The following is a 230686-nucleotide window of genomic DNA, read 5'->3' as shown; positions in this document are numbered from 1 at the left end:
TATCCAACCTGCCGGGAACCAAATCGACCCTCCTCGATTTGGGAGTGGCGGTAGTCCGATTAGTAAAGGGAGAAGGCCATGACCGAGAAAGACGAAGACCTGATCAAGAAGCGGGCCTATGCCTTGTGGGAATCCGAAGGCCGGCCGGAAGGTCGTCACGACGAGCATTGGAGCAAGGCGTATCAGGAGCTCGCAACGACCGAGAACACGTCCGTCCTGGGTGCGCCGGAAGGCCCCGAGGAGAATGCCGCGCCTGTGGATCAGCCTGCGAAGGCCGAGAAGGGCAAGCCGCCACTATCCGTTCTGGAAGGGGGCGCTGCAGGAAATCCCGGCGCCAAGCGCAAGCGAAAGTCGGTCTGAGACCGCGCAGGGCCGGACCTGTCCGGTGCCTGACATCCCGACGTCGATACCTGCCGTCGCTCCTTTGCGAGGCAGGTATCGCATCTATCGCACCGCACAAGTTTCTGGCCTGATCCGCAATATTTGTGCGGACACGGGGACCGCTTTCCTCCATCATTGGAGCATGAGGTGTTTCGTTTTTCTCCCGACCTCCATTTCAGCCGGCAATCCCATCGGATTGCGAAGAGGACCGTGGCCTTCGTGAACGTACTGTCTGTAACGTCGGAAATCTTCCCCCTGATCAAGACCGGCGGCCTTGCCGACGTGACAGGGGCTCTCCCGAAAGTGCTTGCCGCCCGGGGATATAAAACCCGCAGCCTGATCCCCGGCTACAGCTCCGTCCTTGCCGAGATCAGCAATGCGCGCCCCTTGCATTTCTTTCCTGATCTCTTCGGACATCCCGCGTGGCTGCTGGAAGCCGAATGCCAGGGTCTCGATCTCCTGGTGCTCAACGCGCCCGCGCTTTATGACCGGCCGGGTGGTCCGTATGTCGGCGAGGATGGCATGGACCATCCCGACAACTGGAAGCGCTTCGCCGTGCTCTCCTACGTGGCTTCGGCGGTCGCCGGCGGGCTTCTTCCGGAGTGGATGCCCGATCTTGTGCATACACATGATTGGCAGACGGCCCTGACCTCGGTCTACATGCGCTATTCGACCAATGCGAACACGATTCCCTCGGTTCTGACCATTCATAACCTCGCTTTTCAGGGGCAGTACGCGGCCGAGCACCTGAAGGATATCGGCCTTCCGCCCGAAGCACTGTCGATCGACTGCCTCGAATATTACGGCGACATGAGCTATCTGAAGGGGGGGATCCGTACCGCTAGCGCCATCACCACCGTAAGCCCGACCTATGCGCGCGAGATCGTGTCTCCAGAGCTTGGAATGGGCATGGAGGGCGCCCTGCTGTCGCGTCTGGATACCTTTACCGGGATCGTCAACGGCATCGACAGCGAAATTTGGGATCCGGTGACCGACCCCTATCTTCCGGCCCGCTACGATGTGCGCCAGATCCGCAATCGGAGCGTCAACCGCGCGCGCCTGCTCGAGACGTTTCGTCTAGACCCAACACCGGGACCTGTTTTCGCGGCCGTTACCCGGCTCACCTGGCAGAAGGGTGGCGATATGCTGGCAGAGGTCGCAGAAGAGATCGCGGCACTGGGCGGCAAGTTGATCGTGCTCGGCAAGGGCTCCAAGGACATCGAGACGCAGCTTCTGCTGGCTGCAGGCCGCCATCCCGGCAGGATTGGCGTTCGCATCGGCTATGACGAGGAAACCGCGCATCTCGTCCATGGTGGCACCGATATCATTATCCAGCCGTCCCGCTTTGAGCCTTGCGGGCTGACGCAGCTCTATGCGCTGCGCTACGGTGCCGTGCCGGTGGTGTCGCGAACGGGCGGTCTGTCGGAGACGATCATCGATGCCAATGATGCGGCCATGTCTGCGCGGGTGGCCACCGGCTTCCAGTTCCACCCCGCGACCAGCGACAATCTGCGTCTTGCCATCCATCGGGCGTTTCATGCCTATCGGGAACCGAAGAAGTGGGCCCGGCTCCAGAACCAGGGCATGAAGGCCAACTTCTCCTGGGAGCGGAGTGCCGAGCAGTATGCGGAACTCTATGGCAGGGTCATCGCACACGCGGCCAAGGCGACAGGCTGATCGGTTCCAATCTTCCCGAGCGTTCCCAATCTTCCCGAGCGTTTCCAATCTTTACGAGCGTTCAAAGAAAAAGCCGGACTGACAGTGCGTCAGCCCGGCTTTTTTGTTGTGTCCCGCCGACCCGCGGGTGCGGGCCGGCACCAGCCCGGTCAGGCCGGGCGGAAGACCGCCAGGCTGCGCGCCTGCATGTCGAACGGTTCGGCCACGTCGACAGGCTGCGCCGCGATCGCGGGATCATCCGTCGTCAATTCGAGAACCCACGCGCCGTCGGGGCATTCGGGCAGGACAAACGGAACAACGCCGTCATGCGGGTTGAAGATCATCAGAATACGCGACCAGATGCCATCCTTGTCGGCAAGATCCTCTCGGGAGAGCATGGCCCCGATCGTTGTGCCGCCGCCGTCCTGCCACTGCTCGTCGGTCTGCTCGCCACCTCCGGCGTTGAGCCAGGCGATCACCATGCCGTCGCGCCAGTTCTCACGGTGCAAGAGCGGCTGGTCCGCCCGCAGCGTCGTCAGCCGGCGGACAAAATCGCGCAAGACATCTGCGCTGGGCGGCAGGTCTTCCCAGTGGATCCAGCTGATATCGCTGTCCTGGCAGTAGCCGTTGTTGTTGCCCATCTGGCTGCGGCCGAACTCGTCGCCGCCGAGGATCATCGGCGTGCCGTGAGACAAGAGCAGCGTCGCAAGGAAGTTTCGCTTCTGGCGTTCCCGCGTCGCGTTGATGGTCTCGTCGTCGGTCGGACCTTCAGCGCCGTAGTTGAAGCTGCGATTGTCGCCATGACCGTCGTTGTTGTCCTCGCCATTCGCCTCGTTATGCTTCTCGTTGTAGGAAACGAGATCGTTGATGGTGAAACCATCATGGGCAGCGACGAAGTTGACGCTGGACCACGGGCGACGACCGCGAAGATCGTAGATATCGCCGGATCCAAAGAAGCGGGCCGCGAAGTCCGGCGCAGTCCCATCCGTGTCCATCCAGTAGTCGCGGACCGTGTCGCGATACTTGTCGTTCCATTCGGCCCAGCCGGGCGGGAAACCACCGACCTGATAACCGCCCGGTCCGATGTCCCAGGGTTCGCCGACAAGCTTGACCTTGGACAGGACGGGATCCTGCGTAACGGCGTCGAAGAAGCCGCCGCGCTGGTCGAAACCCTCCGGCTCGCGTCCCAGAATGGTGCCGAGGTCGAAGCGGAAGCCGTCGACATGCATGTCTTCGACCCAGTAGCGCAGCGAATCCGTCACCATCTGCAGCACGCGAGGGTGCGAGGTGTTGACCGTATTCCCGGTGCCTGTGTCGTTAATGTAGTAGCGGTGGTTATCCGGCAGGGTGCGGTAGTAGGAGAAGTTGTCGATACCCTTGAACGAAAGGGTCGGTCCAAGTTCGTTGCCTTCGGCCGTATGGTTGTAGACCACGTCCAGGATCACCTCGAGGCCGCCATCGTGCAGCGCCCGCACCATGTCGCGGAAGCCATCCAGCGCCCGCGGACCGTAATAGCGCGTGGCCGGTGCGAAGAAGCCGAGCGTGTTGTAGCCCCAGTAATTGTGGAGGCCTTTGTCGACCAGCATGCTGTCGTCGGGGAAAAAGTGGGTCGGCAGCAGTTCAACCGATGTGATGCCGAGGCTCTTGAGGTAATCGACGGCCGCCTTGTGGCCCATGCCGTCGAACGTGCCGCGCATGTTCTCCGGAATGGCGGGGTGCAGCTTGGTGAAGCCCTTGACATGCGTTTCGTAGAAGATGGTCTTCGACCAGGGGATCAGCGGCCCACGGTCGCCCTTCCAGTCATAGGTCTTGGGATCGATGACCCGACCCTTCGGCGTCACAGGAGCGCTGTCGAGCGTGTTGAAGGTCAGGTCCTTGTCGTCTTCCGCGTCCATGTCATAGGCAAAATGTGCCTGCGACCACTGAACGTCGCCGACCAGCTCGCGGGCATAAGGATCGACCAGAAGCTTGTTCGGATTGAAGCGATGGCCACGTTCCGGATCATAGGGACCATGCACGCGATAGCCGTAAAGTGCGCCCGGCTTGAGGCCGGGGATATAGCCATGCCAGATCTCGTTGGTGTATTCCGGAAGCTCGATCCGGGCAACTTCGATCGCGCCGCTGTCATCGAACAGGCAGAGCTCAACCCGTTCGGCATGGGCGGAAAAGATCGCGAAATTGACGCCATCCTTGTCGGGCGTCGCGCCGAGCGTATGCCAGTACCCCGGCTCGACTGCGTACTGATTGACTTTGGCGTCCATGAAGGCATCCCCTGTATTGATCCGATCAGAAATTGTGCGTCGCATCATTTTGTTCCCGCCCATGTCGAGATTCTTTGTCCCGGCGTGATGAGAGTGTGATCTCCCGTCCTGCCGAACGCTCCCGGGCGTCCGTCTGGTCTGCACATTCGCTCTCGTAACTTTCCACCGATCAACAAGTTCAATGGCAGGAAAGATTGTCTCCCCAGGGTCTGTGCACGCGCTTATGAGAAGATCACCTGGCCTCCCGGAAGGCGTTGCCGTGCACCGCGGCATTCGCACACGATGGCCCGGAACATTTGCCCCGACCCGGATGTTGAGGGGCGGATCAAGGCCGTGCCAGGCGCCGGCGCCGGCGCTCCAGCCATGCCAGAACCGCACGCCGAACCTAATTGATACGAGGACAGGATGAACACCCTGATGACAAGCAAGAGCATTGAACCTTCCGCAAACCGGCAGACGACAGCCTGGGGGCCGGAGCTTCTTGCCGAGGGCGGCGCCCGGTTCCGTCTCTGGGCTCCGGGCGAAGATAGGTTGACGCTGCGGCTCGACGGCAGGGACCACGAGATGCGCAAGGCGGGCGAGGGATGGTTCGAGAGCGTTGTTCCCGAGGCGAAGCCGGGTGCTACCTATGCCTTCGTTCTCCCGGACGGAAAGGTCGTGCCGGACCCGGCAGCGCGCGCGTTGGCAGAGGACGTGCATGGCCCGGCCGTGCTGGTCGATCCCGATGCCTATGAATGGCAGAACACCGGCTGGACCGGCATGCCTTGGGCGGAGACCATCCTCTACGAATTCCATGTCGGCACGTTTACGCCTGAAGGCACGTTCCGCGCCGCGATCGACAAGCTTGCGGCCATTGCCGAAACCGGAATCACCGCCATCGAAATCATGCCGGTCTCGCAGTTCGGCGGGACGCGAGGCTGGGGTTACGACGGCGTTTATCCTTATGCGCCGCACAATGCCTACGGCTCTCCGGACGATCTCAAGGCCTTCATCGACGCCGCGCACGGCCTTGGTCTGATGGTCTACATGGACGTCGTCTACAATCACTTCGGTCCCGACGGAAACTACCTGAGCGCCTATGCGCCGGATTTCTTCCGGGAAGGCAAGAAGACACCGTGGGGAGCGGCGATTGCTTACAACAGGCGTCAGGTTCGCGATTTTTTCGTTGAAAATGCGCTCTATTGGCTGCGGGAATTCCGGATCGACGGGCTGCGTTTTGACGCAATCGACATGATCTTCGATGACGCGGAAACACATGTTCTCATCGAGATTGCACGCCGGGCGCGGTCGGAGTTTGGCGCGCGCCATATTCACCTGGTGACCGAAGATCCGGCAAACCATATCGAACTGCGCAGAAACGACGATAACGAGACTCTTCTCTACGACGCCGACTGGAACGACGACTATCACCATGCAGCACATGTCGTGGCCACGGGCGAAAAGAACGGCTATTACGGCAAATTCATCGACAAGCCGGTCGAAAACCTCGCCCGTGCTTTGACGGAAGGCTACATCTATCCCGGCCAGGAAGCGGTCGAGATGAGCGAGCCGGTGCCGATGGAAGCGTTCGTCGGGTTCCTGCAGAACCACGATCAGATCGGCAACCGCGCCTTCGGCGATCGGCTGATCACGCTGACGTCGAAAGAGATGCTGAAAGCACTGACGGTCGTCACCATGCTCGCGCCGCACATTCCCATGCTGTTCATGGGCGAGGAATATGGCGAAACACGTCCGTTCCTCTTCTTCACCGATTACCATGGCGACCTCGGCAAGGCAGTGCGGGAAGGCCGACGCACCGACATGGACAATTTCGGTGGCTTGCCGGAGGGGAAATCCGTCGAGGACGTGGCCGATCCCAATGCGTTGGAAACGATGGAAAACACCCGTCTCGACTGGTCGAAGGCCGAAACGGAGGAAGGGCAAGCCTGGCGTGCGCTCTATCGCGACCTGATCGCCATCCGCAAGCGTGCGATTGTCCCATTGCTGGTCGCTGCGCCCAACACGCTGTCGGCCGGAACAGTGCTGACAGCGGAAGGTCGATTGCTGGCGATCGACTGGCAGCTTGGCGACCGTCGTCTGCAATTGCGCGCCAATCTCGGTGACGTCGCCGCCGACCTGCCACCGGCCACCGGCGAGACGCTTTACGGCGAGCACAGCACGCAGGGGATGGAACCACATTCGGTTCTGTTTGCCCTCGATCGCGCCTAGCATCGGAAGGGGCTCGGTGACAAAAGCCTAGTACCGAGCTCTACCAGTACCAGTCTGTGAACAGCGCGGACGGATTGTTCTCTTAATTGAGAACAATCCGTCCTGCATCGGTCCTCTATCGCGCTTTGCGCTCCTGCACCATCTTGGCCTCATCAAACGCTCGACAGCCACATCATGGCACCACGGTCGGGCAGGAAAGGATGAGATCATGATCAACCACATCAGGGGCCTCCATCACGTCACGTCGATGGCCGCGAATGCTCGTGTCAACAATGCGTTCTTCACGGATGTCCTCGGCCTTCGCCGCATCAAGAAGACCGTCAATTTCGATGCGCCCGACGTGTATCATCTCTATTACGGCGATGAAATCGGCACACCCGGCACCGTCATGACCTACTTTCCGTTTCCCCATATCGCCCGTGGCCGTCCCGGGACCGGTGAGGTCGGCACGACCGTATTCGCGGTACCAAGGGGGGCACTTCCGTTCTGGGCCGATCGCCTGAGCCGGAAAGGGGTCGCCAATGTCACGCCGAGCGAGACCTTCGGCGAGAAGCGGCTCTCGTTCACAGGCCCGGATGGCGACGGCTTCGCGCTGGTGGAAGTGGCGGATGATCCGCGCACGCCATGGACGGCAGGCGGCATCGATGAGGATCATGCCATTCGCGGCTTTCACTCAGTGGCGATGCGGCTGAGGGATGCGGGTGCGACCTCGGAGCTTCTCGGCTTCATGGGTTACGACACGCTGGAGAAGCGCGACGGTGTGACACGCCTTCTCGTGCCCGGTGCAACGGCAGCAGGTGTCATCGACATCGAGACGCTGCCGGATGCGCCCGGAAGCCGTCAGGGTGCCGGTTCCGTTCACCATGTCGCCTTCGCCGTCGACAACCGTGCAGCCCAGCTCGAGGTGCGCAAGGCGCTGATGGAGACGGGATACCAGGTCACTCCGGTCATCGACCGCGATTATTTCTGGGCGATCTACTTCCGCACGCCGGGCGGCGTGCTGTTCGAGATCGCGACGAACGAACCCGGTTTCGAGCGTGACGAGGAACGGGCGCATCTGGGTGAAGCGCTGAAGCTGCCGCAGCAGCACAAGCACCTTCGGCCCATCCTCGAGCAGCAGCTGGAAAAGCTCGACTGAGGTTGCCACCGTCACCGAGAAAGAAACCGACAGAAGCCGGAGCCGTCGCAGGACATGCGACGGTGCTCCGGGGAGCATGGCCATGACAGATACGACCTACAAGCACCTGATGAAAGAGGGCGTGCAAGGTGCACCGCTTCTCGTGACACTGCACGGTACGGGCGGTGACGAGACCCAGTTTTTCGCCTTCGCAACCCAACTGCGGCCCGACGCCACCATCCTGTCACCGCGTGGTGATGTCTCAGAACACGGCGCGTCCCGCTTCTTCCGACGCACCGGCGAAGGCGTCTACGACATGACGGACCTCGCCCGCGGGACGCAGAAGCTGGCGAACTTCGTCCGCGAGAAGGCGCAGGCGACCGGAGCCTCCGAGGTCTTCGGTCTGGGCTTCTCCAATGGTGCCAACATCCTCGCCAATGTTCTGATCGAGTTTCCGGACCTGTTCGATCGGGCTGCGCTTATGCACCCGCTGATTCCGTTTCAGCCAAAGCCGGCTCCGGGCCTTGCCGGGCGTCGCGTTCTCGTCACGGCAGGCGAGCGCGATCCGATCTGCCCGACGTCGTTGACCCTTGCGCTCGCTGAGTACTTCAGAGCGCAGGGTGCGACGACGGAGCTTTCCTGGCACAATGGCGGCCATGATATCCGCGAGAACGAGATCGAGGCGATGCGCACGCTGTTTGCGTAAGCCTTCAATATCCCCGCGCCGCGCCTGAGGCGGCGCGGCTGTCCATCGCGCCGTAGTAGCGGGCACCGCCGTTGGTCCCGGCCGACTCCGCTGCCGTCTTTCCGCCGACGAGGATTCCGGCTGCCTGTCCCCAGACAGGCCAGTTCTTGTCCGGTCCGATGTCGTGCCCCATGTCCCGCAGGATCTTCAGCGTATCGGCGGAGAGGGCAAAGGGTTCGATGGCCACCGAATCCGGCATCCATTGATGGTGCAGACGCGGCGCGTCGATCGCTTCCTGCAGTGTCATGCCATGGTCGATGACGTTCAGGATCGCCTCGAGCGTGATGGTGATGATGCGCGCGCCGCCGGGGCTGCCGATGACCATGAACGGCTTGCCGTCCTTGGTCACGATGGTGGGGCTCATGGAAGAGAGCGGCGTTTTGCCCGGTGCAATCGCGTTTGCTTCTCCCTGAACGAGGCCGTAAAGGTTCGGCGCGCCCGGCTTGGACGTGAAGTCGTCCATCTCGTTGTTGAGGAGAATCCCCGTGCCTGGCGCGACGACGCCGGCGCCGAAGGAGCCGTTGAGCGTGTAGGTCACGGAGACCGCATTGCCCTTCTCGTCCATGATCGAGTAATGCGTCGTCTCGTGGCTTTCCCCAAGCCCCTTCGGGGTCAGATCGGCGGAAACGCCGGCCTTTCGGAGGTCAATCTTTCCCCGGATTTCCTGCGCATAGGCTTTGTCGACCAGTTTTTCGACCGGGTTCTTGACGAAGTCCGGATCGCCGAGGGCCGAATTGCGGTCGACATAGGCGTATCGCATCGCCTCGATCATGACATGCGCGGTTGCCGCCGAGCCAGCGCCGAGTTCGCCGAGGGGATATCCCTCGAGGATGTTCAGGATCTCGCAGAGGATGACGCCGCCCGAACTGGGCGGCGGAGAGGAAATGATCTCGTAGCCGCGATAGGTGCAGGTGACCGGTTTCAGTTCGCGCACCGCGTAGCGCTCGAAATCCTCCTTCGTCAGGATGCCGCCCTTGTCCTTGCTGGCTTTGACGATCTGGTCTGCGATGGAGCCCTTGTAGAAGGCGTCCGGGCCTTCTGTGGAGATCGCGGTCAGGCTTCGCGCCAGATCCGGCTGCATCAGCGTCCCGCCAATATCGGGCGCGGTGCCATCCGGCTTCAGGAAGATCGCGGCGGCGGCCGGATCGCGGCCGAGCTTCTTGAGGCTGTTGCCGAGTGAAGCGACGTCTCCGCCATCCAGCGTAAAGCCTTGCTTTGCAAGTTTGATGGCCGGTGCCATGAGCGCCGCGCGCGACAAGCTTCCAAAGCGGGTTCGTGCAGCCTCGAATCCGGCAACCGATCCGGGTACGCCGACGGCAAGATAGCCGTCCGTGCTTCGTCCTTTGGCGATTTCGCCTTTTTCGTCAAGATACATCGTCTTCGTCGCAGCCAGCGGCGCCCGCTCGCGAAAATCGAGGAAGCTTGTGCGACCGTCGGCAAGGCGAACCGTCATGAAGCCGCCGCCACCGATGTTTCCGGCCGTGGGATAGACGACCGCCAGGGCATAGCCCACCGCGACCGCGGCATCTACCGCATTGCCCCCTTGCCGGAGAATGTCGACGCCGACGTCCGACGCCAGATGCTGGGCAGTGACCGCCATGCCCTTCTCCCCGGCAACCGGCTGCGGCGACGCCGCCTGCACAGGAGGTGCAGCAAGGCAGGAAACGAGGGTCAGGTGCACGAAAGAGGTGCGGATGAGGGTCATGTGCGGGGCTCCTCCGGGAAGGCGACCGTGGTCGCAAGCCAGGACGATAGCCCAATCGTCGACGCGCCGCTTCTGAAAAATGCCGGCCCGGCGTTGCAGCTCAGGCGTCGATGCGCAGCACGCCGTAACCGCCGATCATGACGTTGCCGTTCTCGAGCACGTCGGCCCGCAAAGCACCGGTGGCCGATGATAACATCGTTTCGGCATCGAGCCTGGAGACGGAGGCGTGCGCCGGAATGTCGAGCGCGGACAGATCGAGCATCTGTGGCAGAGGCGTCAGGTTTCCAAGCAGGATGGTCAAGCTGCCCTCCCGCTCCGCCCGCATCCCCAGAACATGATCCGGTTGGCTGGAGGCGAGAATGGTCGCCATTGCGCCGGCGAGGTCCGCCAGCATGGAAACGACATGGAACAACGGTCGCCGCCCGCCTTCCGCAACCGGTTCGCCAGCACCTGCCATCAGGCCGAAGGGGCCTGTCAGCGCGGAGAGTGTCAACTGATCGAGCCCCGCAGGCGCCACTGAGATGGCATAGCCGACTGCATAGGCCGCGGCGAAAAGACCGGTCTGGCGTGGGTCTCGGTTCGCCATCGGAATCCGGCTACCGCCAGGATTGTCCATCGTCCGGCTGCCATAGGGATTCTGCCGCATGGGAATGGTTGAGGGTCCGATGCGATAGCGCCGGTCGCCATAGATCGCGCGCACCGATCGCGTGATGAACGGCAGCGCTTCCAGCGTCTGCATGACACTGTGATCGTCTCCAGCATGCACGATCGGGTTGGTGCAATGGCTGATGAAGTCGAGGTTGTCAGCAGGCACGCGTTTGCGGTTGAGCTCGGTGAAGTAGCTGAGCATGCCGCCACCGAGCATCGCGGACGGGAAGACGCTTCTGGCAGCGGCATAGACGTCTTCAAGTGGCGGGCACTCCGGCCAGGGGCTGCCGGGCGGCGTGGATTGCCGATCGACAGCGGGAGAGACCATGATGGCATCCGGGGCAAATCCCGCCATGTGCATCGCTGCGGCGATGGCGCCCAGTTCCTCGTCCAGAGCCGACCGGCAGGGAAGTGCGATCTCCAGGGTGGTCGATCCGCGATGGCCGGCGGCAAGGGCTGCAAAATCCCCGAACACAGCGGCATCGTGCCCGGCGAGCGGATCGAAGGGGAACAGCAATGCCTGTGCCCCGGGACTGGTCCCCGCCTCCAGCAAGGCCTGGCTCAACACGGCCTCCTCGGGGGTGATGATGAGGCCGATGGGCGGTAGCTTCTGTGCGGATCCTTCGGTCAGGGACAGCTTGATCGGTGCTGCGGTTTGTGCCGCCAAGGACGCGACCGGCAAAGACGGCGCGTCATGCATGACCTGCAGCGTGATCGCCTGTTCAACCTCGGCACCCGCTGCAATATGATAGGGCCAGGGCAGGGCAAGCGGGCGGACATAGGTCTTGTAGGACGCGTCCGACCAGTTGCGCTGATCTTCCATCTCGAAGGTATCGCCTTCCATCCGGCATTCGACTTTGACGCCGGGCCGGGCCAGGTGCGTGATGGCCCGCATGTCCTTGAAGGGCTGCCAGGGTTCGATAAGGTCCGGCAGGACGGTGTCCTCCAGGGTCCCATCGACATGCTCGATGCGAACCGCCGATCCCGCGACGCCGACGATCGGGTGAAGCACGCAGAAGCCGCAGCGATTGGTTTCAAAGCCCGTGTCGGATCGCGCCGTCCCGGAAAAACGCAGGCGCCCGTCGCTTTCCCCGTCGATCCGGGCCTTGATGTCGAGATGCGTCCCGTCCGGGCCTAAGCATGTCGCGCCATAAGAAACGGTGAAGCCGTTCGCATGCTGATCGACCACCAGATCCGCGATTTCGGGATCGTACGTGCCCCAGTCCCGATCGCGCACCAGGAAGGAGATGGCGCGAAGCACCTCCACGCCCTCATAGCGGATGTTACGCAAAGCGCCACCGGAGAACTCTGCGGAAAGGCCGCCCGCGATCAGCACCAGAGGGTCCGGTTCGGTCCGGAAGGTGCCGGTCAGGCGAAAGGCGAGCGCGTCCCGCGTCATGCGACCAGTGGACCGATGGCCACGGGTTGAAGCGTTGCGGCGCTTTCATAGGCCGCCTCGACCAGCGCGAAGGTCTTCAGATTGTCGGCGCCGGACGTGGAAATCGCGGTCTCACCCGCCAGAGCCCTTGTCCAATGCTGTTGGATCGCAAGGACGCTCTCCTGAATATTGTGCCAGGGGCGTGAGGCCCAGGGAAGAAGAGTCGGGGAGACGTCGTGCGTTTCGGTGCCCGACGCGGTGGTGATCTCCAGCCGGTATCCCTGCGTCAACCGGAGGGTGCCCTCCGTCCCGTCCAGCTCGATCAAGGTTTCGGGGAAAGGCTCGACGGACGCCTTGGTGGCATAACTGACGTCGACGACCGAGGTCGCGCCGCATGCGTGGTCCAGCAGGATCGTTGCCACGTCCTCGCCCTTGATCGCAGGATTGACGCGCTTGGTGCGGGCGGTCAGAGCGGTGACGTCGCCGAGGATGTAACGGGCGATATCGAGCGTGTGGATTCCGAGGTCTTCGATGATGAAGCGTTTCCCTTCGGCAAGATAAGGCTGGCCCGAAAACACGTCGTAGCCGGAACGGAAGGAAAATCGGCCCCAGAAGGGCGTGCCGATCGCCGAGCGGTCGAGCGCCTTGCGCACGGCCTGGATCGGCGTCTGCCAACGGAAGTTCTCGTGGATCATCAGCGGAACGCCGGCAGTGTCGCACGCCTCGACCATCGCCTTTGCATCCTTAAGCGTGGGGGCAAACGGCTTTTGGCAGATGACCGGGAGCCGGTAGGAGGCCGCCATCTCAACCAGCGCGCGATGGCTGTTGACCGTTGTCGCAATATCGACGAAGTCGAACCCCCCGTCGGCCATCATCTGGGCAGCATCGCTATAACGGCGCGCGATGTCGAACTGGTCGCCGACGATCCGCAAACGGTCCGGGTCGCGGTCGCAGATGGCAACGATCTCTGCGCCCTCCACATCCCGCCAGGCATGCATCTGGTTGACCGCGAAGAAGCCGCAACCGATCAGCGCTCCCTTGAAATTCGGCATCGTCAGTATCCTTGAAAAGATGGCATCGGGCAGTTGCGGGGCTCAGATTATCCGCCGGATTCTCTATGATCTCTCGGGGCAAAGAGACCTTTTCCCAGCGGCAGCATCTTCGGGTAAAAATGCCGGACGCGACCGTTCGATGGCATAGGCGATCATCCCGTTTGGTCACCGCATCTAACGATGACTGGTATAATGAGTCAACCAGCTGCGATCGCATGTCCGTCTCGGATCTGCGCGAAATAACCATCGCGACCCACCTGTCCGCCTTTTAAGGCGATCTGCAGACCATTGGTCGGTGCATGCAGACCGTGCGCGGTGCAGAGCGGCGATCCCGGTGTTTCCGGCAGCGGCAGCAACGTGGTCAGTGCGTCGACCTTGAGAGCACCGAGCGCATGGCTGGATGTGTCGCCGCCCGCGATCACGGCGCGGCTCAGGGTCTGCGTTTCGATCAGTTGCAGAAGAATGCGGCCCAGCATCTGGCCCAGCCGATGCCGGCTGCCTGCCACCCGGTCGATCTCGCTGCCACGGTCGGCCCCGGGTCCAAGTGCGGTATGCAGGATGACACTACGGCCGGCAGCAAGACCTGCCTCTGCAGCCTCGATCGCACGGCGCATCGCAGGCTCGCCATTCTCGCCGAGAAGCTCCAGCGGGTCGAGCGGCACGCCGTCGAACCCGTCGAACCCGGTTGCCTGGCGGATCTGCCGCTCTGTGGTAGGAGAGACGCTGCCGGAAACGACGGCGATCCGATCTGCCGGACCGGGAGACGGAAAATGCCGCTTGCCCTCGACACGTCCTTCCGTCTGCCATGCCTGAAGAAGGGCATATTCAATGCCTGACGACCCTGCCATGAACCGCGATCCACGCTCTGCAAGGCGAAGCAACTGAACACCTGCCGCCTTCTGTGTGTCCGGCCCATCCACATCCAGCATCAGGATACCCTTGCCGGTCATCGCTGCGAGGCGCGCATCCACGCCCGCATCGGTGAGCGAGGTGAGATCGGCTAGGGCGACCGGAAGGTCCGTCTGGCGACGAAGATGCAGCGTCAGGTCGGCCTCGTTCATCGGCGTTACCGGATGCCGGCTCATCACCGGATGGCGGTCGATCCGGAACACATCGTTTTGATAGCCGGCAAATAAGTGACCGAAGGCCGTGTAGCGTCTCAGCTGCGGCGCGCCGACGACAAGAGGCGCAACATCCTGCCGGAACACATCGAGCCCGATTTCGATCGCCCGCCCGATATTGCCGACGGCAGGGGCGGAGTCGAAGGTCGAGCAGACCTTGTAGTGGCAGACCATCGCCTGTCTTGCCTTCAGCCATTCAAAGACCGGCCTCAGCTGTGCATCCATCCAGTCGGGCGTCTCGCTGCGGCTGGTTCCGGCAAGGCCGATGGCACGGCAATGGGCAAAGCGCTGCAGCAGCGCATCATCGGGAACGCGCAGGAAGAGCACGGTTTCCACGCCCCGCGACGCCAAGGCTTCCATGACGTCGGTCGAGCCGGTAAAATCGTCGCCGTAATAGCTGAGAAACAGCGGGTCGGCCATGTCAGGCATCCTTTCCGCCGAACGTTTTCAGCGACGCGGCAAGCTCGGGATGATCCAGGGCATAGGTCTCCAGCGGGATGTCGGCAACGGCCGCCTCCCACGCCTGCCGCACGGCACGAACGCCGGCGGCCGGACCGCCGGGGTGGCTGACGATGCCGCCGCCGCAGAGATAGAGAAGATCGGTCGTGCGTCCGGTCCGCCGATAGGTTTCGGGAGCCTGCCCTCCCCATTGGCCCGATCCGGCCACCGGCAGCGGGCAGTCCGCCGGCGAGAAGAGTGGCGTGGACACGGCCTTGAAGGACTCGACAAAGCTTTCGTCGGGCTCCCAGTATTTGACGCCGATCCCGTTGATTTGAAACTGGTCCACCCCGAGCAGTCGCCAGAACTGCTGCCAGACCTTGAAATCGAAACCGATGCCCGGATGCCGGGTCAGGACATCCCAGCCGTTGCGATGGGCATGCAGGACGAGACCGGAGCGCTTGCGCAGAAAAGCCATGGCCCCCATGCCGATCGAGTTGATGTTGACGACCGCGCAATTGCCGCCGGCTTCCAGCACCAGATCGTGATTTCGCATCATCTCGTCCGGGTCGGTGTGCGAGATGCCAAAGGCATACATCACCTTCTTGCCGGTCTTCTGCTCGTGATCGAGGATCAGCGGCATGATGGCGGCCACACGCTCCTTCAGCGGCGAATAGGCAGGGCTCATCAGCTTTTCGTCGTCCTTGATGAAATCGACGCCCGAGCCGATCAGCTCCCCGACCAGTTCTGCCGTTTCCATCGGCCGGAGACCGAGCGCGGGCTTGACGATCGTGCCGATGATCGGTCGTCCCTCGACCCCCGTGAGGCGTCGGCTGCCGGGCATGCCAAACTGAGGGCCGGGATAGGCTTTGCCATATTCCGGTGGCAGCTTGAGATCCACCACGCGAAGCCCGGTCATGCCTTTGATGGAAAAGATCCCGCCGATGGCAATCGTCATCAGCGCGGAAAGATCGGTTCCGACCGCATCGAGCGGAAATGCAATATCCACATCGGCTCGGTGAATGTCTCCATGACCGTCGGGCGTCTCCGGCCAGCTCGGCACCGTTGCAGGCTCCAGCGGGCGGATAGCCATGACGCGGGCTGCGACCCGGGCCTTCAGCGCTTCCGTTTCCCCCGGTACCGGCACGAACGTCCCGGTGGACTGGTCGCTCGCAATCTTCGCAGCCATCGCCTCGACGCTTCCGGTCGTCTCGATGCGATAGGTAACGGTGATCATGCGCTTCTCCTGCCGACTGGACCCCTCGGTGCAAAGGGTCACGATTGTTCAACTGGTATAATGAGTATATCAATGAAGCAAGATGGGTGTTCGGAGAAAGCGACGAGCCGTCGAGGTCACGCCGGTAGCCGCCAACGAACGAACGAACGTCGGATCAAGAGAATGCGTTCGATGAACGCGTCTCTCTTTTCCAAGCGGCACGCGCATGCGAAGATAAAGGCATCGACCAACCAACCGGGATCTCATGAACCAGCCAACCGAGACGATCACGCGCCGAAAACTGTCTGACGAGGTTTTTTCCCGCCTGCAGGCGATGATCACCTCCGGAGAACTCAACCCCGGCGATGAAATGCCCTCTGAGCGGGAGCTGATGGAGCGGTTCGGCGTGGGCCGGCCAGCCATTCGCGAAGCGATGCAGGCATTGGCGAACATGGGCCTCGTCGTTATTTCCCATGGCGAGCGTGCCCGCGTGCTGGAGCTGACGGCGCGCTCGATCCTGCGTCAGGTGGACACGACGGCCCAGATGATGCTGGCGAAATCCTCGGACACGCTGGAGCATCTGAAGAGCGCCCGCATCTTTTTCGAACGAGGCATGGCGCGAGAGGCGGCATCCAGGGCAACGGATCCCGACATTGCGGATCTCAACGCCATCCTCGATCGCCAGGAAGCGGCGCTAGAGGATGCCTCGGCCTTCATCGCTGCCGACATGGAGTTTCACAGCCGTATCGCGCGCATTTCCGGAAACCCGATCTATGTGGCCGTCAGCGAAGCCATGTTGGCCTGGCTGCGAGGCTATCACACGCACATGCTGATCTGGACCGGCAAGGAGACGGTTACGCTCGCAGAACATCGATCCATCATCGACTGTATCGTTGCGCGAGACGCCGATGCCACGGAGCAGGCCATGCTGCGCCATCTCGAACGATCCCGCGCGCTCTACACAGCAAAAGAAGCCTAGCTCGCTTATCTATCGGAATCCCGGACCCTTCCGGAATCGGCCTGAAAATGATTCCGGTTTGGCCGAATATGCAGTAGAACCCGGCGCCCTCGATCCAATTCTTGCCGTTCCGTTTTGATCGCAAGGGGACAGGGAACCGCAGCATCACGACGATAGGAAGGGGCGGACATGGACGCAGGCGACATCGCACGCATCTCCGCATGGTTGACGACACAAGGGCTCAAAGGGTCCGACGAGATGGAGATCATGCGCGGTTTCTGCGAGCATCTGCGCAGTGCCGGACTGCCGCTCGACAGAGGGCTGGCGCTCATCGACACACTCCATCCAGTCTATGAAGGTCGCGCATTCCAGTGGGACAGTCGCGAGCCGGGCAAGGGCATGTTCGAATACGGCCCGACCAACGAGGGCGTCTCGGAGGAAAACTGGAAGCGGTCGCCCTTCTATCACCTGCGCGAAACCAACGGCAATGAGTTGCGCCGCCGCATCGGTTTTGGCGATCCGATCGACTTTTACGCGCTCGACACGCTGTTGGCGGCAGGTCACCGTGACTACATCGCCATGATCCACCGCTTCTCACCGGACAGCCATATCGGCGATATGGACTGCTTCTATTCGCACTGGACCACGGCCGACGAGAGTGGCTTTACCGATCAGGGCGTCGATGCCCTGCGGTCCCTCGTGCCCGTGCTCGCTTTGGCCATCAAGGCCGGATCCCTCAATCGCGTTACCCGAACGATCGCCGAGGTCTATCTCGGCGAAGATGCAGCAAGCCACGTTCTGGAAGGCCGCATCACGCGGGGAAAGGCCGAGCGCATCTCGGCCGTGCTCTGGTTTTCCGATCTGCAGAACTACACCCGCATCACCGAGAGTCTCGCCCCGGACGAAATCATCCCCTTCCTCAATGATTACGCTGACGCCGTGATCACCTCCATTCACGAGGCTGGCGGGAACGTGCTGAAGCTGATCGGAGACGGGACGCTCGCGATCTTCAAGGCGGAAGAACGGGAGGATGCTTGCAGCCGGGCGCTTGATGCCGAGCGACGCCTGCGCGGCAAGCTCGCTGATCTCAACGCACGCCGCGCGATGGAAGGCCGTCCGACGACCGAAGTCTATCTCGGGCTGCATATCGGGGATGTGTTCTATGGCAACATCGGCAGCGCAGACCGCCTCGACTTCACGGTGATCGGTCCGGCCGTCAACGAGGTCAGCCGGATCGCGTCGCTCTGCCGGTTTGTCGACCGCACGGTGGTGATGTCCTCGCCGTTTGTGGCCGCCGCCCCGCCGCCCGGCGACCGGGAGGTCGTCTCCATCGGCCGTTACGCGCTGCGCGGCGTTAAACTGGCCCAGGAACTCTTCACACTCATGCCCATGCCGGAGACGGACGCGTAGCCGATACCGATTCGGATGTGCGCGCGCGTCACGACGGCCTTCGCAAAGGCTACAGCGGCTCTTGGTCCGGCTTGGCATCGAACGGGTAGAGCAGGCGTCCGACGGCGCGGAAGGCGGATTGCGGTCGCTCGCGGAAAAAGTCGATCGGGTGGTGCCGATAGTAGTCCGCATCTTCGGCCGTTGCGATCCGCCTGACGACGGCGGCGACGATCGGTGTGAGAACATGTCGCCAGCCCAACACGCCGTAAGGGCCAAGAGGCTGCCATGCCGGCGGCTCTCGGTTGGCAAAGGCAGGGACGACAGCACGACGCAGATCCTGGACGACAGCCTCGAACGTCGTGGTCGCTCCGGTTTCCGGGTCGAAATAGCGGGGATAAAGCAGATAGGCCGCAGCGAACACCTGCTCGACGGTCAGGCGGCGCGTCCGCCGCACCAAGGTCTGCCGATCATCCGTCAGGCCCCACCCCGCATAAAACGGTGCACCGAGCACGGTGACGGGCAGCCGCCGCATCAGCGCTTCGAATCCGGCGAGAGAGGTGATGGTGTAGACATGGTCGATCGTCTCGAAAGCGCGCGACATCGGGAGCCTACCCGTCTGAACCGTGCAGATCTGCGCCAATTCCGTAAGGTTTGCGGACGAATGCCGCACGCCGCTGAGCACATCGGGATGCGGCTTGTAGATGACCTCCGCGTCGGGGTTCTCCGCAACGGCCCGCCGGACCATCTCCTGGTTCGTCACAGGGATAGGGCAGCCGTAGCGGATCGACGCGTCGCCGTCCACTTGGCCAAGAGCAAGCACCCGGCGCTTTTTCTTCGGTCCGTATGGCGGGACAACCGGATCGGCCGGCGCATTGTATTTGCTGATGCCCTTCGAGAGAAGCGTCTCCATGCCCTGGAGCGCCCGCTGCATCAAGGCGCGGTCGGCGTCGAAGTCGTGATGCTGCAGGATATGTTCAAGATCGGAGGGCGTACGGCTGTCGAAATAAGCCGTCTGCCTGTCCATGATCAGCGACAGGGGCGGGGTGCGGCCGGCATGCGGCACGGCGGAGCGAATGAAGCCATCCTCGATGATGCAAACGGGGATCGCATAGCGGCGCGCGAAGGACGATGCCGATTGCGGCAGGTTGAGGCTCCAGACGAAGAATTCAGGCGCTGCCGCAAGATCGATCTTGTCCAGCCAGTCCTGTCGCAGCCGCGTTTCGCTGAGATGGAATGGAACGAAGACAAACTGTCTCGTAGGAAAATAGCGACGCAGGACATCACGCTTCCAGGCATGCATATGAAAAGCGTAAGTCAGCTGTGGGGGGGCGTTGTCGCGCATCTCTCCGGCGCCAGCGAAGTCGAAGCGCGTCATGCCGGAGTGATCAAGAGCTTGGTCGTCATGCCAGGAATCCGGCAATGTATTCGCCGCTCAGGCGTACGAGGCGTGGGTAAGATTGCGCTCACAGCAGCTCTGGCCTCTCCTGCGACATTTGGTTTGACGGTCGCTTCCCCCGGACACGGATTGCCCGGCGGCACTCACCGGAACAGTATCGCAACGCGCTCGTCCGGGGAACAGCAGAGTGTTCATGAGACCGAAAGCGTGAACTGTCCAAATTTGGGACGTTCGTGAGCGCACCCCTTCCCATCTTCACGGTTTGGTCATAGCTGAAACTTACAACAGGGTGGGCGTTCATCACCATTCAGCCTTGGCAAAAGTGATGGGTTACCGTTCGACGGGCGAGAGCCGATCGATCGACGTCTGATTGCCCGCCTGCCAGCAGTTGCGAACGCAAGTCGCGCTGTCTATGCCATGCCCCGTCAACGCCGATGCCATCGGCCTTGTCGATCGAACAGAAGGAAGCAGAGTCTATCGAGGAAACGCCTTTCAAGGAATTTCCGTTTTGCAAGGCCTTGATATTAAAGAACATATTCCGCCCTGTCCGAGCGAGTGTCGGATAGGTGCCGGTGGCAGGCACTGTGCCCTTTTTGCAGTGGTCCGCGTGTTTTTGTTTGGTGCGGCCTTGAAGTCATTGTTTGTGAGCTGGTGTTGAGATAACCAAAACAACACCGCTATTTCGGGGGAGTGGATCGTCTTCTCGTGAAGGATCCGCGCTTGAGGGTGCCCATGCCGTTCTTGACCAAGTTCACCAGTTTGTCGCTGGCCGTTGTTTGTCTGACCACAACATCCTGCACGGTAATGCCAAGTTCGGGCCCAAGCTCCGCCAACATCCTCCAAGAGGCCAAGGACAGCTATTCTCCCTACACGCTGATCCCCGTCACTCCTGGCATCATCTCGCTTCTTTCCAGCGGCATGGAAACGCAACTCGCGGCCAAGCTCGGCAATGCGCGCAAGCGCAGCTCGTCCATCATCGGCGTCGGCGACACGGTCGTTGTCTCCATATGGGAAGCATCGCCTGACGGTCTTTTCTCCGGCGGCTCCGCCAAGGGGGCAACGCAGATACCGGAACAGCCGGTGTCGGAATCCGGAACGATCTCCGTGCCCTATGCCGGCACCGTACAGGCGGCCAACCGTACGCCGCAACAGGTCAAGGCCGCCATCGAAAATGCGCTCGCGCGCATCGCCATTCAGCCGCAGGTTCTCGTCAGCGTCGTCGAAAACGTCTCCAATACCGTCACGGTCACCGGAGAGGTCGCTCGAAGCGGCCGCATCGCCCTGTCTCCGCGGGGCGAAAAACTGCTCGACGTCATCGCCATGGCCGGCGGGCCCCGCATCGAGTCGCATCAGCTCTCCGTTCAGATCACGCGCGGCCAGCGCACCGAAACCATTCCGATGGAGGGGCTGATCTCGGATCCGTCGGAAAACATCTATGTGCAGTCTGACGATGTGATCGCGCTCATTCGGCAGCCGCGCAGCTTCACGGTGTTCGGCGCGGCGACAAGCAATGCGTCCATCCAGTTCGACGAGTCACAGCTGTTCCTCAATCAGGCGCTGGCAAAGGTCGGCGGCCTCAACGATGAACGTGCCAATGCCCGGGGTGTCTTCATCTACCGCACGGAACCGACCGCGCTCGTTCAGCGTCTGGTGCCGGGCAAGTTCGCCTCCGCCGGGCCGACGACCAACGTCATCTATCAGATCGACCTGAAGGACCCGAGCGGCTTCTTCTTGCTGAAGAGCTTCAGCTTGAAGAACCGCGACCTGATCTTCATCGCCAATTCGTCTCTTGCCGAGGTGCGGAAGTTCGCAACTCTGGTGAGCTCGACAACGGCACCGGTCGCCCAGGCCGCAACGGTCGGCAGAACGGTCACCACGTTCCGGTAACGGACAGCGGCACATCGTGGTGACTGTCGGCCCTGGACCGGCATCACGCCTGTATATCTCGCCGCTTTCCGACTGCCGTCACCAGCGCTGCCTCTCAAATCGAGGGGGATCTGTCGAAGCACAAGGCATGGTCCCGACCACGCCTTGCGGCCGCGGTGACATCACCCGCGCCCGTTGTTTTTCCTTCAAATCCGCTGCGTCCTGTCCTAACGTCGAACTTCGTTTTCTCGAAGAAAGATGTTCGACATGTCCGCAACTGCACGCCACACGTCGCCGATCGACGCCCGGAAACTTGAGAAGCTTGCCGAAGTCGCGGTCAAGGTCGGGCTCGGGCTCGCGCGGGGACAGGATCTGGTGATCACATCGCCGATCGCAGCTCTGCCCCTGGTGCGGCTCATCACCAAGCATGCCTATCTCGCGGGTGCCGGCCTCGTGACGACGTTCTATTCGGATGAGGAAAGCACGCTGGCGCGTTACGAGCATGCGCCGGACGAGAGCTTCGATCGCGCCAGCAACTGGCTCTACGAGGGCATGGCGAAGGCCTATGCGGGCAACGCGGCGCGCCTGGCGATCTCCGGCGACAATCCGATGCTGCTTGCGTCTCAGGACCCGGCCAAGGTCGCGCGGGCAAACAAGGCCATGTCGATGGCCTACAAGCCCGCGCTCGAGAAGATCTCGAACTTCGATATCAACTGGAACATCGTGTCCTACCCCAATCCGTCCTGGGCCCGGCAGATGTTTCCGGAAGACGCGGAGGATTTGGCCGTCGAGAAACTGGCCAATGCGATCTTCGCGGCGTCTCGCGTCGATGTGGACGACCCCGTTGCAGCCTGGAAGGCCCACAACGCCAATCTGCGCGAGCGCTCGACCTGGCTGAACGGGGAGCGCTTCTCCGCCCTCCATTTCACGGGTCCGGGGACCGACCTGACGGTGGGTCTTGCAGACGGACATGAATGGCACGGCGGTGCGTCAACCGCCAAGAACGGCATTACCTGCAACCCCAATATCCCGACGGAAGAAGTCTTCACCACGCCGCATGCGCTGCGTGTCGAAGGCCATGTGTCCAGCACGAAGCCGCTGTCGCATCAGGGCACGCTGATCGACCATATTCAGGTTCGTTTCGAGGGTGGACGGATCATCGAGGCCAAGGCCTCGAAGGGAGAAGCGGTGTTGAACAAGATCCTCGAAACGGACGAGGGCGCTCGACGGTTGGGCGAAGTGGCGCTCGTCCCGCATTCCTCGCCGATCTCGGCCAGCGGCGTCCTGTTCTACAACACGCTTTTCGACGAGAATGCGTCCTGTCATATCGCGCTCGGCCAGTGCTATTCGAAGTGCTTCATCGACGGCGCGTCGCTGAGCCAGGACCAGATCGCCGCTCAGGGCGGTAATGCCAGCTTCATTCATATCGACTGGATGATCGGATCCGACAAGATCGACATCGACGGTCTTCGCGAGGACGGGACGAAGGTGCCCGTCATGCGCAGCGGCGAGTGGGCCTGACCGTCCTGTGATCGGCCTTCGGGCCGGTCGTTTCGACGGCGAGCGGGCTTCGCCGACATGGCGTTGTCTGCTCAGCAGGCAAGGTCGGCAACAACGGCGTCGAGGATCAGCATGCCGGAGGGCGTGCAGCGCAGCCTCGAGTTGCCGATCCGCTCGATGAATCCGTGCTCGATCAGGAAACGTTCCTTCTCCGGATCAGGCGCACGGCCGGACAGAGCCTCCCAGCGCACGAGGTCGATCCCCTCCTTCAGGCGCAGCCCCATCAGCAGCAGCTCGTCGGACTGTTCGTCGTAGCCGAGCACCTCCTGGTCGATCATTCCGTGACCATTCGCCTCCACAAGGTCGAGCCAGGCCTCAGGTTTGCGTTCGGTCGCTGTCGCGAGCTTTTCACGGCCGATCGTCAGGCGTCCGTGGGCTCCGGGGCCGATGCCGGCATAGTCACCATAACGCCAGTAGGTCAGGTTGTGGCGGCTCTCCGCCCCCGGTACGGCGTGATTGGACACCTCGTAGGCCGGCATGCCGATCGAGGCAGTGATGTCCTGTGTCGCTTCGTAGAGAAGCGCCGATTGATCGCCGTCGGGAACGATCAGCTTTCCGGCCTTGTGCAGGCCATAGAACGGCGTTCCTTCTTCGATGGTCAGCTGGTAGAGCGACAGGTGATCGACGGCGTAGGACACAGCCTGTTTGAGCTCCGCCTCCCAATCTTCCACGAGCTGGTTTGGCCGCGCATAGATCAGGTCGAAGGACATGCGCGGGAAGATGTCGCGCGCGAGCCGGATCGCCTTCAGGGCGTCCTCGACGTTGTGAAGCCGGCCCAGAAACTTCAGGTCACGATCGTTCAGAGCCTGTACGCCAAGAGACACGCGGTTGACGCCAGCGGCGCGATAGCCGCGGAAACGCGTCGCCTCCACGCTCGACGGGTTGGCTTCCAGCGTGATCTCGATCCCATCGGGAACATGCCAGAAACGCGAAATGCCGTTCAGGATCGCGTCGACCGTTGTCGGGTCCATCAGCGAAGGCGTACCGCCGCCGAGGAAGATGCTGGTCACGGTGCGCGGGCCCGACAAACGGCGCGCTTCCTCCATCTCCTTCAGAAAGGCCGAGACATAGCGGGCCTGGTCAACGCCCTGATGGCGGACGTGGCTGTTGAAGTCGCAATAGGGGCACTTGGCCGCGCAGAATGGCCAATGCACGTAGACGCCGAAGCCGGGGTCCGTCTTGTCGCCGATGAAGGAGAAGTCAGCCATATCCGTCAGGCGCCGAGGCAGGTCTCGGCAAACACCTTGAAGGCGCGGGCACGATGGGACAGAGCATGGCCGTCGCCGGGCTTCCAGCCATGCTTCTCGTCCGCGCTCATTTCGCCGAAGGTTCGATCGTGGCCCTCGGGCTGAAAGATCGGATCGTAGCCGAAGCCCTGGCTGCCACGCGGCGGCCAAACGACGGTGCCTTCCACTTCGCCCCGGAAGAGCTCCACATGGCCATCCGGCCAGGCAAGGCAAAGAACGGACACGAAGCGGGCGGACCGTGCCGCAGGCGTTGTTGTCCCTGCGTCCTGCAATGCTGCTTCGACCTTGTGCATGGCCATGGCGAAATCGCGCGTTCCATCGGCCGTCTCCGCCCAGTTCGCGGTGTAGACGCCGGGATCGCCGTTCAAGGCGTCCACGACCAGTCCGGAATCGTCGGACAAAGCGGGCAGGCCGGAAGCGCGCGCAGACGCCAGCGCCTTGATGGTCGCGTTTTCCTCGAACGTCGTGCCTGTTTCGTCCGGCTCGATGAAGTTAAGGTCGGCTGCGGATTTCGCAGAAAAGCCGAGCGGCCCGATCAGGTCGCGGATTTCGCGGATCTTGCCGGCATTGTGGCTGGCGACGATAAGGGTCTTGTCGTCAAGCGTGCGTGTCATGATAGGTCTCGAAGGTAAACCGGAGGGCGCTGACGCCACGGAGACGGGGTCGGTAGGACGGATCACCTCCTCGCGCAAGCGCGAGCGGATGATCCGAGCGGGGATCGGGGCGAGCGGTTCAGTCGATGGACCAAAGCCCAGGTTCGGCGCATTCCAGACTGTTGCCGGCCGGATCGCGAAAATAGAAGGATTGCGCCCCGTTCGGCCAGATGATCTCACTCTCGATCATCACGCCATCGGCTGCAAGCCTGTCTCGCAGGGATGCGAGCCTGCCGCTCGAGACGCGAAAGCAGACGTGGCCCGGGCCCGTCGTCCCATGGGCCGGAACGGGCAGAGCCGCACCGTCGGCAGGTTTCAGGGTTTCCATCGGATTGAAGATCAGGAGGACGCCCGGTCCGCAGCGAAAGAACAGGTGGCGACCATCGACGCGGGTAATGCGCTCCAGTCCGAGCACATCCCCATAGAAACGGTCCGCTGCATCCAGATCCGACGCGTAGAGCGCTGTTTCCAGGATGCCTTCGAGTTCCGCCGTCGTCGTGACCATCTTTATCTCCGCTTAGGCGATGATCTGCTTCTGCAAGGTCACCAGCTCCGAGATGCCGTTCTTTGCCAGGCCCATCAGGCTTGCAAATTCCGCTTCGGAAAAAGGCTTGCCTTCGGCCGTACCCTGAATTTCCACGATACCGCCGGATCCCGTCATAACGAAGTTGGCATCCGTCTCCGCGGCACTGTCCTCGAGGTAGTCGAGATCGATCACCGCCTGATCGGCAAAAATCCCGCAGGAGATCGCGGCCACGTGATCCTTCAGCACACGCTCGACTTTCGTCATGTTGCGCGCTTCCATCCACTTCAGGCAGTCGTGCAGCGCGATCCACGCGCCGGTGATCGACGCGGTGCGGGTGCCGCCGTCGGCCTGGATGACGTCGCAGTCGAGCGAGATCTGGCGTTCGCCGAGGGCCTGCAGGTCGACGACGGAGCGCAGCGAGCGGCCGATCAGGCGCTGGATCTCCTGCGTGCGACCGCTCTGCTTACCGGTTGCAGCTTCGCGCTTCATGCGATCGCCGGTCGCCCGCGGCAGCATGCCGTATTCGGCCGTCACCCAGCCCTTGCCGCTGTTGCGCAGCCAGGGTGGGGTCTTCTCCTCAAGGCTCGCGGTGCAAAGCACATGCGTATCACCGAACTTGACCAGGCAGGAGCCTTCGGCATGCTTGGAGACGTTGCGCTCGAAGGTGACCTTGCGCATCTGATCTGTTTTTCTGCCGGACGGCCGCATCTTGGACTCCCTTGGTCTGAAACGTGCGTGCCTTCTAGCCTATATCGCCGCTCAAAGGAAAGACGAGGAGCGAAATAGGCCCGTTGCGACCCGCGAGAGGCCCTGTATGGCAATTTTCCCTTTGTCGATCGCTCGGGCTCTTACTATATTTCGGACATGGCACAGAACGAACGATCCGCCGACAAGGCGGCGCTGACATCGGCAATGCGGGACAGGCTCTCGGCCCTCGACGAGCGCTCCGGCGAGGTCTTCCGCCGGATCGTCGAGAGCTATCTGGACAGCGGCGAGCCGCTGGGGTCGCGCAGCCTGTCGCGGCTTCTTCCCATGTCGCTGTCCCCCGCTTCGGTTCGCAACGTCATGAGCGATTTGGAAGATCTGGGCCTTATCTATTCCCCTCATGTCAGCGCCGGCCGCCTGCCGACTCAGATCGGGCTGCGCTTTTTCGTGGATGCCTTCATGCAGGTCGGCAACCTCTCGGCCGAAGACCGTGCCTCCATCGATCGGCAGGTGCGACGTAGCGACCGCGACCAGCCGGTCGAGCAGCTTTTCAACGAGGCAAGCCAGGTTCTTTCCGGAATGTCGCGCGGCGCAGGGCTCGTCATCACGGCCAAGAACGATCCGGTTCTCAAGCACGTTGAATTCATGCGCCTCGCGCCGACCAAGGCCTTGGCGGTGCTGGTGGGAGAGCATGATCAGGTCGAAAACCGGATCATCGAGCTTCCGGCAGGCGTCACGAGTTCGCAGCTGACGGAGGCGGCCAACTTCCTGAATGCGCATCTGGCAGGCCAGACCCTCGCAGAGGTTCGCGGGCAGTTGCAGAAGGTCAAGGAAACCGTTCGCACGGAACTCGACGTTCTCTCGCAGGATCTGGTCGAGCGGGGCCTCGCCAGTTGGTCCGGCGGCGATGCCGACGACAAGAACCCGACGCAGCTGATCGTTCGCGGGCGCGCCAATCTTCTTGAAGGTTTGGCCGGCGCCGAGGATATCGATCGGCTCCGCATGCTGTTTGATGATCTGGAGAAGAAGGACAGCATGATCGAGCTGCTTAGTCTGGCGGAAACCGGACCGGGTGTGCGGATCTTCATCGGCTCGGAAAACAAACTGTTCTCGCTGTCGGGTTCATCCCTGATCGTCGCGCCGTACAAGGATGGAGACGATCGCATCATCGGCGCCGTCGGTGTCATTGGTCCGACTCGGCTGAATTACGCGCGGATCGTTCCGATGGTGGATTACACGGCCCAACTCATGTCGCGACTTTCACGATAGCCAGCCCAGACGATGCTCGTCAGCGGGCGCTCGGGCGCAACGACCCTTGATTTTTGGCGCTCGAACCTCGATATCGGCATCAAATCCCGAAACGATCCTGAATGCGGAGACGTCATGACCGACGAAACGAACAAACACGGTGCCGAAGCCAGCAATCCGGCTGAAGAAATCGTCACGCCGGCCGAGGCAGATATGCAAGCCATGTTTGAGGATGCCGATGAGGCGACGCAGGCCGACGCCGGCGAGCTGGAGTCGGCACGCGCCGAGGCGGCGGATTTTCGTGATCGCTACCTTCGGCTGGCGGCCGACATGGACAATCTCCGTCGTCGCACCGAGCGCGAGGTCAAGGATGCCAAGTCTTATTCTGTCGCGGGGTTTGCGCGCGACATGCTGGCCGTATCCGACAATCTCCGCCGCGCTCTGGATGCCATCCCCGCCGACGTCAGGGCCGGTGCCGATGCGGGTCTGAGCACGCTGATCGAAGGCGTCGAGCTGACCGAGCGCTCCATGCTCTCGGCGCTGGAGCGGCATGGCATCCGCAAGCTTGAACCGGAAGGCCAGAAGTTCGATCCGAACTTCCATCAGGCCATGTTTGAAATTCCCAATGCCGACGTGCCGCACAATACGGTGGTCCAGGTCGTCCAGGCAGGCTTTACGATCGGCGAGCGCGTGCTGCGTCCGGCCATGGTCGGCGTCGCCAAGGGCGGACCGAAGACCCCCGCAGCGGACGGCGAGTCCTCGGCCGGCTGACCTTCGGCATAAGGCGAAATTCGCGCGATTGGATGACGACAAGGCCGGGAAGAGGGCTCTCTTCCTGGCCTTGTTCTTTGAGATGCTCCGAGTGGCGGCCCTTTGCCAGGGTGCAGCCTATCCAAAGAGCTGTCGAAGATGGTCGTTGAGAAAGACCCCACTGGGGTCGAGCCTTTCTCGCAGGGCACGGAAATCCCCGGCGCGGGGATAAAGCGACGTCACGTCGTCGCTCGTCAGGAAATGCAGCTTGCCCCAGTGCGGCCGGGAGCCAAACTGCCGCAGGATTGCGTCGACGTCCGAGAGATAGGACCAGTAGTCGGTACCCGGCTGTCCGGACACCGAGAGCGTGATCGAATCCTGCTCGAAGAACGGGCTGATCCAACCGGGATCGCCAGCCGTGAAACGGTATTCGATCGGGTAGATGCAGGTCGGATGCTTCGTGAGCATCAGCTCACGCACTGCCCGGCATGCTTCCTTGCCGTGCCGTAAGGGTACTGCATATTCCAGCTCGTGAAAATTCGGGACATACTCGATCGGGTAGATCTCCGAGGAGTACGCGATCTTCTCGAACCCTGCTTCCATCGGATCGGCGTCCGTGATGTTGATGATCTTCATCTCGCACACGTCGGAAAGACGGTCGGTCGTCGAGACGGAGGCCGTGTCCGGCAGGCAGTAGCAGTGTCGGCTTTCCGGAACGGGGCACCAGAAGAAGCCGAAATGCCGATGCTTGGATGCGAGCTCGTCGTGTGCTCCATGCATTCCTCGAAGCTGCACCGCCACAGCGTCTCATGCAGGCGATAGCTGTCCATGGCCTGGAGCGTGATTTCCGAGATGACGCCGAGCATGCCGATCGAAACCCGCGCGGCGTTCAGGAGGTCCGGATTGCTTTCGTCCGCAACAAGAATGCTGCCGTCCGGCTGGACGATCCGCATGCCGACAATCTGCGAGGCCATGTTACCTAGGGTTGCGCCGGTACCGTGCGTGCCGGTGGTCAGAGCGCCGGCCAGGGCCTGGCTATCGATGTCGCCCTGATTGATCAGCGAAAGCCCGTTCGCCTTGAGCACCTTGCCAAGCGCGTTGATCGTCGTGCCCGCCGAGACGGAAACCCGCTTGCGCTCCTGGTCGATGTCCGTCACGCCCTGCATGCCCGACAATGTGAGATGGAGGCCGCTGGTCAGGGCGACCGGGGTAAAGGAATGGCCGGAGCCCGCGCAACGCACCGCCATGCCTTCGGCGGCGGCAGTGCGCACCATGTCCGAAAGTTCCGCCTCGCTTCCGGGCGCGCCTCGGGCACGCACGATACAGGACTGGTTTCCCACCCAGTTGCGCCAGAGCCCACCGGCTCTTCGCGAGGTGATGCTATCCATGGCGTTCCCCTTTCACACGGCGGTGAATCCATTGTCGACAAACAGGTGGGTGCCGTTGATGAAACTTGCCTCGTCGCTGGCCAGAAACAGAGCAGCGCGCGCCACTTCGATCGGCTCGCAGAGGCGCCCCTGTTGCGCAGCGATGGCCGCGTCCGAGACGTCGATCCCGTATTTGGCAAGGCCGACCAGTTCGCGCTTGCCGTGGTCGGTCGCAATGAAGCCCGGGCAGACGGCGTTAGAGCGGATATTGCGATCGCGGAACTCCACGGCGATCGCGCGGGCGAACATGTGACAGGCGCCTTTCGTCGTGTCGTAGAGCACCTCCATCGGCGTTGCGGCTACGGCCGAGATCGAGGAGGTCGAGACGATGCTGCCTCCGCCTGCCGCAATCATGTTCGGCAGCACCGCTTTCGTCATCAGGAACATCGAGCGGACGTTGACGGCCATCAGCCGGTCCCATTCGTCCTCTTCCGTTTCCAGAAACGGACCGACGGCAAGAATCCCTGCATGATTGAAAAGAACGGTAATGGGGCCGAAGGCTGACTCGACCGCTTTGACGGCTGCGGTCACATCCTTTGAGACGGACACGTTTGCGGGCGCAAAGACGGCGTCCCCGCCTGCGGCACGAATGCCGGCAGCAACCTCTTCACCGCGGCTCGATGGCAGATCGACGATGCCAACCTTTGCGCCTTCCTGGGCGAACAGCTCGGATGCCGCGAGCCCGCAGCCGCCGGCGCCACCACTGATCAGGGCGATCTTGCCCGCCAATCGTCCCGAAGCTGTCGCGCCCATTCCGTTCTGCCCCCTGTTGATCGAACAGGAGTATTCACCGGCAAAGGGGTTCTGTCGATATCAACTTCCAGACCGGCGGCAAAAGTTCCGTCAAACGACGTTCAGGATCAGGCCGCGTTGGAGGTCTGGTCGTCGCTGAGGAAGGTGTAGATCGCCGAAGCCGACTCGGTGCCGCGCAGGCGGGCGACCATATCGGGATCGCGCAGCACGCGTGCGATCCGCGAGAGCGCCTTCAGGTGGTCGGCACCGGCACCCTCCGGTGCGAGCAGCAGGAAAACGAGATCGACCGGCTGGTCGTCGAGCGCCTCGAAATCCACCGGTGTTTCCAGCCGTGCGAAGATGCCGACGATGGCGGTCACGCCGGGCAGCTTGCCGTGCGGAATGGCGATGCCATTGCCGACGCCGGTCGAACCCAGCCGCTCCCGCTGCAGGATGACGTCAAAGATCTCGCGCTCTGGCAGACCGGTCAGCTTGGAAGCCTTGACGGCCAGTTCCTGAAGCAGTTGCTTCTTGGACTGCACCCGAAGGGTTGGAAAGATCGCATCTTGCTGCAGCAGACCTGCCAAAGCCATTTTTTTGTACCTTGTTGACAGGGGCGCGTCGAACGGCACGACGTGCCACCTTGCGACCCATTTTTCTCGATGCTCGGCAGGCCTCATCCCCATGCCTGCCGATCACCGTCTATCAACAAGGCGGCCGCTTTTCGCGCGCCGCCTTGTCTCTCTTGCCAAGCCGCTGGGAAACGATGTGTTCCGTCAGGGCCGTCTCTGCTTCATATGCGCCCGGTTCGCCGCATCGCGACGATCCGAAAACAGCGCTCGTCCGTCGTCGTCAGTTTTTCATGGCGGCTGTATCGATCCAGCCGATATTTCCGTCCGTGCGGCGATAGACGATATTGAGTTCATCGCTGCCGGGATTGCGAAACATCAGGACCGGATTGTCCGTCATGTCCAAGGCCATGACGGCATTGGCAACCGACATGGTCCGCACCTGCTTGGAGCTTTCGGCAACGATCGTCGGTGCGTAGTCCTCCGGCAGCTCGTCCTCTTCGTCCGGCACGGAGTCCATGACCTTGTAGGCAACTTCCAGGCCTGCATGACCCGTGCCGTTATGGTGGTCCTTCAGCCTGCGTTTGTAACGCCGAATGCGCTTTGCGATCCGTTCCGATGCCGCGTCGAATGCGGCCTGCGGCTCGGAAGCCTCGCCGTTCGCATGCAACGTGGCGCCCGTGTCGAGATGGATCATGCAGTCCGCGCTGAAACGCGGTCCCGACTTCACCACCGTGACTTGGCTCGAATACCCTCCGTCAAAATACTTGGTGACCGCCTGAGCGATCTGGTCCTCGATCCGAAGACGAAAGCTCTCGCCGATTTCCATATGTTTACCGGATACACGCACACTCATGGAGTTTCCTCTCTTTCATGATTTGCGCATCCAGTTTATTCCAAGCGCCTTCCACCTCCAAGCTTTTCACGCAGCCGTTTTCACTTTGCGCGTGATCGACGATGTCCGGGAGAGGGGAGAAAGAAGCCGATCAATCGTAACTGTCGGCGCGCCCTATAAGCGTGCCGTTAACAAATGTCAATGAAGGCCGAACAGCCTGAGCGTGTTTCGATGCTGCGGTGCACGCGGATCTTGTCGACTTTCAGGCAGAAACCTTTGCCATGGCGCGCTTTTCACGTCGCCGTTGCACCGAGGAAGGGATGTTCATCGCTTCACGATATTTTGCGACCGTCCGGCGTGCGAGATCGACGCCGCCCTTTTTCAGGATCTCGACGATATCATCGTCCGACAGCACGGCGTCCGGGCTCTCGAGGACGATCATGTTGCGGATGCGGTGGCGTACCGACTCCGCCGAATGACTGTCGCCGCCTTCTGCCGAGCCGATCGACACGGTGAAGAAGTATTTGAGCTCGAACAGCCCGCGGGGTGTCATCATGTACTTGTTCGAGGTCACGCGGCTGACCGTCGACTCATGCATCTTGATGGCGTCGGCAATGGTCTTGAGGTTGAGCGGCCGCAGGTGATCGACGCCATTGATGAGGAAGGCATCCTGCTGGCGGACGATCTCGGTGGCCACCTTCATGATGGTCTTGGCGCGCTGGTCGAGGCTTCGCGTCAGCCAGTTGGCCGTCTGCAGGCACTCCGACAGGAAGGCATGGTCGCCGCTGTTCTTGGGCGCATGGCGCGATACTGTCGTGTAATAGACCTGGTTGACGAGAACGCGCGGCAGCGTCTCGGGGTTCAATTCCACCGCCCAGGTCCCGTCGGAGGCCTCACGCACGACGATGTCCGGCACGATCGCCTCGCAGGGCGTCATCTCGAAGCTCGTGCCCGGTTTCGGATCGAGCTTGCGGATCTCGCCGAGCATGTCGATCAAGTCTTCCTCGTCCACGCCGCAGAGTTTCTTCAGCGTGGCAAAGTCCCGGCGTGCCAGAAGCTCGAGATTGCCGATCAGGGCCGACATGGCCGGATCCAGCCGGTTCTTCTGGCGGAGCTGGATCGCCAGGCACTCGCTGAGGCTGCGGGCGAAGACGCCGGGCGGATCGAACCGCTGCAGCGTGGCCAGCACGGTCTCCACGTCCAGCGCCGTGCAGCCGAGCCGCTCGGCGATCTCGGTCGTGTCTGCGTGGAGATAGCCCGTGTCGTCGATCTGGTCGATCAGTGCCTGAGCGATCATCCGGTCGCGGGCATCGCGGACGCTGAGGATCAACTGCTCGGTCAAGACGTCGCGCAGGGTCAACCGGTTGGCGACGAAGTCCTCGAGGTCATAACCGTCGCTCGTTTCCCCGTTGCCCCCGCCGGACATGGATTTCCACTGGCTGAGCAGCTCTGGCGCATCGGCCCGCTGCGGCGCCGTGTCGTCCTGAAAAACGTTCTCGAAAGTCGCGTCGAGCGTTTCGCTCATGCGCAGCGCGTCGTCACGCGTCGTGCCGTCGTAGACGTCTGTGATGCCGGAAAACGCGTCGGCGTCGCGATGGTCCGGCGACGCATCGTCCTGCGTGATGTCGCTTGATTGCGTGGCGTCGGATACGAATTCGAGCAGGGGGTTCTTCTCGACCTCCTGCTCGATGAACTGGGTCAGTTCGAAATGCGTCATCTGCAACAGCTGGATCGACTGCATCAACTGCGGCGTCATGGCCAGGCTTTGGGACTGGCGCAGATAGAGGCTGGCCGAAAGTGCCATAAACGCAAAACTCCCTACGTCAGACATCGCAAGACCGGAAACGGCATCGCGACCTTGCATCAGCTCGAAGCAATGGAGCAACGTCGGGGTCAGGACGATGACGCGCAACGCTCCGGGTGTCGGACGCGATCACCGCCTTTACGCGAAATCTCGCCCAGCTTCGTCAACTGGCCCGAAAATTGCTTATAACGGAGGTTTGGTCAAGCGGCTGTAATAAAATTGATACGTTTACCGCGCAACGGCAGTGACGCGCTTCATCGGGCGGCAAGAGATATGCGGTCCCGCTCTCAGGCCGGCTGCGGCACGAACAGGGGGACGCAAGCTTAGCGTCTGCCCCGCGTCGAACGTCGCGCAATCGCGAGACGGCGTCAAGGCCCGGTAGAGATCCCTCAGGGGCCTCTGAAAGCATGGTCGTCGTCGTCCATGCTTTCCCCGCCTAGAGGCTGAAGTTGTCGCCCAGATAGAGCCTGCGCACATCGGGATTGGTCACAATGTCGTTGGCGCGACCGTGAGTCAGCACCTCACCAGCATGGATGATATAGGCGCGATCGATCAGTCCCAGTGTCTCGCGGACATTGTGGTCGGTGATCAGGACACCGATGCCGCGCGACGTGAGATGGCGCACGAGTGCCTGGATGTCAGCGACCGAAATGGGATCGACGCCTGCGAAGGGTTCATCGAGCAGCATGAAGGTCGGGTCGGTGGCCAGCGCGCGCGCGATTTCCAGCCGTCGCCGCTCGCCGCCCGAGAGCGAGATCGCTGCCGCCTTGCGCAAATGCGTGATGGAAAACTCCTCGAGCAGTGCATTCAGCTTGGCGTCCTGTGCTGCACGCTTGGGCTGATGCAGTTCCAGCACGGCACGGATATTGTCTTCGACCGACAGCCCGCGAAAGATCGAGGCTTCCTGCGGCAGGTAGCCGACGCCCAGCCGCGCGCGTCGATACATCGGCATGGACGTGACGTCGTTGCCGTTGATCTCGATCGTTCCCTCATCGACCGGGACGAGACCTGTGATCATGTAGAAGCACGTGGTCTTGCCGGCACCGTTCGGCCCGAGCAAGCCGACCGCCTCACCGCGGCGGACCACCAGCGAGACGCCGTTGACCACCCTGCGGTCGCGATAGCTTTTGGTCAGGCCGCGGGCGATCAGCGTGCCGTCATACCGAGCCTTTTCCTCGGGGGTTCTGTCATCGAATACGGCTGTGCCGAGGTCCTTGGTAAAGGACGAACCGGCCGGCTCGGCGCCGCGCTTGCGCTTGAAAGGAATGTTCACGGTCTGGGGCTGCGTCAGTTGGTCTTCTGGGATTTCGGGTCGAGCTGGATCTGGACGCGGCCACCGCAGGATTCCAGCTGTGCTTCTCCCGTCTCCATCTGGACGTTGAGCTGACATCCGCTGAACACGTTCTTGCCTTCCGACAGCACCACCTGCTTGCCCTTCAGCACGAGCGTTTGCGCGGCCATGTTGAATTGGCCGCTATCGGCCGTCGCCTGCTGCGTCCCCGACTGCAGGAAAACCTTGTTGTTGACTTCGATCCGGTCGATTTCGGCATTGCCGCCGGAAATCGAGCCGCCACCAGACTTGTAGTAAACGACCATGCTGCCGGCCTGCAGCGTCGTCGCACCCTGGACCACCTTCACGTTGCCGGTGAAGATCGCCTTGCTTTCGGGATCCTTGATCTCCAGCTTGTCGCTCTCGATCTGGATCGGCTGATCGTTGGAGAGCTTCATGCCGCTCATTTTGCTCTTCTGCTGGGCGACGGCCGGCAGGAAGGTCAGGCACAGGCAGGCCATCGAGGAGGCGAGGAGGCCGAAAAGCGAGAGGCTGCGGCGGGGGAGAGAGGCATGGAGGGTCGACATGGGGTGCACCGGGTCCTAATTTGCGTTCTTGCGTATGGTGCTCGGCTCGACGACAACCTTCACCATGCCTTCAAAGGAGATTACCCGCCCTTTATCCGTCATTCTCATTTGTTGCGCAACAATCGACCCACCCGACATCCGGATGGCGATTGGCGTCTTGCTCAACATCTCGCCCGCATTGATATCCAGATAGGCGGCCTGGAAATCGGCGATGACCCCATTGTTCATGGAGATCGTAAAGGGAGCGTTCATGTCGAGCGTATTGCCGCCGCGATCATAGAGCCCGCTCGTCGCGTCCACGGTGGCGATCGTCTTGTCGTTGACCGGCATCTCTGCATGGATTTTCTCCAGCGTGATCAGGTCGGGATTGGCGATATCCTGCAGCGCCCGCTCAGCCTTCATCGAATAGCTGATATCCTGCTTGTTCCGCCCGGAAATCGCGGGATTCTGCATGACGATCTTGCCGTTCTCGATCGTCGCGTTCTCGATGTGCAGCTCTTCCGGCAGCATGGTGCGGATGATGGACACGGCAGCGAAGATGACGGCGATAATGACGGCAACGATCGGCAGGACGATCTTCAGCCGCTTGACACGGCGCGAATGCCGGGCCGCCCGTTCATAGGCGTCGTTGACCGTCGGCCCCGTATGCGGCAGGGCGCCGGGAAAATGCACATCGTTCGCCATGAGCGGTTCCGTTAATCCAGGGGTCGGACGACGTCGGGGTCCAGACGTTGCCAGCCTATGGTGTCAAGAGGCGTGAATATGGAGATTTTTATGTCTCCACACAATGGAGGCGGAGAATTCTTTGTCGTTGCGGACGGCAAGCGTTCGCAAGACGGGTTGCAAACGTCACGCGTGCCTCTCTACGCCCGGGATTTTTTCCGCGCGCGACGATACCGGTTCGCCTCGTTATGCAGTAGGAATCATCGCCGGAACATCCGGTGCGAGCTTTTGCTGCTGCGCGCTGAACAGGGAAATGTGGAATGGATCCTCTTGCATTCGTCGACCGGCGACAGCTTCGTCGCAAGCTCGGCTTCTGGCGCCTCGTGGCGATCGGCCTCATCGTGCTGGTCGGCATCGGCCTTTATGTCGGCATTGCGCGGTCGCGCTCCGGCGTGCTCGGCGCGAGCCAGGTCGCGCGCATCACCGTCTCCGGCGTCATCCTGGACGATCGCGAGCTGATCGAGCGGCTCGACCGCATCGCCAAGGCCGACCATGTGAAAGCCTTGATCGTCAGCATCAACTCGCCCGGCGGCTCCACCTTCGGCGGCGAGACGCTCTATGATGCGATCCGCAAGGTTGCAGAGAAAAAACCTGTCGTGTCCGACGTTCGCACCTTGGCGGCGTCTGCAGGATACATGGTCGCGCTTGCGGGCGATCGGATCATTGCCGGCGATACGTCCATCACGGGCTCCATCGGCGTGATTTTTCAGTATCCGCAGGTGAAGACATTGCTCGACAAGATCGGGGTGTCGCTCGAGGAGATCAAGTCCGCCCCGCTGAAGGCCGAGCCATCGCCGTTCCATCCACCGAGCGATGCGGCAAAGGCCGTGATCCAGGCAATGATCAACGACAGCTATGCCTGGTTCGTGGACCTCGTTGCCGAACGCCGGGAAATGCCGCGCGAGCAAGCCCTCAGCCTTGGCGACGGGCGCATCTTTACCGGACGCCAGGCGGTCGACCTGAAGCTGATCGACGAGCTCGGCGGCGACGACGCCATCCGCAACTATCTCAAAAGCCGCGACGTTGCCGACACCCTGCCGATCGTCGATTGGGAAAAGCCAGAGAGCGGCCTTCCGTTCGGGCTGGGTTCGATGGCCGCAATCTTTGCCAAATCGTTGGGATTTGACGGTTTTCCGTTTTCGGGAAATCTGGCTCAGGACAAGTTGTTTCTTGACGGTCTCGTTTCCGTTTGGCAGGTTGGCCGCGATTGAGAGACGCGGCGCGCGGGGCAACCCGCGCCCGAGCGTGTCCGGTCCGCGAAAGGATCTCGATCGTCTGCCCGCGGATGACGGGCGTATCGCGAGGAACGTCGTCAAGAGGGGGCAGAGGGTGATCAAGTCGGAACTGGTGCAGATCGTGGCGGCTCGAAACCCGCACCTCTATCACCGCGATGTCGAGAACATCGTCAACGCCGTTCTCGATGAGATTACGGACGCTCTGGCAGGCGGCAACCGTGTCGAGTTGCGCGGATTCGGCGCCTTCTCTGTCAAGAATAGACCCTCCCGCTCCGGCCGCAACCCGCGCACGGGCGACAGCGTCTTCGTCGAGGAAAAATGGGTGCCGTTCTTCAAGACCGGCAAGGAGCTGCGTGAGCGGCTGAACCCCGGTTCCGACGCGGATGTCGACGAGGAAGACGAAGACTGATCGCGCGATTGCTGGATGCGCTTATGATCGCATGATCTTGACCCGGCGCGCTTGGCGCCCATCTTGTCGTCAGGCCCTGACAGACGCGGAGACCGGCTCACATGTTGCGTAAAATTCTGAACATCGTCGTTCTCGTGCCGCTCGGGATCGTTCTGGTCGTGCTCTGCGTCGCGAACCGCCAGCAGGTGACGCTCGGGTTCAACCCGTTCGATCCTGCCGACACGGTTCTGGCGATCTCGGGTCCGTTCTTCGTCTTCCTGTTTCTGGCCGTGATCCTCGGCCTCGTGATCGGCGCCTGCGCCGTCTGGTTCAGCCAGGGAAAGTATCGCAAGCGGTCGCGCGTCGAGGCAAAGGAAGCGCTGAAGTGGCACACCGAGGCCGAAAAGCGTCGCCTGCAGCAGGAGGCGATCGTCTCGGCCCAGGCCTCGAGCCCCGCCGCCGATCGCCCGGCATTCCCAGGGTCGAGCCAGACGATGCTGGCGGCCCAGCAGAAATAACCTCAGCTCCGTGCCGCCTTGGCGTTGGCCGCTGCCGTAAAATCGGAAAAGAAGCGGCTTGCGATCCGGTTTGCGCCGGATTGCACGAGCTTCGACCCGAGGGACGCAATCTTGCCGGACACGTCGGCGACGATGGCGTAATGCAGAATGGTCTCGTCGCCATCGTCCACGAGCCGCACATCCGCGCCGCCCTTTGCGTATCCGGCAAGGCCGCCCTTTCCCTCGCCCGAGATCGTGTAGCTCTCGGGCGGATTCATGTTTGTGAGCGCGATCACGCCCGAGAACGCCATGGTGATGAAGCCGAACTTGACCGTCACCACGGCATCCAGCGTCGTTGGAGAAGTCCATTCGAGGAGCGTGCAGCCGGGTATGCAGCCTTTGAGAACCTCGGGATCGTTCAGGGCCGCCCAGACGGCATCGCGCGGCGCGGCGATCCGCTCTTCACCGGTCATGTCCATGAAAACTCTCCTCGATCTCAAGCCTCGCTGCCGCCATTCTCGGAGAGATGTCCACCTGGCTGCAGCTACGACGGAAATCTACGGGTGGAAACCGCTTTGCCAAGAGCAGCAGCGATGCTATTTGCACGCCACACGCTGAAGAACGGGAAATGACGCCCCTTGAAGGACAAGCAGAGACGATCGCCCGGCAAGGCTCCCCCGAAATCCGGTCCGTCTCGCAAGGGACCGCCGATGGTCCCGGCGCGCCCGGACGCAGGCCTTGGTGCGCAGGATCCAAAAGCCAGCCCCAAACTGTCGAGACAGGAGCCGCACGGGCAGCGCTCGTCGAGCCGGCCGCAACCGTCCACGTCCGGGCCGTCGCCCATCGAGCCGACATCGGCCCCGTCCGTGACCATGCGTCCGCGCTTGGGCGAAAAGCCCGGACAGCGCGTGCCCGTCATTCTGGAAACCGCAGCGGAGGCTGATTATCGCCTGATCGACAGCGGCGAGGCTCTCAAGCTCGAGCAGTACGGCCCCTACACGATCGTGCGTCCCGAAGCGCAAGCGCTGTGGCCGAAGTCGCAGGCCGCGCTCTGGGAGCGGGCGGATGCGGTCTTCACCGGCGATACCGACGAGGATGGCATGGGCCGCTGGCGCTTTCCGCGCGAGATGCTGGGCGAGACCTGGCCGATGCGGCTGCTCGACGCCGAGTTTTATGGCCGCTTCACGTCTTTCCGCCATGTCGGCGTCTTCCCCGAGCAATTGGCGCACTGGCGGTGGATGAAGGCCCAGGTGGAATCGGCCGGCCGGCCCCTGAAAGTGCTCAATCTCTTCGGCTATACCGGTGTCGCATCGCTGATTGCGGCGAAGGCCGGCGCGGAGGTGACGCATGTCGATGCGTCGAAGAAGGCGATCGGCTGGGGTCGCGAGAACCAGGCATTGGGGCGGGCCGAGGCTTTGCCGATCCGCTGGATCTGCGACGACGCGATGAAGTTCATCCAGCGCGAGGAGCGCCGCGGCAGCCGGTACGACATCATCCTGACCGATCCGCCCAAGTTCGGACGTGGTCCGAACGGCGAAGTCTGGCACCTCTTTGATCATCTCGCCGGCATGCTCGACATTTGCCGCGAGCTTTTGTCCGACGACGCGCGCGGTTTCGTGCTGACGGCCTATTCCATCCGGGCGAGCTTCTATTCGATCCACGAACTGATGCGCGAAGTCATGCGTGGTCGCGGCGGCGTTGTCGAATCCGGCGAACTGATCCTGCGCGAAACCGCAAGCGTGAAACAGGATGACGAATCCGGCGTCGGCCGCGCGCTGTCCACGTCTCTCTTCAGCCGGTGGGTCCCGAAATGAGCAGCGAATACAGAGACGGCAACCCGCGTGGACAGGTTGGACGTGGAGAAGGCCGGGTCGGACAGGTGAAGGAAGTCACAAGCCTCGCCAACCCGATCATCAAGGACATCCGTGCGCTTACCCAGAAAAAGGCGCGCGACGAGAGCGGCACGTTCATCGCGGAAGGCCTGAAGCTTGTCATCGATGCGGTCGACCTCGGCTGGACGATCCGCACGCTGGTCTACGCCAAGGCCGCCAAGGGCAAGAAGCCCGTGGACGACATCGCCGCCCGCACCGTGGCGCGGGGTGGCCTCGTGCTGGAGGTCAGCGAAAAGGTCATCGCCACCGTGACACGGCGGGACAATCCCCAAATGGTCGTCGGCGTCTTCGAACAGCGCTATGGCACTCTGAAAGACATCAGGCCGCAAGCCAGCGAGACCTATGTGGCGCTCGACCGGGTGCGCGATCCCGGCAATCTCGGCACCATCATCCGCACGGCGGATGCGGCCGGCGTTTCCGGCGTGATCCTGATCGGCGAGACCACGGACCCCTTCTCGCTCGAAACGGTGCGGGCGACCATGGGCTCCGTCTTCGCGGTGCCCGTGTTCCGCGCGACGGTGTCGGAGTTCCTGGCATGGCAGAGGTCGGCGGGGGTCATGGTCGTCGGCACCCATCTGGCCGGTGCGGTCGACTATCGCACCATCGACTACCGCCCGCGCCCGGTCGTCGTCCTGATGGGCAACGAGCAGGCCGGACTGCCGGATGAACTTGCGGCAAAGGCCGACAGGCTCGCCCGCATACCCCAGGCAGGGCGCGCGGACTCGCTCAATCTTGCGATTGCCACCGGCGTCATGCTGTTCGAGGCCCGGCGCCATCTGCTGACACTGGACGACCGCGGATGACCGAAACCCAGACGCCAACTTCCAGGACCGCACCCGGTATCCGTCCGACCCTGTTTTCGCGCCCCTGGCCGATTGCGATCTTCATCATCGTCGCGCTTCTGCTCGATCAGGCGGTCAAGCAGGCGGTGGAGGCCTACCTGCCGATGGAGGAGGCCGTTCATGTCATCCCCATGCTGGCGCTCTATCGGGTGTACAATTACGGCGTCGCCTTCTCCATGCTGTCCGGCATGGAAGGCTGGTTCATCGTGGGCATGCGCCTTATCGTGGTCGCCTTCGTGCTCTGGCTGTGGCGCAAGACGCCGAAGGACCGCTTCTTTGCCCATCTCGGCTATGCCATGATCATTGCCGGCGCGCTCGGCAATCTCGTCGACCGGTTTCTCTACGGTTACGTGATCGACTATATCCTGTTCTACACGGAGACCTGGTCCTTTGCCGTCTTCAATCTCGCGGATGCTTTCATATCCGTCGGCGCCGGCGCGATCGTGCTGGACGAAATTCTGCAGGCGAAAAAGCGCGACCGATAAAATGCAAGCGTCCGGCTGAAAGCATTGCCAACTGCTGCATGATAGGCAAGGCGGATGAGCGAGCCTTTCAGACTGCAGCGCACGATCATCGAGCACCTGTCGCGAGCCCCTGCGGACGAGCAGGAGGCCGTGCACGACCCGGTCCGCCCACGTGCAGCTTTCCCCGAGCTCGACATCTCCCCGCTCACCGTCGCAGACCTGCCTTCCAGCAGCACGCGTCTTAGCGCCATTCGCCCTGCGATCGCTGGTGTCGGTATCGTTGCCTCGGCCGCACTTCTTGCTGTCGGCCTGCAGACGGATCTCCTCCTGCTTCCTCTGTGCCTGGCTTTGGCGGGTCTTGCCGGGATTGCCCTTCTGTGGCGCGATGGGCGTCGCGAAGGCAGCGCGCTTGCGGAAGGGGCGGGCGACCGTGCGTGGGAGGCGCGCGAAGCGAGCACGGCACGGTTTTCGCTCCATGATGCGCTCGGTGACATGGCCATCCTGCGCGATGCGAAAGGCCGCATTCTCGAGGCGAACGAAACCTTCCGCGCGCTGACCGGTTCGCCGGCGCCCGAAGGTCGGGAGTGCGCGGCCTTCGGGCTTGATCTGCGCCCGATCGGCACCTCGGGTCGCTACACGGTCGAGTTCCGGACGGCGGAAGGGTCGCGCTGTTACGACTGGCACGATGTGCTGACCCGCGACCCCGGGTCGGGCACCCTGCGCATCATCAGCGTCGGCCGCGATATCACCGACAATGTCAGCGCGGCGCGCAACAACGAAGCGGCGCTGCGACGGGTCGAAGCCGAAAGCCAGGCAAAATCCCACCTTCTGGCCACCGTCAGCCATGAGATCCGCACGCCGCTTTCCGGTATTCTCGGCATGAGCGACCTTCTCGACCAGACGCGGCTCACGCCGCAGCAGGCAAACTATCTTGCCGGCATGCGCCAGTCCGGCCATGACCTCGTACAGCTCGTCGACGATCTGCTGGATTGCGCCTCCATGGAGGCCGGGCGGTTCGTTCTGCGCCCGACGCGGCAGGATCTGCGTCCGCTGATCGAAAGCGTGGTGGAGATGCTGTCGCATCGCGCGCACGCCAAGGGAATCGAAATTGCGTCCACGATCGCGGCAGACGTGCCTGATATGCTGTCGATCGATGGACCGCGCCTGAAGCAGATCCTGTTCAACGTCGTGGGCAACGCCGTCAAGTTTACGACGACCGGGGGCGTGCTCGTCAGCTGCGCCGAGCAGCAGGGTACGCTCGTGCTGCGTGTCACGGACACCGGGCCCGGCATGACGGCCGGCGATCAGTCCCGCATCTTCGACGCCTTCGAACAGGCTGGCACGACGGCCGCACAGGCGGGCGGCACCGGTCTGGGCCTTGCCATATCACGACGGATCGCGCAGGCGTTCGGAGGCGATATCTCCGTCTCCAGCCGCTTGGGGTCGGGCAGCCTCTTTGAAATCCGCTTTCCCCTGCAGACCTCGCGCCTTCCGCTCGCTTCGGCCCGCAGCCGCACGCTTTCCACGTCCCGTGTCCTGCTGATCGCGCCAAAGGGCCCAGCATCCGATGCCCTGGCCGCAACCGTCGAAACGCTTGGCGGTCGCTGCCGCGTCGCCTCGACAGCGGCCGAGGCCGAGCGCCTCCTGCAGGCGGCAACGGATGCAGAGAATGGCGAGCGGTTGACCGACCTCATCGTTGATCATCGCTGTGCCGCCCTTTTCCGCAAGATCTGCAGCGAGAGGCCCGATCTCGACGCCGTCCCGCTGCGGCGGACCTATCTGGCCAATCCGGAAGAGCGCATCCAGCAACCTTTGCACCAGACCGACGGGTTCCATGCCTGGCTCATTCGCCCGCTGCGGGAGCGCTCGCTGGTGGCGGTGCTCAAAGGCCAGCTGAAGGGCATGGAGGTTCGGGACGCCATCAATGACAATCGTCCGATCCTTCGGGATGCCGTCGACGTCGCATCCACCTTTGTCCCCCATGTCGAGCCGACCGTCCTGCTGGGCGAGGACGATCCGATCAACGCCGCGATCCTGAAACGCACGCTGGAGCGCGCCGGACACGCCGTACGCCATGTCGTGGATTTTGCCGCCCTTGACGAGATGCTTATACGGACATCGCCCGCGGCGACCATAGACGGACCCGCACTCAAGATCCTGATCACGGACCTCAACATGCCATCTGGCGACGCGCTGACGATGCTGCGGCATCTGCGTCTGCGCGAGCAGGCGACAGAGGGCCGCTCGCGGCTTCCCGTCATCGTGCAGACGTCCGACCGTCGACCTGAAACCCACAGCGCCTTGCTTCAGGCAGGTGCGGACGCCATTCTCGCAAAGCCCGCCGATCCCCGGCAGCTGGTGGAGCTGGTCGCTCGATTGATTGCCGGCTAATGTGTGCTGCTCAAGCCTTGTCACGGTCTTGTTGCAGTGACATGCTTAAACGCCTGCAGGAAGCGGACTGACACCGCCGCCGGGGCGTGATTCGGGAAATGGCGGGAAAATACCCGTCCTCTTTCCCCGGCGTTCGCGGTTTACGTGCAGGCGCGTGCTCGCGATTAGGGGTAATCTGCGATGACGATCGAAATTCTGGAATCCATCTCGGCACTGCGCACCATGTCCGTGCCCGTGGCGAGCCCGACCCTTGTGCGGGCCCGCCCGTCACGCGAGACGGCACCGGCCAGCGACGTTCTGGGTCGCATCGGGCCGCTCGAAACACGGATCGCCCGTACCCCTTCGGAAATCGATGCCGCACAGGCCCTGCGCTACAAGGTGTTCGTGGAGGAAATGGGCGCCCGCATCCCGGCGGATGCCGCCCGGATCGGCCGCGACGTCGATGGCTGGGATGCCGTCTGCGATCATCTCCTCGTGCTCGACACGTCGCTTCCAGGGCAATCGGAGGCCCAGATTGTCGGAACCTACCGCCTTCTGCGTCAGGATGTTGCGGCGGCCGCGCAAGGCTTCTACTCGGCATCCGAATTCCTGGTTGATCCCATGATCGCCCGTCACCCCGGCAAGCGGTTCATGGAACTCGGCCGCTCCTGCGTCCTGCCGTCCTACCGTACCAAACGGACCGTGGAACTTCTGTGGCAGGGCAATTGGGCCTATGCGCTGAAGCACGGCATCGATGCGATGTTCGGCTGCGCCTCGTTTCCCGGCATCGTTCCCGAACATCACGCACTGGCGTTGTCCTTCCTGCACCACACGGTGCCGGCCAGCGGCGACTGGCAGGTGGCGGCGCGCCCGGAGCTTTACCGCGTCATGGACCTCATGCCGGTCGAGGCGATCCAGGCCCGCGCCGCGCTTTCGGCCATGCCGCCGTTGATCAAGGGATATCTGCGCATCGGCGCCATGGTCGGTGACGGTGCCGTTGTCGACGAAGCCTTCCGCACCACGGACATCCTCGTCGTCCTGCCGATCACCAATATTGCCGGCCGGTATCTCAACTACTACGGCGCCGACGCGACCCGCTTCGCACTCTGAGGGTGGTGATCCACCCATCTTTGCAGATGATTGAGGCTTGAAGCGAGAGACCTGGAAATCCCAAGGTCTGCGATCTCACCGCCCGGCGGGATGGAAGCGTCCACGGATCTGATGCCTTCCCGCACGGGGAAGGCATTGTACGCGGTATCGGGCGCGCGCCTTTACCCCGCATTGTAGGCGGCCAGCGCCGCCATGTTGACGATCTCGGAATCCTTGGCCGTCAACGAGACGATCTGCACCGGTTTGTCGAGGCCGACCAGAAGCGGGCCGATGATCGTGGCGCCGCCCAGTTCCTGCAGCATCTTGGTCGAAATGGAGGCGGAATGAAACGCCGGCATCACGAGGACCGTTGCAGGGCCTGAGAGACGGCAAAACGGATACTGCTCCATGGCCTTCATGTTCAGCGCCACATCGGCCGCCATCTCCCCGTCATACTCGAAATCGACGCGCCTTCGGTCAAGGATCTTCACGGCCTCGCGGACGCGATCCGACCGCTCGCCGTGCGGATGCCCGAAGGTGGAATAGGCCAGCATCGCCACGCGCGGGATGTAACCGAGGCGTCGGGCGAGACCTGCAGCTTCCACGGCAATATCGGCCAGCTCTTCGGACGACGGCATGTCATGCACCGCCGTGTCCGCGACCAGAACCGTGCGGCCCCGGCAGAGCGCGATCGAAACGCCGATGACCCGATGTCCCGGCTTGGCGTCGATGCAGCGTCTGACGTCGTCGAGGGCTGTCGAGTAATTGCGGGTGATCCCCGTGACCATGCCGTCGGCATCGCCCAGGGCGACCATGCAGGCGGCGAAGTGGTTACGATCATTGTTGATCAGCCGCTGGGCATCGCGGAACAGGTATCCCTCGCGCTGCAGCCGGGCATAGAGATAATCCGTATAGGCCCCGGTGCGATCGGAAATCCGGGCATTGACGAGCTTGATGCCCGGCCGATCGAGGTCGATGCCTTCTCGTGCTGCGGTCTCGCGCATGCGGTCCTCGCGGCCGAGCAGCAGCGCGGTACCGAGCTTCTGATTGGCATAGGCGAGGGCCGAACGCATCATCGGCAGTTCCTCGCCCTCGGTGAAGACGATGCGCTTCGGCGCAAGCCGCACCCGCTCGTAGATCCGGGCCAATGTCGAGGCGATAGGATCGCGACGCATCGAGAGCTGGTGGCCGTAGGCAGCGAGATCGGCAATCGGCTTGCGGGCGACGCCGCTCTCCATCGCCGCTTTCGCGACGGCGACCGGAATGGACGAGATCAGGCGCGGATCGAACGGGACGGGTATGATATATTGCGCGCCGAACCGAGGACGGTTGCCCTGATATGCCGCTGCGACGTCGTCGGGCACGTCTTCCTTGGCAAGGCTCGCCAGTGCCCGGGCCGCGGCGATCTTCATGTCCTCGTTGATCGTGGTCGCCCGTACGTCCAGCGCACCGCGGAACATGTAGGGGAAACAGAGGACATTGTTGACCTGGTTCGGATAGTCGGAACGCCCGGTCGCCATGATCGCGTCGTCGCGGATGGCGGCAACGTCCTCCGGCGTGATTTCCGGATCGGGATTGGCCATCGCGAAGATGATGGGACGCGGGGCCATGGAGCGGATCATGCCTTCCGAGAAGGCGCCCTTCTGCGACAGTCCAAGGACGACGTCTGCGCCGTCCATGGCCTCTTCCAGCGTCCTCCTGTCGGTCTTGACCGCATGCGCCGACTTCCACTGGTTCATGCCCTCGGTGCGACCCTGATAGATCACACCCTTGGTGTCGCACATGATGATGTTTTCGGGCGCAAAACCAAGCGACTTGACCAGCTCGACGCAGGCGATGGCCGCGGCTCCCGCGCCGTTGCAAACGAGCCGGGTTGTCTTCAGGTCGCGGCCGGTCAGTTCGAGCGCATTGATCAGGCCGGCCGTCGCGATGATCGCGGTGCCGTGTTGGTCGTCGTGGAAGACCGGGATGTCCATGATCTCGCGCAACTTCTGCTCGATGATGAAGCATTCTGGGGCCTTGATGTCCTCAAGGTTGATGCCGCCGAACGAGGGGCCAAGGTAGCGCACGCAGTTGATGAAGGTATCGGCATCTTCCGTGTCGACCTCGAGGTCGATGCTGTCGACATCGGCAAAGCGCTTGAAAAGGACCGATTTGCCTTCCATCACGGGCTTGGAGGCAAGCGCGCCGAGATTGCCGAGGCCCAGAATGGCGGTGCCGTTGGAGATGACGGCAACCATGTTGCCGCGGGTCGTGTAGTCGTACGCTGTTGCCGGATCGGCCGCGATCGCCTTCACGGGGACGGCGACCCCGGGCGAATAGGCCAGCGACAGATCGCGCTGCGTTGCCATCGGCTTCGTCGGTGTGATTTCGAGCTTGCCGGGGCGTCCCTGCGCGTGAAAATCCAGCGCTTCCTGATCGGTGACGGCTGTCCCGCCTGCACGGGCCTTGCGTTCGTTTGCCATGTCGATGCTCCCTCGGATCCCTCAAGCTTCTGTGGGCGGCAACCTCCAGCCGCGCTTTCTTGTTGTCTTCTATAGACGCCGTTCGCTAGGGTGACACTGTCTTTTTGGCCGGTGAACGGCTTTTTTAGCGAGACCTGGTAGACTTTGACGACACATTTCCCATCAACGACCGAAGCAACGGTTGCGCCACCCTCCATGGCTCCGGACGTGCGCGTGCAGGCGACGCCGATGATGGAACAGTATATCGAGATCAAGGCCAATAACCCCGGATCGCTCCTGTTCTATCGCATGGGCGATTTCTACGAACTGTTCTTCGACGATGCACTGGAAGCATCCCGCGCGCTCGGGATTGTCCTGACGAAGCGCGGCCAGCATCTCGGGCAGGACATTCCCATGTGCGGCGTGCCGATTCACGCAGCCGACGACTATCTCCAGAAACTGATCGGTCTTGGCTTCCGGGTTGCCGTCTGCGAGCAGACGGAAGATCCGGCCGAGGCACGCAAACGGGGCTCGAAGTCGGTCGTCAAGCGGGACGTCGTGCGTCTTGTCACGCCGGGAACCATCACCGAGGAAAAGCTGCTCGTCGCGTCGGAGAGCAACTATCTGATGGCCATGGCCCGCTTGCGCGGCAGCGGCGAGTCGGTCTTCGCGCTCGCCTGGATCGATATTTCCACCGGCATCTTCCGGCTTTCCGAGACGACGGAAACACGGCTTCTGGCAGATATCCTGCGCATCGAGCCGCGCGAGCTGATCCTTGCCGATACGCTGTTTTACGACCCCGAAATGCGCCCCGTGCTCGACGTCATCGGTCGCGTCGCGGTTCCCCAACCGGCCATTTTGTTCGACAGCGCAACCGCCGAGAATCGTCTGGCGCGCTATTACGGCGTCAAGACGCTCGATGGTTTCGGCCAGTTCTCGCGCGCCGAACTGGCTGCCGCCTCGGCCGCCGTCGGCTATGTCGAGAAGACCCAGCTTGCCGAGCGTCCGCCGCTCGACATTCCCGAGCGCGAAAGTGCCGCCTCGACCCTCTTCATCGATCCTGCCACGCGGGCAAACCTGGAGCTGGTGAAGACACTCTCGGGCAGTCGGGACGGTTCGCTTCTGCGGGCTCTGGATCGAACGGTGACCGGCGGCGGCGGGCGCCTTCTCGCCGAACGGCTGATGTCGCCGCTGACCGATCCGGACCGCATTCGCGCGCGTCTCGATTCGATCGCGACGATCCTCGCTCAGCCGTCGCTTTGCGCGGATATGCGTGCAGCGCTGAAGCATGTGCCAGACATGCCGCGCGCGCTCTCGCGGCTTTCCCTTGGGCGCGGTGGACCGCGGGATCTCGGGGCCGTGTTGATCGGTATTCGTGCCGGATCGGAGATCGCCCGGCTGATCGGCCGGTCCGAGCTTCCCGCAGAACTGGAGACCGCACGTGGCGCGCTTGCGCGGCTGCCGTCCGAGCTTTCCGAGAAACTCGCCGGCATGCTCGCCGATGACCTGCCGCTTCTCAAGCGGGATGGCGGCTTCCTGCGCGATGGCTGCCACCCCGAGCTCGACGAGATGCGCGCTTTGCGCGATCAGTCCCGCCGGGTGATCGCCGCGCTGCAATTGAGCTATGCCGAGGAAACGGGCATCCGCTCGTTGAAGATCAAGTACAACAACGTGCTCGGCTACTTCATCGAGGTGACCGCCGGCAACGCCGGACCGATGACGGAGGGTGAGGGCGCCAAGGCCCGTTTCATCCATCGCCAGACCATGGCGAACGCGATGCGCTTCACCACCACCGAGCTTGCCGATCTCGAGACCAAGATCGCCAACGCAGCCGATCGTGCGCTCGGCATCGAGCTTGCCGCGTTCGACAGCATGGTCGAAGCCGTCATCGCCGCGGCCGAGGACATCAAGGCGGCCGCGCTGGCGCTGGCCGTTCTCGACGTGTCCGCCGGCCTCGCGGTGCTGGCAGAGGAACAGGATTACCAACGTCCCACGGTCGACACATCGAAGATGTTTGCGATCGACGGCGGCCGGCATCCAGTGGTCGAGCAGGCGCTTCGCCGGCAGGCATCGGCCGCCTTCGTCGCCAACACCTGCGATCTCTCGCCCCTGTCGTCGGACGGCGACGGTGCGCTTTGGCTGCTGACCGGTCCCAACATGGGCGGCAAGTCGACATTTCTGCGCCAGAACGCCTTGATCGCCATCATGGCGCAGATGGGCTCCTATGTGCCCGCCGCAAGCGCCCATATCGGCGTCGTCGATCGCCTGTTTTCCCGTGTTGGTGCTTCCGACGATCTGGCGCGGGGACGGTCCACCTTCATGGTGGAAATGGTCGAGACGGCCGCCATCCTCAATCAGGCAACAGATCGCTCGCTCGTCATCCTCGACGAGATCGGCCGGGGAACCGCCACCTTCGACGGCCTGTCGATCGCCTGGGCGGCCGTCGAGCACCTGCACGAGGCCAATCGCTGCCGGGGCCTGTTTGCCACGCACTTCCACGAACTGACCGTTCTCTCGGAAAAGCTGAAGCGTCTCTCCAACGTCACCATGCGCGTCAAGGAATGGGACGGCGACGTGATCTTCCTGCACGAGGTGGGGCCGGGCTCCGCCGATCGCTCCTACGGGATCCAGGTCGCCCGCCTGGCCGGGCTGCCGGCGGCTGTCGTCGCGCGGGCAAAGGACGTGTTGGCAAAGCTCGAGGACGCCGACAGGAAGAACCCCGCAAGTCAGCTGATCGACGACCTACCCCTCTTCCAGGTGGCGATCCGCCGGGAAGAGGTTGCCCGCGCCAAGCCGTCGGCAGTCGAGGACGCGTTAAAGCGGCTCAACCCCGACGACATGACGCCGCGCGAGGCAATGGACGCGCTCTATGCCCTGAAGAAGCAGCTCTCGTGACGCCCTGGACGAATGCCGGCGCTGCGCGCGATCCGGTGCGGCGTGGCTTGACGTGTCCGCCATGTCGCGAGCATATCCAGCCCAGGGTCAGGCAGGCAGCCTAGGAACGCCTTCGAAAGGGCGCAATTGCCCGATTGGAAGCATTGCCCGATGGGAAGCAAGGGGTCTGCCGAGCCGGAAACGTCTTGGCAATCGTTTTGCCTTACAGTTGCTTGAGGCCTCGTGGAAATCGAGGTCGGGCGCAAACGACGATCGAGCCGCGACCGGTGGCCCATAGACGCCGGGACGGCGGAAGGTTCGGAGTGTGATGCCAAAGGAGCGGCACGCAGCTATCGCGCGCCCGGAATATATCCGGCCGGCGCCAAGGAGACAGGACATCGACTTCAGCGACATCCTGGACATCACAGCCCTCAAGGCCAAGGTGGATTTCATCGCGTCGGCACATGCCGAGCAGCGCGATCCCATGCGTCAGGCTCTGCTGGCCACCCTCAAGGACGCCAATGCCCGTGGACGGGCCAAAGCCTACGAACTTCTGAAAAAGGACGGCGGCGGGCTTGCCTGTGCGGCACGCATTTCCTGGCTTCAGGACCGATTGATCGCGATCCTGCACGACTTCGTGCTGAACCACATCTTCAATGCCGCAAGCGTGCCCCCCTCTCTGCAGATCGCCGTGGCGGCCGTCGGCGGCTATGGCCGCGGCACGCTGGCGCCCGGTTCCGACATCGATCTCCTGTTCTTGCTGCCGGCCAAGAAGCTGCCTTTCTGCGAGCCGGCGATCGAGTACATGCTCTATCTCCTGTGGGACATGGGCTTCAAGGTCGGCCACGCCACCCGCACGGTCGAGGAGTGCATCCGTCTTTCGGAAGAGGACATGACGATCCGCACCGCCATTCTCGAAGCGCGCCTGATCTGCGGCTGCGTCGGACTGGTGGACGATCTGGAAGCCCGGTTCGACGACGAGATCGTGTGCAACACCGGCCCCCAGTTCATCGCCGCCAAGCTCGCCGAACGTAACGAACGCCACCGCAAGGCGGGCGATACGCGCTACCTCGTCGAACCGAACGTCAAGGAAGGCAAGGGCGGTCTGCGCGATCTGCACACGCTTTTCTGGATCGCAAAATACTATTACCGCGTTCGGGAATCGGCCGATCTCGTCAAGCTCGGCGTGCTCTCGCGGTCCGAATACCACCTGTTTCGCAAATCCGACGATTTCCTCTGGGCCGTGCGTTGCCACATGCACTTCCTGACGGGGAAGGCCGAGGAACGTCTGTCGTTCGACATCCAACGGGAGATCGCCGAAAGCCTCGGCTATCAGGATCATCCCGGCATGACGTCCGTCGAGCGCTTCATGAAGCACTACTTCCTGGTCGCCAAGAATGTCGGCGATCTCACGCGCATCTTCTGCGCAGCGCTGGAAGACCAGCAGGCCAAGGAGTTGCCTGGCTTCTCCGCGGTCATCAACCGGTTCCGCAGGCGCGTGCGCAAGATCCCCGGTTCGCTCGAATTCGTCGACGATGGTGGCCGCATTGCGCTGGCGAGCCCGGACATCTTCCGGCGTGACCCGGTCAATCTCATCCGCTTCTTCCACATTGCTGATGTCAACGGTCTGGAATTCCATCCGGCCGCGCTGAAGCAGCTGACGCGGTCGCTCGGCCTCATCACGCCGGCCTTGCGCGAAAACGAGGAGGCGAACCGCCTTTTCATTTCCATCCTCACGTCCCGCCGTGACCCGGAACTCGTGTTGCGCCGCATGAACGAAGCCGGCGTTCTCGGACGCTTCATTCCCGAGTTCGGCCGTATCGTTTCGCTGATGCAGTTCAACATGTATCACCATTATACGGTCGACGAGCATCTTCTGCGGGCCGTGGACATGCTGTCGCGGATCGATCGCGGGCTCGACCAGGACATCCATCCCCTGGCCGGCAAACTCATGCCGCAGGTGGAGGAGCGCACCGCGCTCTATGTCGCCGTTCTCCTGCACGATGTCGCCAAGGGTCGCCCGGAAGATCACTCCCAAGCCGGCGCAAGGCTCGCACGCCGTCTCGGACCCCGCCTTCGGCTGACGCATAAGCAGACGGAAACGGTTGCCTGGCTGATCGAGGAGCATCTGACGATGTCGATGGTGGCGCAGACGCGCGACCTCAACGACCGCAAGACGATCCTCGACTTTGCCGAGCGCGTGCAGTCGCTCGATCGGCTGAAAATGCTGATGATCCTGACGGTCTGCGATATCCGCGCCGTCGGGCCGGGCGTTTGGAACGGCTGGAAGGGTCAGCTTCTGCGGACGCTGTATTACGAAACAGAGCTTTTGCTGTCGGGCGGGTTCTCGGACGTGCCGCGCAAGGAACGGGCTGCCCATGCAGCCTCGCAGCTCTTCGACGCGCTTGCCGAGTTCAACCAGAAAGACCGCAAGACCTATTCGAGGCTCCACTATCAGCCCTACCTTCTCTCGGTGTCGCTCGATGACCAGGTGCGCCATGCCCGGTTCATCCGCGAGACGGACAAGGCCGAGCGGACGCTGGCGACCATGGTGCGCACGCATCAGTTCCATGCCATCACCGAGATCACGGTTCTCGCGCCGGACCACCCGCGCCTGCTTGCCATCATTGCGGGTGCCTGCGCTGCTGCCGGGGCCAACATCGTCGATGCCCAGATCTTCACGACTTCGGACGGACGCGCGCTCGATACGATTCTCATCAACCGCGAATTCACGGTCGATGACGATGAAATGCGCCGTGCCGCGAGCATCGGCCGGATGATCGAGGACGTGCTGTCCGGCAAGAAGGATCTGCCGGGCGTGATCGCCAGCCGCACCAAAGGGCGCAAACGCAACAAGACCTTCACCGTGCCGCCAGCCGTCACCATCAGCAATTCGCTGTCGAACAAGTTCACGGTCATCGAGGTCGAGTGCCTCGACCGGACAGGCCTCCTGTCCGAGATCACGGCGGTGCTTGCAGATCTCTCGCTCGACATCCGTTCCGCCCATATCACCACGTTCGGCGAGAAGGTCATCGACACCTTCTACGTCACCGACCTCGTGGGCGCCAAGATCACCAACGAAACGCGGCATGGCCACATCACCGCTCGCCTCAAGGCCGTGATGGCCGAACAGGCGGACGAGGTGCGCGACCGCATGCCGACCGGCATCATCGCCCAGGGGCCCGCCCCCTCGGCCCTGACGCCGGATCACCAGATGCAGGACGGCGAAAAACCCGAAGGACGTGTACCCGAGGGTGCTGTCGCCGCGCCCTTGGCCTCGCGGTCCGCTGGCCCCCGCAAGATGAAGGCCGAAGGATGAGTCTCTCACGCAAGTTTGCAACCGTCGGCGGAGCCACGCTCGGCAGCCGGCTGCTCGGCTTCGGCCGCGAAACGCTGATGGCTGCAGCGCTCGGGACGGGTCCGATGGCGGATGCTTTCTATGCAGCCTTCCGTTTCCCCAATCTCTTCCGCCGTCTGTTTGCGGAAGGGGCCTTCAACGCCGCATTCGTGCCGCTCTTTGCCAAGGAAATCGAGGCGAACGGCATCGATGGTGCGAAGCGTTTCTCCGAGGAAGTCCTCGGCGTCCTCTTCACGGTCCTGCTCGTCATCACCATCGCGATGGAACTGGCCATGCCGTTGATCGTCTCGACGATCATCGCGCCCGGCTTCGTCGGCGATACCGAGAAGTTCGACATCACGGTGAAGCTCGCCGTCGTCATGTTTCCCTATCTGATGTGCATGTCGCTGACGGCGATGCTGTCGGGTATGCTGAACTCGCTGCACCATTATTTCGCGGCCGCTATCGCGCCCGTCTTTCTCAACCTGACCCTGATCACGGCGCTCGCCTACGGTCTGTGGACCGGTGCCGATCCGCTGATGACGGCCTGGTATCTCTCCTGGGGCGTGCTGATAGCCGGCATTCTGCAGATGGCCGTACTTTATGCGGGCGTGCGCCATGCCGGCATGCGGTTCGGCCTTCGCCGTCCGCGCTATACGCCGAATGTCAAACGCCTTCTCGTGCTTGCCTTTCCCGCCGCGGTCACCGGCGGCATCACCCAGATCAATCAGCTGATCGGGCAGATGATTGCCTCCACAAAGGACGGCGCCATCGCCGTGCTGCAATACGCCGATCGGGTCTATCAGTTGCCGCTCGGCGTCGTCGGGATCGCCGTTGGGGTCGTGCTCCTGCCCGAGCTGTCGCGCGCACTCCGCGGCGGGGCGCTCAAGGAAGCGGCGAACCTGCAGAACCGTTCTCTCGAGTTCGTCCTGTTTCTCACGCTGCCGGCCGCCGGCGCGATCTGGGTCATCTCCGACGAGATTGTCCGGGTGCTTTACGAGCGCGGCGCCTTCTCGCCGACCACCACGGCCACCGTCGCCTCGACGCTGGCAATCTACGGCCTCGGCCTTCCCGCCTTCGTCATGATCAAGGCGCTCAATCCCGGCTTTTTTGCCCGGGAGGACACCAAGACGCCGATGCGGTTCACCGGCATTTCGGTCGCGTTCAACTGCCTGCTCGCGGTCTCTCTCTTTCCGCTGTATGGGGAGCGGGGCATTGCCACGGCCGAAGCCGCCTCCGGCTGGCTGACGACGGTGCTGCTCTTCGTCACGCTCGTGCGCCGCGGTCATTGGGTCTGGGAGCCAGCCCTTTTTTCCCGCGTCCTGCGCCTTCTCGCGGCAACGGCCGTCATGGCGATCGCGCTCCACTTCGCCTCGGCTTATCTTGCCGATTGGCTTACGCCACAAGCACATCTGGTCACCCAGCTGACGGCGCTGATGCTTCTGATCGCCATGGCCATGTTGGTCTATTTCGTGATGGCCTTTGCGATCGGCGGTGCGGATGCATCGATGCTCCGCCGCAACCTGAAGCGAAAGCCGCGCCCGGAAACCGCCAAGGAGGAGGCCGAGACCAGCGTTCTGCCTCCGCCGCAGATCTGACAGCACTGGCGAGACCTCGATGCCCCAGACCATAGCCCGCATAACGCTCGTGGTGCCCGACTATGATGCTGCGATCGCGTTTTATCGCGACGACATCGGTTTCGAGCTTCTGGAGGATGTCGACATGGGGCACGGCAAGCGCTGGGTGGTCCTCCGGCCGCCGGGTGCGCGGGAAACCGCGCTGCTGATCGCCAAAGCGGATGGCACAGCGCAGGCGGCCGCCATTGGCAACCAGACCGGCGGACGTGTCGCGTTCTTCCTCCACACCGATGACTTTGCCCGGGATCACGCCGCCATGCGTGCCCGTGGCGTCGCGTTCAAGGAGGAGCCGCGACGGGAGCCCTATGGAACGGTTGCCGTCTTCTGCGACCCTTTCGGCAATCTCTGGGATTTGCTGCAGCCGGCTGGCTGACAAGGCTGGCCTGTGCGCTTGTGTCGGCGGGAATGCCTGCCGACGGAGAACCACCTTGATTGTCGGGCATCGCCCGTGCATAAGCCCGGAAATCCGCCGGCCGTTCCCGCGGCAGTCCGCATGATTTCCCGCCTGATCGAGGTTTCCATGTCAAACTTTCCGCCGCTCGTCTTCTCCGGTGTCCAGCCGACAGGCAATCTCCACCTTGGCAATTATCTCGGTGCGATCCGCAAATTCGTGGCGCTGCAGGAAAACAACGATTGCATCTACTGCGTGGTGGATCTCCACTCGCTGACGGCGCAGCTCGTGCACGAAGACCTGCCGGGACAGATCCGGTCGATCGCCGCAGCCTTTATCGCGTCCGGCATCGACCCGAAGGCGCATATTGTCTTCAACCAGTCGGCCGTCCCGCAACATGCGGAGCTGGCCTGGATCTTCAACTGCGTTGCGCGCATCGGCTGGATGAACCGCATGACGCAGTTCAAGGACAAGGCCGGCAAGGACCGCGAGAACGCCTCGCTCGGCCTGCTCGCTTATCCGAGCCTGATGGCTGCCGACATTCTTGTCTACCGTGCAACGCACGTGCCGGTCGGCGACGACCAGAAGCAGCATCTGGAGCTGACGCGCGATATCGCCATGAAGTTCAACCTGGATTATCAGGCTCACATCCGCAACGGCGGCAAAGGCATCGACATCACGGTGGGCGAAGAGCCGGTGCATGCCTATTTCCCGATGGTCGAGCCCATGATCGACGGGCCGGCGCCCCGTGTCATGAGCCTGCGCGACGGCACCAAGAAGATGTCGAAATCCGACCCGTCGGATCTTTCGCGCATCAATCTTGTGGACGATGCCGAGACGATTTCGAGGAAGATCCGCAAGGCGAAGACCGATCCGGACGGCTTGCCCTCTGATGTCGAAGGTCTCGCCGGCCGCCCGGAGGCCGACAATCTCGTCGGAATCTACGCCGCTCTCGCCGATCGCGCCAAGGCCGACGTCCTTACCGAGTTCGGTGGCCAGCAATTCTCCGTCTTCAAGCCGGCGCTCGTCGATCTCGCCGTCAGCGTGCTCGCACCGATCACCGGGGAAATGTCGCGGCTCCTGGCCGACACCAGCCACATCGACGCCATCTTGCGCGACGGTGGCGAGAGGGCGCGGGCGCGGGCGGAGACGACGATGCGCGAGGTGCGCGACATCATCGGCTTCCTGCAATAGGCCATGCCAGGTCCCCAGCGGGGACAGGATGAAAACGGTCTTGCGAAGGACCGGCGCGAATGTCAGAGTTCCCGAATGGTCTCGACACGTCTCTCTCGTATGGAAGGTCACCGCCGAAAGTTTCTGGCGGTGATCGACGGCACGCCGGAATGCGGCCGCGCCGTTCACTATGCCGGCAAGCGCGCAAAGCATTCTTCCGGTGCGCTGGTTCTGCTCTATGTCATTCCCGATGGCGATTTTCAGCAATGGCTGGGCGTCGAGGGAATCATGCGGGCCGAAGCCCGGGCGGAAGCCGAAGCCACGCTTGCAAAGGTCGCCCATGACGTGCGCGAAAAGATCGGTATCGAACCGGAGATGATCATCCGGGAAGGGATGCCCACCGAGCAGATCTACGGATTGATCGAGGAAGACCGGGATATTGCCATCCTCGTCCTCGCCGCCGGCTCCTACAAGGACGGGCCGGGCCCCCTGGTCGCCTCGATTGCCGGCAAGACGGCCGTCTTTCCCATTCCCGTCACCGTCATTCCCGACATGCTGACGGACGAGGAGATCGACGCGCTGAGCTGACGGACGCGTCGCGTCCGGGGAGATCTTTCGGTCGCATGGCTGTTCCTCGCGGGGACACCTCTGGTAGGCAAGCGCCGCGATCCCCATTTCATGGCAAGACAGGCACCGGAGACGCATCGGGCAGCACAGGCTTGATGGCAAGGCGCCGGACGCCTATGCTTGTCAGGCATTTCTTTGACCGTCGGCCTTGACCCGACAGGAGCACTCTCATGTTCATTCAGACCGAATCGACCCCGAACCCCGCAACGCTCAAATTCCTTCCGGGCAAGGTGGTTTTGGAAAACGGCACAGCCGAATTCCGCGACGAGACCGAGGCGCGCGCGAGCTCGTCGCTGGCCGCCCGGATCTTCGATATTCCCGGCGTCACCGGCGTCTATTTCGGCTACGACTTCATTACGGTTACCAAGGCGGATGCAGAGTGGCAGCACCTGAAGCCTGCCATCCTTGGCTCCATCATGGAGCACTTCATGTCCGGCCAGCCGATCATGGCGGGGCAGGGGCGTGCCGAAGAGGCCGATCAGGAGGGCGAGTTCTTCGAGAAGGGCGACGAAACCATCGTCGCGACCATCAAGGAACTGCTGGAAACCCGCGTGCGGCCGGCCGTGGCGCAGGACGGTGGCGACATCACGTTCAAGGGATTTCGCGACGGCACGGTCTTTCTCAACATGAAGGGCGCCTGTTCGGGTTGCCCGTCCTCGACGGCAACCCTGAAGCATGGCGTTCAGAACCTGCTGCACCATTTCGTGCCCGAGGTTCAGGCCGTCGAAGCCGTCTGACCGGACGCCTGCAGACGGCTCGTCGGGCAGCGCCAGGGGCGGCGCGTCCCGACGAGAAAGAAGCGCCCAGGGGTGTACCCCGGGGCGTGCATCCTGAGATGGGGCCATCTTTCGCATGATCGTTCTTGCCATCGATACCGCCGGCACGGCCTGCAATGTCGCGCTCTATGATTCCGCGCGTGGTGCGCCGCTCGGCAATGCCGGAGCCGACATCGGTCGCGGTCATGCCGAGCGTCTGATGGCCTTCATCGATGAGGCACTGGAGCGTTCGGGCCTCGAAATGAACGCGATTAATCGCGTTGCCGTGACCATTGGTCCGGGCTCGTTCACCGGCATCCGTGTCGGCGTTGCCGCAGCGCGCGGCCTCGGCCTGGCCCTCGGCATTCCAGTGGTCGGCGTTTCCGTCCTGCAGGCACAGGCCTTTTCCGTGCTGGCCGGCAAGCCGGGGCAATCCGTGCTCATCGTCACCGATGCGAAGCGCGAGGAGGTTTATGTCCAGTCCTTCGATGCTGCGGGACAACCGCTGACGGAAGCCGAGGCGTTGGACATTGCCACCGCCCGCACGACGTTCGGACAGTTTGCCGGAACCATCCGCGGCTCGGGCGCAGCGCTTCTGCGCGAGGATCGCGACATCCAGCCGGGGGAGACGCATCCCGAAACGGCCGATATCGCCGTTGTCGCGCGACTCGGTGCGGCGCTCGATCCATCTGTGGCGCTTCCAAAGCCGCTTTATCTCCGGGGCCCCGACGTCCGCTCGCAGGCGGGCTTTGCCGTGGCGCGTGCTTGAAATGGCGCTGATCGATTACTTCCTCCGTCGTCCCGAGTTCGACATCTTTGAAATGACGGGCGATCATCTCCCCGATGTTGCCCGGATCCATGGTGCCCTTTTCAAGCCCGCCTGGAGCGCCAGCGAGTTCTACAGCCTCTTGTCGCAGGAAAGCGTCTTCGGCTTCGTCGCCCGCCAGAACAATGCAAGCGTCGGATCCGTCATGGGCGGCTTCGTGCTCACGCGCTCTGCGGGCGGCGAGGCGGAGATTCTCACCATCGGCGTCGATCCGCGCTTCGGGCGGTCGGGGCTGGGCTGGCGGCTCATGCAGGCAGCGCTCGGGCGCGCCCGGCAGGATGGGGCGGAGGCGATGTTCCTTGAGGTCGATCAGGCGAATGTCGCCGCATGGGCGCTTTATCGCCGCCTGGGCTTCCGCAAAGTCGGTGAACGGAAAGCATATTACAAGGCGTCCGCCCAGGACGCGTCTCCCGGCGGTGCCGATATTCTTCGTCTCGATCTCTGAGCATACGATGATCGTCTGGATCCGGGTCTTCGTCTGCGTTTCGATTCTGGTCGTGGCAACCCTGTTGCTCGCACCGGTCCAGTTGCTTCTGCTTTGGCGCGATCGGCCCGCGCGCCGGACGCTTCCGCGTCTCTGGCATCGCATCGCCTGCCGGATGATCGGACTGCGCGTTCACGTCCATGGCACTCCCGAAGCGCGCCGCCCGCTTATGCTGGTGTCCAATCATGTCAGCTGGAAGGACATCCTGGTTCTCGGTTCGGTCGCGGACGTCGTCTTCATCGCCAAGGCCGAGGTGAAGGCCTGGCCGGTCTTCGGCCTTCTTGCCCGCCTCCAGGCAACCATCTTCGTTGCACGCGAGCAGAAGCGCACGACCGGAAACCAGGTCAACGAGATCGGCGCGCGGCTGGCGGCCGGCGAGATCGTCGTGCTCTTTCCGGAGGGCACGACCTCCGACGGCAATCGGCTTCTGGAAATCAAGAGCTCGCTCTTCGGTGCGGCGGCGGCTGCCGTCCCTTCGGTGCCCGGCGGGATCGTCCATGTCCAGCCCGTGGCGATCGCCTACACGCGGGTCCACGGCATGCCGATGGGGCGCTATCACCGGCCGATCGCCGCGTGGCCCGGCGATATCGCGCTTGTGCCCCATCTCATGGGTGTGCTTCGCGAAGGAGCCGTGGATGTCGATCTGGTCTTTGGTGAAACCATCGACTATCGCGCCGACAGCCATCGCAAGCAGGTCAGCCGGGAGGTCGAGAAGCAGATGAAGTCCATGCTCCTCGCGCGTCTTCGCGGGCGGTAAGCGGGGCTGGCTTCTCTCCGGCCTGTAGCGGTCCACATCGCTTCATTTCCATCCCGAATTACGCTATGGACCGGACATGACCGACCAAACGCTCCTTACCCCCCTTTCTCATCCCGCCACGGCGCCGGTGAAGAAAGTCTTCGTCAAGACCTATGGCTGCCAGATGAACGTCTATGATTCCGACCGGATGACGGACGCCCTGGCAAAGGACGGCTACGTCACGACGGACAATGCCGAGGATGCGGATCTCGTCCTTCTGAACACCTGCCACATCCGGGAGAAGGCGGCCGAGAAGGTCTATTCCGCGCTTGGCCGGCTGCGTGACCTCAAGAAGCGCAAGGCGGGCGAGGGGCGCGAGATGATGATCGGCGTGGCCGGCTGCGTCGCGCAGGCCGAAGGCGACGAGATCCTGCGCCGGGCACCGGCGGTCGACCTCGTGATCGGACCGCAGACCTATCACCGTCTGCCGGATGCACTGAAGCGCGTCAGCCGCGGCGAGCGGGTGCTGGAGACCGATTACGCGATCGAGGACAAGTTTGAGCACCTCCCGGCACCGGACAAGGCAAAGACACGTGCTCGCGGCGTCACGGCCTTCCTGACCGTGCAGGAAGGATGCGACAAGTTCTGCACCTTCTGCGTCGTTCCCTACACCCGCGGCTCCGAAGTCTCGCGGCCCATGGCGCAGATCGTCGCGGAAGCCGAAAAGCTCGTCTCCGCCGGCGTTCGCGAGATCACGCTGCTGGGTCAGAACGTCAACGCCTGGCATGGCGCGGTCACGGCCGGCAATGGAGGGCTGGGCGCCCTGCTGCAGCGACTCTCGGAGATCAAGGGTCTTGCCCGGCTCCGCTACACGACGAGCCATCCCCGCGACATGGACGACAGCCTGATCGAGGCGCACCGTTCGCTGCCGACGCTGATGCCCTATCTGCACCTGCCCGTTCAGTCGGGCTCGGACCGTATCCTCAAGGCGATGAACCGCCGTCACACCGCAGCCGAATATGTCGCGCTGGTCGAGCGCATCCGCCGTGCACGGCCCGACCTGGCTCTGTCGGGTGATTTCATCGTTGGGTTTCCCGGAGAGACTGACGCGGATTTCGACGACACGCTGCGCCTCGTGCGAGCCGTCGGTTATGCACAGGCATTTTCGTTCAAATATTCCACGCGTCCCGGCACGCCCGGCGCCGATCTGAAGGACCAAGTGCCGGAGGATATCAAGGCCAAACGCTTGGAAACGTTGCAGGCTTTGTTGATCGAGCAGCAACGGGCCTTCAACGAAAGCTGCATCGGGCGCACGATCGACCTGCTTCTGGAAAAGCCTGGGCGCATGCCCGGGCAGCTCATCGGTCGTTCGCCCTGGCTGCAATCGGTGAATGTTGATGCAAAGGGCGTCGAAATCGGTGACATTATCAAGGTACGAATCACCGCCGCGGGTCCCAACAGTTTGTTTGCCGACGTGGTCGACGACTGATACAATCAGGGCCTGACGACATCTCGGGAGCCCTGCCGCTTGAACGGACACGAATTGGTTTCAACCCCGCCGCGCCCATCACAGACAACGCCTGCGACAGACGCCAATCACTTCGTGCTCACATTCGAGAACAATCGCTTCGCAAGCGAACTGTTCGGACAATACGACCAGAATCTCAAGCTGATCGAGCAGCGCCTGCATGTCGAGGCGCGCCCACGCGGCAATTCCGTGGCAATTTCAGGCGAGGTAACGGCGACCAACCAGGCGCGCCGGGCGCTGGATTATCTCTACGGTCGCCTGCAGAAAGGCAGCACGGTCGAGGCGTCCGACGTTGAAGGTGCCATCCGCATGGCGGTTGCCGCCGATGACCAGTTGCAGCTTCCCACCATGGAGAAGAAGGCCAAGTTGAACCTCGCGCAGATTTCGACCCGCAAGAAGACGATTGCCGCCCGTACGCCGACGCAGGATGCCTATATCCGCGCGCTGGAGCGTTCCGAGCTCGTCTTCGGCGTCGGTCCGGCAGGCACCGGCAAGACCTATCTTGCCGTCGCCTACGCCGCTCAACTGCTGGAGCGCGGTGCAGTCGATCGCATCATCCTGTCGCGTCCGGCTGTCGAGGCGGGAGAACGCCTCGGCTTCCTGCCCGGCGACATGAAGGAAAAGGTCGATCCCTATCTGCGCCCGCTCTATGACGCGCTCTACGACATGATGCCGGGCGACAAGGTCGAACGGGCAATCACGGCCGGCGTCATCGAAATCGCGCCGCTTGCGTTCATGCGTGGCCGGACGCTCGGCAATGCCGCGGTCATCCTCGACGAAGCCCAGAACACGACGACCATGCAGATGAAGATGTTTCTGACGCGTCTCGGCGAAAACGGCCGCATGATTGTGACCGGTGACCCGAGCCAGGTCGACCTTCCGCGCGGGACCAAGTCGGGTCTGGTCGAAGCGTTGCAGATCCTGAAGGATGTCGAGGGCGTATCGGTCGTGCGTTTCAAGGACGTGGACGTCGTGCGTCACCCCATGGTCGCCCGCATCGTCCGGGCCTATGAGGCGCAGACGGCCGTGCCGGACGAAAGCCTCTAAACCATGCCACGTCCATCCCTGCTGCAGCTTCAAGTCAGCGTCGAGGAAGGCGGCTGGCCGGACGAGGCCGTGCTCGAGGCCTCCAGCGCCCGAATTCTGGAACATGCCGCAGCCTTCCTGGCGCGCGAGGAAGGCCAGCCCTTTCCCGAGATGATGCCGGAACTGTCTCTCGTCTTCACCAGCGATGCCGACATCCGCAGTATCAACGCCGAGTGGCGTGGTCAGGACAAGCCGACAAACGTCTTGTCCTTCCCCGCCTTTCCCGTGACGCCGGGCAGTATGCCGGGGCCGATGCTGGGCGATATTGTGCTCGCCTGGGAAACGCTCGTGCGCGAATCAGCGGATCTCGGAAAGCCTTTCGACGACCATCTGACGCATCTCCTGGTGCATGGTTTCCTGCATCTTTTCGGCTACGACCACCTGGAAACAGCAGAGGCGGAGCGAATGGAACAGCTGGAGACTCGCATTCTCTCGGGTCTTGGGATATCTGATCCCTATGGGGACAGCGATCCCGTTTGACAGTTTGGAACGATGAGCGACTTCAGATCACAGCCTGCCGTGGCTGGCAAAGACGATGCGGGCGCCTCTAGTCAGGACGAACCGGGCAGTAGTAGCGCGGTGCAGGCCTATGAGGCCGAAGCCGCCGATGCCGCAAAACCGGAATCCCTGAAGCCTGAGGCGCACAAGCCGGAAGGTCACCGGCACCATACCTCCTTCTGGGCCCGCGCGGCTCGCCTGTTCCGCAGCCCGAACGGTGCGACGATTCGGGAGGATCTTGCCGATGCCCTTATGGCAGATCCAGGGACGGACGAGGTCTTCTCGCCCGCCGAGCGCGCCATGCTCAACAACATCCTGCGCTTCCGCGAAGTGCGCGTCGAGGATGTGATGGTGCCGCGTGCGGATATCGAGGCCGTCGATCAGAACATCACCGTCGGCGAACTGATGATCATCTTCGAGGAGTCCGGGCGCTCGCGCATGCCGGTCTACAGCGAAAGCCTCGATGATCCGCGGGGCATGGTCCATATCCGCGACCTTCTCTCATACGTGACGAAACAGGCACGTGCGCGCCGCCGCGGTCCGCCGCGCGTGGCTGCGTCGCCCGCAGTGGCGGCGATTGCCGCCGAGCGCCCGCAAAAGGTCCAGCGCCAGCCGCGCGCCGGAATCGATCTCGCGCGAATCGATCTCGACAAGACGGTGGAGGAGGCCGGCATCGTTCGTCAGGTTCTCTTCGTGCCGCCGTCCATGCATGCCTCCGACCTGATGCAGCGCATGCAGGCCGCGCGCATTCAGATGGCGCTCGTCATCGACGAATATGGCGGCACCGATGGGCTCGCGTCCCTCGAAGATATCGTCGAAATGGTCGTGGGCGACATCGAAGACGAGCATGACGACAGCGAAGTCATGTTCTCCCGGACGTCGGACGATATCTTCGTGGCCGACGCCCGCGTGGAACTCGAAGTCATCGCAGCTGCGATCGGTCCCGATTTCGATGTTCGCGAACAGCTGGAAGAGGTGGACACCCTAGGCGGACTTGTTTTTGCCTCCCTCGGTCGGATCCCTGCCCGGGGGGAAGTCGTCCAGGCGCTGCCCGGATTCGAATTCCAGGTTCTGGACGCCGATCCCCGCCGTGTGAAGAAGGTCCGGATCGTGCGCAAGCGCCCGCCCGCCCGCCGCCGCACGGCGGTCAAGGGTGAGGACGACACGGGCATCGAGCCGTCCCGTGCGGAAACCACCTCGTCGGCAGCGTCATCCCGTCCTCCAGGCGATTGACGGTCTCGCCGGAAAGGCGACAGGATGGTCCGGAGGGCGAGCTTCATCGCCCACTTTCGGGCTCCCACACGCACAATCGGCACACTGTCGCGCGCGGCCGCATGCTCTGGGCATGCCTGATGCGTCATGAAGGGCCCTATGAAAAGGACCGGGACACCGATAAGCGCCGGACTCTGATCGGCGGGCGGCAGCGCCGGGCATCCAGATGTCGGCGAGCGGAGGCAATGCGCATGGAACGTTTGGCGGGCAGGATCATGCTCTCGTCGGGGCTGCGGCGGGCCTCGCTCGGGTTTCTGGCGGGGCTGCTCACCGTCCTTGCCCTGCCGCCCTTCAACATCTTTGCCGTTCCGTTTCTCACCTTTCCCGTTCTGGTCTGGCTGCTCGACGGGTCGTCCGGTGATCCCGAGCACGGGCCGCTGCGACGGGCGCTTCCCGCCTTTGCGCTCGGGTGGTGGTTCGGCTTCGGCTACCTCCTCGGCGGCCTCTGGTGGCTTGGCAACGCGCTTCTGGTGGAAGCCGATACCTTTGCCTGGGCGTTGCCGCTTGCCGTGGTGGGCCTGCCGGCCGTGCTGGCGATCTATTATGGCCTCGCTGCCTTCGTTGCCCGCCTGATCTGGTCCGACGGTGCAGCCCGTATCGCCGCTCTCTCCGTGGCGTTTGCCGGTGCCGAATGGCTGCGCGGCATCCTGTTCACCGGCTTCCCCTGGAACGCGATCGGAATGGCGGCCATGCCGGTTCCGCTGCTCATGCAGTCCGTCTCGCTGGTCGGCATGCTCGGCATGAACCTGCTTGCCGTCTTTGTCTATGCCGCGCCGGCGCTGGTCGGCACCCGCAAGGGCATGGGCCTTGGGCTGACGCTCGCGGCCGGGCTCGTCGCTGCTCATGTCGGCTACGGCGCCTATCGCCTTGCGCAACCCGCGCTCCCTGCACCCGAACCACAGGCCAGCGTTCGCATCGTCCAACCGGCCATCGATCAGGCCCACAAGCTGGACGATCGCGAACGCGCGTCCGTCTTCGAGGCCCATCTGGCGCTCACGGCAGCACCGGCTGAGGGCGGCGGCAAGCGACCGGACGTCATCGTCTGGCCGGAAACGGCTGTGCCGTTCATCCTCACCGACAATCCTGATGCCCTGACGCGGATCGCCGATGTCCTGCAGGATGGCCAGATCCTCATTACCGGTGCCGTGCGCACCGAAGATGCCGGGGCCGGCCTGCCGCCGCGCTACTACAATTCCATCTACGTCATCGACGACCGTGGACAGATCATCGGCGCGGCCGACAAGGTCCATCTCGTTCCGTTCGGCGAATATCTTCCGTTCGAGGATCTTCTGTCGCGCCTGGGCCTGAATGCCATTGCCGCCGCCATGCCCGGCGGCTTCTCGTCGGCGGCCTCCCGCACCATCCTCACCCTGCCGGGCGGAAGGACGCTGTATCCGCTCATCTGCTACGAGGCGATCTTTCCGGACGAGATCGGAAGTGATGCGCTCTCCACGGCAGCGCTGCTGAACATCACCAACGATGCCTGGTTCGGCGACACGCCCGGACCCTACCAGCATTTCCAGCAGGCCCGCCTGCGTGCCGTCGAGAACGGCCTTCCGATGATCCGTGCCGCCAATTCGGGTATCTCCGCGGTGATTGATGCGCGTGGAAATGTGGTCTCCGGCCTTTCTCTTGGGCAACGTGGCTTTTTCGACACAATTCTGCCCGCTCGTACCGCTTTGGTTGCGGCGCCCGAGCAACAGCGGAGGCACGCCCTCGTCTTGGTGATGTTTATGATGGTGCCGGCAATACTTTCGCGTTTTGGTTTAGTTTTTCGGCAGAATTGACCCAAAACGCGTGAGGCTGCATAGTGACGCTGCCGTCGATGTCACCTATGCGCGAAGGGTGCAAGCCGGACTGTGTGGCATGGCATATGGTGTGCACTTTGCAACGGCCGAAGTACGGGCGGAGTCACTTCGAAGAATAGGAACCCACAATGATTGAGAATAAGAAGAAGCCCAATCCGATCGACATCCATGTCGGAAGTCGGATCAGGCTTCGCCGGACAATGCTCGGAATGAGTCAGGAAAAGCTGGGGGAGGCACTCGGCATTACCTTCCAGCAGATCCAGAAATACGAAAAGGGTACGAACCGCGTCGGTGCAAGTCGCCTTCAGAACATCTCCGCTATTCTCAATGTCCCGGTTTCCTTCTTTTTCGAAGACGCGCCGGGCGATGCCGGGGCTGGCAGCGGCGCCTCCGGAATGGCAGAGGCGTCCAGCTCGAATTACGTGGTCGATTTTCTCTCGTCGTCAGAAGGTCTTCAGTTGAACCGGGCTTTCGTCAAGATCGGCGACCCCAAGGTTCGCCGCAAAATTGTCGATCTCGTCAAGGCGCTCGCAGCGGATGCCGAGGTCGAGTAGATCGCACATATCTTTACTGAAAGGAGCGGCTTACGAGCCGCTTTTTTATGTCACGAACGGGGCCTTCAGCTCCGGTTTCTTGCCTGCTACTGGCCATACATCGAAACGTCAGCTGCATTTGTTGATATAAAGATATATTTATGTCCTTGTGCGCTTGTTTTTTACGGGCATACTTACTACACCGTCGAAGCCTGTTTTCACTGAGGGGACGTCCCGCATGCGTGCTAACTATCTGTTTACATCCGAATCCGTGGCCGAAGGGCATCCTGACAAGGTATGCGACCGGATCTCGGACGAGATCGTCGATCTGGTCTACCGCGAGGCTGCAAAGACGGGTGTCGATCCCTGGGGCGTGCGCATCGCCTGCGAAACGCTTGCAACCACCAATCGGGTCGTGATCGCCGGCGAGGTTCGCCTGCCGCCAAGCCTCATGAAAAAGGACAAGAACGGCAAGGACGTCATCAATCCGGCCAAGTTCAAGACGGCCGCCCGCAAGGCCATCCGCGAAATCGGCTATGAGCAGGAAGGCTTTCACTGGAAGACCGCCAAGATCGACGTGCTGCTCCATTCGCAGTCGGCCGATATCGCGCAAGGTGTTGACAGCGCCGCCGACAAGCAGGGCGACGAGGGGGCCGGCGACCAGGGCATCATGTTCGGCTACGCCTGCCGCGAAACCGCGGACCTGATGCCGGCTCCGATCTATTATTCCCATCGTATCCTGCACCTGCTGGCGGCTGCCCGCAAAAAGGGCGAAGGTGATGCCGGCAAGCTTGGCCCGGATGCCAAGAGCCAGATCACGGTGCGGTACGTCGACGGTCAGCCGAAGGAGGTCGCCTCCATCGTGTTGTCGACCCAGCATCTTGACGAAACCTGGGACTCGGCCAAGGTACGCGACGTCGTCGAGCCCTTCATCCGCGAAGCGCTGCACGACATCGAGATTGCTTCGGACTGCAACTGGTACATCAACCCGACCGGTAAGTTCGTCATCGGCGGACCCGACGGCGACGCAGGCTTGACGGGCCGCAAGATCATCGTCGACACCTATGGCGGCGCTGCGCCGCACGGCGGCGGCGCCTTTTCCGGCAAGGACACGACCAAGGTTGATCGCTCGGCGGCTTACGTCGCCCGCTATCTTGCCAAGAACGTGGTCGCGGCCGGTCTTTCGGACCGTTGCACGATCCAGCTCTCCTACGCCATCGGCGTTGCACAGCCGCTCTCGATCTATGTCGATCTGCACGGCACCGGCAAGATCAGCGAGGACGAGGTCGAGGCGGCAATCCGCAAGACGATCGACCTGTCGCCGTCCGGCATCCGTCGGCATCTCGACCTGAACAAGCCGATCTACGCCAAAACGTCGTCCTACGGCCATTTCGGTCGCAAGGCGGGTCGCGACGGGTCCTTTTCCTGGGAGCGGCTCGATCTCGTGAAGCCGCTGAAGGATGCGCTGAAAGCCGCCTGAGGCGTTTCGGTCCGCCGGATTTTGTGACAAGAGAACGGATGCCTCACCGGCATCCGTTTTGTTTTGGAGACGTCAGCGCATGACAGACAAGCGCCCCGCCGGGTCCCCGACCCGGGCCACAGAGGCCTTTTTTGGCCGTCGCAAGGGAAAGCCGCTGCGGGCGAGCCAGGCGGCGCATCTCGAGAATGACCTGCCGACATTGCGTCTCGATCTCGGCGCCGCAGCGCCGAACGATCTCCGGAGCCTGTTCCCGGACGAGGTGAAGCGGATACGGGTGGAGATCGGGTTTGGTGGCGGGGAGCATCTGATTCATCGCGCCGTCGAGCAACCCATGACCGGCTTCATCGGCGTGGAGCCCTTCGTCAATTCCATGGCGAAACTCGTTGGACGGATTGATGAGGTCGGTGCGCGCAACATCCGGCTGTACGACGACGATGCAACGCAGGTTCTCGACTGGCTGCCGGCGGAAAGCATCGACCAGATCGATCTGCTCTATCCCGATCCCTGGCCAAAGCGGAAGCACTGGAAACGCCGGTTCGTGTCCTCGGTCAATCTCGACCGCTTTGCCCGCGTGCTCAAGCCGGGCGGACTCTTCTGCTTTGCATCCGACATCGACAGCTATGTTAACTGGACGCTGCTCCATTGCCGCGACCACGCTGCCTTCGACTGGCCCGCCCGCAATGCCAGCGACTGGCTGACGCCCTACGAGACATGGCCAAGCACGCGGTACGAGGCCAAGGCGCGTCGCGAGGGGCGCAGCTCCGCCTACCTCACCTTTGTCCGGACCGGTGCTTGAGCGAGAGCGGTGCTTGAGTAAGACCGATCAGGGATAGCTCAGGCGACGGGTTTCAGGTTCGGTTTTCGGCCGAAGGGTAAAAGGCCCAGCACAAGGGCGCAGCCGGCAACGATGATGACAGCGCCGAGCATCTGCATGGGCGCGATGGGCTCGTTGAGGGCAAGTGCGCCAACGAGGACGGCGACCACGGTTACGGCAAATTCGACACTAATGGCGCGCGTCGCGCCGATCGAGGCGACCAGCCGGAAATAGGTGACATAGGTCAGGGCGCTCATCCCGCTGCCCAGCACGACGAGGGCACCGAGATCCGTCCACGAGGGCAGGGCCGGAACGGGCACCGCGAGCAGCAGAGGCAGGGTCATCAGTGCGCCGGAGAGGAACGCGCCAATCGTCACCTCGAGCGATCCGATGCCTTGCAGGTGGCGGCTCGCATAATTGCTGCCAAAGGCGGCGCAGAAGGCGCTGAGCAGCGAGGCGGTACATCCGAACAGAAAATCGGGCGTGATCGGCACGGCGGGAAAGCCGACCAGAAGCACGATGCCGATCGTGCCGCTGACGAGACCGAGCAGCCCTTGCGTCCGCATCGGCTCCAGCTTCCAGAGATGCGCGATGACCATGGAAAAAAGAGGGATCGCGGCCACCAGAATGGCGGCCATCGCCGTCCCGATGCGCGGCGTCGCGTAGGAAAGCCCGATTAGCTGTCCGGCGACCGTGGTGGCGCCAACGATGATGAAGGGCCATCGCCGTGGGCCGAAGCAAAGCACCCGGCGACGAAGAGCGGCAAACAGAAGAAGGGTGCCGCCCGCGACGAAGCTTCGCAACGTGACAGCGCCGACCCAGCCGAACGCATGGACCACATGCAGAAGCACGAGGAACGAGAGGCCCCAGGCAAAGGCGAGAAAGAGATAGGCAGCAAGATCCCGCGGTTTCATGAACCCCCGGTTATCCCAAGGGCAGCGCGGCGGCAAAGACTTTTCCGGTGGAGGATGTCAGGACGCCGCATTGGCCTGTGGTCGGTGCGGCGGCGTCGTGGGCCGGATGGGTCAGGGGCAATGCGCGATCTGCTCGCTGTCGACCCACCGGCCTTCGATTAGTGCAGTGTTACCGTCTTCAGGTCGTCTTCCGCCGCCTTGAAAAACGTGCTGGACCGGTTATCGGTGAGAAGAATGGGCGTGCCGTCGGCGCCGAACAGCGCCCAGAGATCGAGACCGGGTTCCATGCTGGGAGCTTCTGGAAAGCAGCGCGAGACCTCATCAGAGCGCATTTTCCGGATGTAACCGACTTCACCTGCACCGAGATGTGCCAGGTCGGTTTTCGACAAATGGCTGCTGATGTGTTTCAATCCCATGAACTCTCTCCTCGTTGTCGCACGAGCCTTCCCTTGGGAAGGACCACGCGACATAAGATTATGTTTTCATGCGAGGATTGGCGAAATTCGCAACCAGGGTCGCCAGCCTTGCAGCCGGCCAAGTCACCCTTGCCGGTGCGCTCACTCTGGGACCAAAATGTTAATTTTCTTTACCATGCGGACAGGTTCTGGACGAATGAGATCGACGGAAAGCAATCCGTGGCGCAATTCCGCCTTCATGACCTCCATGCCCTCGGCAAGCACGAACATGCGCTGAAACTGGCGCGCGGCGATGCCCCGATGGAGATAGTCACGCTCTTGCGTCTCTGTCTGGCGGCCACAGATCACCAGCTGGCTTTCCTCGATCGTCACATCCAGGTCGTCTTCCGCAAAACCGGCGACGGCAAGCGTGATCCGCAGGCGCTCCGGTTCATCCGGTCCGGAACTGCGCACGCGTTCGATGTTGTAGGGAGGATAGCCGTCATTGCCCCTGGCGACGCGCTCGAGCGTCTTTTCCATGGCGTCGAAGCCCAGCATCAGCGGACTCGTAAAAGGCGTCAGGCGGCTCATATCTCGTCCTTGCAAACCTCAAGCGACCGATACGCGAACCCGAGGTCGGCGTTCGCGCTCGACATATGGGGTGCCTACGGATCGCGCGCAAGCGGCCTGCGCCTTTCCTCCTGCAAAACACGCATCTCCCGCGGCCAACGGGAAAGCATGCGCACAGCGCTTACGGGGCGGAGGGAATCGTTCTATGCAGGACGGCAAAAGACAGAAGGATAGGAGTTCGCCGTGGCCGCACCCGCCAAGATCATCATCGATACGGATCCCGGACAGGACGACGCCGCCGCGATCATGCTGGCGCTCGCAAGCCCCGACGAACTCGATGTCGTGGGGATCACCACCGTTGCCGGCAACGTGCCGCTGAGCCTGACGTCCCGCAATGCGCGGATCATCTGCGAATTGTCGGGCCGGCCCGACGTGAAGGTCTACGCCGGTGCCGAAAGACCGCTCGTGCGCGCGCTTGTCACGGCCGAGCACGTGCACGGCTCCACCGGACTCGACGGAACAGTGCTTGCCGAGCCGACCATGCCGCTTCAGGACATGCATGCTGTCGACTTCATCGTCGAGACCCTGCGTGCCGAGCCGGCGGGCACCGTCACGCTGTGCACGCTGGGAGCCCTCACGAACATTGCGCTCGCGCTTCAGAAGGCGCCGGATATCGCGGGGAAGGTGAAAGAGCTTGTGATGATGGGCGGCGGCTTCTTCGAGGGCGGCAACATCACGCCGGCCGCCGAGTTCAACATCTATGTCGATCCCGAGGCTGCGGGAGTGGTTTTCAAATCGGGCATGCCGATCGTCATGATGCCGCTCGATGTAACGCACAAGGTGCTGACCTTGAAAGCGCGCGTCGACCGGATCCGCGCCATCGGGCGTCCCGCTGCGGTCGCAATGGCGGAAATGCTCGATTTCTTCGAGCGTTTCGATATCGAGAAATACGGCAGCGACGGTGGTCCGCTGCATGACCCGACGGTGATTGCCTACCTTCTCCGCCCGGCGCTTTTTTCCGGCAGAGATTGCAACGTCGAGATCGAGACGGAATCCGCCCTGACGGCCGGGATGACGGTGGTCGACTGGTGGCAAGTCACGGGCCGCCCCCACACCGCCAAGGTCATGAAGGATGTCGATGCGGACGGCTTCTTCGATCTCCTGACGGAACGCCTCGCCCGTCTCTGACCGCCGTGCCCTAACGCCAAAGCCGCGCGCCTTTTCGGGACGCGCGGCTTTGTGGTCTGTTCTCTGATGATCCCGACCGGACGGTGTCAGCGCCACCAGGACCGGGGCTCGGGCTCGCTGGACGACGCCAGGATATAGCCGACAGCAACGCCGATCGCCGTGGCAAGCACCACGACGCTCGCAATGCCGGTCGGGTGTTCGCGCGCGACGTCCGCCACAGCGCGACCTTCGGCCTTCACCTGGGAAACGGCCTTCTTCGCGTAGGGAGCGGCGGCCTCATACGCTTCGGAGGCCTTGTCGAGCGTGTCGCTGTAGGCACGCGCGCTCTGCGACGAGACGATCTTCGTCAGACGTGCGACTTCGTCGCGCAGCGCGCGGACATCTTCATTCGAGGAATTCAAAGACATTTCGGGTTCTCCTTGTCGATCATCGGCTAAACTCCGACCGACAAGAATTGGTTCCGGTGCCGGCGGCGGGCCCGCACCCGTGGAAATCCGCAATTCTGTCACGGACCTCAGAGCGCAGCGTCGACCATGCTTGCCAACGGGATGGCCGGCTGAGCGCCCGGCTTCAGACAGGCAAGGGAGCCCGCAACAGCCGCTCGCCGCAAAGCCTTCTCGAACGACAGCCCGGCATCCAGTCCGGCGGCCAGATAGCCGCAGAACGTATCGCCTGCGCCCACCGTGTCGATCGGCTCGATCACGAGGCCTGCGGCCGTGTACATCTCGCCTTCATGCATGGCGATCACGCCGTCCGCGCCAAGGGTCACGATGACCGTCTGACCCGTTTCGGCGCTCAGCGCCTGGATGGCAGACTGGCGTTCCTCCGGCGAAAGCCGGTCCCGTCCGGCGAGACGTTCGAATTCGGTTTCGTTGGCCACCACGATGTCGGCCATGCGTCCGAGCGCCGCGGCATGCTCGGTCAGAGGCGCAATGTTGATGATCGAGCGCACGCCGCGCTCGCGGGCGGCAAGAAGTGCGCCTTCGACCGCCGCTGCCGGGACTTCCAGTTGCAGGACAAGGGTGTCCTGCGGCGTCATCGTCTCGATGGCGGCCAGCGCATCCGCCTCGTTGACTGTCCCGTTCGCGCTGGAGACGACGACAATCACGTTCTCGCCGTCGCCGCCGACCAGAATGTGGGCGGTGCCCGTCGGTTCGCTCGCGGTCTTTACCAGCGACAGATCGGTGCCTGCCTCCTTCATCAGGCCGAGCGCGGATTCGGCAAAGGAGTCCCAACCGACGGCGCCGGCCATGCGAACGCTGGCGCCGGCGCGTGTTGCGGCCAGTGCCTGGTTTGCCCCCTTGCCGCCGGCGGCTGTCGTAAAGCTGTTGCCCGTCACCGTTTCACCCGGTTTCGGCAAGCGTGCCGTGGTGGCGATAAGGTCCATGTTGATGGAGCCGAAGACGGTGATCATGCAGTGCCTCCCGAATACGCCGCATCCGGCGGCGTGTGTAAGCCGGACACTGCCCGACGGCCTCAGTCTTCGTCAACCACTCTGAGCTTCAGCGACCCGGCGCGGCTGCCGGGGGCTGGCGTCGATGGCGAAGCGCCACCTTCGGCCTGCTCGGACGCCGCGCTCCGATTCTCCTGGAGTTCCAGGGCTTCGATCTTCGCGCCCCGGCGCTTCAGCTTGTCGGAGGAGATCAGGATATCGTCGACATCCTTCTGTGTGGTGGTGAAATGGCCGTGCAGCTTGCGGACCCGCTCATCGAGACGCCCCAGATCCTCCATCAGCCGCACGACCTCCGCCTGGATCAGATGGGCCTGTTCACGCATGCGGTGGTCGCGCAGGATCGCCTGGATGACCTGGATGGACAGCAGAAGGAGCGACGGCGAAACGATGACGACGCGCGATCGATGCGCCTTCTGGACGATGCTCTCGAAATGCTCGTGGATGTCGGCAAAGATCGACTCGGACGGGACGAACAGGAAGGCCGTCTCCTGCGTCTCGCCCGGGATCAGGTATTTCCCGGCGATGTCCTTGATATGCACCTCAAGGTCACGGCGGAAAAGCAGCGACGCCTGCCGCTTGAGGTCGGGCGACTGTGCGGCCCGCATGGCGTTCCAGGCCTCCAAAGGAAACTTCGCGTCGATTGCCAGGCCGGGCTGGCCGTTCGGCATATGGATGATGCAGTCGGGTCGGGACGCGTTGGATAGCGTCGCCTGAAACGCGTAGGCTCCCTGCGGCAACCCATCGGCAATGATCGTTTCCATGCGCCCCTGTCCGAAGGCGCCGCGGGTCTGCTTGTTGGCGAGGATCTGCTGCAGTCCGGCCATGTCCTTGGCCAGCGACTGAATGTTCGTCTGCGCCGTGTCGATCACGGCCAGCCGTTCCTGAAGCGTGCGCAGGTTCTCGTGCGTCTGGCGTGTCTGCTCGGTGATCGAGGCGCCGATCCGTTGCGTCATGCCGTCGATACGCTGGTTGATTGACTGGTTCAGTTCGTACTGCCGCGTGCCGAAGATGTCGGCGATGGCGGCGATTCGCCCCTGCATTTCGGTTTGCGCCTGAATGAGCGCCGCCATCTGCGCCTGCGCCGTCTCCGACGTCCGGGCAGCGCGCCGGCGAAGACCGGCGACGATCGCAAGACAGACGACGGCCGCCAGGCCGACAAAGAGCCAGGCGATGATGGTCGGAGAGAGGCCTGTTGCAGACGAGACGGCCAGCAGCGTATCCAGCGGAGAGATGGAGGTCATGGCCGAACCCTAGCAAAATTCACGGCAAAGACCAGATCAAATCATGAACATCTCCGCCGTCGTTGGTGGTTTCTGCGCGAAAATGCCGGTAAATCGCGCCGCGGCGAATTCCATACCCCGAAAAGATCGGCTATCACCACGCCATGACGATCAAGCCTCTTATCATCCTTCCCGATCCCTTGCTCCGCCAGATATCCGCGCCCATTGAGCGGATCGACGACGATGTTCGACGCATGGCCGACGACATGCTGGAAACCATGTACGACGCCCCCGGCATCGGGCTCGCGGCAATCCAGGTCGGCCTTCCCCGCCGCATGCTGGTGATCGACATCGCCAAGGAGGGCGAAGAGAAGGCACCCCAGGTCTTCATCAACCCGGAAATCCTGACATCGTCGGACGAGCGGTCGGTCTACGAGGAAGGTTGCCTGTCGATTCCCGACTATTACGCAGAGGTCGAGCGGCCGGCCGGCATTACGCTGCGATATCTCGATCGCGACGGTCATCCGCAGGAAATTGCGGCCGATGGCCTTCTCGCCACTTGTCTGCAGCATGAGATCGACCACTTGAACGGTGTGTTGTTCATCGATCATATCTCCAAGCTGAAACGCGAGATGGTGGTGCGCAAGTTTACCAAGGCCGCCAAGACCCGCGGTTCGAAAACCATCTGATCGACGCGGGCCGCCGTCAGCCGCGGGCCCGACCGCGCTCTTGAGGGAGGCCATCATGTCGCTGCGCATCATCTTCATGGGAACGCCGGACTTTTCCGTGCCGACGCTCGCCGCGCTCGCGCAGGCCGGGCACAAGATTGCCGCCGTCTACACGCAGCCGCCGCGTCCCGGTGGCCGTCGCGGGCTCGACCTGCAGAAGTCTCCCGTGCATCAGGCTGCAGAACTGCTCGGCATCGAGGTCCGCACGCCACTCAACTTCAAGGCCGAGGAAGATCGGCAGGCATTTCGCGCACTCGATGCCGATGTCGCCGTGGTGGTCGCTTATGGCCTGCTTCTACCGGAAGCCATCCTGTCGGGCACGCGGCTCGGCTGCTACAATGGCCACGCGTCTCTCCTGCCGCGCTGGCGCGGTGCGGCGCCTATCCAGCGCGCGATCATGGCGGGCGACCGTGAAACCGGCATGATGGTGATGAAGATGGAGAAGGGCCTGGATACCGGCCCCGTCGCCCTTACCAGTCTCGTCACCATCGGCCCGGATATGACGGCAGGCGACCTGCACAACACACTCATGGTGCGCGGCGCAGCGCTGATGCGCGACGCGATGGAGAAGCTGGAAGCGGACGAACTGCCGCTGACCCCGCAGCGCGACGAGGGCGTTCTCTACGCGGCAAAGATCGCCAAGGGCGAAACACACATCGATTTCACCAAGCCGGCGCAGGAGGTTCATGACCACATTCGCGGCCTGTCGCCCTTTCCGGGCGCGTGGTTCGAGCTCGACGTCGCCGGCAAGCGCGAACGCGTCAAGGTTCTCGCGTCCACGGTGGAGACGGCGCGCGGCGAGACGGGGACGGCCGTTTTCGACGACCTGACGATCGCCTGCGGGGACGGCTCGATCCGTCTGACGCGGTTGCAGAAGGCCGGCGGCAAGGTCTTGCCCGCCGACGAATTCCGGCGCGGCACGCCGATCCCCGCCGGCACGAGGCTTCTCTGAATGCCTCGCTTTCGACTGCTTGTTGAATATGACGGGTCGTCCTACGTCGGCTGGCAACGTCAGGACAACGGGCGCTCCGTTCAGGGCGCCATCGAAGGCGCGGTCCTGCGGCTGACGCGCGAGACCGTTGCGGTGCGTGGAGCGGGCAGAACAGATTCTGGAGTCCACGCCCGGGGGCAGGTGGCCCATGTCGACCTTTCCCGCGACTGGCCGCCGGAAACGCTGCGCAATGCCCTGAACGCCCATCTCGGCCAGCATGGCGAGCGGGTCGCGATCCTCGATGCGCAAGCCGTGCCGGACACGTTCGACGCGCGCTTCTCGGCCCTGCGCCGCCATTATCTCTACCGCATCATCTGCCGACATTCGCCTTTGGCACTCGAGGCGAAGCGTGCCTGGTGGGTGGTGAAGCCGCTTGATGCCGGCCTCATGCATGCAGCCGCCCAGACCCTTGTCGGCCGGCACGATTTCACCACCTTCCGCTCCGTCCACTGCCAGGCCAACAGCCCCGTGCGCACGCTCGACCGTCTCGACGTGACGCAGGACGGCGTCGTGATCGAGATCCGCGCGACGGCTCAGAGCTTCCTGCACAACCAGATCCGCTCGCTGGCGGGCACCCTGAAGATGGTGGGCGAGGGCAAGTGGCCGGTCGAGCGGGTGCGTGCGGCGCTCGACGCGCGCGATCGCAAGGCCTGCGGGCCCGTTGCCCCGCCGGACGGGCTCTACTTCATGCAGGTGGACTACTGACCGGTCGCGTGGCGGCGGCTTAAATCGGCAGGAGACCGAAGCTGCGCTGCATCGCCTCGCCGATCATCAGCGAGGGTAGTATGAAGAGCGCCGACAGCGTGGCTGCGAGCAACGTCTGGTCGCCGCCCGTGATCACCTTGAGCACCCTGAAGATCGCGATGATGATCGCGACGAGCGCCATGAGGGAAAGCATGCCCGTCAACCCGTCGCTGTCGGGGATGACCAGCCGTATGGCGGCGGGCACGGCCATGCCGTAGAAGGTCGGGATCGACAGCCAGTTGGTGACGACGATGATGGCGCCCAAGGCCTGTCCGTAGCCAAGCGGTCGGGCAAGAACGACGATCAGCAGGATCGGCAGGATCCACGTTGCGACATCGACGATGAAGAGCTTGGCGATGAAGGCGAGACCTGCGGTCGTCCCCTCGGGCATATTGATCAGATAGAACATCCGCCACGCCGACCAGCTGACAGCCATCGCTGGCAGGCACCACAGGATGGCTGCAAAGGAACGCCAGACGCCGGCGGCGCTGAGATCCAGCCAGTCGAAGCCCTCAGGCTTGCCGAGCACCAGCATCCAGACGCCCTTGAGATAGAGGCCGATGTCCTCAAGCTGCGGCATCGTTGAACCAGCGCTCGAGAAAGGCAAGATAGATGCGGGTCAGGGTCTCCAGATCCGCAACCGAAACCCGCTCGTCCACCATGTGCATGGTCTGGCCGACCAGGCCGAATTCCACCACCGGGCAATGATCCTTGATGAAGCGCGCATCCGATGTGCCGCCCGTCGTCGAAAGCGCCGGCTGCCGGCCCGTGACCGCCTCGACGGCCGACGAAAGCGACGAAATGAGCTGGTTGCTGCGCGTGAGGAAAACGTGGCTGGGCCGCTCGCTCCACGTGAGATCGTAGCGGACGGGATCGCGGCCCGGACGCAACGGGCCATGCGCGGCCGCCCGATCAAGCCGCGTGATGATCTCGCCCTTCAGGCTGTCAGCGTCCCACGTGTCGTTGAAGCGGATGTTGAAGCGGAATGTCGCGCGTGCCGGGATCACGTTGACGGCGGGATTGCCGACGTCGAGGCTTGTGACCTCGAGATTCGATGGCTGGAAGTTCTCGGTGCCCGCGTCGAAAGGGGGGTCCATGAGAGCTGCCGCAAGCTGCAGCGCACCCCGCACGGGGCTGTCTGCGAGATGGGGGTAGGCGGCATGACCCTGAACGCCATGCACAGTGACCGTGCCCGACAGGGATCCGCGCCGGCCGATCTTGATCATGTCCCCAAGCTGGTCGGGATTGGTCGGTTCGCCCACGATGCAAGCATCCCAGCGTTCACCACGCGCCGTCGCCCAATCGAGAAGCTTTGTCGTGCCGTTGATGGCCGGGCCTTCCTCGTCGCCCGTTATCAGCAGCGAAATCGCGCCGTTCGGTGTCCCATGCTGGCCGACAAAACGGGCGACGGCGGCGATGAAGCAGGCAATGCCGCCTTTCATGTCCACCGCGCCGCGACCATACAGCATGCCGTCGTCGATAACCGCGGCGAAGGGAGCGTGCGTCCAGGCCGCTTCGTCACCGATCGGAACGACATCCGTATGGCCGGCAAAGAGCAGGTGCCGTCCCTCGAATGACGCGTCCGCGCCCCCGAGGCGTGCGTAGAGATTTTCTATATCGGGTGTTCCCGCTTCCTGAGCGAGCACGCGGTCGACGGCAAAGCCGAGGGGTGCCAGCATCTCCTCGAGCACGCCGAGCGCCCCGCCCTCGGCCGGCGTGACCGAAGGGCAGCGGATAAGCGCCGCAAGATTGGCAACGGGATCGTGAGATGGGGGAAGGGCGGAAGGGTCGAGGGAAGTCGGATCGGCAAGGGACATGAAGACAGCCTGTTGATTCCGGAAAGATGTAGCCGATCGCTCCACCGCTGTCACGGCGGTTCGCGACAGGGACGCGGATTGCAATTCGGGTGAATATAGGGTAGCCCCCTATGCTATGTCGCACCTGTCGAAGAGCAAGACCAAACTGATCGCCCGCGTCCGGCGCCTGAAGGGGCAGCTGGAGGCAATCGAACGTGCGCTGGAAGCGGAAGAGCCCTGTGGTGTCGTGCTCAACCAGGTGGCTTCCGTTCGCGGCGCCATGAGCGGACTGACGGCCGAGCTGATCGAGGATCATATCCGCAACCATGTGAGCGATCCGGACCAGGATGCCGATCCGGAGCGCGCCCGCGCCGCGGCAGAGCTGATCGACGTGATGAGGATCTACCTGAAATGACCGAAAGCCGTCTGTCGAATCCCCATCACCACGTCTTTCTCGGGCGGGACCACGAACGCAACGAACGCCGGACCTGGATCGTCATCGGACTGACGGCCGGGATGATGGTCGCCGAGATCGTCGCCGGGACCGCCTTCGGCTCCATGGCGCTGGTGGCCGATGGCTGGCATATGTCGACCCACGCCGCTGCCATGCTCATCACGGCTCTTGCCTATGTCTACGCCCGCCGGAACGCGCGGAACCCGCGCTTCACCTTCGGCACCGGTAAGTTCGGAGACCTCGCCGGCTTTGCCAGCGCCATCGTTCTCGCGCTGGTTGCCATGTTCATTGCCTGGGAAAGCATGCTGCGGCTGTGGTCCCCGGTTGATATCGATTTCCGTCAGGCCATTGCGGTGGCTGTCCTCGGCCTTCTCGTCAATCTGCTGTGCGCCTGGCTGCTCGGCGGGCACCATCACGGGCACGGGCACGGACACGACCATCGGCACGGACACGACCATGGACATGAGCACGAGCATGAACATGCAGATGGACATGAGCATGGCGGACATCCGCACGATCATGCGCAGCAGCATCATGATGCCCGGCGCCATACGGACAACAATCTCCGCGGCGCTTATCTGCATGTGCTTGCCGATGCCCTGACGTCGGTTCTGGCGATCGCTGCGCTCGTTCTCGGCAGCCTCTATGGTTGGCTCTGGCTCGATCCCTCCATCGGCATCATCGGTGCGCTCGTCATCGCCCGCTGGTCCTTTGGTCTCCTGCGCGACAGCGGGTCTGTGCTGCTCGACTACGTACCTGCGGGAGAGCGTCTCCCCGACGACATCCGGCATGCCATCGAGGGCGGCGACGTGAGAATTACGGATCTGCACGTCTGGCAGCTCGGACCGGGCCATCACGGCGCGATCGTCGCCCTGAAGGCGACAAGGCCGATGCCATCATCCTTCTATCGCGCCAAGCTCGCGCATCTTGCCGAGCTGTCGCACGTCACCATCGAGGTCGAGCCGACAGAAACCCAGGCGGCGTGAGCGGATGTCCGGCATTGCTGGACCTCTGACGGCTTTGCGCTAGCTTATGGGCCGAATCGCACGGTTCAACGACGGACGCGATTCGACAGATAGGATGGAGCAGACCATGCGCTACAATCAGCTTGGCAATACCGGCCTCTTCGTTTCCGAGCTTTGCCTGGGAACGATGACCTTCGGCTCGGCGGACGATCCGCGCTGGGGTCCGATCGCGGACGTCGACCAGGATGCTGCCGATCGCATCGTCGAGCGCTCGCTGGCCGCCGGCATCAATTTCATCGATACGGCCGACGTCTATTCCTTTGGCCAGTCGGAGCGGCTGCTGGGTCAGGCGCTGAAGAACAATGCGGTTGCGCGCAAGGATGTCATCATCGCCACCAAGGTCTATGGCGTGATGAGCGGCAAGCCCAATGATCGCGGCGCGTCACGGGGCCATATCATGGACTCGGTGGAGGCGAGCCTCGAGCGTCTGCAGACCGACCATATCGACCTTTACCAGATTCATGCCACCGATCCCGTCACGCCCATCGACGAAACGCTGCGCGCATTCGACGATCTCGTTTCTCGCGGGCTCGTGCGGTATATCGGGGTGTCGAACTGGCAGGCGTGGCGGATCGCCAAGGCGCTCGGCATCTCCGAGCGCAAAGGCTATGCACGCTTCGACAGCCTGCAGGCCTATTACTCGATCGCAGGTCGCGACCTGGAGCGCGAACTCGCTCCCTTGCTCCTGGAGGAAAAGATGGGCCTGATGGTCTGGTCGCCGCTCGCCGGCGGGCTGCTTTCGGGAAAATATGGCCCGGGTGCGCCTGGTAACGGCGACGGCCGCCGCGCGACCTTCGACTTTCCGCCCGTGGACAAGGACCGCGCTTGGGCCTGTGTCGCCGCCATGCGCGATGTTGGCGAGAAGCATGGGATCAGCGTTGCCGAGGTTGCCCTTGCCTATATCCTGGCCAAGCCCTTTGTCAGCACCGTCATCATCGGTGCCAAGAGGATCGAGCAGCTGGAACAGAACCTGAAGGCCACCGACGTCCGGCTTGACGCGGGTGATCTGGAAAAGCTCGATGCGGTCAGTGCGCTGGCACCGGAGTATCCGGGCTGGATGCTGGAGCGGCAGGCCACAAACCGGCGTCCGGATCCCTTCAAGCGCTAGATATCACGACAGCGACGGGGCCTTGCAGGCGTTCTGCGCCCCGTCGCGCCCATTGCTTGCGGGATTGCGAAAGGCTACTTTCGCGATCCGTCAAACCCTTTGTTCCGAGAGTGTACCGTTGCCCGATCTGGCCGCCGAATCCGTCGAACTGGTCTCCAAGATCGATGCCGTCCCAAAAGTTCTCGATGTCGTCTGTCGCGTGACGGGGATGGGCTTTGCCGCTGTCGCCCGTGTCACGGAAGACCGGTGGATTGCCTGCGATGTTCTCGACAAGATCGACTTCGGACTTTCTCCGGGCAAGGAACTGGCCATCGAGACGACCATCTGCAACGAGATTCGCGATCACCGCAAGGTGGTCATCATCGAGCACGTTGCCGAGGATCCGGACTTCGCCCATCACCACACGCCGGCGCAATATGGCTTTCAAAGCTATATCTCGGCGCCGATCCTTCTCTCGGATGGCTCCTTCTTCGGGACACTCTGCGCAATCGATCCTGCGCCGAACAAGCTGAACACGCCTGAGATCGTCGACATGTTCCGGCTGTTCGCCGAACTGATCGCCTTTCATGTCGATGCCCGCCGCAAGATGGAGCAGGACCGCCAGGCCAACGAGCTGCGCGAGCAGTTCATTGCCGTTCTCGGCCATGATTTGCGCAATCCCCTGGCCTCGATCGATGCGGGCACGCGCATGCTTGCCCGAACGGAGCTCAGCGACAAATCCAAGACGGTGGTCGATCTCATGCGTGCCAGCGTCGTGCGCATGTCAGGCCTCATCGACAATGTTCTGGATTTTGCACGCGGACGCCTGGGTGGCGGGCTTGCCGTGGAGCAGGCCGAGCGCGTACCGCTACGCCCGGTTCTGGAGCATGTCGTTGCCGAGCTCAGCATCGCCAATCCGGGCCGGCCGATCGAAACGGATCTCAGCGATTGCCTCGTGCGTTGCGATGAAGGCCGCATGGGTCAGCTCGTGTCCAACCTCGTCGCCAATGCCCTGACGCATGGAACTGCCGATCGTCCCATCCGGGTCAGGACCGCGCAAGTCGGGCGCGAGTTCGTCGTCTCCGTCACGAACTCCGGCAAACCGATCCCGCATGCGGTACAGCGCGACCTGTTCAAGCCTTTCGTGCGTGCCACGGTCGAGCACGGCCGCGAGGGTCTGGGGCTCGGGCTCTATATCGCCTCGGAAATCGTCAAGGCCCATAACGGCACGATCGAGGTGACGTCGAGCGAGGCGGAAACCTGCTTCACCTGCCGGATTCCGCTGAGTTAGGCAAAGTTGCTGCCGTGCTGGGTGACGATCAGTCGCGCAGCAGCTCGTTGATCCCGGTCTTCGAACGGGTCTTCTCATCGACGCGCTTGACGATCACGGCGCAATAGAGGGCCGGGGCCGGCTGGCCGTTGCCCATCAGCTTGTCAGAGGCCAGTGCCCCGGCAACGACGACGGAGTAGGGCGGGACTTCGCCATAGGTGATCTCGCCTGTGGCGCGATCGACGATCCGGGTCGACTTGCCGATGAAGACGCCCATGCCGAGGACGGAGCCTTCCCGGATAATGCAACCCTCCACGACTTCAGAGCGAGCGCCGATGAAGCAATTGTCTTCGATGATCGTCGGACCCGCCTGCATGGGCTCGAGAACGCCGCCAATGCCGACGCCTCCCGACAGGTGCACATGGGCGCCGATCTGCGCGCAGGATCCGACGGTGGCCCAGGTATCGACCATCGTGCCCTCGCCGACATAGGCGCCGAGGTTGACGAAGGACGGCATCAGGATGGCGTTCGGCGCGATGTAGGCCGAGCGGCGCACGACGCAGTTGGGTACGGCGCGGAAACCGGCATTCTCGAATTCGTTTGCACTCCAGCCGTCGAACTTGGAGGGAACCTTGTCCCACCAGGTCGACCCGCCCGGGCCTCCCTTGACGATCTCCATCGGGTTGAGACGGAAGGACAGAAGAACCGCCTTCTTCAGCCACTGGTTGACCGTCCAGTTGCCGTCTGCTCCGCGTTCCGCAACACGCACCTTGCCGCTGTCGAGAAGGTTCAGGGCCGATTCCACGGCATCGCGAATCTCGCCTTTCGTGCCGGTCGTCACCGTATCGCGGTTGTCGAAGGCGGTCTCGATCGTGGAGGCGAGAGAGGCAAGATCGTGGGAGGTCATCGCAAATCCTAAAAGCCGGGCTGTATCCAACGCTGTAGAGCATGATGCCCGAGATTTGAAGCGTTTTTCGGTTGCGGTGCGCCGGGAGGCGCGGTCTATGTCTCGATCATACATGATGAGATTCGCCGGTCGCTGCCGCGGCAGGCGTGGGAGACGAGATCCTGATGACACGGATGAAGAAGCGGAATTTGCGGCGCAAGGATGGGGTCTGGGACCCGCTTGCAGACAGCGCCCAAGCGCGCGCCCGCGCGGCAAGCGTCGAAAAGACGCCGCAGTCCGTCTCGCCGTCCTACCGTCTGGCCTATGCCGACGAAGATTTCCTGTGCCGCGAGGAATTGCGGCCGATCCGCCTGCAGCTCGAACTGCTGAAAACGGAGATGATGCTCGCGGAGCGCGGCATCACGTCCACGGTGGTCATGTTCGGTGGTGCGCGTATCCCCGAGCCCGGCAAGGATGCATGGGCAGCCAAGAACGAGACCCAGCGCGCAAACTTGACGGCAGCTTCGGTCTATTACGACGAGGCCCGCAAGTTCGCACGGCTCTGCTCGGAGCATTCGGCCCAATCGGATTTCAAGGAATTCGTCGTCGTCACCGGTGGGGGCCCCGGTGTGATGGAGGCCGGCAATCGCGGGGCGGCCGATGTCGGCGCGCCGTCGATCGGGCTTAACATCGTCCTGCCGCACGAACAGGCGCCGAACCCCTACGTCACGCCGGAGCTCAGCTTCAATTTCCACTATTTTGCAATCCGCAAGATGCACTTCCTTGTGCGTGCCAAGGCCGTGACGGTCTTTCCGGGCGGCTTTGGAACGCTCGATGAACTGTTCGAAACGATGACGCTGATGCAGACCGGGCGCATGGCGCTGGTCCCCCTCATCCTGTTCGGCGAGAAGTTCTGGCGCTCGATCGTCGATTTCGATGCGCTTGCCGCATTCGGCACGATTGCGCCTGGCGACGTCGATCTCATCCAGTTCGTCGATACCGCCGACGAGGCTTGGGACATCATTGCCCGCTTCTATGGCAGCGTCGATCCTGCATCCCTGCCGCTCGCCTCCGGCGAACGATAACGCGTCTGCGCGCACACGATCGGACGATGCACGAAGCAACAAGTTGGACGGGCCCGCGTTCTCCTCTGTCACCAAGAGGAGAACCATCCATGACGAACAAGGCCCTGTCCGATCTCGCCCAAAAGATGCGCGACATCGATATCTGCATGCTCTCGACCCACACGGACGGCGGTGCAATCGCCGGTCGTCCGATGAGCAACAATCGTGAAGTCGAGTACGACGGCACGTCGTTCTATTTCACGCTGGAAGACACGCGCACGGTCGACGATATCAAGGCCAATCCCAAAGTCGCTCTGGCCTTTCAGGGCGCCAAGGCGTTTCTGGTCGCCGTCGAAGGCAAAGCCGATCTGATCCGGGACAAGGAAGCGTTCAAGGAGCACTGGTCTGCGGATATCGACAAGTGGTTTGCCGACGGCATCGATACCAAGGGTCTGGTGCTGATCAAGGTCGTTGCCGAACGGGCCCATTACTGGGATGGCGAAGACGAAGGCGAAGTCACGCTGTAAGCTGCGCAAGCAGGCGAACCACGAATGAAAAATGCCCCGTCGCCGGGGCATTTCCATTTCTCGGATGCGGGTTTTTTAGGTCCGTGCCGAACCGGATCAGATCTTGCGGGTCAAGTCGGCTGCGTCGATAAAGCCATCCGCGTTCGTGTCCCGCATCTTGAAGCGCTTGTCCGCGGCGGCCGTCACCTCGGCAAGCGACAGTGAGCCGTTCTTGTCGGTGTCGGCGCGCTTGAACATCCGCTGGCTCATCGCCGGCAGCATGGCCGGTCGCATCTCCTGCAGCTTGGCGCGCAGTTCCTGACGTTCCGGACCCTTGTCCGCCTTGCGCATCTCGGCGCGGGCCGCCTTGATGGCGTCGCGCTTGGCCTTCACCTCTTCCGGCGTGACCTGCCCGTTCTTGTCTGCATCGAAGGCGGCAAAGACGCGCGATGCGGCGGCATCGGCCTCGGCACGAGAAACCTTGCCATCCTTGTCGGTGTCCAGTCTCTTGATCATCCATTCGGCACGCTGTTCGCGCGTCGGGCCATCATGCTTGGCGGCAAACGATGGTGTCGCAAGGGCAGATGCGGCGATGGCCATGGCGGAGAGGCCGAGGATAAGGGTTTTCTTGGTCATGAGTCGTCCTTGTCTTCTCGCACGCGCCGGCATCCCGACAGGCGGGATATGGCCACGTGCTGTGTCGGGGGAGCGGTGCCGTTTTATGGGAGCGGCTGACCGCAGCGTGTCGTCCCTGAAGACAAGGATAGAGAATACGTTGCCGGGTGCCAGTTAAACTTCGGTAATGAAACCGGACGGCTAGGCCGAAGGCACGAGCTGCTTCAGGAAGCCTGCAAGGTCTTCCGTCACGAAGTCGATATCCGTGTTTCCGTCCTCGCTCTGTTCCCAGGCTTCCGCAAACGCGTATTCGAAGTTCTGCGGGACTAGAAGAACGGTCGTCATGCCCAAGGCCTTCGGCACCGCAAGATTGCGCGGCAGATCCTCGAACATGGCGGCATGCCGGGTATCGACGCGGTTGAGGCTCATGAACTTGTCGTAGGTCGCGCCGGCGGGCTTCGGAACGTAGTCGGCCGCGACGATGTCGAAGATGTCGTCGAAGTGATCGAGGATGCCGAGCGCCCGGGCAGCCATTTCGGCATGCACCACCGTCCCGTTGGTGAAGATGAACTTGCGCCCCGGCAGAGCCTTGATCGCCTCGCCCAGAGCCGGATCGGGCGGAATGACATTATAGTCGATCGCGTGGGCCTTCTGCAGGAAGTCGTTCGGGTCGATGCCGTGGTGAACCATCAAGCCCTTCAGCGTTGTGCCGTGATCGCGATAATACTGTTTCTGCAGGATCTTGGCTTCAGCCGGCTCCATCTGGAGCAGATCTGCGACGAAAGCCGTCATGTTGCGGTCGATCTGCGAAAACAGATTGACGCGGTGCGGATAGAGCGTGTTGTCCATGTCGAACACCCACTCGGTGACGTGGGCGAAATCGTCGATGGTCGGCAGTCTGTCGATGGAGCGCATGCCCGCCTTATGCCATGCATGGACGGGCCTGCCTACCGTGAAAACGCTCAGTCTTACGGAACGATCAGTGTTCCCGCGCCATGCTCCGTGAAGATCTCGAGCAGCACCGAATGGGCCGTCTTGCCGTTGAGGATGACGACGCCTTGAACGCCGGCCTTGATGGCCTCGATGCACGTTTCGACCTTGGGGATCATGCCACCGGAAATCGTGCCATCGGCGATCAGGGCCAAGGCCTCGGACACGGAGAGTTCCTTGATCAGCTCCTTGTTCTTGTCGAGCACGCCGGGAACGTCGGTCAGGAACAGGAGACGCGTCGCGTTGAGCGCGCCGGCAATGGCACCGGCAAAGGTATCGGCATTGATGTTGTAGGTCGCGCCGTCGCGGCCGGGCGCAACCGGGGCAATGACGGGGATCATCTCGGAACGCGCCAGGAGGTCGAGCAACGTGCGGTCGACCTCGACCACCTCGCCGACGAAGCCGAGATCGAGAACCCGCTCGATGTTGCTGTCGGGATCGATGATCGTCTTCTTGGCCTTTTCCGCAAAGACCATGTTGCCGTCCTTGCCGCAGAGGCCGATCGCCCATTCGCCCGTCTGGTTGATGAGCGCCACGATCTCCTTGTTGATCGATCCGGCAAGCACCATCTCGACGATCTCGACGGTCTTGGCATCGGTGACGCGCAGGCCGCCCTCGAATTTGGATTCGATGCCCATCTTGCTAAGCATGGCGCCGATCTGCGGGCCGCCACCGTGAACGACGATGGGGTTGACGCCGGACTGCTTGAGAAGGGCGATGTCGGCGGCGAAAGCCTTCCCGAGTTCCGGGTCGCCCATGGCATGTCCGCCATATTTCACGACGATCGTCTTGTTCTCATAACGCTGCATGTAGGGCAGGGCCTGGGCAAGAAGACGGGCCTGGATTTCGCTTTCAGATGGGGACATGTCGGAAACCTTCGGGATCGATGCGGATGCTGTTTAGCGCAAGTCTTTTCGCGGGGGAATGATCGGGAGGCAAGATAACGGCATGATGACAGCCGGAAAGTGCAACGCGTCGCGTCGTCACGGGGGCGAACATGAGCCTGTGGCGTAAAAGCCATGGAAAATGCGTCGAACCATGCGTATGATCCCGACGATCATCCGCTTGGCATGGCCGCGGTTCTAGGCGAGCACATTGACATCATGACGACAGAAAATGCGAAGAGTGGCGATTCCCGCCTCGATCAGGTGATTGCCGGCGAATACGTGCTGGGCGTTCTTTCCCCGGAGGATCGCCAGAAGGTCGAGGCGCGCATGACGCTCGATCGCAATTTTGCAGCCATGGTGGATCATTGGCGCAGCAACATGCTGACGGTCGACCAGACGCCGCGGCCGACCCGTCGCGCTCCGCGCCGCGTGTCTCCCTTTGCCGAGCCGCTGGCCGCGCGTCCCCGCCCGCAACGAGAGCGCGTCCCGGTCTTCAACGCGGCCATCTGGAATTCCGCTGCCTTCTGGCGCGGCGTTGCCTGCATTGCGGTCGTTGGGCTCGTGGCAACGGGTGTCTCGCAGACCGGTCTTTTTGCGGCATCGCCGACACGCGGCGTGGCCACGAGCCTCCCCCTCGTCGCAGGCTCCGATCTGGCGCTGACCGCCCGGTACGACAATGACAGCGGTCGCCTACGGCTGGCGCCGGTGGCTGCGGGTGCGAGCACGGCAGGCGTCGCCGACGCGAAGTCCATCCAGATTTGGCTGACGCCCGAAGGCAGCGAACCCGTCTCTCTCGGGGTGGTCAACAGGAACAGCCACGGCGAGATCGTCGTGCCCAAGGCAGCACGGACCCGTCTGCGGGATGGTGCCCCGGTCATGGTCAGCCTCGAGCCGGCCGGCGGTTCCCCAACCGGCGCGCCGACGGGCAAGGTGCTCGCCAGCGGCATTGTCGGTCGTTGAGTTTTCGTGTTTGCGCCTGCGCTTAAACTTCGCGATCGATCCTCACGCGGGTTTGATCGGTCTGCTGCTTTCTGAATGGTGCCGACAGGCGTAGAACACCTCCCGTAGGCACTCTATGGCCTGCAAGGAGGTTTCATGCTCAGCCGTCGCTTCTTTCTCTTGACCGGGACAGCCGGTCTCGCCGCTTTTGCTTTGAAAAACCATGTCGCCCCGTCTGCCGCCGCCGAGACGTTTGCGGTCACGAAAACGGATGCCGAGTGGAAGGCAATGCTCGGGGACGAGCAATACCGCATCCTGCGGCATGAAGACACCGAACGTCCGTTCACGAGCGCGCTCAACGAAGAGAAGCGCAAGGGCACGTTCCAGTGTGCCGGTTGCGCCTTGCCGGTCTATTCCTCGGAAACGAAATTCGATAGCGGCACAGGCTGGCCAAGCTTCTGGGAGGCGTTGCCGAATGCCGTGGGAACCCGCACCGATACGTCATTCATGATGGTGCGGACGGAATGTCACTGCAGTCGCTGCGGTGGGCATCTCGGCCACATCTTTGATGATGGCCCGAAGCCGACTGGCAAGCGACACTGCATCAACGGCCTGTCGATGACGTTCGTGCCGGGCACGGCGCCGGCCTGACAGTCCCTGTTGTTGGCCTTCCAGGCGCGGCGAACGGCCGCGCCTAGGACATGTCTAGAGAATATCAGTTCCTGATTGCGGTCAGGATGGCCGCGCGCAATTCGTCGAGGCCTTCGCCTTTTTCCGACGATGTCGCGACGATTTCCGGGAACGCGGCCGGGCGCTTGCGGATTTTTTCCAGCGTGTCGGCCATCAGATGCGGCACCGCACCCGCCTTGATCTTGTCTGTCTTCGTCAAGACAACCTGATAGGACACGGCGGCCTTGTCGAGAAGCGACAGCACGTCGTCGTCGTTCTTCTTGATGCCGTGACGGCTGTCGATCAGGACATAGACCCGCTTCAACGTGGCCCGGCCGCGCAGATAGTCGAAAACCAGTTTCGTCCAGGCGTCTACATGCGCCTTGGGCGCCTGCGCATAGCCGTAACCTGGCATGTCGATGAGAGCCATCGGCGGCAGGTCGCCCTCGGCGCCCGAATACCCGTCCGGCACGAAGTAGTTGAGCTCCTGTGTCCGTCCCGGGGTGTTGGAGGTCCGTGCCAGCCCCTTCTGTCCAACGAGGGCATTGATCAGCGAGGACTTGCCGACGTTCGAGCGTCCGGCAAAGGCGATTTCCGTCGGTCCTTCCGGCGGCAGAAACTCCATGGAGGGAACGCCGCGAATGAAGATCCAGGGATTGCCGAACATCGGCTTTTCGTCGTTCAGGGCGGTGTCGGTCATCGGCGGATCCCTTAGAGCGCTGCGCGTTCGATCGAAAGCGCGAAGGTCGCTCTGGACTTTGAAATGGAGCGTTTCACCTGCAGTCAGGTCGCCTGAAGAGTGAATGCTATCGGCGGAAAAGAAAACCCCGGGCTTGCGGCCCGGGGCGGGATGGTCGGTTGCTATTTCGCGGGTTTGGGTTTTCGCGAGAACACGCCCTTGATGTTGTCGATCAGCTCGATCTTGACGCCGTGCCGCTTCATGATGAAGGCCTGCTGGATCACCGACAGCGTGTTGTTCCACGCCCAGTAGATCACGAGACCCGCAGGGAAGCTTGACAGCATGAAGGTGAAGACAACCGGCATCCAGGTGAAGAGCATTGCCTGGGTCGGATCGGGCGGCGTCGGATTCATGCGCATCTGCAGGAACATCGTGACACCCATGATCAAGGGCCAGACGCCGATCATCAGTGCGTGCGGGACGCTATAGGGCAGAAGGCCGAACAGGTTGAACAGCGACGTCGGGTCCGGCGCGGACAGATCCTGGATCCAGCCGAAGAACGGCGCATGCCGCATTTCGATCGTGACGTAGATGACCTTGTAGAGCGCGAAGAACACGGGGATCTGCAGGAGGATCGGCCAGCACCCGGCAATCGGGTTGATCTTTTCTTCCTTGTAGAGCGCCATCATGGCCTGCTGCATGCCCATCCGGTCATCGCCGAACTTCTTCTTCATTTCCTCCATCTTCGGCTGGATCTTCTTCATGTTCGCCATGGACGCGTATTGCTTGCTGGCCAGCGGGAAGAAGAGGGCCTTGACGACGATGGTGGTGAGAAGGATGGCGACGCCGAAATTGCCGAAGAAGCGGAAGAAGAAGTCCATCAGCTTGAACATCGGCTTGGTGATGAAATAGAACCAGCCCCAGTCGATCAGGAGATCGAACTTCGGAATATTGTAGCTCGCCTCATAGCCATCGACCAGCGGCACCTGCTTGGCACCGGCGAAGACGAGGTTGTTCAGCGTCGTCGTCTGGCCGGGGGCCACGGTGATGGCATCCTGCTTGTAATCGGCCTGATAACGCGGGCGACCATCGGTAAAATGCGCAAAGCGCGTCTCGTAGGGCGTCGCCTGCGGCGGAATGATGGTCGCGGCCCAATACTTGTCGGTGATGCCGAGCCAGCCGCCGGTCGTCTTGCCGGGCTGTGCCGGCGCGTTGTCCTCGACCTTCTTGTAGCTCACCTCTTCGAGGCCGTGCTCCCCGATGACGCCGATGAAACCTTCATGCAGAACGTACACGCTGGGTGTCGCCGGCTTGTTGAAGCGGGTAACGCGGCCATAGGTGGACAGCGCGATCGGCGCGCCGGTCGGGTTCTGGATCGTGTCGTCGATCTTGAACATGAAGTGGTCGTCAACGGAGATGACGCGCGTGAAGACCACGCCCTTCTCGTTTGTATAGGTCAGCGTGACCGGCGTTTCCGTGGTCAGCTTTGCGCCTTCGGAGGCTGTCCACACGGTGGACGGTCCGGGAACGGCGCCGGTGGAGGCATCACCGACATAGCCGATTTCGGTGAAGTAGCCGTCCGGCGTCTCCGCGGGGCTGAAGAGGGTAATGATCGGGCTGCGGTCGTCGACCGTCTCGTGATACTCCCGCAGCTTCAGGTCGTCGAGGCGCGCGCCAGTGAGGTTGATCGAGCCGGAAAGCGCCTTCGTGTCGATGACGACGCGGGCAGACCGTGTAATGGCTTCGTCACGCGAGGCGCCCTGGGGCACTGCGCCGGGAACGGCCGTCGCTGCACCCGGAACAGCGCCCGCTGTGGCACCGGGGATCGAGCCGTCCGTGGTTGCGGCAGGGGTCTGCTGCGCCTGCTGCTGGGTCTGCTGGGCTTGCGCGGCTTCCTGAGCGACGCGTTCGCGCTCCATCTTCGGATTGATGTAGAGGAACTGCCAGGCGATGAGGATCAGCACCGACAGGCCGATCGCGATGAAATAGTTGCGGTTCTTGTCCATCATTCTTTCCTGGAGCCGGCCGGCGGCCGTGCCTGTTTCTGCCTGCCTTCGAGAGGGGCTTCGATTCGCGTAGCGAGCATCTTAGCCAGTCGGTCGAAGGGGACGCCAAGCACCTCGCGGCGGGCGACAATCACATAATCGTGGCCGGGTTTCATTGCAAACGCGGCTTGGAGCCTGACGGCCTCGCGCAGGCGGCGGCGCATGCGGTTCCGTTCCACCGCATTGCCATGCTTCTTCGTCACCGTGAAACCGACGCGGGCGGGCTCGTCAGCCGCCTGTCTGTCGAGCACCTCGAGCAGAAAGGTGGAACCCTTCCGCTTCTCGCCGGCGCGCACGGCAAGAAACTGCGGCCGGCTTTTCAGCCGCCCGACAGTCGATTTGGGATTACCTGACGTCATGCGTCTGGGATCTCTTGTCACCGGCGGCCTCCGCCAAGGCAGGCGTGCCGGCTGTGGCGACGGCGCGGACGCCGTATGCCATTAGGCCGAAAGACGCTTGCGGCCGCGCGCGCGACGGGCAACGATGACCTTGCGGCCGCCCTTGGTGGCAATGCGTGCACGGAAGCCGTGGCGACGCTTGCGAACAAGCTTCGAGGGTTGGTAGGTACGCTTTGTCATTTATTTTAATACCGCGGTGTGCGGCCCTTCTTGGGTTTGCTTCCTTAAGCAAGCAGCGTTTCTGTCAAGGCACGGCAGAGCCGGCGAGCACGGAGCTCACCCGCCATTTCGTTCCCGGACGTGCGGCGGCTTATAAGAATAAAAGCGTCAAAGTCAATTGCCGGCCCCGGATAACCGCGTTTTCACGCAGAAGGGGATCGCTTGTGTCCTCTGCGCCATCCCTTCGCCGGCCGATTTCGGAGGAGACGCTACCCCGGATTTGGCCGATCCCGGTACTACGTTATTAACTACTTACCGATATTTTCCCCGAAGAATGCAGGGGCGGGGTGATCTCCTGTGGGTAAAGCCGTCGGAGGAACGCGTGCCATGCGCATAAGCGGTAAGATTTCGTTGATCGTCATTGTCATGAGCGCGGTTACGCTCGTCGTTGCCGGAATGGCCCTGGCCGTCGTGCATCGCTACGACAGCCAGCTCGAAGCCTTCAAGGCGGCCTCCGAGCGCGCTTATAATGGCGAAAAGCTCAATCGTCTCGTGACCGCCGTCGTCATGGATGCGCGTGGCATCTATGCGGCGCCCTCGGCGGAAAAAGCTGCGCCTTTCGCGGAAGGCGTTTTGAAAACGCTCGATAAGATTGACGCCTTGACGGCCGAATGGCGCCCGCTGGTCCTGGCTGCCGATCTCCCGGCATTCGATGCGGTCGTGACGCGCGCCGCCGAATTCCGCACGTTCCGGACCGAGACCGCACGCCTTGCCCGAGAGGTCTCCGTCCAGGCGGCCAACGAGCAGGGCAACAACGACAAGAATCGCGCCAACCGGAAGGCTTTCCAGGCCGAGATCGATGCGGTCGTCGCCAAGGATAAGGCAGATCTCGCGGCCATCCAGGCGGAGATCGACGGTATCGGCAGGCAGATGACCATCATGATCGTCGGCACGGCGTTCCTCGGTCTCGCCGCAGGTCTGCTGGCCGCCGCCGCCCTCGCCCGTCGCGAACTCAGCCGCCCCATTTCCGAACTGACCCGGTCGATGACGGCACTTGCCGGCGGCGACCTCGAGATCGATCTTCCCCAGTCCAAGCGTTCGGATGAGATCGGAGAGATGGCGCGTGCCGTCGAGGTCTTCCGCAGCAACGGCCTTTCGGCCCGTCGCGCCAGCACGGAAGACAGCGTTCTGCGCGAAAAGACGGCCGACCTGCAGGTCAGCATGTCGCATGTCGTCGAGGCCGCCGCTGCCGGCGACTTCTCTCGCCGCATCACGCGGACCTACGGCGACACAAGCCTCGACCGCTTTGCCGGCAACGTCAATGAGCTCGTCGCAGGTGTCGATCGCGGCATCGGCGAGACCGGTCGTGTCATTGCGCGTTTGGCGCAGGGCGACCTGACCCAGCCCATGACGGGCGACTTCCAGGGCGCCTTTGCCGAACTTCAGCGCAACGTGAACGAGGCCCTCTCCGTTCTTCAGAAAACGCTCGGCGAAGTCCGCTCGACGACGCTCGAGATTACGGGCAATTCGGGCGAACTCCGCTCGGCCACCGACGATCTGGCCAAGCGCACGGAACAGCAGGCTGCCTCGCTGGAGCAAACCTCGGCTTCCCTCGGCCAGATCACGGTGGCGGTACAGACGTCCACGGAGCGCGCGCACGAAGCCACCGTCATCGTGACGCAGGCCAAGGAAGCCGCCGCCCAGTCCGGCACCGTCGTGCGCAGCGCGGTCGACGCCATGGGCCGGATCGAGCAGGCCTCCAGCGAGATCGGCAAGATCACCAACGTGATCGATGAAATCGCGTTCCAGACCAACCTTCTGGCGCTCAATGCAGGGGTCGAGGCCGCGCGGGCAGGGGAGGCCGGCAAAGGCTTTGCCGTCGTTGCCCAGGAAGTGCGCGAACTCGCCCAGCGGGCCGCGAGCGCTGCCAAGGACATCAAGGGGCTCATCGCAAAGTCCGGCTCGGAAGTATCGACCGGCGTCCAGCTGGTCCAGGAAACCGGAAAGGTCCTCGGCGAGATCGAGAACCGGGTTCTGGCGATCACCGATCATATCCACTCCATTGCCACGGCCGCGCGGGAGCAGGCCACCAGCCTTGGCGAGGTATCCTCGGCTGTCAACCAGATGGACAAGGTGACACAGCAGAATGCCGCGATGGTGCAGGAGGCGAATGCCGCCACGCACCGGCTTTCCACCGAAGCCGAAACCCTCGCGCAGATGATCGAGCACTTCCGGCTCGACCAGGCCCAACCTGTTGCCGCTTACGCAGCCGCACAGGCGCGAACCGGCGCTCCGGCCACGCCGTCCCGGCCGACACCTGTAAAGGCCGTTGCATCCCGCACGCCGGCGCCGAAGGCCGCCACCGCAACTGCGCGTCCGGTCGCCTCGCCGGCCCGCAAGATGATGGGATCCGTCGCGCGCGCTTTCTCCGCAGGCTCGGCCAGTCACGCAGCACCGGCGCCAGCCGCCTCGCAGGATAACTGGGAGGAATTCTGACCGGACAGAGGAGGTCCGGACGCACCGCTGCCCGAGCGGCGGTGCCACGGCCTCCGCCGGAAAGCCCCGCTGGTATGTCGTCGCCGGCAAACCTTGGAGGCTTCGGGTTGGATATTCGGCTTGGGTGACCTATAATCGCGTGCATGCGTCGTCGATCGGCCGTTTGTGTCCGCGCGTCGGACGCCATGGGAACGCTGAATGTCGATCGACGCCATGAAGGAAACGGCTCTGGATGAGCCGCAGCTGCGCTCGAGTTTCCTGCGCGGCCTTTCCGGCAAGCTCCTGCTGCTGACGATCCTCTTCGTCATGATCGCCGAAATCCTGATCTTCGTCCCCTCGGTCGCCAACATGCGGCTGCGCTGGATGCAGGACCGGCTGAACACGGCCGCGGCCGCTGCGGTCGTGGTCGACGGACTGCAGAACATGCAGCTCTCCGGGCCGGTGCGCGAGGATACGCTGATGGCGACGGGGACCAAGGCGATCGCCCTGCGTCGCGCCGAGGAATCGCGCCTGATCGCCGCCACCGAAATGCCGCCCGAGGTGGACGCGAAGTTCGACGTCGCCAACACCGGGGCCGCCGGCGCCATTCGCGATGCATTCGAGACATTGCTGTTCGGCGGCGACCGGACCATCCGCTTTTATGGACCGATCGGTGAAAGCGACACGCTGATCGAGCTCGTCATGGATGAACGCAGCCTGCGCAAGGCGATGCTCGTCTATGCCCGATCCGTCTTCCTCGTCTCCATCGGCATCTCGCTCTTTACTGCGACCTTGATCTTTCTCGTCATCAACCGGGTCATGATCGCGCCCATTCGCCGCATGACCGCGAGCATGCGGGACTTTGCCGAGGACCCCGCCGATCCCCGCCGCGTGATGGAGCCCCTGCCGGGTCAGGATGAACTCGCCATGGCCGGCCGACATCTCGCTGCCATGCAGACGCAGCTGCAGAAGACGCTCAAGCAACAGAAGAACCTCGCCGATCTCGGTCTTGCCGTGTCCAAGATCAACCATGACATGCGCAACATCCTGTCTTCCGCACAGCTTTTGTCCGATCGGCTGGCGGACGTGGACGATCCTGTCGTGAAGCGTTTCGCGCCGACTTTGCTGCGCACGATCGACCGCGCCGTCGGCTACACCAGCGAGGTCTTGGAATATGGCCGCACGACCGAGCCGGAACCCCGCCGCCGCTTTCTCGCTCTGCGCCCGCTGGTGGAGGATGTCGGCGACGTCCTGGCGATCGACCCGAAGTCCGGCATCGGCTTCACCATCGCGGTTCCTGAAGACCTGGAAGTCGATGCGGATGGCGAGCAGCTGTTTCGCGTCGTGCACAACATCTGCCGCAACGCCGTGCAGGCTTTGATGAACGAGAACGATCCCGGCAATCCGACGCGCACCGTGACGGTTTCGGCCATGCGCACCGGCAGCGTTGTCAGCATCACGGTGGACGATACCGGTCCCGGCATGCCGCGGAAGGCACGCGAGAACCTTTTCGCGGCCTTTCGCGGCTCGGCCCGCTCGGGCGGGACCGGGCTTGGCCTTGCGATCGCACGGGAACTCGTGCTTGCCCATGGCGGCACAATTGCGCTGGTCGAGAAGGCGACGCCCGGAACACTGTTCCGCATCGAACTTCCGGACCGGCCGGTGCCGCTCGATGCGTTCCGCTCGCAGACCCGAACCTGACGTCTTGCGTCCACGCATATCGGCGTCATCCGAAACACAAATGAATTCAAGGGCGTAAAAAATCGCTGTCACAAAATTCGGCAAATGTCCCGAATTTGGCTTGCATTCATTTTCCCCAGGCTTTAGAGGATCGCCACGCACACAGCAGACGCTGTTGCACGCACCCGTAGCTCAGCTGGATAGAGCATCAGACTACGAATCTGAGGGTCGGACGTTCGAATCGTTCCGGGTGCGCCATTCTCTCCCTTGACGTATATGCCCACGGAATTTGAAAACGAGACCGCGAAAGCTGTCGTCAGCGCTTCCCGTAGAGATCTTCCACCTTGTTGTCCTGTTGCTCTTTCTCTGTTCGCGACAGTCTGCGCTGCGTGGAAAGTCCGTAGGCAAGAGCAAGGCCGAGGATGGCTGCGCCACCGGCTGTGGCGAAAAGCCAGACGTAGTTTTCCATGTTCTTCTCCTTGAATGTGTCGGGATCGAAGCGGTGTTCCCGCTGACTGTTTATCGACCGCTGCCGGTTGCGGCATGAAGAGCGGCGGACCGGGCAGGGGCGGGCTTCAGCAGGTCCAGCGTGCGCACATCCGGCTTGCCGCCGAAATAGCGCTTGAGGGCGATCTGGAATGGGGCGGGGCTGCGTGTCGATGACGTGGCGGCTTGGGCGAAGAGCGTCATTGAGGAGCGGAACTTCAGATCGTCCGGGCTGGAGAAGATGGCCCGCGCCGTCAACGCGTCTTCGAGCGCGTTGACCGTCGTCGTGCACTCCAGCAGGCGGCTTCCGAGAACCGGGTGCGCGAGATACGCCTGGGCTTCCGCGAGACCTGAAATGGCAAAGTGTCGCGCGGTCGGCGAAGATCCCAACCCTTCGATTTGCGGAAAGACGAACCACATCCAGTGGGTTCGCTTGTCCCCGGCTGCAAGTTCGTCCAACGCTTGGTGATAGAGGCGCGATTGCGCGTCGATGAAGCGGGCAAGGTGAAACGGATCTTTCATGGTCGTCTCCTGAATGTCAGGTAAGACTAACCAAATAGCGGCTGGTTTGTTCGCTCCGCGAACGTCCGATCGGCAGAACGGCTAGATCGGCGGGTCGTCTTCGAATGCGAGACACGCGCGGCCGCTCGTCACATCGCGTGTCAGCCGCCTCGCCGGGTCGCGCACGCTCTCGGGCACATCGACGGTCAGATCCGCGCCCGTCGCGATAAAGGCCTCGTCGACGACGACGGCGCCGAGGCTCGCCAGGCGCACCTTGACCAGCGGCAATTCCGAGAAGGTGACCCGCAGGGTACCACGCGCCATGGCGACATGCTCGACGCGTGGGGCCGAGTTCAGAGCCATGGCGGCCGTGCCGCCATAGGCGCGCATCAAGCCGCCGCTGCCGAGCAGGATCCCGCCGAACCAGCGGATGACGAGAACGACAACGTGATCGAGGCCCTGTCCGTCGATCGCCTGGAGGATGGGTTTGCCTGCTGTGCCGCCCGGTTCTCCGTCGTCGTTGAAGCGGTAGCTCTGCCCGATCCGCCACGCCCAGCAATTGTGCGTGGCCGACGCGTCCGACTGGGCCGCGATGAAGGCTCGCGCCTCCGCTTCGTCGGTCACAGGCGCAGCATGCGCCAGAAACCGGCTTTTTCGGATCTCCTGGGATAGGCTGTGTGGTCCTGCAAGGGTGAGCATGCCGCTTCCTACGCCAAACGTGACGGCGTTGTAATCCACCTCATGGCAAGAAGACCTGCAGGCGCATCCGGGCAGGACGACGCTTGGCATCGTCCGCCCGGGATGAGAGAGGCGTCTCAGCCGATCGACATCAGGCTGGCATTGCCGCCGGCCGCAGCCGTGTTCACGCTGGTGGAGACCTCCTCCAGCAACCAGTTCAGGCAATAGGCATCGGGATTGGCATCGAGTCCGTCCCGCGTTGCCGCCTGAACCAGCAGGAGCGGGCCTGGCAGTTCGGAGATCGTCCGGTTCACGGCTTTCACCCGTCCCGCATCGCCCTCAACCAGCGCACCGGAGAAGGGGCCGGCGGAAACCCAGTCGCGGGCAAAGGTGAGACGCGCCGCGACGCTTGGCGGCAGGGCGGCCAATGTGTCTTCGAGGCCGGACCCCGCGTCGATGACGCCCCGATTGCCGGTCGCCAGCACGGCCGAGATCTGGCGGATCAGGCCTTCCGCTGTCTCCGGTACCAGGAGGATGGTGCCGCGCGGGTGCAGCGCGTAGAGATTGCGCTCGCCGACCGGACCGGGCATCTCGCTGATCAGGCCGAGTGGCGATTGGCTGCCGGTCTCGCGGGCCGCAAAAGCCTCGGCCTTCCGCCCTTGGCCGTCGAGCCATTTGGCGAAATCGAGCAGGGCCGGATCGGTATGAACTGAGCTCACCTGCGGCGGAACCGGAGCCACGCGGACGAGGCGCCCGAGATAGAGCGGCCCACCGGCCTTCGGCCCCGTGCCAGAGAGACCGCGCCCGCCAAAGGGCTGGACTCCGACCACCGCGCCGATGATGTTGCGGTTGACGTAGAGGTTTCCTGCTTTGACCCGGCTTGTCACATGCGCAATGGTCTCGTCGAGGCGCGTGTGCAGGCCGAAGGTCAGGCCATATCCCGTGGCATTGATGTCGTCGATTAGCCGGTCCAGGTCGTCCCGCTCATAGCGCAGAACGTGGAGCACCGGTCCGAACACCTCGCGGGTGAGATCCGACAGACGCGTGATCTCGATGATCGTCGGCGCCACGAAGGTGCCGTGGGCGGTGGCATCCGGCATGGCAATCTGCTCGACGCGCGCGCCCTTCGCGCGCATGGCGTCGATATGCCTTTCGATTGTTTCCTTGGCCTCGGCCGAGATCACCGGTCCGACGTCGGCGGACAGCGTGTCCGTGCGCCCGATCTCCAGCTCGTGCAGGGCGCCCTTCAGCATGGCGAGCACGCGGTCGGCCACATCCGTCTGCAGGCAGAGCACGCGCAGCGCGGAGCAGCGCTGGCCGGCACTGTCAAAGGCCGAGGCGATCACGTCGGCCACCACCTGTTCGGCAAGCGCCGAACTGTCGACGATCATGGCGTTCTGACCGCCCGTCTCAGCGATCAGCGGGATCGGCTTGCCCGCTGCAGAAACGCGGGCTGCGAGCTGGGCCTGGATGAGCCGTGCGACCTCCGTCGACCCCGTGAACATGACGCCGGCCACGCCGTCGGCTCCGACCAGCGCCGCGCCCACGCGGCCGTCGCCGGGCAGGAACTGCAGCACATCCATGGGAATGCCGGCCTCATGCAGCAGCCGAACACCTTCGGCGGCGATCAGCGGTGTTTCTTCGGCGGGCTTTGCAAGCACTGGATTGCCGGCGACGAGTGCGGCGGCAATCTGTCCGGTGAAGATGGCGAGCGGGAAGTTCCAGGGACTGATGCAAACGATCGGGCCGAGCGCACCATGCGCCGGACCGAGCGTCCGCCCGGCCTGCTCCGCATAGTAGCGCAGGAAGTCGATCGCCTCCCGGACTTCGGCAATCGCGTTCGACGCGGACTTGCCGGCTTCGCGGATGATGAGGCCGAGAAGTTCCGGCATGCGCGCCTGCATGTGGTCTGCCGCACGCGACAGGCACGCGGCGCGCTCTGACGGAGCCGTTGCCGCCCATCGGGCTGCCGCTTCGCTTGCCCGCGCCACGGCCTGGATCGCGTCGGCCTCCGACGCCTCGATCACGCTGCCGACGCGATCGCGACGGTCCCCGGGGTTCTCGACAGGGCGTGCCGTCCCAGAAGACGCGCTGCCGGCAAGAAGCGGTGCCGCGGTCCAGTCGGCGCGGCCACCGGCCGAAAACGTTTGGGCCAGCATGGCCAGCGTCGTTTCGGAAGACAGATCAAGACCTGCGGAATTGCTGCGGCCGGGATAAAGTGCCGCCGGCAGGCGGATCCTGTCATGGGGCGCGCCGGGAGCCGCCATGCTGCGCACGACCTCCACCGGATCGGCGATCAAGTCGTCGATCGACACGGCAGGATCGGCAATGCGGTTGACGAAGGACGAGTTGGCGCCGTTTTCGAGGAGACGCCGGACGAGGTAGGCGAGCAGGGTTTCATGGGTTCCCACTGGCGCATAGATGCGGCAGGGCCGATCGAGCTTGTGTGCGCCGACAACCTCGTCATAAAGCGGCTCGCCCATGCCGTGCAGGCACTGGAACTCGTAGTCCCCAACCGTGAACTCCGGGCCGGCCATGGCATGGATGGTGGCGAGGCTCTGGGCATTGTGCGTGGCGAACTGGGGGAAGATCACATCCTTGGCCGCGAGCAGCTTGCGCGCGCAGGCGATGTAGGAAAGGTCCGTGTGGATCTTGCGGGTAAACACCGGGAAGTCCTCGAGCCCGTCCACCTGGGCCCGCTTGATCTCGGCATCCCAATAGGCACCCTTGACGAGGCGAACCATCATCCGATGGCCGGACCGCCGCGCGAGGTCGATGATCACGTCCAGAACCATCGGGCAACGTTTGCCATAGGCCTGAACGACGAAGCCGACGCCATGCCAGCCCGAAAGATCCGGATCGAGCCGGAGGGCCTCCAGAAGATCAAGCGACAGTTCCAGCCGGTCGGCTTCCTCGGCGTCGATATTGAGGCCGATATCATAGTGCTTGGCGATCAGCGCCAGCGCTTTCACGCGCGGCAGCAACTCGCGCATCACGCGGGCAGCCTGCGCCCGGACGTAACGGGGATGCAGAGCCGAGAGCTTGATGGAAATGCCGGGCCCCTCGTAGATACCCCTGCCGGCGGCGGCCTTGCCGATCGCATGAATGGCGTTTTCGTAGTCGGCATAATAGCGCTTGGCATCGGCCGCCGTCGTCGCGGCTTCACCGAGCATGTCGTAGGAGTAGCGGAATCCGCGGGCCTCCAGCGGCCGCGCCCGCTTCAGGGCTTCCTCGATCGTTTCGCCGGTAACGAACTGCTCGCCCATCATCCGCATGGCCATGTCGACGCCACGCCGGATGACGGGCTCGCCGGCACGGGCGATGAGGCGCGTCAGGGCCGCCGAGAGACCGCGATCATTGACGGTGGAGGTGAGCTTGCCGGTCACGACGAGACCCCAGGTGGCCGCGTTGACGAACAGCGAGCGTCCGCCACCGACATGGGAGCGCCAGTCGCCCGTAGCAATCTTGTCGCGGATCAATGCGTCGCGTGTGGCCGTATCGGGAATGCGCAAAAGAGCTTCCGCAAGGCACATCAGCGCCACGCCTTCCTGGCTCGACAGGGAGTACTCGTGCACCAACCCCTCGACGCCGGAGCCCTTGTGCTTGGCGCGCAGCGCGGTGATCAGCCCGCGCGCCGTCGTTGCAGCCTTCGTGCGGACGTCGTCCCCCAAGGTTGCCTGCTCGAGGAGCGCCGCGACGCAGGCAGCCTCCGGCTGGCGATAGGCGCGCGTGACGGCGGCCCGCAGGGGCGTGGGTGGCGAGATCGGGGGCGCAAAGGCCTCAAAAGGAAGCGGCATCGTGTCGAGGGGGGACTTCAGCGACGTCTGGCTCATCGGGAGGCCTTTTCAGATGCGAAAACAGGAGCGTAAGGAGGCGATTAAACTGACGGCGAGAATACGGCCGGACGCGCCGCATCACCATCCGGAAAAAACGCTCTGGCACCTCATGATCCACGCCCGAAGATGCCTTTGAGCGGGATAGATGCGGCGCCTTGCCGAATACGCCGAGGGATCGCCTGCAGTTCAGATCAGAAGGTGCAGACGCCTAAAGCAGAACATGCGCCGACAAAGCCTGTCGGGCTGTCAGACACTCGTCGTCGCCCGGCATGCACGTGCGGCAGACAATCGGCCTTGCAGCATAGATGCCGCAGCCGACCCGCTGTCCGAGCACGCCGGACAAGGCCGCGCAGCGGTCGTTCTCGCAGCGCATGCCGCCGAGATCGGCGGAGATCAGGTCGTCCGGAATCCGGGCAAGCTCCTCCTCGGTCTCCATCGAGAAGCGCGGCCAAGTGGCAGAGTAGGCGCAACAAGCCCCACAGCTCTGGCAATCGAAATCATCGGTCGGAACGGCAGGCATCATGACGCCTTGTCTACCATGCAAACCCCCTTGGCGCCATGCGCACATAGCCATGAGACGGTTCCCCCGGATAAAGGAAGTCCTAGGCAAACGGTCGCAACGCAGGTAAACAGCGTTGTACACAAATTGTCGCCACGTAGCTCCGGCGTGGCTTGAAAGGGCATGGCACCATGAGATGGAAGCGCACGATCCAGTTGCTGGATGTTCATTGCGAGGGCGAGATCGGCAAGGTTGCCATCGGTGGCGTGCCGAAAATCCCGGGCAACACGATCGCCGAGCAGCTCCACCACATCAATACGGTGGATGACAGCCTGCGACGGTTTCTCTGCCTCGAGCCGCGCGCTGCATCCATCGGATCGGTCAACTTGCTGGTGCCGGCCAAACGTCCGGAAGCCGATGCCGGCTTCATCATCCTCCAGGCCGACCAGGCACATGCCATGTCGGGCTCCAATTCCATCTGCGTCACCACGGCGCTGCTCGAATCCGGCATCGTCGAGATGAAGGAACCGGAGACGGTGGTCATGCTCGACACCGCCGCCGGCCTCGTCAAGGCGACGGCAACCTGCCGTGACGGTCGGTGCGAGCGCGTCAAGCTGACGATGACCCCGTCCTTTGTCCAGGCGCTGGATGTCGAGGTGGGAACCCCGCAATGGGGCACGATCAAGGTCGATCTCTGTTATGGCGGCATCTTTTATGCGCTGGTGGACGTCCACCAGATCGGCACGACGATCGAAAAGGCCAATGCCCGCGAGATCGTGGAGGCCGGAATGATCATCAAGGACATCGTCAATCGCACCATCCCGACGGTCCATCCCGAAATCCCCGAGATTTCCGGCGTCGCCTATGTGATGTTCCGCAGCACGGAAGCCGACGGCACGGTGCGCACCTGCACGACGATGTGGCCCGGACGCGTCGATCGCTCTCCCTGCGGAACCGGCAGTTCCGCCAATCTCGCAACGCTTCATGCCCGCGGTCTCGCCAAGCCGGGCGATGTGTTCAAGTCCCGCTCCATCATCGGTTCGGAGTTCGAGGTCGGTCTCGACAGCGTGACCGAGGTTGCCGGCCGCCCGGCCATCATTCCGACCATCTCTGGACGCGGCTGGACATTCGGCCTCCACCAGGTCGCGCTCGACCCCTTCGATCCATTGGCCGAAGGCTTCGCTCTCACCGACACCTGGGGCCCGCAGGCTGGCGAGATCCGCTAGCCGCCACAGCCACCTCGCTGTGTCACGCATCGCGTCGACCGTGAGGCATAAGTGTCGCCGGCGGTTGACGATAAGCGGCTATCGTTCGCTGCTTGTTGACGATGTGTCGTTGAGCTGCAGGCTATGTTCGTCTCATATTGCTGTTAAAGCTTGGCCATCGTCGCCTCAACGGAGCCCACTTCCATGTCCACCAGCGCCATCGTCCTCGTCGGACGCATTCTCCTCTCCATCATCTTCATCCTGGCCGGCTTCGGCAAGATCACCAATCTGGAAGGTACAGCCGGCTACTTCGCCGGATCGGGCCTGCCAGTACCGATGGTCACGGCCGTTATCGTGTCGATCGTCGAGCTCGTCGGCGGCATCTTCATTCTCGTCGGCTTCTTCACCCGCCCGACAGCTTACGTCCTTGCCGCATTCTGCATCGCCACAGCGTTCATCGCGCACTTCAACTTTGCCGACATGAACCAGATGATCAACTTCCAGAAGAATTTCGCCATGGCTGGCGGCTTCCTCGTGCTCGCAGCCTTCGGCCCCGGCGCACTCTCGGTTGACGCGCGTCGCGCCTGATTGCCCCCAATCTGAATCGTTAAAAGCCCGCCGGATCGATAATCCGGCGGGCTTTTTCGTGTCGTCAGCTGTGGATCAGCCGGCGGGGTAGATGACGCCCTTGCGCAGGATCATGTTGCCGTAGAGGCGAGGCTCGCTGGTCTGCACCACGGTATGCGCCGCCTTCACGCGCGGGTAGAAGTCCGCCCCCAAGAGAGGCACCACGGTTCTGCCGGGCTCATGGCGGGCACAGCAGGCGATCAATTCTTCATGGACCGGGTCGAGGCTCTCGCGGTCCTGCTTCACCGTCGCGCGAAAGATCGCCGCGTCCACGAAATCGTCGATTGGCATGACGCTGAGAATGGCATCGACCACCGGCACCACGCCATGGCCGTCGAGGCGGACCAGACGGCGAGCATGTTCGAGTGCCGGGTAGTTGCCATCCACGATGGCGATCTCGTCGCCATGACCCATGGCGCGCAGAGTGGCGAGCAGGTCGGGGCTCAGAAGGGGTGAAAGACCTTTCAACATCAGGCAGGTTCCTTGAAGAGGATATTGGTGTCCAGGAAGTAGCGCGAGAAGAGCGGCAGGCTCGCCCCGCCGATGGCGCGCGCCTCGGCGCCGACAGCACCTTCGATGATGTCCGGCACGATCACACCCTGAAGGTCGAGGTCGTTGACGGCCACGCGCGTGGCCGCGACGATGCGCGCCCGAACCCAGCCGGGAAATCCGCCGTCGATCACGGCCGCGGCGAAGTCGATGATCGAGGCCGCCGAGATGATCGCGCGCGCCAAGGCTTCCGCCGTCTGCACGATCCACGCCTCGAGTGCTTCCCCGAAGTCGATCCATTCTTCGGCGGAATACCACAACGGTCGCGCATCGATGCCGCGCTCCCGCAACATGTTTTCGAGCACAAAGATCGACGCCACCTTGAGGAGCGGCTGCGTGCGCCCGTCCGGCCCCGGCACCTGCAAAGGTCCAAGCGCGCCCGCGGTTCCCGTCCGGCCGGAAAACAGAGCGGAGTTCAGAACGATCCCGCCTCCGATGAACGAGCCGATGTAGAAATAGATGAAATCCGGATAATTGGCGCCGACGCCGAACACCAGCTCGGCGCCGCAGGCACTTGTGGCGTCGTTCTGAAGATAGACTGGGTAGGACGTGCGCTCCGACACTGCAGCCTGCAGGTCGAAATGGCGCCAACTCTCCATGGCCTCGCTCGGAGCGCCCACTTCGGGCGCCCAGTTCCAGAGTTCGAACGGCGTGCCGATGCCGATGCCGGCGATGCGTGAGCGTTCGTCGGCACCAAGCATGTGCTCCAGCTGCGCAACGCCCTCTGTGATGAACGCGAGGATGTCGTCCGGCATCGGATAGGGATAAGCCCGGTGCAGGTTCAGGCGGATCGAGCCGACGAAGTCCATGAGAATGAGATCCGCGCTGCGCCGGCCGATCTTGACGCCGAAGGAGAACACGGCGGACGGGTTGATATGCATGGGGACGGAGGGTTGCCCGACGCGCCCGCGTGTCGGCTCGCCTCGGATCAGCAGGCCATCCTTCTCCAGTGCCCGCATGATGACCGAGACCGTCTGTGCCGAAAGACCGGACCGACGCGCGATGTCGGCTTTGGAAAGACCGTCATGCCGACGCACGAGCGACATGACCAGTCGTTCATTGTGTGCGCGGACCCGCGTCTGATTGGCTCCGCCGGCCGGATCCACGACATCGGGCATCACAGGCAGAGTCTCCTGATCGGTCACGGCGGTCATTCCCCATCCTCCCGTTCCAGCGCTACGCTGGAAGTGTCCCTGCGCTTTCTGTGCATGCGAGGCATGCGTGTGCACAATCGACGGGCAGAGAATGCCACAAGATTTTAATAAATCAATTTGATTTAGTTATTGACACGCAAAAAGCTTTGGTGTTTGCTCGCTAACGGAAGCGCGGTTTAATTGCGGAGGACGTAACGATCGCGAAGCCTGACGGGCCGGGAACCCGGTCCACCATTTGATCCTTGGGAGGATATCCATGAAGAACCTTATCACCGCCGGCATCGGCGCGCTGGCGCTCGGCGTCGTTTTTGCAGGTTCGGCACAGGCTGCCGACGTTACCGCCTGCCTCATCACCAAGACGGATACGAACCCCTTCTTCGTCAAGATGAAGGAAGGCGCTGAAGCCAAGGCGAAAGAACTGGGTGTGACGCTCAAGGCCTACGCCGGCAAGATCGACGGTGACAGCGAAAGCCAGGTTGCCGCCATCGAAACCTGCATCGCAGATGGCGCCAAGGGTATTCTGATCGCCGCTTCGGACACCAAGGGCATCGTTCCCACCGTGAAGCAAGCACGCGACGCCGGTCTTCTTGTCATCGCGCTCGACACGCCGCTCGAGCCGGCCGACAGCGCTGATGCCACGTTCGCGACCGACAACCTGCTCGCCGGCAAGCTGATCGGCCAGTGGGCTGCCGCAACCCTCGGCGATGCTGCCAAGGACGCCAAGGTCGCCTTCCTCGACCTGACCCCGTCGCAGCCTTCCGTCGACGTCATGCGCGACCAGGGCTTCATGATGGGCTTCGGCATCGATCCGAAGGACCCGAACAAGATCGGTGACGAGGACGATGCCCGCATCGTCGGCCACGACATCACCAACGGCAACGAAGAGGGCGGCCGCACCGCCATGGAAAACCTTCTCCAGAAGGATCCTACCATCAACGTTGTCCACACGATCAACGAGCCGGCTGCAGCCGGTGCCTACGAAGCGCTCAAGGCCGTCGGCCGCGAGAAGGACGTGCTGATCGTCTCCGTCGACGGCGGCTGCCCGGGTATCAAGAACGTCGAGGACGGCGTAATCGGCGCGACCTCCCAGCAGTATCCGCTGCAGATGGCGGCCCTTGGCGTTGAGGCCATCAAGAAGTTCGCCGATTCCGGCGAAAAGCCGAAGCCGACCCCCGGCAAGGCCTTCTTCGACACGGGCGTTTCGCTCGTCACCGGCAAGCCTGCTGCAGGCGTCGAGTCGATCGACGTCAAGGCTGGCAAGGACAAGTGCTGGGGCTAAGCCCCGACATCGATGCGACATGCGAGGGGCGGCTTCGGCCGCCCTTTTGCCAAACGCCGCCTTGTTTCACACCAAGACAATCTTGACCCGTCATCCCGACGAAGCGCCCGGCCTGCTTTGATCTCCTGTCCGAGATCATTCGCAAAGGCCGCCAAGCGGAGGATAAATTGATGAGCGAGCCAACAGCCGCTGCGCGGCCCTCGCAGGACTTCGAGTCCGTCCTGTCCGGCAGTTCCAAGACGGTTGCGTCTTTCGACACCGATCGCAAGACGCCCGTCCAGCACTTCCAGCATTTCCTGCATTCGCGGCCATCCGCCGTGCCCTTGATCGTGCTCGTGCTGTCGCTGGTCGTCTTCGGCTCGATCCTCGGATCCAAGTTCTTCTCCGCCTTCTCCCTGACGCTCATCCTGCAGCAGGTTGCCATCACCGGCATCATCGGCGCCGCCCAGACGCTGATCATCATGACGGCGGGCATCGACCTCTCGGTCGGCGCCATCATGGTGTTGTCGTCCGTCGTCATGGGGCAGTTCGTGTTCCGCTACGGTCTTCCGGCGGAACTCGCCATCCTCTGCGGCTTTGCCGTCGGCGCCGCCTGCGGCGCGATCAACGGGTGGCTCGTCGCCCGCATGAAGCTGCCGCCCTTCATCGTCACGCTCGGCATGTGGCAGATCATCCTTGCCTCCAACTTCCTCTATTCGGCCAACGAGACCATCCGCAGCCAGGATATCGAGGCGACCGCGCCGCTGCTGAAGTTCTTCGCCGAACCCGTCCGCCTCGGCGGCGCCGTGTTTACGTATGGCGTCTTCGCCATGATCCTGCTCGTCATGCTGCTCTGGTATGTGCTGAACAAGACCGCCTGGGGCCGTCATCTCTATGCGGTCGGCGACGATCCGGTGGCTGCCGAACTGGCCGGGGTCAACGTCAAGCGCATGCTTTTGTCGGTCTACACCATTTCCGGCATCATCTGCGCGCTCGGCGGCTGGGCCCTCATCGGGCGTATCGGCTCTGTCTCCCCGACGGCCGGCCAGTTCGCCAACATCGAATCCATCACGGCCGTGGTGATCGGCGGCATCTCGCTGTTCGGCGGACGTGGCTCCATCATGGGCATGCTCTTCGGGGCGCTCATCGTCGGCGTCTTCCAGCTCGGCCTGCGTCTCGTCGGCACGGATCCGCAGTGGACCTATCTCATGATCGGCGTTCTCATCATCGCCGCCGTAGCAATCGACCAGTGGATCAGAAAGGTAGCCGGCTGATGAACGCGCCCTCCTATTCCGAAGCTCCCATCCTTACCGGCCGCGGCCTCGTCAAGCGCTATGGTCGGGTCACGGCTCTCGATCACGCGGATTTCGATCTGCACAAAGGCGAAATCCTTGCCGTCATCGGCGATAACGGTGCCGGCAAGTCGTCCCTGATCAAGGCCATCTCCGGCGCAATCCGGCCCGACGAGGGGGAAATCCGTCTCGATGGCCAGCTGATCAGCTTCAAGTCGCCGATCGAGGCGCAGAAGGCCGGCATCGAGACGGTGTACCAGAACCTTGCCGTCTCCCCGGCATTGTCGATCGCCGACAACATGTTCCTCGGCCGCGAGATCCGCAAACCGGGTGTCCTCGGGTCCGTCTTTCGCATGCTGGACAAGAGTGCAATGGAGAAATTCGCGCGCGACAAGCTGTCCGAGCTCGGCCTGATGACCATCCAGAACATCAACCAGGCGGTGGAGACCCTGTCCGGCGGCCAGCGCCAGGGTGTGGCCGTCGCTCGTGCCGCCGCCTTCGGTTCCAAGCTCGTCATTCTCGACGAGCCGACCGCGGCCTTGGGCGTCAAGGAAAGTCGGCGGGTGCTGGAGCTCATCCTCGACGTCCGTTCGCGCGGCATGCCGATCGTGCTTATCTCGCACAACATGCCGCATGTCTTCGAGGTCGCCGATCGCATCCACATCCACCGCCTCGGCAAGCGTCTCTGTGTCATCAATCCGAAGGATTATACGATGTCGGACGCCGTGGCCTTCATGACCGGCGCCAAGGAGCCCCCGCGCGAGGCTCTCGCGGCATGACGCGGTCCGTCGGCGAGACCGCCGATCTTGTTCTTGAGCGGGCGGCGGGTGCCGCCCGCTTCATCGTGGCCATTGCCGGTCCTCCGGGGGCCGGCAAATCGACGCTTGCCGATGCGCTCCACGCGGAGCTGGCCGGTCGTGGGGAGACGTCGGCCGTCCTCCCCATGGACGGCTTTCATATGGACAACGGCATCCTAGAGGCGCGCGGCCTGCTGGCGCGCAAGGGAGCGCCCGAAACCTTCGACGTGCGTGGCTTTCTCGACATCGTCACGGCGGTGCGCCGCAGCGACGAGGAAGTCCTCGTTCCGGTCTTTGACCGCACGCGCGAAATCGCCATTGCATCGGCCCGCCCGATCTCGTCGGACACACGTTTCATTCTTGCGGAGGGCAATTATCTCTTGCTCGACGAGGCACCGTGGACCCGGCTTGCGCCGCTCTTCGACCTCTCGATCTTCGTTGGCCCGACCTATGCCGTCCTCGAGGAACGCCTGCGTCAGCGCTGGATCCACTACGGGCTCGACGAAGTGGCCATCCGGTGGAAGCTTTACGGCAATGATCTGCCCAACGGCGAGCGCATCTGCAACGGTTCACGGCGGGCCGATATCATGCTGGACGTCTTCGAGCAGCCGTGAGCGCAAAGACCATCCGGCCCGCAACGCGCGGTGCAATCTGACCATTGTCATCTGTGGCCCGATGAGGCAAACGGGAACCGCTGTCCCAAAGCAAGTCGGGAACGGCACGATCACGGAAGCGATGCAGAGTGTCCCGGCTCCCTTCAGAGCGTTGGGGCGATCGGCACGAGGAGAGGCAGGCGATGAGCGATTACCGGACGACAACCCTCACCATCCGCCGGCCCGATGATTGGCACCTGCATCTGCGCGACGGCGCCATGCTGGAGGGTGTGCTTCCCGACACCAGCCGCCACTTTGCCCGTGCCATCATCATGCCCAATCTGGTGCCGCCTGTGGTGACCACCGCGGATGCCGCCGCCTATCGTGCCCGCATCCTTTCGGCACTGCCCGCCGGCGATCGCTTCGAGCCTCTGATGACGCTTTATCTCACGGAGCATACGGACGCTGCGGATGTCACCAAGGGAAAGAGAGACGGACTGATCCATGCGGTCAAGCTCTATCCCGCCGGCGCCACGACGAACTCGCATGGCGGCGTTCGCGATCTTGAAAAGGTCATGCCGGTGCTGGAGACAATGGCCGAGATCGGCCTCCCGCTCTGCGTCCACGGGGAGGTAACGACGCCGGAGGTGGATATCTTCGACCGTGAGGCTGTCTTCATCGAAACGGTTCTCGACCCGTTGCGCCGCCGCCTGCCCGAGTTGAAGGTGACGATGGAGCACGTAACGACGCAGGACGGCGTCGCGTATATCCGCAGCGCAGACCGGAACCTCGCCGGCTCGATCACCACCCATCATCTGATCATCAACCGGAATGCGCTCCTCGTCGGGGGCATTCGCCCGCATTATTACTGCCTGCCCGTCGCCAAGCGCGAAGTTCACCGACTGGCTCTGCGCAAGGCCGCGACGTCGGGCGATGCCCGGTTCTTTCTCGGCACCGACAGCGCCCCGCATGTCGATCCGCTGAAGGAATGCGCCTGCGGCTGCGCGGGCGTCTATACGTCGGTCAACACGATGAGCTGCCTTGCTCATGTGTTCGAGCAGGACGACGCACTCGACAAGCTTGAAGCTTTCGCGTCCCGCAACGGTCCGGCCTGGTACGGATTGCCTGTCAACGACGAGATGATCACACTGACGCGCCACGACGCGCCGGTCGCTTATCCCGCAAAGATCGAGACCGGGGCGGGGCCGGTTACCGTGTTCGACCCGATGTTCCCGCTGCACTGGGCCGTGGATCAGATCCAGGGCTGACGCACACGACACCTTGTTCTGACCCATTCACCAAGAGGAACCGCATGATGATCCCCACTTCCTTCCCCGATAAGGCCGTCATGGCCGAACTGCTGGCGAAAATGCTGTGGGAGATCAAGGCGGTACACTTTCGGGCTGACCAGCCCTACAAGCTTGCCTCCGGCATGGCGAGCCCGGTCTACATCGACTGCCGCAAGCTGATTTCCTATCCGCGCATCCGCTCCGCGGTCATGGATTTCGCGGCCGTCACCGTCATGCGCGAGGCGGGCTTCGAGCGGTTCGACGTCATCGCCGGCGGGGAAACGGCCGGCATTCCCTTCGCCGCCATGCTGGCCGAGCGCCTCAGCCTGCCGATGATCTATGTGCGCAAGGCACCGAAGGGGCATGGACGCACCAACCAGATCGAGGGGCACATGCCGGAGGGCGCCCGGGTTCTCGTGATCGAGGATCTGACAACGGCCGGCGTTTCGATGTTCACCTTCATCGATGCGATCCGTGCGGCCGGTGGTGTGGTCGATCACGGCATGGCGCTGTTCTATTACGATATCTTCCCCGAGGGTCGTGCCAACATGAAGAAGAAAGGCATTACCCTCCACAACATCGCCACCTGGCGCAACGTGCTGGCCATCGCCCGCGAGGACAAGCTTTTCGATGTGGAAACGCTGGCCAGCGTCGAGGCCTTTCTCGATGCACCGCTGGAATGGTCGGGCCGTCACGGAGGCATCTCCGCTTTGGCGGGCTAAGGTCCGAAAGTGGCCGTCTGGCCGGCAAATGTCTCGAAACGCTCAACGTCCCAAGAGGAAGACCCATGATCATCTGCTGCGGTGAAGCCCTGATCGATATGCTCCCGCGCGAATCCACGCTCGGCGAGCCTGCCTTCGCGCCCTATGCAGGCGGCGCCATTTTCAACACGGCGATCGCGCTCGGGCGCCTAGGCATCCCCACCGGCTTCTTCACCGGCCTTTCGACCGACATGTTCGGCGATATTCTCCGCGAAACCCTGAAGAGCAGCAGTGTGGATTTTGCGCCGTCGGCCACATCCGATCTGCATACGACGCTGGCCGTCGTCAAGCTGGTCAACGGCTCCGCGACCTACGCCTTTTTCGATGAGAACAGTGCAGGTCGCATGATCACGGAGGCCGATCTCCCGGCGCTCGGCGATTTCTGCGAGGCTCTGCATTTCGGCGCCATCAGCCTCATTCCCGAGCCCTGCGGCTCGACCTATGAAGCGCTGATGACGCGCGAGCACCGGAAACGCGTCATCTCCTTCGATCCGAACATCCGCCCGGGCTTCATCCGCGATGCCGAGGCCCACAAGGCGCGCATGCTGCGCATGGCCGCCATGTCGGATATCGTCAAGTTTTCCGACGAGGATCTCGACTGGTTCGGCGAAGAGGGCGATCACGAAACGCTGGTCGGCCAATGGCTTGCACGCGGGCCGAAGCTCGTCGTCATCACCAAGGGAGCCGAGGGCGCCGACGCCTACACGGTGCGGGGGAAAGTCTCCGTTCCCGGCGAGAAGGTCACGGTGGTCGATACGGTCGGTGCCGGCGATACCTTCGACGCCGGCATTCTGGCGTCGCTGAAGATGAACAACCTTCTGACAAAGGACGCCATCGCGACGTTGAGCGACGATGCCATCAAGGCTGCTCTCACGCTGGGGGCAAAGGCCGCTTCCGTCACGGTCTCGCGCGCAGGCGCCAATCCGCCTTGGGCATACGAGATCGGCCTCTAAGCGGCGTACGGCCTTCGGCGCGTCCACAGGCGGGCGCGCCGACATGATTTCTATTGATGCACGACGATACGCGCGTGGTAGGGCACGCGATCGTAAAGATCGATGATGTCCTGGTTGATCAGGCGCACGCAGCCGGACGAGACCGCCTTGCCGATCGACCGCCATTCCGGGCTGCCATGCAGGCGGTACAGCGTGTCCTGACCGTTCTGAAAGATATAGAGCGCGCGGGCGCCAAGTGGGTTTTTCAGACCCGGTTCCATGCCGCCGTTCTCGATCGAAAAACGGGCAAGCTCCGGCTGGCGTGCGACCATTTCGTTCGGCGGCTTCCAGCGCGGCCAATGCTGGCGCCAGTGGATGGTGCCTTCGCCCTGCCAGGCAAATCCTTCGCGGCCGATGCCGACGCCATAGCGCATGGCCGTGCCACCGGGCTCGGTGATGTAGAGAAACCGGCCGGGCGTATCCACGACGACGGTGTTGTCCGGCTCGCCCGTCGTGTTGGCGACGCGTTGGCGATAGAAGCGCGGATCGATGTCCTGATAGGGGATGGCGGGAATGAGGATGCCGTCATCTTCGACCGGGCCGTACATGACGGCAAGCTCTGCGTCTGTCGGCGGCAGGATCGGACGGCTGATCACGGGCGGAACCGGCGCGTTGCGGACGCCCGTCGAGGTCGTGCATCCCGCCAAGGTCGCGGCGGTGGAGATCGCGCCCAGCAGAAAGGTGCGGCGCGAGAAGGGATCGGCAAGGTAGGTCGATGTCATGAAAAGTGCCCCGGTGAGCCCTGATCTCTAGTCTCAGGCGGCAGAGGCACAAGGCGTGATCCGATCACGATCGCCCGAACTCAACGTAAGTCAGCCGAAACACGGCCGGTGTCGCTGGGGGGCAACAGTTTTCCCCTCCGTCAGGACCATGCACTTGTCCTGACCTTGGGCCGGCGGGTTCTGTGCCAGATCGGCGAATCGCTCCTTCAACCCTGCCATCCCGACGCCGGGCCTCGCCCTGCGGCAGTGGGCGACGCGATCTTCCCCCGTGGGGGAAGATCGTTTCTGCAGGAAAGTCTCTTTTTCGCGGGGGCAAGCCTTATGCCTTGGCGGCGAGCAGTGCCTTCACCAGGCCGGCGGTCGAGCTGTCGTGGCCTTCAGCACTTTCCTTGCCTTCGACGACCGGCAGCAGACCTGTTGCCAGTTCCTTGCCAAGCTCCACGCCCCACTGGTCGAAGGAGTTGATGTTGAAAAGCGCACCTTCGACGAAGACGCGATGTTCATAGAGCGCGATCAGGCGACCGAGCGCATAGGGCGTCAGCTTGTCGTAAACGATCGTCAGCGAAGGGCGGTTGCCGGTGAACACGCGATGCGGCGCAATGTGGTCGGCCTTGGCATCGTCCATGCCCTTGTCGGTCAGCTGGGCCTTCGCCTCCTCCAGCGTCCGGCCCTTCATGAGGGCTTCCGACTGGGCCAGGCAGTTGGCAATCAGCAAGTCGTGCTGGTGGCGCAGGGTCGGCTCATGTGCGTTGGCCGCGATCATGAACTCGGCCGGGATCACCGTCGTGCCCTGATGGATCAGCTGGTAGAACGCATGCTGCCCGTTGGTGCCCGGCTCGCCCCAGACGACAGGGCCGGAATTCCCCTCGACGGGGGTGCCGTCAAGCGTCACGCCCTTGCCGTTCGATTCCATGTCGAGCTGCTGCAGGTAAGCAGGGAAGCGCGACAGGCGCTGATCGTAGGGCAGGATGGCGCGGGAGGGATAGCCGAGCACGTTGCGATGATAATAGCCGATCAGGCCAAGCAGCATCGGCAGGTTCTGTCGCAGCGGGGCGGATTTGAAATGCTCGTCGATTGCATGGGCGCCGGCCAGGAATTCGCCGAACTTCTCCTTGCCGATCGCGATCATCAGCGGCAGGCCGATCGCCGACCAGATGGAGTAGCGTCCGCCGACCCAATCCCAGAACCCGAAAATGCGATCGCTGGCGATGCCGAAGGCTGCGACTTTGTCGAGTGCCGTGGAGACCGCGCAGAAATGATGGCCAACGGCGTCTTCGCCGAGCGCCTTTGCGATGAAGGCGCGCGCCGTCTGCGCATTGGTCATCGTCTCGATCGTCGTGAACGTCTTCGACGCGACGATGAACAGGGATGTTTCCGGGTCCAGCAGCTTCAGCGTATCGGCGATGTGGGCGCCGTCGATGTTGGAGACGAAATGGGTGCGCGGACCGTCATGCTCCGGCGCAAGCGCAAGCGTCGCCATGACAGGCCCGAGATCGGAGCCGCCAATGCCGATGTTGACGATGTCGGTGATCTTCTTCCCGGTCGCGCCGGTCAGGGTGCCGTTGCGGATCTTGTCGGAAAAGGTGCCCATGGCGTCGAGCACGGCATTGACGTCCGGCATCACGTCCCGGCCGTCGACCATGACAGGCGTGTTGGAGCGGTTGCGCAAAGCCGTATGAAGGACAGCACGGCCTTCAGTGAAATTGATCGGTTTGCCGGCGAACATCTCGTCGCGCTTTTCGGTAACCCGGGCAGCCTTCGCAATTGCCTCCAACCCGTCCAGAACACGCTCGTTGACGGCGCATTTGGAGTAATCGAACAGAATATCGTCGAGCGTGACCGAAAAGCGCTGGAAGCGCTGCGGATCCGCAGCGAAGGCTGCACGAATATCGGTGGCGTCTGTTTCGGTGGCGGTGCTCTTCAGCTCTTCGACCAGCGCTTTCATCATCGGCTCCTCGGGCAGTTCCGGTAAAAGCCTTGGCGCTTGCCCGGACATGCTTTCAATGGGTTTTTATCAGCCGCGATAGCTAGTGCGTTTGGTCACAGCAAATCAAGCCTTGGCGCCCGAATTTCACGGGCAGCCGGCCATCTCCACCTGTGCGGCATGCAGCTGTGCGCGCTGCCAGCCTCTTCAGGTGCGCAGGTCTTTCCGCAGGATCTTCCCGACATTCGACTTCGGCAATTCGTCGCGGAACTCGATGAAGCGCGGTCGCTTGTAGTTCGTCAGCCCGTCGGTGCAGTGCGCGCGAAGCTCGGCCTCCGTCAAGGCAGGATCACGACGAACGACAAACAGCTTTACCGCTTCTCCCGAACGCGCATCCGGAATACCGATGGCCGCGCATTCCAGAACGCCGGGATGCGACATGGCCACTTCCTCGACCTCGTTCGGAAAAACATTGAAGCCGGAGACCAGAATCATGTCCTTCTTGCGGTCCACGATCTTGATCAGCCCTTCCGGGCTCATTCGGCCGATATCGCCGGTGCGGAAGAAGCCATCTGCAGAAATTGCCTGCGCGGTTTCCTCAGGCTTGTTCCAATAGCCGGCCATGACCTGCGGCCCGCGAATGCAGATCTCGCCGATCTCGCCGATCGGCACGGACACATCCGCCTCGTTGCGGATCTCGATGTCGGTCGAGGGCAGAGGCAGGCCAATGGTTCCGGTAAAGTCCGGCAGGTCGAGACGGTTGGCGCTTGCGACAGGCGACGTCTCGGACAGGCCATAGCCCTCCTTGATCGGGCAGCCCGTCACTTTCTCCCAGCGCTCCGCCACCGGACGCTGCACGGACATGCCGCCGCCAAACGTCAGGACGAGCGAGGAAAAGTCGAGCGCCCGAAAGGCTTCGTTGTTCAGAAGGGCGTTGAACAGCGTGTTGAGCCCGGGGAAGATCGTGACCTTGTGGCTCCCGAACTCCTTGACCAGGGACGGTATATCGCGCGGGTTTGGAATGAGCACGTTGTGTCCGCCAAGCACGAGGCCCATCAGCCCGTTCACGGTGAGGGCAAAGATATGATAGAGGGGCAGGGCGCAGAGAAACACGAGGGTCTCCGGCCTCGGCTTGTTGGTGAAGGCCGTTTCGACCCAGAGGCGCATCTGCGCCGTATTTGCCAGCAGGTTGGCATGCGTCAGCACGGCACCCTTGGAGACGCCGGTGGTGCCGCCCGTATATTGCAGGAATGCGACATCCTCGGCTTTGATCTCCCGCTTCGCCAGCGTGAGCCGTTTGCCCATGGCAAGCGCAGTGTTGAACCTGACATGGCCGGGCAGCGACCAGGCGGGCACCAGCTTCTTCACCCGTCGGACGATGATGTTGACGAGCAAGCCCTTCACGCCGAGCAGATCGCCCATCGAGGCGACGACGACATGCTGCAGAGCCGTTTTCGAGGCCACCTGTTCGACCGTGTGGGCGAAATTTTCCAGAACGACGATCGCTTTCGCGCCGCTATCCTTCAACTGATATTCGAGCTCGCGTGGCGTGTAGAGCGGGTTGACGTTGACGACCACGAAGCCGGCCCTCAGGATCGCAAAGATCGTCACCGGGTTTTGCAGGACGTTCGGCATCATGACGGCCACGCGATCGCCCGGCTTCAGCCCGGTCGATTGCAGATGGGCGGCAAACGCATCGACGGTCTTTGCAAACGCGCCGAACGTGAGCGTCGTGCCCATGCACGTATAGGCCGGGCGGCCCGCATTTTTTTCGCACAAGACCTCGAACATATGGCTGAGAGACACGTAGGGGCTGGCGCCGATCTCGGCCGGCATGCCCGACGGGTAGGACGCAAGCCAAGGCCTGTGCGGCGACATCAATGGCGTCCGGCTGGCCGTATCGGGCATTTTGATCCTCCTCGAGCCGGTTGTGAGCCGCCGGCGATCCCCAGATGGCGCACCTCTCCCGAGTGGCCTGCTTGAACTCTATGCTCTTCTGCACGCGCTTCAAGCGACGTCAAAAATATATGACCTACACGTAAGCGTCAACAAGGTATGTTGCTCAGGCATGGGAGGCCTTCGATGTGTGCATGGCTGCGTACCAATGCTTTGCGGATGCACTCGATACGGTCTACGCCTCGTTCCACGACTCAGCCTCATTCTCCGCCAGTGCCGACTGAGATTTTTCCTGGAGGCCGACCCGGTCTCGACGCAAGGTCACCCCCATGTCCGACACCGCGCTTTCATCCCCCCGCACGGTCCGCTTCGGAGGGATCTCCATGGCGGAGGTCGCCTTGGCCGTGGGCGGCTTCGGAATCGGCACCGGAGAGTTTGCCATCATGGGCTTGCTGCCCCAGGTCGCGCAGGACCTGCATGTCTCGGTGCCGCATGCCGGCGTCGTCGTCAGCGCCTATGCCCTCGGCGTCGTCGTCGGCGCGCCTCTGATTGCGGTGATCGCGGCCCGCTATGCCCGGCACGTCGTGCTTCTGACCCTCATGGCCCTGTTTGCGGCGGGCAATATCGCCAGCGCCTTGGCGCCGTCTTTCAACCTGCTGGTCACGGCCCGCTTCCTTGCCGGCCTGCCTCATGGTGCTTACTTCGGCGTGGCCGCGCTCGTGGCGGCAGGCATGGTCGCGCCGCACCAACGCGGACGCGCCATCGGACGGGTCATGATGGGCCTCACGCTGGCAACGCTCGTGGGCACGCCCCTGACCGCCTGGTTCGGCCAGGCGCTGGGGTGGCGCGCCGCCTTTGCCATCGTCGGCGGCATCAGCCTTCTGACCATCGTGCTGACCATGCTTTTCGTGCCCAGGGATCGGGCCGATGCCGCAGCCTCGCCGCTGCGCGAGCTTGGGGCGTTGAAAAAGCTGCAGGTCTGGCTGACGCTCGGCATCTGCGCCATCGGCTGCGGCGGCATGTTTGCTACGTTCAGCTACATCACGCCGGCCCTGACGGACGTTGCAGGTGTTTCGCTGTCCCGCGTGCCTCTGATGCTGTGCGTCTTCGGCGCCGGCATGATCCTTGGAAACATCATCGGCGCGCGACTGGCGGACTGGTCTCTGATGAAGGCGATCGGTCTCGGCCTCGTTTTCAATCTGGCAGCCCTTCTGCTGTTCGCCGCCACCATGAACTCTCCCGCCATGGCGACGGTCAACATTCTCTCGATCGGCTTCGCCTTTCTCATGGTGCCGGCCATGCAGACCCGTCTGATGGATGTTGCTGGCGAGGCGCAAACCCTGGCGGCAGCGCTCATGCACTCTGCCTTCAATCTCGCCAACGCGCTTGGCGCCTGGCTCGGCGGCGTGGCCATCGCCGCCGGATACGGCTGGACCTCGACCGGCTTGGTCGGCGCTGTCATGGCCGTGTTCGGCATCGGCATCTTCGCGGTCTCGGTGGCCGTCGAACGCACGTCGCGTGCTGCCTGAAGCTCGTCCGCCGAGCCGCCCGTTAAGCTGTCTGTCGAACAGGACCAATGGCGCCGCCACATTTTGGCGCCGATTTTGCAATTGTCATCCCGCGCGCGCCCTTCGGCTGTTATAGAAGGTCGATCGGACAATTGCAGGCGGGAGCCTGACGGAGGTAGTGGGTGCGCCATCGCGAATTGGAAAACCAGTCGGCAGAGCCGCGGCTCTTTGGGCGTCCAGCCTATGATCGCTCGGCGCTGGTGGGCCCCGCATCCGCGGCGCGATGGCTTCTCGTCTTCATTCTCCTGGCCGGTGCCTATTTCTTTCATGGCTTCCTTGTCCCGGTTCTCGCAGCGGTCGTCATCGGCTTCGCCAGCTGGCCGCTCTACCGACGCCTGCTGATCGCCGTAAAGGGCAACCGCACCATCGGGGCGACGATTGCGATCATCCTCGTCATCGCCTTTATCGTCACGCCCGTGACATTCGCCGCGATCTATGCCGTCGACGAGTTTCGCGGCTGGGTCGGCTGGGCCGTGGAAGCCAACTCCGTCGGTGCCGATGTGCCCGCCTGGGTCCTGCAGCTGCCGTTGGGCGGCGCCTGGCTCGGCGAGCAATGGGCAAAGCATGTCGGGCATCCCGGCGCGCTCGGCGAACTCGTGCAGCTGGTCAGCGGCTCCAACATCGGCAGCATCTACCGGGGGGCGCTCGTCGTCGGGGCGGGGGCCGCGCGCTCACTGCTGACCTTGCTCTTCATGCTCATCACCCTGTTCTTCGTCTACCGCGACGGCGAAAAGTTCGTGGCGCAACTGGACCGGCTCGGGGAGCGGATCCTGCCCATGCGGTGGGAGCGCGTATCGCGGATCGTGCCGCTGACCATTTCCTCCACCGTGACCGGCATGGGCCTCATCGCCATCGGGGAGGGGATCGTTCTCGGCGTCGCCTACTGGATCGCCGGCGTTCCGTCGCCGGTAACCCTTGGCATCATCACCGGCTTCATGGCGCTCATTCCGGGCGGCGCGCCTCTCTGCTTCACGCTCGTGTCGGTCTATCTGCTGGCCAGCGGTGCGCCGCTGACAGGGCTTGCGCTTTTTGCCTGGGGCACCATCGAACTCTTCATCGTCGACAAGACGCTCCGTCCCCGCCTGGTCGGCGGCCCGATCAAGCTGCCGTTCCTGCCCACCTTCTTCGGCCTCGTCGGCGGGGTGAAGACCATGGGTTTCCTCGGCCTGTTCGTTGGTCCGGTGCTCATGGCGCTGATCGTCGCGATCTGGCGCGAATGGCTGCATGACGTGGCGGTGCCGGCGCAGACGCCGGCCCAGGCGCAGACAGCCACGTTGATCAAGCAGGCCTGACAGACCGGTAAAGCAAAGAACAGAGCCTTTCCCGGACGAGCTGACTGCCTTAAGTATCATGGCGACAGTGATCAACACGGGATGCGTGCCGGTGAATTTCTTTTCAGCCTATGATCAGGGTTTTGTGCGCGTTGCCGCCTGCACGCCGCGGTGCGAGGTCGCCGATCCCGCCTTCAATGTCGACCAGGTCATCGTGCTTGCCCGCGAAGGCGATGCCCGATCCGTGGGACTGATGGTGTTTCCCGAGTTGTGCATATCCAGCTACACGCTCGACGATCTCCTTGGCCAAGCCGCGCTGCACGAGGCGGTGGACATGGCGCTGGCTCGTCTTGTGGAAGAAAGCCGCACGCTGTCCCCGGTTCTTCTCGTCGGCGCCCCCCTTCCTCAGAATGGCCGGCTCTACAACTGCGCGCTGGCGATCCATCGCGGTCGTATCCTCGGGGTCGTGCCGAAAAGCTATCTGCCGAACTATCGCGAGTTCTACGAGAAGCGCTGGTGCGCGGCCGGGCGCGACATCCGCGGCGAGAGCATTTCCGTGGCCGGGCAGGTGGCACCCTTCGGTGTGGACCTCCTGTTCTCGGCAACCGACATCCGCGGTTTCGTCTTCCATATCGAGATCTGCGAGGATGTCTGGGTCGCAGCATCGCCGAGCGACTTCGGTGCGCTCGCCGGCGCGCTCATCCTCACCAATCTCTCGGCGAGCAACATCACGGTCGGCAAAGCCGAGACCCGGCGCCAGCTGGCGGGCTCGCAGTCCAATCGTTGCTTTGCCGCCTATGTCTATGCGGCTGCCGGCCCGGGGGAATCCACCACGGACCTTGCTTGGGACGGTCAGGCCTGCATCTACGAACTCGGCCACTTCCTGGCAGAGACCGAGCGGTTCCCCGACGGCCCGCAAATGTGCGTTGCCGATATCGACGTCGATCGTCTGCTGCTCGAGCGCCTGCGGACCGGCACCTTCAACGACGCCGCCAACCACCAGCATCGGGCCGATCGCACCTTCCGCACGATCGATTTCCTGTTCGAGCCCAACCGGGGCGATATCGGGCTCGAACGCGGCATCTCACGCTATCCCTTCGTGCCCGCGGATGCCGCGCGGCTCGACCAGGATTGCTACGAGACCTACAACATCCAAGTCCAGGGCCTGATGAAGCGCCTCCAGGCGACCGGCATACGGAAGATCTGCATCGGCGTCTCCGGGGGGCTCGACAGCACCCACGCCCTCGTCGTGGCTGCCCGCGTGTTCGATCAGCTGGGCTTGCCGCGTTCCGGCATTCTTGGATTCACCATGCCGGGTTTCGCCACGGGCGACGTCACAAAGACAAACGCCTGGAAGCTGATGCGATCGCTCGGCATCACCGCCGACGAGATCGACATCAAACCCCTGGCCGAGCAATTGCTGAAGGATCTGAAGCATCCCTATGCCGAGGGTAAGCCGGTCTACGACATCACCTTCGAAAACGTGCAGGCAGGCCTGCGAACGGACTTTCTGTTCCGCGCGGCCAACCGCTATGATGCGCTGGTGCTGGGAACGGGCGACCTTTCGGAAATCGCGCTCGGCTGGTCCACATACGGCGTGGGCGACCACATGAGCCACTACAATGTCAATGCGTCCGTGCCGAAGACGCTTATCCAGCACCTGATCCGCTGGGTCATCGCCAAGCAGCTGTTCGATCCCGAAACGAACGCGACGCTGGCCGACGTTCTCGATACGGTCATTTCACCCGAGCTCGTGCCCGCCGACGAGACCGGTGCGATCCAGAGCACCGAGGACAAGATCGGCCCCTATGCGCTGCATGATTTTGCGCTCTACTACATCACCCGCTTCGGGCTGAAACCGTCGAAGGTCGCCTTCCTCGCCTGGCACGCCTGGCATGACGCGAAAGCAGGCAAGTGGCCGTCCGGCTTCCCCGAGGAGAGCCGAGGCGCCTATGATCTCGCGACGATCCGCAAATGGCTGGAAGCTTTTCTATTCCGGTTCTTCACGACCAGCCAGTTCAAGCGCTCGGCCTCCCCGAATGGCCCGAAGGTCACGTCCGGCGGCTCCCTGTCGCCGCGCGGCGACTGGCGCGCCCCGTCCGACGGCAATGCGCGGCTGTGGCTGGACGAACTGCGGCGCAATGTGCCGGACAACGAGGAGGCCTGACGGCCCCTGCCTTGCCCTGGCGTCCTTCTTGCCCAACCCGCATCGCGATGTTTGCGATCGCCTCCAAGGTTTTGCTCCCTATTTCTGCGAATTGAGAATCGGCCCGTTTCCGTCATCATGACGGCAGGTCGATTGTCTGGGGCGAGAGATGGGGCTGAGACTTGTCAGGGATGACGCGGGAGACCGCGTCGAAGCGCCGATCGGCATGGGTCACGTGCATGCGGAAGCACGCCGGCGGATAGTGGCTCTCGGCTACGACCGTCACCGCGCACGGGCGCTCGCCACCGGCAGCGATATGCCGCGCGACATCCACATCAAGCATTTGCAGATCATGGCCGTTGCGATGGCTTTGTGCAGCCTTGAGACCATTCCCGAGGACTACCGTTCGGAGATGTACTGGCCGACATGACGTTGCCCGGACCGCTCAACGCGGCTCCACGGTCAGGCTGAGATAAGTCGGATCGAAATCCGCGATGTTCCGCAATTCATCCCAGTCGAGGATCGTCACCGTATGGTTGATCCAACTGATCAGCCCGTCCTTGCGCAGGTTCTGGATCGTGCGGTTCATGTGAACGAGCGAGAGCCCAAGCACGTCCGCCATCTCCCCCTGCGAGAGCGGGAAGTAAAAGCTCAGACCCTGAGTAAGGCCCATGGCCTCCAGTCGCATATGCAGTTCGCAAAGCAGGTGGGCGAGGTGCGCCCGCTTGGAGCGGCGGCCCATGGCGACAATCCACTCGCGATGGATCGCGCCGTCGATAATCGTCTTCAGCCAGAGCAGACGCGTCAGGTGCGGCGCCTTCTCCGTCACCGTCTGAAGGTCGGTATGGTCGATCTGCATCACGCGGCAGGGGGAGAGCGCGATGATCCCGTGGTCCATCGTCTTTAGAAGGAAGGCATGCAGATCGACGAAGTCGCCGGGCACATGCAGGGCGGTGATTTGCCGCGTGCCGTCGGGGGTAAGCTTGTAGCGTGCCGCGAAGCCCTCGACCAGCTGCGTGCTATAGGTCGGTCGCGAGTTCTCCGACACGAGATCCTCATCCACCTCGTATGCGCGCTCGCGCGCAGCCAGCGATCTCAGAAGACTCTGCTCATCCTCCGATACAATGTCGTGGTTGGAGAGGTTCCGAATGAGAATGTCGATCACGATAAAGGCCTTCAAGAATAAAACATATGAACAAGCCGCAACGGACCCGGAGACGCAACCGCTGCGGAGGACCCTGTCGGCTAGCGCATCACCGATGCATTTTAAACAGTGGCATCTGAAAAACGGCAAGCGCAAAAAGCAGGATGTCGTCAGCTGCGCGTGCTTCGCGATGGCAGGCCTTCGATTTCGGAACAAAAGCCCCATCCGCAACTTAGCAGGGCAAGTGCGCCCAAGCCGAGACGTCGAGACCGAAAATGAGCCGCTACTTCTTTGATCTTCACAATGGCAATGGTCCGGTTCTGGACGAAGAGGGTCAGGAGCTGGCGAGCCGGGAATCGGTTGCCATGGAAGTCGGCCGGATCCTCGGGGACATCGCCCGCGACGAAATGCCTGAAACCTGCAACGGCACCATCGCCCTGACCGTCCGCGACGCCACCGGCCGTACCATAACGGTCGCGCGCCTGACATTCAGCAATGAGTGGACCGACTGAAGCCCTTGTCGACACAAGCGAAAAGGCTGCCGGCGGCGTGCTGCCGCTCTCCTACGCGCGACGACACGCTTCGAACGGGCGTTCGATGACAGCAGGCAAATGAAGATCGAGGGAAAGAATGGTGCCGCTTGCAGGAAGCGTTTCCCGAGATCAAAGGCATTGCAAACCAAGAGTCTACAGACAGGCGGTGAAAAACGATGTCTCACCTCTGTGAGCCAGTCTTATCCGAGCAGTCAGGATGCCGCAATATGCAAGCCGTATCGCTTGCGCACGTTGAATAGAGAACGGGACGGATGCAGGGAGAGGTGGCGCAGGAGGGGGCGCCCACCATCGCTTAAAAGCCTTAGAAGTCGGGCTTTCAGGGATGGATAGGGGGACACGATGTCCCCTATTATGTCTCTCCTCCTACACGAGAATTTAATAGTCGCCAACGGTGCGGCGTAGTGCTGCAGGCTATTAAAAAACCGGCGTATTCTGCGGGAGCTTGTTGCTTTATTGATCGGCTTTGCGCTCTATAGGCGTGGGAAAATTTCGATTGCAATTGAGGGGTACATGTCGAACACCGATCCACAAGGCTTGTACAAAGCTTTGGGAGTTCAATCATCTGCTACTGCTGAAGAAATCAAGAGCGCCTACAGGACGCTTGCCAAGGAAACCCATCCGGATACTTCACAGGATGTATCCAGTGACAAATTTCACAGAATTTCCGCCGCCTACGAAGTCCTGAACGATCCTCTTCGTCGAGCGGAATATGATAGTTCCGCGTACCAAGCCTCTGCGCAGGAGACAAAGAAACGAGTTCTCGATCCTATTTGCTGCTCGCGCTGCGGGCAGGCTACTGCACAGCCGCGATATGTCGTATTCTTTCGTGTCTACAGCTTCATTGTCATAACTACACGCAGGCCGGTACAGGGTATTTTCTGCGCAAGTTGTGCGAAGAAAGAGGGTTTGAAATCCTCTATTATCACCTTGTTCACCGGTTGGTGGGGTGCGCCTTGGGGGCCGATCTATTCAATCGGCGCGATACTCAGCAACGGTTTCGGCGGTAAGCATGAGCGATCTGCCGACGAGGGTATGATTTGGTACAATGCGCTTGCCTTCCTTTCTCGTGGCGATCTGCAATTGTCGTACGCTCTCGCTATGCAGTCCAGAAAGGCGTTGGACAAAGACGTTGCGAAAGATGCCACCAAGCTCCTTGCTCAGCTTGAAAAAGCCGGGGCCGATCCTCGGCAAGGCAAGCTAAGAAATCCGTGGCGCACGTCCATGCTATACGGGGCAGGTCATTTGCTGATGGCTTTTGCGCTGCCCGGTGCCCTGGCACTAGGCATCTTTGCGAGCACCCAAGGCAGTGGGGCAAGTACCGGTTACGGAGGAAGTCGCCTGTACGCCTCGCCTCCGTCGTCAACGACATATCAGTCCAGCGTACAAAAGGCAGTTACGACGCCCGATGTGCCGACATGCACGAACGTCCCGTATAGTGGGCAGCTATTGGGTCCAGGCCGGCTGTCAACCACTGACGGTCACTCGCTGGAAATCCGCAACGGTTCCAGCGGCGATGCTATCATTAAGGTGCGGGCGGAACTGTCTGGGGCTGTTGTCGCGGCTTTCTTCGTGCGTAGTAATCAGACAGGCCAGATTACGGGTATTCCTGACGGGCTTTACACGGTGCAGTATGCTTTCGGCGATGCACTCGACGTTAGCTGCAGACGTTTCGTGCAGTTGAACGGCGCGGGTCAATTCCCTGGGACTGAAACACTCCAGACAGAACGGACGGCCACCCAGATCATTACGCAGGTTCTGTCGTATACCTTGTACGCGGTGCCTGCTGGAAACGTTGCGCCACACAGCATTTCAGCTCAGGATTTCGAGCGACAGTGACCATGCTCAAGGCCTCAAACAAGTAGTTCTGTCGCCTCGATCATTTAATACGGAGGCGGCAAGCCCCGGGGATCGGCGCGTGGACGCGCATCAAAAATGATGTTCGATTGGCTGCTATCGGCCAACAACACACGCTTCACGCAATCGCCAGCACGAGTTTGTCAACCGATAAGCTGGAGGACGTTGCAGTTAGTTACACAGGTTTACGCCATCCTTGACAATCACTGCCCATTTGGGGCCGAGGACTTCTCGAGCGGATATCGCTTGATTGCTGCCCGGTTCACCATCTTTGAACATCACCACGCCAATCGATTGGTCATGTGAGCCGCCGTAGATAATCGGGCCGGGGGTGTAGGTGGTAGTCGCGTTGACTGTTCCATAGCGACCGTAGGAATTGATGGTGCCGTAGGTGTTGTAGTGGCCCGGCATCTGAGTTGCTGTAACATTGTTTGCCGCCGCCGCAGACGTGATGATGTAACGATCATAGCCCGCCTTGATCGTCTCGACCGCAGCTTGTTTCTGTGCGGCCCTTGCTGCGCCTACGCTTCCGCACATCGCTTCTGCACTGGTCTGAATTATCATTTGGTTCTTGGATACGCGCATGGTGCTCGATTCCACGCAGGAACTCAACAACGCAGCCGAAGCCGCTATCGCAATGGATGTTCTTATCATAAATATTCCCCAACCTAAACGCCCGCAACATGCTCGCATACGTCACAAAGGCAACAGATCTATTTCCTAGAGTTGCAATTTAACGGGTTGTAATAACAGGAAAACCAGAAATTTTTTCGAGGGGGTATTTAAGAACTTTCATGCAGCCGCTTCGCCCATGGGCGGTACGGGTAGCGAAAGCTTGATTGTTTCGGCTCTACCGCGCGGATGTAGCTGCTTTGGTGGTGGCCAACGAAAGTAGAAAGGGCCGTGCCGAGACTTGAGAACGTATATGGGGACGAACAAGAAATGCCTCACCGGAATGTCCCACCTGTGAAACCGGAAGCGAGTCTTTGATTTGAAGGGAATTGGTGCCGCTTGCAGGACTCGAACCTGCGACCCCATCATTACGAATGATGTGCTCTACCACCTGAGCTAAAGCGGCTCACCGGCGAACCGCATGGTCAGCCTGTGATGTGAGGGGCTGATACCTGCAAAGTTCGGGGAATTCAAGCGGTCTCTTCGCCCGGAATGGAAAAACTCGTGCCGAGCGCGGGGGCTGTGAGGAGGCAAAGGGGGAGACCACGGGAAACGTGGCGTCTTACAGCGAAAGCCGTGCGCGGGCGGCTGCGTATTCCGTCTCCAGGCGTTCGACAAGCGTTTCGACCGGGGTGATCGCGGTGACAGCGCCGATCCCCTGGCCCGAACCCCAGATGTCGCGCCAAGCTTTTGCACCACTGCCGACGGCAGCATCGAGATCCATCGTTGCGGCTTCGGCCGCCGGCAGGTGGTCGGCATCGAGGCCGGCTGCAGCGATGGAGGGTCGCAGATAGTTGCCGTTGACGCCGGTAAAATGGGGCGTTTCCACGATGTCCTTGGCCTTGCTGTCGACGATCATCTGCTTGTAGCCGTCGCTGGCCCGGGCTTCCTCGGTGGCGATGAAGGCCGATCCGATATAGGCAAGGTCCGCACCCATGGCCTGCGCAGCCAGCACGGCACCGCCATTGGCTATGGCGCCGGACAGCAGGAGGGGACCGGAAAACCAGCTGCGGATTTCCTGAACGAGGGCAAAAGGCGACAGGGCGCCGGTGTGGCCACCGGCTCCCGCAGCGACGGCGATCAGTCCGTCCGCCCCTTTGTTGATCGCAGAACGCGCATGGCGATCGTGGATCACGTCGTGCAGCACGATGCCGCCATAACCGTGCACCGCCGCGTTTACCTCGGGCACAGCACCAAGTGAGGAGATGACGATCGGCACCTTGTATTTTGCGCAGAGCATCAGGTCATGCTCCAGCCTCTTGTTGGAGCGATGGACGATCTGGTTGACGGCAAAGGGTGCGGACGGTTTGCCCGGGTTCCGCGCGTCGTGGGCCGCCAGCTCTTCCGTGATCATCGCCAGCCATTCGTCCAGCTGTGCTTCCGGTCTGGCATTGAGTGCCGGAAAGGAGCCGACCACGCCCGCCTTGCACTGGGCAAGCGTGAGGGCGGGATGGGAAATGATGAACAAGGGCGCTGCAACGACGGGAATGCGGAGGTTGGAAAGGATGGGCGGCAGGGCCATGACGGTCTCTCTCGATTGACGTTCGCGTAAACGGAAGATAGCGGGGAGAGCGCGGGTCTGGCAAGGGGCGCGATGCTCATGTCGTGCGTTCGCTCATGGCCTCCCGAACGCCCCACGCGTGCATCGGGCGAGCGAGGGCATGCGGGGCGCCGTCACGATACATATCTCTCCGAGCGGCCCGTCGCCTGCGCCGTGATGAATGCCGGCGCCCGCATCGACGGACGGCTTCGGGCGGCACGACGGCGCATATCGTCGGCAGGCCGCATCGCGCTTGCCTTATGTGCGTTCGGCGGACTTGCGCAACGGGACGGCAATCGTTACCGAAAAGTAAATATGCTTTCCTTCGTCGCGACACCTGCATCCGGATGGGTGCGCGAAGCGGAGCGCCAGGCAAGGGATCAGGGTGAGCGGACTGGAAACAGCCATCAAGCAGGCGCTGGAGCGCTCCGACCGGGCGAATGCGGAAACGCGCGCCCGGATCTACCAGTCGGCGCGCAATGCGCTGGAGGCCGGTCTGCGCAAGCAGAACGTCCAGGACGAGACGGTGATCGCCCAGCAGAGGCATCGTCTGGAGGTCGCCATTCACGCGATCGAGCAGCAGGAGAGGGCGACGCTCCGCGATGCCGCCGTCGTGCAGGCTCCCGACCCGATGCAGGTTCCAAACAGTGGCATGGCACCTGTCCTGCAGGAACCGGTGCGAGCAGAACTGCCTGTCGGTTCGCGCGAGCATCGCCGGGAGGAACCGGGCTTCGACGACGTGGTTCCGGATCGTGCAGCCGCAGAGTTCCGCCCGCCTTCGATTGCGAAGAGCCGACGCAGCGAGAGCGCTGTGGTGGAACCCGAGGAGCGGCGCGACAGCCGTGAAGACGCATCCTTGGCGCCGATGATGGTCTCGCCGGATCGCGATCCCTTTCGGCCGGGCGCGCATGCGCGCGATACCGTCAACGATCTCGGTCTTCCCGGCGCGGAGCCCCTGGTGCCGCGTCGGCGTCGCGGCCGCGGCGGACGGATTGCCTCCATCCTGATGGTGGTTGCCGTTCTCGTGGCGGCCGTCGGAAGCGCGACCTGGTGGGTTCTAAGCACGGGGCTGCTCGAACGTCCCGAAGGCCAGCCCGGCCCCCCGCCGACCGTTGCCGCCGAGGACTTCGACGGAGGTGCCGGCCTGCGGACGCTTGGCGCCCAGGCAGGCTTTACGGCGGACTGGGTTGATCTCTACCTGCCGACCGCCCCCAGCGGCGTGACGCCGGGCGCCCGCGTCCGGACGGACGTCGTGCGCGACGAGGGCGGCGCGCGGCTTCGCATCACGTCCGGCGCGAGCGATGGCAGCGGAAACGTCGCGATCGAGGTCCCGGCGTCGGCGCTTCAGCGCATGGCGGGCCAGACCTCGACGCTGGCTCTCAGCGTTCAATCGGCCGATGGCAAGCCGACCCAGTTTTCGGTGGAATGCGACTTCGCATCTCTCGGCGATTGCGGGCGACATCGCTTTACGGTCAATGACGAGAAAAGCGACATGCTGTTCAAGATCACCTTCGATCGCACGCTGTCGCCGAACGGTCCGGGTCGCCTTCTCATCAACAGCGACGTGACCGCCAATGGCGGCGGTCTCGATCTCTACGCCATCCGGCTTTTGCCGGGGCAATGAGCGTGGTGGCGTTGCCCGGAGGCGGGCCGCGCCATCCGGAACGACGAGGACCGGCCCTGTGTTCGAGCCGTCCTTCGGTCAGGATTTCCGGAAATGCTGTCCGGACATGAGAATCTTGTCGTCGATCTCGCCGATCGCCTTCTCATCCTTGCCCGTGTAGTCGAGGTTCGTCAGAAGATGACGGATAAGGTTGAGGCGGGCGCGACGGCGGTCGTTTCCAAGGATTACGGTCCAGGGTGCCTTGCCCTTGTGTGTCTCCTTCAGCATGCGGTCGCGCTTTTCGGTGTAGTCGTTCCAGCGCGATAGGGCTTCGATGTCCATCGGCGAAAGCTTCCACACCTTCAGCGGATCATGACGCCGCTGGTGGAACTGCATGAGCTGCATTTCCTGTCCGATTTCCAGCCAGATCTTGAAAAGAACGATGCCTTCGTCGACGATCAGCTTTTCGAACGGCGGCACCTGCTTCAGGAAATGCTCGTATTGCGCCGGGGTACAGAAACCCATGATCGGTTCGACGCCGGCCCGATTGTACCAGGAGCGGTCGAACATCACGAATTCGCCTGCCGTCGGGAAATGCGAGACGTAGCGCTGAAAATACCATTGACCGCTCTCCGTCTCCGTCGGCTTGGTCAACGCGACGATCCGGGCCGTGCGCGGATTCATGTAGGCGCGCGTTTCATGGATCGCGCCACCCTTACCAGCCGCGTCGCGCCCTTCAAACACCACGATCACGCGCTTACCGCTCGCCTGCTGCCAGGCCTGCACCTTCACGAGCTCGATCTGCAACCGCTCCAGATCGGCCTTGTAGGTGTCCTTGTTCAACTTTTTTTCGTAAGGGTAGCCGCCGGAGGCCATGGCCGCCTTCGTGATCCAGTCCGGCAGGTCGGGCGTGTCGACGTCAAACAGATGCGTCGTTCCGTCGATATCGATTTCGACCGGCTTGATATCGTCCATGCTGTTCACTCCCGTGGATGTCGGCGGGCAAGCCAGAGAGGCCGTGCCGCCGCGCGCGAGCAGGCCATAAGTCCATTGCGATTTCAAGCGCACCGTGAAAATCATGTCATGAAGCCGGGTTACATGTTGGAGATGGCCATGTGAGCCAAGAGCTTCGATGATGGGCATTGACCACGAGCATTGACCAAGAGCATTGACCGTGAGCTTTACCGGACGGCGGGACCGACCTGCATCGCGCCGGGAATTTTTACGCCGGCGCGGGCAGGCAGCAAGATGCGGGGAACCGGTGCAGGAAACGACATTCTGGCAGACGATCGCCTCGCGGATCTGGGCGGAGAAGTGGTTGGTCGGCCTGACGTTTGCCGGCTGCGTCGCGTTGATTGCGACCAGCGGCCACCCGGTGCTGGCCGGCGCATGCTGGCTCACGCTTGTCACGGCCCTTCTGCGGCAGCCCGCGACGCCGAGCCTGCCGCCCCATGTCGAACCGCTGCCATCGACCGGCGAGACGGAACTCTCCGCGCTTGAAAGCGGCTTCGACGCCCTGGACATGCCGGTGCTCATCATCGGCGCGGACGAGCGCGTGCTGTTCCAGAACCAGGCCGCCGAAAAAGCCTTCGGCGTCATCCCTCCCCATTCGGATCTGTCCGGCCGCGTGCGGTCGCCGGGCATTCTCGACATGGTCCGCGAAACGATCGCCACGGGGCGGGTCAACCAGATCGAGCATTCCGAGCGTCTGCCGTCGGAGGCCGTGTACATCGTCCGTGTTGCGCCGGCGGCGCTCGGCGCCCCCAGGCCCGGTGTCGATCCGGCAGCTATCGACACCGTCTATATCGTCTCCTATCGCGACATCTCGCAGGCACGCCGGATCGATCGCATGCGCTCGGACTTCGTTGCCAATGCGAGCCATGAATTGCGCACGCCGCTTGCCTCCCTGCGCGGCTTCATCGAGACCCTGCAGGGCCCGGCGCGCAACGATGTGAAGGCACAGGAGCGGTTTCTCGGCATCATGCTCGAGCAGGCGACACGGATGAGCCGCCTCGTGGACGACCTGCTGTCGCTGTCGCGCCTCGAGTTGAAATCCCATATCGCGCCCGAGCAGGACGTCGCCCTCGGGCCGTTGCTCGGTCATGTCTGCGACACGCTCGGTCCGCTGGCCCAGGATCTGGGCGTCGCTATCGCGCTGGATCTTCCGTCCGTCCCGGTCATCGTCCAGGGCGACCGGGACGAGCTGATCGAGGTGTTCGAAAACCTCGTGGAGAATGCCTGCAAATATGGTCAGGAGGGAAAGACCGTCGAGGTCAGCCTGTCCGGCGGCGGCGGGGATCCGGTCGAGGTTTCCGTGCGAGATCGCGGACCGGGCATTCCCGCAGAGCACGTGCCGCGCATTACCGAGCGTTTCTACCGTGTGAATGTCGAAGCCAGCCGCTCGAAAAAGGGAACGGGACTGGGGCTGGCGATCGTCAAGCACATCCTCACCCGGCATCGTGCCCGCCTGCTCGTTCGCTCCGTGCTGGGGGAAGGCACGGTTTTCACCGTCCGTTTTTGACCGGCTTCACAGAGACGGAAAACGACATGAGAAAAGACATGAAAAATCAGAAACTTGGGCTGTCATAAATCTTTCGTCAACTTGACATAAAAGCTTGTGGCATCGGCCGCTAATGAATGTCAGCCGATGAGAATGAAACGGCGAAAGCGAGCGCTGACACCCTAGCGCACCCCACACAAGCCCATCCGGGAGAATCCCATGAACGCCCTGAAACTCACTGCTGCAGCCCTGGTGGCCTCTGTCGCCTTTGCTGGCGCCGCTGCCGCTCGCGACCAGATCCAGATTGCTGGTTCGTCCACTGTTCTTCCCTATGCCAAGATCGTTGCCGAAACCTTCGGCGAGACGTTCCCGGACTTCAAGACGCCGGTCGTTGAATCCGGCGGCACGGGCGCCGGCCTCAAGGAATTCTGCAAGGGCGTCGGCCCCGATACAATCGACATCGCCAATGCCTCGCGCAAGATCAAGGACAGCGAGCTGGCCGAGTGCAAGGCTGCCGGCGTGACCGAAGTGCAGGAAGTCAAGATCGGCTATGACGGCATCGTGTTTGCCACCGACAGCGGCAATGCCGACCTGAAGCTCGAGCCGAAGGATCTCTACCTCGGCCTCGCAGCTCAGGTGGTCGTCGACGGCAAGATCGTCGCCAACCCCTACACGAAGTGGTCTGAGGTCAACAAGAACCTGCCGGACGCCGACATTGCGGCCTACATCCCGGGCGAGAAGCACGGCACGCGCGAAGTCTTCGAAGAAAAGATCCTTCATGCCGGCTGCAAGGCTTCCGGTGCTGAAGACGTCATCAAGGCTGCCGTTTCTGACGCCAAGGAGCAGGCGCGCACCTGCGTCGCCGTTCGCAAAGACGGAAAGGCTGTCGACATTGACGGCGACTACACGGAAACCCTCGCGCGTATCGCTGCCAACAAGAACGGCATCGGCGTCTTCGGCCTGGCATTCTACGAAAACAACGCCGACAAGCTGAAGGTCGCCACCGTCAACGGCGTGGTGCCCTCCACGGAAACGATCGCTTCCGGCGAATATCCGGTCTCGCGCCCGCTGTTCTTCTACGTCAAGAAGGCACACCTCGGCGTCATTCCCGGCCTGAAGGAATTCGTGGAATTCTTCCTGGACGACCAGATGGTCGGCCCGGAAAGCCCGCTGGCGGCCTACGGCCTCGTTTCGGCGCCGGACGCCGAGCGCGAAGCCGACCGCAAGGCCTTTGCCGACGGCACGATGCTGTAAGAAACGTCGATCCGGAGACGCAGTCTCCCCGGATCATCCGGCACGGCGCAGGGGCGCCGTGCCGGAACCTCAACGTTCGAATGGCCGGCGTCCGATCTTGCAGCATGCGATGTCGTGAAACGACCGGGGGACCCAGATCATGAGCGCCTCCCTTCTCTTTCTCCTCGTCCTCCTCGTCGGCGCATCGGCCTTCGTGATGGGTCGATCGCGGGCCATCGCCACGGCCGGCGGCAAGCTGTCCTCGCTGCATTCCCTGCCGGGATATCACGGAAGCTACGCCGCCATCTGGGCGCTTCTTCCTGCCCTTGTGGTTCTCGCGGTCTGGCTGGTCGCAGCTCCGCCGATGATCGATCGCAGCGTCCTCTTCCATCTCCCCACCGACGTCCTCAACCAGGGCAGCGCGCCTGCCGAGCTGGCGCTGGGGCAGGTGAAGTCGGTCGCCCGCGGTCTGGCGCTTCTCTCGGATGCCGAGCGCAGTGCGCTCGACAGCGGCACCACCAATCTTCGCGACGCCATGGCCGCCAAGGGCATTCCGCTGGCCAGTGCCGGCGAACCCTGGATGATCGAGTCGGCCACCCGCTTCAACGGCATGACGGCGACCAGCCACCTTGCCATGGCCGGGGTCGTTCTGCTGCTCGCCATCGGTGGCGCGGTGCTGGCGCTGCGCGGTATCTCCCAACGCTTCCGGGCCCGAAATCGCGTCGAGCAGGTCATTCTCGGCGGGTTGATCCTTGCGTCCTCCATCGCCATCCTCACGACGATCGGCATCATCGGCTCCATGCTGTCGGAAGCCTTGCGCTTCTTCGCGTCTGTGTCGCCGATGGAATTCTTTTTCGGAACGGTGTGGGACCCACGCTTCGCCGCGGCCGGCCAAGCCGGCCAGTCGGGACAGTTCGGTCTCCTGCCGCTGCTCGCCGGCACGCTCTACATCGCTCTCGTGGCCATGCTGTTTGCCGTGCCGATCGGCCTCTTCGCGGCGATCTACATGGCGGAATACGCCAACAACACCGTGCGCTCAGTCGCCAAGCCGCTCCTGGAGATCCTGGCCGGCATTCCGACCATCGTCTACGGCTTCTTCGCCCTCGTCACGGTCGGTCCGTTCCTGCGCGACATCTCGGGCCAGCTGAACGGTCTCGTCACCGGCAATTATACAAGCTTCATCCAGGCGCAGAGCGTGCTGACAGCCGGCATCGTGATGGGCATCATGCTGATCCCCTTCGTGTCCTCGCTGTCGGATGACATCATTACGCAGGTACCGCGCTCGCTTCGTGACGGGTCTCTCGGGTTGGGGGCCACGCGCTCGGAAACCATCAAGCGCGTTGTGCTGCCTGCGGCACTGCCCGGCATTGTCGGGGCACTGCTGCTGACGGCATCCCGCGCCGTCGGCGAGACCATGATCGTGGTGCTCGCCGCGGGTGTGGCCGCGCGCATGCAGATCAATCCCTTCGAGCCGATGACCACCGTCACGGTCAAGATCGTCAACCAGCTGACGGGCGACCTGGAGTTTACCTCGCCGCAGACCCTCGTCGCCTTTGCGCTCGGCATCACGCTGTTCGCCATCACGCTCTGCCTCAACATTTACGCGCTCTACATCGTGCGCAAATACCGGGAACAGTACGAATGACCGACATGACCTCATCGCTCGCCGGTGCATCGCCGCGTCCCGTCGTCAGCCGTCGCGATATCGGCATCAAGCGCCGCTACGCCGCAGAACGTCGCTTTCGCGCCTATGGCATCGCGGCGATCGCCATCGGCATCTTCTTCCTCGGCCTCCTCCTCTGGACCGTCGTATCCAAGGGCTACACCGCCTTCCTGCAGACCGAGATCGTCCTGCCGATCACCTTCAGCGAAAAGGTCATTGACCCGAAGAACGAACGGGCAAGCAATCCCGCCAAGCTGATGACGGCGAACTATCCGCTGCTGGTGCGCGATGCTCTCGTGCAGAAGCTGGGCATCGATCCGGCCAACCGCGCCGACGTGAAGCTGGCGACCGACATGGTCTCGGCCAGCGCGCGAACGCAGCTTCGCGATGTCGTCGTCGCCAATCCCGCCATCATTGGCCAGACCGTCCCGGTGGCACTGCTGGCCGAAGGCAACATCGACTCGGCCAACAAGGGCCAGATCGACGTGACGGTCAACGAGGCCAACCGCAAGGTGAAGGACAAGCAGCTCGCCTGGATGCAGACGCTCGCGCAGGACGGCGCAATGACGAAGTCCTTCAACACGGGCCTCTTCACCTCGGGCGCCTCGTCGCGGCCGGAAGCCGCGGGGATCGGCGTTGCGGCCCTCGGTTCGCTCTACATGATGCTGATCGTTCTCGTGCTCGCGCTGCCGATCGGGGTCTCCGCGTCGATCTATCTCGAAGAGTTCGCTCCGAAGAACAAGCTGACCGACCTCATCGAGGTCAACATCAACAATCTCGCGGCCGTTCCCTCGATCGTCTATGGTCTGCTCGGCCTGTCGATCTTCATCAATTTCGCCGGCATGCCGCGTTCGGCGGCGCTCGTCGGCGGTCTGGTCCTCACCCTGATGACGTTGCCCACCATCATCATCGCCACGCGTGCAGCCCTGAAGGCGGTGCCGCCGTCCATCCGGGCCGCAGCACTCGGCCTGGGCGCCTCCAAGATGCAGACCATCTTCCACCACGTCCTGCCTCTCGCCATGCCGGGCATCCTTACGGGCACCATCATCGGTCTGGCGCATGCGCTCGGAGAGACGGCTCCCCTGCTTCTCATCGGCATGGTGGCCTTCGTGGTCGATTTCCCGGGCTCGCCGCTCGAACCTTCGACGGCCCTTCCGGTCCAGATCTACATGTGGGCCAATGAAGCCGAACGTGCATTCGTGGAGCGGACCTCCGGTGCGATCATCGTGCTCCTGGTCTTCCTGGTGATCATGAACCTTGGCGCGATCCTGTTGCGGCGCCGCTTTGAACGACGCTGGTAGTGAGGTAGAAAACAATGAACATGATGTCAGAAGCGACTCTCGAAAAGGCGGTCGATCAGAAGATGAATGCTGTCCCTCACAAGATGATCGGCAAGGATGTGTCGGTCTATTACGGCGAGAAGCGCGCGCTGTTCGACGTGAACCTCAACATCCGCGAGAATACGGTCACGGCGCTGATCGGCCCGTCGGGCTGCGGCAAGTCGACCTTTCTGCGGACGCTGAACCGCATGAACGATACGATCGATCATTGCCGGGTCACCGGCAAGATCACGCTCGATGACGGTGATATCTACGATCCCTCGATCGACGTGGTCGAACTGCGCGCCCGCGTCGGCATGGTCTTCCAGAAACCCAATCCGTTTCCGAAGTCGATCTATGAAAACGTGACCTACGGCCCGAAGATCCACGGTCTTGCCCGCAGCAAGGCCGAACTCGACGCCATTGTCGAGCAGAGCCTGCAGAAGGCCGGCCTCTGGAACGAGGTGAAGGATCGCCTGCACGAATCCGGCACCGGTCTCTCCGGTGGTCAGCAGCAGCGTCTCTGCATCGCACGCGCCGTTGCCGTCAGTCCTGAGGTCATTCTGATGGACGAACCCTGCTCGGCGCTCGACCCGATTGCCACCGCCAAGGTCGAGGAGCTCATCCACGAACTGCGCGCCAACTACACGATCGTGATCGTCACGCATTCCATGCAGCAGGCAGCCCGCGTCTCGCAGCGCACCGCCATGTTCCATCTCGGCAATCTCGTCGAGGAGAACGATACCGACAAGATGTTCACCAATCCCGACGACCAGCGCACGCAGGATTACATCATGGGACGCTTCGGCTGACCGGTCGTGCGACCGATAGACAAGTGCCCGTGACCGAACTCCAAGGACAGGATCCATGGCAACCCATATCGTATCCGTCTATGACGAAGACCTGAAATATCTCAGCCGCCGTATCTCCGAGATGGGCGGCCTTGCCGAGCAGATGGTGGCCGAATCCGTGCGGGCCCTGGTCAACGCCGATCTGGGTCTCGCCCAGAAGGTGATTTCCGACGACGTCGTGCTCGATGACGCCGAGCGCCAGATCGGCGAGAAGGCCATCATCACGATCGCCAAGCGGCAGCCGATGGCGGCCGACCTGCGCGAGATCATGGGGTCGATCCGCATTGCGGCCGACCTCGAGCGTGTCGGCGATCTTGGCAAGAACACCGCCAAGCGCGTCATCGCGGTCTCCAGTGCCAGTCTGCCGCGCCAGTTGGCGCGGGGGATTGAGCATCTGGCCGAACTGACGCTGATGCAGCTGAAGGAAGTCCTGGATGTCTACGCCTCCCGCTCGGCGGAAAAGGCAAAGGCCATCCGGGAGCGAGACGGCGAGATCGACGCGATCTACACCTCGCTGTTCCGCGAACTCCTGACCTACATGATGGAGGATCCGCGCAACATTACCCCGTGCACGCATCTCCTGTTCTGCGCCAAGAACATCGAGCGCATCGGCGACCACGCGACCAATATCGCTGAGACGATCTACTACATGACGACCGGCGCGCAGCCGCTCGGCGAACGTCCGAAGGACGACTCGTCGAACACTGTCGGCGCACTCTCCACCTGAGCGAACGGCGCGGGAGAAATCCATCCTGCGGCGTCGTCCTCGGTCTTGAGACCGGTCGCTGTCTCGAGGTTGGGGATGGCGGCCGAAGGGTGGTCTCTTGCCGAAATGCCTGAACTGTCAACGATGATCGCCGCCTTCGGGTTCTGGCGAAGGCCTCGTCACGCGACGAGGACACTACGGAGTCCAGAAATGCAGCCGAGAATAGCCGTTGTCGAAGATGAAGAAGCCCTGAGCGTCCTGCTGCGGTACAATCTTGAGGCCGAAGGTTTCGATGTCGATACCATCAATCGGGGCGACGAGGCAGAGGTTCGCTTGCAGGAACGGCTGCCGGATCTGCTCATCCTCGACTGGATGCTCCCCGGCGTGTCCGGCATCGAGCTCTGCCGGCGCCTTCGCCAGCGCAGCGAGACGGAGCGTCTTCCCATCATCATGCTGACGGCACGGGGCGAGGAAAGCGAGCGGGTCCGTGGTCTTGCCACCGGCGCCGATGATTATGTCGTCAAGCCGTTCTCGACGCCGGAACTGATCGCCCGCGTGAAAGCCATGCTCCGCCGCGCGCGTCCGGAAGTGCTGTCGTCGCTCTTGAAATGCGGCGACATCGAGCTCGACCGCGAGACGCACCGCGTCCACCGCAAGACCCGGGAAGTCCGTCTCGGCCCGACCGAATTTCGTCTGCTCGAGTTCTTCATGTCGTCGCCCGGCCGCGTCTTCTCGCGCTCGCAGCTTCTCGATGGCGTTTGGGGGCACGATATCTACGTCGACGAGCGCACCGTCGATGTCCATGTCGGTCGCCTGCGCAAGGCGCTTAACTTCTCCAACATGCAGGACGTGATCCGCACCGTACGCGGAGCGGGCTACTCGCTGGAAAGCTGAGCCTGTCGCGAAGCAAAGCTGCTTACCCGCTGCGCGTGCTCCGGCCGAGGCCTGAAGCGAAAACGCCTTCCTCGCAGAGCGAAGAAGGCGTTCTTGCGTTCCGACTGCAGGGCGTTCTCTTATCGGGCGCGACGGCGCTCGGCCGAGGGCTGATAGGCCAGCTTGGCGTGGAACGTGCAGTAGGGCGAGCTATCTGGGGAGTCGTTTCCGCAGAAGTGGAATTCGTCCTTCATCGGGTCGCCGATCGGCCACTTGCAGGTGCGATCGGTCAGCTGCGTCAGCACCAGCTTGCGGGACATGGGCACCACGACATTGCTGCCCGTCGCGCTGCCTGCGCTGTTCGTTACCGCCAGTGCGGTTTCCGGCGCGAATGCGCTTTCGGAATCTTCGATGACGTTCACGCTGACCGGGCGGGCCATCGAACGCTGGGGGGCGGAGCGGGGGGCTGTGCTCGCCACCACGGCTTCCGGTGCTGCCGGACGGGCAACGACGACGGGGCGCTTGGGACGGGTTGCGCTCGGCGAGGCGCCGCCTGCCTTTGCGCGGCCCGGAAGCGACAGGCGATGAACCTTGCCGATGACGGCGTTGCGGCTGACGCCACCAAGCTGCGCCGCGATCTGGCTCGCGCTCAGCCCTTCGGCCCAGAGCTTCTTCAGTCTCTCTACCCGCTCGTCAGTCCAGTTCATTGTCGTCTCCGTTCCAGGCCGTACCAAAGGACGAATCCCTCACCGCGCTCCGGATGGCTCCGAAGCTGCAACGCCTTGACTCTTCTGGTGACTAGGTCCGCCGCATGCGTCTAGCAATTCCTTGGTAACGTAGAGACGGGGTGACTCCGTGACAAGAGTCCCGGGAATCGCGCCGAATCGATTTTTGGGTTTTCCCCAACTTGCTGTCGCCGCGTGATATATTTGCAAGACCTTTTTGCCGGAAAGCATCGTGCTCGAAAAATGCATCCGAGGCCTGTCTTTCCGGGAGTTTTGTTGACAGCGGCACCCGAAATACCGATAGTGCGCTCGCCGCCGTCAGGGCGGTATTTTTCATTTCGGGCCGGCGCTGTCGGCCGCTGCAAAACGGATCGAACCTTCCCCGCAGAGTGTGCGGACAGGACGAGGAGACAGGCACGATGGCCGAGGCAACCCCGCTTTACGAGACCTATATGCGTGCGCCGCTGCGCTTCGAGCGCGGCGAGGGCGTCTGGCTGGTGGCGGAAGATGGGTCGCGCTATCTCGACTTCGCCGCAGGTGTCGCCGTCAATTCCCTTGGCCACGCGCATCCGCATCTCGTCGCAGCGCTGAAGGACCAGGCCGAAAAGGTTTGGCATCTCTCCAATCTGTACGAGATTCCCGGGCAGGAAAAGCTCGCCAAGCGTCTGACCGACAACACGTTCGCGGACAAGGTCTTCTTCACCAATTCCGGTGCGGAAGCGCTGGAATGCGCCATCAAGACGGCGCGCCGCTACCAGTTTTCCAAGGGCCGGCCGGAGCGTTTCCACGTCATTACCTTCGAGGGCGCCTTTCACGGGCGCACGCTCGCGACGATCGCGGCCGGCGGCCAGGCGAAATATCTCGAAGGCTTCGGCCCCAAGGCACCGGGCTTCGTCCAGGTCCCCTTTGCCGACCTGGATGCCGTCAAGGATGCGATCACCGAGGAAACCGCGGCGATCCTGATCGAGCCGATCCAGGGCGAGGGCGGGATACGCCCGGCACCCAAGGCCTTCCTGCAGGCGCTGCGCGCATTGTGCGACGAGCACGGCCTGATGCTGATCTTCGATGAGGTCCAGTGTGGCGTCGGACGAACCGGCAAGCTCTTTGCCTATGAATGGTCCGGCATATCTCCGGATATCCTCGCGGCCGCAAAGGGCATCGGCGGCGGCTTCCCGCTTGGCGCCTGCCTTGCCACGGAAGAGGCCGCCTCGGGGATGGTCGCGGGCACGCATGGTTCGACCTACGGCGGCAATCCGCTGGCCATGGCGATCGGCAATGCCGTGCTGGACGTCGTTCTCGGCGATGGGTTTCTCGAGCATGTGCGGGATGTCGCACTCGTCTTCCGTCAGGGGCTGGCCTCGCTTGCCGATCGTTTCCCCGATGTAATCGAGGAAATCCGCGGCGAAGGCCTCATGCTCGGCATCAAGGCGGCGGTTCCCTCCGCCGACCTGCTGAAGGCGATCCGGGCGGAGAAGATGCTGGCCGTTCCCGCAGGGGAAAACGTCATCCGCCTGCTGCCGCCGCTGATCACCAGCGCGGACGAAGCCCGCGAGGGTCTCGCCCGCATCGAACGCGCCAGCGAAACGTTGACGGCGGTCAAACAGCGCGCGCGTGCGTGATCTGGACGCCTTCGACATCAGGATTACCGACAGCCGGCCCGCGCAGAAGGCATAGGCTCCAAGAACGCCTTGGAGCCGCCCCCGGGCACAAGGACAGGACACCGCATTTTCATGGCCGAACCTCGCCACTTCCTCGATCTCTCCGCCATGTCGGCAGAGAACCTGCGCTCCATCATCGATGATGCCCGGGTGCGAAAGGCAGCGACCAAGGCCGGGACTGCGGAAAAGCCGCTGGCCGGCAAGATGCTCGCCATGATCTTCGAAAAGCCTTCCACCCGAACCCGTGTGTCGTTCGACGTCGGCATGCGCCAGCTCGGCGGCGAGACGCTGTTCCTTTCGGGCACGGAAATGCAGCTCGGTCGCGCCGAGACGATCGGCGATACGGCCAAGGTTCTCTCTCGGTACGTCGATGCCATCATGATCCGCACGACAGACCACAGCCGCCTGCTCGAGCTTGCCGAACATGCGACCGTGCCGGTCATCAATGCCCTGACAGACACGACGCATCCCTGCCAGATCATGGCCGACATCATGACTTTCGAAGAGCATAGCGGCCCGGTAAAGGGCAAGACCATTGCCTGGACGGGCGACGGCAACAACGTGCTGCATTCCTTCATCGAGGGATCGGCGCGTTTCGGCTACACGATGAAGATGGCGGTGCCGCTCGGCTCCGAACCCGACGACAAAATTCTCAACTGGGCGCGCAACAATGGCGGCAACGTGATCCTGTCGCATGACGCGGAAAAGACGGTCTCCGGTGCCGATTGCGTCGTCACGGACACCTGGGTGTCGATGAACCAGGAGCATCGCGCCCGGGGACACAACGTCTTCCAGCCCTATCAGGTCAATGCTGCGCTGATGTCGAAGGCGGACGAGAACGCGCTCTTCATGCACTGCCTGCCGGCGCATCGGGGCGAGGAAGTGACCGACGAGGTCATTGACGGACGTCAGTCCGTGGTGTTCGACGAGGCGGAAAACCGCCTTCATGCCCAGAAGTCGATCCTTGCCTGGTGCCTGGGCGCGCTCTGAGAGCCTGCCTGCGACGCGCATCGTCAAAACCTTGAAAAACGGCATTCGGCCACCGATCTAGGTGCAAAGCGGAATGTCACGATTTTTGCTGGCATTTCATATCGATCCAATAGAATGGCGTTGTGGCGTGCAAAACCCGGACCTGTCCGGGGCGCCGTCATCTGCGTTCGGGCTCGCCGCGGCGGGTCATGCATCAGGAGCATGGACATGGTGGACAAAGGACCAGATCTCGGCGAATTCGGTTACGCGGGCGATGACCGCGTCGTGCCTTTTCAGGTGGAGGGCCTCGACGTGCGCGGTCGCGCCGTTCAGCTTGGCCCCATGCTGGATGCGATCCTCGAACGGCACAATTATCCGTTGCCGGTCGCACGCCTCGTGGCGGAAACGGTGGTGCTCACCGTCCTCCTCGGCACTTCGCTGAAGTTCGATGGCAAGCTCATCATCCAGACGAAAAGCGATGGCCCGGTCGATCTCGTGGTCGCCGACTTCTCGACGCCGGATCGCGTGCGCGCTTATGCCCGCTACGACGAAGAGGCGCTGGCCAGCGCGATTGACAAGGGCGAAACCGATCCACAGGATCTGCTCGGCCAGGGCATCCTTGCCTTCACCATCGATCAGGGCGAATACACCCAGCGCTACCAGGGCATCGTTCCGCTGGACGGCGCTTCGCTGGAGGAGATCGCCGGCGTTTATTTCCGCCAGTCGGAGCAGATCCCGACCAAGGTGCGCCTTGGCGTTGCCGAGCTGTTGGATCGCGACGAGAACGGCAAGCCGCGCCACCGCTGGCGGGCCGGAGGCATGGTCGCGCAGTTTCTGCCGGAGGCGCCCGACCGGATGCGCCAGCCGGACCTGCATGGCGGGGACGGAGCCGAGACGTTCGAGGGTGGTGTCGACGACCTCTGGGACGAGGCGCGTGTCATGGTTGAGACGATCGACGCCGACGAATTGACCGATCCGACCGTCGGCACGGAACGGCTGCTCTATCGCCTGTTCCACGAGCGCGGCGTGCGGGTCTATCCCCCGCAGGCGGTCTATGACCAATGCGCCTGCTCGCGTGAAAAGCTGCGGGACGTCCTTGCCAGCTTCAGCCAGGAGGAGATCGACAGCACGGTGGAGGATGGGGTCATCTCGGTGACCTGCGAGTTCTGCTCGACCACCTACACGTTCGAAGCCACCGAGGTCCGCCCGCAGTAAGCGCGCGCACATCGTTTGGAAACTGAAGGGGCTCCCGGCAATTGCGGCCGGGGGCACATCGGCTGTGGTCAGTTCAATGTGCGGCTGAGGCCCGGCAGGTCCAGCGAAAAGGCGGGAATGTCGACCGTGAAGGTTTCGCCGTCAGGTGTCTCCATCGAGTAGTGTCCGAACATTACACCGGAAGGCGTGTCGAGCGGGCAACCGGAGGAGTACTCGAACGTATCGCCCGGATTGAGGATGGGTTGCTCGCCGATCACTCCGGGGCCGTTGACCTCGTCGACCTGACCGCTTTCGTCCGTGATATGCCAATACCGCGTCATCAGACGCACGGTTTTCGTGGAACGGTTCGAAATCAGAATGCGGTAGCCCCACACATAGCGCCCATCTTCGGGATCGGACTGATCTTCCAGATAATAAGGCTCTACGGTGACCTCGATGTCCCGTGTCAGCGCGCGATACATGATGCAACCCTTCCAGTCAGTGTGCATATTCTAGGGGAAGATGGTTTCCCGAAGAATAACGCCCGCAGGAAGTGTGTTGCGGCACGGCACGCCGTCACGCTGTCACGCCGCGCGGGGTTAGCGCGACGTGACGCTCCGAGGATGGAGCAGGGCCGGGTAGCAGGATCAGGACGCGCCTCAGGCGGCGACGGTCTTCAGCGCCCGGGCGAAATCCTCGATGAGATCCGCACTGTCCTCGATGCCGGCCGACAGGCGCACGGTCCCGTCGGAAATGCCGAGTTCCGCACGGGCCTCCTCGTTGAGGTTCTTGTGCGTCGTCGTCGCCGGATGCGTGATCAGGCTCTTGCTGTCGCCGAGATTGTTGGAGATCTTGACGATTTCCAGCGCGTTCTGCAGCGCGAACGCCGCCTTCTTGCCACCCTTCATCTCGAAACAGACGAGCGTCGATCCGCCCTTCATCTGCTTTGCGATGATATCGGCCTGCGGATGGTCCTTGCGGCCGGGGTAGATGACGCGGGCAATCTGGCTCTGTTCGGCGAGGAAGTCGGCAACCTTCGCTGCGTTGTCGCTCTGCTGGCGCACCCGCAACGGCAGGGTCTCGATGCCCTTCAACAGCGTCCAGGCGTTGAACGGCGACAAGGCAGGGCCGGTGTGGCGGAAATAATCGTGCAGATGCTCGTCGATCCAGTCTTTCGACGAGAGGATGACGCCGCCAAGGCAACGCCCCTGGCCGTCGATATGCTTGGTGGCGGAATAAACGACGACATGGGCGCCGAGCTCGAGCGGCTTCTGCAGGAGCGGCGTCGCAAAGACGTTGTCCACCACCAGCTTGGCACCCGCCGCATCGGCTAGCTTCGCCACGGCGGCAATGTCGACCACCTCGAGTGTCGGATTGGTCGGGCTTTCCAGGAAGAAGACCTTGGTATTCGGGCGGATGGCCTTTTCCCAGTTCTCGATGAAGCGGCCGTCGACCAGCGTGCATTCGATGCCATAGGAGGGGGCCAAGGTTTCCACGACCCAGCGGCACGAACCGAAGAGCGCGCGTGCGGCGACGATATGATCTCCGGCCTTCAACTGGCAGAGGATGGCGGCAGCCACGGCGGCCATGCCCGAGGCCGTTGCGCGCGCATCCTCGGCGCCTTCCAGGAGGCACATGCGCTTTTCGAACATGTCGTTGGTGGGGCTGCCATAGCGCGCGTAGATAAAGCCGTCCGTTTCACCCTTGAAGCGTGCTTCCGCAGCTTCCGATGTCTCGTAGACGAAGCCCTGTGTCAAGAAGATCGCCTCGGACGTCTCACCGTGATTGGAGCGGGTCGTGCCGCCGTGAACGAGCTGGGTCGCGGGGCGCCAGGTCTTGTTTGCCGTGCTCATCGCTTGTCTCCTTCCAGAAACAAAAAAACCGGTCGCGTAAAGCAGACCGGTTCGAGCCCGGTCTTTTTAGCCATTTGTTTAACGTGGCTGCAAGCCGACCGGCCAAATCACCACGGGATAAGTTCCCATACGTCTTCGCCCCGCTTGCGTCAATCAGCCGTTTTTGGTTTTGTCGGCCCCGGAAAAAGGATGAAGGCATGGCGCGCGACACAGGCATTCTGGCGGATAGCGCAATCGCTTCGCTGTTCGATCAAGGCCGCCTTCTCAGCGAAGGGGCGCTGGACGACGACCAGATCCAGCCGGCGAGTCTCGACCTGCGTCTGGGCGGTCGTGCCTTCCGGGTGCGTGCGAGCTTCATGCCCGGTCCCGGGCATCTCGTCGCCGACAAACTCGATCGGCTCAAGCTGCACGTCATCGACCTGACCGAGGGTGCCGTGCTCGAGACCGGCTGCGTCTACATCGTGCCGCTGATGGAAAGCCTCGACCTGCCGGCCGCCATGTCGGCCTCGGCCAATCCGAAGAGTTCAACCGGACGGCTCGACATCTTCACCCGCGTCATCACCGACCGGGCGCAGGAGTTCGACAAGATCCCGGCCGGGTATCGCGGCCCGCTTTACCTCGAAATCAGCCCACGCACGTTTCCCGTCATCGTTCGCCGGGGCTCGCGTCTTTCGCAGATCCGCTTCCGGGTCGGACACGCGCTCCTGACCGAAAGCGAAGTGCTTGATCTTCACCGAACGGAAACGCTGGTCGCCAGCGATACGCCGAACGTATCGGGGGCCGGCATTGCACTGTCGATTGACCTCAAGGGCACGGGCCCCGACGGTCTGATCGGCTACCGCGGCAAGCACCACACGGCCGTGGTGGATGTTGACCGCAAAGGTGCGCATGGGATTTATGATTTCTGGGAGCCGCTCTACAGCCGCGGTGCCGACGAGCTCATTCTCGATCCCGACGAGTTCTATATCCTCGTCTCCCGCGAGGCCGTCCACGTGCCGCCTCTGTTTGCCGCCGAGATGACCCCGTTCGATCCCCTGGTCGGCGAATTCCGCGTGCACTATGCCGGCTTCTTTGACCCCGGCTTCGGCCATGCCCCGTCCGGCGGCACCGGCAGCCGGGCCGTGCTGGAAGTGCGCAGCCATGAGGTTCCCTTCATCCTCGAGCACGGCCAGATCGTCGGCCGCCTTGTCTACGAGCACATGATGGAGCGACCGAGAGGGCTCTACGGCCTCGGCGTCGGATCGAACTATCAGGCGCAGGGTCTGAAGCTCTCCAAGCATTTTCGCGGTTGAGACGCGCCTTTCCGTCTTCGGAAACCGCGGCCAAGGATTGACACGCGGCTTCATCTGTTGGATGTCTGGCGCATTGGCGGGTGTAGCTCAATGGTAGAGCAGCAGCTTCCCAAGCTGAATACGAGGGTTCGATTCCCTTCACCCGCTCCAGCCAACCCACGACATCCGCGTTGCTTTTCTGGCTGTCCTCCGTCTGACCGAGGTCGGCAGCAACGCGTCCAATGCTTCCCCCTTTGCCGAGCCTGACGATCATTTCGACACAACAGGCTTGCACCGATCCAAGGTCTGAGCCGCTGTTGTGACGCGCATGCGTGCCGCAATACAGCGGATGTCGCGTAAAAACGCTGTCGAATTCTCAGAGCCGATGATCGGCGCGTATCTGCCGACTATAAATGGCGAACGCCTTGGGCAAGCTCCTCCGTTTATCTGACCACGGAGAGCGTTCTACACACGTGCCACGAAAGGCCAGGAACTCGATGGACAAGGCGACATTGGAAAATCCGGAATTTATGCAGTTCCTTCTTCTGGTCTACGATCATGCTCTTGCAAATCCGCGGGGCGATGCCTTTGATCTGGACAAGGTTGCAAAACTATCTGCCGCTGTTTCCTCCTCGCAATATCTCTATTCGCACATGCTGGGCGCCAAGCGTTTCGAGACCTCCGGCGACGTTCTCGACTATGCGGTCTCCTGTGCGACCGTCCAAGGTCTCTCGCTCGAGTTCGGCGTCTTCTCCGGACGCTCGATCAACCGGACCGCCGCAGCCCGCCCGTCCGACACGATCTACGGATTCGACAGCTTCGAGGGATTGCCGGAAAGCTGGCGCGACGGATACGACAAAAGCGCGTTTGCCCGGGACGATCTTCCGGCGGTGGCGGACAATGTCGAACTGGTCGTCGGCTGGTTCGATCGGACGCTGCCCGGCTTTCTGGATTCACATCCCGGTCCGGTGTCGTTCCTGCACGTCGACTGCGATCTCTACAGTTCGACCCAGACGGTCCTGACACAATTGCGCGAACGCCTCGTTCCCGGAACCATCATCCTTTTCGATGAGTACTTCAACTATCCGGGCTGGGAGATGCACGAGTTCAAGGCTTTTCGCGAATTCGTGGAAAGCACCGGCCTGCAGTATGAATACATCGCTCTGCATCCCAAGCACCAGCAGGTCGCCGTCCGGGTGACGGGCATCTATAACCGCCGACACCATATCTGAGGCGTTCGGGGAAGCGATGTTGGAGCGGAATGAAGCGTCGAAGAAAAAACAGCCTCGCATCGACTTGAAGCTGTCACATTCGGCTCCTATATTCCTCTCATCGGCAAACGGTCGAGCTTTTCTGAAAAAGAGAAGTTCTCGGGGTCGATAAAAGCTTTCGTCGATTTGACCACGGATGTACTGGCAACTTGATAAAAGCGAATGAGGAAGGTCGGTGCGATTTCGCCCCGGCCTTTTTTATTGTCGCATGTTCGGCGATCGACGTCCGAGACTGATCCCGCCGCTAAAGCGCGTTGCATGAAAAAGGATTCACGCAACGCGCTTAACGGTCTTGGTTCGATGCATGGCGTTTCCCGAAGCCGCTGCACACGTTCGGGCGACATGCCTTAAGCCAGGGTGACACCGTGCAGGCGCGAAAGTTCGTCGCGTACGCGCGCGATCTCCTGCTCGATCCTCTCCTCGGACCAGCCGAGCGCCTGTCCGGCAATGTCTGCGATCCGAGTGAGAAGACGCAGCGTCAGCGTTCCCGTTACGGCAAGGGCCGTGCGACGGAGCACGATATCTGCAAGCCGCCCGACCTGCTCGTAGCGAACGACATAGTCGATTTCGCCCTCGAAATGGTCCGGCGCGTCGGGAAGGGGAACAACGCCCGTGGTGGCGAGGTGACGAGCCACGGCGCGCGCCTTCGTACCATAACGGGCGAGAAGTTCTTCGACATGCGCCTCCGCAAGACCGGAAATCGTGACAAGGTCGGCCACAAGCCGGCGGCGGCTGGCATCGTCTCCGGGAAAGTCCCGCCCTCCGCCAATCGGCACCGCTTCGGTCGAGACCGTGCGCGCGCGACCGAGACGCTTAAGGACCGTGTCCGCGACCTCTTCCGCATAACCACGGAACGTCGTCCACTTGCCCCCGACCAGCGACAGGACGGGAAAGGGGCGATTGCCCTGGGGTTCCAGAACCGGCGTCACGTGATCTCGACTGATCAGGCCGGGGTTGCTGGCGTTGTTAGCCGGCAAAGGACGGATGCCGCTGTAGGTATAGACGATCTGGCTGCGATCGAACGTCATCTTGGGCAGGAGCTTGCTCAGGCTTTCCAGAAGGTAATCGATCTCGTCGTCTTCGCAGCGCACGCTGTCGGGCTGGTCGGCCTTGATATCGGTCGAGCCGACCATCGCGCGACCCAGATAGTCGAAGACGAGGCAGATGCGGCCATCGTCCGCCTCGAAATAGATCATCCGCCCATCGAGTTCCTTGAGCAGTGCATCGTGGCGCAGCAGGATATGCGAGCCCTTGGTGCCGCCGATCATGCGCGAGGTCTCGCCGAGTGCCGCGTTGACCGTGTCGATCCACGGGCCCCCCGCATTGACCACGAGGCGGGGCTTGACGCGCATCTGTGCCCCGTTGAGCAGGCTGGAAATGACCAGCGTATCGCCTGCTCGGCCTTCGAGGCGGGCATGATTGACCGCTGCGGATGCTGGGCTTGCAGCCAGGCCGTCCCACACGAGTTCGGCGACCAGCCGTTCGGGATGCGTTACGGTCGCGTCGTAGTAGGTCCCTGTCGCGACGATGCGCGGGGTCAGCGCCGGCAGGCTGCGGAGGGATGCGGATTTGCCGGCCATCGTATGACGCGGCATCACCCGTTGGCGGGCGCCATAGGCATCGTACATCCAGAGGCCCGTCTTGATCAGGAGCGCGCCGCGGCTGCGGGGCGTTCCCTTGGCGCCGAAAAGCGTGCGCGTGGCCGAAAGGACACCCTTTGTCCAGGAGAAGATGGGAATGACGGTGGCCAGAGGCTTTACGTAATGCGGTGCATTGCGCAGCAGGAGGTTGCGCTCATAGGTCGATTGCGCCACCAGGCGAAGTTCGCCGGTTTCCAGATATTTCAAGCCGCCATGAATGAGGCGGGAGGGAGCGGCGCTCGTACCCGAGCCGTAGTCCGACTTGTCGAGGATGAGGCAGGTCAGCCCCTGCGCGCAGAGATCGCGAAACAGGCCAGCGCCGTTGACGCCCGCGCCGATGATGACGACGTCGACGGTGCCGGTTTTGGCAATGGCGTCCAGGCGCTCCGCCATGTCGCCGGGCCACCGCATGTCGTTGACGGTTTCGCTCATGATGTCCTGCCTGTTCTGGTGATGCTGAGGGGAATGCCGCGCGCGAGAAGATCTGCACGAACGTCGTCGGCCAGCCGGTCTGTGGCGAGGACGGCGTCGAAGGCCGAGAGGTCGGCAAAGACGTTCAGGGCCACCTTGCCGAACTTGGAGGCGTCGAGCAGCAGGATACGGCGCGAGGACGCGGCCATCATCGCCTGCTTGACCTTGGTCACCTGCGCATCCTGAATGAAGGCGATGCCGCCCTCCACGGCGGAGGCCGAACAGAAGAAGACGTTTGCCCGCAAGGCCGCGACGGCGCGCTCGGTCGTCAACCCGATGAAGGCGTTGAACGTCCGGTGATAGGTGCCGCCAAGGCAGAGCACCTCGATCTCGTCGATGTCGATCAATCTATTGGTCGAAACGAGCCCGTTGGTAATGACCGTCAGCGGTCTGACGCCCGCCAGGAGGTCGGCCAGGGCTGCGCCTGTGGTGCTGTCGTCGAGCATGACGGCCTGTCCCGGTTCGACATGGGCAAGTGCGGCGCGCGCCAGTGCCGCCTTTTCCGCCTTGCCGACGGTTTCCCGATAGCGAAAGGCGCTTTCGTAGAGACCGGACGGCTGGACCGTCACGGTGCCGTGCAGTTTGCGCAGCACGCCCTGATGCGCAAGGCGATCGACATGGCGATGGATCGTCATGCGGGATACGCCGAAATGATTGACGAGATCGTCGATGCGCGCCTGTCCGGCCTGCATGATATAGTCGGCAATCTCATCCCGGCGCGCATCCCCCTTCATGACGTGATCGCCCCTCGAGACCCCTCCGCCAGTCGTTCGATCGCGTGCCAGTGTGGTTGCATCGCTTCAGCCATGTCGCGGTAGAGCGCGTAGCGCGCGGCAAGCGCGGCTTTCGGCGCGGGGTCCGGGTTATGGCTGCGCAGGATCGTCGTCGTTGCCCGGGCGCCCGCCTGCGGGCTTTCGTAGAGGCCGATCGCAGCCCCGGCCGTCAAGGCAGCACCCCAGGCGGCAGCCTCGTCCGCGGAGGTTACATGCACCGGGAGATCCAGCGCGTCGGCAAACATCTGCGACAGAGCGGGATTTCGGGCGCCGCCGCCGGAAATCCGTGCCTCGGTCACGGGCATCACCGTTCGCAGGTCGTCCACATGCGCCTTGTGATTGAAGACGATGCCTTCGAGGACCGCCTTCAACATGTCGCCGCGGCCGTGCCAGCCGTGAACGCCGAAGAAGCCGGCACTGGCCGAACTGCCATAGGGAGAGCCGAACAGATAGGGATGAAAGAGGATGTCGGACGGGCGGCCGAAAGCGGCGTCGAGCTCCGGCTTCAAAAGATGATGGATGTCGCGACCGCTCGAAAGAGCTTCCGCCTGCTCGGCGCGGCAGAACTGGTCGAGGAACCAGTCGTAGTTTGCGGTCGATGCCGGAGACACCGCCATGTTGTTCCACTGCCCGGGCTCGATCCCGCTTCGGCAGTACCAGCGTGGGTCGGTCACCGGCCTGTCGGTCACCACCTCGTTGATCGAATAGGTCCCCGCCACGATCGACAGAAATCCGGTGTCGTGGCCGCCGATGCCGAGCGCCGATGCCGTCACGTCGTGCAGGCCGGCAGCAACCGGCGTTCCCTCCAGGAGGCCTGTCCGTGCGGAGGCCGCCGCGGTGATGCCGCCGACGATGGCGGCAGACGGGGCCATCTCTGGAAGCGCATCCCACAGGGAATCCAGCCCGAAAATCGCCAGGGCGTCGCGGTCAAAGCTCTGCGTTGCGACGTTCGCAAAGGCGATGCTGGCCTCTGTCCGGTCGGTGCCGATCGTGCCTGTCAGGCAGAACCGAAGCCAATCCTTGCAAGCGAGCACGTGACCGATGCGGGCAAACCGGTCCGGCTGATGGTCGCGCATCCAGGCGAGAATGGCCGAAGGCGCAGAAGCATGGGGAGACTGCCCTGTCAAAGCAAGCGCCTTTCCGGCAATCTCGGTCGCGTTCCAGGCGTCGGACAGGCTGCCGGCCCGGCTGTCGAGCGACAGAATGCCCGGTCCGAGCGGCCGTCCGTCACGGCTGAGCACGTAGACGCCATCGCCATGGGCGGTCGCGGCAACCGCCTTGATGTCGGACGGGCGGCAGCCGGCCGTCGTGATCGCGTCTCGAATGGCCTCGGCCGTCGCCGTCCAAAGCGCGTCCATATCGCGTTCCACCCAGCGCGGGTGCGGAAGGGATTGTGCCACGCGCCGGCGCGCCACGGACACGGGCGTTCCGTCCGGTCGGAAGACCACGGCCTTGGTCACCGTCAGCCCATTGTCGATGCCGAGCAGATAATCCACCGGTCAGTCCTCCCATCCTCCAGCCGAAGCTCCCGGCTACGGCGTGAGGTAACATATTCATGTGTGATATTCCCGTCAATCGGCGTGACGAATGATGGCGGCTCGTACGGAGGCCAATGCATCGCTCAACTGGCTGACGGCATGTGCGGCGTCTTGTTCCAGGCAAAGGGCTTGCGATAGAGCTCGATGACGGCCGCCCAGGCAGCCCCCGAGATCAGCAGCCAGTAGATGGGAACAGCCTTCCACTTGCCGCCGACGGCGCGCCGCTCGGCAGCCTGCATCGGCTTGCGGCCAAGCTGGATCATGATCGCGTAGCTGCCGATAAGGTTGAGGATATCGAGGACCAGCAGGCCGGAGGTGAGCAACGTATCCCCTTCGGACAGCCCACCTGCTGTAAGGCTCCAGCCGAGGTAAACGAGGAAGGCGATGACCAGGGGATGACCGAGGGCCGACAGGATCATGCCGGCGACCAGGATCTGCAGGGTCGCAAAGGCCGTCCATCCCATCTGCCGCACCAGAAGCGACGGATTGCGCATCAGGACGAGCCAGGTCTGCATCCAGCCCTTGTACCAGCGGGTTCTTTGAGCAAACCACACGCCGATATCCGTCGGCGCGTCCTCGAAGGTCGGACGCGCAATCATCTGCGAGAGGTAGCCGAGACGAAACAGCCGCATGCCGACATCCGCATCTTCCGTCGTGTTGAAGGGATCCCAGCCCCCGACGTCTTTAAGGGCTTCGATGCGAAAATGGTTGGAGGTGCCGCCGAGCGGAAGAGGCAGGCCGCGCGATGCAAGGAAGGGCAAGAGGCCACGAAAGAGGCCGGAATATTCGAGCCCGAACATCGTGCTCAACCATCCAACCTCGACATTGGTCACGACCAGGGGTGACTGAAGGCATGCAACGCGCGGGTCGGCGACGCGAAAGGCGGCGTGCGCCTCGCGCAACTGGCCCGGATCGGGCCTGTCTTCGGCGTCGTAGACCGTGAGAAAGGTGCCGCGTGCACCGGGGAGCGCGTAGCTCAACGCTTTCGGTTTGGTGCGCGGTGCGGCGGGAGGGACGCGCACGATCTCATATTCGCAGGAGAGCGACAGCGCCTCGAGTGCCGCCAGCGTCTCGCCGTCATCCTCCTCGCAGACAAGTTTGATGTCGAGGCGCGATCGAGGCCAGTCGAGACGATCAAGGGCGCGGACCAGCTGTCCCACGACCTCCGTTTCGCGGTAGAGCGCGACGAAGATCGTATAGATCGGCAAGGGTCCGGAGGGGTCTGCGGCCAGCCGCAACGGCACCGGAGATACGCTTCGGGGCCTTTCGAGCGGTCTTCCGATCCACAGAAGAGCGCGAGCGCGCAGAAACAGCTGGCTGCAATAGAGGCCGGTCAGGAGAAGATGCAGCACGAGCATCCAGGTCACGGGTACAAGCCAGGCGGAGACGACCAGCATGGCGAGGCCCAAGCCGGTACAAAACCCTTGCTTGCCCCAGAACACGATACGGGCACTGTGCATCGGTGCGGCCTCGAAAAGACGGGCAACGGCGGCGCCCACGCGGCGTTGACCGCCTGCAGCCCAGGCCGCCTTTCGCACCGCTGCAGGTGTCGAAACCACCAGGATTTGACGCAGCGCAGGTCGCCGTTCGAGCGTCAACGCGATGTCGGCGAGGCGGGCAAGTGTGGGAACGATGACGGTGACCGGCGGACGGCTGGAATGATAGAGACGCAGAAGCTGCGGGGAGATCAGCTGGATATCCAGCATCTCGGCATCATGGACCTGATCCGCGTCGATCTCAGCATGGAACGGAAGTCCGAGGAGATTGGCCAATCCTTCGAAATAGAGATCGGGCACGATATCGCGGGACGCCAGCAATTCCTCTTCGACCGTCGTTCCGTTCTCGTCCGCCCGAAGCATCATCCGGGCGATCGTCGGCTTGCCGATGCCGAGCTTGAGAAGCAGGCGTCCTTCCCGCAACAGGTCGACGGAAAAGGTTGGCAGGGTCGACTTTTCCGAAACGTTTGGCGCGCTCCGAGTAGCCATGTCCGTTGCTGGTGGATAGTCTAGATGACGCATCAACACCTCGTCGCAAACAGCGTCGGCCCTGCAGACCGGAACTCGACATCTGATGAGACCGATACGGATTTCTCCGATCCAACCGATCATTAGGACTATCTTAATCATCTTTGCTGTGACTTGGATAGGTGCTGTTGGCGCGCAAGCGGCCGAGCCTGTCCGGGAGCTTCCGCTCGCCTTCGACATGCGCGAGCGGATCGCAAAGCCCGACCTTGGGGGGCTCGCACGGCTGCGCTTCCTGACCACCGTTGACTTCCCGCCCTTCAACTTCATCGACCAGTCGCAAAAGCTGTCGGGATTTCACATCGATCTGGCTCGCGAGATCTGTCGGGTTCTGGACATCGAGGCAAAGTGCCAGATCCAGGCCGTGACGTTCCAGGAGCTGCAGCCGGCATTGGAGGAAGGGCAGGGCGAGGCCGTCATTGCGGGTGTGGCGATGACCGATGCGCTCCGCCAGCGTTTTGCTTTCACGCGGCCGTTCCTGCGTCTGCCCGCTCGCTTCGCCGCACGGGTGTCACCCGGAAACGAGAACGGCCGGGGCGAGACGATCGAGCGCTCAGCCGTGCTTGCAAAGCCGGTCGGTGTCGTGGCGGGAACGACGCATGAAGCCATGCTGAAGGCGTTTTTCCCGACGGCCGCGGCCCAGGTCTTTCCGGATCGCGCAACGATGCTTCAGGCGTTGAAGACGGGCAGCGTGAATGCGGTTTTCTCCGACGGCATGCAGCTGTCCTTCTGGGCCGCTTCACCCGACGCAGCGGCATGCTGCACGCTGGTCGACGGCGCCTATGTCTCCGAACACTTTCTCGGGGAAGGGCTAGCAATCATGAACAGGAAGGGCGATCCGGCTCTGACGCAGGCTCTGGATCATGCCCTTCTCGAACTCACCCGCAACGGACGCCTCAACGAAATCTACCTGCGATATTTCCCGACCGGGATCTACTGATGTGCTGGCGCCGGCTCAGCGGCGCATGCGGGCCTGAGCACCGCGCTCGATCGCAGCACAGACGAGCTTGTCGAGACCAAGCCGGTCGCGCAGCAGGGCAAGAAGCCGGAGCTCCTCCGTCCTGACATTGCGATCGACAGCGGCAATATCGACAGCCAGGGCGTAGGCAGTCTCATACAGGCGCGGCGGCAGTGCCTCGCGCACCAATTCGAGCAGGATATCCAGCCCTTCCGGCGCCGACAGCAAGGTCGCGCTGCTTCGGGCGACCGGCAGGAGGCTTTCCGGGTCGAAATCATCGAAGACGGGCAGAATGCGGGAGAGCTTGCCGATCCGCTCCATTTCCTCGTCGCTCATGGCACGGTCCACGGCTGACATCATCACCATGACGTGGATCAGGGCTTCCTGGTGGGTCAAAGCTTGGGACATGCGTTCTCCGGGTTCACGAGATCCCGGACGTATGGTCTCGCAGGCACGGTTGCAATAGACCGAGATCACGCGGAGCGAAGATCGGACCTCATGCATGTCGCCAGAAAGTTTGCAGCAGATTCGGGAAACGACATGCATCAAAACATGACCCGAAAGCGCGTTGCGTGAATCCTGTTTCACGCGACGCGCTTTAACGGGTTAGGGCGCAGAACGAGACGAGGGTGGGGAAGGCGCAAAGCCCGCTCGATAAAATCCCTTCGCCGTCGCCTTCGCCGCCTCCACAGCCGCGGTCAGGTCAGGGTCGTCGCCATCCACCTCCGCCCATCCATTGCGGGCAAGCCAGAGGGCGGGGTCGTCGGTGCCGATCCTGCAGCGGGCCTGCATCACGCCATCGCCGGCATCGGCCGGCGTCTCGCAGGTAAAGGCGCGGGCGCGGATGAAGTTGCGGAACGCGGTCCGCGCAACGGTGCCGCATGGCCAGTCGCCGCCCGTTGCCGTGCAGATCCGGTCCGCCGATTGCGGTTTGAGACCCGCAAGCAGGATCGTCCGCCCGTCAAACTGCACGAGACCTGCCGTCAGCGCGACGGGGTGCCGAAGAATGGTTTCCTCAAGCTTCGCCGGCTCCGTCGGCACTGGGCTCGACGGCGCGAGCGGCGCCGTATCGACGGCAGGCGGCTCCGGGATCGTATTCTGTGCCGGTCCGTTGTCGGGCAGCGGCGCATCCGGTGTCAACGGCATCGCCTCCATGCCCGGATCGGCGGGAATGTCCCCGTCCGTCGCAGGCTCTTCGCCGATGGTCGGCACGTCGCTGAGGTCAGGGGTTTCCAGCGTCATCTCGGGCACGGCCGCGCTCTCCGTGCCCGAGATGACGGATTTTCCTGCCAGAAGCAGGCCGATGGTCAGGACGACGCAGAGCGCCGGGCCACCGATGCGGAGCAGGGGAGCGTACATAAGGAAAACGGTCCTACTGGCTTGCCCAGATGATCCGGGCGATCCACTCCACCTCGGAAAGGTCGAAGCTGCGGTTCGGATGTTCGGGGTTGAGGGAGTGGAGGTCGATGCTGCGTGCGCTCTGGCGCATCAGCACCTTTGCCATGACCTCGCCCTCGGTTGTCTTGACGACGACGCGATCGCCGCGACGAACCTGTGCGCCCGGCTCGACGATCAGGACATCGCCATCCCTGTAGAGCGGCTGCATGCTGTCGCCCTGAATTTCCAACGCGTAGACGCCCGCTTTTGTGCCCGATGCAGGAAAATCGACCACGTCCCAGCCCTGACCTGCAGGAAAACCGCCATCGTCGAAAAAACCGCCGGCTCCCGCCTGGGCAAAGCCGAGAAGCGGAATGGCACTCGACGGCGCCAGCGTCTCCACGCTGCTGGATCGCTTGTCACCCTCCGGGCGCAGGAACTCCATGAACTGACTGATCGTCGATCCCGTCGCATCGAGAACCTTGGCGATGGATTCGGTGGATGGCCAGCGCTCGCGTCCGTCGGCGGACTGGCGCTTCGATTTGTTGAACGATGTCGGATCAAGCCCGGCACGGCGAGCAAGTCCCGAGGGCGACATCTGGTGCCGCTCCGCCAAGGCGTCTATCGCATGCCAGATACGCTCATGTGACAGCATCGACCTGATGTCCCGGTGACCTGATGTCGTGGTGAAAGGTCCGGATACAAGATCCGGAGAAGTGGAACACATCCTCTATCCGGCCAGACACTAGCCAAAAAACAGCATCAAGTAAAGAATGCGAGGAAAATAATCCTTATTCGATCGCTTCAGGTGGTTTTGTTGAAATGCAGGTCGCAGGACCTATACTTGCATTTTCCGACCATCAAGGCCGTTCAGGTCGCATGCCATGTCCAGACGAGCGAGGCGCCGTGCTCTTCACCCTTATCCGCTCCGAGCGGCTTATCCTCGTTGCCATCGTGGCCGGCATCGTGGGATTTGCGTCCGAACACAGCTTGATCGGCATGGGACAGGTGGCGTCGCTCGCTGGTGCCGTATTCCTGATCGGCGCCATCATCCTCGCCTCAATGCGGGTGGCACACCACGCGGAACTGCTGGCAACCAAGGTCGGTGATCCCTACGGCACGATGATCCTCACGCTCTCGGCCGTGCTGGTCGAGGTGGTCATTCTCGCGATCATGATGAGTTCATCCGAAAGCTCGCCGACGCTGGTGCGCGATACCATCTATTCCGCCGTCATGCTCGACATCAACGGTATTCTCGGCATCGCGGCGCTTCTGGGCGGGCTGAAGCACGGCGAACAGCCCTACAACGACGATTCCAGCCGCACCTATTGCGTCATGATCCTGACGGCCATGAGCATCTCCATGATCGTGCCGGAGTTCATTCCGCAAGCGAAGTGGCACTTCTATTCCGCCTTCACCATCGTTGCGATGATCATGCTCTATGGTCTCTTCCTGCGCATGCAGGTCGGGGCGCACAGTTACTTCTTCAGCTACAGCTATCCGAAGACCCGTCGCGAGAAAGCAGTCGGCCGCGTCGAAGAGCCAGAGAGCACGACGCTCTCGATCGGCATTCTCGTCTTCGGCATCGTCGTCATCGGCGTGCTGGCCGAGATCATGTCGGCGCTGCTCAATACCGGTCTGGCGGGAACCGGCGCCCCGCCGATCCTAGCCGCCATCGTCGTCGCCGCCATTTCGGCCGCACCCGAGATCATGACCGCCATGCGCTCGGCCCTTGCCAATCACATGCAGTCGGTTGTCAACATCGCGCTGGGCGCTTCGCTTTCCACCGTCATTCTCACCGTCCCCGTCATGGAGGCCATCGCGCTTTATACCGGCCAGCCGTTCATCATGGCGATGACCCCGGTGCAGACGCTGATGATCACCATCACGCTGATCGTCGCGGCGATCAACCTCAACGACGGCGAAACCAATGCCATCGAGGGCATGACGCATTTCGTGCTGTTCGCCACCTTCGTCATGCTGTCCTGCCTGGGGCTCTAAGGCGCGTCGCGATCTTTCGCATGCGAAGACCGGTCGGTGATCAGGCGACGGAATGCCGCCAGCGTCTCGTCGCTGACATGATGCTCGATGCCTTCGGCATCCACCCGCGCCGTCTCCGGACTGACGCCGAGACAGCGCAGGAACTGTTCCACGGTCTGGTGCCGCTCCCGGCTTTCGGCCGCCATCTTCTGTCCCGCCTCGGTCAGGAAAACGCCGCGATAGGGCTTTCGCGAGACCAGACCATCGGCTGCAAGCCGCGCCAGCATCTTGGCAACGGTCGGCTGCGCCACGCCCAGGCGGGCGGCAATATCCACCTGCCGCGCCTCGTTGCCGTCGTCGATCAGATCGGCAATCAGCTCGACATAGTCCTCGACAAGGGCGCCGCGCAACGCCTGGCGCGTCTGGCGGAAGCCCTCCGAGTGCGTGTCCGCGTCCGGAAGGGGATCCGCGCGGGGAATGGATCTGCGCGCCACGTATTCCTGATCCTTTGTGTTCGCGTCAACGTTCATGCATCCGGTTTTCGCGTATCTATCATGCAAGCCGGCATTTGCCGAATGGCTTTCTCCACTCCTCCACCACCAGAATGTGCCGACCAAGGCCCGGACCAGGACCAGACCAAGGCCATCACCACGCTGCACTGCGGAAAAAAGCCAGATCGATGAAATATAGCCCATTGCATAATGTTTGGGCCTGCCCTAGTTTTTATCCATCGACGCCGATCCGCATCCGGAGACTGCCTGATGGCTACCCCTGACGTTCTTCTGAACCAGCGTGAAACCCGCTCCAGCTGGCGTTTCAATCATTCGGAAGAAGAAGGGCGGCAGAGCCTTGCCGACGTTCACTCCACGGTTGCGGTGCCAGTCGGTGGCACATGGTTTCGCCGCTTCCTCGCCTTTGTCGGTCCCGGCTACATGGTCTCGGTCGGCTACATGGACCCGGGAAACTGGGCAACGGATATCGCAGGTGGCGCTCAGTTCGGCTACACCCTGCTCACGGTCATCCTTCTGTCCAATCTCATGGCTATCCTCCTGCAGGCGCTGGCCGCCCGCCTCGGCATCGCCACGGGTCGCGATCTGGCACAAGCCTGTCGGGATGCCTACCCAAAGCCTGTCGGCTTCGTGCTCTGGATCGCCTGCGAGCTTGCCATCATCGCCTGCGATCTGGCCGAGGTCATCGGCACGGCGATCGCGCTGAAACTTTTGTTCGGAATTCCCCTGATCGCCGGCGCGCTGATCACGGCGCTCGATGCCTTCCTGCTTCTCTACCTGATGCAGAAGGGTTTCCGCTTCCTGGAGTCCTTCGTCATGGCACTCCTCGGCATCATCGCCCTCTGCTTCCTCGTGCAGATCGCCGCCGCTGCCCCGCCGGTCGCCGCTGTGCTGCAGGGCTTCCTGCCGTCGACGGAGGTCGTCACCAATCCGGCGATGCTCTACATCGCCATCGGGATTATCGGCGCAACGGTCATGCCGCACAATCTCTACCTCCACTCGTCGATCGTCCAGACGCGCAAGTTCGAACGTACCGAGCCGGGCAAGCGCGAGGCGATCAAGTGGGCAACCCTCGACAGCACGATTGCACTCATGCTGGCGCTGTTCATCAATGCTGCCATCCTCATCGTTGCAGCCTCCGTCTTCCATGCCAACGGCCGTACCGACGTTGCGGAAATCGAACAGGCCTACGAACTTCTGTCGCCGCTGCTGGGGCTCGGCATCGCCTCGACACTCTTTGCCGTCGCGCTGCTCGCGTCCGGCCTCAATTCCACGGTCACGGCGACACTGGCCGGGCAGATCGTCATGGAAGGGTTTCTGCGGCTGACGATCCCGAACTGGGCCCGCCGTCTCATTACCCGAGGCATCGCCATCGTGCCTGTCGTCGTCATTACCTATCTCTACGGCGAGCGCGGCACGGCCGAGCTTCTGGTTCTGAGCCAGGTCGTGCTGTCCATGCAACTGCCGTTCGCGGTCATCCCGCTGGTCAGCTTCGTCACCAACCGCGAGAAAATGGGCACGTTCGTCGTCTCCCGCTGGGTCGGCGTGCTCGCCTGGATCGTCGCTACGATCATCGTCGTGCTCAACGTCAAGCTGCTCTACGAGACCTTTCTGGCCTGATCTCAGACGCCGATGACGGGGATGTGAGGGAACGCCGTACCGTACCGCGGCGTTTTCACGCAAACGGGAGATCTCCGATGTCGCGCATTCCCAGGGCGGCTGCCCTTGCCCTTCTTGTCGTCAGCAGTTCTTTCCCCGCTTTTGCTTCCGGCATCGACACCTTTGGCTGGAAAAGCCGCGTCCTCCTCGTCTTCGCAAAGCCTGGGGCCGCTGAGGCCGCCGAGCAGAGGCGGCTCCTTCTTCAGGATAGAGCGGCGCTTGCCGACCGTGACATGGTGGTGCTCGAGGTGGTCGACGACACCGTGATGCCTGTGTTCGGCAAGGCAGAGACCGCCACGGCCGCAGAACTGCGCAAAGACGCCGGCGTGACGGATAACGGTCCGTTTGCCGCGATCCTCGTCGGCAAGGATGGCGGCATCAAGCTGCGCGCCGCCAAGCCGGTGGCTCCGGAGCAGCTGTTCGGCCTCATCGACAGCATGCCGATGCGCGCAAACGAGGCATCCCGCTAGGTTCGACATCGGCGTCTCTCCGTCTGGCTCCGCCAGACTTCATGCTTCCGTCATCGCAGCTTCACGGCATTGTCACGACGGACTTCTAAGCCCAGCGGACCCGCAACCGTCCAAGGGGCTCGCACGATGCGCTGGACCGGTATCCTGATTTCCGCCGCCGCCTGCTGCGTCGCCATCGTCGCGACGTTGCCAGCCCGGGCGGTGGACAACGCGCGAACCGACCGCATTCTCGAGCGCCTGAAGAATGCCAATGCCTGGCGCAACCACGTCATGGTGGTTGCCCACCGGACCGGATGGAAGGAAAACGGTCGCATGATCCGCGCCGAGAACTCGCTCGATGCGGTCCGGAACGCGATTGCGCTCGGAGCCGAGATGATCGAGCTCGATGTCCGCAGATCCTCCGACGGCACGCTGATCCTGATGCATGATGACGATCTCGATCGCACGACGACCTGCCGCGGCGAAACCCGCAAGACCTCTCTGGCGACACTCAGAACCTGCAGGCTCGTGGTCGAGTCCGACGGTCGCGTGACGGACGAGACGGTTCCGACGCTGGAAGAGGTCCTGCTCGAGACCCGCGGCCGCATTCTCGTCAACATCGACAACAAGCTGACGCCGGACATCCTGCCACAGGTTGCACAACTGGCCCGTCGCCTCGCAATGGCGGAACAGATCCTCGTCAAGGAAAATCTCTGGAACGACAGGCGGATCGCCGAGGCGAAGGCCGTGATGGCGTCCGTCGGGTCCGATGTGACGTTCCTGCCGATCCTGGCAGACGACGCCGTACGCAATGCGGACTTCATGGCGAAGGCAACGGCAAGCTTTGGCGCACCGGCTGCGGAACTGGTCCATTGGCATGCCGACGATGCCCCGGAGACCCGCGATGGCGGCGTCCTGTTTTCCGCAAAGGCTCGCGCTGCCGCCATCAAGGGGAACTGGCACCAGTGGGTCAACACCTACACGATCATCAATCGTGCCCCGGGCATGCAGGCGGGCGGTCGCGGAGACGAGCGGGCTGTGATCGACGGTAGGCCGCTCGAAAGTTGGGGCTTCTGGATCGACCATGGTGCAACGATCATACAGACGGACGAGCCGAAAGCCCTGATCGCCTGGCTGGACGAAAACGGCTACCGTGTCCCCTACGATCTGACGAACTGATGATCCAGGGTCGAGGGGGCGGATATGATCTCTGCGACATGACGAGCCGGCGCCCTCACGGCGGATGCCGTTTTCGTGATCACGTGGCAAAACCCTTTCAAGACGGCGTGCGCATGCCCATATATTCGCCCTAAGGGTCTTTCGGTCCGGTTGAACGATAACGGGGATGCGGCATGTCAGGATTGAAGAAATTTGCGGTTTTGTCGGCGGTTGCGATGACGCTCGTCATCACGGCGACAGATTTTGCCGAAGCGCGCCGTGCAGGCGGCGGTTTCGGGAGCCGCGGCACGCGCACCTTCTCGGCGCCGCCTGTCACCCGCACGGCCCCCAATGCGCCGGCGCCGATCGATCGCACCATGACGCCCCAGGCGACTCGCCCCAACGCGGCGCAGAACCAGCCGGGCGCGGCGCAGACTGCGCCGGCACGTCGCCCCGGCGGCTTTTTCGGCGGCTTTGGCGGTTCGCTGCTTGGCGGCCTTGCCCTTGGCGGCCTGCTCGGGATGATGATGGGCAATGGTTTCGGCGGCGCGGCCGGCTTCCTCGGCATGCTGCTGCAGCTCGCCCTGATAGCCGGTGCCGCGATGCTGCTGATGCGCTTCTTGCGCAATCGCCAGCAGCAGCCGGCAACCGGACGTGCCGGCGCGGCCGCCGGCAATGCGAACACCGGTTCCTATAACGGTTATGCCCGTGACGCCGCCAACGATTCGCAACGCGGAAATGCGCAGCCCTCGCGCGGCCCCGGTTTTGCCATTCCGCGCATCGGCGGCGGTGCGGCACCGCAGGCGCAGCCGGCCCGGTCCGCTGCTGTCTCGGATGAACTCGGCATCGGCCAGGCCGATCTGGAGCGCTTTGAAACCATGCTGAAGGACGTGCAGACGGCCTATGGCGCCGAGGACTATGGTGCCCTGCGCCGGCTCACGACACCGGAAGCCATGTCCTGGCTTGCCGAGGAATTGAGCGAGAATGCCACGCAGGGCCGGCGCAACGAGGTCCGCGACGTTCGTCTCCTCCAGGGAGATCTGGCGGAATCCTGGAGAGAGGAAGCCGGCGAATTCGCAACGGTTGCCATGCGCTATGAGAGCATCGATGTCACCCGCGACCGGAATACCGGCAAGGTCGTCGACGGCGACCCGGATCGCCCGACCGAGGCGACGGAGCTTTGGACCTTCTTCCGCCGCCCCAATACGCAGTGGCAGGTCTCGGCCATCCAGTCAGCCTGAAACGGACCATTGGAATGACGAAGCCGGCGCAGATCATGCGCCGGCTTTTTTCGTGTCGTGAGACCATGGTGCGGGAGCGACAGCTCGGGCAGGGGGCGAAACGATCGAACCCCGGCGTGAGCCGGGGTTCGATGGCGTCGGAAGCAATGAAGCAGCGATCTCGGACCGGTCAGGCTGCGGCCGCAACCTTCACGTAAGGGTCGAACCGGCCGTAGAAGGTCTCGCCTTTGGCGGCCATGTCTTTCAGCAGAGGCGTCGGCGCGAAGTGGTCGCCATAGCGTGCGGCCAGCCTTTCGCACAGGGCGACAAAGGCCTTGGCGCCCATGCCGTCGATGTAGGACAGCGTGCCTCCGGTGTAGGGCGCAAAACCGAAGCCGAGAATGGAGCCGACATCGGCTTCGCGCGGATCGGTGACAATGCCTTCTTCGACGGTGCGGGCGGCTTCGAGCGCGATGGTGACGAGGAAGCGGTCCTTGATCGTCTGTACGTCGATCTCGTCGGCCGGCGTCTGCGGATACAGATCCTTCAATCCCGCCCAGATGTGCTTCTTGGCCGGCTTTTCCGGATAGTCATAGAAGCCCTTGCCATTCTTGCGTCCACGCCGGCCGAGGTCGTCGACGAGTTTGTTGACGAGAGCGAGGTGGGCCGGATCGACTGCCTGTGCCCCAAGATCGGCAACGGTCGCCTTCAGGATCTTCTGCGACAGGTCGATGGCGACCTCGTCGTTGAGCGAGAGCGGGCCGACCGGCATGCCGGCCATCTTGGCAACGTTCTCGATCATGGCAGCCGGTACGCCTTCGATCAGCATGTCATAGGCTTCGTGGATATAGCGGAAGACGCAGCGGTTGACGTAGAAGCCGCGGGTGTCGTTGACGACGATCGGTGTCTTCTTGATCGCGGCGACATAATCGAGCGCCCGGGCCAATGCGGCGTCTCCGGTTTCCTTTCCGAGAATGACCTCGGTCAGCATCATCTTCTCGACGGGCGAGAAGAAGTGGACGCCGATGAACTGGGCCGGCCGTTTCGATGTCTCGGCAAGGCCCGTGATCGGCAGCGTCGAGGTGTTGGAGGCAAAGATCGCATCGGGCGAGAGCACGGCTTCAACGGCCGCGATCACGTCCTTCTTGACCGTGCGGTCCTCGAACACCGCCTCGATCACGAAGTCCGCAGTCTTCAGGTCTGCATAGTCGGCCGACGGGGTGATCAGGGCCAGAAGCTGCTCGCCCTTTTCCTGCGTCATCCGACCCTTGGCCACGCTGTCCTTCACGAGGTTTTCGGAATGCGTCCGACCCTTGGTGGCCGCTTCGAGGTCGCGGTCGATGAGCGTGACGGGAATTCCGGCAGCGGCCGTGACATAGGCGATGGAGGCGCCCATGAAGCCGGCGCCGACGACCCCCACATGCCGAAATTCCGATTTTGGAACACCGGCCGGGCGGCGTGCGCCCTTGCCGAGTTCCTGCATGGAGATGAACAGTGAGCGGATCATCGAGAAGGCCTCGGTGGTCTGCAGAATCTGCGTGAAGTAGCGCTGCTCGATCTTGAGGGCGGTATCGAACGGTACCTGGAGCCCCTCATAGACACACTTCACGATGGCGAGCGCACCCGGGTAATTGCCGTAGGTCTCGCGGCGCAAAATGCCGGAAGCTGCCGGCCAGAGCTGGGCGCCCGCCGCGCTCCACATGGAGCCGCCCGGCGCCTTGAAGCCCTTCTCGTCCCAAGGCTGGACAGGCTTCAGCCCGTTCTTGATCATCGCCTTGGCAGCATCGATCAGGGCCTCGGGCGCCGCGAGTTCGTGCACGAGGCCGAGAGCCCTGGCACGCTGGGGGGTGAGGGTCTGGCCGGTCGTCATCATCTGCAGCGCATCCTGCGCATTGGTCAGACGCGGCACGCGCTGCGTACCGCCGGCACCGGGAAAGATCCCAACCTTGACCTCGGGCAGGGCGATCTTGACCGCCTTGGAATTGGATGCAACGCGACCGTGGCAGGCGAGCGACAGCTCGAAGGCGCCGCCCATGCAGGTGCCGTTGATGGCGGAAACCCATGGCTTGCCCGAGGTTTCGATCCTGCGGAACAGGCCTGTCATCTCGCCGCAGAGTTCGAACAGCTTCTCGGCCGCGGTGTCGGGGTTCTTCTTCTTTTCCTCGGCTTGGAAGGTGAACATGCCCTTGATCATCGAGAGGTCGGCGCCGCCCGAGAAGGTCGACTTGCCCGACGTGAAGACGACCCCCTTGATGGCCTCGTCCTTCACGACCGCGTCGTTGATGGCAGACAGTTCCCGCAGGACGTCGGCCGTGAAGACGTTCATCGACTTGTCGGGCATGTTCCAGGTGACGAGTGCAATCCCGTCGCCATCCGTCTCGATGGTGAAATTGGTGTATGTCATGATTGTCTCCCCCTCAAACGCGTTCGATGATCGTGGCCGTGCCCATGCCCGCTCCGATGCAGAGCGTGACGAGGGCCGTGTTGAGGTCTCGGCGCTCGAGTTCGTCGAGCACCGTGCCGAGGATCATCGCACCGGTCGCCCCGAGCGGATGGCCAAGGGCGATGGCGCCACCATTGACGTTGATGATGTCATGGGAGATGTCGAAGGCTTGGCAATACCGCAGCACGACGGCGGCAAAGGCCTCGTTCAGCTCGAACAGGTCGATATCGCCGATGGTCATGCCTGCGCGCTTCAGCAGCTTTTCGGTCACGTCCACCGGGCCGGTCAGCATCAGCGCCGGGTCCGAGCCGATGTTTGCAAAGGCCTTGATGCGGGCGCGAGGCCTGGCTCCGATGCTCTCGCCGCCGGCCTTGGAACCGACGAGCACGAGGCCGGCGCCATCCACGATGCCCGAGGAGTTGCCCGCGTGGTGGACGTAGTTGATCTTCTCGATTTCCGGATGCGCCTGAATGCCGACGGCCTCGAAGCCGCCCATCTCGCCCGGCATCTGGAATGAGGGATTGAGCCCGGCGAGGGTCTGCATCGTCGTCGTCGGACGCATATGCTCGTCCTTGGCGAGAATGACGATGCCGTTCTGGTCCTTCACCGGAACGACGGAGCGGTCGAAGTAGCCGTTTTCCCAGGCGACGCCCGCGCGGCGCTGGCTCTCCACGGCATAGGCATCGACATCGTCACGCGAGAAGCCGTACTTCGTGGCGATCAGATCGGCAGAGACGCCCTGCGGCATGAAATAGCCTGGAAAACTCACGGAGGGGTCCATGTACCAGGCGCCGCCCGACATGCCCATGCCGACGCGGGACATGCTCTCGACCCCGCCGGCGATGACGATGTCGTCCGCACCCTGGGAGATCTTGCCGGCGGCTAGATTGATGGCATCGAGGCCGGACGCGCAGAAGCGCGAGATCTGCAGCCCGGGGGCCCGGGTCGAGTAGCCTGCTTCGAACGCCGCCGCCTTGGGAATGACGGCGCCGGCTTCGTAGACCGGATCGACGCAGCCCATGATGATGTCGTCGACGGTGCTCGTATCGAGACCGTTGCGGTCCCGCAGCGCCTCGAGCATGCGGGCAGCAAGGCGGGGCGTCGGGACTTCATGCAGAGCGCCGTCCTTCTTGCCGCGACCGCGTGGCGTGCGCACATGGTCGTAAATGAATACGTCAGTCATGATCCCGTTCTCCCAATCGGCACGAAGCCGTCGATATATCCTTGGAGGCGATGAAACGTGAGGTGGCGGTCGCGTGTCAGAATGCGGCGGCGTCGAGCGCCATAAGCGTATCCGATCCCGCTTCGATGCGCGAGCGGCGCAGGGCCGTCTCGGGCAGGATCCGCTCCATGTAGAACGTCGCCGTCACCAACTTGTTTTGCAGGTACGTCTTGCGGTCGCCGGCACCTGACGCCAGAAGGTCCTGCGCGGTCTTCGCCATCTTCGCCCACATGTAGCCGAGGATGACCAGCCCGCTGAGGTGCATGTAGTCTGTCGAGCCAGCTCCCGCATTGTCGGGCTTTGCCATCGCGTTGGACATGAACCACATGGACGCCGACTGCAGGTCGTTCAGGCTCTTCTTGAGCGCCTTGGTATAGGGGTTCATTCGCTCGTCATTGCGGTTTTCGTCGCAGAAATCGCCGATCTCCTTGAACAGCGTCATGATGGCGCGGCCACCGTTAAGGCCAAGCTTCCTGCCGACGAGGTCGAGCGCCTGGATGCCGTTGGCGCCTTCGTAGATCATGGCAATGCGTGCATCGCGCACATACTGGCTCATGCCGTGCTCTTCGATATAGCCGTGCCCGCCATAGACCTGCTGTGCCATGACGGCATGGTCAAAGCCGCGGTCGGTCAGGACGCCCTTGAGGATCGGTGTCAGGAGGCCCAGCAGGTCATCGGCCGTCTGGCGCTCCGCTTCGTCTTCGGAGCGATGCGCAATGTCCGACTTCAGCGCAGTCCAGAGCGTGAAGGCCCGGCTGGCTTCGTTGAAGGCGCGGATTGTCATCAGCACGCGGCGGATGTCCGGATGGACGATCAGCGGATCGGCCTTCTTGTCCGGCGCCTTGATGCCGGAGAGCGAGCGGCCCTGCAAACGCTCGCGCGCATAGGCGACAGCGTTCTGATACGCCGTCTCCGAGACCGAGAGACCCTGCAGGCCGACGCCGAGACGGGCCTCGTTCATCATGACGAACATGGCGTTCAAGCCGCGATTGGCGGCACCGATCAGGTAGCCCGTCGCGTCGTCATAGTTCATGACGCAGGTCGAATTGCCGTGGATGCCCATCTTGTGCTCGATGGCGCCGCACGTCGCGCCGTTGCGCGCGCCCGGCGTGCCGTCGGCCTGAACGATGAACTTCGGCACGATGAAGAGCGAGATGCCCTTCGTCCCCTCGGGGGCGCCTTCGATGCGGGCAAGGACAAGATGGACGATGTTGTCGGCCATATCGTGTTCGCCGGCGGAGATGAAGATCTTCTGGCCAGAGATCTTGTAGCTGCCATCGGCCTGCGGCACGGCTTTGGTTCGCAAAAGCCCCAGATCGGTGCCGCAGTGCGGCTCCGTCAGGTTCATCGTTCCCGTCCAGTCGCCGGCGATCATCTTCGGCAGATAGGTGGCCCGCTGCTCGTCCGTGCCATGCTCGATGATGGCGGCGATGGCCCCCTGCGTCAGGCCCGGATACATGGTGAGCGACATGTTGGCGGACGACATGTATTCGCCGATCGCCGTGTGGAGCGTGTAGGGCAGGCCCTGGCCCCCGAACGCTTCCGGTGCGGCAAGGCCCAGCCAGCCGCTCTGGCGGTAGAGGTCATAGGCTTCCTTGAACCCTTTCGGGGTGGTGACCGAGCCGTCCGGATGGCGGACACACCCCTCCTGATCGCCTGAAAGGTTCAGCGGAAACAACACTTCCTCGGCCAGCTTGGCAGCTTCGCCGACGATGGCGTGGAGCATGTCCGGCGTGACGTCCGAGAAGCCGGGGATATTGTTGTAGCGCTCGATGCCGAGCACGTCATTGAGAATGAAAAGCGTATCCTCGACCGGAGCCTTGTAGATGGGCATCGACTGTCTTCCTCCTGCGGCCTATCCTCATTAAGGCCATTCATGAGGGCACTCTATTAAAAACTGACGTGCGCGTAAACGTCAAATTGGCGGCCGGTGCGTTTTGCCCGAAAATTACGGTCGCGGGCAGACTGAGACTGTCGGCAAAAACTAACCTTTTCGTGTCCAAGCCCCGAAATCGGGCGAGAGGTTAACGGCTTGTTTACCACGTTCCGTGAAAGTGGCGCGAGAGGTCAATGCTGCTTGTTCCGTTCCGAGTCGTCCGCAGCGTGTCCACCGGCTCAAGGGGCCTGACCCTTCGGCCGCGTTCGGGGAATGCCAGGCAAAAGGCGAAAGCACATATGAACGGATCGCGATCAACTCCTCCCCGGATGGGCACCCCGGCCGATGACCGTCAAGACGGTCGCCATGGCGAGCGTTCCTCGCTGGAAGCCCTGAACCGCACGATCGAAGGTCTGGAGGCCCGCATCGAAGGCCTGATCGCGCCTGCCAAGCGCGAGACGCGCCCGCCGGAAGCGGCCCGCAATGGTGGTGGCGCTGCAGCCGAGCGGCCTGTCTCCCGCGCCGATGCGATTTCCGAAATCCTCCAGCGTCAGCGTGCGCTGAGCGCCACGCGCCTGGAAAAGGCAACCGAGCGTCATCGCATTCAGACGCGCGCGCCGTCTGCTCCGGTGCCGGCCCCGTCCGAGCCGGCCCCCGCGCGGGTCTCCGCTTCGAGCCCGGCCCTTGCACGCGGCTCCGACCGCTTTGTCGCGCCCGCTTATGACGATCGGCAGCCGCCGCGCCCCGCGCTGGACGACGATCTGTCCATGCGCAGCCATCGCGAGCCCGCCCGTGCAGCGTCGCGCCCCGTCTTGCAGCCGGTAGCCGCTGCCGTGCCGGAGACGGCCGTCCGCGATATCGCCACGGCGCTGGTTGGCCTCCGTCAGGATCTGAAGCGCGACATCGAGCAGGGTCTCGCGCGCGAAATGTCGTCGCTGCGCAACGAGATGCATGGCATCGCCGCAGCCGCGACGCAGGGCGACGCCCTTGCGCAGGATATTCGCCAGGACCTGCAGCGCCTGTCGCTGTCGCTCGCCGATCTCGGCCGCCAGCCCACGACCTCCGAGAGCAATGCCCTGCGCGCCGATCTGGAAGAGATGCGCGCGATGATCGACGGTCTTGCCCGCGAGGAAAGCGTGCGCCGGATGGAGAGCCGCTGGACCGGCGTCGAGGATCGGCTGAACGTGTTCGATGCCGCCCGCGATGACGAACTCGTGGCGCTCGCCTATCGCCTGGACGAGATCAAGTCGCAGCTCGGCACCATGAACAACGGCCCAGCGCTCTACGCCCTCGAAGACAAGCTCGTGGCGGTCGCCCAGGCGATCGACCTCATCGGCCGGCACATGCAGCCGGACGACCGCCGCTTCCAGGAACAGTTCGCCGATCTCGATGCGCGTCTCGACGAGATCAGCCGCGCCATCGTCGCGAGCGGCCGCACGGCCTCGACCTCCGACAGCCCCGGCGTGACCCGGGTCGAAAGCCGTCTCGTCGACCTGTCGCGCCAGATCGACGATCTTGCCTATCCTGCCGACAACGGTCTTGCAGCGCGCATCGAAGCCTTGTCCGCGCGCGTGGAAGACCTTGTCAACGCGGAAGCGGCCGCGCGTCTCGAAGAGCGGCTCGATCATCTCTCCGCCATGATGGAACGCGCCGAGCGCGCCGCCGTCCAGCCGGACCTCACCGGACACCTCGCCGACATCTCCGCGAAAATCGACGCGCTCGACACGGGCGATGTCAGCCATACCCTGGCCCGCCGCTTCGACGACCTCGCGCGCCGCATCGACAATCTCGACAGCTCCCCAGCCTTGCCGGACGATCGCTTCCTGCGGCTCGAAGGCCAGCTGTCAGGCATTGCCCAGCGTCTCGACGAGACGCATGCCGCGCCCTACGACGATGGCGAGGTCCTGCGCAGCCTCCAGGATCAGATCGCCAATCTCTCCTTCCTCATCAGCCAGCCGCGCGAAACGACACCTGCCGTTCCGGCAGAGGTCGAAGGCCGCATGAACGCGCTGGAAGATTACCTCGCCTCGAGCGACGAATACATCATCGAAGCTGCCCGGCAGGCGGCCGAAGCGGTGATGGAAGCCTATACGCGCAATGGCATGACGCAGTCGGCATCTCCGGCCCTGGGCGATATTGCCGCCATCTCGGCTCTCGCGGACGATCTGAAGACGCTGGAGGATCTGAGCCGGTCGAGCGACGAGCGCACCGCCCGCACCTTCGAGGCGCTGCACGAAACGCTTGTCCACATTGCCGACAAGCTGGAGCGTATCGAGGAGCGTGCGTCTGCGCCGATCGTCCGGGACGAGGCAACCCCTGCATTCGGCCGTCGCGACACGGCCGCGACGATGCCGCGCGCCGAAACGCCCGCCTTCCTGGAGCGCGGCGAGGTCGACGACAGCTATGGCGATCTGACACGGACGATGCACGCCACCGTCGCGATGCCTGCCGACATTGCGTCGCGGATGTCGATGGAGCGCGATACATTTGATCATCGCGATCGTCCCGCTGCCGAGGATGCCGTTACTGATCCGGCGCATCTTGCGGCTGCGGACATGCGCGAGCCCCAGGGTCTCGTCCCGGACGAGGCAGCCGTTGTGCGCACTGGGCTTCTCTCCGGCCTCACAAGCCGCTTTGCCGGCAAGCGCGCCAAGCAGGCAGCTCCCGCCGTCGAGCGCCGCTTCGTCGAGCCGACGCCGCCGATCGATGCGCTCGAAACCATTAACCCCGAAGCCGCCAACCAGCTCCTGGAGCCGGGCTCCGGCACGCCGGACGTCAAGAAGATCCTGGAACGCGTCCGCGCGGGCCAGGCCGCGCGCCCATCTGTTGCGAGCGAGGGCGACAAGTCGGATTTCATTGCGGCGGCCCGGCGCGCAGCCCAGCAGGCAGCCCAGGAGGTCGATACCGGCAATCGCACGGCAGCCCGCCCCGGTGCTGCGCCGAGCGCTCTTGCCCGCCATCGACGTCCGATCCTCATGGCCGTCGGAGCCGTGCTCCTCGCCATTCTGTCCTATCCGCTCGTCAGCACGCTGATGAAGACCGAGCAGACGGCAGCCCCGGTCACGGCGATCGAATCGCCCGTCGACCGGGATGCGGTCCCGGCCGATCAGGCGTCTGGCCAACAGGCACCGGAAAGCGCCTCCGGGACGGCCCCGGCGCTCGCTGCGCCTGCAGCCGACGGCGGGCCTGTCACCGAGGCGTCCCCCGAGACGCAGGAGGAAGGCGTCGCGCCGCTGAGTTCGTTGCAGCCGCAGGGCCAGGCGACAGAAGGCAGTGCTCCCATCGCCGGGCAAGCCGAGGCCCAGCCCGTAGCGCCTGCTGCCGAGACCGTCGCTCCCGAAGTGTCCACGGCCGCGGAACCGGCCGTCTCCACGGCAGTAGCGCCCGCCGGTGTCGATGTGCCCACGGAAATCGTGCCCGTCGCGCTTGCCGATGCTGCTCGCGCCGGCGATCCCAAGGCCTATTTCGAAATCGGCGCGGTCTATACCGAAGGTCGTGGCGTCAAGGCCGACTTCGCCAAGGCTGCGGAATGGTACCAGCGCGCTGCAGATGCCGGCGTGGTGCCTGCCCAGTATCGTCTCGGGAGCCTGTACGAAAAGGGCACCGGCGTTCCCCGCGACGCTGCCAAGGCCCGCACGCTCTATCAGAAAGCAGCCGAAAGCGGCAATGCGAATGCCATGCACAATCTCGCGGTCATGCTGGCCAGCGGCAATGGCACCACCCCGGATTTCACCCTTGCCAGCATGTGGTTTGCAAAGGCGGCCGATCTGGGCGTCCGCGACAGCCAGTTCAACCTCGCCATTCTCTATGCGCGCGGCAACGGCGTCGCCAAGGACCTCGTGGAATCCTACAAGTGGTTTGCGGTCGCGGCTGCCGACGGCGATACCGACGCGGCGCAGAAGCGCGACCAGGTCGAGAAGGAGCTGTCCCCCGATCAGTTGACGGCGGCCAAGGCCAAGGTCGCAGCCTGGAAACCTGCAGCCCTCGATCCCAAGGGCAACGACACGACCGTTCCCGATACCTGGGTCGGCAAGGGCACGAAGACGTCCTCCGTCGACATGAAGAAGGCCGTCCGCAACATTCAGGCGATCCTGAACAATAACGGCTTCGATGCCGGTACGCCCGACGGTGCGCTCGGAACGAAGACGGTCAATGCCATCAAGGCCTTCCAGACCTCGATCGGTCAGGAGCCCAACGGTCGCATCACCGACGCGCTTGTCAAGGAACTGCTGAAGCGAAACGGCTGACGCATCGACCGACCCGGCGTGTCTCCGAGAAATCGGTGACGCGCGGGACATCGAACTTGCGGCAAGGCGCGTCTCGTCTCGAAGAAGGTCCGAGATACGACCGTCGTTTAGAGATTATCCAGCAGCTCGCTGCATACTGCGGCAACGGCGCGACCTCCAAAGGGTCGCGCCACCCGTTCCGCTCTGTTTGATGCTTGAGGTCCGGCCGTGACGATCTACCTGCCCATTGCCGAATTGTCGGTGAACGTGCTGATCATCCTCGGCATGGGGGCTGCCGTCGGTTTTCTCTCCGGCATGTTCGGCGTCGGTGGCGGATTCCTGATCACGCCATTGCTGATCTTCTACAATATTCCGCCGGTCGTGGCCGTCGCCACCGGCGCAAACCAGGTCGTGGCCTCCTCCATTTCCGGCGCCATCACCCATTTCCGCCGCGGCACGATCGACATCAAGCTCGGGACCGTCCTCCTGCTCGGAGGTCTGGCAGGTGCGACGGTCGGCATCTGGATCTTCGCCGCCTTGCGCCGCATCGGCCAGCTCGATCTCGTGATTTCGCTCGCCTACGTCTTGTTGCTCGGCTCCGTCGGCTCGCTGATGCTGGCGGAAAGCATCAACGCGATGCGGCGCGCCAAGCGCAACGAGGCCATGCCGCTGCGTCGTCCCGGCCACCATGGCTGGATCCACCGGCTTCCCCTCAAGGTCCGGTTCAAGAAATCGAAGATCTATCTCAGCGTCATCCCGGTGGCCGGTCTCGGCTTCTGCATCGGCATTCTCACCTCCGTCATGGGGGTCGGCGGCGGCTTCATCATGGTGCCGGCCATGATCTATCTCCTGCGCATCCCCACCAATGTCGTCGTGGGCACGTCGTTGTTCCAGATCATCTTCGTCTCCGCCTACACCGTCATCGTCCAGGCGACGGCCAACTATACGGTCGATATCGTCCTCGCCTTCGTCCTGATGATCGCCGGGGTCATCGGCGCGCAATATGGCGTGCGTGTCGGCCAGAAGCTGCGTGGCGAGCAGCTGCGGGCGCTTCTGGCCCTGCTGGTTCTCGCCGTCGGGATCCGCCTTGCGGTCGAACTCGTTCTGCCGCCTGCAGATGTCTATTCCGTCATCGCGTCGGGGTCGGGCTTCTGATGCGGTCCTTCCTTGCAGGCCTCATCGCCATTCTCATGCTGGCACTCCCAGCAGTGGCGCAGACCGGGGCCGAAGAGTTCACGGAGAAGCTCGATATCGGCATCTCCACCGACGAGATCGCGATCACCTCCGACTTTCGGGGCGCGGATCTGACGATTTTCGGCGCGATCGACGGTTTCGCGCCCGATCTTCTGGCGCAGGGAAAATACAACATCGTCGTCGCGCTGGAGGGCCCCAAGGAAAGCGCGACCGTCCGCAAGAAGCGGCGTGTGTTCGGCATATGGGTCAACACGCAGTCGATGACCTTCGAACTCGTACCGGAATCCTATTCCCTGTCGAGCACGCGGGACATCGACGCCATCGCGCCGGCCAACGAGATGAACAATATGGGGATCGGCGTGTCCCACATGACGCTCAGTCCCATCGGCTATATCGGCGACGGCAGCAGCGTCACGGAGTTTCGCAACGCCTTTCGCCGGCTGCGCGAAACGAGCGGCGTCTATCAGCGCGATCCCGGCGGCGTGCAGTTTATCTCGGCTAGCCTGTTCAAGGCGTCCGTGCGCCTTCCTGCCGACGTGCCCAACGGCGTTCACGTGGTGCGCGCCTACCTCTTTCGCGACGGCGTGTTCGTGGCTGCAAAGGCCCTGCCGCTTCGGGTCATCAAGACCGGGCTCGAGGCGACGATCACGGAAGCTGCGCACAAGCACCCCTTCTTCTATGGCCTCTTTGCCGTTCTGCTGGCCGTCATCACCGGCTGGGCCGCCAGCGTCGCCTTCCGACGCGATTGAGAGACGACGGCGGCCCTTGGGTACGGGCGGGCTGCTTCAGGGGCAAGGTACGGTTCCATAGCGCGCGATTCTGTCCTATGTCGTGCGAAACATCTCAAGGACAGCCCTCATGAAGCCGATCTTCGTTCAGCTGCAATGCGCCCCCGGCAAGACCTACGAGGTCGCCGACGTGATCTACCGCAAGGAAATCGTGTCGGAAATGTACTCCACCTCCGGCGATTACGACCTCATCATCAAGGTCTATATCGAGGAAGGCCAGGACATCGGCAAGTTTATCAACGACCACATCGCCACCGTCCCCGGGATCATGCGATCGCTGACGACGCTGACGTTCAACGCGTTTTGAAGGTGCATCAAGCCTCCTGCATCCGCTTCTTGACTTTGGGTTGCATCTGGGCAACCTTCTGCATGCAGGGGGCGAGGCATCATGACGACTATTGAAGAAAGTTTACGTGCGATTTCGGAGCGTGTCAGGTCGCATTCGAGTACGATGGTTACGGAAGAAGCTGTTAAGACAGCGGTAGTGCTCCCCTTTTTAAGAGCGCTTGGCTACGATGTTTTTGATCCGAGCGAAGTAATTCCGGAATTTACAGCGGACGCTGTTGGGAAAAAAGGTGAGAAAGTCGACTACGCCCTTAAGATAGAGAACGACGTCAGGATACTTATCGAGTGTAAGCCAATTTCTGTGGCTCTAGAGAAAAAACATCTCGATCAGCTCTATCGATACTTCAGCGTTACCAATGCAAAATTCGCTATCCTCACCAATGGACGGACGTTCAATTTCTACACAGACCTTGAAGCCCCCAATAAGCTGGATACGAGGCCATTTTTCATATTCGACGTAACCGATTTCAGTGCCTCCGTAATTGCAGAGTTGAGGAAGTTTGAGAAGGCCAGTTTTGATGTCGCAGCGATCTTGGCAACTGCGGAACGTCTAAAATACACGTCTGGCGTGAAGCAAGTTATCACGAAGTTGATGGAGGAGCCGTCGGAGGACTTCGTAAGGCTAGTGTCCAGCAGTATCTATGAGGGGCGGATGACATTAGCGGCCCGGGAGATGATGACGGGCGTTGTACGAACTGCTTTTAGAGAAGTGGTCATGGACGTCGTCAAGAGCCGCCTGTCAAACGCTTTGGCCGATACGCAAGAAGTTATTGAGAAAATTGATGAGCCCACAGTCGACGAACCCGAAGTCGTTACGACGGATGAGGAACGTGAAGGCTATATGATTGTTAGAGCAATTCTGAGAGAGGTCACAAGCTCAAAGCGTGTCGTGATGCGAGATCAGAAAACTTACTGCGGAATTCTGCTCGACAACAACAATCGAAAGCCGCTAGCTAGGCTTTGGTTCAATAGGTCCGTTAAGTACATTGGACTGTTCGACAAAGATCATGAAGAAAGAATTATCATCGAGTCTCTAGAACAGATCTACGAGCACAGCGAAAGGTTGCGCAACACAGTTCGAAAGTATGACAGCGGAGCTGAGTAGTCACCCCCGCAGGTTGGCAAACCGCACCGAATAGATCCGGTCGCGGCCGAGCATGTGGGCGGTCAGCCTCGCAGCGTCGAACAGGCGGCAGATATTGGGATGGGAAAGATCCATGCCGCCGGTCGTGACGCCGAAGGCCGGCATGATGAGGCGGCTGCCGTCGGTCGCGAAACAGGCGCGGCGCACCGATTTCTCGCGTCGGCGGACGATGGCGGCCGGGTGCAGGTGGCCGGCGATCTCCCCCGGTACGGCGTCGGGGCTCGGTTCGTGGCGGAACGTGAGTCCGGACAGGCGCATCTCGTCCAGCGAAGTGCCGGGCAGGGTGGCGGCGCCGTCCGGATCGTGGTTGCCGTTGATCCAGATCCATTCCCGGCCGCGCGCCATGTCCACGATCATCTGACGAAACATGTCCGGCATCAGCGCCGAGCCGACGCGATCATGAAAATTGTCGCCGAGGCTGATCACGATCTTCGGATTGTGGCGGGCGATGATCGCCTGCAGGATCTTCAGCGTCGACAGCGTGTCATAGGGCGGCAGCATCATGCCGCGCCGGGCGAACGCCGAGCCTTTCTCGAGGTGCAGGTCGGACACGACAAGCACGTCGTCGTCGGGCAGGTGGAGGCCCCCGAGCGGATCGCAGACGGCGGCAACGCCGTTGATGGCGATCCGTTCGGACAGGGCAGGATAGGCGTCAGCCGCGGTTCGGCTGGCATGGTAGAGGCGGTGCATCAGCGCGTCGTTCCCACCGGTCAACGTACCGGCTTGTCAGAGTCTGTCGAAAGAGCCTGCGAAGGTGCCGACATGCCGAGACCTTGCGAGAGCCCCGGGATATCGGCGTGTTCGCCCATCGCCTCAAAGATCAGCTCGTCGGCGGCTTCTGCCAGCAGCGCATCCGGTGCCTGGCCCGGCACGGACTCCCGACCGATTTCCAGCATGATCGGGACGGCGAGCGGCGAAACTTTCTCAAGCGGACGGTGAACGATGTGGCTCTTGATTCGCACCAGCATATCTCCAAGCCGTCCGATATCCAAAAGCCCTGTTGCCGCATCGTTGCGGGTCGCTTCCAAGAGAATGTGATCCGGCTCGTGGCTGCGCAACACGTCGTAGATCAGGTCGCTGGACACTGTCACCTGACGCCCGGTCTTTTCCTTGCCGGGATGCCGAGGTTCGATCAGCCCTGCGATGATGGCGCAGTTGCGAAACGTGCGCTTCAGCAGGTAGCTCTCGTCCAGCCAGGCCTCCAGGTCGTCGCCCAGCATATCCTCGTCGAAAAGATCCGGAAGGGACGGATGACCAGCCTCGAAGGCCTGTGTCATATCCTCCATGCCCCATATGGCCAGGGAATAATCCGTCGCAACGAAGCCCATCGGGTTCAGTCCGGCCCGGTCCAGCCGGCGTGTCAGCAGCATGCCGAGCGTCTGGTGGGCAAGCCGGCCCTCGAAGGCATAGGCGACCATGAAGTAGCGGTTGCCATAGGGAAAGGTCTCGATCAGCAGTTCGTCCTCGCGCGGCAGCATCGACAGGTCGCGCTGGATGGCCAGCCAGTCGCGCACCTGCTGCGGAAGATCGGCATGAGCCTCGGGATCCGCCAGCATCCGGCGCACCTGTGCGGCGAGATAGGTCGAAAGCGGGAACTTGCCGCCTGCATAGGACGGGATCTTCGGGTCGAGCTTGTAGCCTTGCGTCACGAGGCACTCGTTTTCATGGATGCCCTCGAACCGGATGACCTTGCCGCCGAACAGGAAGGTGTCGCCCGGCGACAGCATCTCCAGGAAGAACTCCTCGACCTTTCCGAGCGAAAGGCCGCCGCGTCCCATGCGCGCCTTGCTCGCCATCTTGCCGACGAGCCGCACGTTCAGCATCGGCGATTCGATGATGGTGCCGATGTTCAGCCGGTACTGCTGCGCCACCTTGCCGTTCGAGACCCGCCACAGCCCGTCCGCGGTCTTGCGGATGCGGGCATAGCGTTCGTAGGTCCGTAGCGCATAGCCACCGGTTGCCACGAAATCGATGATGCGCTCGAAGGTCTCCCAGCTGAGTTCGGCATAGGGAGAGGCGCTGGTAATCTCGTCGTAAAGCGCCAGTGGGTCGAAGGGCGCGGCGCAGGCCATGCCCAGAACATGCTGGGCGAGAACGTCAAGAGCGCCCCGCCCGACCGGCGGCGTGTCCTGCGCGCCGAGATAGTTGGCATCGAGCGCCGCCTGGCACTCCATCACCTCGAAACGGTTCGCGGGAACGAGGATCGCCTGGCTCGGCTCGTCCATGCGGTGGTTGGAGCGGCCGATGCGTTGGGCGAGGCGGCTTGCCCCCTTCGGTGCACCGACATGGATGACGAGGTCGACATCGCCCCAGTCGATGCCCAGGTCGAGCGTCGAGGTGGCGACGACGGCGCGCAGACGGTTTTCCGCCATGGCTGCCTCGACCTTGCGTCTCTGGCCGACATCGAGAGATCCGTGGTGAAGGGCAATCGGCAGGTTGTCGTCGTTGATGGTCCAGAGGGCCTGGAACAGCCGCTCCGCCTGGTTGCGGGTGTTGACGAAGAGAAGGGCGGTGCGGTGCCGCTTGATGGCCTCGTAGACCTCCGGCATCGCATAGCTCGCCGTATGGCCGGACCAGGGTACGCGGACCTCGCTTGCGAGAATGGAGATATCGGGTTTCGCCCCGCCTGCGACGGTGATGACCCCTGCCGCCGCGTTCTGGTCTGGGGACTGCGCCACGAGCCAGCGCTGCAGGTCCATGGGATCGGCCACCGTTGCCGACAGGCCGATCGTTTTCAGACCCGGCGCAAGCCGTCTCAGCCGCGCGAGACCGAGCGCCAGGAGATGTCCGCGCTTGGAGGTGACCAGCGAGTGCAGCTCGTCGAAGATGACATAGTCGAGATTCTTGAAGAACCGTTCGGCTTCGCCATTGGCGATCAGCAGGGCCAACTGTTCGGGCGTCGTCAGGAGGATGTCGGGCGGATCGAGTTTCTGGCGCTGGCGCTTGGATTGGGGCGTATCGCCGGTGCGGTTCTCCACCCGGATCGGCAGCCCCATCTCACCCACCGGCGTCATCAGGTTGCGCTCGATATCGACGGCCAGCGCCTTCAGCGGAGAGATGTACAGCGTGTGGATGCCGTGAAAACCGGAGCCGGGCGGGATCCGGCCGCGCTCGGTGAGCGACACCAGCGAGGGGAGAAATCCGGCCAGCGTCTTGCCGGCCCCGGTCGGCGCAATGAGCAGCATGCTCTCGCCGCCGCGGATCCGCGCCAGAAGATCGAGCTGATGCGGGCGCGGCTGCCAGCCCTTGCGCGAGAACCAGCGCAGGAAGGGTTCGGGCAGGGCAAAGGCCGGCGATGCGGGCTTAACGGACGGGATCTGTTTCACAGGTACGAATGTAGAACGCGGAGGCCCTTCTTTCCAGACGCTGGCACGCTCGGGCTTCATGCCCGGCGCCTTCCTCGGCTCCATCCTTTGGCGCTGGCATCTTCGTCATCTTGCACCTTCGCGATCGTCTTTCTGATCAAAGCGCGATGTCGCGGTCCGTGTTTCGGAAAGGCTTGGGGCTTTGCCGGGGAAACGGAAAGGTCCGAAACCGTTCAAGGAACCATCGAATTCAACACTCGTTTGTCCTCGACAGCAAATGGCCGCAGAGGCAGGCCGAACGTCGAGAGGACGGCACGATGGAACGCAAGGAAACGACCCCGGACGACAACAAGATCCTTCAGGAACCTGCCGAAGGGGACCGCGCCATGATCGATCGCGAGCTGGAGCGCAAGGACGGTGGCAACGTGGCGCATCACGACGATGCGGACGACACGGGAAAGGCAGGCGGCCTGCACGAGACCGTTCGCAAGGCAATGGACGAGGCGGCGCCTCAGACGGGCGTCCGGCCAGGACCCTGAAGCAAGCCCCTAGAATTGATAGGGGTATTTTACGGATGTATGATAAAAGAGGACTATTCGCGAAATAGACGGAAAGGAGAGAGCCGATGACCTTTAGTGTCTCAGGATCGCGAGGCGATCCGAGCCTCCCGCGGATCGACGAAAAGCGCGCGCTGCCTGCTCTGGCCGTCCTGCGCCACATCGAGGCGAAGCTGAAGCACGGCCTGCCGACGGCCGAGGAGCCAGCGGAGGTCGAGCCCGTGCTCACGCAGGACGATATGGCCCGCTTGCGATGCGAAGGGCGTAACGCGGCATTTACTGGATTGTCGGCGAGGTCCTGCCCCTACGCCGTGTCCAGCCGCGCGCAGCGCGAGGCCTGGCTGGAGGGTTTCCATACGTCGAGGTGATGCAGACGATGTTCCTCGACGTGAGAGACTGCTCTTACAAGGCGATATAGCGGTCCGCACGGTGATTGATCGTGAGAAACAGATTGAGCGCGACGGCACCGAGCACCGAGTAGAAGACCACAGACGGGATCGTGACGAAGAAGGCAGCGGTGAGCACGCAGAGATCGATGGCGAGCTGGACAAGTCCGGCGCGGATGCCGAAACGCTCCTGGAGATAGATACCCAGAATACCGACGCCGCCGAGGCTGGCGCGGTGCCGATAAAGCGCCAGCAGCCCGTAACCGAGCAGGAGGCCGCCGAGAAGGGCAGCCCAGGCCGGATGGATGCTCGAAATCACGAAGACGCGCGACTGCATGTCGGCAATGACCGATGTCAGGCCGATGGCAATGAAGGTCTTGATGGTGAAGGCCCATCCCAGCCGCTTCAGCGAGAGATAAAAGAACGGCAGGTTGAGCAGGAAGAAGGCAAGGCCAAAGTTCACGTCGAACGCGTAGTGCAGCAGAAAGGCGACGCCCGCCGTGCTGCCGGTCAGAAGCCCAGCACTGGCCAGGATATAAAGGCCCAGCGCCGACACGAGACTCCCGGTAAAGACCCCCTGCACATCCTCGATCGGCGTATGGCGCGCGGCATTCGTATTCCAGAACCCGAGGGCTGAAATCAAGGACATGGCGTTCGCTCCGAAAAGGCGTTGAGGGCGATATCGACAGGCATGAAAGCCTGACCCGGTGTCAGGAATGCTCGTGCTTCACCAAGGCTGGCCATAGGCCGGATGCCCTTGGAAGTGCCGGTATCATCGGCGTTTCCCGCAGGTTTGCAAGGCGAATACGTAAGGATTGCTGACCTATTTTAAATTCGCAACAAAGCGTCGTTCAGGGGCGCTTGCGTGAAAGAAACAGAATGCCTGCGATATCCTCTACGCCATCTTTGCGAATCGTGGCACGCACGACGTCCATCACCTCCAGTCCGGCTGCGTTGCAGAGGCTGCGGACATAGCGTTCGGCATGGGCGTAACGCAGCGACGGACGCAGGACGAAATCCGCGCCGGAGCTGCTGGTGGGCGGCGCCTCTGCGTCTTCGACGGAAAACGCAAACAGACCTCCGTCCTTCAGCAAGGCCGGCGCGATGGCAAAGACGGCCAGGAGATCGCCGAGATACATCAGCACGTCGGCTGCCACTGCGAGATCGGCGCGGCCTTCCGGCCGGTCGGGAGCGATCAGGCCGGAGGCCCCGAGCGGCCTGGAAAGGTCGGCCTCCCCCAGATGGTCATAGAGATGCTTGTCCGCCGCCTTGGCCAGCATGTTCGACGAAAGATCGTAGCCCTCCAGCGCTCTCACGCGATGCCGGATTTCCGCACCCAAGAGGCCCGTACCGCAGCCGAGATCGATCGCCCGTTCCAGCATCGCGCCGTCCGTGCAGCGCTCGATCATGGCCGCCAGCTGTCCGGGAACCGTATATCCCAGACGTTCGACGAGTGCGGCATCGAACCGATCGGCGTAGTCGTCGAAAAGCCGCGTCACATAGGCACTGGGGGCCTGCCCGGGGACCGCGTCGACGCCCAGCACGGCGCGCTTGAGGCGGGCGCCGAACATGTCTTCGGGGTTGAGGTCGAGCACGCGGGCGAGCGAGGCCGCGGCCGCCTTGGCGTCCCCGGCCTTTTCCTCGTATTCCGCAAGCCGGTACCAGCCGGCGGCCCAGTCAGGCACACGCTCCAGTGCCTGGCGCATGAGATCGGCTGCTTCCGCATGATCGCCGCTTGCACCGAGCATCTGGGCATATTCGGCGCGCCGGTCGGCGAGAAGGTCGCCGGAGGACAGTTGATGCGGGTTCATGGTCGGGCTCCAGTGCCGAAGGGCGCGCGATGCATAGGCTGTCGCCGGGAGCCTGAAAAGGGAATTCGTGTCGAGGTCAGGCTACGCCGCGATTCCGCCTACAATCCTTGCGACAGGAGGCCGCGACCGCTACATGCGGAGGGGGCCGTTGAAGGCCCGGCACCGGATGACCGCGCGCAACAGCCCGAGGAGACGAACAGGCATGGCGGATGGTTTGAACAGGTTTCTCGGCGATACGCCCGGCCGGGTCATCGTGAAGCTGCTGGTCCTCTCGCTGATCGTCGGCTTCGTCATGACCGTGTTCGGCTGGACGCCCTATGGCATCTTCCGCAGCATCCGCGATTTCGTGCTCGACCTCTGGTACACGGGTTTCGACGCGCTGGGCGATGTCGGCGAGTATCTGCTGATCGGCGCGGCGGTGGTGATTCCGATCTTCATCGTGCTCCGTCTGCTCAGTTTCCGTCGCTAGCAATGCCGTTTTCTCCTTCGCAGAATCGCCGCACCTTTTTGACGGCTGCAGCTCTCCTTGCGCTTGGCGGGATGTCTGGCTGCAGCACCACATCCGTGCTTTCGCCACCCGGTGACGGAAGCGATCAGACCGAAGCGACGCTTGGCCTCATCAACGGTTTGCGCAAGGAGCGCGGATTGAGCCCTCTCGCGCGCGATCCGGCTGCTGCTAACGCTGCGCTGTCTCAGGCCGATCGTATGGCGAAAGCCGGCAAGATGGCCCATCTGATCGGGATCACCGACAATTTCGGCAATCGAATGCGAAGCCAGTCGGTCAGCCTGCCGGCAGCCGAAAACATCGCGGTCGGTCAGGCGGATGCGCAAAAAGCCTATCTCGCCTGGCTAAACTCGCCAAAACATCTCGAAAACATGCTCGGTCCGGGCTATTCAGGTCTTGGCGTTGCCGTCATGCGCAATCCCGCTTCCGGCAACCGGCCCTATTGGGCCATGGTGCTCTCCTCCGGCACGTAAAGCCTGGGGAGGTCGTCCAACGGCATGACATCGAAGGTGGATGGACATGACGTCAGGACAAGCGAGAAATGACGGAAGCCGGCTGACATCTGACAGCGCGGGGGCCTTCGAGGTCACCCATCGGCTCATCCTTTCCATCGCCGTGCCCATGACGCTCGGCTTTCTCACGACGCCGCTTCTCGGCCTCGTCGATACCGCCGTCGTCGGGCGCTTGGGCGATGCGACGCTGCTGGCGGGCCTTGCCGTCGGGGCCGTCGTCTTCGATCTCATCTTCGTCACCTTCAACTTCCTGCGGTCCGCCACGACGGGACTGGTGGCGCAGGCATTTGGGCGCGGCGACCGGCGCGCGGAGCAGACCGTCTTCTGGCGCTCGATGACCATCGCGCTCACGGCGGGTTTGGCAACCATCGTCCTGTCGCCGCTTCTCCTCTCGGCGGGGCTGGCTTTGCTCGATCCCGGCGATGCAGTGGCGGAGGTCACGCGCACCTACTTCCTCTGGCGCATCCTTGCCGCCCCCGCATCGCTGGCCAACTATACCATTCTCGGTTACGTCCTCGGGCGCGGGCAGGCAACGCTCGGCCTCCTGCTGCAGACGCTGATCAATGGCGTCAACATCGTCCTGTCGATCACGCTCGGGCTCTACGCCGGCTGGGGTGTGGCCGGCGTCGCCATTGCCACGCTGACCGGCGAAATGGTCGGCGCACTGATCGGCTCCGTGGTCGTCGTTTCCCGTTTCGACCCGACGGCGCGGCCGACATGGCGAGAAATCGCCGAGCGGACCGGGTTGGCGCGTCTCTTCGCGCTGAATCGCGACATCATGATCCGGTCCTTCGTGCTTCTCGCCGTGTTCCTGGTGATGACACGGGTCGGCACGACCTTCGGGCCGGTAACCCTGGCGGCCAATGCCGTGCTGATGACGATCTTTCTCGTGGCCGGCTACTATCTTGACGGTCTTGCCAACGCCGCCGAACAGTTGACCGGTCGCGCCATCGGGGCACAATATCGTCCGGCCTTCGAGCGCGCGCTGAAGATGACGGCGGTCTGGTCCTTCGCGCTGGCGGCGCTGACGACGCTCGGCTTCTTTCTCTTCGGAGACGATATCGTCGATCTCCTGACCACCGCGCCGGATGTGCGCAGCAGTGCCTACGCCTACACGCCGTGGGCGGCGCTGACCGCGACAACGGGCGCGCTCGCCTTTCTCATGGACGGTGTCTTCATCGGCGCGACCTGGTCACGCGACATGCGCAACATGATGCTGGCAGCTTTTGCGATCTATATCGCGGCACTCTGCGCCTTCGTGCCGTTCTTCGGCAATCACGGTCTGTGGGCGTCGCTGAACCTGTTCCTGCTCTGCCGCGGCCTGCTGCTCCTGTCGCGCATACCGCGGCGATCGGCTCAGACCTTTGCCGCCCAGTAGGCCGTGCGCGAATTTCGGATGTCGCGGATCGAGGCCAGCCCCTCGCGATCGCAAAGGCGCGAAAGGCCGGTGACGATACGGCCTGGTAGCGCCGGCCCCTCGAAGATCATGCCCGAATACAGCTGAACCAGATCGGCGCCCGCCCGGATCTTCTCTGCTGCCGTCTCGGCCGAATGAATGCCGCCGACACCGATGATCGGCATGTCGGGCCCGACGCGCTGGCGCATTTTTGCCAGCACCACCGTGGAGAGGTCGAACAGCGGCTTTCCGGAAAGACCGCCGGCCTCTGCCGCCAGTGTCGGATCGGTCAGCCCGCCGCGCGAAAGCGTCGTGTTGGAGACGATCAGTCCGTCGAGCGGATGGGCCAAGGCTTCTGCGGCGATATCGTCGAGGCCCTCGTCGCTGAGATCGGGCGCGATCTTCAAGAACACCGGCAGCCGGCGTTTCACTTTGCGTGCTTCGATATCCCGCGCCTCCAGCACGGCTGCCAGAAGGGCAGACAGGCTGCTGCGGGCCTGGAGGTCGCGCAAGCCGGGCGTGTTCGGCGAGGAGATATTGGCCGTGAAATATCGCGCCACCGGTGCAAAGCATCGGATGCCCAGAACATAGTCGTTCACCCGGTCGGTGCTGTCCTTGTTGGCGCCGATATTCACGCCGATCAGCGGATCGCTCCGACATGCCTTCAGCCGATCGAGCGCTGCGGCATGTCCGTCATTGTTGAATCCCAGCCGGTTGATCACGGCCTCATCGCGAACCAGCCGGAAGATGCGCGGCCGGTCGTTGCCCGTCTGGGGGCGGGGGGTCACAGTGCCGATCTCGGTAAAGCCGAAGCCGAGGCGCAGCAGTGCCTCGGGGACTTCCGCGTTCTTGTCGTAACCGGCGGCCATGCCGAGAGGGTTGGGAAAGCTGATGCCCGCCACCGACTGGCGCAACCGCGGATCCGCCGATGCCGCATGCGATGGCACGAGGCCAGAACGCAGGGCCTTGATCGACAGTCCGTGTGCCGTTTCCGGATCGGTGAGAAACAGGGCGCGCCGCGCCAGGGTTTCCAGATGAGCCTTCATGCACGGAGCTCCGGAATGATGTGCGTGCCGTCCGGCGCCAGCGGGAGAGGCTGCTCCGACAGGACGGCCGTCATGGGAAGCGGCCCGTAGAGATGCGGAAACAGCGCTCCGCCGCGCGAGGGCTCGTAGATGAGGGCTTCACCGAGCCTCTCGCCGTCGATGGCGACCAGCAACAGGTCGTCCTGCCCGGCAAAGTGACGACGTGCGGTTTCCGCGACCTGGTCCGCGGTCGAGAAATGGATGAAGCCGTCCGCGAGGTCGACCGGCGCGCCGTCGAACGATCCGGCGGCCTGTGCGTTTCGCCAGAGTGACGTTGGCACGATTTTGTAGATGATGCCGGACATGCTGCTTGCTCCTCGTCGTTCGATGCGCGCCAGGCAGACATGATCTGCAACCGGCAGGGCAACGCTTCGGGCTCCGTCCTCGGGTCGATCTCCGATCGCACGCCGTCGCATAAGGCGAGAAGCGTCGCAACGAGACAGGCCCCGCAAGGCGGGTCGCCCCCATGCCGTGGACTTGCCGTAAAGCGGCGTAAAAGTCCACCACTCGTCAACCATGCGTGCCACGTGACACGCCCGAACGCCAAAGCCCAGGAGGATCTGCCGCCATGACCAAATCCATGACCCGCCGTTGCCTCGCACCGAAACGCCTCTCCTGTGCGACTGTGATGCTTCTGATCGGCGCTGCCCCGGTCTTTGCCGAGGAACCGATGCCGGGTCGCTACAGCATGCAGAAGACCGATACAGGCATCGCACGGCTCGACACGCAGACGGGCGAAGTCACCCTCTGCCAGGAAAAGGCGGGCGATCTCGTGTGCCGGATGGCCGCCGATGAGCGAACGGCCTATGACCTGGAACTCGAACTCCTCGAAAAACGTGTAGACGCCCTGGAAAAAGCCGCAAGCGAACCGCCGCGGGCCTTGTCGCCGCGATTGCCGACGCAGGAAGAGATTGACCAGACCATGGGCATTATGGATAGAATGTTGCGCAGTTTCATGGGCATTGCCAAGGATTTCGGTCGCGAGTGGCAGGGGGAGGAGAAAACCCCGCCCGCGGCCGACTTGGAGGGCGATCTCCGGAAGACGTGATCCGGGCGACGACCGGAAAGGCAAGGCATGACGCCGGTCGACGGGTTGGAGGACCCGGTCGCCGGTCGCTCGGGGAGGGAGCATCATGGCACAGGGCATGACCATCATCGTTGCGGACGATCATCCGCTTTTTCGTGGGGCGATGCGGCAGGCGCTCGCCGCCATGCCGGGCGCACCCGATATCGTGGAAGCCGGCGATTTCGGTGCCGTGCGCGACGCGGCGGCAGGTCACCCCGATGCCGATCTTCTGATGCTTGATCTCACCATGCCGGGCGTGAGCGGCTTTTCCGGCCTGATGGTCCTGCGGACCGAATTTCCCTCGCTGCCGATCCTCATCGTCTCCGCCCATGACGAGCCGGCCACCATCACGCGGGCGATCGATCTCGGCGCCTGCGGCTTCCTGTCAAAATCGGCCGGGATCGACGACATTCGCCGCGCGATCGATACGGTCATCGCCGGCAATCTCTACACACCCGATGGTTTCCAGCGTGGCATGAGCCACGAGCCCGATGTCGCCGATCTGATCCAGCGACTGAACACGCTGACGCCGCAGCAATCCCGCGTGCTGGCCATGCTGGCCGAAGGTCTCCTCAACAAGCAGATCGCCTACGAGCTCGGTGTCTCCGAGGCGACGATCAAGGCGCACGTCTCGGCCATTCTCCTGAAGCTCAATGTCGACAGCCGCACCCAGGCGGTGATCCAGCTCGGCAAGGTCACCGCCGTCGCGGCGTAAGCTTTACGCGGTGCGGCGAACGCGTCGTGTCATGATCCGGTTTGTCGCTGCGGGGGTCATTCGGCCGCCGCTTTCGGCATGGCCGCCGAGCGCGTCAGCCAGGCCCGCAGCGCGGCTGGCCGCACCGGCTTGTTCTGAAGCGCAATTCCGTCGCGCTCGGCCGCTGCGCGAACCTCGATCGACCGATCCGCCGTGATCAGAAGGGCCGGGACTTCGCGGCCGCAGGCTGCACGAACATCGCGGATGGCATCGATCCCCGTTGCGTGATCGAGATGGTAATCGGCGATGATCGTATCCGGCATGTCATGGCGCGCGCCGGGCAGCCAGACTTCCGCGGAGGCCGCCGTCATGACACGGCATCCCCAGCTTTCCAGAAGGCTGCGCATGCCTTCGAGGATCCGCGGCTCGTTGTCGATGCAGAGAACGGCGAGCCCGTTCATCGGCGTGGCGTGCCCGACGTTTGCGCTTGTCCCGCCAGATGCCGCTTTCGGCCGGGCGCTCGCCTCGATGGGCAGCGTCACCCGGAACCGGGTGCCCTTTCCCGGCACGGAATGAAGATCGACGGCATGGTGCAGCACGCGGGAGATCCGGTCCACGATCGAAAGTCCCAGTCCGAGCCCCGAGGCCGTTCGCGCCCCTTCCTCCAGCCGCGCAAACTCCTTGAAGACCGTCCGGAATTTCGAGGCGGGAATGCCGATGCCGGAATCGATCACCTCGATCACGGCGTCGCTTCCCCGGCGTCGCACGCCCACGAGCACACGTCCGCGCGGCGTATATTTCACCGCGTTCGACACGAGGTTCTGCACCAGGCGGCGCAGCAGGTTCGGATCGGTGCGCACGCTGAGCGACGTGGGCATCACGGTCAGTTTCAGGCCGCTTGCCTTGGCGACCGGCGCGAAGTCGGTCTCGATGCGTCGGAGGAAATCATCAAGGGGTACGGTTTGCAGGCGCGCCTTCATGGCGCCGGTGTCCAGCCGCGAAATATCGAGCACGGCACCGAGAATGGCTTCAACGGACTCCAGGGACGAGTCGATGTTCTGGACCAGCAGTCGATTTTCCGACGCGCCCAGACGCTCGACCAACGAAGACGAGTAGAGTCGGGCGGCATTCAGCGGCTGCAGGATGTCATGGCCGGCTGCCGCAAAGAAACGCGTCTTTCCGTTGTTTGCCTCTTCGGCCGCCGCGCGGGCTTCCGCCACCTCGCGGTTGACCCGCGTCAGTTCCGCCGTCCGCTCGGCAACGCGCGCCTCCAGCGTTTCGTTTGCCTGCAGCAGCGCCATGTCGGCGGCGACGCGCTGCGTGATGTCGGTGTAGGTCGTGACCAGGCCCTTGTCCGGCATGGCATTGCTGCGCACCTCGATGATCCGCTCGCCGCCGGAGAGCACCAGTTGGAACGGCTTGTCGAGAGCCAGAAAGCTTGTCAGCAGAGCCGGTTCGCCGTCGCGCACCCGGTCCCCGCGCCGCGTCAGGATCGCAACGATCTCCGAGAGCGGAAAGCCGACCTGGCCCGAGGCCTCGGGCAGATCGAGCAACTGCCGGAACCGGCGGTTCCAGATGATCAGATGGTTGGAACTGTCGAAGACGGCGATGCCCTGATCCATCTGCGACAGGGCTGTCTGCAGCATGTCCTGATTGTATTGCAGCGCTTCGCTGGCCTGATCGAGGAGAATGGCCGTATCCGGCGACGTGTCGTCGAGCCGTTGAAGAACCAGGGACAGCACAAGCCGCGCCGAGGACGAGCCGATGGCGCTGCCGAGAATCTGTTCAGAGAAATGAATGAGCGCCATGTCGGCCGGCTGTCCGTCTTCCAGCCGGCGCCCGCTCTTGCGCGCATGGGTTTCGAAGGATCGCTGCATCCGTTCCTCGCCGAGATAGCGGGCGATGGTGTTTTTCAGGTCGAGCACGGTGATCTTGGTCTTGCGGCCCCGGAATGCGCGCTCGGTGCGCGATGTCCTGTGAATGAAGAACCCGGCTTGCAGGCGTTCCAGGGGTTTCGGCGCGCGCGACAGCGAGAAGAGGATATAGGCCGTGCTGTTGAACAGGAGGCTGAGCGCCGTCGCATTCACCAGGGGGTCGGCGGTCTCGACGGTGAACATGTCGGCAAAAGGAAACAGGAAGCCGAGAATCGTCGCCGCTACCTGCGAATTGTCGGGACCGCCAAGGCTCGGCAGAAACAGCAGATAGGCCCAGATGAAGAAACCGATGGTCATGCCGGCAATGGCGCCGCGTGCATTCGCCTGCCGCCAGACAAGTCCGCCGAACATGGCCGGCGCCATCTGGGCGATCGCCGCAAAGGACAGAAGCCCGAGGGAGGCAAGCCCCGCCGTGATGTCGGCGGCGCGATAATAGCCGTAGCCAAGCAGAAGCACCGCGAAGATTGCCATCCGCCGGACATTCAGAAGCGTGGCGCCCACATCCTTGGATCGGCCTCGCCCGGTCAGGTTTCGCCGCAGAAAGATCGGCATGACGATGTCGTTCGACAGCATGATCGACAGGGCGACGGAGGCGACGATGACCATTGCCGTCGCGGCAGAGAACCCGCCGATGAACGCAATGAGGGTCAGGATGGGCAGGTCGTGCGACAGCGGCAGCGTCAGCAGGTAGAGATCCGCGACACCGTTTCCCTGAAAGGTCAGCATGCCGGCGATGGCGACGGGCAGCACGAAAAGATTGATGCCGACGAGATAGAGCGGGAACAGAATGCCCGCCGTCCGAAGCTCACCGGCCGTGCGGTTTTCCACCACCGTCACATGGAACTGACGCGGCAACAGGATGATGGCGATGGCCGAGAGAACGGTCAGCACGATCCAGCGGGCCACCGGCGTCTGATAGGTGAGGGCCTGCATCACCGCACTGTTCTCCCGGGCGCGGGCCAGCATGTCGGCCGGGCCGTCGAACAGGAAGAAGATGACGTAGAGGCCGACGGTAACCAGCGCCACGAGCTTGACGACCGATTCCATCGCGATCGCCAGGATCAGCCCATCCTGATGCTCCGTCGCATCCGTGTGCCGTGTGCCGAAGACGATGGCAAAGCAGGCCAGGAACAGGGTGACCAGCAGGGGGAGGTCGATGAACGCCGCTCCGCTGTCGAGCCCGTAGGGTCGGGTATCGACCAGGACGGCCATCGAACTCGACACGGCTTTGAGCTGCAAGGCGATGTAGGGAATGGCGCCGACCAGCGAGATCAGCGCCACGATGCCCGCCACGGTCGGGTTCTTGCCATGCCGTGCCGCGATGAAATCGGCCACCGATGTCAGCTTCTGCGACTTTGCCAGTGCCGTGATGCGGCGAATGATCGGCAATCCCACCGTGAACATGAGGATCGGGCCGATATAGATGCCGGTGAATTCCAGCCCCCGTTCGGCAGCAAGGCCGATGCCGCCGAAATAGGTCCAGCTCGTGCAGTAGATCGCCAGGCTGAACGCATAGACGACGGGGCGACCGCGTGCCGCCACGCCGCTCGTTGCAGCCTTGCGCGCCCTGCGGTCGCCATAGGTGGCGACGGCAAACAGAAACAGCAGATAGGTGAAGGCGGCCGCAAAGACGACCGTGCCGGATAGCATGCATTCCTCCTCGACGGCGCGCCGATCCCGAGCCCGGTCCCGATCACAGGCAGCGAGCTTGGGCCCCGAACATAGGGGAAAGGCGCGGCGAAGAGAATTCCTTTGGCTTACGTCTTAGGTCGAAGCCGCTGGATGAAAAGCGCAGGACGACGAAAGCAGCCGGTCACAAATGCGAGCCGTTGCAGCTTTCCTTTCTTTCGAAAGACGATACGTTTGCTCCGGGGGCCGGCACGTCCGGTGCACGTCAAAGGAGAGTTGGGATGTTGAACGAGTTCAAGCAATTTATCGCCCGCGGCAACGTGATGGATCTGGCCGTCGGCGTCATCATCGGTGCGGCTTTCAGCAAGATCGTCGATTCCGTCGTGAACGACCTCGTTATGCCGGTCGTCGGCGCGCTCACGGGCGGTGGCTTCGACTTCTCCAACTACTTCCTCGTGCTCAGCGGCAACGTGACGGCCACGACGCTCGCCCAGGCACGCGAGCAGGGGGCTATCTTCGCCTATGGCAATTTCATTACCGTGCTCATCAACTTCATCATCCTTGCCTGGATCATCTTCATGATGATCAAGGGCGTCAACAAGCTGCGCGCGTCCGTCGAGCGCGACAAGCGCGAGGGCAAGGAAGAGCAGGCTCCGCCGCCGGCAGATGTCCAGCTTCTGACCGAAATCCGCGATCTGCTGCGCGCACCGCGCGTCTAATGCAGGTCGTCCGAACGTGTGCAGCGGTTTCGGAAAACGACATGCATTTAAACAAGACCTTAAAGTACGTTGCGTGAATCCTTTTCCACGCACCGCGCTTTCGGCGAAACATCACGAAAATCGATCGGACGGCCAGCGATTATCGCGTGATCGTCCGGTCGAAAGGGTCTAGGACGTCTCGGTCGTCAACCGGACCCTTACCAGCCATGTCGTCATTCTCGTCGCCTTCCTCCTCGGATACCAACGTTCCGGCCAGCATCTCGCCGAGCCTGAGCGCCCGCGCACATGCGGCGCCGCAGAGCGGCATCGTGGAGGTCGTGAACTATGCGCGTGGCCGCGAAGGGCTCATTCCGCTTTGGGTCGGCGAGGGGGACCTTCCGACGCCGGATTTCATCTCGCAGGCGGCGCGCGACTCCCTGACGGCGGGCGAGACCTTCTACACCTGGCAGCGTGGCATTCCCGAGCTTCGCCAGGCGATCGTGCGCTACTACGACCGGCACTTCAACAAGACCCTCGCCATGGACAATGTCTTCGTCACGGGCTCCGGCATGCAGTCGATCAAGCTGGCTGTGGAAGCGGTGGCCTCCCCGGGCGACGAGCTCCTGTACCTGACGCCGGCCTGGCCCAACTTCGCCGCATCTGCCGAGCTCTCGGGGGCGCAGGCCGTCGGCGTGCCTCTCTCGTTCGCAGACGGCAAGTGGCAGCTGGATCTCGACCGGATCGAGGCGGCGATCACCCCGCGCACCCGGGCACTCTTCGTCAATACGCCATCGAACCCGACCGGCTGGACGGCAACGCCGTCCGATCTCATCGCGCTTCTCGATCTCGCGCGCCGTCATGGCCTGTGGATCATCGCGGACGAAATCTATGCGCAATATTTCTATGCCGAGGCGCGCGCGCCGTCTTTCCTCGATGTCATGGAGGATGAAGACAGGATCATCTTCGTCAACTCCTTTTCCAAGAACTGGTCGATGACCGGCTGGCGTGCAGGGTGGATCGTAGCCCCGGCCGAGATCGGCCAGGCGCTCGAGAATCTCATCCAGTATTCGACATCGGGCGTGGCTCCCTTCATCCAGGCCGGGGCCTGCGTCGCGCTCGATCATGGCGACGACTTCGTCCGCCAGAACGTCGTCAAGGCGACCATGTCGCGCGATATCCTCTGCGATGCCCTGATCGCGACGAACCGGGTCGAGACGCTTCGTCCGGATGGCGCCATCTACGCCTTTCTCAAGATCGACGGCATCACCGACGTGCGCGCGGCGGCGCTCGACATCGTCGATCGGACCCTGGTCGGCCTTGCCCCCGGCACGGCGTTCGGCGAGGGTGGCGCCGGCTTCATGCGGGCCTGCTTCCTGCGCGATCCGCTCCACATCCGCACCGCTGCGGATCGACTGGCAAGCTACATCGCCGCCCTGTAAAATTGACGGCGAGACGTCGCGCCCTACGTCTTCTTGACCCATGACGAGCCGCTGATCCCTTGGCGGGCATTGGCGGGCATTGACGGAGGTCGGAAGGAGATGCGTGCATCAAGAGAGCGTGGCCGTCCTCCGGCCCGCGTGACGTTCACGGCCGGAGACGTCCGGTGAAGGTCGTGATCCGGGCTGACGGCCCGGACCTCCGCTTTCCCGTTCCAGGCAATCTCTCGAAGCCCCTGGTCGAGATCGGCGGGCGTCCACTGATCTGGCACATCATGAAGATCTACGCTGCGCACGGTATCAGCGATTTTATCCTTTGCTGCGCCGAGAATGCCGCCGATATCAAGAATTTCTTTGCCGGCTACGCGCTTCACGCCGCCGATGTGACCTTCGATCTCACGCAAAAGAGCGCCGAGATCCATCATGCCGCCGTCGAAGACTGGCGCGTAACGGTGGTAGATATGGGCCCGGCCATCGCAAGCGACCGGAGCCTGACGAAGGTCGCGGCCCATCTCGAGGGCGAGGACGCCTTCTGTCTTTGCTATGGCGATAGTCTTTCCAGCATCGATATCGGCGCAAGCCTCGCCTTCCACCGCTCCCATGGTCGAGAAGCGACGGTTTCGGCGGTCTATCCGCCCGCACAGCACGGCGCCTTGCATCTAGACGGTACCGAGGTGCGCGCGCTGTCGGCCCGGCCGGAAGCGGGATTCGTCAATGGCGGGTTCCTCGTGCTGTCACCGTCCTGTCTGGACACGTTCGGCGCGCTCTGTCTCCCGGATCATCGCAGGGCAGGGCTGGACGCCTTGGCGCAGGCGGGCCAGCTGCCGGCCTATCTGCACGAAGGTTTTTGGCAACCGGTCGAGACGCGGCAGGACCTTGCCCGCCTCGAAGGTCTCTGGAAAGAGGGGACGCCACCCTGGAAGGTCTGGTAGGAGGCTGGCTGCCTCAGGCGCTTCGGCCCGGGTTCTGCGGCCCGAGGATCTCTTCTTCTCGGACGATGCTGTGACGGATCAACTGCGACCAGATGGCGTCGTAGAAAGCAGGATCGAGGCCGAGTTCGGTCGCATGACGCCGGACATTGGCGCGGACTTCGTCGACACGGCTCGGAATATCCGCCGGAAGGCCCGCTGTCGTCTTGATCTCCGCGGCCCTGCCGATATAGCTCCAGCGCTCTGCCAGAAGCCGCATCAGCGTCTCGTCCAGCCTGTCGATCTCTGTCCGGATATCTGCCATCGATTGGCATTCCGCTGCCGTTTTCATTGCCGCCATCCTTCCCGCCGCCATCCTTCCCGTCGTCCGGCAAGCGCCTGCCGCGCCGCATGCGGTCGTGTCGCCCGTTGCCCGGCAATGCAGTAGCGCATGTCGTCCGACACTTGAACCGTCGCCCCGAGAAAATGATCCGGAAACGGGCCCGTGTGGCAGATCGTGATGGGGGGAATACCGGCGGGCGGGGTAGGGTCTCCGCATGGTGCGGACATGCTGGATGCCCGATGCCCGCCAGCATGGCAGGACAATACGTCCGCAATCTTGAGCCAGGCTGCAGCGATGGCGCGACGAAGCTCCGTGCGGCAAAGCGGCAATCCGTAAAATTCTCCCGATCTGCTTAAGCGGCCGCACACGGGCCGTCCCTATGGTGAGCCGTCGACGCCGTAAGCCGGCGTCGCGTGCTAGACTGTCCCGATATCTTCAGCCGCAGGATCGTCCCGTCCTGCGGCTTTTTTTCGAGGGCTTGCCGTCGTCCCGATCCTGCCTATGATCCCCGCCGCGCCGCCTGGCGCTTTGTTCGGCAAGGAGACACCATGGCGGAATTCGGCGTTCGGGACATGTCGTCTCCCCTCAGGCGCGCGCTGATGCGCCGTCCCGGAAAAAGCCTGGCAGCCGCCGACACTGCCGCCTGGCATTATGGTGCGGGCTTCGACGCCGAGACGGCGATCGGGCAATATGCCCAGTTCGCGACCCTTGTGGAACAGGCCGGCACCGAGATCGTCTGGATCGAGGACAAGGGAGACGGCCTTGCGGATGGCATGTTCACCCAGGATCCTGTGTTGATGACGCCGCACGGCGCGGTCCTTTTGCGGCCCGGCAAGGCAATGCGACGCAAGGAGGTCGCGCTGCACGAAGCCGCCTGCAAAAAGGCCGGCATCCCGCTTCTCGGCCAGATCGACGGTTTCGGGACCGTCGAGGGGGGCGATGCCATCTGGCTGGATGCGGAGACCTTGCTCATCGGCCGCGGGCTGCGAACCAATGACGAGGGGATCGCCCAGCTGGCGACGATTCTCGCGGCCCAAGGGGTCGATGTTCTCAGCTACGACCTGCCGCTCTGGAACGGCGACGACGCCTGTTTCCATCTGTCCTCCATCGTCAGCCCCGTGCGGCGGGATCTGGCCCTGGTGTTCGCACCGCTCTTGCCCGTGGCGCTCTACCAGATCCTGCAGGAATGGGGCATCAGTCTCCTCGAGGCGCCGGCTGAGGAGTTTCGTGCCAGCAAAGGCACCAGCCTGCAGGTTCTCGCACTGAAGCCCGGGCAGATCGTGATGCTCTCGGGATATCCGGAGACGCGGGGTGTTCTCGAAGCGGCGGGCTGCACCGTCCAGAGCTTCGACGGCGATGCGCTCTGCGTGGCGTGCGAAGGCGGACCGACTGGCCTGGTCTCCGCGCTGCATCGCGGCTGACGTCGCACGATCCGCCGCCCGGCAGGGGCCGGCCGATCGTTGGAGCGTGATTTGACTTTGCCTGCCGGGAATGATTGTAAGGCCGGCATGAACGGATCGTCGGGACACGACCCGCAGGGAAGGACATCCCCGTGAACGACGGGATCGGCAAAACGAAACGGCGCCCTCAATGGGACCGGGCAGTGTGGGAGGCCTCGTCGAGGCTTCTGGCGCTGCTTTGGCTGTTTGCCGCCGTGCTCGCAATGCCCCTGGTTGCCTCTGCGCAGATCGTCGCGTCGGGCACGGGCGGAATCCTGCGGCAAGGTGACGTTTCCGGCCGGGAAAATCGGGAAGGTCGCGCTGCCGATACGGCTCTTTCGCGACAAGCGCTGCGCGCATCCCAGCCCGCAGACGTGCGGTTCACGGCCGAGCGGGTCGATGCCAAACCCGTACCCGGCGGCCCTGACCCTTTTTCCCTTGCCGTGTTCGATACACCCGATGCGCCCTGTGTCGTCGCCGCCAAAGCGGCCGGCGGTCGCAGCCATTGCCTTGACGGCGGCGTGTCCGAGGCGGCGGAAGCCCGGGCACCGCCAATGCGACAGACATTTCGCCGCTGACGCGCCGGCTGCCTTCGCGTCATAATCTCTTGGCCTTCACGACCCGCCGGACCTCACGAGGTTCACGGCGGACGATATTGGAAACCCTCATGCGAACTTCGAAATGGGCCATCCTGGCCTATGTCGCGATCACCCTCTTCGGGATCCTCGCGGCGCTCCCAAACGTGCTGCCGGTGGAAACGCAACAGCGTTACGCCGCCTACCTCCCGGTCAAGCCGGTGACCCTCGGCCTCGACCTCAAGGGCGGCTCCCACCTCGTGCTCGAAGTGGATGCCGCCGGGCTTCGCCAGGCGCGCCTGAACACGCTGCTTGATGATATTCGCGGCGTGCTGCGCAGTGAGCGCGTGCCCGTTTCGTCGGCGCGCATCGCCGGCGACGCGATCGTTGTCACGATCGCCGACGCCGCAGCGCGGGACCGCGTTCTCCCGAAGATCAATGCGCTTGCCGCCCCGGCCAGCCCGCTCGGCTTCGGTACGGCCGCCTCCGACATCGACGTCACCAGCGCCGAAGCAGCCATCACCGTTCGCCTGACCCAGGCGGGCCTTGACGAGCGCATGACCGCTGCCGTCGATCAGAGCCTCGAGATCATCCGCCGGCGCGTCGACCAGGTGGGCGTTGCCGAACCGCTGATCCAGCGCGTCGGCTCCGACCGCATCCTCGTTCAGCTGCCCGGTCTGCAGGATCCCACCCGTCTGCGCCAGCTTCTCGGCTCGACCGCCCAGATGAGCTTCCACATGGTTGATCAGACCGTCGATCCGAACGGCGTCGCGCCTCGCGGTGTCGATATCCTGGTCGGCGCCAACGATCCGGCGAAATATGCCGTCGAGACCCGGGTCGCCATCTCCGGCGAGCGGCTTGCCGACGCCAAGGCCGGCTTCAACCAGCAGACCAACGAGCCGATCGTCTCCTTCTCCTTCGACGCACAGGGCGCTCGCCAGTTTGCCGAAATCACGCGCGACAATGTCGGCAAGCCCTTCGCCATCGTGCTCGACGGCAAGGTTCTGACCGCGCCGGTCATCCGCGAGCCGATCCTCGGCGGGCAAGGTCAGATCTCGGGCAACTTCACCGCGCAGGAAGCCACCGTGCTCTCGGCGCTGCTGCGCTCCGGCGCGCTGCCGGCCCCGCTGACCATCATCGAGGAACGCTCGGTCGGTCCCAATCTCGGCTCCGACTCCATCCGCATGGGCATCTACACCGGCGTTGCCGGCTTCATCCTCGTCGTCACGCTCATGGTCGTGCTCTACGGCTCCTGGGGCATGATTGCCAATATCGGCCTCCTGCTGCACACGATCCTGACGATCGGCGTGCTTGGCATGCTCGGCTCCACGCTGACGCTGCCCGGCATCGCCGGCATCATCCTCGGTATCGGCATGGCGGTCGATGCCAACATCCTCATCAACGCCCGCATCCGGGAAGAAACCGCCGCGGGCGCCGGCGCCATGAAGGCGCTCGATATCGGCTTCAGCAAGGCCTACGCCACCATCATCGACAGCAACGTCACGACGCTTTCGGGCACCGTGTTGCTGTTTGCCTTCGGTTCGGGCCCCGTTCGTGGCTTCGCCGTCACCATGATGCTCGGCATCGTCATTTCCATGTTCACCTCCATCACCGTCGTCCGCCTGATGATGCGGGAAATGGTCGTGCGCCGGAAAATGAAGAAGCTCGACATTCCCTCGCTGTTCGGCAAGGTCCGGCACCTTCCTGCCTTCTCCTTCATGCGCGGCCGCTACATCGCCATCGGGACGTCGGCCTTCCTGTCGATCAGCTCGATCATCCTGTTCTTCACGCCGGGCCTCAACTACGGCATCGACTTCGTCGGCGGCATCCAGGTGGAGACGACGTCGAAGACCAAGCTCGATCTGCCGAAGCTGCGGGAAAACCTGGAAGGGCTGAACCTCGGCGAAGTTGCGCTGCAAGAGTTCGGCCAGGGCACGTCGGTTCTCATCCGTGTCCAGCGCCAGCCGGGCGGGGAGCAGGAGCAGACGGTCGCACTGAATGCCATCAAGGGAGCCGTCGCCAGCACGATTCCGGATGCCTCGTTTGAGCGGACCGAAGTGGTGGGTCCGACGATCAGTGCCGAACTCGCGCGATCCGGCTTCCTCGCCGTGTCGCTCGCCATGATCGCGATCCTGATCTACATCTGGTGGCGGTTCGAATGGCACTTCGCTGTCGGTGCCATCGCGGTTCTGCTGCTCGACATCACCAAGACCATCGGCTTCTTCGCGCTGACGGGGATCGACTTCAACCTCACGGCCATTGCCGCCGTGCTGACGATGATCGGCTATTCCGTCAACGACAAGGTGGTGGTCTACGACCGCATGCGCGAAAACATGCGCAAGTACAAGTCGATGCCCTTCTCCGATTTGATCGATATGTCGATCAACCAGGTTCTGGCACGATGCATCTTCACCTCCATGGCGACCGCCATCTCTCTGGTGCCGATGGCGATCTGGGGCGGCGATGCCGTCAAGAGCTTCGCTTGGCCGATGATATTCGGCGTGATCGTCGCGACGACGTCGTCGATCTATATCGGCGGTCCCATCCTGCTGTTCCTCAGCCGCTGGTGGAAGGATCGCGAGACGACGCGGAGCGTTGGCGTCCCTGGAGAACCGGTCAAGGGTTGAGGAAAAGGGCCGTCGGTCCCTTTCTCGAATGTCATGAAAATTTCATAGGGCGACCTTACGGGCCGCCCTTTTTTCATGCGAAGAACAGGCCATGTATGGGTTGCTGCGCCGTTTAACGGAATCAGAATGGTTTTCTGAAAAGTGGCAGAAATTGGAATGAAGTAGCCGTTTAAGGCAGAATGGCGAGCATTATTGGAATGAATTTCTGTCGCGATGGATTTGGTATTTGACTTCCAAAGTAGACTGCGCTAGCTTTAAACTATCCGCGGACATACTGTCGGCGATAGGTTTTCAACCCGCTCCTTTCGGAGCGATTTCAGCCAGAGGAGAAGGCATGTTGCAGTTTAACCGTACCGCCTTCCTCTGTGCCTCGCGTTCCCTGTGTCGTGAAGCAGTGGCAGACCGGTGGATGTGTTCGCTTTCGCGAATGTGACCCCGGCTTAAATCCTCCAAATCACGAAACTGACAGACACTCCCGCCCTCGGCGTGGAAGGAGCGTTCCTCATGGAAACCGAAAACACCAACGCGAATGCGCACAAGCAGGTCATCGAGATCAACGGCGAAGCCGTCGGCGTCGTCGTGCCCGATGCCGGCACGCTAAAGTTCGTTGCCGTGAAGTATCATGTGTGGGAACTCGACGCACAGCGCTTTGCCAGTGCCGACGCGGCCCGACACGCCGTGCTGGCGCATCTCCATGGCACTCCGGCGTCTCGTGGACGCATGCATGGCCTCGCCGCCTAAAGTACTTTGCGTGAGAAGGATTCCCGCAACGCGCCGTTTGCGGCCGTTCCGGTAAAAACCTCGCTGCGAGGTTGTTCACCTATGTCTGAAAGGTGCCAAGCGTGCTAGGCTGCTGCGGCAGCATGTCTGAATCGTCAGGCGTGCTGCCTCTCAGGACGAGCAAGCGGAATGTTGACGAAAAAAGGGAAGTACGGACTGAAGGCGCTGGTCGATCTGGCGCATCTGGATCCGGGCGAGACCGCCTTCATCACCGAGATTGCGACCCGCAACAATATTCCGAAGAAGTTTCTCGACGCCATCCTGCTGGAACTGCGCAATGCCGGCTTCCTCAAGTCGAAGAAGGGCCCGGGCGGCGGCTACTCCTTGTCGCGACCTGCATCCCAGATCCGCATCGGCCAGGTCGTACGAACACTCGACGGACCCCTCGCACCGATCCGCTGTGCCAGCCGCACCGCGTACGAAGTCTGTGACGATTGCAACGATCCGGAGACCTGTGAGGTGCGCCGATCGATGACCGTCGTGCGTGACGCCATGGCCGACATCCTGGATTCCATGACGCTGGAAGACTTCATCGCCAATCCCGAGAAGCACCGCGAGGCGCTACCGGATGACACGGTCGTCAAACGCGTCAGCTGACGAACGCGCCGCATCCGCTTCTCTCGACGCACCTTGTGGCCTTGTCGGCGCAGGTCATGCCATCTAGCAAGGTGACGGTTCTCGTTCTTGTTGACTAAACCGAAATGCCCGTCGGCATCCTGCATATCCATGACCTGCTGCGCGCCCGCGGTGCTGAGCCATAGGCGCGGGACGTCAGCGGCTCAAACGCGCGCGCGCTTCGTCGGGCGTTTGCGCGGCGGCGGATCGATGAAGGCGTCGGGTTCGTTGACGGTGCGCGCATCAAGACGCGTCGCAATCGCCTCCGCCCCTGCGTCCGTTCCGGCCTTCGAATAGAAATTGCCGCGAACCTGGATGGCGGCCGCCACCAGCCGGAAGAAGGCGTCGCAGACGTCAGGGTCCGGCGGGCGCGGGGCCTGCCAGAACGTATCCAGCGGCTGGCGATCCGTCAGCCTTTCCACGTCGAACATGGCGACACCCAGTACCTTGACCGGTTTGCGCTGCTGCAGGGCATGGAGCCCGACCGTCGAATTGATCGTGACGATCCCTGCGGCAAGGCGGATGAGGGCGTTGAGATTGCCGCCATCCAGAAAGACGACGCGCGAACCGATGCCGAGCCGTTTGGCTTCCTGGACGATGGATTTGGCCCAGGGAACGAGACCATTGTCGAGCGGATGGACCTTGACGACAAGCCGCGCATCGGGGCCTGCCGCGCGGGAGAACGATGTCAGCACCTCCCGGATCGCCTGTTGCTGGTCATGGTAGGGCGAGTGAGCCCGAAGCTGGAAGTCGGTCTGCAGCTGCAGCGGAAAGATGAACAGCGGGCCTCGGCCCCGTTCCAAGAGAGCGATCGTGGCGGCAGCCTCCCGGCCCCGACGCGTCTCCCGCAGGAGCTTCCGTACCCAGCCGCCATATTCCACCAGCGGATGGTAGAGCGCGTGGCGACGATAGTGCGGATAGAGGAACCACAGAAACGCATTGGGCAGATTGTAGAGCAGATCGTAAGCTGCCTCTGCCAGAAAGGTCTGCGAATATCGGCGTTTCCAGTCCGGCTCCGGCAGGCCGCGGCCAGCCTTAAGGATATGGTCGGGATCGTCCGGAAAATGCGAGTTGGTCGACATGCCGTCGCGCTCGAGCGTTAGCCAGTCCGGACGCAGGTATCCCATCTCGACGACATAGATCTCGATCGAGAGCCGCTTTGCAGCCGCCGTCGCAAACTGGTGATAGGGACGCTCTTCGCCGAGAAGCACGAGATCTGTGACGCGATGGCGCGCGAGAAAGTCCTCGATCCAGCGGGGCCAGTTCTCGGCCCGGCCGCGGAACGCATGGCCGCCCCGCCGTCGCCAGAAGATCTGGTCGCCGATATTGAGGTTCACCCGCAGGCAGGCATGCCCCATCGCCTCCAGCCGGTCCGCAATTTTCATGAAAAGGGGTGAGGAGGGGCCTTCGAGAAAGAGGAACACCCGTTGCGAAGGTTCGGGTGCGGGCGCGCCGGTGCCTGTCATTCCCGTCTATTTCAAGTCGTTCTTGTGAAGGTTTGCATGCTTCAGCATGGCCTTCAACAGATTCCAGGGCTCTTCGTTTCGAGGAAATACAGGTGCTTGTTGCAGCGTCCGGGCCGCGCCCAGCGGCGTGATGAAATAGTCCGTGCGCGGATCCGGGAAGGGATCGGCGAAGGACTTCAACAAAGGCGCGTGGTCTCCGTAGAAGACGAGCCAGACAGGCCTGTCGAGCTTGTTCAGGTGATCGATCAGCTGGCCGAGCGCTTTGTCCGACTGTTGCAGGATCTCAAGATAGATGCTGACCGGATCCGTGTGATTGGGCACGCGGCCCGGTTCCCATGGGCCGTGATTGGCCATCGAGGCCACGAAAATGAAACTGCCCTTGTCGTCCTTCTGCCGGTCGACCGCCTCGATGACCTTCCGCGTCAACGTGGCATCGGAAACGTAGGGCCCGTCTCGAACGGGATCGTGATCGAACGCATCCAGCATCGTCATCTCCTCGAAGCCGAGCAGCGGCATCGCCTTGTGGCGCAGAAAGAACGTGCGATCATAAGGGTGGATGAAGTGCGTGCGCCAGCCTGCCTTTTTAAGCTTCGTCGGCCAAACGACGTCGGTATAGTGTCGCGCGCGAAGATAGGGGTAGCTTGCATCGACATGGATATCGTCCGGCTGCAGCCCACTCAGGACTGCAAACTCGGTCCGCAACGTGTAACCGCCTTCAAACACCGTTGCGATGCGTCCCCACTGTGCGGAGAGCTTTTGTAAGCGGTCGATGTTGGGCAGGCGGACGGCGTTGACCCCATAATGCCGCATGTCGAGGAAGGATTCGGACTGCCATACCACCACCAGCGGTGCCTTGTTCTCGGCATTGTGCCCGATGAGATCGTTGACCGCGGCAAAGAAGGCGTCTGAAAGCTCGCTGACGATCTTTTCCCGCCGCACACCGAGCCAGATGATGAAGTGAAACACGACCGATGAGAACGTGCCGAAACGCACGGTGCTGATCTTCGCGTTGGGTTTTCCGACAAGCCGCTGCACGAGGTCTGCGGTCGGTGCGTTGACCGGGCCCCAGAAGAGCGAGATCCAGGGCAGGGCCGCGGCGGCAACCATCAGCACGATGTAGAACGTCTCGGCATGATCCGGGAGAACATGCGGCTCGAAATACATGTAAAGGCCGGAAACACCAAACACATAGCCGAATGCGACGATCCAGAAGACGATGTTCAGCGAGTTGGCATAGAAGATCGACTTGTACTTGAAGACATCCAGAACGAGCGCGATGTCGGAAAACACCAGGGGTTCGCGGATAAACTGGAATTTGGCACGCGAGATGGCCGTGAAGATGATGAAGAAGCTCATGCAACCGGCGGCGCCATAGAGCGGGCGCCAGGAAATCGCGAAGAAGAACGCATAGATGATCGCGACGACAGGCAGTCGGGCCAGACCGTCGCGCAGGCTGTGCCACAGGGTCCGACCCTTGGGCATGTTCCGACGACGCTCACGCGCAGGCAGTGCGAACCTGTCGGTGAACCACGCGACGCAGAACGAAAGCGTGAAGCAGACGAGGATCAACGAAAGGGGATAGTCGTGAAGCTGGAGTGATGTCGACGGCAAACGAAACCCTTTAATTCCGCGGCGTGAGCGCCGTCACGTCGCGAGCGAGTTCTAGTGACATTCACGAGTCGTTACAAGCATCGTCACGTCTGCGTTACCTTCGCAGGCTGCGAATGCGGTGGTCGAAGTACCGGTCGATGAGTGGCCGTACAAGCGGCGCGATCCTGCCGAGCGCATGCAGCGTGGGTCCGAAATACACCTCGAAACGTCCCCGATCGAGCGCGCGGACCATCTGCCGAGCAACGTCCTCGGCTTTCCACGGCTTGACCTGTCCCATGATCACCTCTGCTTCCGTCGGCCGCGCCGCACGTTCGCGTTCGAGTTGCGGTGTCTCGGTGTCCGGCGGGAAGCTGATGGAGACGATGATGCCCCTTGGCTTCGCTTCGGAGCGCAAGGCTTCGGCAAAGCCGCGAAGCGCGAATTTTGATGCGCAATAGGCGGAGTAGCCGGGAATGCCCATCAGTCCGGCACCGGACGAGACCAGCATGATGCGCCCCTGGCCGCGCGCCAGCATCCGTGCGTAGACAGCCCGCACCGAATGAATGGAGCCCATGAGGTTGACGGCGATCTGCCGGTCCAGGTCGGCTGCCGTCTGGTACTCGAAGGAGGCGGGTTCGACGATACCGGCCGAGCACACCAGGATGTCACAGGGACCGTATGCCGTTTCGCATCCATGGATCGCCGCCGCGAGGGCATCCGCATCCGCGACGTCAGCGGCGGCGAACCGAACCTGTCCTCCGCCTTCAGCGTTTAGGGAGGCCACCGCCGCATCGAGAGCCGCAGCTCCCCGCGCGATCAACGAGACCCGATAGCCGCGACTGACATAAATCCGGGCAACCGCAAGGCCGATACCGCTCGATCCGCCGGTGATGACAACATGGGTCATGCGACGCTCAACCCTGTTGCTGCGCGCGAGATCGGCTGTCGGTGCGCCGGCTTCACCGCGCTGCCAGCATTTTCATCATTTGCTGGAGATCAATGGAGGCCAGTCCGAAATTGCGGTCGGTGAGATCCTTGAGCTTGGTGGCCGTCAGCGCCACCGTCTTGCGGATCTGTTCTTCCGTATGGTCGCTGGTGATGAAGAAGCGCAGTCGTGCCAGGCCTTCCGGCACGGCCGGATGGATGATCGGCAGAGCATTGACGCCGGCAGCCAGAAGATCGTTGGACAGTTGCACGGCGCGCAGACTGTCGCCGACGAGAACCGGCACGACGGAAAAGCCCGCACTAAGCCCGGTGTCGAGACCGGCTTCCTGCGCCAGCTTCAGGAACAGTGTCCCGTTGCGTCGAAGGGCGGCAGCACGCTCCGGTTCCGCTTCCAGGATGTCGAGGCTGCCCAATGCGGCGGCCGTCAGCGCGGGAGCAAGGCCGACGCTGTAGACGAACCCGCCGGCGGTCGCTTTGAGAACGGATGCCAGAGCCGCATTGCCGGCGATATAGCCGCCACAGCTCGCCGTCGTCTTCGACAAGGTGCCCATCCAGATGTCGACCTCTTTCGGATCGACGCCGTAATGTTCGAACGTGCCGCGTCCCCGGCGTCCGAGAATGCCGAGAGAGTGCGCCTCGTCGACCATAAGCCAGAAACCGTATTCCGCCTTCAGCTTGAGGATGGCCGGCAGGTTCGCCACGTCGCCATCCATCGAATAGATGCCCTCGACGATCACGAGAATGCGGCGATAGTCGCCGGACACGGTCCGCAGCACCGTTTCGAGATCGTTCGCATCATTGTGCTTGAACAGGCGACGCGTGGCGCCCGAAAGCTTGATGCCGGCAAGGGCACTGTTGTGGATGAACTCGTCGTGGACGACGAGATCCTTCGGGCCGAGCAGGCAGCTGATCGCCGCAACGTTGGTGAGGTAGCCGCTGACGAAGCAGACCGCGGCTTCCACGCCATAGAAGTGGGCGATCCGCTCTTCCAGTTCCCCATGAACCGGACGTTCGCCGGCCACGAGACGGCTTGCCGACGCCGAGATGCCATAGGTTCCGATGGCGTCCGCTGCCTTTTCGAGGACATGCGGATGCCGGTTGAGGCCGAGATAGTCGTAGGACGCGAAATTGATGAGCTCGCGACCGTTGATGATGGTCGTCGCGCCGGCCGCCGTCGCATGCGCGCGGTAGAACGGGTTGTCGATGCCGAGCTGTGCGCTTGCGGCCTCCTGGGTCTGCACCTGCTTGTATTCCGGCAGGTCCTCGAAGCGCATCTGCGTCCGGCGAACCGGTGTCGGCGCATCGCGCTCCGACCGTGCCATCCGGTTGCGCTCAGACGACTGGTGCGTGTTGCGCATCCGGTCGAGAAGGTTTTCCCGGATGCTGCTGTTCATTTTTGTCGCGGCGGGCTGCCGGTCGTCACTCATTGGCTTGCAACCTTTTCCGAAGACGTTGCCTTATGGCGCTGGGTCAGTTCGGCCAGGATCTTGTCTTCCGTCGGAGGCTCGTCCTCGCTGCTGCCCTGATCACGCTTGCTGACCTTTTCGTACAGCTTGTGCGCAACGTCGCCGACCGTCGTATTGTCGGCGACACCGGAGAGCGGCATGTCGAAGCCCGTGTTCTGCTGGAAGCTGATGCCGAGTTCGACCGCCATCAGACTGTCCAGCCCGATTTCCTTCAAGACCTTGCTTCGCGAAATCGTATCCTTGGAAACCCGCAGAATTGCGGCGATTTCGCTGGCGACAAGCTCATAAAGCAGGTCTTCGCCCTCCTGCGGCGATTTGCCCTCGATCATCGCAACGAGGTCGAGCATGCTGCCGTCGCTGCTGCCGGTATGCTGGTCGGCAGTGCGCATCACGACCTCGAAAAGCGGCTGCCGAACGACCGGGAGATTGCGTGCGGTCGGCCAGTCGAATTCGGCGATCATCGCGGTTGCCGCATTCACCGTGCCCGGATCGGCCGCCACATAGGCCTCGACCTGGTCAAGGGCAGCCTGTGCCTTCAGCGCCGTTTTGCCGATGCGTTTCGACAGGATGTCGTTCACCTCGGTGTTCTCGGCGAGATAGCCGGTATCGGCAATGGCACCGAAGCCGATGGCGAGCGCTGTCAGGCCGGCTGCCCGCCGTGCCCGCGCAAGCCCTTCGAGATAGCCGTTGGCGGCGACATAGTTGCCTTGGCCGGGGTTGCCGACAAGCGTCGTGGCCGATGAGAACAGCAGGAAGAGGTCGAGATCGTCGGCCCGGGTCAGGCTGTCCAGCACGGCGGCGCCCTTCGCCTTCGTGTCGATGACGGGGCGGTTGCGATCGCGGTCGAGATTGGAAAGCAGCGCGTCGTCAAGCACCATTGCGGCATGCACGACGCCCTTGAGCGGCGCTTCGGCTCGCAGCGACGCGAGCAAGGCAGCCGTCGCGTCGACATCCGTCACGTCGCAGGCGTGCAGACTGGTGACGACGCCTTTCGCCTCCCAGCGCTTGATCGCGCTGAGCGTGTCGGCCCCGGCAACGCCGCGCCGGGTCACGAGCGCCAGCTTGCGGGCACCCTTTTCGACCAGCCAGTTGGCAGCGGCCAGACCGAATCCGCCGATGCCGCCGACCACGAGATGTACACCGTCGCCGGAAGCCGTCATCCGCGCGGCGGGTGCCGCCGAAACCGAGTCGCGGCCCGAAACGGGTGGCAGCACGACGATCTTGCCGATGTGTCCGGCATTCTGCATCAGTCGAAACGCATTGCCGATCTCGTCATGGGCAAAGGCGCGGTAGGGAAGCGGGACAAATTTGCCCTCTTCGAACAGTTGCCCGACCTCCGTGAAGATCCGCTTGGTGAGGTCCGGCTGGTTGACGAGCAGCTGATCGGCATCGATGCCGAAATAGCTGATGTTCCGGCGGAACGGACGAAGCCCGATCTTGCTGTCGGCAAAGTAGTCCCGCTTGCCCAGTTCGAGGAAGCGGCCAAAAGGCTTCATCAGCGACAGGCTCTGTTCCATCGCTTCGGCAAAGAGCGAATTGAGCACGAGATCGACGCCTTCGCCCTTGGTGACGGCACGAATGTCCTCGACGAAGGAGAGCGTCCGCGAGTCGAAGACGTGGTCGGCACCCAGCATGGTGAGGAAGTGACGCTTCTCGCGGGTTCCCGCGGTGGCGATCACCTTGGCGCCGGCATGTTTGGCCACCTGCAGGGCGGCAAGCCCGACGCCGCCGGCCGCGCCGTGGATGAGGATGGTTTCCCCAGCCTGGATGCGGCCAAGCTCAATCATCGCGTAATAGGCCGTCAGAAACGCAACCGGGACCGTCGCGGCTGCGACCGGGTTCACCGTTTTCGGCAGACGGGCGATACCGGCGCGGGCAACGACGGCATGTGTGGAGAAGGCGGCCGAGGCCATCGCCATCACGGGGTCTCCGATCTCGAGATCCGTGATCTCGCTGCCAAGCGCAACCACGTGGCCGGACAACTCCATGCCGATTGTGGCGCCGGCAAAGCCGTCCTCCAATGCTTCTTCGGGCAGCAGGCCCATGGCCCACATCACGTCGCGGAAGTTGAGGCCGGTGGCTGCGACTTCGACGACGACATCGGTCGGGCCGGGCTTCGGCAGGCGGGTTGCTTCCCAGGCGATGCTGCCAACCTGCGACGCCACGCGCTGGCGGATGGTTGCCGCCTCGAAGGACTGCGTCTGGCGAAGCGCCCCCTCTACCGGACCTGGCACGGCGCGAATTTCCTGGGCAAGTCCGTTGATGACGGCCCACTCGCGATTGTCCGATCCGCCTTCGATCAGCGATGCCGCGAGTGCGAGTGCCGCTTCGACGTCGGAAGAGGTCGAAGCGGGCACATCGATCGCATGAAGATCGATCAGGTCGTATTCGTTTTCCAGAACGCGGCAGAAGGTCCACACGCCGCTGTTGAGCGCGGAGGTTGCAGAGACCGGCGAACCACCTGGAGCGACCAGGACGAGCCGCGGCCGTTCGTCGCCCGAGGGCTCGCGATCCGCATGATGCTCCCGCACGGCTTCGCCAAAGGCGCTGAGCGCCAAGACGAGGGTCTGAAGCGCCTCGGAATCGCCGAGCCGGTCGTCGGACGATGCCGGCGACAGGAAGACGGCGCGAACAGGGCGGTTATGGAAGGCGGCGAAAGCGTCGAGAAGCAGCGCCTTGTCGGTCGTCTCGCCCGTCACCGTGACGGAAAGGACAGCGCTTTCACCGATGGATGACGGCAGAACACCGATCGAAGCGCCTGCCTGAAGGACCAGGATCGGGTGATGCGACACGAGCGCTGCACCGTCTTGAAGCAGGGCGTCGGACGTCGACCGGCCTGCTCTCGCTTCCAGAGCAACCAGAGCGCCGAACGCGCCTTCGCGGTCTTCCACCACGATGTCGGCAAGCCTCAGATCGGCAAGACACTTTTCCCACTGCGATGCGGTTGCGAACCGACCGACAGGGAATTCCGGCGACTGGCTACGGGCGAACCAGCCGTCCGTCAGGCCGTAGGCAAAATCGCTGAAGACAGTCGGCGCCGTCGTCGCGGCGATGAAGGCACCGCCCGGGCGCAGAGCCTGTCCAAGAATCCCGCGAACGGCCGCGTCCTCGTCGACGAGTGCAAACAGCATGTCCGACGCGCTGACGACGATATCGATCGTCTTGACCGACTTGAACGCCTCCTTCTTGAGGACGGACACGCGCGCATCGGTCTCGAAAGCGATCTCGAGATTGCGTTGCGCATTGTCGCGCGGCTCGAGAACGGCAAGGGTTGCGCCATGGCGCACCGCAAGGGCGGCCAGGCGACGGGTGAAGCTCGCCGAGACGGTGCCAAGTTCGATGATACGCAGGCCATCTCCAGCCGACGAAAGGGCGTTTTCCAGCGCTTCGTAGACCATATCGGTTCTCTGCCGGGTGGCCAGAGAGTGCACCGCCTGGTGGTCGAGCGTTGCTTCGCTGACGAGCCCGGAGGTCCGGGCAGGGGTCTCGTCACCGACCTTGCCGGACAATTCCTCGGCATAGAGCACCGACAGGCGATCGAGAGCCTCGGTATAGGCATTGTTGATCAGCACGGCCTCGACGGCGCGCGCGGCATTCTCGGCGTAGATCTCCTTGAGAATCTCGCTGACCGGGGGCAGCGCGAAATCCGCCGCCACGGTCCAGCGGTTGTCCGTGTGCTCGGCAAGACCCGCATCCTCGAGAACGACAAGGCAGTTGCTGAGGAAGCAGCGGAAGCCGATATCGCCGGGCACCAGTCGCATGTCGACCTGATTGCCGCCGCGCGCGAGCTTGAGCGCGATTTCGTGGCAGGCCCGATAGATCGCCGCGTTGAAGAGCAGCGTCGTGTTGTCGATCCCCTCACCGCGATCGTCGGGCAGAAGACCTGTCGGGAGAGCCGTCGACGGCGCGGGCAGGAGCGCCGCAAGCGCGTCCGAGGGAATGGATTCGTAATGGTAGGACAACATGTCCAGCGTCTTGTGCTGGCGCAGATAGGTGCGCCGGAAGCGGCAATCGTCGAATGCGGCCACCAGCTTGCCGTCTTCACCGTAGAACCGGAACTTCGCCTTGATCGAATTGGCACTGACCCGCTCAACCTCTGCGATTGCGCGCGTGATCACCTGGCCGGACGCGGCCAGGCGGACAGAGCCGAAGCGGACGGGAATGTAGGGTGCGCCGCCGACCTCGCCGGTAAAGCGCCCGAAGAGGGCCACCATGCCGTGGAAGGTCGCATCCACGGAAATCGGGTTCAGGCTGTAGGAAACGAAGGGATGTCCTGCCTCGGCAGGCGACTTCAACGTGACGTCGATGAACCTCTCGCCGAAAGCGACGGCTTTCGACATCAGCTGGAATCGCGGCCCATAGTCGAGGCCGAACTGCCGAGCCGTTTCATAGGCTTTCGCCGCATAAACGGTTTCGGTCTGTTCGAAACCCTTGAGGTCCGGCCGGACATGGTCGTTGCGCGCGATCGGCTTGCGGCAGCGGGCCACGGCATGCACGGCCCAGTCGTCTTCCGTCAGGCGCTCGCGCGAGCGGATCTCGATGTCGCCGGTCTCCGGGGAGAGGATCGTCGACAGTTCCATGATCCTAGTATCGCCAAGCTCCAGCGGCCGGACGATTTCGAGATTGGTGATCTCGACCTCACGGGTGCCATAGAACTGCTGCGCGGCCGAGATCGCAATCTCGATGAAGCCGCTGCCCGGCAGGATGGGCTTCCCGTCGACGATGTGCTCGGCGAGGTCTGGGAAAAGATGGCCGTCGATATGGTTCTTCCAGCTGCTGCCGTTGAGATCGGCCCGCCAGCCGGCGAGCGTGTAGGGCACGCGCGAGCCGCGCCCGAACAGATCGGCGCTGTCGCTCGTGACAGCCGGACGAAGTTCGGTCGGCTCGAACGGCAGGATCGGCAGCCGGACAGAAGCGTTGCGCTTGCCGAAAAGCCGTGCCGAATTGAAGGCTGCCCCATGCGCGATCGCACGCGCCATGGAGCGCGAGACCGGATCGATGCCCTTGGCCGACGGGTCTTTGAGAAGCGTCGGGACGACGACACCCGGTGCGGTGGCCGCCTTGATCGTTTCCTTGAGGTAGGACGACAGGATCGGCCGCGGCGAGACCTCGATGAAGAGGGTGCAGCCCAGCGCGATCGCAGCTTCGGTGGCGGCCTGGAAGCGAACCGGCTCGCGCACGTTCTTCCACCAGTAGTCGACATCCAGCTGCGACCCGTCGAGTTGCTCGCCGGTAACCGTGGAGAGATACGCGATTTCGGTGGTGCGTGGCGACAGGTCCGGGATGTCGCCCATGAAGGCTGTCTTCGCCTGATCGATGATCGGGTGATGGAACGGATAGTTGATGTCGAGGATCTGGACGGGGATCTTCGCCTTTCGGGCGGCGTCCCGGAAGGCCGTAACCTCGGGCGCAGGTCCCGAAATCGTGACCGAATTGCGTGCATTGATGGCCGCCACGCAGACATTGGCGATCCCGTGCTTGGTTGCGAAGGCCTGAGCGGCTTCGTCGCCCAGCATGACCGCTGCCATGATGCCCTTGCCGGCCAACAGATCCTGGTGGAGGGACCGCTTGGCGACGATGGCGACCGCATCGACCAGCGACAAGGCGCCAGCCGCGTAGGCCGCTGCGATCTCGCCGACGGAATGTCCGAAGACGGCCGTCGGGGTAATGCCCATGGCGACGAGCGAGTCTGACAGGGCTGCCTGTACCGCAAACAGCATCGGCTGGGCGATTTTCGTATCGGCGAGCTTTTCTGCAAGGTCCGGATCGGTCAGCAAGGCAGCAAGATCGAGATCCGCGTGGAACCGGAACAGGGCGCTGATCGACGTGAAGCACTGGCGGAAGTGCAGGTTCTCGCGATAGGCGTCTGCCCCCATGCCGGCCCATTGCGAGCCGTTACCGGAAAACACGAAGGCGACCTTCGCGTCCCGCGTTGCGGCTTCGCCGGTCTCCCCGAGATCGGAAGCCGGCTTTTCGATATGGCTCGAAATTGCGCGAATGATGTCTTCGGGGTTTTCGCTGCGTGCGGCAAACCGGTGACGCATGGGCATGCGGTTCGCGCCGGATGCGGCAATGATGGCACGCGCCTCCTCACGGGACGCCTTGGCGAACGACGACTTGTAGGCGCGCAGAAGCTCCTCGAGAGCGGTGGCCGTATGGGCGCTTGCGACGAACATGTGCCCCGCAGCCGTATTGCGCTGGCGGTCCTCCGTGACGGGCTCGGGGTCCGAGATCACGACATGGGCGTTGGCGCCGCCAAAGCCGAAGGAGTTGATGCCGGCAAGGCGTGCGCGCTTGCCCCGCAGCAGCTCGATCGGGTTGGCCGTGACGCGAACGTTCAATCCTTCGAAATCGATGTTCTCGTTCGGCGTATCGAAATGCAGCGAAGCTGGGAGATAGTTGTTCTCGAGCGCCATTACGGCCTTCAGCATGCCGAAGAGGCCGGAGGCAGGCTCGGTGTGACCGATGTTCGATTTGATAGAGCCGATCGGCACGGGCGCGCGACGATTGGTGCCGATAACCGTGCCGATCGACCAGACTTCCGCAGGGTCTCCGACCTTGGTGCCGGTTCCATGCCCCTCGACGAAAGCGACCTGGTTGGCGTCGATATTATTGCCGTCGTAGATCGATCGCAGCAAGGCTGCCTGGGACTCGCGCGAGGGGAGCGAGATGCCGTTCGTGCGTCCTGCGGAGTTCGTGCCTGTCGCGACGATCCGCGCGTAGCTGCGATCCTTCTCCTGGCGGGCGCGATCGGTGCGACGCAGAACGAACACGACGCCGCCTTCGGCGCGGACATAGCCGGCGCCGTCATTGTCGTAGGCCCGGCAGAGGCCTTCCGGCGACAGCATGCGGGCCTGCGCAAAGCCGACAAAGGGAAGAGGATGCGCGAGAATATTGATGCCGCCGACGATTGCGGTCTCGATCTCGCCGGCGTTCAGCGCCCGCATGGCCTGGTCCAGGGCCACGATCGAGGACGAACAGGCCGTATCGATGGTCATCGACGGGCCGCTCAATCCGAAGATGTGAGAGATCCGGTTTGAAATCACGGAAAGCGTGTTTCCCGTCATGAAGTAAGGGCCGGCAGCGGCCGGATCTTCGACCGTCAGGTTTGCATGGTCCAGACTCGATGCGCCGACATAGACGCCGACATTTTCACCCTGCAGCGCGCTCAGGGGAATATTGGCGTCCTCGATCGCCCGCCATGCCAGCTGCAGGAGAACGCGCTGCTGCGGATCCATGTACATGGCTTCGCGCTGCGACATGCCGAACGCGGCGGGGTCGAAGTCGTAGATGTCGTCGATAACGCCGGCCGCAAACGAATAGGTCTTGCCGGGGTTGCCCATTTCCGGGTGCCAGAAGCGCGCGAGATCCCACCGATCCGACGGGATCCGTGTGACCGCACTCTTGCCCTGCCGCAGAAGCCGGAACAGCGCTTGAGGCGATTGAGCTCCCGGAGCGACGCAGGCGCGCCCAATAATCTCTGCTGTCATCTTTTGTCGCACGCTCTGAAATGTCTGCAATGTGACTTGCTGATTGCATTTGAAGTTCAAAAAATCAATCAGAACTTCGTGACGGACAGTCTAGGCACCAAACGCGAACCAGTAAAACAGGCTGCGTATTAGGAATACCTAAACAAGAAAGAAGAAACATTGTGCATCCGTTGACGCAACTCAAGGCATACCGCTCCATATCACAGTAAACCCTGCGATAGAAATGCTCGTATACTGCGCGGCGTACCGTCTTCCCGCGAAACGCCCTTCCATAAAGCGATTGAAGGAATGAACAGGGCAAGGACCGTGCAAACACCGGGCACCGATGGCCTGTGCTCGCTCAGATCGTCACTTGCTCGCCCAGTTCCACGACGCGGTTGGCGGGCAGACGGAAGTAGTCCGAAGGGTCGATGCCGATGCCGGCAAGGGCGATATAAAGACGGTCCTGCCAACGGGGCAGTCCCGAATTGGGGTCGCTGATCAAATTTCGTCGTCCGACGTAAAACGACGTCTGCATGATCTCGAACTTGAATCCGGCCTTCTTGCAGAGAGCCAGCGCCTTGGACACGTTCTGGTCGTCCATGAAACCGAATGTGATCTGGATCCGCAGGAAGCGCTCGGAGATCCGCACGAGTTCGATGCGCGAGGACGGTGGCACGTAAGGCGTATCGGACGTCCGTACGGTCAGGATGACGTTCTGTTCGTGCAGGACGTGGTTGTGCTTGATGTTGTGCAGCAGGACGGCTGGCGTCTTGTCGGGAACGCTGGTGAGAAACACGGCGGTGCCGGGCACGGCGACGGGAGCGTGATCCGATTTCTTCTCGATGGACCGGATGAAGGTTTCGAGCGGGATGTCGTTGCGCGCGGTCTTTTCGCGCAGGATCATCGAGCCCTTCCGCCATGTCCACATGATCACCATGATGGTGGCCGCCAGCAGCACCGGCACCCATCCTCCGTCATGGATCTTCAGGAGATTGGCGGCGAGAAAAACGGTCTCCAGCAGAAGCAGCGGCAGCAGGATGGCGCCGGAGGCCACGGCGCTCCATTTCCAGACCGAGCGCAGGAACTGGAAAGCCATCAGCGTCGTCACGACCATGGCGCCCGTCACCGAGATGCCGTAGGCGGTTGCAAGGGACTCGGAGTCGCCAAAGGTGAAGATCAGCACGAGAACGCCGACGAAGAGGAGCGTGTTGACAGCCGGGACGTAGATCTGTCCGGTATTGGTCTCCGACGTGAAGGTGATCTGCAGGCGCGGCAGGAAGCCGAGATGGACCGCCTGGCGCGCAAGCGAGAAGGCGCCGGTGATGACGGCCTGACTGGCAATGATGGTGGCAGCCGTCGCGAGAAGCACGACCGGCAGCAACGCCCAATCCGGATACATCAGATAGAAGGGGTTCTCCGCCGCTTCCGGATGCGCCAGGACGAAGGCTCCCTGACCGAGATAGTTCAACGCCAGCGACGGAAAGACGAGGACGAACCAGGCGACCTGGATCGGTTTGCGTCCGAAATGGCCAAGATCGGCATAAAGGGCCTCCGCTCCCGTCACGGTCAGGAAAACGGCGCCGAGAACGATGAGGCCGACGAACCCGGCATGCGTGATGAACCAGACGGCATTGATCGGGTTGAGGGCCTCGAGGATCGTGTAGTCGTCGCCGATATGCAGGAGGCCGCCCCAGGCCATCGCGAGAAACCACAGAACCGTGATCGGGCCGAAGAAATTGGAGACGGCAGCCGTGCCGCGGGACTGAACGGCGAAGAGGCCGACCATGATCGCGGCCGAAATCGGCAGGACATAGCCGCCGAGCGCCGGCGTCACGAGCTTCAGGCCTTCGACGGCCGACATGACGGAGAGCGCCGGCGTGATCATGGCATCTCCGATGAACAAGGCGGCGCCGATGATGCCTGCAAAGAACAGGACGGGCATGTATCGCCCGGTCCTTTTCATCAAGAGGGCGAGAAGCGACAGCGTTCCACCTTCGCCGTCGTTGTCGGCACGCAGGAGAAAGAGGACGTATTTGAAAGTCACGATGATCGTTAGCGTCCACACCATCAGCGAGATCAGGCCGATGACCTCATTCTGGCTGATGCCGTCATGCGAAAACGGGCGGAGCGCTTCGCGAAAGGCATAGAGGGGACTGGTCCCGATATCGCCGTAGACGACGCCGATGGATCCCATGAGCAGCACAAGAAATTTCTTCGTACCTGCGGTGTCCTGCGGGGCCGGGTCGGCGGATGCGGTCATGGAATGTCTGACTTTCGTTCACGTCTCGCAGCACGCGAGACACGGCTTGCGTGTGCGGACAACTCGAGCGTTGCGGTCGGCGTTCTGCGCCACCGGGGTCCTGCGAGGCCGATCTTCCGCGGCTATATAGAGCGAACTCCGTTTCGCGGATACCTCAGGCGCAATTTCGAAACACCGTTACAATCTTTGCTGGGTCGGGAGCAAGCACGAACACCGGCATCCGCTATCGCCAGAAATGTTGCCGGTTCGCAGCTTGCACATTCTGTTGCGCTGCACAAGAATAGGTGCATGCGCCATGCCGATCTCACGATCCTCGTCATCGACGAAAATGCCATCCGCTCCTCGATCATCGAGGAAGGCCTGCGCGAGGCCGGGCATCTCAAGGTGACCGTGATCCACGAGGTGAACGGCGTCGCGCGGATCATCGAGACGCTGAAGCCCGATGTCATCATCATCGATCTCGAAAACCCGAACCGGGACATGATGGAGCACCTCTTCCAGCTGACCCGGACGGTCAGCCGCCCCATCGCCATGTTCGTCGATCGGTCGGATACGGCCTCGATCGAGGCGGCGGTCGATGCCGGCGTCTCCGCCTATATCGTCGATGGCCTGCGCAAGGAGCGGGTGAAACCCATCCTCGACATGGCTGTCAGCCGGTTCAATGCCTTTTCCCGGTTGCAGCGGGAGCTGGCGGACGCCAAGTCGGCTTTAGAGGATCGCAAGGTGGTCGAACGGGCCAAGGGCATCGTGATGAAGATGCGCGGTCTCTCCGAGGAAGAGGCGTTTGCCCTGCTGCGTCAGACGGCCATGAACGAGAAAAAGAAGATCGCCGAGATCGCGCAGAGTGTCGTGACGGCGGCGGGGCTGCTCACATGATCACGTCCCTGCACCGCTCTGTCGCCCATCGGAGGAGATGCCCATGACCTCAACGCTTGTGGCGCCCAGTGCGGCGCTTGCCGCGCCGGCGCTGGGCGCAAAGCGCGACGGTGCCCGTGTGCTCCGGGCAGGATTCATTCCCCTCGTCGATGCTTCCGTGCTGATTGCGGCCGCCGAGTTCGGTTTCGCAGCCCACGAGGGCCTGACGCTTGAGCTTGTCCGCGACGTTTCCTGGGCCAATGTTCGCGACCGGCTGGCGTTCCGGCAGTTCGACATTGCCCATATGCTGTCGCCGATGCCCGTCGCTTCCATGCTGGGACTCGGCTCGAACCCGTCGCCGACGATCACCCCGTTTTCGCTCGGGCGCGGAGGCAACGCCATTACCTTGTCCACCCGCCTGTTTACCCGCATGCGGGATGCGGGCGCCCCCGACGGTGGCGATGCGTTGACGAACAGCCGGATGCTCCGGCACGTTCTGGACAGGATGCGCGAGGCAGGCGAGGCGCCGCCGACCTTCGGCATGACCTATCCATTCTCGTCACACAATTACGAGTTCCGCTATTGGCTGGCCGCCGGCGGCATCGATCCGGACCGGGACGTCAAGCTGGTGGTGGTTCCCCCGCCGCTGACATCGGATGCCCTGGCGGCGGGCGCCATCGACGGCTTCTGCGTCGGTGCCCCGTGGAACATGATCGCGTCGGAACGCGGCGTCGGCCGCATCGTCGCCGCCAAGCAAGACATCTGGCCCTCCGCTCCGGAAAAGGTCATCGGCATGCGGCCGGACTGGGCGGAAGGCCATCCGGAAACCGTCTCTCGCCTGCTGGTCGCGCTGAATGCGGCCGCGCGCTGGTGCGACCGGAGCGAAAATCATGACAGCCTGGCGGCGCTCCTTGCGCAGCCGAACTACCTCGCCGCCCCGGTCGATATCATCCGCCGGGTCCTGGCCGGAGAGTTCAGCCTCGATGACACGGGCGAGCGTCGCGTCATCCCCGATTACTTCACCTTCCACCGCGGTTTTGCAAACTATCCGCGGCCGGGGCACGCGCTCTGGACCTACAGCCAGATGCTGCGCTGGGGACAGGCCGATTGGTCGCAGGCGTCCGCGGAGAAGGCCATGTCGGCCTATCGGCCCGATCTCTACCGCGCAGCGCTGGGTACCGGTCCCGAGGATGCAGACCTGCGTGTGGAAGGCATGATCGATGGCGATCGTTTCATGGACAACGTCACCTTCGACCCGCGTCGACTTCAGGACTATGTCGCCGGCTTTCCCGTTCGCTGCCTGCCGAAACCTGACCGTCTGCACGACGACATGTGATTTAGATTGCCGTTTCGCAATGCACGATCCGCGTTGCGCTCCAAGCATATGGTGAAAACGTAGGCAGGAAAGCTTTTGTCTACATTTGATGCAGCGAGTGGATTGTCTTGTTCTTACAACCGCTTCGCATGGACTGCGCAAACTGGCACGCCTTTTGCTTTTCCTGATTAGCTCAGTCAACGGCGATTGAAGCGAAAGAGCGCAAGATGCGCTCACCCCATGACATCGACGTCGCAAGGTTTTTGCTCCGGAGCTTCAAGCTCCTCGGGATGCATTCTCCAAGCGGCGTTTTTTTGTGCCCCGATTTCTCGGCCTCCGTTCGTTTCACCAGAGGATTTCTCCGATGACCCGCAGTTTCACCCCGTCCTTCACCCGCCGTTCGATCCTTAAGACCACCACGACCGCAGCCCTTGTGGCGGCCGTCAGGTCCGCCTTTCCCGGCGGCGCCTTCGCGCAAGGCACGGGCCCGGAGACCACCAAGGCAACCCTCGGCTTCATTGCGCTGACCGACAGTTCTCCGCTGATCGTCGCCAAGGAGAAGGGATTTTTCGACAAGCATGGCATGACCGAGGTGAACGTCGTCAAGCAGGCGTCCTGGGGCACGACACGCGACAATCTGGTTCTCGGCTCGGCCGGCAACGGCATCGATGGCGGGCATATCCTGACGCCCATGCCCTACCTGATTTCGACCGGCAAGGTGACCCAGAACAATCAGCCTCTGCCGATGTCGATCCTTGCCCGTCTCAATCTCGATGCCCAGGCGATCTCGGTCGGCGCGGCCTATGCGGATTTGAAGGTCGGCCTTGATTCCGGTGTGCTGAGAGAGGTCTTCGCCAAGAAGAAAGCGGACGGCGCGGCTGCCAAGGTTGCCATGACGTTTCCCGGTGGCACGCACGATCTCTGGATCCGTTACTGGCTCGCCGCCGGCGGCATCGATCCGGATACGGATGTCGAAACCATTGTCGTTCCTCCGCCGCAGATGGTTGCCAACATGAAGGTCGGCACCATGGACTGTTTCTGTGTGGGCGAGCCGTGGAATGCGCAACTGGTCAACCAGGGCATCGGCTACACCGCCGTCAATACGGCCGAGATCTGGGACAAGCATCCCGAAAAGTCCTTTGTCATGCGCAGCGACTGGGTAGAGGCGCATCCCAATGCTGCAAAGGCGCTGACCATGGCGATCATGGAAGCCCAGCAATGGTGCGACGAGATGGGCAACAAGGAAGAGCTGGCCGATATCATCGGCAAGCGCGCCTGGTTCAACGTGCCGGCCAAGGACATCGTCGGACGCCTCAAGGGCGCATACGACTACGGCAACGGCAAGGTGGTCGACCAGAGCCCGCACCTCATGAAGTTCTGGGCGGATCATGCCTCCTACCCCTACCAGAGCCACGATGCCTGGTTCCTCACCGAAGACATGCGCTGGGGAAAATATGCCGCGGATACGGACATCAAGGCCCTGATCTCCAAGGTCAACCGCGAGGATATCTGGCGCGCCGCCGCTCGGGATCTCGGCATCACCGATGTGCCGGCCTCCACATCGCGCGGTGTCGAAACCTTCTTCGACGGAAAGATCTTCGATCCGGCAAGTCCGGAAGCCTACCTGCAGAGCCTTTCAATCAAGCGGTTCGCCTGACCTGGCCCCCGGGTCGGCGCCCTGCGCGCCGGCGGCACACCCTCATTTTTCAGGAGACCGGCATGTCCGTCACCAATCTCAATACGTCCCCTTCGAAGGCGAAGCGAAGCGCACAGGTCGTCGCTTTTTCGGCGCCGGTCAAGCGACGGGCGCCATCGTCGCTCCGGCGCAGCCTGTCGGCGATCTCGGGCGATCTCGTGCCGCCGCTCGTCACGCTGATCGTCCTGCTCGCCGCGTGGGAACTGCTTTGTTCCTCTCCGACATCGAGCCTGCCGTCGCCCACACGCGTCATGGCCGAGAGCTGGGACCTGATCGTACACCCCTTCTATGTCGGCCAAGGCACCGATCAGGGGATGGCCTGGCATATCCTGGCAAGCCTCCAGCGCGTCGCCGTCGGCTATGCCATCGCGGCCGTCGTCGGCATCGCCATGGGCGTGCTTGTCGGCCAGAGCCAGTGGGCCATGAAGGGTCTCGACCCGATCTTCCAAATCCTGCGCACCGTGCCGCCGCTCGCCTGGCTACCCCTCTCGCTTGCCGCGTTCCGTGACGGCAATCCTTCGGCCATCTTCGTGATCTTCATCACGGCCGTCTGGCCGATCATCATCAACACCGCCGTCGGCATCCGCAATATTCCGCAGGACTACCAGAACGTCGCCAAGGTGTTGCGCCTCAACCAGTTCGAATATTTCGGCAAGATCATGCTGCCGGCCGCAGCCCCCTACATCTTCACCGGCCTGCGCATCGGCATCGGCCTTTCCTGGCTCGCCATCGTCGCCGCGGAAATGCTCATCGGCGGTGTCGGCATCGGCTTCTTCATCTGGGATGCGTGGAATTCCTCGCTCATCAGCGACATCATCGTCGCCCTCATCTACGTCGGCGTTGTCGGCTTCTTCCTCGATCGTCTCATCGCATTCATCGGCCGCGCGGTCACCCGCGGCACTGCAACGGCCTGAAGGAGGACGTTCCCATGGCAAAAGCCTATCTCTCCATCGAAATGGTCGACAAGTCCTTCGAGCGCAACGGCCAGATCTCGGAGGTGCTCAAGCAGATTTCGCTCGGCGTCGACAAGGGCGAGTTCATCTCGATCATCGGCCATTCCGGCTGCGGCAAGTCCACTCTGCTCAACCTCGTCGCCGGCCTGACCAAGGTCAGCAGCGGTGCTGTGCTGCTGGAGGACAAGGAGGTCTCCGAGCCCGGCCCGGAACGCGCGGTGGTGTTCCAGAATCACTCTCTGCTTCCCTGGCTCAGCGTCTACGAAAACGTGTCGCTGGCCGTCGACAAGGTCTTTGCCCGCAAGAAGACGAAGGCGGAACGTCACGACTGGGTCATGCGCAACCTCGATCTCGTGCAGATGACGCATGCCCGGGACAAGAAGCCATCCGAAGTCTCCGGCGGCATGAAGCAACGTGTCGGCATCGCCCGCGCGCTTGCCATGGAGCCGAAGGTTTTGCTGCTCGACGAGCCCTTCGGCGCGCTCGATGCGCTCACCCGCGCCCATCTGCAGGATCAGGTCATGCAGATTCACGCCAAGCTCGGCAACACCGTGTTGATGATCACCCACGATGTGGACGAGGCCGTGCTGCTGTCGGACCGCATCGTCATGATGACCAACGGCCCGGCGGCCCGCATCGGCGAAATTCTCGACGTTCCGATCGGCCGCCCACGCAATCGCATCGAGCTGGCCACCGACCGCACCTACCTGAAGTGCCGGGAAGCCGTCCTGAAATTCCTCTACGAGCGCCACCGTCTCGTGGAAGCCGCATAGGAGAGGATGAGATGAAACAGAAACTCGTCATCATCGGCAACGGCATGGCGCCCGGCCGAATGCTGGAAGAACTCTTCGAGCGGGCCCCCGGCCTTTACGACGTCGTGATCTTCAACGCCGAGCCGCGCGTCAACTACGACCGCATCATGCTCTCGCCCGTTCTCTCGGGCGAAAAGCTCTACGAAGACATCGTCATCCATGGGGATGATTGGTATGCCCGCCACGGCGTCACCCTCCACAAGGGCGCGAAGGTGACCGGCATCGACCGTACGGCCAAGACCGTGACGTCCGCAAACGGCGTGACGGAAAGCTATGACAAGCTCGTCATCGCCACGGGCTCTTTGCCCTTCATCATTCCCGTGCCCGGTCATGACCTGCCCGGCGTGTTGGCCTACCGCGACCTCGATGACGTCGAGAAGATGCTGGAGGCCACCAGGCGCGGTGGCCGGGCCATCGTCATCGGCGCGGGCCTGCTCGGGCTCGAGGCCGCCTATGGCCTGAAGCGTCAGGGCATGGATGTCACCGTCATCCACATCATGCCGACGATCATGGAGCGCCAGCTCGATCCGCCGGCCGCCTATCTGCTCGAAAAGGCCCTGAACGATCGCGGCATCGAGATCATCACCAAGGCCAATACCAAGCGCATCGTCGGTGAGGACAAGGTCGAGGGTATTGAGCTCGAAGATGGCCGGATCATCGACGGCACGATCGTCGTGATGGCCGTCGGCATCCGTCCGGCAGCCCAGCTCGCCAAGGATGCGGGTGTCGTCACCAACCGTGGAATCGTCGTGGATGACGGCATGATGACGTCGGACGGCGCGATCTTCGCCCTCGGCGAATGCGCCGAACACCGTGGGGTCTGCTACGGCCTCGTCGCGCCGCTCTATGAAAGCGCAAAGACGCTCGCCGATCGCCTGGTGGGCGGCGCTTCGGAATATCGCGGCTCCGTCGTCAACACCAAGCTGAAAGTCACGGGCATCAATCTCTTCTCGGCCGGCGACTTCGCCGAGGGTGACGATCGCGAGGAGATCGTGCTGCGCGATGCCACCGCCGGCGTCTACAAGCGCCTCGTGCTCAAGAACAATCGCATCGTCGGCGCGGTCCTCTACGGCGAGACGGCCGACGGTGCCTGGTTCTTCGACATGATCAAGCGGGGCACGGACATCTCCGAGATGCGTGACACCCTCATTTTCGGCCAAGCCTATCAGGGGGGCAGCCCGCTGGACCCTACGGCGGCCGTTGCAGCCTTGCCGGATGATGCGGAAATCTGCGGCTGCAACGGCGTCTGCAAGAGCAAGATCGTCGGGACGATCACGGCAAAGAGCCTGACATCGCTGGACGATGTGCGCGCGCACACCAAGGCGTCTGCCTCCTGCGGCTCCTGCACCGGCCTCGTCGAACAGCTGATGGCGCTGACACTGGGCGACAGCTACAATCCCTCTGCGGTCCAGCCCATGTGTACCTGCACCGAGCTCGGGCATGACGACGTGCGCCGCCTGATCGTCGCCAAGGGCCTGAAGACCATTCCCGCCGTCATGCAGGAGCTGGAATGGAAGACCTCCTGCGGCTGCGCCAAGTGCCGGCCGGCGCTCAATTACTACCTCGTTTGCGACTGGCCGGACGAGTATGCCGACGACTACCAGTCGCGCTTCATCAATGAGCGCGTTCATGCCAACATCCAGAAGGACGGCACCTATTCCGTCGTTCCGCGCATGTGGGGCGGCGTCACCAATGCAGGGGAATTGCGGGCCATCGCGGATGTGGTCGACAAGTTCGAGATCCCCATGGTGAAGGTGACCGGCGGCCAGCGCATCGACCTTCTGGGCATCCACAAGGAGGATCTGCCGGCGGTTTGGGCGGATCTCGGCAAGGCCGGCTTCGTCTCGGGTCAGGCCTATGCCAAGGGCCTGCGCACTGTGAAGACCTGTGTCGGCACGGACTGGTGCCGGTTCGGTACGCAGGATTCCACCGGGCTCGGAATCAGGCTCGAGAAGTTCATGTGGGGGTCCTGGACCCCGGCCAAGCTGAAGCTTGCGGTTTCCGGCTGTCCGCGCAACTGCGCGGAGGCGACCTGCAAGGATATCGGCGTGATCTGCGTCGACAGCGGGTACGAGATCCACTTTGCAGGCGCTGCCGGCCTCGACATCAAGGGGACCGAAGTGCTGGGGCTTGTGCCCACGGAAGACGAGGCGCTCGAGCACATCGTGGCGCTGGCGCAGATGTACCGCGAGCAGGGACGCTACCTCGAGCGGATCTACAAATGGGCAAAGCGGGTCGGACTTGATGAGATCCGCCGCCAGATCATGGGCGATTCCGAAAAGCGCAGGGGCTATTTCGACCGCTTCGTCTTTTCCCAGAAATTCGCACAGGTCGATCCCTGGTCGGAGCGCGTCTCCGGCAAGGACAAGCACGAGTTCAAGCCCATGGCCGTCGTTGGCATGGCGGAAGCGGCGGAGTGAGGACGATGGACACGAAGATCATGGGCAGGCGCGATGCGGAACGCGTTCAAGGCGGCTTCGACCGGGACTGGGTCGACATCGGCGTTCTCCACGACATTCCCCTGCGCGGCGCCCGGTGCGTCCGCACACCGCTGGGCCGGATCGCGGTTTTCCGCACGGCGGACGACCAGGTGTTTGCGATCGAGGACCGCTGCCCGCACAAGGCCGGTCCCCTGTCCCAAGGCATCGTCCACGGAACGTCGGTCACCTGCCCCCTGCACAACATGGTGATTTCGCTCGAGACCGGACAGGCACAGGGCGCCGACGAGGGCGAGGTCCGAACCATCCCGATCCGCAACCGTGATGGTCGGCTGTCCATCGCGGTCGATACGCTCGGCCTGCTCGTCGCGGCGGAATAGCGACGCTCCGATGAGGACCAATCCTCACGTCAACCCTGGGAAGATGCCGATGCCCGTCGAGATCAAGACGACCTGTCCCTATTGTGGCGTCGGCTGCGGCGTCATCGCCCGCGTCGAGGAGGATGCCGTCGTTTCCGTGCGTGGCGATCCGGACCACCCGGGCAATTTCGGTCGGCTCTGCTCCAAGGGGTCGGCGCTTGCCGAAACCATCGGTCTCGACGGGCGTCTCCTGACGCCCCGCATGGCCGGCGCGCCTGCGACCTGGGATGCGGCCCTCGACCGCGTCGCCACGACCTTCTCCGACACGATCCGGCGCTATGGGCCGGATTCCGTGGCTTTCTATGTCTCGGGCCAGCTTCTCACCGAGGACTACTACGTTGCCAACAAGCTGATGAAGGGTTTCATCGGGTCGGCGAACATCGACACCAATTCCCGCCTCTGCATGTCGTCCTCCGTCGCCGGCCATCTGCGCGCCTTCGGGTCGGATACGGTGCCGGGCACCTATGCCGATCTCGAATGCGCCGATCTCGTCGTTCTCACCGGGTCGAACCTGGCCTGGTGTCACCCGGTCCTCTTTCAGCGCCTCGTCGCTGCCAAGGCCGCACGCCCGCATATGAAGATCGTCGTCATCGACCCCCGCCGTACGGCGACATGTGATATCGCCGACCTGCATCTGGCCATCCTGCCCGACGGCGACACCATGCTCTTTGCCGGCCTGCTGGCCCATCTCGCTGCGGAAGACGCGCTGGATCAAGACTACATTGCACAGCATACCGAGGGTTTCTGGGACGCCCTTGGGCGCGTCGCGCATCTGACGCTTGCCGGCATCGCAGCGGAAACTGGGCTCGAAAGCGCGGATGTCGCGACCTTCTACGCGCTCTTCGCCAAGGCCGAGAAGACCGTCACCTGCTACAGCCAGGGGGTCAACCAGTCGTCCTCCGGCAGCGACAAGGTCAACGCCATCATCAACTGCCACCTCGTCACCGGCCGCATCGGCAGGCCCGGCATGGGCCCCTTCTCGCTGACCGGCCAGCCCAATGCCATGGGGGGACGCGAAGTGGGCGGGCTTGCCAACATGCTCGCGGCGCACATGGCAATCGAGAGCGCCAGGGATCGCGAGACCGTTCAGCGCTTCTGGCAATCGCCCGTCATGGCCAACAAGACCGGATTGAAGGCTGTAGATCTCTTCCGGGCTGTCGCCGATGGTCGTGTGAAGGCGATCTGGATCATGGCCACCAATCCTGTCGTCTCCATGCCCGAAGCCGATCTGGTCCGGGCCGCTTTGGCGGCTTGTCCTTTCGTCGTCGTCTCGGATGTGGAAGCAGAGACTGATACAACGGCCCACGCCCATGTCCTGCTGCCCTCGCTCGGCTGGGGCGAAAAGCAGGGCACGGTGACGAATTCGGAGCGTCGCATCTCGCGGCAGCGCGCCTTTCTTGCCGCGCCGGGGGAGGCGAAAGCCGACTGGTGGCAGATGGCGCAGGTCGCTGCACGCATGGGCTTCGGCGCAGCCTTTGACTTTCCGGATGCCGCCGCTGTCTTTGCCGAGCATGCCGGGCTGTCCGCCTTTGAAAACGACGGGACGCGCGATTTCGACATCGGTGCGCATGCCGGTATCTCGGCCGACGCCTATGAAGCGCTCGCGCCCTTCCAGTGGCCGCAACCGGCGGGCTTTGCGCCGGCTGCCGGCGACAGCCGGTTCTTCGCGGAGGGTCGCTTTTATCATGCGGACGGCCGGGCGCGCTTCGTGCCCGTCGTTCCCGCCCGCGATCACCGCACGACGCCAGCCTATCCCTTCACGCTCAATACCGGGCGCATCCGCGACCAGTGGCACACGATGACGCGGACCGGCAGGACGGCGCGACTGACCGCGCATCTGGCCGAGCCCTTCGTGGAGATCCATCCGGACGACGCCCGGGCGCTCGGGCTGACGCCGGCCGATCTCGTGGTGCTGGCGAGCGCGCAGGGAAGGGCCGTGCTGCGGGCCTTGGTGACCCCGCGCCAGAAGCCCGGTCACCTCTTTGCGCCCATGCATTGGAACGACCAGTTTTCCTCCGCCGGACGCATCGATGCCCTGGTGCCGGGGCTGGTGGATCCGGTCTCCGGCCAGCCCGCCTCCAAGCATGTGCCGGTCCGCGCTGCAAAGCTTGATGTCGGGCTTTACGGCTTTGCCATCTCGCTCGAAAAGCCGAGACTGTCCGGATCCTCCTCCCGTCCGCTCGTCTATCACGCGCTGGCACGCGCGGCCGGCGGCTGGCGCCTGGAGTTTGCGGCTGCACCCCTGTCTCTTGAGGAGGAGGGCGGGGCGCAGGATCGCGACTGGACCGGGTGGAGTGTCGACACGCTCGGCATTCCCCCGGGCCTTGAACCCCTCGGCTACCGCGACGCCGTCACCGGCCAGATCCGGATGGCCTTCTTCGATGGCGAACGCCTCCTCGGTGCCGTCTTTCTCAGCCCGCGCCCGGTCGCGGTCGCTCGCAACTGGGCCATCTCCCAGCTGAACGCCTCCCATTCCGATCTCCGGCGTCGTTTTGCCGTCGTCGCGGGCCGTCCGGGTGCCGAAGCGGTCGATCCCGGCGCGACGGTCTGTTCCTGTTTCAATGTCGGCATCAACCAGATCGTCAGTGCTGCGGCCGGCGGTTGCCGCACGGTCGAGGCCATCGGCAAGGCGCTGAACGCCGGCACCAACTGCGGCTCCTGCCGCGCAGAGATCAGGGAGATCCTTCATGGAACACGTATCGCTGCTGCGGAGTGAGAACACCGCCTCCCGCGACGGATCGCCATTGAACGCGACGGCCCGTGTCGAGGCTCTCGCCAAGCTGCCGGTCTTCTGGGGGCTCGAAGGCAAGCGCGTCGTCCTTGCCGGCGGCACGGAAGGGGCGTGCTGGAAGGCAGAGCTTCTCGCGGCCTGTGGCGCGGAGGTCCATGTCTTTGCACCCGACGACATGCTCTGCGACGTCTTTGCCGATATGCTCGGGCGTCATGCGCAGGAGCGCGCGGCGGGCCGGGCGCGCGGCGCTTTCGTCCATCACGCACGACAATGGTCGGCGGATGTCCTGTCCGGTGCCGCGCTCGCCATCGCCGATTGCGACGCGCAGGACGAGGCGCGCGCATTCCACGACGCCGCGATTGCGGCCGGCGTACCGGTCAACGTCATCGACAAGCCGACCTTCTGCCAGTTCCAGTTCGGCTCGATCGTCAATCGTTCGCCGGTCGTCGTCGCGATCTCAACCGATGGCGCCGCGCCGATCCTGGCGCAGGCCATCCGCCGGCGCATCGAGACGCTTCTGCCGCAGAGCATCAAAGCCTGGTCGGTGCTCGCCCAGTCGCTGCGCGATGCGGTCGCCGCGCGGCTCACGCCGGGGCCGGAGCGTCGCGCCTTCTGGGAGTCTTTCGTCGATCGGGCCTTCACCAGCCTGCCATCCCCCGAAAGCGCCGCGAACCTGATCGCCGATGCCGACCGCCTTGCCGCCGGCCGCAGAGCCACGAGCGATGCGCCTGTGATCGGCAAGGTCACGCTGGTCGGCGCCGGTCCGGGCGATGCGGAGCTCTTGACCCTGAAGGCCGTGCGCGCGCTTCAGGCCGCTGATGTCATCCTGTTCGACGACCTTGTCTCCGCCGATGTGCTCGAACTCGCCCGCCGCGAGGCCAAGCGCATGCTGGTCGGCAAACGGGGCGGGCGGACGAGCTGCAAGCAGGAGGACATCAACGCCATGATGATCACCTTCGCCAAGGCCGGCAAGACCGTCGTCCGCCTGAAGAGCGGCGACCCCATGGTCTTCGGCCGTGCCGGGGAGGAGATCGCCTGTCTCAAGTCGCATGGCATTCCGGTGGATGTCGTGCCCGGCATCACAGCGGCCAGCGGGCTGGCTGCGCGGCTCGGCGTGTCGCTCACCCACCGCGATCACACCCACGCCGTCCGCTTCATCACCGGCCACTCGCGCAACGGCTGTCTGCCGACGGATATCGACTGGCGCGCCTGCGCCGACCCGCGCACCACGACCGTGTTCTACATGGGTGGACGGACAGCCCCCGCCATTGCCGCGCGCCTGATGGCCGAGGGCATGAGCGCCGACATGCCGGTCGTCATCGCCTCCAGCATCAGCCGTGCGGACGAGCGCCACTGGCATGGCACGCTTTCGACTCTGCCTATCGGCATTGCCGACATCGGCACCGACAATCCCGTGCTGATCGCTGTCGGGCCCGTGTTTCCAGGCGCGACCGCAGGATCGGCCACGGTTCCACAGGACGAGGGATCACCCATGCTGCGCGCGGCTAGCGAGCCGGCGACATATCCGGTTCGGGCGTGACCGCAATGGCGAGGCCGTCCCCGCGCGGATCATGCGCGCCTTCGAAGGTCCCGTCGGCGTTGACACGAATGATCCCCGCCTGTCCGGCAATCGGGCTCCGCGCGGGTAGGGGCGACAGGAGATGGCCACGGTCGGCCAGCGCTGTCAGCACAGGTTCGCCGACGTCCGCCTCCAGCTTCAGGCTGTCGCGGCTGTCGGAAAACGTCTTGCCGAGCAGAAAGCGCGGTCCGGCCAGCGCCTGGGCGGGATCCTCGCCAAAATCGATCATCCGGGTCAGCAGCATCGCGAGCGTCTGAGGCTGCCCGTCAGCCCCTTGCGTTCCGTAGATCAGCTCGGGGCGGCCATGGCGCAGGCCAAGGCCTGGATTGAGCGTGTAGAACGGCCGCTTGCCCGGCGCCAGCGTGTTGGGATGGCCGGGATCAAGCGAGAAGGCAGCGCCGCGGTTCTGCCAGAGAATGCCGGTATCGCCGACCACCACGCCGCTTCCCCAGTCGAAATAGGTGCTCTGGAGCACGCTGACGCTGCGTCCCGCCGCATCGCTCGCGCCGAAGAACACGGTATCGCCGGTCTGAAACACATGCGGCCAGGCCTTGGCTTTCGCGAGATCGATGGCCTGGGCCCGCGTCCTCAGATGGTCCGGATCGAGCAGCGCATCGATCCGCTGGGTGCCGCCATCGGGATCGGCAATGCCGTTGCGGTCGAGAAAGGCCTGCTTCACGGCCTCCACGCAGAGATGGAGATGATCGGCACGTCCGGCCTCGAGCGCAGCGAGATCGAAATGGGAGAGAATCCCCATGATCGCAAGCGTGGTCACGCCCTGTGTCGGTGGCGGCGGCGCCAGCAGCTCCAGGTCCCGATAGG

191 protein-coding genes, 3 tRNA genes, 4 pseudogenes and 1 riboswitch (1 of these 199 running past the window's edge) are annotated in these 230686 nt (G+C 63.0%); of the genes and pseudogenes, 116 read left to right on the top strand and 82 right to left on the bottom strand.

Annotation, left to right across the window (positions count from 1 at the left end; genetic code table 11):
- The first annotated feature begins 78 nt into the window (after positions 1-78).
- Together ASG03_RS05550 and glgA are read left to right on the top strand one after the other, a co-directional pair.
- On the top strand, positions 79-360 hold the full coding sequence (locus ASG03_RS05550) for a DUF2934 domain-containing protein (protein ID WP_062692734.1): 282 nt from the start codon (positions 79-81) through the stop codon (positions 358-360).
- Positions 361-600: 240 nt separating this feature from the next.
- The gene (gene glgA / locus ASG03_RS05545) at positions 601-2058 is read left to right on the top strand and encodes a glycogen synthase GlgA (RefSeq protein ID WP_062472323.1); all 1458 of its coding nucleotides are present in this window, start codon (positions 601-603) and stop codon (positions 2056-2058) included.
- 149 nt (positions 2059-2207) lie between these two features.
- Here glgA and glgX read toward each other — a convergent pair whose 3' ends face one another.
- Complete coding sequence (gene glgX, locus ASG03_RS05540; protein WP_062693055.1) at positions 2208-4298, bottom strand: glycogen debranching protein GlgX; 2091 nt, start codon at positions 4296-4298, stop codon at positions 2208-2210.
- 417 nt (positions 4299-4715) lie between these two features.
- On the opposite strand from glgX, the gene treZ reads away from it, so the two are divergent.
- From treZ to ASG03_RS05525, 3 genes are all read left to right on the top strand, one after another.
- The gene (treZ, locus tag ASG03_RS05535) at positions 4716-6506 is read left to right on the top strand and encodes a malto-oligosyltrehalose trehalohydrolase (RefSeq protein WP_062693054.1); all 1791 of its coding nucleotides are present in this window, start codon (positions 4716-4718) and stop codon (positions 6504-6506) included.
- 208 nt (positions 6507-6714) lie between these two features.
- Positions 6715-7644: a VOC family protein gene (locus ASG03_RS05530; RefSeq protein ID WP_062470953.1), complete on the top strand. Its 930-nt coding sequence runs from the start codon at positions 6715-6717 to the stop codon at positions 7642-7644.
- An 82-nt stretch (positions 7645-7726) separates the two neighbouring features.
- Positions 7727-8329: an alpha/beta hydrolase gene (locus ASG03_RS05525; RefSeq protein ID WP_062693053.1), complete on the top strand. Its 603-nt coding sequence runs from the start codon at positions 7727-7729 to the stop codon at positions 8327-8329.
- Between the two features lie 4 nt (positions 8330-8333).
- On the opposite strand, the gene ggt is transcribed toward ASG03_RS05525, so the two are convergent.
- From ggt to oiaX, 5 genes are all read right to left on the bottom strand, one after another.
- A complete protein-coding gene (gene ggt, locus ASG03_RS05520) occupies positions 8334-10073 on the bottom strand; it encodes a gamma-glutamyltransferase (protein ID WP_062692732.1) in 1740 nt (579 codons plus the stop codon).
- A 100-nt stretch (positions 10074-10173) separates the two neighbouring features.
- Positions 10174-12120 (bottom strand): D-apionate lactonase, encoded by a 1947-nt coding sequence (gene apnL / locus ASG03_RS05515; RefSeq protein WP_082475544.1) that lies wholly within the window; start codon positions 12118-12120, stop codon positions 10174-10176.
- Complete coding sequence (locus tag ASG03_RS05510; RefSeq protein WP_062692730.1) at positions 12117-13151, bottom strand: Gfo/Idh/MocA family protein; 1035 nt, start codon at positions 13149-13151, stop codon at positions 12117-12119. The genes apnL and ASG03_RS05510 overlap by 4 nt, the downstream gene beginning before the upstream one ends.
- A 197-nt stretch (positions 13152-13348) precedes the next feature.
- Positions 13349-14701: a four-carbon acid sugar kinase family protein gene (locus ASG03_RS05505; protein WP_062692727.1), complete on the bottom strand. Its 1353-nt coding sequence runs from the start codon at positions 14699-14701 to the stop codon at positions 13349-13351.
- The gene (gene oiaX, locus ASG03_RS05500) at positions 14694-15947 is read right to left on the bottom strand and encodes a 3-oxo-isoapionate-4-phosphate decarboxylase OiaX (RefSeq protein ID WP_062470939.1); all 1254 of its coding nucleotides are present in this window, start codon (positions 15945-15947) and stop codon (positions 14694-14696) included. Before oiaX ends, ASG03_RS05505 begins: the two co-directional genes overlap by 8 nt.
- A gap of 244 nt (positions 15948-16191) precedes the next feature.
- On the opposite strand from oiaX, the gene ASG03_RS05495 reads away from it, so the two are divergent.
- On the top strand, positions 16192-16905 hold the full coding sequence (locus ASG03_RS05495) for a transcriptional regulator NanR (RefSeq protein WP_062692724.1): 714 nt from the start codon (positions 16192-16194) through the stop codon (positions 16903-16905).
- Between the two features lie 168 nt (positions 16906-17073).
- Positions 17074-18294 (top strand): adenylate/guanylate cyclase domain-containing protein, encoded by a 1221-nt coding sequence (locus ASG03_RS05490; RefSeq protein WP_062692721.1) that lies wholly within the window; start codon positions 17074-17076, stop codon positions 18292-18294.
- A 49-nt stretch (positions 18295-18343) separates the two neighbouring features.
- On the opposite strand, the gene ASG03_RS05485 is transcribed toward ASG03_RS05490, so the two are convergent.
- The gene (locus ASG03_RS05485) at positions 18344-19648 is read right to left on the bottom strand and encodes a capsular polysaccharide export protein, LipB/KpsS family (RefSeq protein ID WP_244475164.1); all 1305 of its coding nucleotides are present in this window, start codon (positions 19646-19648) and stop codon (positions 18344-18346) included.
- A gap of 825 nt (positions 19649-20473) precedes the next feature.
- Here ASG03_RS05485 and ASG03_RS05480 point away from each other — a divergent pair.
- Together ASG03_RS05480 and ASG03_RS05475 are read left to right on the top strand one after the other, a co-directional pair.
- Positions 20474-21556 (top strand): polysaccharide biosynthesis/export family protein, encoded by a 1083-nt coding sequence (locus ASG03_RS05480; protein WP_162241360.1) that lies wholly within the window; start codon positions 20474-20476, stop codon positions 21554-21556.
- Between the two features lie 246 nt (positions 21557-21802).
- Complete coding sequence (locus ASG03_RS05475; protein WP_062693051.1) at positions 21803-23056, top strand: aminopeptidase; 1254 nt, start codon at positions 21803-21805, stop codon at positions 23054-23056.
- 71 nt (positions 23057-23127) lie between these two features.
- Here ASG03_RS05475 and hemW read toward each other — a convergent pair whose 3' ends face one another.
- The 4 genes from hemW to rph all read right to left on the bottom strand — a co-directional run bounded on the left by hemW (position 23128) and on the right by rph (position 26229).
- A complete protein-coding gene (gene hemW, locus ASG03_RS05470) occupies positions 23128-24303 on the bottom strand; it encodes a radical SAM family heme chaperone HemW (protein ID WP_062470918.1) in 1176 nt (391 codons plus the stop codon).
- Positions 24304-24308: 5 nt separating this feature from the next.
- The gene (gene rdgB, locus ASG03_RS05465) at positions 24309-24956 is read right to left on the bottom strand and encodes an RdgB/HAM1 family non-canonical purine NTP pyrophosphatase (protein WP_062692715.1); all 648 of its coding nucleotides are present in this window, start codon (positions 24954-24956) and stop codon (positions 24309-24311) included.
- Between the two features lie 118 nt (positions 24957-25074).
- The gene (locus ASG03_RS05460; protein ID WP_062692713.1) at positions 25075-25500 is read right to left on the bottom strand and encodes a VOC family protein; all 426 of its coding nucleotides are present in this window, start codon (positions 25498-25500) and stop codon (positions 25075-25077) included.
- Positions 25501-25512: 12 nt separating this feature from the next.
- Positions 25513-26229, bottom strand: coding sequence for a ribonuclease PH (rph, locus tag ASG03_RS05455; RefSeq protein ID WP_062470909.1), 717 nt, complete (start codon positions 26227-26229; stop codon positions 25513-25515).
- Between the two features lie 204 nt (positions 26230-26433).
- Between rph and hrcA the strand changes: the two genes are divergently transcribed.
- Both hrcA and grpE read left to right on the top strand, forming a co-directional pair.
- The gene (gene hrcA, locus ASG03_RS05450) at positions 26434-27495 is read left to right on the top strand and encodes a heat-inducible transcriptional repressor HrcA (RefSeq protein ID WP_082475593.1); all 1062 of its coding nucleotides are present in this window, start codon (positions 26434-26436) and stop codon (positions 27493-27495) included.
- Positions 27496-27609: 114 nt separating this feature from the next.
- Complete coding sequence (grpE, locus tag ASG03_RS05445) at positions 27610-28245, top strand: nucleotide exchange factor GrpE (protein WP_062693050.1); 636 nt, start codon at positions 27610-27612, stop codon at positions 28243-28245.
- A gap of 117 nt (positions 28246-28362) precedes the next feature.
- Here grpE and ASG03_RS22170 read toward each other — a convergent pair.
- The 8 genes and pseudogenes from ASG03_RS22170 to lptC all read right to left on the bottom strand — a co-directional run bounded on the left by ASG03_RS22170 (position 28363) and on the right by lptC (position 36132).
- A pseudogene (locus tag ASG03_RS22170) lies at positions 28363-29612 on the bottom strand (D-arabinono-1,4-lactone oxidase).
- A gap of 12 nt (positions 29613-29624) precedes the next feature.
- Positions 29625-30404: an SDR family NAD(P)-dependent oxidoreductase gene (locus ASG03_RS05435; RefSeq protein ID WP_062692712.1), complete on the bottom strand. Its 780-nt coding sequence runs from the start codon at positions 30402-30404 to the stop codon at positions 29625-29627.
- Between the two features lie 107 nt (positions 30405-30511).
- The gene (ptsN, locus tag ASG03_RS05430; RefSeq protein ID WP_062470886.1) at positions 30512-30976 is read right to left on the bottom strand and encodes a PTS IIA-like nitrogen regulatory protein PtsN; all 465 of its coding nucleotides are present in this window, start codon (positions 30974-30976) and stop codon (positions 30512-30514) included.
- 259 nt (positions 30977-31235) lie between these two features.
- On the bottom strand, positions 31236-31808 hold the full coding sequence (gene hpf / locus ASG03_RS05425; RefSeq protein WP_062470883.1) for a ribosome hibernation-promoting factor, HPF/YfiA family: 573 nt from the start codon (positions 31806-31808) through the stop codon (positions 31236-31238).
- A gap of 241 nt (positions 31809-32049) precedes the next feature.
- Entirely contained in the window at positions 32050-33591 is a 1542-nt protein-coding gene (gene rpoN, locus ASG03_RS05420) for an RNA polymerase factor sigma-54 (protein ID WP_062472308.1), read from the bottom strand.
- A gap of 436 nt (positions 33592-34027) precedes the next feature.
- Positions 34028-34864, bottom strand: coding sequence for an LPS export ABC transporter ATP-binding protein (lptB, locus tag ASG03_RS05415; RefSeq protein ID WP_062470880.1), 837 nt, complete (start codon positions 34862-34864; stop codon positions 34028-34030).
- A gap of 14 nt (positions 34865-34878) precedes the next feature.
- Positions 34879-35448, bottom strand: a complete 570-nt coding sequence (locus ASG03_RS05410) for an LptA/OstA family protein (RefSeq protein ID WP_062470877.1) — start codon at positions 35446-35448, stop codon at positions 34879-34881.
- Positions 35449-35463: 15 nt separating this feature from the next.
- Entirely contained in the window at positions 35464-36132 is a 669-nt protein-coding gene (lptC, locus tag ASG03_RS05405) for an LPS export ABC transporter periplasmic protein LptC (RefSeq protein ID WP_062470874.1), read from the bottom strand.
- A 299-nt stretch (positions 36133-36431) separates the two neighbouring features.
- Between lptC and sppA the strand changes: the two genes are divergently transcribed.
- From sppA to ASG03_RS05390, 3 genes are all read left to right on the top strand, one after another.
- Complete coding sequence (gene sppA / locus ASG03_RS05400; protein ID WP_062692709.1) at positions 36432-37382, top strand: signal peptide peptidase SppA; 951 nt, start codon at positions 36432-36434, stop codon at positions 37380-37382.
- A gap of 118 nt (positions 37383-37500) precedes the next feature.
- Positions 37501-37815, top strand: a complete 315-nt coding sequence (locus tag ASG03_RS05395) for an integration host factor subunit beta (protein ID WP_062472306.1) — start codon at positions 37501-37503, stop codon at positions 37813-37815.
- A gap of 101 nt (positions 37816-37916) precedes the next feature.
- A complete protein-coding gene (locus ASG03_RS05390; RefSeq protein ID WP_062470868.1) occupies positions 37917-38312 on the top strand; it encodes a hypothetical protein in 396 nt (131 codons plus the stop codon).
- A gap of 2 nt (positions 38313-38314) precedes the next feature.
- Here ASG03_RS05390 and ASG03_RS05385 read toward each other — a convergent pair whose 3' ends face one another.
- Entirely contained in the window at positions 38315-38770 is a 456-nt protein-coding gene (locus ASG03_RS05385) for a CoxG family protein (RefSeq protein ID WP_062470865.1), read from the bottom strand.
- Between the two features lie 231 nt (positions 38771-39001).
- Between ASG03_RS05385 and ASG03_RS05380 the strand changes: the two genes are divergently transcribed.
- The 5 genes from ASG03_RS05380 to ASG03_RS05360 all read left to right on the top strand — a co-directional run bounded on the left by ASG03_RS05380 (position 39002) and on the right by ASG03_RS05360 (position 44969).
- Positions 39002-40105: a class I SAM-dependent rRNA methyltransferase gene (locus ASG03_RS05380; RefSeq protein WP_082475543.1), complete on the top strand. Its 1104-nt coding sequence runs from the start codon at positions 39002-39004 to the stop codon at positions 40103-40105.
- Positions 40102-40986: a TrmH family RNA methyltransferase gene (locus tag ASG03_RS05375; protein WP_062692707.1), complete on the top strand. Its 885-nt coding sequence runs from the start codon at positions 40102-40104 to the stop codon at positions 40984-40986. Before ASG03_RS05380 ends, ASG03_RS05375 begins: the two co-directional genes overlap by 4 nt.
- Positions 40983-41510 carry a signal peptidase II gene (gene lspA, locus ASG03_RS05370; protein WP_062692705.1) on the top strand — a complete coding sequence of 176 codons (528 nt, stop codon included), beginning with the start codon at positions 40983-40985 and terminating at the stop codon, positions 41508-41510. Before ASG03_RS05375 ends, lspA begins: the two co-directional genes overlap by 4 nt.
- A 54-nt stretch (positions 41511-41564) precedes the next feature.
- Positions 41565-43880, top strand: coding sequence for a hybrid sensor histidine kinase/response regulator (locus ASG03_RS05365; RefSeq protein ID WP_082475542.1), 2316 nt, complete (start codon positions 41565-41567; stop codon positions 43878-43880).
- Positions 43881-44102: 222 nt separating this feature from the next.
- A complete protein-coding gene (locus ASG03_RS05360; RefSeq protein ID WP_082475592.1) occupies positions 44103-44969 on the top strand; it encodes a GNAT family N-acetyltransferase in 867 nt (288 codons plus the stop codon).
- Positions 44970-45130: 161 nt separating this feature from the next.
- Here ASG03_RS05360 and ASG03_RS05355 read toward each other — a convergent pair whose 3' ends face one another.
- Positions 45131-47413, bottom strand: a complete 2283-nt coding sequence (locus tag ASG03_RS05355) for an NADP-dependent malic enzyme (protein WP_062692700.1) — start codon at positions 47411-47413, stop codon at positions 45131-45133.
- Positions 47414-47623: 210 nt separating this feature from the next.
- On the opposite strand from ASG03_RS05355, the pseudogene mutS reads away from it, so the two are divergent.
- From mutS to trmB, 18 genes and pseudogenes are all read left to right on the top strand, one after another.
- Positions 47624-50287, top strand: a pseudogene (gene mutS / locus ASG03_RS05350) (DNA mismatch repair protein MutS); the annotation flags it as partial.
- A gap of 307 nt (positions 50288-50594) precedes the next feature.
- Positions 50595-53471 (top strand): annotated as a pseudogene (locus ASG03_RS05345) ([protein-PII] uridylyltransferase); the annotation flags it as partial.
- Between the two features lie 110 nt (positions 53472-53581).
- The gene (gene murJ, locus ASG03_RS05340; RefSeq protein ID WP_062692696.1) at positions 53582-55201 is read left to right on the top strand and encodes a murein biosynthesis integral membrane protein MurJ; all 1620 of its coding nucleotides are present in this window, start codon (positions 53582-53584) and stop codon (positions 55199-55201) included.
- A 19-nt stretch (positions 55202-55220) separates the two neighbouring features.
- Positions 55221-55613, top strand: a complete 393-nt coding sequence (locus ASG03_RS05335) for a VOC family protein (protein ID WP_062692695.1) — start codon at positions 55221-55223, stop codon at positions 55611-55613.
- Between the two features lie 147 nt (positions 55614-55760).
- Positions 55761-56825: a tryptophan--tRNA ligase gene (gene trpS, locus ASG03_RS05330; protein WP_062693048.1), complete on the top strand. Its 1065-nt coding sequence runs from the start codon at positions 55761-55763 to the stop codon at positions 56823-56825.
- Between the two features lie 75 nt (positions 56826-56900).
- The gene (locus ASG03_RS05325) at positions 56901-57392 is read left to right on the top strand and encodes a universal stress protein (protein ID WP_062470838.1); all 492 of its coding nucleotides are present in this window, start codon (positions 56901-56903) and stop codon (positions 57390-57392) included.
- Between the two features lie 209 nt (positions 57393-57601).
- Positions 57602-58168: a NifU family protein gene (locus ASG03_RS05320; protein ID WP_062470835.1), complete on the top strand. Its 567-nt coding sequence runs from the start codon at positions 57602-57604 to the stop codon at positions 58166-58168.
- A gap of 115 nt (positions 58169-58283) precedes the next feature.
- Complete coding sequence (gene tsaB / locus ASG03_RS05315; RefSeq protein WP_062692693.1) at positions 58284-58955, top strand: tRNA (adenosine(37)-N6)-threonylcarbamoyltransferase complex dimerization subunit type 1 TsaB; 672 nt, start codon at positions 58284-58286, stop codon at positions 58953-58955.
- A gap of 1 nt (position 58956) precedes the next feature.
- The gene (locus ASG03_RS05310) at positions 58957-59457 is read left to right on the top strand and encodes a GNAT family N-acetyltransferase (RefSeq protein WP_062692691.1); all 501 of its coding nucleotides are present in this window, start codon (positions 58957-58959) and stop codon (positions 59455-59457) included.
- A 7-nt stretch (positions 59458-59464) separates the two neighbouring features.
- The gene (locus tag ASG03_RS05305; RefSeq protein ID WP_062692689.1) at positions 59465-60253 is read left to right on the top strand and encodes a lysophospholipid acyltransferase family protein; all 789 of its coding nucleotides are present in this window, start codon (positions 59465-59467) and stop codon (positions 60251-60253) included.
- 76 nt (positions 60254-60329) lie between these two features.
- Entirely contained in the window at positions 60330-61721 is a 1392-nt protein-coding gene (miaB, locus tag ASG03_RS05300) for a tRNA (N6-isopentenyl adenosine(37)-C2)-methylthiotransferase MiaB (RefSeq protein ID WP_062692686.1), read from the top strand.
- Positions 61722-61760: 39 nt separating this feature from the next.
- Positions 61761-62807, top strand: coding sequence for a PhoH family protein (locus tag ASG03_RS05295; protein ID WP_062692684.1), 1047 nt, complete (start codon positions 61761-61763; stop codon positions 62805-62807).
- Positions 62808-62810: 3 nt separating this feature from the next.
- Positions 62811-63326 carry an rRNA maturation RNase YbeY gene (gene ybeY / locus ASG03_RS05290; RefSeq protein WP_062692682.1) on the top strand — a complete coding sequence of 172 codons (516 nt, stop codon included), beginning with the start codon at positions 62811-62813 and terminating at the stop codon, positions 63324-63326.
- 12 nt (positions 63327-63338) lie between these two features.
- Positions 63339-64577: a hemolysin family protein gene (locus ASG03_RS05285; protein WP_062692680.1), complete on the top strand. Its 1239-nt coding sequence runs from the start codon at positions 63339-63341 to the stop codon at positions 64575-64577.
- 230 nt (positions 64578-64807) lie between these two features.
- The gene (lnt, locus tag ASG03_RS05280; RefSeq protein WP_062692678.1) at positions 64808-66403 is read left to right on the top strand and encodes an apolipoprotein N-acyltransferase; all 1596 of its coding nucleotides are present in this window, start codon (positions 64808-64810) and stop codon (positions 66401-66403) included.
- 149 nt (positions 66404-66552) lie between these two features.
- Entirely contained in the window at positions 66553-66978 is a 426-nt protein-coding gene (locus ASG03_RS05275) for a helix-turn-helix domain-containing protein (RefSeq protein ID WP_062470808.1), read from the top strand.
- A gap of 217 nt (positions 66979-67195) precedes the next feature.
- Positions 67196-68437, top strand: coding sequence for a methionine adenosyltransferase (metK, locus tag ASG03_RS05270; RefSeq protein ID WP_062470806.1), 1242 nt, complete (start codon positions 67196-67198; stop codon positions 68435-68437).
- A 79-nt stretch (positions 68438-68516) separates the two neighbouring features.
- Positions 68517-69233 carry a tRNA (guanine(46)-N(7))-methyltransferase TrmB gene (trmB, locus tag ASG03_RS05265; protein WP_062470803.1) on the top strand — a complete coding sequence of 239 codons (717 nt, stop codon included), beginning with the start codon at positions 68517-68519 and terminating at the stop codon, positions 69231-69233.
- A 38-nt stretch (positions 69234-69271) separates the two neighbouring features.
- Here trmB and ASG03_RS05260 read toward each other — a convergent pair whose 3' ends face one another.
- The 3 genes from ASG03_RS05260 to ASG03_RS05250 form a co-directional block, all read right to left on the bottom strand.
- Positions 69272-70165 (bottom strand): DMT family transporter, encoded by an 894-nt coding sequence (locus ASG03_RS05260; RefSeq protein WP_062692676.1) that lies wholly within the window; start codon positions 70163-70165, stop codon positions 69272-69274.
- A gap of 158 nt (positions 70166-70323) precedes the next feature.
- Positions 70324-70581 (bottom strand): DUF1150 family protein, encoded by a 258-nt coding sequence (locus ASG03_RS05255; RefSeq protein WP_062470796.1) that lies wholly within the window; start codon positions 70579-70581, stop codon positions 70324-70326.
- Positions 70582-70722: 141 nt separating this feature from the next.
- Positions 70723-71151 carry an Hsp20 family protein gene (locus ASG03_RS05250; RefSeq protein WP_062692674.1) on the bottom strand — a complete coding sequence of 143 codons (429 nt, stop codon included), beginning with the start codon at positions 71149-71151 and terminating at the stop codon, positions 70723-70725.
- Positions 71152-71373: 222 nt separating this feature from the next.
- Between ASG03_RS05250 and ASG03_RS05245 the strand changes: the two genes are divergently transcribed.
- A complete protein-coding gene (locus tag ASG03_RS05245) occupies positions 71374-72318 on the top strand; it encodes a nucleoside hydrolase (protein ID WP_062692672.1) in 945 nt (314 codons plus the stop codon).
- 86 nt (positions 72319-72404) lie between these two features.
- Here the strand turns inward: ASG03_RS05245 and ASG03_RS05240 are convergent, their stop codons facing one another.
- The 3 genes from ASG03_RS05240 to ASG03_RS05230 form a co-directional block, all read right to left on the bottom strand.
- Positions 72405-72725 (bottom strand): hypothetical protein, encoded by a 321-nt coding sequence (locus tag ASG03_RS05240; protein ID WP_062692670.1) that lies wholly within the window; start codon positions 72723-72725, stop codon positions 72405-72407.
- 107 nt (positions 72726-72832) lie between these two features.
- Positions 72833-73732 (bottom strand): ribokinase, encoded by a 900-nt coding sequence (locus ASG03_RS05235; RefSeq protein WP_062692668.1) that lies wholly within the window; start codon positions 73730-73732, stop codon positions 72833-72835.
- Positions 73733-73794: 62 nt separating this feature from the next.
- Complete coding sequence (locus tag ASG03_RS05230) at positions 73795-75012, bottom strand: DNA recombination protein RmuC (RefSeq protein WP_062692666.1); 1218 nt, start codon at positions 75010-75012, stop codon at positions 73795-73797.
- Between the two features lie 143 nt (positions 75013-75155).
- Between ASG03_RS05230 and def the strand changes: the two genes are divergently transcribed.
- The 3 genes from def to truA are packed head-to-tail and all read left to right on the top strand — an operon-like array spanning position 75156 to position 77415.
- On the top strand, positions 75156-75680 hold the full coding sequence (gene def / locus ASG03_RS05225) for a peptide deformylase (RefSeq protein WP_062692665.1): 525 nt from the start codon (positions 75156-75158) through the stop codon (positions 75678-75680).
- A 55-nt stretch (positions 75681-75735) separates the two neighbouring features.
- On the top strand, positions 75736-76671 hold the full coding sequence (gene fmt, locus ASG03_RS05220; protein ID WP_062470774.1) for a methionyl-tRNA formyltransferase: 936 nt from the start codon (positions 75736-75738) through the stop codon (positions 76669-76671).
- Positions 76672-77415 carry a tRNA pseudouridine(38-40) synthase TruA gene (gene truA, locus ASG03_RS05215; protein WP_062692663.1) on the top strand — a complete coding sequence of 248 codons (744 nt, stop codon included), beginning with the start codon at positions 76672-76674 and terminating at the stop codon, positions 77413-77415. It begins immediately after the preceding gene.
- 19 nt (positions 77416-77434) lie between these two features.
- On the opposite strand, the gene ASG03_RS05210 is transcribed toward truA, so the two are convergent.
- Both ASG03_RS05210 and dapE read right to left on the bottom strand, forming a co-directional pair.
- Complete coding sequence (locus ASG03_RS05210) at positions 77435-78034, bottom strand: hypothetical protein (RefSeq protein WP_062692661.1); 600 nt, start codon at positions 78032-78034, stop codon at positions 77435-77437.
- Complete coding sequence (gene dapE / locus ASG03_RS05205) at positions 78021-79271, bottom strand: succinyl-diaminopimelate desuccinylase (RefSeq protein WP_062692659.1); 1251 nt, start codon at positions 79269-79271, stop codon at positions 78021-78023. Before dapE ends, ASG03_RS05210 begins: the two co-directional genes overlap by 14 nt.
- A 115-nt stretch (positions 79272-79386) precedes the next feature.
- Between dapE and ASG03_RS05200 the strand changes: the two genes are divergently transcribed.
- From ASG03_RS05200 to ASG03_RS05185, 4 genes are all read left to right on the top strand, one after another.
- Complete coding sequence (locus ASG03_RS05200; RefSeq protein ID WP_062692658.1) at positions 79387-79665, top strand: metal/formaldehyde-sensitive transcriptional repressor; 279 nt, start codon at positions 79387-79389, stop codon at positions 79663-79665.
- Positions 79662-80690, top strand: a complete 1029-nt coding sequence (dmeF, locus tag ASG03_RS05195) for a CDF family Co(II)/Ni(II) efflux transporter DmeF (RefSeq protein WP_062692656.1) — start codon at positions 79662-79664, stop codon at positions 80688-80690. Before ASG03_RS05200 ends, dmeF begins: the two co-directional genes overlap by 4 nt.
- A gap of 106 nt (positions 80691-80796) precedes the next feature.
- The gene (locus ASG03_RS05190) at positions 80797-81837 is read left to right on the top strand and encodes an aldo/keto reductase (RefSeq protein WP_062472297.1); all 1041 of its coding nucleotides are present in this window, start codon (positions 80797-80799) and stop codon (positions 81835-81837) included.
- Positions 81838-81955: 118 nt separating this feature from the next.
- Complete coding sequence (locus ASG03_RS05185) at positions 81956-83107, top strand: sensor histidine kinase (protein WP_062692654.1); 1152 nt, start codon at positions 81956-81958, stop codon at positions 83105-83107.
- 28 nt (positions 83108-83135) lie between these two features.
- Here ASG03_RS05185 and dapD read toward each other — a convergent pair whose 3' ends face one another.
- Positions 83136-83993, bottom strand: coding sequence for a 2,3,4,5-tetrahydropyridine-2,6-dicarboxylate N-succinyltransferase (gene dapD, locus ASG03_RS05180; protein ID WP_062470761.1), 858 nt, complete (start codon positions 83991-83993; stop codon positions 83136-83138).
- Positions 83994-84157: 164 nt separating this feature from the next.
- Between dapD and ASG03_RS05175 the strand changes: the two genes are divergently transcribed.
- Positions 84158-85057, top strand: a complete 900-nt coding sequence (locus ASG03_RS05175) for an LOG family protein (RefSeq protein ID WP_062692652.1) — start codon at positions 84158-84160, stop codon at positions 85055-85057.
- A gap of 89 nt (positions 85058-85146) precedes the next feature.
- Positions 85147-85563, top strand: coding sequence for a pyridoxamine 5'-phosphate oxidase family protein (locus ASG03_RS05170; protein WP_062692649.1), 417 nt, complete (start codon positions 85147-85149; stop codon positions 85561-85563).
- 96 nt (positions 85564-85659) lie between these two features.
- On the opposite strand, the gene ASG03_RS05165 is transcribed toward ASG03_RS05170, so the two are convergent.
- The 3 genes from ASG03_RS05165 to argB form a co-directional block, all read right to left on the bottom strand.
- Positions 85660-86178 carry an EF-hand domain-containing protein gene (locus ASG03_RS05165; protein ID WP_062692648.1) on the bottom strand — a complete coding sequence of 173 codons (519 nt, stop codon included), beginning with the start codon at positions 86176-86178 and terminating at the stop codon, positions 85660-85662.
- 180 nt (positions 86179-86358) lie between these two features.
- Positions 86359-87072, bottom strand: coding sequence for a pyrimidine 5'-nucleotidase (locus tag ASG03_RS05160; protein WP_062692646.1), 714 nt, complete (start codon positions 87070-87072; stop codon positions 86359-86361).
- Between the two features lie 53 nt (positions 87073-87125).
- Positions 87126-88013, bottom strand: coding sequence for an acetylglutamate kinase (gene argB, locus ASG03_RS05155; protein WP_062692644.1), 888 nt, complete (start codon positions 88011-88013; stop codon positions 87126-87128).
- Positions 88014-88250: 237 nt separating this feature from the next.
- Between argB and ASG03_RS05150 the strand changes: the two genes are divergently transcribed.
- A complete protein-coding gene (locus ASG03_RS05150) occupies positions 88251-88994 on the top strand; it encodes an anti-sigma factor (RefSeq protein ID WP_162241359.1) in 744 nt (247 codons plus the stop codon).
- 135 nt (positions 88995-89129) lie between these two features.
- Positions 89130-89624 (top strand): peptide-methionine (R)-S-oxide reductase MsrB, encoded by a 495-nt coding sequence (msrB, locus tag ASG03_RS05145; RefSeq protein ID WP_062470740.1) that lies wholly within the window; start codon positions 89130-89132, stop codon positions 89622-89624.
- Between the two features lie 64 nt (positions 89625-89688).
- Here msrB and yihA read toward each other — a convergent pair whose 3' ends face one another.
- The 4 genes from yihA to rpmH all read right to left on the bottom strand — a co-directional run bounded on the left by yihA (position 89689) and on the right by rpmH (position 92944).
- Positions 89689-90342, bottom strand: a complete 654-nt coding sequence (gene yihA, locus ASG03_RS05140) for a ribosome biogenesis GTP-binding protein YihA/YsxC (protein ID WP_062470737.1) — start codon at positions 90340-90342, stop codon at positions 89689-89691.
- A gap of 161 nt (positions 90343-90503) precedes the next feature.
- On the bottom strand, positions 90504-92330 hold the full coding sequence (gene yidC, locus ASG03_RS05135; protein ID WP_082475538.1) for a membrane protein insertase YidC: 1827 nt from the start codon (positions 92328-92330) through the stop codon (positions 90504-90506).
- Complete coding sequence (gene rnpA, locus ASG03_RS05130) at positions 92327-92725, bottom strand: ribonuclease P protein component (RefSeq protein WP_062470732.1); 399 nt, start codon at positions 92723-92725, stop codon at positions 92327-92329. The genes yidC and rnpA overlap by 4 nt, the downstream gene beginning before the upstream one ends.
- An 81-nt stretch (positions 92726-92806) precedes the next feature.
- Positions 92807-92944, bottom strand: coding sequence for a 50S ribosomal protein L34 (gene rpmH, locus ASG03_RS05125; RefSeq protein WP_037104763.1), 138 nt, complete (start codon positions 92942-92944; stop codon positions 92807-92809).
- A gap of 366 nt (positions 92945-93310) precedes the next feature.
- Between rpmH and ASG03_RS05120 the strand changes: the two genes are divergently transcribed.
- The 3 genes from ASG03_RS05120 (at position 93311) to ASG03_RS05110 (ending at position 97336) form a co-directional block, all read left to right on the top strand.
- Entirely contained in the window at positions 93311-95419 is a 2109-nt protein-coding gene (locus ASG03_RS05120) for a methyl-accepting chemotaxis protein (protein WP_062692640.1), read from the top strand.
- Between the two features lie 198 nt (positions 95420-95617).
- Positions 95618-97099, top strand: a complete 1482-nt coding sequence (locus ASG03_RS05115; RefSeq protein ID WP_062692639.1) for a sensor histidine kinase — start codon at positions 95618-95620, stop codon at positions 97097-97099.
- A gap of 160 nt (positions 97100-97259) precedes the next feature.
- Positions 97260-97336, top strand: a tRNA-Arg gene (locus ASG03_RS05110).
- Positions 97337-97394: 58 nt separating this feature from the next.
- On the opposite strand, the gene ASG03_RS21760 is transcribed toward ASG03_RS05110, so the two are convergent.
- From ASG03_RS21760 to ASG03_RS05090, 5 genes are all read right to left on the bottom strand, one after another.
- The gene (locus tag ASG03_RS21760; RefSeq protein WP_200934681.1) at positions 97395-97547 is read right to left on the bottom strand and encodes a hypothetical protein; all 153 of its coding nucleotides are present in this window, start codon (positions 97545-97547) and stop codon (positions 97395-97397) included.
- A gap of 50 nt (positions 97548-97597) precedes the next feature.
- A complete protein-coding gene (locus ASG03_RS05105; RefSeq protein WP_062692636.1) occupies positions 97598-98086 on the bottom strand; it encodes a DUF1810 domain-containing protein in 489 nt (162 codons plus the stop codon).
- Between the two features lie 81 nt (positions 98087-98167).
- Positions 98168-98764 (bottom strand): IMPACT family protein, encoded by a 597-nt coding sequence (locus ASG03_RS05100; protein WP_062470724.1) that lies wholly within the window; start codon positions 98762-98764, stop codon positions 98168-98170.
- A 116-nt stretch (positions 98765-98880) separates the two neighbouring features.
- Entirely contained in the window at positions 98881-102576 is a 3696-nt protein-coding gene (gene putA / locus ASG03_RS05095; protein ID WP_062692634.1) for a trifunctional transcriptional regulator/proline dehydrogenase/L-glutamate gamma-semialdehyde dehydrogenase, read from the bottom strand.
- A gap of 211 nt (positions 102577-102787) precedes the next feature.
- Positions 102788-103102: a YkgJ family cysteine cluster protein gene (locus ASG03_RS05090; protein WP_062692633.1), complete on the bottom strand. Its 315-nt coding sequence runs from the start codon at positions 103100-103102 to the stop codon at positions 102788-102790.
- Positions 103103-103269: 167 nt separating this feature from the next.
- On the opposite strand from ASG03_RS05090, the gene ASG03_RS05085 reads away from it, so the two are divergent.
- Entirely contained in the window at positions 103270-104304 is a 1035-nt protein-coding gene (locus tag ASG03_RS05085) for a proline racemase family protein (RefSeq protein ID WP_062692630.1), read from the top strand.
- A 183-nt stretch (positions 104305-104487) separates the two neighbouring features.
- Positions 104488-104871 carry a DoxX family protein gene (locus tag ASG03_RS05080; RefSeq protein ID WP_062470711.1) on the top strand — a complete coding sequence of 128 codons (384 nt, stop codon included), beginning with the start codon at positions 104488-104490 and terminating at the stop codon, positions 104869-104871.
- A 75-nt stretch (positions 104872-104946) separates the two neighbouring features.
- On the opposite strand, the gene ASG03_RS05075 is transcribed toward ASG03_RS05080, so the two are convergent.
- Together ASG03_RS05075 and ASG03_RS05070 are read right to left on the bottom strand one after the other, a co-directional pair.
- Entirely contained in the window at positions 104947-105381 is a 435-nt protein-coding gene (locus ASG03_RS05075; protein ID WP_062692627.1) for an RbsD/FucU family protein, read from the bottom strand.
- Complete coding sequence (locus tag ASG03_RS05070) at positions 105381-106613, bottom strand: ROK family transcriptional regulator (RefSeq protein WP_062692625.1); 1233 nt, start codon at positions 106611-106613, stop codon at positions 105381-105383. Before ASG03_RS05070 ends, ASG03_RS05075 begins: the two co-directional genes overlap by 1 nt.
- A 256-nt stretch (positions 106614-106869) precedes the next feature.
- On the opposite strand from ASG03_RS05070, the gene ASG03_RS05065 reads away from it, so the two are divergent.
- The 7 genes from ASG03_RS05065 to ASG03_RS05035 all read left to right on the top strand — a co-directional run bounded on the left by ASG03_RS05065 (position 106870) and on the right by ASG03_RS05035 (position 113556).
- Positions 106870-107892 carry a sugar ABC transporter substrate-binding protein gene (locus tag ASG03_RS05065; RefSeq protein ID WP_062470702.1) on the top strand — a complete coding sequence of 341 codons (1023 nt, stop codon included), beginning with the start codon at positions 106870-106872 and terminating at the stop codon, positions 107890-107892.
- Between the two features lie 170 nt (positions 107893-108062).
- A complete protein-coding gene (locus ASG03_RS05060) occupies positions 108063-109145 on the top strand; it encodes an ABC transporter permease (protein ID WP_062692623.1) in 1083 nt (360 codons plus the stop codon).
- Complete coding sequence (locus tag ASG03_RS05055; protein WP_062692620.1) at positions 109145-109942, top strand: ATP-binding cassette domain-containing protein; 798 nt, start codon at positions 109145-109147, stop codon at positions 109940-109942. Before ASG03_RS05060 ends, ASG03_RS05055 begins: the two co-directional genes overlap by 1 nt.
- Positions 109939-110574, top strand: a complete 636-nt coding sequence (locus ASG03_RS05050) for a nucleoside triphosphate hydrolase (protein WP_062692618.1) — start codon at positions 109939-109941, stop codon at positions 110572-110574. The genes ASG03_RS05055 and ASG03_RS05050 overlap by 4 nt, the downstream gene beginning before the upstream one ends.
- 182 nt (positions 110575-110756) lie before the next feature.
- Positions 110757-111821, top strand: a complete 1065-nt coding sequence (gene pyrC / locus ASG03_RS05045; protein WP_062692615.1) for a dihydroorotase — start codon at positions 110757-110759, stop codon at positions 111819-111821.
- 47 nt (positions 111822-111868) lie between these two features.
- Positions 111869-112564 (top strand): orotate phosphoribosyltransferase, encoded by a 696-nt coding sequence (locus tag ASG03_RS05040; RefSeq protein WP_062693047.1) that lies wholly within the window; start codon positions 111869-111871, stop codon positions 112562-112564.
- A gap of 65 nt (positions 112565-112629) precedes the next feature.
- Complete coding sequence (locus ASG03_RS05035; protein ID WP_062692613.1) at positions 112630-113556, top strand: carbohydrate kinase family protein; 927 nt, start codon at positions 112630-112632, stop codon at positions 113554-113556.
- 50 nt (positions 113557-113606) lie between these two features.
- On the opposite strand, the gene ASG03_RS05030 is transcribed toward ASG03_RS05035, so the two are convergent.
- From ASG03_RS05030 to ASG03_RS05020, 3 genes are all read right to left on the bottom strand, one after another.
- Positions 113607-114317 (bottom strand): L,D-transpeptidase, encoded by a 711-nt coding sequence (locus ASG03_RS05030; protein WP_062470682.1) that lies wholly within the window; start codon positions 114315-114317, stop codon positions 113607-113609.
- Between the two features lie 319 nt (positions 114318-114636).
- A complete protein-coding gene (pgi, locus tag ASG03_RS05025) occupies positions 114637-116262 on the bottom strand; it encodes a glucose-6-phosphate isomerase (protein ID WP_062692611.1) in 1626 nt (541 codons plus the stop codon).
- 186 nt (positions 116263-116448) lie between these two features.
- Positions 116449-118149: a long-chain-fatty-acid--CoA ligase gene (locus tag ASG03_RS05020; protein WP_062692608.1), complete on the bottom strand. Its 1701-nt coding sequence runs from the start codon at positions 118147-118149 to the stop codon at positions 116449-116451.
- A gap of 317 nt (positions 118150-118466) precedes the next feature.
- Here ASG03_RS05020 and ASG03_RS05015 point away from each other — a divergent pair, with 317 nt between their 5' ends.
- The 4 genes from ASG03_RS05015 to ASG03_RS05000 all read left to right on the top strand — a co-directional run bounded on the left by ASG03_RS05015 (position 118467) and on the right by ASG03_RS05000 (position 123552).
- Positions 118467-119666 (top strand): MFS transporter, encoded by a 1200-nt coding sequence (locus tag ASG03_RS05015; RefSeq protein WP_062692606.1) that lies wholly within the window; start codon positions 118467-118469, stop codon positions 119664-119666.
- 161 nt (positions 119667-119827) lie between these two features.
- Positions 119828-120997 (top strand): AI-2E family transporter, encoded by a 1170-nt coding sequence (locus ASG03_RS05010; protein ID WP_062470673.1) that lies wholly within the window; start codon positions 119828-119830, stop codon positions 120995-120997.
- 91 nt (positions 120998-121088) lie between these two features.
- Complete coding sequence (locus tag ASG03_RS05005; RefSeq protein ID WP_062693046.1) at positions 121089-123143, top strand: NAD(+) synthase; 2055 nt, start codon at positions 121089-121091, stop codon at positions 123141-123143.
- Positions 123144-123291: 148 nt separating this feature from the next.
- Positions 123292-123552 carry a hypothetical protein gene (locus tag ASG03_RS05000; protein WP_062692604.1) on the top strand — a complete coding sequence of 87 codons (261 nt, stop codon included), beginning with the start codon at positions 123292-123294 and terminating at the stop codon, positions 123550-123552.
- Between the two features lie 15 nt (positions 123553-123567).
- Here the strand turns inward: ASG03_RS05000 and ASG03_RS04995 are convergent, their stop codons facing one another.
- Positions 123568-124287 (bottom strand): Crp/Fnr family transcriptional regulator, encoded by a 720-nt coding sequence (locus ASG03_RS04995; RefSeq protein ID WP_062472287.1) that lies wholly within the window; start codon positions 124285-124287, stop codon positions 123568-123570.
- A gap of 254 nt (positions 124288-124541) precedes the next feature.
- On the opposite strand from ASG03_RS04995, the gene ASG03_RS04990 reads away from it, so the two are divergent.
- The gene (locus ASG03_RS04990) at positions 124542-124778 is read left to right on the top strand and encodes a DUF6894 family protein (protein WP_062470667.1); all 237 of its coding nucleotides are present in this window, start codon (positions 124542-124544) and stop codon (positions 124776-124778) included.
- Positions 124779-125330: 552 nt separating this feature from the next.
- Entirely contained in the window at positions 125331-126656 is a 1326-nt protein-coding gene (locus tag ASG03_RS04985) for a J domain-containing protein (RefSeq protein ID WP_082475537.1), read from the top strand.
- A gap of 189 nt (positions 126657-126845) precedes the next feature.
- On the opposite strand, the gene ASG03_RS04980 is transcribed toward ASG03_RS04985, so the two are convergent.
- From ASG03_RS04980 to ASG03_RS04970, 3 genes are all read right to left on the bottom strand, one after another.
- Positions 126846-127259 carry a hypothetical protein gene (locus tag ASG03_RS04980; protein WP_244475161.1) on the bottom strand — a complete coding sequence of 138 codons (414 nt, stop codon included), beginning with the start codon at positions 127257-127259 and terminating at the stop codon, positions 126846-126848.
- Positions 127260-127676: 417 nt separating this feature from the next.
- Positions 127677-127752 (bottom strand) — tRNA-Thr (locus ASG03_RS04975).
- A 156-nt stretch (positions 127753-127908) separates the two neighbouring features.
- Positions 127909-128868 carry an NAD(P)H-dependent flavin oxidoreductase gene (locus tag ASG03_RS04970; RefSeq protein ID WP_062692600.1) on the bottom strand — a complete coding sequence of 320 codons (960 nt, stop codon included), beginning with the start codon at positions 128866-128868 and terminating at the stop codon, positions 127909-127911.
- A gap of 403 nt (positions 128869-129271) precedes the next feature.
- Here ASG03_RS04970 and ASG03_RS04965 point away from each other — a divergent pair, with 403 nt between their 5' ends.
- A complete protein-coding gene (locus tag ASG03_RS04965; protein ID WP_062692598.1) occupies positions 129272-130510 on the top strand; it encodes a hypothetical protein in 1239 nt (412 codons plus the stop codon).
- Between the two features lie 78 nt (positions 130511-130588).
- Here the strand turns inward: ASG03_RS04965 and ppk2 are convergent, their stop codons facing one another.
- On the bottom strand, positions 130589-131464 hold the full coding sequence (ppk2, locus tag ASG03_RS04960) for a polyphosphate kinase 2 (RefSeq protein WP_062692595.1): 876 nt from the start codon (positions 131462-131464) through the stop codon (positions 130589-130591).
- Positions 131465-131750: 286 nt separating this feature from the next.
- Between ppk2 and phoR the strand changes: the two genes are divergently transcribed.
- The 7 genes from phoR to phoB all read left to right on the top strand — a co-directional run bounded on the left by phoR (position 131751) and on the right by phoB (position 139655).
- Positions 131751-133010, top strand: coding sequence for a phosphate regulon sensor histidine kinase PhoR (phoR, locus tag ASG03_RS04955; RefSeq protein ID WP_062692593.1), 1260 nt, complete (start codon positions 131751-131753; stop codon positions 133008-133010).
- Positions 133011-133208: 198 nt separating this feature from the next.
- Positions 133209-134243 (top strand): substrate-binding domain-containing protein, encoded by a 1035-nt coding sequence (locus tag ASG03_RS04950; protein WP_062470651.1) that lies wholly within the window; start codon positions 133209-133211, stop codon positions 134241-134243.
- A 139-nt stretch (positions 134244-134382) separates the two neighbouring features.
- Positions 134383-135867 (top strand): phosphate ABC transporter permease subunit PstC, encoded by a 1485-nt coding sequence (gene pstC, locus ASG03_RS04945; RefSeq protein WP_062692590.1) that lies wholly within the window; start codon positions 134383-134385, stop codon positions 135865-135867.
- Complete coding sequence (pstA, locus tag ASG03_RS04940; protein ID WP_062470645.1) at positions 135864-137186, top strand: phosphate ABC transporter permease PstA; 1323 nt, start codon at positions 135864-135866, stop codon at positions 137184-137186. Before pstC ends, pstA begins: the two co-directional genes overlap by 4 nt.
- A 14-nt stretch (positions 137187-137200) precedes the next feature.
- Complete coding sequence (pstB, locus tag ASG03_RS04935; protein WP_062470642.1) at positions 137201-138016, top strand: phosphate ABC transporter ATP-binding protein PstB; 816 nt, start codon at positions 137201-137203, stop codon at positions 138014-138016.
- 55 nt (positions 138017-138071) lie between these two features.
- Positions 138072-138782: a phosphate signaling complex protein PhoU gene (gene phoU, locus ASG03_RS04930; protein WP_062470639.1), complete on the top strand. Its 711-nt coding sequence runs from the start codon at positions 138072-138074 to the stop codon at positions 138780-138782.
- Positions 138783-138971: 189 nt separating this feature from the next.
- Complete coding sequence (gene phoB, locus ASG03_RS04925) at positions 138972-139655, top strand: phosphate regulon transcriptional regulator PhoB (protein ID WP_062470636.1); 684 nt, start codon at positions 138972-138974, stop codon at positions 139653-139655.
- Between the two features lie 119 nt (positions 139656-139774).
- Here the strand turns inward: phoB and ASG03_RS04920 are convergent, their stop codons facing one another.
- Positions 139775-140341, bottom strand: a complete 567-nt coding sequence (locus tag ASG03_RS04920) for a GcrA family cell cycle regulator (RefSeq protein ID WP_062470633.1) — start codon at positions 140339-140341, stop codon at positions 139775-139777.
- Between the two features lie 437 nt (positions 140342-140778).
- On the opposite strand from ASG03_RS04920, the gene ASG03_RS04915 reads away from it, so the two are divergent.
- The 3 genes from ASG03_RS04915 (at position 140779) to ASG03_RS04905 (ending at position 144201) form a co-directional block, all read left to right on the top strand.
- Positions 140779-141978, top strand: a complete 1200-nt coding sequence (locus ASG03_RS04915; protein ID WP_062470630.1) for an aspartate aminotransferase family protein — start codon at positions 140779-140781, stop codon at positions 141976-141978.
- Between the two features lie 111 nt (positions 141979-142089).
- Positions 142090-143007: an ornithine carbamoyltransferase gene (gene argF, locus ASG03_RS04910; RefSeq protein ID WP_062692588.1), complete on the top strand. Its 918-nt coding sequence runs from the start codon at positions 142090-142092 to the stop codon at positions 143005-143007.
- Between the two features lie 207 nt (positions 143008-143214).
- Positions 143215-144201: an Hsp33 family molecular chaperone gene (locus ASG03_RS04905; protein WP_062470622.1), complete on the top strand. Its 987-nt coding sequence runs from the start codon at positions 143215-143217 to the stop codon at positions 144199-144201.
- 68 nt (positions 144202-144269) lie between these two features.
- Here the strand turns inward: ASG03_RS04905 and apaG are convergent, their stop codons facing one another.
- Together apaG and ASG03_RS04895 are read right to left on the bottom strand one after the other, a co-directional pair.
- Positions 144270-144662 carry a Co2+/Mg2+ efflux protein ApaG gene (gene apaG / locus ASG03_RS04900; RefSeq protein ID WP_062470619.1) on the bottom strand — a complete coding sequence of 131 codons (393 nt, stop codon included), beginning with the start codon at positions 144660-144662 and terminating at the stop codon, positions 144270-144272.
- Positions 144663-144839: 177 nt separating this feature from the next.
- Positions 144840-146033: an O-succinylhomoserine sulfhydrylase gene (locus ASG03_RS04895; RefSeq protein WP_062692585.1), complete on the bottom strand. Its 1194-nt coding sequence runs from the start codon at positions 146031-146033 to the stop codon at positions 144840-144842.
- A 45-nt stretch (positions 146034-146078) separates the two neighbouring features.
- A riboswitch (SAM riboswitch) is annotated at positions 146079-146157 on the bottom strand.
- A gap of 73 nt (positions 146158-146230) precedes the next feature.
- On the opposite strand from ASG03_RS04895, the gene ASG03_RS04890 reads away from it, so the two are divergent.
- From ASG03_RS04890 to ASG03_RS04880, 3 genes are all read left to right on the top strand, one after another.
- Positions 146231-147325, top strand: coding sequence for a 2'-deoxycytidine 5'-triphosphate deaminase (locus ASG03_RS04890; protein ID WP_062692583.1), 1095 nt, complete (start codon positions 146231-146233; stop codon positions 147323-147325).
- 76 nt (positions 147326-147401) lie between these two features.
- Positions 147402-147475: transfer RNA gene (locus ASG03_RS04885), tRNA-Gly, on the top strand.
- Between the two features lie 326 nt (positions 147476-147801).
- Positions 147802-148536, top strand: coding sequence for a class I SAM-dependent methyltransferase (locus ASG03_RS04880; RefSeq protein WP_062692581.1), 735 nt, complete (start codon positions 147802-147804; stop codon positions 148534-148536).
- An 86-nt stretch (positions 148537-148622) separates the two neighbouring features.
- Here the strand turns inward: ASG03_RS04880 and ASG03_RS21360 are convergent, their stop codons facing one another.
- The 5 genes from ASG03_RS21360 to ASG03_RS04860 all read right to left on the bottom strand — a co-directional run bounded on the left by ASG03_RS21360 (position 148623) and on the right by ASG03_RS04860 (position 154982).
- Positions 148623-148919 carry a hypothetical protein gene (locus ASG03_RS21360; RefSeq protein WP_156381734.1) on the bottom strand — a complete coding sequence of 99 codons (297 nt, stop codon included), beginning with the start codon at positions 148917-148919 and terminating at the stop codon, positions 148623-148625.
- Between the two features lie 3 nt (positions 148920-148922).
- Entirely contained in the window at positions 148923-150647 is a 1725-nt protein-coding gene (locus tag ASG03_RS04875; protein ID WP_443216580.1) for an FAD-dependent oxidoreductase, read from the bottom strand.
- Positions 150644-151420: a DeoR/GlpR family DNA-binding transcription regulator gene (locus tag ASG03_RS04870; protein WP_062470608.1), complete on the bottom strand. Its 777-nt coding sequence runs from the start codon at positions 151418-151420 to the stop codon at positions 150644-150646. The genes ASG03_RS04875 and ASG03_RS04870 overlap by 4 nt, the downstream gene beginning before the upstream one ends.
- Entirely contained in the window at positions 151417-152955 is a 1539-nt protein-coding gene (locus ASG03_RS04865; protein ID WP_062692579.1) for an FGGY-family carbohydrate kinase, read from the bottom strand. Before ASG03_RS04865 ends, ASG03_RS04870 begins: the two co-directional genes overlap by 4 nt.
- Before the next feature lie 125 nt (positions 152956-153080).
- Positions 153081-154982, bottom strand: coding sequence for a glycosyltransferase family 2 protein (locus ASG03_RS04860; RefSeq protein WP_244475160.1), 1902 nt, complete (start codon positions 154980-154982; stop codon positions 153081-153083).
- Positions 154983-155067: 85 nt separating this feature from the next.
- Here ASG03_RS04860 and ASG03_RS04855 point away from each other — a divergent pair, with 85 nt between their 5' ends.
- Positions 155068-155958, top strand: coding sequence for a transporter substrate-binding domain-containing protein (locus ASG03_RS04855; RefSeq protein ID WP_062692575.1), 891 nt, complete (start codon positions 155068-155070; stop codon positions 155956-155958).
- A 15-nt stretch (positions 155959-155973) separates the two neighbouring features.
- On the opposite strand, the gene ASG03_RS04850 is transcribed toward ASG03_RS04855, so the two are convergent.
- The 3 genes from ASG03_RS04850 to ASG03_RS04840 all read right to left on the bottom strand — a co-directional run bounded on the left by ASG03_RS04850 (position 155974) and on the right by ASG03_RS04840 (position 158008).
- Positions 155974-156384, bottom strand: coding sequence for a tellurite resistance TerB family protein (locus ASG03_RS04850; protein ID WP_062470596.1), 411 nt, complete (start codon positions 156382-156384; stop codon positions 155974-155976).
- 198 nt (positions 156385-156582) lie between these two features.
- The gene (locus tag ASG03_RS04845; RefSeq protein WP_062692573.1) at positions 156583-157335 is read right to left on the bottom strand and encodes a hypothetical protein; all 753 of its coding nucleotides are present in this window, start codon (positions 157333-157335) and stop codon (positions 156583-156585) included.
- A gap of 13 nt (positions 157336-157348) precedes the next feature.
- Positions 157349-158008 carry a S24 family peptidase gene (locus tag ASG03_RS04840; protein WP_062470590.1) on the bottom strand — a complete coding sequence of 220 codons (660 nt, stop codon included), beginning with the start codon at positions 158006-158008 and terminating at the stop codon, positions 157349-157351.
- A 224-nt stretch (positions 158009-158232) separates the two neighbouring features.
- Here ASG03_RS04840 and ASG03_RS04835 point away from each other — a divergent pair, with 224 nt between their 5' ends.
- Positions 158233-159354 carry a calcium:proton antiporter gene (locus ASG03_RS04835; RefSeq protein WP_062692571.1) on the top strand — a complete coding sequence of 374 codons (1122 nt, stop codon included), beginning with the start codon at positions 158233-158235 and terminating at the stop codon, positions 159352-159354.
- Here the strand turns inward: ASG03_RS04835 and mntR are convergent.
- Positions 159351-159827 (bottom strand): manganese-binding transcriptional regulator MntR, encoded by a 477-nt coding sequence (mntR, locus tag ASG03_RS04830; RefSeq protein ID WP_062693043.1) that lies wholly within the window; start codon positions 159825-159827, stop codon positions 159351-159353. The genes ASG03_RS04835 and mntR overlap by 4 nt on opposite strands.
- Positions 159828-160094: 267 nt before the next feature.
- Between mntR and ASG03_RS04825 the strand changes: the two genes are divergently transcribed.
- From ASG03_RS04825 to ASG03_RS04810, 4 genes are all read left to right on the top strand, one after another.
- Positions 160095-161462, top strand: coding sequence for an Nramp family divalent metal transporter (locus ASG03_RS04825; RefSeq protein ID WP_062692569.1), 1368 nt, complete (start codon positions 160095-160097; stop codon positions 161460-161462).
- Positions 161463-161539: 77 nt separating this feature from the next.
- On the top strand, positions 161540-161971 hold the full coding sequence (locus ASG03_RS04820; protein WP_062692567.1) for a DUF4174 domain-containing protein: 432 nt from the start codon (positions 161540-161542) through the stop codon (positions 161969-161971).
- 126 nt (positions 161972-162097) lie between these two features.
- On the top strand, positions 162098-163129 hold the full coding sequence (locus ASG03_RS04815) for a glycerophosphodiester phosphodiesterase family protein (protein WP_062692565.1): 1032 nt from the start codon (positions 162098-162100) through the stop codon (positions 163127-163129).
- Between the two features lie 173 nt (positions 163130-163302).
- A complete protein-coding gene (locus ASG03_RS04810; protein ID WP_062692563.1) occupies positions 163303-164349 on the top strand; it encodes a Tim44 domain-containing protein in 1047 nt (348 codons plus the stop codon).
- A gap of 169 nt (positions 164350-164518) precedes the next feature.
- Here ASG03_RS04810 and ASG03_RS04805 read toward each other — a convergent pair whose 3' ends face one another.
- From ASG03_RS04805 to ASG03_RS04795, 3 genes are all read right to left on the bottom strand, one after another.
- Positions 164519-166732 carry a 3-hydroxyacyl-CoA dehydrogenase NAD-binding domain-containing protein gene (locus ASG03_RS04805; RefSeq protein ID WP_062692561.1) on the bottom strand — a complete coding sequence of 738 codons (2214 nt, stop codon included), beginning with the start codon at positions 166730-166732 and terminating at the stop codon, positions 164519-164521.
- 13 nt (positions 166733-166745) lie between these two features.
- A complete protein-coding gene (locus ASG03_RS04800; protein WP_062470570.1) occupies positions 166746-167954 on the bottom strand; it encodes an acetyl-CoA C-acetyltransferase in 1209 nt (402 codons plus the stop codon).
- A 76-nt stretch (positions 167955-168030) separates the two neighbouring features.
- A complete protein-coding gene (locus ASG03_RS04795; protein ID WP_062692558.1) occupies positions 168031-169827 on the bottom strand; it encodes an acyl-CoA dehydrogenase C-terminal domain-containing protein in 1797 nt (598 codons plus the stop codon).
- 371 nt (positions 169828-170198) lie between these two features.
- Between ASG03_RS04795 and ASG03_RS04790 the strand changes: the two genes are divergently transcribed.
- From ASG03_RS04790 to ASG03_RS04770, 5 genes are all read left to right on the top strand, one after another.
- Positions 170199-174116 (top strand): peptidoglycan-binding protein, encoded by a 3918-nt coding sequence (locus ASG03_RS04790; RefSeq protein ID WP_244475184.1) that lies wholly within the window; start codon positions 170199-170201, stop codon positions 174114-174116.
- A gap of 207 nt (positions 174117-174323) precedes the next feature.
- Positions 174324-175250 (top strand): sulfite exporter TauE/SafE family protein, encoded by a 927-nt coding sequence (locus tag ASG03_RS04785; RefSeq protein ID WP_062470561.1) that lies wholly within the window; start codon positions 174324-174326, stop codon positions 175248-175250.
- A complete protein-coding gene (locus tag ASG03_RS04780) occupies positions 175250-176038 on the top strand; it encodes a TIGR02186 family protein (protein ID WP_062692554.1) in 789 nt (262 codons plus the stop codon). Before ASG03_RS04785 ends, ASG03_RS04780 begins: the two co-directional genes overlap by 1 nt.
- Before the next feature lie 109 nt (positions 176039-176147).
- Positions 176148-176384, top strand: coding sequence for an Lrp/AsnC ligand binding domain-containing protein (locus ASG03_RS04775; protein WP_062470555.1), 237 nt, complete (start codon positions 176148-176150; stop codon positions 176382-176384).
- Positions 176385-176465: 81 nt separating this feature from the next.
- The gene (locus tag ASG03_RS04770; RefSeq protein ID WP_062692551.1) at positions 176466-177527 is read left to right on the top strand and encodes a type I restriction endonuclease; all 1062 of its coding nucleotides are present in this window, start codon (positions 176466-176468) and stop codon (positions 177525-177527) included.
- On the opposite strand, the gene pdeM is transcribed toward ASG03_RS04770, so the two are convergent.
- Together pdeM and ASG03_RS04760 are read right to left on the bottom strand one after the other, a co-directional pair.
- Entirely contained in the window at positions 177528-178256 is a 729-nt protein-coding gene (pdeM, locus tag ASG03_RS04765) for a ligase-associated DNA damage response endonuclease PdeM (protein ID WP_062692549.1), read from the bottom strand.
- Positions 178257-178363: 107 nt separating this feature from the next.
- A pseudogene (locus ASG03_RS04760) lies at positions 178364-180952 on the bottom strand (ligase-associated DNA damage response DEXH box helicase); the annotation flags it as partial.
- 236 nt (positions 180953-181188) lie between these two features.
- On the opposite strand from ASG03_RS04760, the gene ASG03_RS04755 reads away from it, so the two are divergent.
- Positions 181189-181410: a hypothetical protein gene (locus ASG03_RS04755; protein WP_062692546.1), complete on the top strand. Its 222-nt coding sequence runs from the start codon at positions 181189-181191 to the stop codon at positions 181408-181410.
- Between the two features lie 86 nt (positions 181411-181496).
- Complete coding sequence (locus ASG03_RS04750; RefSeq protein ID WP_062692543.1) at positions 181497-181796, top strand: Rmf/CrpP family protein; 300 nt, start codon at positions 181497-181499, stop codon at positions 181794-181796.
- A gap of 34 nt (positions 181797-181830) precedes the next feature.
- Here ASG03_RS04750 and ASG03_RS04745 read toward each other — a convergent pair whose 3' ends face one another.
- Entirely contained in the window at positions 181831-182463 is a 633-nt protein-coding gene (locus ASG03_RS04745; RefSeq protein ID WP_062470543.1) for a YitT family protein, read from the bottom strand.
- A gap of 202 nt (positions 182464-182665) precedes the next feature.
- Positions 182666-183625 carry a methyltransferase domain-containing protein gene (locus ASG03_RS04740; protein WP_062692541.1) on the bottom strand — a complete coding sequence of 320 codons (960 nt, stop codon included), beginning with the start codon at positions 183623-183625 and terminating at the stop codon, positions 182666-182668.
- Between the two features lie 202 nt (positions 183626-183827).
- On the opposite strand from ASG03_RS04740, the gene ASG03_RS04735 reads away from it, so the two are divergent.
- Genes ASG03_RS04735 through ASG03_RS04725 form a run of 3 tightly spaced genes read left to right on the top strand, consistent with a single transcriptional unit; the run spans position 183828 to position 186020 of the window.
- A complete protein-coding gene (locus ASG03_RS04735) occupies positions 183828-184094 on the top strand; it encodes a DUF6460 domain-containing protein (RefSeq protein WP_062470537.1) in 267 nt (88 codons plus the stop codon).
- Positions 184095-184096: 2 nt separating this feature from the next.
- On the top strand, positions 184097-184603 hold the full coding sequence (locus ASG03_RS04730) for a CAP domain-containing protein (protein WP_062692539.1): 507 nt from the start codon (positions 184097-184099) through the stop codon (positions 184601-184603).
- A gap of 46 nt (positions 184604-184649) precedes the next feature.
- Positions 184650-186020, top strand: a complete 1371-nt coding sequence (locus tag ASG03_RS04725) for an MATE family efflux transporter (protein ID WP_062693042.1) — start codon at positions 184650-184652, stop codon at positions 186018-186020.
- Here ASG03_RS04725 and ASG03_RS04720 read toward each other — a convergent pair.
- A complete protein-coding gene (locus ASG03_RS04720; RefSeq protein WP_062692537.1) occupies positions 185999-187084 on the bottom strand; it encodes a quinone-dependent dihydroorotate dehydrogenase in 1086 nt (361 codons plus the stop codon). The two genes, ASG03_RS04725 and ASG03_RS04720, sit on opposite strands and share 22 nt — an antisense overlap.
- Entirely contained in the window at positions 187081-187428 is a 348-nt protein-coding gene (locus ASG03_RS04715) for a DUF952 domain-containing protein (RefSeq protein WP_062692534.1), read from the bottom strand. Before ASG03_RS04715 ends, ASG03_RS04720 begins: the two co-directional genes overlap by 4 nt.
- A gap of 323 nt (positions 187429-187751) precedes the next feature.
- Here ASG03_RS04715 and ASG03_RS04710 point away from each other — a divergent pair, with 323 nt between their 5' ends.
- On the top strand, positions 187752-188171 hold the full coding sequence (locus tag ASG03_RS04710) for a hypothetical protein (RefSeq protein ID WP_062692531.1): 420 nt from the start codon (positions 187752-187754) through the stop codon (positions 188169-188171).
- Positions 188172-188256: 85 nt separating this feature from the next.
- Entirely contained in the window at positions 188257-188904 is a 648-nt protein-coding gene (locus ASG03_RS04705; RefSeq protein ID WP_082475533.1) for a response regulator transcription factor, read from the top strand.
- A gap of 56 nt (positions 188905-188960) precedes the next feature.
- Here ASG03_RS04705 and ASG03_RS04700 read toward each other — a convergent pair whose 3' ends face one another.
- Positions 188961-192467 (bottom strand): hybrid sensor histidine kinase/response regulator, encoded by a 3507-nt coding sequence (locus ASG03_RS04700; protein WP_062692529.1) that lies wholly within the window; start codon positions 192465-192467, stop codon positions 188961-188963.
- Between the two features lie 260 nt (positions 192468-192727).
- On the opposite strand from ASG03_RS04700, the gene mscL reads away from it, so the two are divergent.
- From mscL to ASG03_RS04685, 3 genes are all read left to right on the top strand, one after another.
- Positions 192728-193165, top strand: coding sequence for a large conductance mechanosensitive channel protein MscL (mscL, locus tag ASG03_RS04695; RefSeq protein ID WP_062692526.1), 438 nt, complete (start codon positions 192728-192730; stop codon positions 193163-193165).
- Between the two features lie 206 nt (positions 193166-193371).
- Positions 193372-194583 carry a pyridoxal phosphate-dependent aminotransferase gene (locus ASG03_RS04690; RefSeq protein WP_062692524.1) on the top strand — a complete coding sequence of 404 codons (1212 nt, stop codon included), beginning with the start codon at positions 193372-193374 and terminating at the stop codon, positions 194581-194583.
- Between the two features lie 164 nt (positions 194584-194747).
- On the top strand, positions 194748-195512 hold the full coding sequence (locus ASG03_RS04685) for a hypothetical protein (RefSeq protein ID WP_062692521.1): 765 nt from the start codon (positions 194748-194750) through the stop codon (positions 195510-195512).
- Between the two features lie 13 nt (positions 195513-195525).
- Here the strand turns inward: ASG03_RS04685 and ASG03_RS04680 are convergent, their stop codons facing one another.
- Positions 195526-195840: a chorismate mutase gene (locus ASG03_RS04680; protein ID WP_062692519.1), complete on the bottom strand. Its 315-nt coding sequence runs from the start codon at positions 195838-195840 to the stop codon at positions 195526-195528.
- A gap of 539 nt (positions 195841-196379) precedes the next feature.
- On the opposite strand from ASG03_RS04680, the gene ASG03_RS04675 reads away from it, so the two are divergent.
- From ASG03_RS04675 to ASG03_RS04655, 5 genes are all read left to right on the top strand, one after another.
- The gene (locus tag ASG03_RS04675) at positions 196380-197252 is read left to right on the top strand and encodes a dimethylarginine dimethylaminohydrolase family protein (RefSeq protein WP_062692517.1); all 873 of its coding nucleotides are present in this window, start codon (positions 196380-196382) and stop codon (positions 197250-197252) included.
- Positions 197253-197434: 182 nt separating this feature from the next.
- Positions 197435-197848 (top strand): hypothetical protein, encoded by a 414-nt coding sequence (locus tag ASG03_RS04670; protein WP_062470499.1) that lies wholly within the window; start codon positions 197435-197437, stop codon positions 197846-197848.
- Positions 197849-197937: 89 nt separating this feature from the next.
- Positions 197938-200472, top strand: coding sequence for a protein translocase subunit SecD (gene secD / locus ASG03_RS04665; RefSeq protein ID WP_062692516.1), 2535 nt, complete (start codon positions 197938-197940; stop codon positions 200470-200472).
- A gap of 504 nt (positions 200473-200976) precedes the next feature.
- A complete protein-coding gene (locus tag ASG03_RS04660) occupies positions 200977-201213 on the top strand; it encodes a hypothetical protein (RefSeq protein WP_062692513.1) in 237 nt (78 codons plus the stop codon).
- A gap of 168 nt (positions 201214-201381) precedes the next feature.
- Complete coding sequence (locus ASG03_RS04655) at positions 201382-201849, top strand: RrF2 family transcriptional regulator (protein ID WP_062470489.1); 468 nt, start codon at positions 201382-201384, stop codon at positions 201847-201849.
- A 182-nt stretch (positions 201850-202031) separates the two neighbouring features.
- Here ASG03_RS04655 and ASG03_RS04650 read toward each other — a convergent pair whose 3' ends face one another.
- From ASG03_RS04650 to ASG03_RS04625, 6 genes are all read right to left on the bottom strand, one after another.
- Positions 202032-203333: a capsule biosynthesis protein gene (locus ASG03_RS04650; RefSeq protein ID WP_062692511.1), complete on the bottom strand. Its 1302-nt coding sequence runs from the start codon at positions 203331-203333 to the stop codon at positions 202032-202034.
- A gap of 6 nt (positions 203334-203339) precedes the next feature.
- Positions 203340-204959 (bottom strand): sulfatase-like hydrolase/transferase, encoded by a 1620-nt coding sequence (locus tag ASG03_RS04645; protein ID WP_082475532.1) that lies wholly within the window; start codon positions 204957-204959, stop codon positions 203340-203342.
- Between the two features lie 79 nt (positions 204960-205038).
- On the bottom strand, positions 205039-205830 hold the full coding sequence (locus tag ASG03_RS04640; protein WP_062692507.1) for an SDR family oxidoreductase: 792 nt from the start codon (positions 205828-205830) through the stop codon (positions 205039-205041).
- A 52-nt stretch (positions 205831-205882) separates the two neighbouring features.
- Entirely contained in the window at positions 205883-207295 is a 1413-nt protein-coding gene (locus ASG03_RS04635; protein WP_062692504.1) for an aminotransferase class I/II-fold pyridoxal phosphate-dependent enzyme, read from the bottom strand.
- The gene (locus ASG03_RS04630) at positions 207292-214824 is read right to left on the bottom strand and encodes a type I polyketide synthase (protein ID WP_062692502.1); all 7533 of its coding nucleotides are present in this window, start codon (positions 214822-214824) and stop codon (positions 207292-207294) included. Before ASG03_RS04630 ends, ASG03_RS04635 begins: the two co-directional genes overlap by 4 nt.
- A gap of 340 nt (positions 214825-215164) precedes the next feature.
- Positions 215165-217066, bottom strand: coding sequence for a potassium transporter Kup (locus ASG03_RS04625; RefSeq protein ID WP_062470469.1), 1902 nt, complete (start codon positions 217064-217066; stop codon positions 215165-215167).
- 288 nt (positions 217067-217354) lie between these two features.
- On the opposite strand from ASG03_RS04625, the gene ASG03_RS04620 reads away from it, so the two are divergent.
- The 9 genes from ASG03_RS04620 to cysG all read left to right on the top strand — a co-directional run bounded on the left by ASG03_RS04620 (position 217355) and on the right by cysG (position 229825).
- Entirely contained in the window at positions 217355-217942 is a 588-nt protein-coding gene (locus tag ASG03_RS04620; RefSeq protein ID WP_062472274.1) for an ANTAR domain-containing response regulator, read from the top strand.
- Positions 217943-217985: 43 nt separating this feature from the next.
- Positions 217986-219257: a CmpA/NrtA family ABC transporter substrate-binding protein gene (locus tag ASG03_RS04615; RefSeq protein WP_062692499.1), complete on the top strand. Its 1272-nt coding sequence runs from the start codon at positions 217986-217988 to the stop codon at positions 219255-219257.
- Between the two features lie 343 nt (positions 219258-219600).
- Positions 219601-220893, top strand: a complete 1293-nt coding sequence (locus ASG03_RS04610) for a CmpA/NrtA family ABC transporter substrate-binding protein (RefSeq protein ID WP_062692496.1) — start codon at positions 219601-219603, stop codon at positions 220891-220893.
- A gap of 62 nt (positions 220894-220955) precedes the next feature.
- Positions 220956-221846 (top strand): nitrate ABC transporter permease, encoded by an 891-nt coding sequence (ntrB, locus tag ASG03_RS04605; RefSeq protein WP_062692494.1) that lies wholly within the window; start codon positions 220956-220958, stop codon positions 221844-221846.
- Positions 221847-221860: 14 nt separating this feature from the next.
- A complete protein-coding gene (locus ASG03_RS04600) occupies positions 221861-222658 on the top strand; it encodes an ABC transporter ATP-binding protein (protein ID WP_062470456.1) in 798 nt (265 codons plus the stop codon).
- 11 nt (positions 222659-222669) lie between these two features.
- Entirely contained in the window at positions 222670-225117 is a 2448-nt protein-coding gene (gene nirB, locus ASG03_RS04595) for a nitrite reductase large subunit NirB (protein ID WP_062692487.1), read from the top strand.
- A gap of 5 nt (positions 225118-225122) precedes the next feature.
- Positions 225123-225515, top strand: a complete 393-nt coding sequence (nirD, locus tag ASG03_RS04590; protein WP_443216579.1) for a nitrite reductase small subunit NirD — start codon at positions 225123-225125, stop codon at positions 225513-225515.
- A 49-nt stretch (positions 225516-225564) separates the two neighbouring features.
- On the top strand, positions 225565-228270 hold the full coding sequence (locus tag ASG03_RS04585) for a nitrate reductase (RefSeq protein ID WP_062692485.1): 2706 nt from the start codon (positions 225565-225567) through the stop codon (positions 228268-228270).
- A complete protein-coding gene (cysG, locus tag ASG03_RS04580; RefSeq protein WP_082475531.1) occupies positions 228242-229825 on the top strand; it encodes a siroheme synthase CysG in 1584 nt (527 codons plus the stop codon). The genes ASG03_RS04585 and cysG overlap by 29 nt, the downstream gene beginning before the upstream one ends.
- Here cysG and ASG03_RS04575 read toward each other — a convergent pair.
- Positions 229791-230686, bottom strand: partial view of a gamma-glutamyltransferase family protein gene (locus tag ASG03_RS04575; RefSeq protein WP_062693040.1) — the 3' portion only. It continues 691 nt past the right edge of the window; 896 of the gene's 1587 nt are visible here — the last part of the coding sequence; the start codon falls outside the window, past its right edge; it ends in the stop codon at positions 229791-229793. The two genes, cysG and ASG03_RS04575, sit on opposite strands and share 35 nt — an antisense overlap.

The organism is Rhizobium sp. Leaf341 (assembly GCF_001424325.1).
Classification (GTDB): Bacteria; Pseudomonadota; Alphaproteobacteria; order Rhizobiales; family Rhizobiaceae; genus Ferranicluibacter.
This window is presented reverse-complemented; position numbering and strand designations above follow the sequence as displayed.

Coding starts and splice junctions, on each gene's coding strand:
- ASG03_RS05030 (WP_062470682.1), bottom strand. CDS start 114,317: ATGACATCGACCTACCTTGCCGATCCCTTCTCGCGCCGCACCTTTCTG.
- pyrC (WP_062692615.1), top strand. CDS start 110,757: ATGAGCGATTACCGGACGACAACCCTCACCATCCGCCGGCCCGATGAT.
- ASG03_RS05210 (WP_062692661.1), bottom strand. CDS start 78,034: ATGCCGCAGCTTGAGGACATCGGCCTCTATCTCAAGGGCGTCTGGATG.
- argB (WP_062692644.1), bottom strand. CDS start 88,013: ATGTCCCCATCTGAAAGCGAAATCCAGGCCCGTCTTCTTGCCCAGGCC.
- ASG03_RS21760 (WP_200934681.1), bottom strand. CDS start 97,547: ATGGAAAACTACGTCTGGCTTTTCGCCACAGCCGGTGGCGCAGCCATC.
- tsaB (WP_062692693.1), top strand. CDS start 58,284: ATGATCGTTCTTGCCATCGATACCGCCGGCACGGCCTGCAATGTCGCG.
- hpf (WP_062470883.1), bottom strand. CDS start 31,808: ATGAGTGTGCGTGTATCCGGTAAACATATGGAAATCGGCGAGAGCTTT.
- trpS (WP_062693048.1), top strand. CDS start 55,761: ATGTCAAACTTTCCGCCGCTCGTCTTCTCCGGTGTCCAGCCGACAGGC.
- ASG03_RS05050 (WP_062692618.1), top strand. CDS start 109,939: ATGACGCGGTCCGTCGGCGAGACCGCCGATCTTGTTCTTGAGCGGGCG.
- ASG03_RS05165 (WP_062692648.1), bottom strand. CDS start 86,178: ATGACCAAGAAAACCCTTATCCTCGGCCTCTCCGCCATGGCCATCGCC.
- nirD (WP_443216579.1), top strand. CDS start 225,123: ATGGACACGAAGATCATGGGCAGGCGCGATGCGGAACGCGTTCAAGGC.
- hemW (WP_062470918.1), bottom strand. CDS start 24,303: ATGGCTGACTTCTCCTTCATCGGCGACAAGACGGACCCCGGCTTCGGC.
- ASG03_RS04635 (WP_062692504.1), bottom strand. CDS start 207,295: ATGAGTGACGACCGGCAGCCCGCCGCGACAAAAATGAACAGCAGCATC.
- ASG03_RS05360 (WP_082475592.1), top strand. CDS start 44,103: ATGTCCGTGCCCGTGGCGAGCCCGACCCTTGTGCGGGCCCGCCCGTCA.
- ASG03_RS05275 (WP_062470808.1), top strand. CDS start 66,553: ATGATTGAGAATAAGAAGAAGCCCAATCCGATCGACATCCATGTCGGA.
- ASG03_RS05105 (WP_062692636.1), bottom strand. CDS start 98,086: ATGAAAGATCCGTTTCACCTTGCCCGCTTCATCGACGCGCAATCGCGC.
- ASG03_RS04600 (WP_062470456.1), top strand. CDS start 221,861: ATGGCAAAAGCCTATCTCTCCATCGAAATGGTCGACAAGTCCTTCGAG.
- ASG03_RS04890 (WP_062692583.1), top strand. CDS start 146,231: ATGGCGCGCGACACAGGCATTCTGGCGGATAGCGCAATCGCTTCGCTG.
- phoU (WP_062470639.1), top strand. CDS start 138,072: ATGGCAACCCATATCGTATCCGTCTATGACGAAGACCTGAAATATCTC.
- grpE (WP_062693050.1), top strand. CDS start 27,610: ATGACCGACGAAACGAACAAACACGGTGCCGAAGCCAGCAATCCGGCT.
- rph (WP_062470909.1), bottom strand. CDS start 26,229: ATGCGGCCGTCCGGCAGAAAAACAGATCAGATGCGCAAGGTCACCTTC.
- ASG03_RS05115 (WP_062692639.1), top strand. CDS start 95,618: ATGTCGATCGACGCCATGAAGGAAACGGCTCTGGATGAGCCGCAGCTG.
- mscL (WP_062692526.1), top strand. CDS start 192,728: ATGTTGAACGAGTTCAAGCAATTTATCGCCCGCGGCAACGTGATGGAT.
- ASG03_RS05120 (WP_062692640.1), top strand. CDS start 93,311: ATGCGCATAAGCGGTAAGATTTCGTTGATCGTCATTGTCATGAGCGCG.
- ASG03_RS04655 (WP_062470489.1), top strand. CDS start 201,382: ATGTTGACGAAAAAAGGGAAGTACGGACTGAAGGCGCTGGTCGATCTG.
- ASG03_RS04755 (WP_062692546.1), top strand. CDS start 181,189: ATGGAACGCAAGGAAACGACCCCGGACGACAACAAGATCCTTCAGGAA.
- ASG03_RS04625 (WP_062470469.1), bottom strand. CDS start 217,066: ATGACCGCATCCGCCGACCCGGCCCCGCAGGACACCGCAGGTACGAAG.
- ASG03_RS04730 (WP_062692539.1), top strand. CDS start 184,097: ATGCCGTTTTCTCCTTCGCAGAATCGCCGCACCTTTTTGACGGCTGCA.
- ASG03_RS04855 (WP_062692575.1), top strand. CDS start 155,068: ATGAGACCGATACGGATTTCTCCGATCCAACCGATCATTAGGACTATC.
- ASG03_RS04980 (WP_244475161.1), bottom strand. CDS start 127,259: ATGCGCGTATCCAAGAACCAAATGATAATTCAGACCAGTGCAGAAGCG.
- ASG03_RS04620 (WP_062472274.1), top strand. CDS start 217,355: ATGCGCCATGCCGATCTCACGATCCTCGTCATCGACGAAAATGCCATC.
- truA (WP_062692663.1), top strand. CDS start 76,672: ATGCCTCGCTTTCGACTGCTTGTTGAATATGACGGGTCGTCCTACGTC.
- ASG03_RS04990 (WP_062470667.1), top strand. CDS start 124,542: ATGAGCCGCTACTTCTTTGATCTTCACAATGGCAATGGTCCGGTTCTG.
- ASG03_RS04780 (WP_062692554.1), top strand. CDS start 175,250: ATGCGGTCCTTCCTTGCAGGCCTCATCGCCATTCTCATGCTGGCACTC.
- ASG03_RS05170 (WP_062692649.1), top strand. CDS start 85,147: ATGACGAACAAGGCCCTGTCCGATCTCGCCCAAAAGATGCGCGACATC.
- ASG03_RS04895 (WP_062692585.1), bottom strand. CDS start 146,033: ATGAGCACGGCAAACAAGACCTGGCGCCCCGCGACCCAGCTCGTTCAC.
- ASG03_RS05160 (WP_062692646.1), bottom strand. CDS start 87,072: ATGCGCTCCATCGACAGACTGCCGACCATCGACGATTTCGCCCACGTC.
- ASG03_RS04985 (WP_082475537.1), top strand. CDS start 125,331: ATGTCGAACACCGATCCACAAGGCTTGTACAAAGCTTTGGGAGTTCAA.
- yihA (WP_062470737.1), bottom strand. CDS start 90,342: ATGACCGACACCGCCCTGAACGACGAAAAGCCGATGTTCGGCAATCCC.
- phoB (WP_062470636.1), top strand. CDS start 138,972: ATGCAGCCGAGAATAGCCGTTGTCGAAGATGAAGAAGCCCTGAGCGTC.
- ASG03_RS04770 (WP_062692551.1), top strand. CDS start 176,466: ATGACGACTATTGAAGAAAGTTTACGTGCGATTTCGGAGCGTGTCAGG.
- ASG03_RS05015 (WP_062692606.1), top strand. CDS start 118,467: ATGTCCGACACCGCGCTTTCATCCCCCCGCACGGTCCGCTTCGGAGGG.
- ASG03_RS05530 (WP_062470953.1), top strand. CDS start 6,715: ATGATCAACCACATCAGGGGCCTCCATCACGTCACGTCGATGGCCGCG.
- ASG03_RS05250 (WP_062692674.1), bottom strand. CDS start 71,151: ATGAGCCGCCTGACGCCTTTTACGAGTCCGCTGATGCTGGGCTTCGAC.
- ASG03_RS05380 (WP_082475543.1), top strand. CDS start 39,002: ATGGTCCCGGCGCGCCCGGACGCAGGCCTTGGTGCGCAGGATCCAAAA.
- ptsN (WP_062470886.1), bottom strand. CDS start 30,976: ATGGCTTTGGCAGGTCTGCTGCAGCAAGATGCGATCTTTCCAACCCTT.
- pgi (WP_062692611.1), bottom strand. CDS start 116,262: ATGAAAGCGCTGGTCGAAGAGCTGAAGAGCACCGCCACCGAAACAGAC.
- ASG03_RS04610 (WP_062692496.1), top strand. CDS start 219,601: ATGACCCGCAGTTTCACCCCGTCCTTCACCCGCCGTTCGATCCTTAAG.
- ASG03_RS05235 (WP_062692668.1), bottom strand. CDS start 73,732: ATGATCACCGTCTTCGGCTCCATCAACATGGACCTTATCGCCACCACG.
- nirB (WP_062692487.1), top strand. CDS start 222,670: ATGAAACAGAAACTCGTCATCATCGGCAACGGCATGGCGCCCGGCCGA.
- ASG03_RS04790 (WP_244475184.1), top strand. CDS start 170,199: ATGGGCACCCCGGCCGATGACCGTCAAGACGGTCGCCATGGCGAGCGT.
- metK (WP_062470806.1), top strand. CDS start 67,196: ATGCGTGCTAACTATCTGTTTACATCCGAATCCGTGGCCGAAGGGCAT.
- ASG03_RS05255 (WP_062470796.1), bottom strand. CDS start 70,581: ATGGGATTGAAACACATCAGCAGCCATTTGTCGAAAACCGACCTGGCA.
- ASG03_RS05410 (WP_062470877.1), bottom strand. CDS start 35,448: ATGTCGACCCTCCATGCCTCTCTCCCCCGCCGCAGCCTCTCGCTTTTC.
- ASG03_RS04880 (WP_062692581.1), top strand. CDS start 147,802: ATGGACAAGGCGACATTGGAAAATCCGGAATTTATGCAGTTCCTTCTT.
- cysG (WP_082475531.1), top strand. CDS start 228,242: ATGGAACACGTATCGCTGCTGCGGAGTGAGAACACCGCCTCCCGCGAC.
- pdeM (WP_062692549.1), bottom strand. CDS start 178,256: ATGCACCGCCTCTACCATGCCAGCCGAACCGCGGCTGACGCCTATCCT.
- ASG03_RS05065 (WP_062470702.1), top strand. CDS start 106,870: ATGAAGAACCTTATCACCGCCGGCATCGGCGCGCTGGCGCTCGGCGTC.
- secD (WP_062692516.1), top strand. CDS start 197,938: ATGCGAACTTCGAAATGGGCCATCCTGGCCTATGTCGCGATCACCCTC.
- ASG03_RS04660 (WP_062692513.1), top strand. CDS start 200,977: ATGGAAACCGAAAACACCAACGCGAATGCGCACAAGCAGGTCATCGAG.
- ASG03_RS05505 (WP_062692727.1), bottom strand. CDS start 14,701: ATGCCTGACATGGCCGACCCGCTGTTTCTCAGCTATTACGGCGACGAT.
- ASG03_RS05240 (WP_062692670.1), bottom strand. CDS start 72,725: ATGTCTTTGAATTCCTCGAATGAAGATGTCCGCGCGCTGCGCGACGAA.
- ASG03_RS05230 (WP_062692666.1), bottom strand. CDS start 75,012: ATGACCTCCATCTCTCCGCTGGATACGCTGCTGGCCGTCTCGTCTGCA.
- ASG03_RS04710 (WP_062692531.1), top strand. CDS start 187,752: ATGCTTCTGATCGGCGCTGCCCCGGTCTTTGCCGAGGAACCGATGCCG.
- dmeF (WP_062692656.1), top strand. CDS start 79,662: ATGACCGAAAGCCGTCTGTCGAATCCCCATCACCACGTCTTTCTCGGG.
- putA (WP_062692634.1), bottom strand. CDS start 102,576: ATGAGCCAGACGTCGCTGAAGTCCCCCCTCGACACGATGCCGCTTCCT.
- rnpA (WP_062470732.1), bottom strand. CDS start 92,725: ATGACGTCAGGTAATCCCAAATCGACTGTCGGGCGGCTGAAAAGCCGG.
- ASG03_RS04740 (WP_062692541.1), bottom strand. CDS start 183,625: ATGAACCCGCATCAACTGTCCTCCGGCGACCTTCTCGCCGACCGGCGC.
- ASG03_RS21360 (WP_156381734.1), bottom strand. CDS start 148,919: ATGTCGCCCGAACGTGTGCAGCGGCTTCGGGAAACGCCATGCATCGAA.
- miaB (WP_062692686.1), top strand. CDS start 60,330: ATGACCGACCAAACGCTCCTTACCCCCCTTTCTCATCCCGCCACGGCG.
- ASG03_RS05480 (WP_162241360.1), top strand. CDS start 20,474: ATGCCAAGTTCGGGCCCAAGCTCCGCCAACATCCTCCAAGAGGCCAAG.
- ASG03_RS04950 (WP_062470651.1), top strand. CDS start 133,209: ATGAACGCCCTGAAACTCACTGCTGCAGCCCTGGTGGCCTCTGTCGCC.
- dapD (WP_062470761.1), bottom strand. CDS start 83,993: ATGACCTCCCACGATCTTGCCTCTCTCGCCTCCACGATCGAGACCGCC.
- lptC (WP_062470874.1), bottom strand. CDS start 36,132: ATGGCGAACGATGTGCATTTTCCCGGCGCCCTGCCGCATACGGGGCCG.
- ASG03_RS04715 (WP_062692534.1), bottom strand. CDS start 187,428: ATGTCCGGCATCATCTACAAAATCGTGCCAACGTCACTCTGGCGAAAC.
- ASG03_RS04970 (WP_062692600.1), bottom strand. CDS start 128,868: ATGGCCCTGCCGCCCATCCTTTCCAACCTCCGCATTCCCGTCGTTGCA.
- lspA (WP_062692705.1), top strand. CDS start 40,983: ATGACCGAAACCCAGACGCCAACTTCCAGGACCGCACCCGGTATCCGT.
- ASG03_RS05175 (WP_062692652.1), top strand. CDS start 84,158: ATGACACGGATGAAGAAGCGGAATTTGCGGCGCAAGGATGGGGTCTGG.
- ASG03_RS04630 (WP_062692502.1), bottom strand. CDS start 214,824: ATGACAGCAGAGATTATTGGGCGCGCCTGCGTCGCTCCGGGAGCTCAA.
- ASG03_RS04640 (WP_062692507.1), bottom strand. CDS start 205,830: ATGACCCATGTTGTCATCACCGGCGGATCGAGCGGTATCGGCCTTGCG.
- ASG03_RS05390 (WP_062470868.1), top strand. CDS start 37,917: ATGTTGCGTAAAATTCTGAACATCGTCGTTCTCGTGCCGCTCGGGATC.
- argF (WP_062692588.1), top strand. CDS start 142,090: ATGGCCGAACCTCGCCACTTCCTCGATCTCTCCGCCATGTCGGCAGAG.
- ASG03_RS04860 (WP_244475160.1), bottom strand. CDS start 154,982: ATGGCTACTCGGAGCGCGCCAAACGTTTCGGAAAAGTCGACCCTGCCA.
- ASG03_RS05375 (WP_062692707.1), top strand. CDS start 40,102: ATGAGCAGCGAATACAGAGACGGCAACCCGCGTGGACAGGTTGGACGT.
- ASG03_RS05385 (WP_062470865.1), bottom strand. CDS start 38,770: ATGGACATGACCGGTGAAGAGCGGATCGCCGCGCCGCGCGATGCCGTC.
- ASG03_RS05070 (WP_062692625.1), bottom strand. CDS start 106,613: ATGACCGCCGTGACCGATCAGGAGACTCTGCCTGTGATGCCCGATGTC.
- ASG03_RS04820 (WP_062692567.1), top strand. CDS start 161,540: ATGTCGCGCATTCCCAGGGCGGCTGCCCTTGCCCTTCTTGTCGTCAGC.
- ASG03_RS05305 (WP_062692689.1), top strand. CDS start 59,465: ATGATCGTCTGGATCCGGGTCTTCGTCTGCGTTTCGATTCTGGTCGTG.
- sppA (WP_062692709.1), top strand. CDS start 36,432: ATGGATCCTCTTGCATTCGTCGACCGGCGACAGCTTCGTCGCAAGCTC.
- ASG03_RS05190 (WP_062472297.1), top strand. CDS start 80,797: ATGCGCTACAATCAGCTTGGCAATACCGGCCTCTTCGTTTCCGAGCTT.
- ASG03_RS04850 (WP_062470596.1), bottom strand. CDS start 156,384: ATGTCCCAAGCTTTGACCCACCAGGAAGCCCTGATCCACGTCATGGTG.
- ppk2 (WP_062692595.1), bottom strand. CDS start 131,464: ATGGACGATATCAAGCCGGTCGAAATCGATATCGACGGAACGACGCAT.
- treZ (WP_062693054.1), top strand. CDS start 4,716: ATGACAAGCAAGAGCATTGAACCTTCCGCAAACCGGCAGACGACAGCC.
- glgX (WP_062693055.1), bottom strand. CDS start 4,298: ATGGACGCCAAAGTCAATCAGTACGCAGTCGAGCCGGGGTACTGGCAT.
- ASG03_RS04810 (WP_062692563.1), top strand. CDS start 163,303: ATGTCAGGATTGAAGAAATTTGCGGTTTTGTCGGCGGTTGCGATGACG.
- ggt (WP_062692732.1), bottom strand. CDS start 10,073: ATGACCCTCATCCGCACCTCTTTCGTGCACCTGACCCTCGTTTCCTGC.
- ASG03_RS04915 (WP_062470630.1), top strand. CDS start 140,779: ATGGCCGAGGCAACCCCGCTTTACGAGACCTATATGCGTGCGCCGCTG.
- ASG03_RS05475 (WP_062693051.1), top strand. CDS start 21,803: ATGTCCGCAACTGCACGCCACACGTCGCCGATCGACGCCCGGAAACTT.
- ASG03_RS05035 (WP_062692613.1), top strand. CDS start 112,630: ATGATCATCTGCTGCGGTGAAGCCCTGATCGATATGCTCCCGCGCGAA.
- ASG03_RS05040 (WP_062693047.1), top strand. CDS start 111,869: ATGATCCCCACTTCCTTCCCCGATAAGGCCGTCATGGCCGAACTGCTG.
- murJ (WP_062692696.1), top strand. CDS start 53,582: ATGAGTCTCTCACGCAAGTTTGCAACCGTCGGCGGAGCCACGCTCGGC.
- apnL (WP_082475544.1), bottom strand. CDS start 12,120: ATGACGCGGGACGCGCTCGCCTTTCGCCTGACCGGCACCTTCCGGACC.
- ASG03_RS05335 (WP_062692695.1), top strand. CDS start 55,221: ATGCCCCAGACCATAGCCCGCATAACGCTCGTGGTGCCCGACTATGAT.
- ASG03_RS04650 (WP_062692511.1), bottom strand. CDS start 203,333: ATGACAGGCACCGGCGCGCCCGCACCCGAACCTTCGCAACGGGTGTTC.
- ASG03_RS04845 (WP_062692573.1), bottom strand. CDS start 157,335: ATGTACGCTCCCCTGCTCCGCATCGGTGGCCCGGCGCTCTGCGTCGTC.
- ASG03_RS04835 (WP_062692571.1), top strand. CDS start 158,233: ATGCCATGTCCAGACGAGCGAGGCGCCGTGCTCTTCACCCTTATCCGC.
- ASG03_RS04775 (WP_062470555.1), top strand. CDS start 176,148: ATGAAGCCGATCTTCGTTCAGCTGCAATGCGCCCCCGGCAAGACCTAC.
- ASG03_RS04870 (WP_062470608.1), bottom strand. CDS start 151,420: ATGAAGGGGGATGCGCGCCGGGATGAGATTGCCGACTATATCATGCAG.
- ASG03_RS05075 (WP_062692627.1), bottom strand. CDS start 105,381: ATGTTGAAAGGTCTTTCACCCCTTCTGAGCCCCGACCTGCTCGCCACT.
- ASG03_RS04615 (WP_062692499.1), top strand. CDS start 217,986: ATGACCTCAACGCTTGTGGCGCCCAGTGCGGCGCTTGCCGCGCCGGCG.
- ASG03_RS04700 (WP_062692529.1), bottom strand. CDS start 192,467: ATGCTATCCGGCACGGTCGTCTTTGCGGCCGCCTTCACCTATCTGCTG.
- ASG03_RS05365 (WP_082475542.1), top strand. CDS start 41,565: ATGAGCGAGCCTTTCAGACTGCAGCGCACGATCATCGAGCACCTGTCG.
- lnt (WP_062692678.1), top strand. CDS start 64,808: ATGGAACGTTTGGCGGGCAGGATCATGCTCTCGTCGGGGCTGCGGCGG.
- ASG03_RS04905 (WP_062470622.1), top strand. CDS start 143,215: ATGGTGGACAAAGGACCAGATCTCGGCGAATTCGGTTACGCGGGCGAT.
- ASG03_RS05085 (WP_062692630.1), top strand. CDS start 103,270: ATGAGATGGAAGCGCACGATCCAGTTGCTGGATGTTCATTGCGAGGGC.
- ASG03_RS04745 (WP_062470543.1), bottom strand. CDS start 182,463: ATGTCCTTGATTTCAGCCCTCGGGTTCTGGAATACGAATGCCGCGCGC.
- rdgB (WP_062692715.1), bottom strand. CDS start 24,956: ATGACACGCACGCTTGACGACAAGACCCTTATCGTCGCCAGCCACAAT.
- pstC (WP_062692590.1), top strand. CDS start 134,383: ATGAGCGCCTCCCTTCTCTTTCTCCTCGTCCTCCTCGTCGGCGCATCG.
- ASG03_RS04805 (WP_062692561.1), bottom strand. CDS start 166,732: ATGACATACACCAATTTCACCATCGAGACGGATGGCGACGGGATTGCA.
- ASG03_RS04840 (WP_062470590.1), bottom strand. CDS start 158,008: ATGCTGTCACATGAGCGTATCTGGCATGCGATAGACGCCTTGGCGGAG.
- ASG03_RS05150 (WP_162241359.1), top strand. CDS start 88,251: ATGACGACAGAAAATGCGAAGAGTGGCGATTCCCGCCTCGATCAGGTG.
- oiaX (WP_062470939.1), bottom strand. CDS start 15,947: ATGATCACCGTTACCTATCGCATCGAGACGACCGGAAGCGTCGAGGCG.
- ASG03_RS05485 (WP_244475164.1), bottom strand. CDS start 19,648: ATGACGCGCTTCGACTTCGCTGGCGCCGGAGAGATGCGCGACAACGCC.
- ybeY (WP_062692682.1), top strand. CDS start 62,811: ATGCCACGTCCATCCCTGCTGCAGCTTCAAGTCAGCGTCGAGGAAGGC.
- ASG03_RS05020 (WP_062692608.1), bottom strand. CDS start 118,149: ATGCCCGATACGGCCAGCCGGACGCCATTGATGTCGCCGCACAGGCCT.
- ASG03_RS05325 (WP_062470838.1), top strand. CDS start 56,901: ATGGTCTCGACACGTCTCTCTCGTATGGAAGGTCACCGCCGAAAGTTT.
- ASG03_RS04725 (WP_062693042.1), top strand. CDS start 184,650: ATGACGTCAGGACAAGCGAGAAATGACGGAAGCCGGCTGACATCTGAC.
- ASG03_RS05055 (WP_062692620.1), top strand. CDS start 109,145: ATGAACGCGCCCTCCTATTCCGAAGCTCCCATCCTTACCGGCCGCGGC.
- ASG03_RS04795 (WP_062692558.1), bottom strand. CDS start 169,827: ATGCCCATCTACAAGGCTCCGGTCGAGGATACGCTTTTCATTCTCAAT.
- ASG03_RS04920 (WP_062470633.1), bottom strand. CDS start 140,341: ATGAACTGGACTGACGAGCGGGTAGAGAGACTGAAGAAGCTCTGGGCC.
- ASG03_RS04750 (WP_062692543.1), top strand. CDS start 181,497: ATGACCTTTAGTGTCTCAGGATCGCGAGGCGATCCGAGCCTCCCGCGG.
- ASG03_RS05495 (WP_062692724.1), top strand. CDS start 16,192: ATGAACCAGCCAACCGAGACGATCACGCGCCGAAAACTGTCTGACGAG.
- ASG03_RS04800 (WP_062470570.1), bottom strand. CDS start 167,954: ATGACTGACGTATTCATTTACGACCATGTGCGCACGCCACGCGGTCGC.
- ASG03_RS04690 (WP_062692524.1), top strand. CDS start 193,372: ATGTCGTCATTCTCGTCGCCTTCCTCCTCGGATACCAACGTTCCGGCC.
- rpmH (WP_037104763.1), bottom strand. CDS start 92,944: ATGACAAAGCGTACCTACCAACCCTCGAAGCTTGTTCGCAAGCGTCGC.
- ASG03_RS05525 (WP_062693053.1), top strand. CDS start 7,727: ATGACAGATACGACCTACAAGCACCTGATGAAAGAGGGCGTGCAAGGT.
- ASG03_RS05310 (WP_062692691.1), top strand. CDS start 58,957: ATGGCGCTGATCGATTACTTCCTCCGTCGTCCCGAGTTCGACATCTTT.
- msrB (WP_062470740.1), top strand. CDS start 89,130: ATGCTCAGCCGTCGCTTCTTTCTCTTGACCGGGACAGCCGGTCTCGCC.
- ASG03_RS05080 (WP_062470711.1), top strand. CDS start 104,488: ATGTCCACCAGCGCCATCGTCCTCGTCGGACGCATTCTCCTCTCCATC.
- ASG03_RS05200 (WP_062692658.1), top strand. CDS start 79,387: ATGTCGCACCTGTCGAAGAGCAAGACCAAACTGATCGCCCGCGTCCGG.
- ASG03_RS04585 (WP_062692485.1), top strand. CDS start 225,565: ATGCCCGTCGAGATCAAGACGACCTGTCCCTATTGTGGCGTCGGCTGC.
- pstA (WP_062470645.1), top strand. CDS start 135,864: ATGACCGACATGACCTCATCGCTCGCCGGTGCATCGCCGCGTCCCGTC.
- ASG03_RS05260 (WP_062692676.1), bottom strand. CDS start 70,165: ATGAAACCGCGGGATCTTGCTGCCTATCTCTTTCTCGCCTTTGCCTGG.
- apaG (WP_062470619.1), bottom strand. CDS start 144,662: ATGTATCGCGCGCTGACACGGGACATCGAGGTCACCGTAGAGCCTTAT.
- rpoN (WP_062472308.1), bottom strand. CDS start 33,591: ATGGCACTTTCGGCCAGCCTCTATCTGCGCCAGTCCCAAAGCCTGGCC.
- ASG03_RS05460 (WP_062692713.1), bottom strand. CDS start 25,500: ATGGTCACGACGACGGCGGAACTCGAAGGCATCCTGGAAACAGCGCTC.
- ASG03_RS05100 (WP_062470724.1), bottom strand. CDS start 98,764: ATGCTCACCCTTGCAGGACCACACAGCCTATCCCAGGAGATCCGAAAA.
- ASG03_RS04815 (WP_062692565.1), top strand. CDS start 162,098: ATGCGCTGGACCGGTATCCTGATTTCCGCCGCCGCCTGCTGCGTCGCC.
- pstB (WP_062470642.1), top strand. CDS start 137,201: ATGAACATGATGTCAGAAGCGACTCTCGAAAAGGCGGTCGATCAGAAG.
- ASG03_RS04680 (WP_062692519.1), bottom strand. CDS start 195,840: ATGAAAACGGCAGCGGAATGCCAATCGATGGCAGATATCCGGACAGAG.
- ASG03_RS04675 (WP_062692517.1), top strand. CDS start 196,380: ATGGCGGAATTCGGCGTTCGGGACATGTCGTCTCCCCTCAGGCGCGCG.
- ASG03_RS05435 (WP_062692712.1), bottom strand. CDS start 30,404: ATGGGCGCGACAGCTTCGGGACGATTGGCGGGCAAGATCGCCCTGATC.
- yidC (WP_082475538.1), bottom strand. CDS start 92,330: ATGATGGACAAGAACCGCAACTATTTCATCGCGATCGGCCTGTCGGTG.
- ASG03_RS04875 (WP_443216580.1), bottom strand. CDS start 150,647: ATGAGCGAAACCGTCAACGACATGCGGTGGCCCGGCGACATGGCGGAG.
- ASG03_RS05060 (WP_062692623.1), top strand. CDS start 108,063: ATGAGCGAGCCAACAGCCGCTGCGCGGCCCTCGCAGGACTTCGAGTCC.
- ASG03_RS05285 (WP_062692680.1), top strand. CDS start 63,339: ATGAGCGACTTCAGATCACAGCCTGCCGTGGCTGGCAAAGACGATGCG.
- ASG03_RS05550 (WP_062692734.1), top strand. CDS start 79: ATGACCGAGAAAGACGAAGACCTGATCAAGAAGCGGGCCTATGCCTTG.
- ASG03_RS04735 (WP_062470537.1), top strand. CDS start 183,828: ATGGCGGATGGTTTGAACAGGTTTCTCGGCGATACGCCCGGCCGGGTC.
- ASG03_RS04825 (WP_062692569.1), top strand. CDS start 160,095: ATGGCTACCCCTGACGTTCTTCTGAACCAGCGTGAAACCCGCTCCAGC.
- def (WP_062692665.1), top strand. CDS start 75,156: ATGACGATCAAGCCTCTTATCATCCTTCCCGATCCCTTGCTCCGCCAG.
- ntrB (WP_062692494.1), top strand. CDS start 220,956: ATGTCCGTCACCAATCTCAATACGTCCCCTTCGAAGGCGAAGCGAAGC.
- hrcA (WP_082475593.1), top strand. CDS start 26,434: ATGCGGGACAGGCTCTCGGCCCTCGACGAGCGCTCCGGCGAGGTCTTC.
- ASG03_RS05510 (WP_062692730.1), bottom strand. CDS start 13,151: ATGCCGAATTTCAAGGGAGCGCTGATCGGTTGCGGCTTCTTCGCGGTC.
- ASG03_RS05320 (WP_062470835.1), top strand. CDS start 57,602: ATGTTCATTCAGACCGAATCGACCCCGAACCCCGCAACGCTCAAATTC.
- trmB (WP_062470803.1), top strand. CDS start 68,517: ATGACAGACAAGCGCCCCGCCGGGTCCCCGACCCGGGCCACAGAGGCC.
- fmt (WP_062470774.1), top strand. CDS start 75,736: ATGTCGCTGCGCATCATCTTCATGGGAACGCCGGACTTTTCCGTGCCG.
- ASG03_RS04705 (WP_082475533.1), top strand. CDS start 188,257: ATGGCACAGGGCATGACCATCATCGTTGCGGACGATCATCCGCTTTTT.
- ASG03_RS04720 (WP_062692537.1), bottom strand. CDS start 187,084: ATGAAGGCTCATCTGGAAACCCTGGCGCGGCGCGCCCTGTTTCTCACC.
- ASG03_RS05000 (WP_062692604.1), top strand. CDS start 123,292: ATGGGGCTGAGACTTGTCAGGGATGACGCGGGAGACCGCGTCGAAGCG.
- ASG03_RS05490 (WP_062692721.1), top strand. CDS start 17,074: ATGGACGCAGGCGACATCGCACGCATCTCCGCATGGTTGACGACACAA.
- dapE (WP_062692659.1), bottom strand. CDS start 79,271: ATGTCCCTTGCCGATCCGACTTCCCTCGACCCTTCCGCCCTTCCCCCA.
- ASG03_RS05090 (WP_062692633.1), bottom strand. CDS start 103,102: ATGATGCCTGCCGTTCCGACCGATGATTTCGATTGCCAGAGCTGTGGG.
- ASG03_RS05355 (WP_062692700.1), bottom strand. CDS start 47,413: ATGGCAAACGAACGCAAGGCCCGTGCAGGCGGGACAGCCGTCACCGAT.